155 protein-coding genes, 9 tRNA genes and 4 pseudogenes (1 of these 168 only partly in view) are annotated in these 166655 nt (G+C 59.4%); 100 read left to right on the top strand and 68 right to left on the bottom strand.

Going from position 1 to position 166655, the window contains the following annotated elements; genetic code table 11:
* Window positions 1–140: 140 nt before the first annotated feature.
* Genes JFT44_RS15660 through mfd form a run of 3 tightly spaced genes read right to left on the bottom strand, consistent with a single transcriptional unit; the run spans window position 141 to window position 6873 of the window.
* Complete coding sequence (locus tag JFT44_RS15660; protein ID WP_198830890.1) at window positions 141–2834, bottom strand: DEAD/DEAH box helicase; 2694 nt, start codon at window positions 2832–2834, stop codon at window positions 141–143.
* Between the two features lie 9 nt (window positions 2835–2843).
* On the bottom strand, window positions 2844–3413 hold the full coding sequence (locus JFT44_RS15655; protein WP_057438527.1) for a CsiV family protein: 570 nt from the start codon (window positions 3411–3413) through the stop codon (window positions 2844–2846).
* 10 nt (window positions 3414–3423) lie between these two features.
* Window positions 3424–6873 carry a transcription-repair coupling factor gene (gene mfd, locus JFT44_RS15650; protein WP_198830889.1) on the bottom strand — a complete coding sequence of 1150 codons (3450 nt, stop codon included), beginning with the start codon at window positions 6871–6873 and terminating at the stop codon, window positions 3424–3426.
* Window positions 6874–7211: 338 nt separating this feature from the next.
* Between mfd and JFT44_RS15645 the strand changes: the two genes are divergently transcribed.
* Window positions 7212–8675 carry a glyceraldehyde-3-phosphate dehydrogenase gene (locus JFT44_RS15645; protein WP_057960296.1) on the top strand — a complete coding sequence of 488 codons (1464 nt, stop codon included), beginning with the start codon at window positions 7212–7214 and terminating at the stop codon, window positions 8673–8675.
* Window positions 8676–8852: 177 nt separating this feature from the next.
* Here the strand turns inward: JFT44_RS15645 and JFT44_RS15640 are convergent, their stop codons facing one another.
* Window positions 8853–10151, bottom strand: a complete 1299-nt coding sequence (locus JFT44_RS15640; RefSeq protein WP_057960295.1) for an MFS transporter — start codon at window positions 10149–10151, stop codon at window positions 8853–8855.
* Between the two features lie 263 nt (window positions 10152–10414).
* On the opposite strand from JFT44_RS15640, the gene JFT44_RS15635 reads away from it, so the two are divergent.
* A complete protein-coding gene (locus JFT44_RS15635) occupies window positions 10415–11428 on the top strand; it encodes an FAD:protein FMN transferase (protein WP_198830888.1) in 1014 nt (337 codons plus the stop codon).
* Between the two features lie 190 nt (window positions 11429–11618).
* Window positions 11619–13013, top strand: coding sequence for a Si-specific NAD(P)(+) transhydrogenase (gene sthA, locus JFT44_RS15630; RefSeq protein WP_057438530.1), 1395 nt, complete (start codon window positions 11619–11621; stop codon window positions 13011–13013).
* Window positions 13014–13055: 42 nt separating this feature from the next.
* Here sthA and JFT44_RS15625 read toward each other — a convergent pair whose 3' ends face one another.
* Both JFT44_RS15625 and JFT44_RS15620 read right to left on the bottom strand, forming a co-directional pair.
* On the bottom strand, window positions 13056–13778 hold the full coding sequence (locus JFT44_RS15625; protein WP_057438531.1) for a glycerophosphodiester phosphodiesterase: 723 nt from the start codon (window positions 13776–13778) through the stop codon (window positions 13056–13058).
* Between the two features lie 43 nt (window positions 13779–13821).
* Complete coding sequence (locus tag JFT44_RS15620; protein ID WP_120733795.1) at window positions 13822–14406, bottom strand: PilZ domain-containing protein; 585 nt, start codon at window positions 14404–14406, stop codon at window positions 13822–13824.
* Between the two features lie 94 nt (window positions 14407–14500).
* Between JFT44_RS15620 and JFT44_RS15615 the strand changes: the two genes are divergently transcribed.
* The 3 genes from JFT44_RS15615 to JFT44_RS15605 are packed head-to-tail and all read left to right on the top strand — an operon-like array spanning window position 14501 to window position 17745.
* Window positions 14501–15751 carry a lipoprotein-releasing ABC transporter permease subunit gene (locus JFT44_RS15615; protein WP_057438533.1) on the top strand — a complete coding sequence of 417 codons (1251 nt, stop codon included), beginning with the start codon at window positions 14501–14503 and terminating at the stop codon, window positions 15749–15751.
* Between the two features lie 7 nt (window positions 15752–15758).
* The gene (gene lolD / locus JFT44_RS15610) at window positions 15759–16442 is read left to right on the top strand and encodes a lipoprotein-releasing ABC transporter ATP-binding protein LolD (protein WP_019818240.1); all 684 of its coding nucleotides are present in this window, start codon (window positions 15759–15761) and stop codon (window positions 16440–16442) included.
* 58 nt (window positions 16443–16500) lie between these two features.
* Window positions 16501–17745, top strand: coding sequence for a lipoprotein-releasing ABC transporter permease subunit (locus JFT44_RS15605; protein WP_198830887.1), 1245 nt, complete (start codon window positions 16501–16503; stop codon window positions 17743–17745).
* 105 nt (window positions 17746–17850) lie between these two features.
* On the opposite strand, the gene JFT44_RS15600 is transcribed toward JFT44_RS15605, so the two are convergent.
* Window positions 17851–19215 carry a heavy metal sensor histidine kinase gene (locus JFT44_RS15600; RefSeq protein WP_198830886.1) on the bottom strand — a complete coding sequence of 455 codons (1365 nt, stop codon included), beginning with the start codon at window positions 19213–19215 and terminating at the stop codon, window positions 17851–17853.
* On the bottom strand, window positions 19212–19892 hold the full coding sequence (locus tag JFT44_RS15595) for a heavy metal response regulator transcription factor (protein ID WP_057438535.1): 681 nt from the start codon (window positions 19890–19892) through the stop codon (window positions 19212–19214). The genes JFT44_RS15600 and JFT44_RS15595 overlap by 4 nt, the downstream gene beginning before the upstream one ends.
* A 156-nt stretch (window positions 19893–20048) precedes the next feature.
* On the opposite strand from JFT44_RS15595, the gene JFT44_RS15590 reads away from it, so the two are divergent.
* Together JFT44_RS15590 and queF are read left to right on the top strand one after the other, a co-directional pair.
* On the top strand, window positions 20049–20573 hold the full coding sequence (locus JFT44_RS15590) for a plastocyanin/azurin family copper-binding protein (RefSeq protein ID WP_115128675.1): 525 nt from the start codon (window positions 20049–20051) through the stop codon (window positions 20571–20573).
* A gap of 67 nt (window positions 20574–20640) precedes the next feature.
* On the top strand, window positions 20641–21471 hold the full coding sequence (gene queF / locus JFT44_RS15585) for an NADPH-dependent 7-cyano-7-deazaguanine reductase QueF (protein WP_198830885.1): 831 nt from the start codon (window positions 20641–20643) through the stop codon (window positions 21469–21471).
* Between the two features lie 136 nt (window positions 21472–21607).
* Here the strand turns inward: queF and JFT44_RS15580 are convergent, their stop codons facing one another.
* Window positions 21608–21874 (bottom strand): DUF4404 family protein, encoded by a 267-nt coding sequence (locus tag JFT44_RS15580; protein ID WP_057438538.1) that lies wholly within the window; start codon window positions 21872–21874, stop codon window positions 21608–21610.
* 110 nt (window positions 21875–21984) lie between these two features.
* Window positions 21985–22596, bottom strand: coding sequence for an HAD family phosphatase (locus JFT44_RS15575; protein WP_169960496.1), 612 nt, complete (start codon window positions 22594–22596; stop codon window positions 21985–21987).
* A 196-nt stretch (window positions 22597–22792) separates the two neighbouring features.
* On the opposite strand from JFT44_RS15575, the gene JFT44_RS15570 reads away from it, so the two are divergent.
* Window positions 22793–23479, top strand: a complete 687-nt coding sequence (locus tag JFT44_RS15570) for a VacJ family lipoprotein (protein ID WP_057438540.1) — start codon at window positions 22793–22795, stop codon at window positions 23477–23479.
* Between the two features lie 59 nt (window positions 23480–23538).
* On the opposite strand, the gene JFT44_RS15565 is transcribed toward JFT44_RS15570, so the two are convergent.
* Window positions 23539–23835, bottom strand: a complete 297-nt coding sequence (locus JFT44_RS15565) for a PilZ domain-containing protein (protein WP_032863288.1) — start codon at window positions 23833–23835, stop codon at window positions 23539–23541.
* 277 nt (window positions 23836–24112) lie between these two features.
* On the opposite strand from JFT44_RS15565, the gene rssB reads away from it, so the two are divergent.
* Together rssB and rssC are read left to right on the top strand one after the other, a co-directional pair.
* Window positions 24113–25294: a two-component system response regulator RssB gene (gene rssB / locus JFT44_RS15560; protein ID WP_032863287.1), complete on the top strand. Its 1182-nt coding sequence runs from the start codon at window positions 24113–24115 to the stop codon at window positions 25292–25294.
* Complete coding sequence (gene rssC, locus JFT44_RS15555; RefSeq protein WP_029293846.1) at window positions 25294–25776, top strand: anti-sigma factor antagonist RssC; 483 nt, start codon at window positions 25294–25296, stop codon at window positions 25774–25776. The genes rssB and rssC overlap by 1 nt, the downstream gene beginning before the upstream one ends.
* Window positions 25777–25906: 130 nt before the next feature.
* Here rssC and tal read toward each other — a convergent pair whose 3' ends face one another.
* From tal to JFT44_RS15540, 3 genes are all read right to left on the bottom strand, one after another.
* Window positions 25907–26833, bottom strand: coding sequence for a transaldolase (gene tal / locus JFT44_RS15550; protein ID WP_057438541.1), 927 nt, complete (start codon window positions 26831–26833; stop codon window positions 25907–25909).
* A 229-nt stretch (window positions 26834–27062) separates the two neighbouring features.
* Complete coding sequence (gene dusA, locus JFT44_RS15545; protein WP_169989654.1) at window positions 27063–28058, bottom strand: tRNA dihydrouridine(20/20a) synthase DusA; 996 nt, start codon at window positions 28056–28058, stop codon at window positions 27063–27065.
* Between the two features lie 131 nt (window positions 28059–28189).
* On the bottom strand, window positions 28190–28921 hold the full coding sequence (locus JFT44_RS15540; RefSeq protein ID WP_057960287.1) for a hypothetical protein: 732 nt from the start codon (window positions 28919–28921) through the stop codon (window positions 28190–28192).
* A gap of 375 nt (window positions 28922–29296) precedes the next feature.
* Between JFT44_RS15540 and JFT44_RS15535 the strand changes: the two genes are divergently transcribed.
* The 6 genes and pseudogenes from JFT44_RS15535 to gltS all read left to right on the top strand — a co-directional run bounded on the left by JFT44_RS15535 (window position 29297) and on the right by gltS (window position 34565).
* Window positions 29297–29998 carry a transcriptional regulator gene (locus JFT44_RS15535; RefSeq protein ID WP_057960365.1) on the top strand — a complete coding sequence of 234 codons (702 nt, stop codon included), beginning with the start codon at window positions 29297–29299 and terminating at the stop codon, window positions 29996–29998.
* 5 nt (window positions 29999–30003) lie between these two features.
* Window positions 30004–30789, top strand: coding sequence for a PhzF family phenazine biosynthesis protein (locus JFT44_RS15530; RefSeq protein ID WP_198830884.1), 786 nt, complete (start codon window positions 30004–30006; stop codon window positions 30787–30789).
* A gap of 533 nt (window positions 30790–31322) precedes the next feature.
* Window positions 31323–31520, top strand: a pseudogene (locus tag JFT44_RS15525) (DsbA family protein); the annotation flags it as partial.
* A 93-nt stretch (window positions 31521–31613) separates the two neighbouring features.
* A complete protein-coding gene (locus JFT44_RS15520; RefSeq protein ID WP_198830883.1) occupies window positions 31614–32339 on the top strand; it encodes an IclR family transcriptional regulator in 726 nt (241 codons plus the stop codon).
* 20 nt (window positions 32340–32359) lie between these two features.
* Window positions 32360–33298, top strand: a complete 939-nt coding sequence (gene hutG, locus JFT44_RS15515; protein ID WP_128592902.1) for a formimidoylglutamase — start codon at window positions 32360–32362, stop codon at window positions 33296–33298.
* A gap of 58 nt (window positions 33299–33356) precedes the next feature.
* Window positions 33357–34565, top strand: a complete 1209-nt coding sequence (gltS, locus tag JFT44_RS15510) for a sodium/glutamate symporter (RefSeq protein ID WP_057960284.1) — start codon at window positions 33357–33359, stop codon at window positions 34563–34565.
* 493 nt (window positions 34566–35058) lie between these two features.
* Here gltS and JFT44_RS15505 read toward each other — a convergent pair whose 3' ends face one another.
* Window positions 35059–35607: a cytochrome b gene (locus tag JFT44_RS15505; protein WP_057960283.1), complete on the bottom strand. Its 549-nt coding sequence runs from the start codon at window positions 35605–35607 to the stop codon at window positions 35059–35061.
* Between the two features lie 506 nt (window positions 35608–36113).
* Here JFT44_RS15505 and mqo point away from each other — a divergent pair.
* Window positions 36114–37760: a malate dehydrogenase (quinone) gene (gene mqo, locus JFT44_RS15500; protein WP_170044378.1), complete on the top strand. Its 1647-nt coding sequence runs from the start codon at window positions 36114–36116 to the stop codon at window positions 37758–37760.
* Between the two features lie 312 nt (window positions 37761–38072).
* Here mqo and JFT44_RS15495 read toward each other — a convergent pair whose 3' ends face one another.
* The 4 genes from JFT44_RS15495 to ppnN form a co-directional block, all read right to left on the bottom strand.
* Window positions 38073–38447 carry a hypothetical protein gene (locus tag JFT44_RS15495; protein WP_057960278.1) on the bottom strand — a complete coding sequence of 125 codons (375 nt, stop codon included), beginning with the start codon at window positions 38445–38447 and terminating at the stop codon, window positions 38073–38075.
* A 72-nt stretch (window positions 38448–38519) separates the two neighbouring features.
* Complete coding sequence (locus JFT44_RS15490; RefSeq protein ID WP_115128667.1) at window positions 38520–38915, bottom strand: PIN domain-containing protein; 396 nt, start codon at window positions 38913–38915, stop codon at window positions 38520–38522.
* Window positions 38912–39169, bottom strand: a complete 258-nt coding sequence (locus JFT44_RS15485) for an AbrB/MazE/SpoVT family DNA-binding domain-containing protein (protein ID WP_057438553.1) — start codon at window positions 39167–39169, stop codon at window positions 38912–38914. The genes JFT44_RS15490 and JFT44_RS15485 overlap by 4 nt, the downstream gene beginning before the upstream one ends.
* Before the next feature lie 176 nt (window positions 39170–39345).
* Window positions 39346–40719 carry a nucleotide 5'-monophosphate nucleosidase PpnN gene (ppnN, locus tag JFT44_RS15480; RefSeq protein ID WP_169960249.1) on the bottom strand — a complete coding sequence of 458 codons (1374 nt, stop codon included), beginning with the start codon at window positions 40717–40719 and terminating at the stop codon, window positions 39346–39348.
* 328 nt (window positions 40720–41047) lie between these two features.
* Here ppnN and fabV point away from each other — a divergent pair, with 328 nt between their 5' ends.
* Window positions 41048–42241: an enoyl-ACP reductase FabV gene (gene fabV, locus JFT44_RS15475; RefSeq protein WP_029293964.1), complete on the top strand. Its 1194-nt coding sequence runs from the start codon at window positions 41048–41050 to the stop codon at window positions 42239–42241.
* 186 nt (window positions 42242–42427) lie between these two features.
* Window positions 42428–43051: an HAD family phosphatase gene (locus tag JFT44_RS15470; RefSeq protein WP_186626193.1), complete on the top strand. Its 624-nt coding sequence runs from the start codon at window positions 42428–42430 to the stop codon at window positions 43049–43051.
* Here JFT44_RS15470 and JFT44_RS15465 read toward each other — a convergent pair.
* A complete protein-coding gene (locus tag JFT44_RS15465) occupies window positions 43048–43953 on the bottom strand; it encodes a LysR family transcriptional regulator (protein ID WP_057960273.1) in 906 nt (301 codons plus the stop codon). The two genes, JFT44_RS15470 and JFT44_RS15465, sit on opposite strands and share 4 nt — an antisense overlap.
* A gap of 98 nt (window positions 43954–44051) precedes the next feature.
* Between JFT44_RS15465 and JFT44_RS15460 the strand changes: the two genes are divergently transcribed.
* Complete coding sequence (locus JFT44_RS15460) at window positions 44052–45218, top strand: aspartate aminotransferase family protein (protein WP_186626198.1); 1167 nt, start codon at window positions 44052–44054, stop codon at window positions 45216–45218.
* On the opposite strand, the gene punR is transcribed toward JFT44_RS15460, so the two are convergent.
* Window positions 45210–46127, bottom strand: coding sequence for a DNA-binding transcriptional activator PunR (gene punR / locus JFT44_RS15455; protein WP_057438557.1), 918 nt, complete (start codon window positions 46125–46127; stop codon window positions 45210–45212). The genes JFT44_RS15460 and punR overlap by 9 nt on opposite strands.
* 122 nt (window positions 46128–46249) lie before the next feature.
* Here punR and punC point away from each other — a divergent pair, with 122 nt between their 5' ends.
* Window positions 46250–47434, top strand: coding sequence for a purine nucleoside transporter PunC (gene punC / locus JFT44_RS15450; protein ID WP_115128661.1), 1185 nt, complete (start codon window positions 46250–46252; stop codon window positions 47432–47434).
* Between the two features lies 1 nt (window position 47435).
* Here punC and JFT44_RS15445 read toward each other — a convergent pair whose 3' ends face one another.
* Entirely contained in the window at window positions 47436–48269 is an 834-nt protein-coding gene (locus JFT44_RS15445) for a nucleoside-binding protein (RefSeq protein WP_169989656.1), read from the bottom strand.
* Between the two features lie 143 nt (window positions 48270–48412).
* Window positions 48413–49363, bottom strand: coding sequence for a LysR family transcriptional regulator (locus tag JFT44_RS15440; RefSeq protein ID WP_198830882.1), 951 nt, complete (start codon window positions 49361–49363; stop codon window positions 48413–48415).
* A 172-nt stretch (window positions 49364–49535) separates the two neighbouring features.
* On the opposite strand from JFT44_RS15440, the gene JFT44_RS15435 reads away from it, so the two are divergent.
* Window positions 49536–51047 (top strand): nucleobase:cation symporter-2 family protein, encoded by a 1512-nt coding sequence (locus JFT44_RS15435; protein WP_057438561.1) that lies wholly within the window; start codon window positions 49536–49538, stop codon window positions 51045–51047.
* Window positions 51048–51181: 134 nt separating this feature from the next.
* Here JFT44_RS15435 and JFT44_RS15430 read toward each other — a convergent pair whose 3' ends face one another.
* The 6 genes and pseudogenes from JFT44_RS15430 to JFT44_RS28700 form a co-directional block, all read right to left on the bottom strand.
* Window positions 51182–51934, bottom strand: coding sequence for an alpha/beta fold hydrolase (locus JFT44_RS15430; protein WP_057438562.1), 753 nt, complete (start codon window positions 51932–51934; stop codon window positions 51182–51184).
* A gap of 180 nt (window positions 51935–52114) precedes the next feature.
* Complete coding sequence (locus JFT44_RS15425) at window positions 52115–52738, bottom strand: hypothetical protein (protein ID WP_198830881.1); 624 nt, start codon at window positions 52736–52738, stop codon at window positions 52115–52117.
* Between the two features lie 209 nt (window positions 52739–52947).
* Window positions 52948–55284 (bottom strand): TonB-dependent receptor, encoded by a 2337-nt coding sequence (locus JFT44_RS15420; protein WP_233098365.1) that lies wholly within the window; start codon window positions 55282–55284, stop codon window positions 52948–52950.
* Window positions 55285–55429: 145 nt separating this feature from the next.
* Window positions 55430–56365 (bottom strand): FecR family protein, encoded by a 936-nt coding sequence (locus tag JFT44_RS15415; RefSeq protein WP_198830880.1) that lies wholly within the window; start codon window positions 56363–56365, stop codon window positions 55430–55432.
* 5 nt (window positions 56366–56370) lie between these two features.
* On the bottom strand, window positions 56371–56868 hold the full coding sequence (locus JFT44_RS15410; RefSeq protein WP_225923810.1) for an RNA polymerase sigma factor: 498 nt from the start codon (window positions 56866–56868) through the stop codon (window positions 56371–56373).
* An 827-nt stretch (window positions 56869–57695) separates the two neighbouring features.
* A pseudogene (locus JFT44_RS28700) lies at window positions 57696–58107 on the bottom strand (IS5/IS1182 family transposase); the annotation flags it as partial.
* Window positions 58108–58386: 279 nt separating this feature from the next.
* Between JFT44_RS28700 and fimA the strand changes: the two are divergent.
* The 7 genes from fimA (at window position 58387) to JFT44_RS15375 (ending at window position 66313) form a co-directional block, all read left to right on the top strand.
* On the top strand, window positions 58387–58947 hold the full coding sequence (fimA, locus tag JFT44_RS15405) for a type 1 fimbrial major subunit FimA (RefSeq protein ID WP_057960263.1): 561 nt from the start codon (window positions 58387–58389) through the stop codon (window positions 58945–58947).
* 489 nt (window positions 58948–59436) lie between these two features.
* Window positions 59437–60147 (top strand): fimbria/pilus periplasmic chaperone, encoded by a 711-nt coding sequence (locus JFT44_RS15400; protein WP_225923809.1) that lies wholly within the window; start codon window positions 59437–59439, stop codon window positions 60145–60147.
* A 123-nt stretch (window positions 60148–60270) separates the two neighbouring features.
* Window positions 60271–62901 (top strand): fimbrial biogenesis usher protein, encoded by a 2631-nt coding sequence (locus JFT44_RS15395; protein WP_057960262.1) that lies wholly within the window; start codon window positions 60271–60273, stop codon window positions 62899–62901.
* 23 nt (window positions 62902–62924) lie between these two features.
* Window positions 62925–63902, top strand: a complete 978-nt coding sequence (locus JFT44_RS15390) for a fimbrial protein (RefSeq protein WP_169989658.1) — start codon at window positions 62925–62927, stop codon at window positions 63900–63902.
* A gap of 12 nt (window positions 63903–63914) precedes the next feature.
* The gene (locus tag JFT44_RS15385; RefSeq protein ID WP_057960260.1) at window positions 63915–64448 is read left to right on the top strand and encodes a fimbrial protein; all 534 of its coding nucleotides are present in this window, start codon (window positions 63915–63917) and stop codon (window positions 64446–64448) included.
* Window positions 64449–65326: 878 nt separating this feature from the next.
* Complete coding sequence (locus JFT44_RS15380; RefSeq protein WP_162947751.1) at window positions 65327–65485, top strand: hypothetical protein; 159 nt, start codon at window positions 65327–65329, stop codon at window positions 65483–65485.
* A gap of 201 nt (window positions 65486–65686) precedes the next feature.
* Complete coding sequence (locus JFT44_RS15375) at window positions 65687–66313, top strand: response regulator transcription factor (RefSeq protein WP_057960259.1); 627 nt, start codon at window positions 65687–65689, stop codon at window positions 66311–66313.
* A gap of 171 nt (window positions 66314–66484) precedes the next feature.
* On the opposite strand, the gene JFT44_RS15370 is transcribed toward JFT44_RS15375, so the two are convergent.
* Both JFT44_RS15370 and JFT44_RS15365 read right to left on the bottom strand, forming a co-directional pair.
* Window positions 66485–67411: a carbohydrate kinase gene (locus tag JFT44_RS15370; RefSeq protein ID WP_169960279.1), complete on the bottom strand. Its 927-nt coding sequence runs from the start codon at window positions 67409–67411 to the stop codon at window positions 66485–66487.
* Between the two features lie 56 nt (window positions 67412–67467).
* Window positions 67468–68418, bottom strand: coding sequence for an AraC family transcriptional regulator (locus tag JFT44_RS15365; protein WP_198830879.1), 951 nt, complete (start codon window positions 68416–68418; stop codon window positions 67468–67470).
* Window positions 68419–68709: 291 nt separating this feature from the next.
* Between JFT44_RS15365 and JFT44_RS15360 the strand changes: the two genes are divergently transcribed.
* The 5 genes from JFT44_RS15360 to JFT44_RS15340 are packed head-to-tail and all read left to right on the top strand — an operon-like array spanning window position 68710 to window position 73835.
* The gene (locus JFT44_RS15360; RefSeq protein WP_169960236.1) at window positions 68710–70023 is read left to right on the top strand and encodes a sugar ABC transporter substrate-binding protein; all 1314 of its coding nucleotides are present in this window, start codon (window positions 68710–68712) and stop codon (window positions 70021–70023) included.
* Between the two features lie 55 nt (window positions 70024–70078).
* Window positions 70079–71005 (top strand): carbohydrate ABC transporter permease, encoded by a 927-nt coding sequence (locus tag JFT44_RS15355; RefSeq protein ID WP_198830878.1) that lies wholly within the window; start codon window positions 70079–70081, stop codon window positions 71003–71005.
* Between the two features lie 10 nt (window positions 71006–71015).
* The gene (locus JFT44_RS15350; RefSeq protein WP_198830877.1) at window positions 71016–71849 is read left to right on the top strand and encodes a carbohydrate ABC transporter permease; all 834 of its coding nucleotides are present in this window, start codon (window positions 71016–71018) and stop codon (window positions 71847–71849) included.
* 57 nt (window positions 71850–71906) lie between these two features.
* The gene (locus JFT44_RS15345) at window positions 71907–73004 is read left to right on the top strand and encodes a sn-glycerol-3-phosphate ABC transporter ATP-binding protein UgpC (RefSeq protein ID WP_198830876.1); all 1098 of its coding nucleotides are present in this window, start codon (window positions 71907–71909) and stop codon (window positions 73002–73004) included.
* A gap of 57 nt (window positions 73005–73061) precedes the next feature.
* Window positions 73062–73835: an L-iditol 2-dehydrogenase gene (locus JFT44_RS15340; protein WP_198830875.1), complete on the top strand. Its 774-nt coding sequence runs from the start codon at window positions 73062–73064 to the stop codon at window positions 73833–73835.
* A 303-nt stretch (window positions 73836–74138) separates the two neighbouring features.
* On the opposite strand, the gene JFT44_RS15335 is transcribed toward JFT44_RS15340, so the two are convergent.
* Window positions 74139–75050: a LysR family transcriptional regulator gene (locus JFT44_RS15335; RefSeq protein ID WP_057438565.1), complete on the bottom strand. Its 912-nt coding sequence runs from the start codon at window positions 75048–75050 to the stop codon at window positions 74139–74141.
* Window positions 75051–75177: 127 nt separating this feature from the next.
* Between JFT44_RS15335 and JFT44_RS15330 the strand changes: the two genes are divergently transcribed.
* From JFT44_RS15330 to JFT44_RS15320, 3 genes and pseudogenes are all read left to right on the top strand, one after another.
* Window positions 75178–76485, top strand: a complete 1308-nt coding sequence (locus JFT44_RS15330; RefSeq protein WP_198830874.1) for an MFS transporter — start codon at window positions 75178–75180, stop codon at window positions 76483–76485.
* 26 nt (window positions 76486–76511) lie between these two features.
* The gene (locus JFT44_RS15325; protein ID WP_198830873.1) at window positions 76512–78017 is read left to right on the top strand and encodes a M81 family metallopeptidase; all 1506 of its coding nucleotides are present in this window, start codon (window positions 76512–76514) and stop codon (window positions 78015–78017) included.
* A 257-nt stretch (window positions 78018–78274) separates the two neighbouring features.
* Window positions 78275–78567: pseudogene (locus JFT44_RS15320) on the top strand (OprD family outer membrane porin); the annotation flags it as partial.
* Between the two features lie 118 nt (window positions 78568–78685).
* On the opposite strand, the pseudogene JFT44_RS29160 reads toward JFT44_RS15320, so the two are convergent.
* Window positions 78686–78793: pseudogene (locus JFT44_RS29160) on the bottom strand (ParA family protein); the annotation flags it as partial.
* An 87-nt stretch (window positions 78794–78880) separates the two neighbouring features.
* Window positions 78881–78956, bottom strand: a tRNA-Asn gene (locus JFT44_RS15310).
* A gap of 133 nt (window positions 78957–79089) precedes the next feature.
* On the opposite strand from JFT44_RS15310, the gene JFT44_RS15305 reads away from it, so the two are divergent.
* Window positions 79090–79332, top strand: coding sequence for a hypothetical protein (locus JFT44_RS15305; protein WP_198830872.1), 243 nt, complete (start codon window positions 79090–79092; stop codon window positions 79330–79332).
* A gap of 165 nt (window positions 79333–79497) precedes the next feature.
* Here JFT44_RS15305 and mug read toward each other — a convergent pair whose 3' ends face one another.
* Both mug and JFT44_RS15295 read right to left on the bottom strand, forming a co-directional pair.
* Entirely contained in the window at window positions 79498–80070 is a 573-nt protein-coding gene (gene mug / locus JFT44_RS15300; protein WP_198830871.1) for a G/U mismatch-specific DNA glycosylase, read from the bottom strand.
* Window positions 80063–80935, bottom strand: a complete 873-nt coding sequence (locus JFT44_RS15295; RefSeq protein ID WP_057438570.1) for a LysR substrate-binding domain-containing protein — start codon at window positions 80933–80935, stop codon at window positions 80063–80065. Before JFT44_RS15295 ends, mug begins: the two co-directional genes overlap by 8 nt.
* Window positions 80936–81070: 135 nt before the next feature.
* Between JFT44_RS15295 and JFT44_RS15290 the strand changes: the two genes are divergently transcribed.
* The 4 genes from JFT44_RS15290 to JFT44_RS15275 are packed head-to-tail and all read left to right on the top strand — an operon-like array spanning window position 81071 to window position 85250.
* Window positions 81071–82123, top strand: a complete 1053-nt coding sequence (locus JFT44_RS15290; protein WP_115128655.1) for an agmatine/peptidylarginine deiminase — start codon at window positions 81071–81073, stop codon at window positions 82121–82123.
* A 4-nt stretch (window positions 82124–82127) separates the two neighbouring features.
* Window positions 82128–83036: an N-carbamoylputrescine amidase gene (gene aguB, locus JFT44_RS15285; protein WP_198830870.1), complete on the top strand. Its 909-nt coding sequence runs from the start codon at window positions 82128–82130 to the stop codon at window positions 83034–83036.
* 1 nt (window position 83037) lies between these two features.
* Window positions 83038–84123 (top strand): extracellular solute-binding protein, encoded by a 1086-nt coding sequence (locus tag JFT44_RS15280; RefSeq protein WP_057960255.1) that lies wholly within the window; start codon window positions 83038–83040, stop codon window positions 84121–84123.
* A gap of 20 nt (window positions 84124–84143) precedes the next feature.
* On the top strand, window positions 84144–85250 hold the full coding sequence (locus JFT44_RS15275; RefSeq protein ID WP_198830869.1) for an agmatine deiminase family protein: 1107 nt from the start codon (window positions 84144–84146) through the stop codon (window positions 85248–85250).
* 9 nt (window positions 85251–85259) lie between these two features.
* Here JFT44_RS15275 and JFT44_RS15270 read toward each other — a convergent pair whose 3' ends face one another.
* The 3 genes from JFT44_RS15270 to JFT44_RS15260 form a co-directional block, all read right to left on the bottom strand.
* Window positions 85260–87119: a DUF3857 and transglutaminase domain-containing protein gene (locus tag JFT44_RS15270; RefSeq protein WP_169989664.1), complete on the bottom strand. Its 1860-nt coding sequence runs from the start codon at window positions 87117–87119 to the stop codon at window positions 85260–85262.
* 112 nt (window positions 87120–87231) lie between these two features.
* Complete coding sequence (locus JFT44_RS15265; RefSeq protein WP_057960253.1) at window positions 87232–88125, bottom strand: bestrophin family protein; 894 nt, start codon at window positions 88123–88125, stop codon at window positions 87232–87234.
* Window positions 88126–88199: 74 nt separating this feature from the next.
* Window positions 88200–89498: an MFS transporter gene (locus JFT44_RS15260; protein WP_057438575.1), complete on the bottom strand. Its 1299-nt coding sequence runs from the start codon at window positions 89496–89498 to the stop codon at window positions 88200–88202.
* Between the two features lie 271 nt (window positions 89499–89769).
* Here JFT44_RS15260 and JFT44_RS15255 point away from each other — a divergent pair, with 271 nt between their 5' ends.
* The gene (locus tag JFT44_RS15255; RefSeq protein ID WP_198792153.1) at window positions 89770–90174 is read left to right on the top strand and encodes a hypothetical protein; all 405 of its coding nucleotides are present in this window, start codon (window positions 89770–89772) and stop codon (window positions 90172–90174) included.
* A gap of 436 nt (window positions 90175–90610) precedes the next feature.
* On the opposite strand, the gene soxR is transcribed toward JFT44_RS15255, so the two are convergent.
* Window positions 90611–91105 carry a redox-sensitive transcriptional activator SoxR gene (gene soxR, locus JFT44_RS15250; protein WP_120733650.1) on the bottom strand — a complete coding sequence of 165 codons (495 nt, stop codon included), beginning with the start codon at window positions 91103–91105 and terminating at the stop codon, window positions 90611–90613.
* A gap of 250 nt (window positions 91106–91355) precedes the next feature.
* Here soxR and JFT44_RS15245 point away from each other — a divergent pair, with 250 nt between their 5' ends.
* Window positions 91356–92066 carry a tRNA (adenine(22)-N(1))-methyltransferase TrmK gene (locus tag JFT44_RS15245; RefSeq protein WP_128592911.1) on the top strand — a complete coding sequence of 237 codons (711 nt, stop codon included), beginning with the start codon at window positions 91356–91358 and terminating at the stop codon, window positions 92064–92066.
* Window positions 92067–92123: 57 nt separating this feature from the next.
* Window positions 92124–92423, top strand: coding sequence for a DUF3144 domain-containing protein (locus tag JFT44_RS15240; RefSeq protein ID WP_057438578.1), 300 nt, complete (start codon window positions 92124–92126; stop codon window positions 92421–92423).
* 46 nt (window positions 92424–92469) lie between these two features.
* Here the strand turns inward: JFT44_RS15240 and JFT44_RS15235 are convergent, their stop codons facing one another.
* The 11 genes from JFT44_RS15235 to JFT44_RS15185 form a co-directional block, all read right to left on the bottom strand.
* Entirely contained in the window at window positions 92470–93090 is a 621-nt protein-coding gene (locus tag JFT44_RS15235; RefSeq protein WP_198830868.1) for a LysE family translocator, read from the bottom strand.
* A gap of 38 nt (window positions 93091–93128) precedes the next feature.
* Window positions 93129–93659 carry an AAA family ATPase gene (locus JFT44_RS15230; RefSeq protein WP_057438580.1) on the bottom strand — a complete coding sequence of 177 codons (531 nt, stop codon included), beginning with the start codon at window positions 93657–93659 and terminating at the stop codon, window positions 93129–93131.
* A gap of 65 nt (window positions 93660–93724) precedes the next feature.
* Window positions 93725–94351, bottom strand: a complete 627-nt coding sequence (locus tag JFT44_RS15225; RefSeq protein ID WP_057438581.1) for a glutathione S-transferase family protein — start codon at window positions 94349–94351, stop codon at window positions 93725–93727.
* Window positions 94352–94419: 68 nt separating this feature from the next.
* Complete coding sequence (locus JFT44_RS15220) at window positions 94420–94587, bottom strand: DUF2986 domain-containing protein (RefSeq protein WP_081044286.1); 168 nt, start codon at window positions 94585–94587, stop codon at window positions 94420–94422.
* A gap of 92 nt (window positions 94588–94679) precedes the next feature.
* On the bottom strand, window positions 94680–96047 hold the full coding sequence (locus JFT44_RS15215; protein ID WP_198830867.1) for an ATP-binding protein: 1368 nt from the start codon (window positions 96045–96047) through the stop codon (window positions 94680–94682).
* Window positions 96044–96706, bottom strand: a complete 663-nt coding sequence (locus JFT44_RS15210) for a response regulator (RefSeq protein WP_120733641.1) — start codon at window positions 96704–96706, stop codon at window positions 96044–96046. The genes JFT44_RS15215 and JFT44_RS15210 overlap by 4 nt, the downstream gene beginning before the upstream one ends.
* Before the next feature lie 11 nt (window positions 96707–96717).
* The gene (locus tag JFT44_RS15205; protein WP_198830866.1) at window positions 96718–97362 is read right to left on the bottom strand and encodes a tetratricopeptide repeat protein; all 645 of its coding nucleotides are present in this window, start codon (window positions 97360–97362) and stop codon (window positions 96718–96720) included.
* Window positions 97359–98168 (bottom strand): SDR family oxidoreductase, encoded by an 810-nt coding sequence (locus tag JFT44_RS15200; protein ID WP_115128648.1) that lies wholly within the window; start codon window positions 98166–98168, stop codon window positions 97359–97361. Before JFT44_RS15200 ends, JFT44_RS15205 begins: the two co-directional genes overlap by 4 nt.
* Complete coding sequence (locus tag JFT44_RS15195; protein WP_057438586.1) at window positions 98155–98829, bottom strand: TenA family transcriptional regulator; 675 nt, start codon at window positions 98827–98829, stop codon at window positions 98155–98157. The genes JFT44_RS15200 and JFT44_RS15195 overlap by 14 nt, the downstream gene beginning before the upstream one ends.
* Window positions 98826–100307 carry an AMP-binding protein gene (locus JFT44_RS15190; protein ID WP_169960215.1) on the bottom strand — a complete coding sequence of 494 codons (1482 nt, stop codon included), beginning with the start codon at window positions 100305–100307 and terminating at the stop codon, window positions 98826–98828. Before JFT44_RS15190 ends, JFT44_RS15195 begins: the two co-directional genes overlap by 4 nt.
* Window positions 100297–100974 (bottom strand): thermostable hemolysin, encoded by a 678-nt coding sequence (locus JFT44_RS15185; RefSeq protein WP_198830865.1) that lies wholly within the window; start codon window positions 100972–100974, stop codon window positions 100297–100299. The genes JFT44_RS15190 and JFT44_RS15185 overlap by 11 nt, the downstream gene beginning before the upstream one ends.
* Window positions 100975–101174: 200 nt before the next feature.
* Between JFT44_RS15185 and JFT44_RS15180 the strand changes: the two genes are divergently transcribed.
* Together JFT44_RS15180 and JFT44_RS15175 are read left to right on the top strand one after the other, a co-directional pair.
* Complete coding sequence (locus tag JFT44_RS15180; protein ID WP_198792590.1) at window positions 101175–101720, top strand: cytochrome b; 546 nt, start codon at window positions 101175–101177, stop codon at window positions 101718–101720.
* A 244-nt stretch (window positions 101721–101964) separates the two neighbouring features.
* Complete coding sequence (locus JFT44_RS15175; protein WP_120733633.1) at window positions 101965–102198, top strand: hypothetical protein; 234 nt, start codon at window positions 101965–101967, stop codon at window positions 102196–102198.
* A 46-nt stretch (window positions 102199–102244) separates the two neighbouring features.
* Here the strand turns inward: JFT44_RS15175 and chrA are convergent, their stop codons facing one another.
* Window positions 102245–103453, bottom strand: coding sequence for a chromate efflux transporter (gene chrA, locus JFT44_RS15170; protein WP_120733631.1), 1209 nt, complete (start codon window positions 103451–103453; stop codon window positions 102245–102247).
* A gap of 196 nt (window positions 103454–103649) precedes the next feature.
* Here chrA and JFT44_RS15165 point away from each other — a divergent pair, with 196 nt between their 5' ends.
* Complete coding sequence (locus tag JFT44_RS15165) at window positions 103650–104090, top strand: TspO/MBR family protein (protein ID WP_057438591.1); 441 nt, start codon at window positions 103650–103652, stop codon at window positions 104088–104090.
* Window positions 104091–104144: 54 nt separating this feature from the next.
* Here JFT44_RS15165 and JFT44_RS28905 read toward each other — a convergent pair whose 3' ends face one another.
* On the bottom strand, window positions 104145–105023 hold the full coding sequence (locus JFT44_RS28905) for a sensor domain-containing diguanylate cyclase (RefSeq protein ID WP_198830864.1): 879 nt from the start codon (window positions 105021–105023) through the stop codon (window positions 104145–104147).
* Between the two features lie 82 nt (window positions 105024–105105).
* A complete protein-coding gene (locus JFT44_RS15155; RefSeq protein ID WP_057960190.1) occupies window positions 105106–106497 on the bottom strand; it encodes an aldehyde dehydrogenase family protein in 1392 nt (463 codons plus the stop codon).
* A gap of 104 nt (window positions 106498–106601) precedes the next feature.
* Between JFT44_RS15155 and JFT44_RS15150 the strand changes: the two genes are divergently transcribed.
* Window positions 106602–107468 carry a LysR family transcriptional regulator gene (locus JFT44_RS15150; RefSeq protein WP_120733629.1) on the top strand — a complete coding sequence of 289 codons (867 nt, stop codon included), beginning with the start codon at window positions 106602–106604 and terminating at the stop codon, window positions 107466–107468.
* Between the two features lie 11 nt (window positions 107469–107479).
* Here the strand turns inward: JFT44_RS15150 and JFT44_RS15145 are convergent, their stop codons facing one another.
* On the bottom strand, window positions 107480–107689 hold the full coding sequence (locus tag JFT44_RS15145; RefSeq protein WP_057438594.1) for a hypothetical protein: 210 nt from the start codon (window positions 107687–107689) through the stop codon (window positions 107480–107482).
* Between the two features lie 260 nt (window positions 107690–107949).
* Window positions 107950–109146, bottom strand: coding sequence for an amino acid aminotransferase (locus JFT44_RS15140; protein ID WP_120733627.1), 1197 nt, complete (start codon window positions 109144–109146; stop codon window positions 107950–107952).
* A gap of 343 nt (window positions 109147–109489) precedes the next feature.
* On the opposite strand from JFT44_RS15140, the gene uvrB reads away from it, so the two are divergent.
* From uvrB to JFT44_RS15070, 14 genes are all read left to right on the top strand, one after another.
* The gene (uvrB, locus tag JFT44_RS15135; RefSeq protein ID WP_057960188.1) at window positions 109490–111505 is read left to right on the top strand and encodes an excinuclease ABC subunit UvrB; all 2016 of its coding nucleotides are present in this window, start codon (window positions 109490–109492) and stop codon (window positions 111503–111505) included.
* A gap of 289 nt (window positions 111506–111794) precedes the next feature.
* Window positions 111795–113276, top strand: coding sequence for a glutamate--tRNA ligase (gene gltX, locus JFT44_RS15130; protein ID WP_057960187.1), 1482 nt, complete (start codon window positions 111795–111797; stop codon window positions 113274–113276).
* Window positions 113277–113423: 147 nt separating this feature from the next.
* Window positions 113424–113499: transfer RNA gene (locus tag JFT44_RS15125), tRNA-Ala, on the top strand.
* A gap of 77 nt (window positions 113500–113576) precedes the next feature.
* Window positions 113577–113652, top strand: a tRNA-Glu gene (locus JFT44_RS15120).
* A 50-nt stretch (window positions 113653–113702) separates the two neighbouring features.
* Window positions 113703–113778 (top strand) — tRNA-Ala (locus JFT44_RS15115).
* A 78-nt stretch (window positions 113779–113856) separates the two neighbouring features.
* Window positions 113857–113932 (top strand) — tRNA-Glu (locus JFT44_RS15110).
* 181 nt (window positions 113933–114113) lie between these two features.
* Window positions 114114–114653, top strand: coding sequence for a TetR/AcrR family transcriptional regulator (locus tag JFT44_RS15105; RefSeq protein WP_057438596.1), 540 nt, complete (start codon window positions 114114–114116; stop codon window positions 114651–114653).
* A gap of 30 nt (window positions 114654–114683) precedes the next feature.
* The gene (locus JFT44_RS15100; RefSeq protein ID WP_115128640.1) at window positions 114684–115517 is read left to right on the top strand and encodes an alpha/beta hydrolase; all 834 of its coding nucleotides are present in this window, start codon (window positions 114684–114686) and stop codon (window positions 115515–115517) included.
* A 55-nt stretch (window positions 115518–115572) separates the two neighbouring features.
* On the top strand, window positions 115573–116004 hold the full coding sequence (locus tag JFT44_RS15095; RefSeq protein WP_057438598.1) for a thioesterase family protein: 432 nt from the start codon (window positions 115573–115575) through the stop codon (window positions 116002–116004).
* Window positions 116005–116071: 67 nt separating this feature from the next.
* Entirely contained in the window at window positions 116072–117031 is a 960-nt protein-coding gene (locus tag JFT44_RS15090) for a tRNA-dihydrouridine synthase (protein ID WP_057438599.1), read from the top strand.
* A 118-nt stretch (window positions 117032–117149) separates the two neighbouring features.
* The gene (locus tag JFT44_RS15085; RefSeq protein ID WP_057438600.1) at window positions 117150–117599 is read left to right on the top strand and encodes an Hsp20 family protein; all 450 of its coding nucleotides are present in this window, start codon (window positions 117150–117152) and stop codon (window positions 117597–117599) included.
* Between the two features lie 571 nt (window positions 117600–118170).
* The gene (locus JFT44_RS15080) at window positions 118171–119382 is read left to right on the top strand and encodes a hypothetical protein (RefSeq protein WP_198830863.1); all 1212 of its coding nucleotides are present in this window, start codon (window positions 118171–118173) and stop codon (window positions 119380–119382) included.
* Between the two features lie 262 nt (window positions 119383–119644).
* Window positions 119645–120427 carry a hypothetical protein gene (locus JFT44_RS15075; protein ID WP_239688437.1) on the top strand — a complete coding sequence of 261 codons (783 nt, stop codon included), beginning with the start codon at window positions 119645–119647 and terminating at the stop codon, window positions 120425–120427.
* 169 nt (window positions 120428–120596) lie between these two features.
* A complete protein-coding gene (locus JFT44_RS15070) occupies window positions 120597–121916 on the top strand; it encodes a hypothetical protein (protein ID WP_198830862.1) in 1320 nt (439 codons plus the stop codon).
* A 41-nt stretch (window positions 121917–121957) separates the two neighbouring features.
* On the opposite strand, the gene JFT44_RS15065 is transcribed toward JFT44_RS15070, so the two are convergent.
* The gene (locus JFT44_RS15065; RefSeq protein ID WP_057960181.1) at window positions 121958–125236 is read right to left on the bottom strand and encodes an EAL domain-containing protein; all 3279 of its coding nucleotides are present in this window, start codon (window positions 125234–125236) and stop codon (window positions 121958–121960) included.
* A gap of 63 nt (window positions 125237–125299) precedes the next feature.
* Window positions 125300–126190, bottom strand: coding sequence for a LysR family transcriptional regulator (locus tag JFT44_RS15060; protein ID WP_057438603.1), 891 nt, complete (start codon window positions 126188–126190; stop codon window positions 125300–125302).
* A 146-nt stretch (window positions 126191–126336) separates the two neighbouring features.
* Between JFT44_RS15060 and leuC the strand changes: the two genes are divergently transcribed.
* The 19 genes from leuC to JFT44_RS14965 all read left to right on the top strand — a co-directional run bounded on the left by leuC (window position 126337) and on the right by JFT44_RS14965 (window position 145372).
* Complete coding sequence (gene leuC / locus JFT44_RS15055; protein ID WP_057438604.1) at window positions 126337–127755, top strand: 3-isopropylmalate dehydratase large subunit; 1419 nt, start codon at window positions 126337–126339, stop codon at window positions 127753–127755.
* Between the two features lie 10 nt (window positions 127756–127765).
* The gene (gene leuD, locus JFT44_RS15050) at window positions 127766–128410 is read left to right on the top strand and encodes a 3-isopropylmalate dehydratase small subunit (RefSeq protein WP_057438605.1); all 645 of its coding nucleotides are present in this window, start codon (window positions 127766–127768) and stop codon (window positions 128408–128410) included.
* Window positions 128411–128555: 145 nt separating this feature from the next.
* A complete protein-coding gene (locus JFT44_RS15045; RefSeq protein ID WP_057960179.1) occupies window positions 128556–129320 on the top strand; it encodes a class I SAM-dependent methyltransferase in 765 nt (254 codons plus the stop codon).
* 53 nt (window positions 129321–129373) lie between these two features.
* Window positions 129374–130456: a 3-isopropylmalate dehydrogenase gene (gene leuB, locus JFT44_RS15040; RefSeq protein ID WP_057438607.1), complete on the top strand. Its 1083-nt coding sequence runs from the start codon at window positions 129374–129376 to the stop codon at window positions 130454–130456.
* A gap of 64 nt (window positions 130457–130520) precedes the next feature.
* Window positions 130521–131633 (top strand): aspartate-semialdehyde dehydrogenase, encoded by a 1113-nt coding sequence (gene asd / locus JFT44_RS15035; protein ID WP_057444111.1) that lies wholly within the window; start codon window positions 130521–130523, stop codon window positions 131631–131633.
* A 235-nt stretch (window positions 131634–131868) separates the two neighbouring features.
* Complete coding sequence (locus tag JFT44_RS15030) at window positions 131869–132879, top strand: aspartate-semialdehyde dehydrogenase (RefSeq protein WP_057960178.1); 1011 nt, start codon at window positions 131869–131871, stop codon at window positions 132877–132879.
* Window positions 132880–133041: 162 nt separating this feature from the next.
* The gene (locus JFT44_RS15025) at window positions 133042–135588 is read left to right on the top strand and encodes a FimV family protein (protein WP_198830861.1); all 2547 of its coding nucleotides are present in this window, start codon (window positions 133042–133044) and stop codon (window positions 135586–135588) included.
* 238 nt (window positions 135589–135826) lie between these two features.
* Entirely contained in the window at window positions 135827–136651 is an 825-nt protein-coding gene (gene truA / locus JFT44_RS15020; RefSeq protein WP_057438609.1) for a tRNA pseudouridine(38-40) synthase TruA, read from the top strand.
* A 64-nt stretch (window positions 136652–136715) separates the two neighbouring features.
* Complete coding sequence (locus JFT44_RS15015; protein WP_057438610.1) at window positions 136716–137348, top strand: phosphoribosylanthranilate isomerase; 633 nt, start codon at window positions 136716–136718, stop codon at window positions 137346–137348.
* Window positions 137349–137592: 244 nt separating this feature from the next.
* Complete coding sequence (gene accD, locus JFT44_RS15010) at window positions 137593–138513, top strand: acetyl-CoA carboxylase, carboxyltransferase subunit beta (RefSeq protein ID WP_038442050.1); 921 nt, start codon at window positions 137593–137595, stop codon at window positions 138511–138513.
* Window positions 138510–139817 carry a bifunctional tetrahydrofolate synthase/dihydrofolate synthase gene (gene folC, locus JFT44_RS15005; RefSeq protein ID WP_057438611.1) on the top strand — a complete coding sequence of 436 codons (1308 nt, stop codon included), beginning with the start codon at window positions 138510–138512 and terminating at the stop codon, window positions 139815–139817. The genes accD and folC overlap by 4 nt, the downstream gene beginning before the upstream one ends.
* Window positions 139801–140466, top strand: coding sequence for an SPOR domain-containing protein (locus tag JFT44_RS15000; protein ID WP_198830860.1), 666 nt, complete (start codon window positions 139801–139803; stop codon window positions 140464–140466). The genes folC and JFT44_RS15000 overlap by 17 nt, the downstream gene beginning before the upstream one ends.
* A 249-nt stretch (window positions 140467–140715) precedes the next feature.
* Window positions 140716–141273, top strand: a complete 558-nt coding sequence (locus tag JFT44_RS14995) for a CvpA family protein (protein WP_057438613.1) — start codon at window positions 140716–140718, stop codon at window positions 141271–141273.
* Between the two features lie 41 nt (window positions 141274–141314).
* Window positions 141315–142820 (top strand): amidophosphoribosyltransferase, encoded by a 1506-nt coding sequence (purF, locus tag JFT44_RS14990; protein WP_057438614.1) that lies wholly within the window; start codon window positions 141315–141317, stop codon window positions 142818–142820.
* A gap of 67 nt (window positions 142821–142887) precedes the next feature.
* Entirely contained in the window at window positions 142888–144099 is a 1212-nt protein-coding gene (locus JFT44_RS14985; protein ID WP_057438615.1) for an O-succinylhomoserine sulfhydrylase, read from the top strand.
* Between the two features lie 11 nt (window positions 144100–144110).
* Window positions 144111–144875: an SDR family oxidoreductase gene (locus JFT44_RS14980; protein WP_198830891.1), complete on the top strand. Its 765-nt coding sequence runs from the start codon at window positions 144111–144113 to the stop codon at window positions 144873–144875.
* Between the two features lie 107 nt (window positions 144876–144982).
* Window positions 144983–145058, top strand: a tRNA-Val gene (locus JFT44_RS14975).
* Between the two features lie 55 nt (window positions 145059–145113).
* Window positions 145114–145190 (top strand) — tRNA-Asp (locus tag JFT44_RS14970).
* Window positions 145191–145295: 105 nt separating this feature from the next.
* Window positions 145296–145372 (top strand) — tRNA-Asp (locus tag JFT44_RS14965).
* 164 nt (window positions 145373–145536) lie between these two features.
* Here the strand turns inward: JFT44_RS14965 and JFT44_RS14960 are convergent.
* Entirely contained in the window at window positions 145537–146820 is a 1284-nt protein-coding gene (locus JFT44_RS14960) for an FAD-binding oxidoreductase (protein ID WP_057438616.1), read from the bottom strand.
* A 183-nt stretch (window positions 146821–147003) separates the two neighbouring features.
* Between JFT44_RS14960 and JFT44_RS14955 the strand changes: the two genes are divergently transcribed.
* From JFT44_RS14955 to JFT44_RS14935, 5 genes are all read left to right on the top strand, one after another.
* Window positions 147004–147080 (top strand) — tRNA-Val (locus JFT44_RS14955).
* A gap of 527 nt (window positions 147081–147607) precedes the next feature.
* A complete protein-coding gene (locus tag JFT44_RS14950) occupies window positions 147608–148333 on the top strand; it encodes a DUF969 domain-containing protein (protein ID WP_057960174.1) in 726 nt (241 codons plus the stop codon).
* Window positions 148330–149280: a DUF979 domain-containing protein gene (locus JFT44_RS14945; RefSeq protein ID WP_057438618.1), complete on the top strand. Its 951-nt coding sequence runs from the start codon at window positions 148330–148332 to the stop codon at window positions 149278–149280. Before JFT44_RS14950 ends, JFT44_RS14945 begins: the two co-directional genes overlap by 4 nt.
* 7 nt (window positions 149281–149287) lie before the next feature.
* Window positions 149288–149926, top strand: a complete 639-nt coding sequence (pcp, locus tag JFT44_RS14940; protein WP_057438619.1) for a pyroglutamyl-peptidase I — start codon at window positions 149288–149290, stop codon at window positions 149924–149926.
* Between the two features lie 98 nt (window positions 149927–150024).
* Window positions 150025–150705 carry an HAD family hydrolase gene (locus JFT44_RS14935; RefSeq protein WP_198830859.1) on the top strand — a complete coding sequence of 227 codons (681 nt, stop codon included), beginning with the start codon at window positions 150025–150027 and terminating at the stop codon, window positions 150703–150705.
* On the opposite strand, the gene JFT44_RS14930 is transcribed toward JFT44_RS14935, so the two are convergent.
* The 3 genes from JFT44_RS14930 to csrA form a co-directional block, all read right to left on the bottom strand.
* Window positions 150692–150943 carry a hypothetical protein gene (locus JFT44_RS14930; protein WP_147283346.1) on the bottom strand — a complete coding sequence of 84 codons (252 nt, stop codon included), beginning with the start codon at window positions 150941–150943 and terminating at the stop codon, window positions 150692–150694. The genes JFT44_RS14935 and JFT44_RS14930 overlap by 14 nt on opposite strands.
* Before the next feature lie 90 nt (window positions 150944–151033).
* The gene (locus JFT44_RS14925; protein WP_198830858.1) at window positions 151034–151300 is read right to left on the bottom strand and encodes a hypothetical protein; all 267 of its coding nucleotides are present in this window, start codon (window positions 151298–151300) and stop codon (window positions 151034–151036) included.
* 211 nt (window positions 151301–151511) lie between these two features.
* A complete protein-coding gene (gene csrA, locus JFT44_RS14920; protein ID WP_007920550.1) occupies window positions 151512–151706 on the bottom strand; it encodes a carbon storage regulator CsrA in 195 nt (64 codons plus the stop codon).
* 248 nt (window positions 151707–151954) lie between these two features.
* On the opposite strand from csrA, the gene JFT44_RS14915 reads away from it, so the two are divergent.
* Window positions 151955–152329, top strand: a complete 375-nt coding sequence (locus JFT44_RS14915; protein WP_115128626.1) for an SPOR domain-containing protein — start codon at window positions 151955–151957, stop codon at window positions 152327–152329.
* A 37-nt stretch (window positions 152330–152366) separates the two neighbouring features.
* Here JFT44_RS14915 and JFT44_RS14910 read toward each other — a convergent pair whose 3' ends face one another.
* The 3 genes from JFT44_RS14910 to JFT44_RS14900 form a co-directional block, all read right to left on the bottom strand.
* Window positions 152367–153056, bottom strand: a complete 690-nt coding sequence (locus tag JFT44_RS14910; protein ID WP_057438623.1) for an endonuclease — start codon at window positions 153054–153056, stop codon at window positions 152367–152369.
* A 4-nt stretch (window positions 153057–153060) separates the two neighbouring features.
* On the bottom strand, window positions 153061–153312 hold the full coding sequence (locus tag JFT44_RS14905) for a DUF1654 domain-containing protein (protein WP_057438624.1): 252 nt from the start codon (window positions 153310–153312) through the stop codon (window positions 153061–153063).
* Window positions 153313–153505: 193 nt separating this feature from the next.
* Entirely contained in the window at window positions 153506–154594 is a 1089-nt protein-coding gene (locus tag JFT44_RS14900; protein WP_057438625.1) for an asparaginase, read from the bottom strand.
* Between the two features lie 517 nt (window positions 154595–155111).
* Here JFT44_RS14900 and JFT44_RS14895 point away from each other — a divergent pair.
* From JFT44_RS14895 to JFT44_RS14865, 7 genes are read left to right on the top strand one after another with little or no spacing between them, the layout of a single operon-like run.
* A complete protein-coding gene (locus JFT44_RS14895) occupies window positions 155112–156071 on the top strand; it encodes a sugar ABC transporter substrate-binding protein (protein WP_057438626.1) in 960 nt (319 codons plus the stop codon).
* A gap of 58 nt (window positions 156072–156129) precedes the next feature.
* Window positions 156130–157683 (top strand): sugar ABC transporter ATP-binding protein, encoded by a 1554-nt coding sequence (locus JFT44_RS14890; protein WP_128592921.1) that lies wholly within the window; start codon window positions 156130–156132, stop codon window positions 157681–157683.
* Window positions 157680–158657, top strand: a complete 978-nt coding sequence (locus JFT44_RS14885; protein WP_057960168.1) for an ABC transporter permease — start codon at window positions 157680–157682, stop codon at window positions 158655–158657. The genes JFT44_RS14890 and JFT44_RS14885 overlap by 4 nt, the downstream gene beginning before the upstream one ends.
* Window positions 158658–158660: 3 nt before the next feature.
* Window positions 158661–159683 carry a LacI family DNA-binding transcriptional regulator gene (locus JFT44_RS14880; protein ID WP_057960167.1) on the top strand — a complete coding sequence of 341 codons (1023 nt, stop codon included), beginning with the start codon at window positions 158661–158663 and terminating at the stop codon, window positions 159681–159683.
* A 22-nt stretch (window positions 159684–159705) separates the two neighbouring features.
* Window positions 159706–160623 (top strand): ribokinase, encoded by a 918-nt coding sequence (rbsK, locus tag JFT44_RS14875; RefSeq protein ID WP_057960166.1) that lies wholly within the window; start codon window positions 159706–159708, stop codon window positions 160621–160623.
* Window positions 160620–161021, top strand: a complete 402-nt coding sequence (gene rbsD / locus JFT44_RS14870) for a D-ribose pyranase (RefSeq protein WP_057438630.1) — start codon at window positions 160620–160622, stop codon at window positions 161019–161021. The genes rbsK and rbsD overlap by 4 nt, the downstream gene beginning before the upstream one ends.
* Before the next feature lie 28 nt (window positions 161022–161049).
* Window positions 161050–162078 carry a nucleoside hydrolase gene (locus JFT44_RS14865; protein ID WP_057438631.1) on the top strand — a complete coding sequence of 343 codons (1029 nt, stop codon included), beginning with the start codon at window positions 161050–161052 and terminating at the stop codon, window positions 162076–162078.
* A 33-nt stretch (window positions 162079–162111) separates the two neighbouring features.
* Here the strand turns inward: JFT44_RS14865 and JFT44_RS14860 are convergent, their stop codons facing one another.
* Window positions 162112–162324, bottom strand: a complete 213-nt coding sequence (locus JFT44_RS14860; RefSeq protein WP_029294233.1) for a hypothetical protein — start codon at window positions 162322–162324, stop codon at window positions 162112–162114.
* Between the two features lie 135 nt (window positions 162325–162459).
* Between JFT44_RS14860 and JFT44_RS14855 the strand changes: the two genes are divergently transcribed.
* Together JFT44_RS14855 and JFT44_RS14850 are read left to right on the top strand one after the other, a co-directional pair.
* Window positions 162460–162765 (top strand): hypothetical protein, encoded by a 306-nt coding sequence (locus JFT44_RS14855; protein ID WP_057438632.1) that lies wholly within the window; start codon window positions 162460–162462, stop codon window positions 162763–162765.
* Between the two features lie 147 nt (window positions 162766–162912).
* Window positions 162913–163233 (top strand): I78 family peptidase inhibitor, encoded by a 321-nt coding sequence (locus JFT44_RS14850; protein ID WP_057438633.1) that lies wholly within the window; start codon window positions 162913–162915, stop codon window positions 163231–163233.
* 72 nt (window positions 163234–163305) lie between these two features.
* On the opposite strand, the gene JFT44_RS14845 is transcribed toward JFT44_RS14850, so the two are convergent.
* Window positions 163306–163518 carry a cold-shock protein gene (locus tag JFT44_RS14845; RefSeq protein WP_007905882.1) on the bottom strand — a complete coding sequence of 71 codons (213 nt, stop codon included), beginning with the start codon at window positions 163516–163518 and terminating at the stop codon, window positions 163306–163308.
* Window positions 163519–163807: 289 nt separating this feature from the next.
* Window positions 163808–164119 (bottom strand): hypothetical protein, encoded by a 312-nt coding sequence (locus JFT44_RS14840; RefSeq protein WP_029294244.1) that lies wholly within the window; start codon window positions 164117–164119, stop codon window positions 163808–163810.
* Between the two features lie 349 nt (window positions 164120–164468).
* Between JFT44_RS14840 and thrS the strand changes: the two genes are divergently transcribed.
* Both thrS and infC read left to right on the top strand, forming a co-directional pair.
* On the top strand, window positions 164469–166391 hold the full coding sequence (thrS, locus tag JFT44_RS14835; protein ID WP_057960165.1) for a threonine--tRNA ligase: 1923 nt from the start codon (window positions 164469–164471) through the stop codon (window positions 166389–166391).
* Window positions 166391–166655, top strand: partial view of a translation initiation factor IF-3 gene (gene infC, locus JFT44_RS14830; protein ID WP_169960276.1) — the start only. 287 nt of this gene lie beyond the right edge of the window; only the first 265 of its 552 coding nucleotides appear in the window; it begins with the start codon at window positions 166391–166393; its stop codon lies off the right edge, out of view. The genes thrS and infC overlap by 1 nt, the downstream gene beginning before the upstream one ends.

Below are 166655 nucleotides of genomic sequence, written 5' to 3'. Positions count from 1 at the left end.
CCCAGTCACTCTTTCTGGCGGCTGACCCACCGCTATCGCAGGCAAGCCAGCTCCCACATTTGATTTGTGGCGGTACCAAAAATCTCTGCCCCAGTGAGCCCCCTGTGGGAGCGGGCTTGCCCGCGATAGCTATCTAACTATCAACGCTTCTCTAGCTTTTGGGGTAACGGCGCAAACAGCGCCTCGATATCCTCGTTGCCCAGCTTCCAGTCGCCCGTGGTGCGGCCATCCAGCACCCCCGCTGCCAGGTCTGACTTTTCTTGCTGCAGCGCCTGGATCTTCTCTTCCACGGTGCCCCGGGCAATCATCTTGTACACAAACACTGGCTTTTCCTGGCCGATGCGATACGCACGGTCAGTCGCCTGGTTTTCCGTGGCCGGGTTCCACCAGGGGTCGTAGTGGATCACGGTATCGGCTTCGGTCAGGTTAAGCCCCACGCCGCCCGCCTTGAGGCTGATCAGGAAGATCTGCAGCTTGCCACTCTGGAAGTCCTTGACCGGCGTGCGTCGGTCGCGGGTCTGGCCGGTCAGCAAGGCGTAGGCGACCCCGCGTTTTTTCAGCTCGAGCTCAATCAGGCTGAGCATCGAGGTGAACTGCGAGAACAGCAGGATCCTGCGCCCTTCGGCAAACAGTTCCTCGAGCATCTCCATCAGGCTGTCGAGCTTGCCGGAACTGCTGCCGCGTGCGGGCAGGGTGGCGTCGTTTACCAGGCGCAGATCGCAACAGACCTGGCGCAGCTTGAGCAGCGCTTCCAGAATGATGATCTGGCTGCGGGCCACGCCCTTGCGGGTGATCTCGTCGCGCACCTTCTTGTCCATGGCCAGGCGCATGGTTTCGTACACATCGCGCTGGGCTTCATTGAGATCGACCCAGTGAATGATCTCGGTCTTGGGCGGCAATTCAGTAGCCACCTGTTCCTTGGTACGGCGCAACAGGAACGGCTTGATCCGACCGTTGAGGTGTTGCAATCGCACGTCGCTGCCGCGTTTTTCGATGGGCACGCGGTAGTCACGGTTGAAGCTTTTTACATCGCCCAACCAACCCGGCAGCAGGAAGTGGAACAGCGACCACAGCTCGCCCAGGTGGTTTTCCAGGGGCGTGCCGCTCAGGCACAGGCGTTGGCGTGCATTCAGCTCGCGGGCGGCCTGGGCGGCCTTGCTGGTGGGGTTCTTGATGTACTGGGCTTCGTCGAGGATCAGCACATGCAGTGGCTGCACGGCCAGTTGTTCGATGTCTTTGGGCAGCAGGGCGTAGGTGGTCAGCAGCAGGTCGTAATCCTGCAACTGGGCGAAGTGTTTCTTGCGCCCGGCACCGTACAGTGCCAGCACCTTGAGCTGCGGGGTGAAGTGCGCCGCTTCGTCGAGCCAGTTGGGGATCAGGCTGGTAGGCATCACCACCATGCACGGCCGGTCCAGGCGCCCGGCGATTTTTTCGCTGAGAATATGCGCCAGGGTCTGCAGGGTTTTGCCCAGGCCCATGTCATCCGCGAGAATCCCGCCCACTTCCAGTTGGCGCAGGGACTGCATCCAGCTCAGGCCTTCGAGCTGGTAGGGGCGCAACGTGGCGTTGAGGCCCTCGGGGGCGGCGCAGGTGAAGTCCTTGATGTCGCGCAGGCGCTGGGCAAAGTTGCGGATCTGCTCGCCACCTTCCCATTGCAGCGGCAGGTCTTCCAGCGGGTTGAGGCGAATCGCGTCGGCCTTGGCCAGGCGCAAGGCGGTGGTGCCAGGCTCCTGCAGGTAGAACTCACCGAGGGTCGCCAGCACCGGTTTGAGCCGGCCGTAGGGCAGGGCGACTTGCAGCGGGCCGTGGCCACCGTTGGGCAGGCCGGGGATGTTCACCAGGATCAGTTCGTCGTCGCGGCGGCGCGCGAGCTTTTCCGGGTTGAGGATTTCGGTGTGGGAGCGCATCAGGTTCAGCAGGATCGGCAGCAGGCTCAGCCGTTCGCCGTTGACGATAATTCCCAACTCCAGGTCGAACCAGTCGCGCTCCGGCACTTCATCGACGCTGGCGTACCAGTCCTCGACCGGGCTCAGGTCGAAGCCGAAATCCTCGTCGATCTGCAGTTCCCAACCGGCAGCCCGCAGGCTTGGGGAGGCGTTGAGGGTGAAGTTCAGCCAGGCGCTGTCATTGACCATCTCAAACAGCTCGCCGGCGCTTTCCGGCAGGGCCTTGCTCTGGCGGGTGGCGATCTTGAAGCCCAGCAGGCGCAGGTGCTCGCGAAAGCCTTGCTCCACCTCGGGATGGCGCTTGATCCGCAGGCTCTGGGTTTCCTGGCGGACAACGATGTCGGCGTTTTTCTGGCCGCTGACATAGTTGCCCTGGTAATTGAATGACAGCGCCGCCCGGTGCTGGATATAGCGCTGCATCTTGCCGTTGCGTGGCTCAAAGGCGCTGAACTCGATGCTGGCCAGCCACAGCCGGGGAATCGGCTGCACATCCTCGAGCACCACTTGCGGCAGGACCACGCGGTTATCCAGCACGGCCTGCAGTTTCTCCAGCAGCTCGGCATCCTTGGCCGCCGCCGGGTAGGCCAGGGTTTCCTGGACCTGCAGCAGCACGGCCGCGATGTGTTTGCAATTGGTGTGCACGGGGCAGGTGCAACGGCTGTCCACCAGGATCAGGGTGCCTTTGGCCGATTCGCGCAGGGAGATGGTCTGGCGATACACATTGCCGCCCGAGCCTTCGCAACTGGCGATGATGGTGCTGTCGCCGGACTCGACAATCCTTACGCGGTTTTCCAGGGCGTAGCGCCGGCCGCGCTCCAGGCTTTGTTCCTTGAAGCGGTTGGCCCAGGACGGAGCCAGGGGTTTGGTCAGCGACGACGTCAGGGGCATGGCGCTGGATCAATCCGCCAGGCCGGGCGGCGGCGCGCTCGGTGGCTTGGCGGTAAGGGAGGTGATCTTGATCAGCAGGGCCAGGTGGCCAGCGTCCAGGTAATTGAGCTGGTTGTTCTTGGTGCGCACGTCCGGCTGGCTCAAGTGTTCGCTGGCAATCACGCTGCCGTTGTTGTCGAACTGGTTGAGCCAGAAGCTGGCGTCAATACGGGTAAAACGCCCCAATTGCAGGTCCAGTGTGCCCTGGATGGGGTATTGGCCAAACTGTTCCTGGCCGTCGGTGATTTTCACCTTCACCGGCTGCTCGCCCAGGTTCTGCTCCCAGGCTTTGTGCAGCAGCACGGTGTAGTCGCCATTGGCCTGGAGTTTCTCGACGATATTGTTCAGGCGCGGCGGGCTGATTTTCTCGATCCCTTGGCGTGGCGCCCCGGCGGCCCAGTCTTCCGGGGCCGGCCGACTATTGATCAGCGGCTCTGCATTCTGGCGGATCAGGATCATTTCCACCTGGTAGAGGCTGTCGGCAAACGCCGAAGGTGCGACTACCACCAACAACAGGCTCAGGATACGAAGCAGGCGCATGGGGCGTCCTTCAAGCAGGTTTCGGGATGAGGCGCTCAAACAGCGCCTCCAATGTATTAAAGCGCTCTTCTGCACGTTCCATCGGCACCATGAACTTGAACAGCGTAGCGCCTTCGAATTTGTAGCGGTTGGGCTGGCCCTGGATCAACTTGATCAGTACCAGCGGGTCTACCGGCGTCTGCGCTTCGAACTCGATACGCCCGCCCTGCGGCCCGGCGTCGACCTTCTTGATCCCCAGTTGCTCGGCCTGCAATTTGAGCAGGGTCAGGCGCACCAGGTTCTTGGTCGGCTCCGGCAACAGGCCGAAGCGGTCGATCATCTCCACTTGCAGGTCCTTGAGACCTTCTTCGTCAGTGGCCGAGGCGATGCGCTTGTACAGGATCAGGCGTGCATGCACATCCGGCAGGTAGTCCTCGGGAATCAATGCCGGCAGACGCAGGTTGATTTCCGGCCCGCCGCCCAGGGGCTGGTCGAGGTTCGGTTGTTCGCCCTTGCGGATGGCCTTCACCGCGCGCTCAAGCATTTCCATATAGAGGGTAAAGCCCACGGCCTGGATCTGCCCGCTCTGGCCGTCGCCCAGCAGTTCGCCGGCGCCACGGATTTCCAGGTCGTTGGTGGCCAGCACAAAGCCCGCACCCAGGTCCTGGGTGTTGGCGATGGCTTCCAGGCGCTTTTCCGCATCGCCGGTAATTTGCTGGCGCGGTGGTGTCAGCAGGTAGGCGTAGGCCTGGTGGTGACTGCGGCCGACCCGGCCACGCAACTGATGCAACTGCGCCAGGCCGAACTTGTCGGCGCGCTCGATGATAATGGTGTTGGCGCTCGGCACGTCGATGCCGGTCTCGATAATGGTCGAGGCGATCAGCACGTTGAAGCGCTTGTGGTAGAAGTCGCTCATCACCTGTTCGAGTTCACGTTCGCGCATCTGCCCGTGGCCGATGCCGATCCGCGCTTCCGGCACCAGTTCGGCGAGGTCGGCGGCGCATTTCTCGATGGTTTTCACATCGTTGTGCAGGTAGTAGACCTGGCCGCCGCGCAGCAACTCGCGCAGCAGGGCTTCCTTGATCGTGCTGTTGTTCTGCTCCATGACGAAGGTGCGCACCGACAGGCGTCGTGCCGGCGGCGTGGCGATGATCGACAGGTCGCGCATGCCCGACACCGCCATGTTCAGCGTGCGCGGGATCGGTGTGGCGGTCAGGGTCAGGATATCGACCTCGCTGCGCAGGGCCTTGAGCTGCTCCTTCTGGCGTACGCCAAAGCGGTGCTCTTCGTCGATGATCACCAGGCCCAGGTTCTTGATCTTCACATCGTCCGACAGCAGCTTGTGGGTACCGATCACGATGTCGATCTTGCCTTCGGCCAGGTCGGCCACGGCTGCGTTGACTTCCTTGGCGGACTTGAAGCGGCTCATCACCTCTACGGTCACCGGCCAATCGGCAAAGCGGTCGCGAAAACTGTTGTAGTGCTGCTGGGCGAGCAGGGTGGTCGGCACCAGGATTGCCACCTGGCGGCCGCCATGCACCGCGATAAACGCGGCGCGCATCGCCACTTCGGTCTTGCCAAAGCCCACGTCACCGCAGACCAGGCGGTCCATGGGCTTGGGCGCGAGCATATCGGCGCGCACGGCGTCGATGGTGGTTTGCTGGTCCGGGGTTTCTTCGAAGGCGAAGCCGGCGCTGAACGTGGCGTAGTCGGCCTTCGGGTCGGCGAACGCATAGCCTTCGCGGGCCGCGCGGCGAGCATAGATGTCCAGCAGTTCGGCGGCTACGTCGCGCACCTGCTCGGCGGCCTTGCGCTTGGCCTTCTGCCAGGTCTCGGAACCCAGGCGGTGCAACGGCGCCAGGGCGTCGTCGCTGCCTGTGTAGCGCGCGATCAGGTGCAGGTTGGCCACTGGCACATAGAGCTTGGCGCCCTCGGCGTATTCCATGGTGAGGAATTCGGCTGCCTGGTTGTCGATCTCCAGGGTCTGCAGGCCCAGGTAGCGTCCCACGCCGTGGTCGATATGCACCACCGGCGCGCCTTCGCGCAGTTCGGTGAGGTTCTTGATCACCGCGTCGTTGTTGGCGTCGGCACGTTTTTCCCGGCGCCGGCGCTGCATCACGCGTTGGCCGAACAGCGGGCTCTCGGCAATCAGTGCCAGGGCCGGATCATCCAGTTGCAGGCCTTCGTTCAGCGGCGCAATGGTGATCGCCAGGCGGTCCTTGCCGGCGACAAAGTCCGGCCAGCTGTCGACGGTTTTTGGTCGCAGCTTCAGACGTTCCAGCAACTCCAGTAGCACTTCGCGGCGCCCGGCGGATTCGGCGGTAAACAGCACGCGGCCGGGGAAGTCGCCGAGGAAGTCGGACAACGCTTGCAGCGGCTGGCTGGCCTTGGCCTCGATGGCCAGGTTGGGCAGGGTTTGGGCGGGGAAGCGTTCGCGGCCGACGCCGGCTTCCACATCCTGTTGGCTGGCGACCACCCGTGGCCAGTTCTTCAGGCGGGCGAAGCAGTCCTCTACCGGCAGGAACAGCTCGGCAGGCGGCAATAAAGGCCGGGATGGATCGACGCGGCGTTCTTCATAACGGTTGCGTACGTCGTTCCAGAAGTTTTCCGCCGCCTGTTCGATGCCCGGCAGCGAGAACACCTGAGTGTCCTGGGGCAGGTAATCGAACAGGGTCGAGGTTTCGTCGAAGAACAGCGGCAGGTAGTACTCGATACCGGCGGGGGTAATCCCGCTGCTCAAGTCCTGGAAGATCGGGCAACGACGGAAGTCCACGTCAAAGCGTTCGCGAAAGCGCGCCTTGAAGCGTGTGACGGCGTCTTTTTGCAGGGGGAATTCCCTGGCCGGCAGCAGCTTGATCGACTGTACTTTGTCGATGGAGCGCTGGTTTTCCGGGTCGAAGGTGCGCAGGGTCTCGATTTCGTCGTCGAACAGGTCGATGCGGTAGGGCAGTTTGCTGCCCATCGGGAACAGGTCGATCAGCGCGCCACGCACGGCGAACTCGCCATGCTCGTACACCGTATCGACGCAGCGGTAGCCGCTGGCTTCCAGGCGCGTGCGCATCTGCTCCACGTCGAGTTTCTGGCCGATATCCAGCACCAGGCTGCTGCCCAGCAGGAACTTGGTCGGCGCCAGGCGGTGCAGGGCCGTGGTGATCGGCACCACCAGCACACCGTGGGCCAGTTCCGGCAAGCGGTACAGGCTGGCGATGCGCTGGGAGATGATGTCCTGGTGCGGCGAGAACAAGTCGTAGGGCAGGGTTTCCCAGTCCGGGAAATGCAGCACCGGCAAATCGGGGGCAAAGAAACTCAGCTCCTGCTCCAACCGTTCGGCGCTTTGGCTGTCGGCGGTCAATAGCAGGGTAAAGCGCTTGGCTGCACTGGCAGCCTCGGCAATGGCCAGGCTCAGGGCGGCACCGGGCAGATTGCTCCAATGCTGTTTACCTGCCTCGGCAGGGAGTAGCGGTAGACGCAGGACGGGCACGGACGTTTGAGCTCCAGCGTTGCGACAAAGTCGGTAATTGTAACGGCCCGGAGTGCCGCCTGTCAGTTGCTGACTGTGCCTATTACGGTTTGTAGGAAATGTAGTGGCTAAGACAAACAATGCGCGGTTTTGACTCAAAATGTAGTGCCAAAATGTACGTATGTTTCGGAGGGTTACGGACAAGTGGCCCGACGCTTTCACCAGGGGGTGCGCTGGAAGCCGCGTATTTACTGGCCTGTAGCGCGGCGAAAATTATGTGCAAGGGCTTTTGTTGCGTGGCGCGCATTGCTCCGGGGGCGGTCGGGCGGCATAATGTAGCCCCTTTTTTCAGCCCCTACATGTGGAAGGTTCCCGTGACTCAGAAGCCCGACCAGTGTCTTGGTGAATGGATCGACCGTGAAGCACTCGCAGAAGCGATGATCCCGCTTATCGGTCAGCTGTACCGCAATAACAATGTGGTGAGCTCGATCTATGGCCGCAGCCTGATCAACCAATCAGTCATCGCGATTCTCAAGGCTCATCGCTTTGCTCGCCATCGTTCTTCGGACGATAGCGAACTCTCCGTCCACGAAACATTCCCTCTGCTTAAAGCCATGAGCGAGCTCAAGCTCGGCGCGGCTTCGGTGGACCTGGGCAAGTTGGCGTTCAAATTCCGCGCTCAAGGCAATGGCCGCAGCGCCGAGCAGTTCGTGCGTGAAGAACTGGCCGACGTGGTTGGCCAGCAAAACGCCGCATCCCGTAAAGGCACCGACGTGGTGTTGTACGGCTTCGGTCGTATCGGCCGTCTGCTGGCACGCATCCTGATCGAAAAAACCGGCGGTGGCGACGGCCTGCGCCTGCGGGCCATTGTCGTGCGCAAAGGCGCCGAAAATGACCTGACCAAGCGCGCCAGCCTCTTGCGCCGCGACTCGGTACACGGTTCGTTCAATGGCACCATCACCGTTGACGAAGAAAACAACACCATCACCGCCAACGGTAACCTGATCCAGGTGATCTACGCGAAGAACCCGACCGAGGTGGATTACACCCAGTACGGCATCCAGAACGCCTTGCTGGTGGACAACACCGGCGTATGGCGTGATGCCGACGGCCTGGGCCAGCACCTGGCCTGCCCGGGTATCGACCGCGTTGTGTTGACGGCGCCTGGCAAGGGCAAGCTGAAGAACATCGTTCACGGCATCAACCACAACGAAATCACCGCTGACGACAAGATCGTGTCCGCCGCTTCCTGCACCACCAACGCCATCGTGCCGGTGCTCAAGGCTGTGAATGACAAGTTCGGCATCATCAACGGTCACGTCGAAACCGTTCACTCGTACACCAACGACCAGAACCTGATCGACAACTTCCACAAGGGCGATCGCCGTGGCCGTAGCGCCGCGCTGAACATGGTGATCACCGAGACCGGTGCTGCCACCGCTGCTGCCAAGGCCCTGCCTGAGCTGGCCGGCAAGCTGACCGGTAACGCGATCCGTGTACCCACGCCGAACGTGTCGATGGCCATTCTCAACCTCAACCTTGAGAAAGCCGCCACCCGTGAAGAGATGAACGAGTACCTGCGCTACATGGCGCTGCACTCCGATCTGCATAAGCAAATCGACTTCGTCAATTCCCAGGAAGTGGTGTCCACCGACTTCGTTGGCTCGCGCCACGCCGGTGTGGTCGATGCTGAAGCGACCATCACCCAGGATAACCGCGTTGTACTGTACGTCTGGTACGACAACGAGTTCGGTTACAGCTGCCAGGTGGTGCGCGTGATGGAAGACATGGCTGGGGTCAACCCGCCAGCGTTTCCGCGCTAAGCGTTAGCGGTAAATGAAAAAGCCCCGACTGGTTCGGGGCTTTTTTGTGGCTGGGGGGTTTGTGTTGGGTGTGAAGGCCTCATCGCGGGCAAGCCCGCTCCCACAGTTTGATTTGCGAATACATTCAAATGTGTGGGCGGGCTTGTCGGGCCGCCGCATCGCCGCGATAGCGATCTATCAGGCCCCACCGACTACCGAAGCCTGCGCAGTGCGCAGTTCGTGCCGATTCCCCTTGAACAGCACCAGGGTCGCCACCAGCCCCAGCACCGCCGCGCCACTGAGCCAGATCCCCGGCGCAGCCTTGTTATCCAGCACATGGATCAGGTAGGTACAGGCGGCCGGGGTAAAGCCGCCAAAGGTTGCGGTCGCCAGGCTGTAGGCCAATGAAAAGCCTGTGGTGCGTACTTCCACTGGCATGATTTCGGTCAGCGCAACGACCATGGCGCCGTTGTACGAGCCGTACAGGAATGACAGCCATAACTCGACGAGCAGCAGGTGGCTGAAGCTCGGATTGGCCACCAGCCATGACAGGGCCGGGTACGCCGTGAGGATTGCCAGAATAGTCGCCCCCAGCAGCAAGGGCTTGCGACCCACCTTGTCAGACACCGCGCCCATCACGGGTAGCCAAAAGAAGTTCGACAGACCGATGCACACGGTCACCAGCAACGCATCCAGGTCCGACAGGTGCAGCTCGGCCTTGCCGAAGGTCGGTGTGTAGGCGGTGATCAGGTAGAACGACACGGTCGTCATCACCACCAGCGCCATACCTGCCAGGACGATGCCGAAATTCTGGCCGATGGAGCGGATGATTTCCTGCAGGGTAGGGCGATGTTTACGTGCCTGGAATTCCGGGGTTTCCTCCAGGGAGCGGCGAATCACGAAGATCACCGGCACGATCAGGCAGCCGATCAGGAACGGCACGCGCCAGCCCCATTCACCCATTTCCTCGGGGCTCAGCCAGTGGTTCAGGCCCACGCCCAGCAGGCCGGCGAAGACCACGGCGGCTTGTTGGCTGGCGGACTGCCAACTGACGAAGAAACCTTTACGTCCCGGCGTGGCGATCTCCGCCAGGTACACCGAGACCCCGCCCAGTTCGACACCTGCGGAGAAGCCTTGCAGCAATCGGCCAAACAGCACGATCAGCGGCGCGGCCACCCCGAGGGTGGCGTAGCCGGGCACGCAGGCGATCAGCACGGTGCCGGCGGCCATCATGGCCAGGGTGATCACCAGGCCTTTTTTACGGCCATGGCGGTCGATGTAGGCACCGAGGAAAATTGCCCCCAGCGGACGCATCAGGAACCCGGCACCGAAGGTCGCCAGGGACAACATCAGGGACGCGAAGGCGCTGTCGGCAGGGAAGAAGGTCTTGGCAATGGCCGTGGCGTAGAAGCCGTAGACCATGAAGTCGAACATTTCGAGAAAGTTACCGCTGACAACGCGAAAGATCGCCTTGCCTTTGCCCGTGGTGTTGGACATGTCATTTACTCAACTGGCTATCTTGTTGGAAATCCCTGGTCGTCGTTCTTCCTTGCTGCAAGGTCTGGGCGCTGGCTGGCGCCCAAGAGTTTTGTAACCATATGTGTATCCGTGTGGGCGAGCAACAAAAACCGTTAGCAAGCTGGCTATTTGTCATGAAGCAACCCGCGTCAGGCGACGACATGCCGCATAATGGCCAGCCCCGGAAATGTGCTTGAGTGCGGCTTCATTGGGTTTTCAGCAGCGATAAGGTTGTGTGGCTTATGGGCGGTTTGCGATGCGCGATGGTGGGTGCTGTGTTGGCGATCTTGGCGGGCTGCGGCGGCGATGAGCCCCTGGAGGCGTTTGGCGGCCCGACCATGGGCAGCACTTATTCAATCAAATATGTCCGTACCCCCGGGAAGCCGGCGGCCAATGATGTGCAGCCGCAGGTCGAGCGCATCCTTGCCGAGGTCGACCGACAGCTGTCGACCTATCGCAGCGATTCCGATATCGAGGGCTTCAATGACTTGCCGGCCAACCGCTGCCAGCCGATGCCCGAGTCGATCCTGCAGTTGGTACGCACGGGCGAGCAGCTGTCCCAGGCCAGTGGCGGCGCTTTTGACCTGACCGTCGAGCCACTGCTCAACCTGTGGGGCTTCGGACCTCAGGCGCGGCAGGTAAAAGTCCCGGATCCCATGACGCTGGCCTTGGCGCGCCAGCGCGTCGGTCATCAGCACTTGCGCATCGACGGTCACCAGTTGTGCAAGGACGCGGCGGTGCAAGTGGACTTCAACAGCATCGCCGCCGGCTACACGGTGGACCGGATCGCCGAGCGGCTAGGGCAGTTGGGCATTCACCGGTATCTGGTCGAAGTGACTGGCGAGCTCAAGGCTGCCGGGCGCAAACCCGATGGCACGCCCTGGCGTGTGGCCCTGGAGGAGCCCCGCGATGACCGGCAGGTGGCTGAGCGCGTGATCGTGGTGGACGGCTTCGGCGTGTCTACTTCAGGTGACTATCGCAATTATTTCCAGCAGGATGGTCGCCGCTATTCCCACACCCTCGATGCCCGTAGCGGGGCGCCGATCACCCATCACCTGGCGTCGGTCACGGTACTGGAGCCTTCGGCGCTTATGGCGGACGGCTTGTCGACCTTGCTCCTGGTACTGGGGCCCGACGAGGGCTGGGACTATGCAGAAAAACAGCGGATCGCGGCATTTTTTGTGATGCGTGAGGGGGATGCTTTCGTCACACGCAGCAACAAAGCGTTCGAACAACTGACGGCGGTCAAGCCGTAATCAATACTGTGTAGTAAAGGCAAAACTGGCCTACGACGCGACCAAGGGTTAATGTGCGCGGCGTTGAGCCTTATATAGACTGTGCCCCGGCTCACACACCTGAGCCTATTTGATCCTTCATGACCGCTGGCCGCGGCATGATTTAGCCAGGCGCCCAACCGTGCGTCCTGGCCTGTTCTGAGGAGTACGCATGGCTGTCTACAACTACGACGTGGTGGTACTGGGTTCCGGCCCAGCTGGAGAAGGTGCGGCGATGAACGCCGCCAAAGCAGGACGCAAGGTGGCGATGGTCGATAGCCGTCGTCAGGTCGGCGGTAACTGCACCCACCTGGGCACCATCCCGTCCAAGGCCTTGCGTCACTCGGTGCGCCAGATCATGCAGTTCAACACCAACCCGATGTTCCGGGCCATTGGTGAGCCGCGCTGGTTCTCGTTCCCGGATGTACTGAAAAGCGCCGAGAAAGTCATTTCCAAACAAGTCGCCTCGCGTACCGGCTACTACGCCCGTAACCGCGTCGACCTGTTCTTCGGCACCGGCAGCTTCGCCGACGAGCAAACCGTCGAAGTGGTCTGCGCCAATGGCGTGGTCGAGAAGCTGGTGGCCAAGCACATCATCATCGCCACCGGTTCGCGTCCGTATCGCCCGGCCGATATCGACTTCCACCACCCGCGTATCTACGATAGCGACACGATCCTCAGCCTGGGCCACACCCCGCGCAAACTGATCATCTACGGCGCCGGCGTGATCGGCTGTGAATACGCCTCGATCTTCAGCGGCCTGGGTGTACTGGTGGAGCTGGTGGACAACCGTGACCAGTTGCTGAGCTTCCTCGACTCGGAAATTTCCCAGGCGTTGAGCTATCACTTCAGCAACAACAACATCACCGTGCGCCACAACGAGGAATACGACCGCGTTGAAGGCCTGGACAACGGTGTGATCCTGCACCTCAAGTCCGGCAAGAAGATCAAGGCCGATGCCTTGCTCTGGTGCAACGGCCGTACGGGTAACACCGACAAGCTGGGCATGGAAAACATCGGGGTCAAGGTCAACAGCCGTGGCCAGATCGAGGTGGATGAGAACTACCGCACCTGCGTCACCAATATCTATGGTGCCGGCGATGTGATCGGCTGGCCGAGCCTGGCCAGTGCCGCCCACGACCAGGGCCGTTCGGCGGCTGGCAGCATTGTCGACAACGGCAGCTGGCGCTACGTCAACGATGTGCCGACCGGGATCTACACCATTCCCGAGATCAGCTCCATCGGCAAGAACGAGCACGAGTTGACCAAGGCCAAGGTGCCTTACGAAGTGGGCAAGGCGTTCTTCAAGAGCATGGCGCGTGCGCAGATCGCCGGCGAGCCGCAAGGCATGCTGAAGATCCTGTTCCACCGCGAGACCCTGGAAGTGCTCGGCGTGCATTGCTTCGGCTACCAGGCCTCGGAGATCGTGCACATTGGCCAGGCGATCATGAGCCAGCCAGGTGATCTCAATACCCTTAAGTATTTTGTGAACACCACGTTCAACTACCCGACCATGGCTGAAGCCTATCGGGTAGCGGCCTACGACGGCCTTAACCGGCTTTTTTGAGCGGCTCCGGCCGGTGGCCTGAGCCGGCCGGGGAGACCGATTTCAGTAATTCCCGAGAGTGGCAGTGGCCAAACCGGGAAAGTCTGTAATCAGGCTATCTACGCCGAAGTCGGCGAGCCTGCGCATCAGTGCAGGTTCGTTGACTGTCCACACGGACACGTGCAAGCCCTGGCGCTGGGCTTTTTCCAGTCGCTCGGGAGTGCACAACGTCCAGTTCAACGCCAAATACTCACAGCCATAGTTCTGCGCGACCTTCAGCGGGTCGAGCCAGGCGTATTCGGCCACCAGTCCACGGGACAGGTCCGGCGTCAGCTCCAGGGCGGCTTTCAACACTTCCCGCGAGCTTGAAGTCACGGTGACCTTGTCCAGCAGGCCAAAGCGCTGGGCCATTTCCCGGATCGCCAGCACGGTGGTCGCGGCGCGGGTGCGCGAGGCGCTTTTGACTTCCAGTTGCCAGTGGTCGAAGTCGCACTGCTCAAACAGTTCTTCCAGGCGCGGGATCGGGCAAGGGGTGACCCAGCCTGGGCCGCCTTTGCGTGCGTCCATCTTCACCAGGTCGGCGGCGACGTACTCCACCACCTTGCCGCGTCGGTCTGCGGTGCGCTTCAAGGTCGGGTCGTGGATCACCATCAACTCGCCGTCCATGGACAGGTGCAAGTCCAGTTCGCAACGGCGCACGCCGTGCTTGAGGCATTGCTGGAAGCTGGTCAGGGTGTTTTCCGGTGCTTCGCCTTTAGCGCCGCGGTGGCCATAAATCAGGGTCACAGTTGCTCCTTTTCGCCAGGTGTCTGGCTGGATAAATACGAAATCAGGTGTCTTGGCCGTCGCTTTGTTCCCGGGCCAGGCGCCGTTCCTGGGCCTGTTTTTGCAAAATATAGCGAGCCAGCAACTGGCGCTGGGCGTCAGTCATGGATTCGAATTCGGTACCGATGTCAAAACTGTCGCCCTTGGGATCGCAATGGGTGACCTTGGCCCGCAACAGCAGGCCCAGCGCCTGGGGCATCAGCACCAGCTTGACCGCCAGGTGGCTGCCGGGCGCGAGTGCCGTGGGGTGTTGGAAGTCGATGCCACCTTCGGAAATGATCACCGGCTGCGGCGCGCCGATCTCGCCCAGCAGGCTTTGCGCCATGACCTGGCTGAGCAAATCCATGCGTTTGTTCTGCACTTTGAGGAAGGCGGCGAGGGTGCGGTCGCGCTCGCCGAGCTGGCGCAGCAGGTGTTGGGACTCGAATTCGCTCAGGTGCAGTTCACTGAGCAGGTTGAACAGCGGGGAATCATCCAGCAACACTTCCTTGCTCGCCGCTTGCGGGGCCGACAGGCTTTTGATTTGGAGTGCGATCATGTCGTCGATACGGTAGTATTCGCGGCGATCTTCTTCATCTAATGTCGTCATGGCGAACCCCAGGTAACGGTAATGGTCTGAGTGTAAAGCTGCTTACCAGACCCCGCCACCGGGACGTCTTCTTTTCCTCCGAACAAGCCCCGACATGTTCAGACCTCTCTTCGTATTTATCGGCACGCGTTATACCCGTGCAAAGCGTCGCAATCATTTTGTGTCGTTCATTTCCCTGACCTCCATGATCGGACTCGCCCTGGGCGTCGTCGTAATGATCGTGGTGCTATCGGTGATGAATGGCTTCGATCATGAGATGCGCACCCGCGTGCTGGGCATGGTGCCCCACGCGACCATCGAGTCCGGCGAGCCCCTGGGCGACTGGCAAGGCCTGGCCGACAAGGTCAAGCAGAACCCCAAGGTGCTGGCTGTCGCGCCATTTACCCAGATGCAGGGGCTGTTGACCAACAATGGCAAGGTGCAGAAAGTCCTGCTCAATGCCATCGACCCGGCACAGGAGCGCAAGGTCTCGATCATTGATCAGTTCATGCAGCAGGGCCAGCTCGATGCCCTGTCGCCTGGCAGCTTCGGGATCGTGATCGGCGACCGCGCGGCGGCGAAGCTCGGCGTGGCCATTGGCGACAAGCTGACCTTCGTCGCCCCGGAAGTCACCGTGACCCCGGCGGGCATGTTCCCGCGCATGAAGCGCTTTACCGTGGTTGGCATCTTTCATGTCGGCGCCGGCGAAATCGACGGCTTCCTCGGCCTGACCAACCTTACCGACCTGGCCCGCCTGCATCGCTGGAAGCCGGACCAGGTGCAGGGCCTGCGCCTGAAGTTCAACGACCTGTTCGAGGCGCCACGCGGGGCCTGGGAAATCGCCCAGCATCTGGGTGAAAGCCAGTACTACGCCCGTGACTGGACCCGTACCCACGGCAACCTGTACCAGGCGATCCGCATGGAAAAGGCCATGATTGGCCTGTTGCTGTTGCTGATTGTCGCGGTGGCCGCCTTCAACATCATCTCCACCCTGGTGATGGTGGTGAACGACAAGAAGGGCGATATCGCCATCCTGCGCACCCTGGGCGCCACGCCGGGGCAGATCATGGCGATCTTTATGGTCCAGGGCACGGTGATCGGCGTGGTCGGCACCTTGATCGGTACGGCCGTGGGGATCTTCGCCGCGCTGAACGTCAGTGCTGCCATCGCCGGCGTCGAAACCCTGATCGGCCACAAGTTTCTCAACGCCGACGTCTACTTCATCGACTATTTGCCGTCCCAGGTGCAGAGCCAGGATGTGTTGATGGTCGGCGGCGCCGCGTTGGTCCTGAGTTTCCTTGCCACCCTATATCCAGCCTGGCGCGCGGCACGTACCCAGCCGGCGCAGGCTTTACGTTATGAGTGAATCGGGCATGAGTGAAAAAGCAATCCTGAGCTGCCGCAACCTGGGCAAATCCTACGAGGAAGGCCCGGAATCGGTAGTGGTGCTGTCCAACCTGCAACTGGAACTGCATCCGGGCGAGCGCGTGGCGATCGTCGGCAGTTCCGGCTCCGGCAAAAGTACCTTGCTCAACCTGCTGGGCGGCCTTGATACGCCGTCCCAGGGCAGCGTATGGCTGGCCGGTGAAGAACTCTCGGCGTTGAACGAGAAGGCCCGTGGCCAGTTGCGCAACCGCTCCCTGGGCTTTGTGTACCAGTTCCACCACTTGCTGCCAGAGTTCACTGCCCTGGAAAACGTGTGCATGCCGCTGTTGATCGGCAAGACCGCGATCCCGGAGGCGCGTCAGCGTGCTACGGCGCTGCTGGAGCGCGTCGGCCTGGGGCATCGCCTGGAGCATAAGCCGGCAGAGCTGTCTGGCGGCGAGCGCCAGCGTGTGGCGATTGCCCGTGCCCTGGTGAACAACCCAGGCCTGGTGATGCTCGATGAGCCGACCGGCAACCTCGATTCCCACACTGCCCAGGGCATCAAGGACTTGATGCTGGAGCTGAGCACCCAGATGCGCACCGCGTTCCTGGTGGTGACCCATGACATGAGCATGGCCCGGCAGATGGACCGTGTGTTGCACCTGCAGGAAGGTCATCTGGTCGCCATCTGACCTGTTTCAGCCCGGGCATTCGTGCCTGGGTTTTCTATTTTTTCAACGGTGCCCGCGAATGTTCAGACCGTTATCGATTTTTATCGGCACGCGCTATACCCGCGCCAAGCGCCGCAACCGTTTTGTCTCGTTTATCTCGATGACCTCGATGATCGGCCTCGCCCTGGGCGTGCTGGCGATGATCGTGGTGTTGTCGGTGATGAATGGCTTCCAGCGGGAAATGAGCTCGCGCATTCTGGGCATGGTGCCGCATGCCACCATCGTCGGCGTCAACCCGATCAGCGACTGGCAGCCCGTGGCCGCCGCCGCTCTGAAAAACCCCGAAGTGACCGCCGCCGTGCCGTTTACCGAGATGGAAGGCATGCTGTCCTATAAGGGCTCGATGCAGCCGATCCAGATCAGCGGGATCGACCCGGCCCAGGAAGGCAAGGTGTCGATCGTCACCCAGCATATCGTCCAGGGCAACCTGGAAAACCTGCAGCCGGGTGAGTTCGGCGTGGTGATCGGTGAAATCACCGCGCGCCGTTTCCGCTTGAATGTGGGGGACAAGCTGACCTTGATCGTCCCGGAAATCAGCACTGCGCCCGGCGGCATCACCCCGCGTATGCAGCGTTTGAACGTGGTGGGGGTGTTCAAGGTGGGTGCCGAGCTGGATGGCTCGATGGCGCTGATCCACGTCGCCGATGCCGCGCAAATGCTGCATTGGCAGCCGAACCAGGTGCAAAGCGTGCGCCTGGCGGTCAAAGATCTGTACGCGGCGCCGAAAGTGTCGGCGGACATTGCCGGCAGCCTGGGCGCCGCCTACAAGGCCGATGACTGGACCCACACCCAGGGCAGCCTGTTCAGTGCAATGAAGATGGAAAAGACCATGATCGGCCTGCTGTTGCTGATGATCGTCGCCGTCGCCGCGTTCAATATCATCGCCACGCTGATCATGGTGGTGAACGACAAGGGCGCGGACATCGCGATCCTGCGCACCATCGGCGCCACGCCACGGCAGATCATGGCGATCTTCATGGTCCAGGGCACGGTGATCGGTATCGTCGGCACCCTGATTGGCGGCGTGCTGGGAGTGATTGCCGCGCTCAACGTCAGTGAGCTGGTGGGCTGGATGGAGCGCGTGACCGGGCAGCATATCTTCAGTTCGGACGTGTACTTTGTCAGCAACCTGCCTTCGGAGCTGCAAGGTGGCGATGTGTTGCTGATTTGCGGCGCGGGGTTTGTGTTGAGCTTTCTGGCGACGATCTACCCGGCGTATCGGGCGGCGAAGATTGAGCCGGCGCATGCCCTGAGATATTCGTAGGTCTTGAGATCGCTATCGCAGGCAAGCCAGCTCCCACATTTGACGGTGTTCGCAAATCAACATGTGGGAGCGGGCTTGCCCGCGATGAGGCCCGCCCAGCTTGCCTCAAACCCCCTGCTGCAGCTCAATCACAAACCGCGTCCACCCCGGTTGTGACTCACAGAAAATCCTCCCCCCGTGTGCCTGCACAATCGACTGGGTAATCGCCAACCCTAGCCCAGCATGCTCACTGCTGCCTTCATGGCGTGCCGGATCCACGCGGTAGAACCGGTCAAACAGCTTGGGCAGTAATCCCTGGGGAATCCCGGTGCCGGTGTTTTCCACGCTCAGCGTCACGCCCTGGGCGTTTTCGCTGATCCTCACCCGTACTTCGCCGCCCGGCGGGGTAAAGCGCACAGCGTTGTCCAATAGATTGGAACAAGCACGGCGCAGCATGCTGCGGTCACCGACGGTACTGGCGCTGCCGTCGCGCAGCAGGTTGACCTGGGCGTCCTCGGCCAACGGCGCGAAGAACTCCAGCAAGGCATCCACCTCGTCGGCCAGGGCCAGGGGCTCGCGCCTGGGGTTCAGCAAGCCGTGATCGGCCTTGGCCAGGTACAGCATGTCATTGACCAGTTGGGCCATCCATTGCAGCTCTTCCAGATTGCTGTGCAGCGCTTCGCGGTAGTCCTCCAGCGGCCGGGGCTGGGTGAGGATCACCTGGGTCTGGGTCAGCAGGTTGGATAGCGGCGTGCGCAGCTCGTGGGCGATATCGGCAGAGAACGCCGACAGCCGCTGGAACGCGTCGTCGAGGCGGCTGAACATGGCGTTGAAGGCCTGGGCCAGTTCCGCCAGTTCGGCGGGCATCTGTTCTTCGGGCAGGCGCTGGGTCAGGGAGTGGGCGCGCACGCGGCTGGCCACTTCAGTCATTCGCCGCAACGGACGCAACCCGCTGCGTGCGGCCCAGGCGCCGAGAAGCGCGGTGGCCAGGGCGGACAGGCCAACCGTCAGCCAGATCAGGTGCTGCATGCGCTGCAGAAAGTGTTGGTGATGGGTGATGTCCAGCATCAGGACCAACTGCGCGGAGCCGGGCTGCTCGGGATTCAACGGCGCGTTGTACACCCGGTAGCTGGTGCCGGCGCTTTGCAGGCTGTGCAGGCCGGGCGCAGTGGGCAGGTCATTTGGGATGCGCAGCGCGCTGTCAAACCAGCGCTGGCCGTCGGCGGCATTGATGCGCACCGACAGGTCGGGTTGATGGCTCAGCTCGTCTTTCAATGCGGCGATGCGTGGGGCGAACAGCGCCGGGGTGTCGGCGCCTTGCAGGGCGCTGCGCAGGGTCATCAGCTTGCTGTCGAGCAATTGCTGGTCCAGCTCGAGGAAGTGTTTCTCGCTGGCCTGGTTGAACAACACGCCCGCCAGCAGCGAGACCACGGCGGTGCAGCCGGCAAACAACAGGGCCAGGCGGCTGGCCAGGGACAGGCGCTTGATCAACTGAACCGCTCCTCCAGCACATAACCCATGCCGCGCACGGTGTGGATCAGCTTGTTGGGAAAGCTGTCATCTATCTTCAGGCGCAGGCGGCGGATAGCCACTTCGATGATATTGGTGTCGCTGTCGAAGTTCATGTCCCAGACCTGGGAGGCAATCAACGACTTGGGCAGCACTTCGCCCTGGCGGCGCAGGAGCAGCTCCAGCAGGGCGAACTCCTTGGCGGTCAGGTCGATGCGCTGGCCGCTGCGATCCACGCGTCGGCGGATCAGGTCCAGGCGCAGGTCGGCCAGGTGCAGGCTGGTTTCCTGGGGGGTGCTGCTGCCTCGGCGTAACAGGCTGCGCACCCGGGCCAACAGCTCAGAGAACGCGAATGGCTTGACCAGATAGTCGTCGGCCCCCAGCTCGAGGCCGTGGACCCGATCTTCGACCGCATCCCGCGCAGTCAGGAACAACACCGGAATCTCCAGGCCGGCGCTGCGCACCGCCTGCAGGATCTGCCAGCCGGTGCGGCCAGGGAGCATCACGTCGAGGATCAGCAAATCGTAGTCGCCCGTCAGCGCCAGGTGCTGGCCGGTGGTGCCGTCGGCCACCAGTTCGGTATTGAACCCGGCTTCGGCCAGGCCCTGGCGCAGGTAGTGGCCGGTTTTGGGTTGGTCTTCGACGATCAGCAGTTTCATAGGCAACTCATGGCAACGGGTAGCAGCAGGCTTTATACCGTGTGCGCCGTGGTGCTGGCGCAACCTGACAAAGTTGTAATCTAACAGTCAGCTGACTGGCAGCGACGCATTACTAGAGTGTCCCACAAGCGGATCCCGTACCTTTGGAGAATGAACATGTTATCGCGCAAAGCCTGGTGGTTGGTGGGTTGTCTGATGATGCTGAGCGCTGCGGCGCTGGCCGATGGTGCGCACACTTTCGCCTTTGGCGAGGCTGCCCCGGCGACCAAGGCCACGCGGACTGTAGAAGTGCTGCTGCAGGATATTTCCTTTGCTCCTACATCCCTGGATGTAAAAGCCGGCGAGACGGTGCGCTTTGTGCTGGTCAACAAGGGCCAGTTGCTGCATGAGTTCAACCTGGGGGACGCAGCCATGCATGCCGATCACCAGAAGGAAATGCTCAAAATGCAGGCCAACGGCATGTTGACCAGCACCGGCATGGGCCAGATGGATCACGCGGCAATGGGTCATGGTGACATGGGCAGCATGAAGCATGACGATCCCAACAGCGTGCTGGTGGAGCCGGGCAAGACCGCCGAATTGACCTGGACCTTCAGCAAGGCTGGGGCCCTGGAGTTTGCCTGCAACCTCCCCGGGCATTATCAGGCGGGGATGGTCGGCAAGCTGAACGTCAGCCAGTAAACCTCGGGCTCAAAGGCGGGGGCAAAGGCTGGTAGACTGGCGGGGTTTATTTAGCCAGGTTTCCGCCATGCATCCCGCAGCCGAACATTCGCCGCTGGGCAAGTCCAGTGAATACATCTCCACTTACACCCCTTCATTGCTGTTTCCCATTCCTCGCGCCGCCAAATGGGCCGAGCTGGGCCTCACCACCGAGACGCTGCCCTACAAGGGCGTGGACTTCTGGAACTGCTTTGAATTGTCCTGGCTGCTGCCGTCTGGCAAGCCGGTGGTGGCCATCGGTGAGTTCAGCATCCCGGCCGACTCGCCGAACATCATCGAATCGAAATCCTTCAAGCTCTACCTCAACTCGCTGAACCAGACGCCGTTTGCCGATGGGCCAAGCCTTGAGGCGACCCTGCGTGCCGATCTGAGCGCGGCGGCCGGCAAACCGGTGGGCGTGCGCATCCGTAGCCTGGCCGAAGTGGAAGACGAAGGCGTGGTGCGCCTGCCGGGCGTGTGCATTGATGACTTGGATATCAGTGTCAGCAACTACGAGCATCCGCGCCCGGAACTGCTGCGCTGTGATGATTCCCGTGTGGTGGAGGAGAGCGTGCACAGCCATCTGCTCAAATCCAACTGCCCGGTGACCAGTCAGCCGGACTGGGGCAGCGTCGCGGTGGAATATCGCGGCGCGGCGCTGGACCATGCGAGCCTTCTGGCGTACCTGGTGAGTTTCCGCCAGCACTCGGACTTTCATGAGCAGTGCGTGGAGCGGATCTTTCTCGACCTGCAACGGTTGCTCAAGCCTGAGAAGTTGACGGTTTATGCGCGGTATGTGCGACGGGGTGGGTTGGATATCAACCCGTATCGCAGCACTGAGGATGTACAGTTCCAGAACCTGCGCCTGGCCCGACAGTAAGCTTCACACCCGGCAAATGTGGGAGCGGGCTTGCTCGCGATAGCGGTGTTTCAGTCAATATCTTCGGTGACTGACACTCCGTTATCGCGAGCAAGCCCGCTCCCACATTGGGTTTTGTACCTGGCTCGGGTTGGGATTAAATCCCCATATTGCCCAAGGCCACCACAATATTGCGCAATGTCCCGGCAATGCCCGGATGGTCCAATTCGAAACGTTCGACTGCCAGGTTCACATCATCGGAGATGCTCGGCGGCTGGGTCGCAGGTTCCAGTTCCAGTTGCACTTCAAATTTGGCAATCAATGCTTCCAGCGCTTCGCGTTTTTCCAGCGGCAGAGGCGGCTCCTGGTTCAATTGCTCGCGCAGGATGTTGACCTGTTCTTGCAGTTTTTCGCGGGCAGGCATGGCGTTCTTCCTTTTATCAATAGGCACTGGCATAGACCACGGCACGCCGAGAAAGGTCTACGGTATGACCTGTAGATTAATCCACTGGCGGCGACTGTGCATGATCTTGATCAGGGCTTCTCGCCTTTGAGCCGGCGCAGGCTGATGTCCGCCAGGCAGGTGCCCAGTTCACCCAGATGATCAATCACCGAGTGCACGCCGAGGCCGTACAGCGCGACGGTAGCTTTGGCGCGTTTGTGTTCGCGCGCCTGTTCGCTCAGGGCTTGCCATTGGCTGGGGGGCAGCCCGCACAGTGAGCCGCAGGACGCCAGGCCAATGGTCCAGAGCCCGGCGTTGAGCCCGGCTTGCAGCAGCCGGGGCTCGCCGCTGACCAGTACGCAGCCATCCAGGCGCTGGATGTTCAGGTCCATCAAGGCTTGCCAGCAGGCATGGGGCGCCGGCCAGGGTGCGGTCGCAGGGCGGGTGCCTTGGATCCAGTCCGGCAGGGCTGCGGCCAACGGCGTGGTGACGGTGGGGGGCAGCTCATCCAGCCAGGCGCAAGGGGTGCCTTGACCGTTGAGCCATTGCAGGATGTTCAGGGCGCCAGGGGTGGCCAGGGCTTCGCCGGTGGGGATGGTGTCTGCGTGGGCCATGGAACCGAAGTCCACCAGGCAGCCACTGAGGCCAAAGAGTACGGCGGTCAAGGATGGGGCGTTGTCTGCAGCGATCTGGGGGTGGGGCATTGGGACGTCCCTGAAAATAGCTGTGACGCTATCGGAAGCCCATGACAAGCAGATGACACCTGATCTTGGATGTAGGAGTTTTGTATATTTGCTGAATGACAATTCCGTCAAGCTGCCTAATCTTACACTTCCGTCATATACTGCCGTCTTATTCAGGGCATAGCGCCCATGACAGATCATTCAAGGAGTTCAAGCTATGCGCTGGAGCCAGTGTCTTGCTCAACTATCGGTATGTGCCAGTGTGTTGCTGGTGCCTTTCGCCGCCCAGGCTGCGGAAGACGATCCATGGGAAAGCATCAACCGCCCGATTTTCACCTTCAACGACACCGTTGATACCTACGCCCTCAAGCCATTGGCGCAAGGCTATCAGTTCATTACCCCGCAATTTGTCGAAGACGGTATCCACAACTTCTTCCGCAACATTGGTGATGTGGGCAACCTGGCCAACAATGTGCTGCAACTCAAGCCATATCAGGCGGGTGTCGATACCGCGCGTTTGCTGGTCAACACCACGTTTGGCGTGCTCGGCGTCATCGACGTAGGCACCAAAATGGGGCTGCAACGCAGCGACGAAGACTTCGGCCAGACCCTCGGCTACTGGGGCGTGGGGAGCGGTCCGTACGTGATGCTGCCGCTGTTGGGCCCAAGCACCTTGCGTGATGCACCGTCCAAGTACGTCGACAGCTACACGGAACCGTACCGCTACATGAGCGATATCCCTACACGCAACAGCGCCATGGGCCTGGATATCGTCGATACCCGTGCGAGTCTGCTGTCGGCTGAAAAGCTGATCAATGGCGACAAATACACCTTTATCCGCAATGCCTACCTGCAGAACCGTGAGTTCAAGGTCAAAGATGGCAAGGTAGTGGATGACTTTTAAGGTTAACCCTTGAATGGAAAAGGCGGCCTTCGAGGCCGCCTTTTTTGTGTGCATTAATTTCAGTACATCTTGAGGATTTTCAGGCCCAGGTGTTGGTCGTCACCTTCTTTCCTGGCCCAGACTACCTCGGTGTCCGCCTCCAGGCCTTTAAGCGCGGCGTGCTCTGAGTCAATACGCACCTTCAGTTGGTCGCCCACGTTGAACGGGTGCTGGGCCTGAACCTGCATGCCAGAGCTGGAGAGGTCCAGGCAGACGCCGGCAATCTCTTGCCCGGCATGGATCAACGACACGCCGGCATCCACACGCATGCGGATGAAATCGCGCTTTTCTGCATAGTCACGTTCATTTGCGCTCATAGCTTTCATCCTTCCATTGCGTTGTGGTTTTGCCTGTTCTTATAACTCCCGGTGATTTGCGATGTAAAGACGTCCAGCGACCATCGGCATGAGCTTGAAACCCCTGGCGGATGGGAGTACCGTCTGCGCCTTAGAAGGGCACCTCTGCTTTACCTTTGTGCGTGAGCCAAAAGCTCACCTTTTGTAGGACAGAGAGGCTAGAAAGCGAATCCAGTAGTGCGAGCCGGGCCATTGCCTGACTGCCTACGCCAACCTAATTCTGGCGCCGTTTGCCCACATGCAAAAAACCAGTGCCACGCTGCTGATAATCGATGACGACGAAGTAGTGCGCGCGAGCCTCGCGGCCTATTTGGAAGACAGTGGCTTCAGCGTCCTGCAGGCCGGCAATGGTCTTCAGGGTCTCCAGGTGTTCGAGCGTGACCAGCCCGACCTGGTGATCTGCGACCTGCGTATGCCCCAGATGGGCGGCCTTGAGCTGATCCGCCAGGTAACCGAGCTTGCTCCGCAGACGCCGGTGATTGTCGTGTCCGGTGCCGGGGTGATGAACGACGCCGTGGAAGCCTTGCGCCTGGGTGCTGCCGATTACCTGATCAAGCCCCTGGAAGATCTGGCCGTACTGGAGCACTCGGTGCGCCGGGCGCTGGATCGTGCCCGCCTGCTGCTGGAAAACCAGCGCTACCGCGAGAAGCTCGAAACCGCCAACCGTGAACTCGAAGCCAGCCTCAACCTGCTCCAGGAAGACCAGAACGCCGGTCGCCAGGTGCAGATGAACATGCTGCCGGTGAGCCCCTGGAGCATCGACGAGTTCCAGTTCGCCCACCAGATCATCCCGTCGCTGTACCTGTCGGGGGATTTTGTCGACTACTTCCGCGTGGATGAGCGCCGGGTCGCGTTCTACCTGGCCGATGTCTCCGGGCACGGCGCATCCTCTGCATTCGTGACCGTGTTGTTGAAGTTCATGACCACACGGCTGTTGTTCGAATCCAAGCGCAACGGCACCTTGCCGGAGTTCACTCCCTCGCAAGTGCTGGGCCACATCAACCGGGGCCTGATCAGCTGCAAGCTGGGCAAGCACGTGACGATGGTGGGCGGCGTGATTGATGAAGAAACCGGTCTGTTGACCTACAGCATTGGCGGTCACCTGCCATTGCCGGTTTTATACACTCCAGACAGTGTGCGTTATCTGGAAGGGCGCGGTCTGCCGGTTGGCTTGTTCAATGAAGCCACCTATGAAGACCACATCCTGGAGCTGCCACCGGCCTTCAGCCTGACGCTGATGTCTGATGGCATCCTGGACCTTCTTCCAGAGCCTACACTCAAAGAGAAAGAAGCCGCCTTGCCCCAACGGGTCAGGTCGGCGGGCGGCAGCCTGGATGGCCTGCGGCAGGTTTTTGGATTGGCCACGCTAGGGGAGATGCCGGATGATATCGCCCTATTGGTGTTGAGCAGGAATCTTTGATGAGTACCGGAAGAATCCAATTCGCCGAGCAAGACGGGACCTTCGTCCTGAAGTTTGTCGGTGAAGTGCGCCTGACCCTGTGTTCGGCGCTGGATGCAACGATTGAGCGGATTTTCACAGCCTTGAATTTCTCGGCGATCGTGATCGATCTGACCGAAACCCGCAGCATCGATAGCACCACCCTTGGGCTGTTGGCCAAGTTGTCCATTCTGTCGCGGCAGAAGGTCGGACTGCTGCCGACCGTGGTCACCACCCACGAAGACATCACCCGGCTCTTGCAGTCGATGGGTTTCGACCAGGTGTTCAACATCGTTGACCGCCCGATCCCCTGCCCGGAATGCCTGACCGACTTGCCTTCCCAGGACCAGTCCGAGGAAGTGGTGCGGCTCAAGGTGCTAGAGGCGCACAAGATCCTGATGGGCCTGAACGAGTCCAACCGCGAAGCGTTTCACGACCTGGTCAACGCCCTGGAGCGTCACTGACCTCGCTGTGAGCACGGTGAACATGTGGGACCTGGCTAGCCTGCGATAGCGCCAGCCCAACCAACACAAATTGAGCTACAAAAAAGGGCGGCATCCCAACGGATGCCGCCCTTTTTGCCGCGCTCGCTTTTTACAGCTTGGCGCTCAACAACGCTTCCAGCTTCTCCTGGTCCCGAGCAAACTGACGAATGCCCTCTGCCAGCTTCTCAGTGGCCATCGCGTCCTCGTTGGACTCCCAACGGAACTGCGCCTCTGTCATATGCACACGGGGTTCACCGGCATGGCCTGGCGCCAACTTGCGCTCCAGCTTGCCATTGTCGGCCGCCAGCTTCTCCAGCAAGTCCGGGCTGATGGTCAGGCGGTCGCAACCGGCCAACTCTTCGATCTGGCTCAGGTTGCGGAAGCTCGCGCCCATCACCACCGTTTTGTAGTCATTGGCCTTGTAGTAGTTGTAGATGCGGGTTACCGACTGCACACCAGGATCATCGGCACCGGTGTAGTCGTTGCCATTGGCCTTTTTGTACCAGTCGTAGATACGACCGACAAACGGCGAAATCAGGAACACCCCGGCTTCAGCGCAGGCTACGGCCTGGGCGAAGGAGAACAACAGGGTCAGGTTGGTCTGGATGCCTTCTTTCTCCAGTTGCTCGGCGGCACGAATACCTTCCCAGGTGGACGCGATCTTGATCAGCACGCGGTCGCGGCCAATACCTGCCTTTTCGTACAGGTCGATCAGACGATGCGCACGCTTGAGTACCGCGTCCGTGTCGAACGACAGCCGCGCATCCACCTCGGTGGAGATGCGCCCTGGCACCACCTTGAGGATCTCCTGGCCCACAGCCACCGCAAAACGGTCACTGGCCAGGCCGACATCGCCGTTGCAATCCTGCACGCAGGCGTCCAGCAGCTTGGCGTAAGCCGGAATGGACGCGGCTTTGAGCAAAAGGGAAGGGTTGGTGGTGGCATCCTGCGGCTTGACGCGAGCGATAGCTTCAAAATCGCCAGTGTCGGCAACTACAGTGGTGAATTGCTTGAGTTGTTCCAGTTTGGAAGTCATGGGCGTGCTCTGTCCTATGGGTCTGATGACATTACCCGAGGGCCGATAGCCGCTCAAGGGCGCAAACGCGTTCGATCGTTTGCGAGGGCAATAACCTGAAAACAGTCGTTTGAATGACCGACCGTGCTGCTAGATAGGAGGGCAAAATCGCTATCAGGTTCAACCAGCAACGCGATCAGAATGTGGGAGCGAGCTTGCCCACGATAGCGATGGACCCGTCGCCGCTCCGTCAACGGCCTTCCAGCAACGCTCCGGCCTGATCCAACAACGCCAACGGATCCGCGGCCTTGTGAATATCCACCGACAACAACTGCCGAAACCTGCGCGCCCCCGGAAACCCGGTGCCCAACCCCAACACGTGCCGCGTAATGTGATGCATCGCGCCACCGGTGGCCAGGTGCTCGGCGATATACGGCCGCAACTGCGCCAACGCCTCGGCCCGACTGATCACCGGCGCCGTACTGCCAAACAACTGCTGATCCACCTCTGCCAGCAAATACGGATTGTGATAAGCCTCACGCCCGAGCATCACCCCATCAAACACCTGCAGATGCTCTGCGCATTGCTCCAGCGTCTTGATCCCGCCATTGAGAATAATCTCCAGCTCGGCAAAATCGCGCTTCAATTGCGCCGCCACGTCATAACGCAGCGGCGGAATGTCCCGATTCTCCTTGGGCGACAACCCCTCCAGAATCGCAATCCGCGCATGCACGGTAAAACTGGTGCAACCGGCATCCTTCACCTGCCCGACGAAATCACACAACTGGGCATAACTGTCCCGGCCATTGATCCCGATGCGATGCTTCACCGTCACCGGAATCGACACCGCATCCCGCATCGCCTTGACACAATCCGCCACCAGGGCAGGGTGCCCCATCAGGCACGCGCCGATCATATTATTCTGCACCCGGTCGCTGGGGCAGCCGACGTTCAGGTTCACCTCGTCGTAACCGGCGGCCTCAGCCATGCGTGCGCACGCGGCCAGGTCGGCTGGAACACTGCCGCCCAGTTGGAGGGCGAGAGGATGCTCGGCTTCATTGTGACGCAGGAAGCGTTCATGGTCGCCGTGGAGAATGGCGCCGGTGGTGACCATTTCGGTGTAGAGCAGGGCGTGCTTGGAGAGCAGGCGTAGGAAGTATCTGCAATGACGGTCAGTCCAGTCCATCATCGGGGCGACGGAGAAGCGACGGGAGAAAGCTTGTGGTGGAGCTGTGTGCTGGGGCATGAGGATCTGAGGTGAGCTTTGCGAAGGGGAGGCAGTTTAACAGGAATGGGTTGGTGGGGATGGGGGAGCTTCTTTGGGAGGGATTGTTGTGTTAAATAAATCTGTCCCCTTTCCAGAAGTCGTCGATACAACTACCACCGCCTCCACCACGCCTTCTGAGCAACCACCTCAGGCTCCAGCGAGGCGATCTTAGAGCCTGCAATCTTTATCGGTGCGACGTCCATACCATCGAATCTACCTAGACCCAGAGGGGGGCTTTCTGCTTGTAGAAAACGAGTGGTTTCTGCTGAAGCCACCGCATGCAGTAACGACGAAGGCGATATATTCCGACTCAAGACGTGAATGCCGCTCTCTGGATCATGCAGACTACTTGCGTCGGTGCCTTCTACGCCATCTATCAGAAGCGGCTGGATCATGACCGTCCCAAGCTCATAGGTGATATCCAGATCACCGCAAACGCAACGCAGCCTTTGCAGTTCACCATTCGACGATACGCATACAAAATCCAGCCCGTCGTCATCCGTGCAAAAGCTGCAAACGTGTAATTGAAGGTTTTTGCTTAGCGCTAAATTCACATTCAGGAAAGCTCTCTTGAAGTAGTCGGCTAGCTGAGCATCCTTAAGCACTTTGTATATCCGCGATAGCGCTGCCAATTCTTGAGGGAGCTCAAGCGGTACATCCTTGATGGGTGGCATAGACGTAAAGGGCCATTTCCGTTCTTCGCCAGCCTTGAACGTGTCTAAGTAGAACGACGTGGCGTTTTCATCCTGGTGTAATGACCAACCAATGCTCATCGGCAAAGTAGAAAGTGGTTCTAACTCCGGCTTCACATTCATCGCGTGAGCAACGACAAGGGACCCCATTTTTTAGATCCTTCAGGTACAGGGCTGAATCGCTCCAAGCATAGTCGATACTTGAGAGTGTGCTATCGGCCGATTGCCGCCAGTCATGAGGGGCTGGGCGTCAATGATTGGAAGTAGTGCTGGTACCCAAGTGGTACGCAGCTTTCAGATCGGCACTGTAGGGCAAGGAATACGTAGCCTACAGAATTAGCAGTTCCAATCCATCACCGAAAAGGCTGATGTTTTGCGCTCGTGACCGGCAGCACTCTGGGCCCAAAGCTGCCTATCAGGAAAGCCACTGAACCGATTCCGAAATGCCAATAATTCAACAAAAAGTTGATAGATCAACGAGTGGTTGATATTTTCGTCGCCTTCGATAATCACTTGAAGGCACCCATGAAGGTCTCTGAAGCCTCACCAGCCGAGCGACAGCTGATTCTTGACGTGCTTCATAGCACCCTCAAAATGCTCAGTAATGCGCTAGGACTTCATACGGAAATTGTGTTGCATGACCTGACCAACCCCGAGCGATCCATTCTTGCTATCGCCAATGGTCATGTTACTGGAAGAAGGGAGGGCGGTTCATTGTTGGGAGGCCCGCGCCAGGACGCGGGGTTTATCGCCGTCAGGCGTGCGATGGAGGATCACTCAGGCACCGATCCTGTATTGGTAGAGAATTACCCTACAGTTGCGCCTGACGGTCGCCCGCTGCGCAGTTCCACTGTGGTGTATCGCGACAGCAGCGGGCAACCTTTTGCTAGTCTTTGCATCAATGCCGACTTGAGCGGTATTGCTGCTGCCCACGCCTTGCTCGGAGGGCTTCTGGGCCTGGAAGGCGCTCCAGAGTCACGTGGCGATGAGCCGAGAGATATGGAGCAGATGATGGCGGAAATCATACAGGTTGCTTGTCCCGGCGGTGCCGTACGGATGAAAAAACTTCAAAAACTTGAAGCGGTGCGGCAGATGCAAGATCGCGGGATATTCATTGTCAAAGGCGGGATTGAGAAAGCCGCTGCCGCGCTCGGCGTTACCCGATACACCATCTACAACTACCTGGAGCAGATCCGGGCTACAGAAAATGTTGGCAGGCAGGAATGACCAGAATGCAACTCGATATTTTCCAGGTGGACGCTTTTTCCTCTGAGACTTTCGGCGGCAACCCGGCGGCGGTCTGTCCGCTGGAGGTCTGGCTGCCTGATGCGACGCTGCAACAGATCGCAGCAGAGAACAACTTGTCCGAAACCGCGTATTTGGTGCGCAACGGTGAGGTGTTCGAGCTGCGCTGGTTCACCCCCACGGTGGAAGTCGACCTTTGCGGCCACGCCACCCTGGCGGCGGCCTGGGTACTATTTGAACAGCTTGGGGAAAGCAGGGATATGCTGCGCTTTTCCACCCGCAGCGGTGAATTGCGAGTGCGCCGCGAAGGCGGGCGCCTGGCCATGGACTTCCCGGCCAAACAGCCGGAAGCCGTAGCTGTCCCGCCAGGCCTGCTGCAAGCCTTGGGCCTGAAACAGGTCGATGCGCTTTATCGAACAGACGATTACCTAGTGGTGGTCGAGGATGAAGCCATCGTTGCAGGCCTCAATCCCGATTTCGTAGCTCTGTCTGCGTTCGACGTGCGGGGTGTCGCTGTAACCGCGCCGAGTCGTAACTTCGACTTTGTCTCTCGCTGGTTCGGGCCTCGGGTTGGGGTGAACGAAGACCCGGTCACCGGCTCGGCCCACACCTCACTAGCGCCATACTGGGCCAAGCGCTTAGGTAAGCGCAGTCTGAGAGCCGAGCAAGGTGGGGCACGCAAGGGCCAGTTGCACTGCGAAGTCCTGGACAGCGACCGAGTCATTATCAGCGGCCACGGGGCGCTCTACCTGCGGGGCACGATCTATATTTAACGCCAGCTCATTCGGGCGAACTTGCTCAACAGAGGAGTGAGCGCCCCTGCGGCGCTCATACTTCTGCGACCACACTTCGAAAGTGTCTTCTGTAAATTTAACAGAGCAGCAAAGGTCAACGAACGGCCGAAAAACCACTCGCTGTGGTGAGTAGGTTCTCCGGTGGCGATCGTGCGTGAGTTCAGGCGAAGGGAAACTCCGACTTTTTCAACACAATCGACCCATAACAGCCCTTCGCAAAGCGCAGCTTTCGCCATTACTTTTCGTGCAGAGCCTAGGGCTCTATACGGGCAAGGACCGTGCAGGGCTACTCGCAAAGGCCCGAGAGATTGGTCTGTTGAGGTACGCGCGGCCCTGAAGGAGGGACGGTGCGCCCGAAGCTCAGGCAGGCAGGAGAAATCACTGAGAATCCATATAGCTGCATTGAAAAGCACTATAGGCAGATTAATTTATTAATCGGTAATCGCGACACTAACACAGGATTTTCTCGCCTGATTATCAGATAGAAATGTTTGAAACGCCTATACATCTAGCGCGCCGCCGAGATTCTCGCCTCTGATGAATATGCCGCTGAAGTTCGTGAGCAGGAGCAACTGTGGATATCTCGTGGCGTGAGTTCGGTGCCGACCATCGTGTTCAACGATCAGTATGCAGTCAGTAGTGGGCAGCCGATGGAGGCGCCTGTTCACGCGATTCGGCAGATCATCCGTGAGACTCAGGCTGACCGCTGATCGTTATCTGCGGGTTTTTTCCCACTCAGTGGGAATCTGGTTTCAGTTAATGGAAAACTCGGTGCACCATGCCCGCAAGAGCATGAGGCCGATATGAACTACAACACGCCCACTGATCGCTTGCTGCAAATCCTCGTCACTCTGGGGCAATCCAGCGAGGCGATCTCCGCCAAAGAACTGTTCGAGCAACTGGCACAGCCGCTCAGCAGCACTTATCGCCATCTCAAGACCTTACTGCGCTGGGGGCTTGCCGAAGAGAACGGTCAGGGTCGCTATTTGCCAGGGCCAACCTGTTTGCAACTGGCCAAGAAATTCGACCGCGAAGCCGTGCTGGTGACCCTCGCCAAGCCGGAACTCAAGCGCCTGGCCGAGCAAAGCCAGGAAAGCGTGGCGTTAATGGTGCCCAGCAATGGCCAGGCGATTTGCATCGAGCTGGTCGATAGCCCACAACCGCTGCGTTGCTGCTACCAAAAAGGGCTGGCCCAGCCGCTGTTGGTCGGTGCATCGGCGAGAGTGCTGTTGGCCTATATGGATGAGGCGCAAAGCCTGTCGGCTCTGTTGGCGCAAGGCGTCGAAAGCGAGGAAGTCGCCACGTACCAGCGCAGTTTTGCCGATATCCGCGCTGCCGGTTATGCCGTGAGTGTGAGTGAAATCGACGACGGCATTTGGGGTATCAGCGCGCCGTTGCTTGACAGCCGCAATCGCCTGCAAGGCGCCATCAGCCTCATGGCTCCTGCCTCCCGGGCGCACACCCGCAGTGAACGCCTGATCCGCTGGACCCAGGACGCGGCCCTGCGCCTGAGTGCTCGGCTCGACTGAATTTGACTGGAGTTTCAAGCATGACTGCTGTTTCTGACATACCCCTGTGGACAGGTCGTATCGACGCTGGCGAAGGGCAGGCTGCGCTGCGCTGGCATCAATGGGTCAAGCCCTTCTGCGAGGGTCAGTCTGCGGGTGCCGCACTGATTGGGCTGGCCTGTGATGAAGGAGTCAGACGGAATCAAGGACGCACCGGCGCCCGTCTTGGCCCGTCAGCACTGCGCAAGGCGCTGGCCAACCTGGCGTGGCACGGCCGGGCGCCGCTGTATGACGCGGGCGATGTGAGTTGCACCGACAGCAACCTCGAAGGCGCGCAGCAGATTTACGCTCACCACGTCAGCTATCTGCTCAACCAGGGGCATTTGCCGTTGGGGTTGGGTGGCGGCCATGAAATCGCCTTTGCCAGCTTTAGCGGCCTGGCCGATCACCTGCGCCAGGCCACCCCGCATGCGCGGATCGGCGTTCTCAACTTTGATGCCCACTTCGATCTGCGCCATGGGGAACAAAGCAGTTCGGGTACCCCTTTCCGCCAGATAGCCGAGTACTGCCAGCGTGCACGGATGCCGTTCACCTATTGCTGCCTGGGTGTCAGCCAGTTGAACAACACCCAGGCGCTGTTTGAGCAGGCGCAGCGACTGAATGTGCGTTACCGCCTCGACCGGCAAATGAACAGCTGGGACATACCCGCCTGCGAAGCGATGATCGATGAGTTCTTGCAAGACGTCGATCACCTCTACCTGACCATCTGCCTTGATGTCCTGCCCGCCAGCCAGGCGCCCGGTGTCAGTGCGCCGTCTGCCCATGGCGTGGACATGCAGATCGTCGAGCATCTGATACGCCATGCCAAGGCCAGCGGCAAATTGCGCATGGCCGATATCGCCGAACTCAACCCCGGCCTGGATATCGACAATCGAACCGCCCGCATTGGTGCGCGTCTGCTTGCCAGCCTGATCGATTAAGTTTTTCCGTAAATCCCTGAAACCGCTTGTTGAATCATAAGAAAAAGAGAAATTCGCCATGCTGACATTCGAACTGGATGCGCTGAGCACCCTTGCTCTCGCGCTGCTCCTGCTGGGCCTGGGTGCCCAACTGAAAAAACGTAGCTACTGGCTGCGTCACCTGTGTGTACCTGCACCGGTGATTGGTGGTTTTGGTTTTGCCTTGGTGATCTGGCTGTTACGTGATCAACAACTGCTCAACCTGACCCTCGACACCAGCCTGCAAACCCCGCTGATGGTGGCGTTTTTCACCACTGTCGGTTTGGGGGGTAGCCTGGGTTTGCTGCGCAAGGGGGGCAAATTGCTGTTTATCTACCTGGGTGCGTGCTGGGGCCTGGCGCTGGTGCAAAACGTGGTGGGTGCCAGTGTTGCCAAGCTGCTGGGCATCGATCCGTTGCTGGGCATCATGGCCGGCGCGGTGTCACTGGAAGGCGGTTTTGGTGCGGCGGCAGCTTTCGGGCCGATTGCTGAAAACCTCGGTGCGGTCGGTGCGACCACTGCAGCGCTGGCAGCTGCAACTTTTGGCATGGTGGCAGGCGGCTTGCTGGGTAGCCCGCTGGCGCGCTGGTTGATCGAGCGCAACAAACTCGTGGTCAAGGCCGAAGCCGTTGGTAGCCTCAAGGCGTTCGAAGAAGTGGTCCATACCCCGCCGCCCGCGCTGGATGCTGCCACCTTGTTGCGCTTGTTGACCTGCATTGTGGTGATCATGGTGCTGGGATTCTGGCTGGGCTCCAGCTTGCAACAGCATCTGGGTATCGTGCTGCCGAGCTATGTGGGCGCCATGTTCGTCGCGATCATCCTGCGCAACCTCAATGACCGTGCTCAGGTTATCGAGATGCCCGACCAGGCCGTCAGTACCATCGGCGATGTGTGCCTGGGCATGTTCCTGACCATGGCAATGATGAGTCTGAAGTTTTGGGAGCTGGAGAAGCTCGGCTTGCCGCTGCTGGTGATTCTGGTGGTGCAGGTGGTGATCATGATTTTGCTGTGCGTGTTCGTCCTGTTCCGCCTGTTTGGCCGCAACTACGACGCGGCAGTCTTGTGCGCGGGCTTCATGGGGCATGGGCTGGGCGCGACGCCCAATGCAGTGGCCAACATGGGCGCCATTTGTGACCATTACAAAGTGTTTTCGTACAAAGCCTTCATCATCGTGCCGCTGTGCGGTGCCGTGCTGATCGACATTGTGGCTATCCCGATGATCACCTGGTTTATCAACGCATACAGTTGAGAATCATCTGGTTGCTTCATTGCTAAAGCGCGCCGAAGCCATCGCCGGCAAGGCGGCTTCTGTGTTGTGGGAGCCGACTTGCCGGTCAGGCGCCGATTGCCCGGCGTTTGGCCAGCGGCCATGCGACGCGCATAGACATGCTGGACCCGAGCCCCGGGCCTGAAGCTGTGCCGGTGGTCCACCGAAAAAACCTGGAAGCGCTTCACCCAACGCCTGGCGCAACGGCCCCTGCCAACCAATGGGCGCCCGGAAATTTTCCTGCTGACGCCCGTACAAGGCTCTGAATATGGCCAAGCCGACGCGCTGATCGAAGGTTTACAAGGTTATGACTCAGATGCCTTCGTGGAGTTGATACAGCGCAATGGGGCTGAAGCCGTCATCCCCTCAAGAGGGAATCGTCTGACGCCCCGAAAGCTGGATCGACCTACCTACAAGGCACGTAATCTGGTGGAGCTTTTTTCTGAGGAGAGTACGGTTCCGGTGCCTTCCCACATCATTCGACGCGCCCCGGCAACATCCCCGCCAGTACCTTGTCCTTATCAATAAAATGATGCTTCAGCGCCACCATCACATGCCCACCTACCAGAGCGCCGCATAACCACGCGCTGTAGGTGTGAATCGCTTTTGCCAGGTCATAGAGGCTTTTATCCGGCTCCACCAGCGGCGGCAGCAGGAATAGGCCCGCAACCAGAATGGGTTTGTCAGCCACCGAGCTCCAGTACCACCCGGATATCGGCAATCCGAGCAGTGCCACGATGTACAGCAACAGGTGGCCAATAAACGCTGCACGCTTGAGCCGTGGTGTCATCGTATCGGGCATCGCCGGTGCTGCATGGGTCAGGCGCCAGGCGATGCGCAGGACGATAAGCAATAGCAGGGTGCTAGCCATCGCCTTGTGTAAAAACGTGAGTTGATGCTGCGGGTTGAATTCATCGCGCCAGTGAACGGCGACAATTCCCACCAGCCAGGCGGCAATCCAGATGAGTGCCATGCCCCAGTGCAGCCATTTTGCGGTGGCCGTATAGCTTTTTGTCTGTGTCATCTGGATGCGCGCCTGTGTTTTGGGTAGGCGCGATTATCGACAATTGGGCAGGGCGGAAAACCGTAAAAACTCGATGATTCCCATCGGCTTTTCTGATTTTCAGCATTTCTCTCCATCCTGCCGGGACTACAAGCGCCGGGTCACAGGATGCCCTATTCCTCCGGTGGCGCTGAACCTGTCGCGAAGACGACCACCAAGTCCAGAACAGACGCCCGATCCCGCCGGAGCATGATATTCTGCGCGCCATCTTGGTCTATCCTTTCTCTGGTACGCACTCCCGAATGCGTACCGGCAGAGAGCTGTCGCCGAGGTAGCTGAAGCCAATAATGATAAAAAGTCAGCGCAGAAGGGACATAAAAGTGAGGTCGATACGTCGGCCTTGTGTGCCCACCCTGCAGTTCTTGCGAGTACGGGACCCAGCCAGACATTGCCTGATGTTTGGCGTACTACGGTTGCCGGAAGGTCAAGGACGGTAGGGCGGAAGGCGTTTTATCATAGGTGCTACGATGTTTAAAAAAGTGAACACTGCCCTGCTGGGGCTGGCTTTGTCGATAGGGATTACTTCCGTCCAGGCGGAAGAGGCAAAGAAAGTTGATGTGCTATTGATCGGCGGCGGCATCATGAGCGCGACCCTGGGTGTGTGGCTCAATGAGCTGCAGCCGGATTGGTCGATGGAGATGGTTGAGCGCCTGGACGGTGTCGCCGAAGAAAGCTCCAACGGTTGGAACAACGCCGGTACCGGTCACTCGGCCCTGGCTGAGTTGAACTACACCCCGGAAAACAAGGACGGCACCGTTGAGATCCCGAAAGCGGTCGAGATCAACGAAGCGTTCCAGATCTCCCGCCAGTTCTGGTCGTGGCAGGTTCAGCAAGGCGTTCTGAAGAACCCGCGCTCGTTCATCAACTCCACTCCGCACATGAGCTTTGTGTGGGGCGATGACAACATCAAGTTCCTGAAAAAGCGTTACGAAGCGCTGCAGGCGAGCCCGCTGTTTGCTGGCATGGAATACTCCGAAGATCCGGTACAGATCAAGAAGTGGGTTCCGCTGATGATGGAAGGGCGTGACCCGAACCAGAAAATCGCTGCGACCTGGTCTCCGATCGGCACTGACGTGAACTTCGGCGAGATTACCCGCCAGTTCGTCGCTCACTTGCAGACCACGCCCAAGTTCGACCTGAAACTGTCGAGCGAAGTGCAGGACATCACCAAGAACGCCGACGGTTCGTGGCGCGTCAGCTACAAAAACCTGAAAGACGGTACCAAGACCGAGACCGACGCCAAGTTCGTGTTTATCGGCGCGGGCGGCGGTGCCCTGCACCTGCTGCAAAAGTCGGGCATTCCTGAAGCCAAGGAATACGCCGGCTTCCCGGTGGGTGGCTCGTTCCTGGTGACCGAGAACCCAACGATTGCCGAGCAACACCTGGCCAAGGCCTACGGCAAGGCATCGGTTGGCGCGCCACCGATGTCGGTTCCGCACCTGGACACCCGCGTGCTGGATGGCAAGCGCGTGATCCTGTTTGGCCCATTCGCGACCTTCTCCACCAAGTTCCTCAAAGAAGGCTCGTACCTGGACCTGCTGACCAGCACCACCACCCACAACATCTGGCCAATGACCAAAGTTGGTATTCGTGAATACCCACTGGTCGAGTACCTCGCCGGCCAGTTGATGCAGTCGGATGACGACCGCTTCAAGGCGCTGCAAGAGTACTTCCCGAACGCCAAGAAAGAAGACTGGCGCCTGTGGCAAGCCGGTCAGCGTGTGCAGATCATCAAGCGTGACGAAGAGCAGGGCGGCGTACTGAAACTCGGTACCGAAGTGGTCAGCTCCGCCGACAACACCATCGCCGGCCTGTTGGGGGCGTCGCCAGGTGCCTCCACCGCAGCGCCGATCATGCTGACGGTGCTGGAAAAAGTGTTCAAGGACAAGGTTGCTACCCCGGCCTGGCAGGAGAAGCTGAAGCAGATCGTGCCGAGCTATGGCACCAAGCTGAACGGCAGCCCTGAGCGCGTTGCGCAAGAATGGGCCTACACCGCCAAGGTGTTGCAACTGACGCCTCCGCCAGCCATGCCGCAAATGGCTGCTCCACAGGCGACCGAGGCTGCCAAGCCTGCGGCCGAGCCGAGCAAGCCGGCGGCTGACATTGCGCTGTAAGCGGTTGACGCAGTCCTGAGACAGGATTGAATCGACAGTTAAAAACCCGCTGAACCGGTAACGGTCAGCGGGTTTTTTGATTGTGGCTATTCGGTCTGCTCAAAAGGGCCGAATACTGAACCCTTTTTTGATCTGCTCATGTAGGTGCAATGCCAGATGATTAGCGCTATCAGAAAGTAAATAAAGCTGATGCGGCGGCAGCCCAGGTAACTGTATTCCGGGGATGAGTTTGGTCAGCCCGGTGGGTTTGAAGAGGCAGGCGATGGTGCGTGCGTCGTAAACATCATGCCCAGGTCGCCTGGATAGGGTTCTTCAGGTCGGCTTTTTGGTTCCCAGCAGCCGCACTTCCTTGAGCAACGCCGCGCCCAATTGCTCCGTTCCCAGTTCCTTGTACCCAACCGCCTTGATCTCACCGTTCTCTTCCGCCTGGATGATGATCACCGGCGTTTCCTTGCCTGTGCCCGCTTCGACGTGCATGGCGTATTGGGGGATCTCCAGCTTGATGGGCGTGCCTGCCGCCTTGCCTTTCACATTGATCAGAAACGCCGCACAGCCATTGTCGACATCGTCGTTGGTGGCCGACCGGCCGCTGACGAAACAGGTCTCTGGAAGGTCCGGCCAGGCGATGGTTTCTGCCAGGGCGAGGGTGGGTGTCAGGAGCAGGGCTGCGAGCAGAAGCGTGCGCACGTTGGGCGGTCTCTCAAGGGGCAGTGGAATACAGGTTTTACCAAAGCAGGTCCGTTGCAGCAACGCCAGGATTCAGCCCAGGCGACGCATGCCGACGGCTTTCGCGGCGTCGATATCAAAGGTGGCGGTGTATTCGCACCCGGCAGCGTGGGCACAGCGTTCGATCAAACAGTCGGCGAAGTCAGCCTTGGTCGTGGTAAATCGGCGCACGGCCTGCCAGATGAGTTCGGCATCTTCGATGATCAGTTCACGGGTGCGCAGCAGGGTTTCCAGAACCGCCACCAGTTGCGTCTTGGTGCATTGGTAGCAGCTCTGTAATACCCATACCAGCTCCACGACCGAGACCAGGCTGACGAAGCCCGGTGAAACAACGGTCAGGGATTCGATCAGGTTCGAGGCCGTGGCCGATTGAACCGGATCGTCCTGAGTGACATAGCGCACCAGCACATTGGTATCCAGGCCAATCATCCCGCTTTCGCTCCCTGCGCGGCGATGGCCTGGTTCATTTGTTCAATGCTGACGGCCTTGGCGGGCTTGCGGATCAGGCCCTTGAGGTCCTGGACGCTGTGGTTGGCAGCGATAATGGCAAACTTGCCATCTTCCATTTCGACAAACTCCACCCGGTCTCCAGTGTCCAGGCCCAACGCGCTGCGGACTTGAACGGGGATGGTGATTTGCCCTTTTGAGGTGAGTGTGGCGGTGGCCATAATGAAGATCTCCATCGGGATATTCCTTACCTTAGGGTAAGGAATAATGGAGGACAAGATCCGTTGGTCCATAGGTCGCTCTGCTGGTAGGTGTCGGTGGTCGGAATAGATAAAACCCTAGTCCGCTTTCGCTCCCTCGACACCCCTCAGATGGCTCTAAAGCAATACAACCTATGACCTGGCAATCTGCCTTATTGCACCACGCGATAGCACGGCACATACGCCGCGCCGCCAGGCAGTTTCATCCGGTGCTGCTCCACAAACGCCTTCAACAGCTCATCCAGTGGTTTCATGATGGTCGGGTCGCCGTGGATCTCGTACGGGCCGTTCTGTTCGATCAGGCGGATACCCTTGTCCTTGACGTTGCCCGCCACGATCCCCGAGAACGCCCGGCGCAGGTTGGCCGCCAGTTCATGGGGCGGCAGGGCATGGTTCAACTGCAGGCTGGCCATGTTGGCATGGGTTGGGTCGAACGGACGCTGGAAGCCTTCGTCGATCTTCAGCAGCCAGTTGAAGTGGAAGGCGTCGTTGCGCTCGCGGCGGAACTGTTTGACGTCCTTCAGGCCCGCGGTCATCTGCCGGGCGACTTCGGCGGGGTCATCAATGATGATCTGGTAGTGGGCCTGGGCCGCTTCACCCAGGGTCGCGCCGACAAACGCATGCAGCTGTTGCAGGTACGGCGCCGCCTGTTTGGGCCCGGTGAGGATGACCGGGAAGGGCACGTCACGGTTGTCCGGGTGCATCAGGATGCCCAACAGGTACAGGAACTCTTCAGCCGTACCGGCGCCGCCGGGGAAGATGATGATGCCGTGCCCGACACGCACGAAGGCTTCCAGGCGTTTTTCGATATCCGGCAGGATCACCAGTTCGTTGACGATTGGGTTCGGTGCTTCGGCGGCGATGATGCCCGGCTCGGTGAGGCCCAGGTAGCGCCCGCCGGTGATGCGTTGCTTGGCGTGGGAAATGGTCGCGCCCTTCATCGGACCTTTCATCACGCCCGGGCCGCAACCGGTGCACACGTCGAGGCTGCGCAGGCCCAGTTCGTGCCCGACTTTCTTGGTGTATTTGTATTCTTCGGTATTGATCGAGTGCCCGCCCCAGCACACCACGATCTTCGGCTCGACACCCGGGCGCAAGGTACGCGCGTTGCGCAACAGGTGGAACACGTAGTCGGTGATGCCCTGGGAGGTGCTCAGGTCGATGCGTTGGCTATCGAGTTCGTTTTCGGTGTAGACAATGTCGCGCAGGGCGCTGAACAGCATTTCCCGGGTGCTGGCGATCATTTCGCCATCTACGAACGCGTCGGCTGGCGCGTTCAACAGCTCCAGGCGCACGCCGCGATCCTGTTGATGGATGCGGACTTCGAAGTCCTTGTAGGCGTCGAGGATGGTCTTGGCGTTGTCGATATGGGCGCCGGTATTGAGGATGGCCAGGGCGCACTGGCGGAAAAGCGTATAGATGCTGCCGGAGCCGGCTTCGCTCAGTTGCTGGACTTCACGTTGTGACAGCGTTTCGAGACTGCCCTTGGGGCTGACGGAGGCATTGATGACTTGGCGTTGAGGCATTCTTATTCCCTGAAAGCGCAGCCACCGGGCGATGGACAGCCAGTGGCTTGAGGATGACGAGCGCCGAATACGGTCGCACAGGACGGGCATTTTCCCTGCCCTAAAGGCAGGACGCAAACTCTGTCCTGCCTCATCATGCCGCAGAACTTGCTGAATTCGCGCCCTTGTCGGAAAAATATAGTGCCTTTGGCCGGTGTGGATTGGATTTTGCGAACAGAAGAATTGCGACTATCGTGACGCTTCGGTTTTTCGGACGTCATAGACCAGTACGATTGACGCCGTAATGGCCACCATTGGCCATCGGCACCTTGGAAGAGGCAGAAATTTTATGATCATCAAACCGCGGGTTCGTGGCTTTATCTGTGTGACCGCCCACCCTGTTGGCTGCGAAGCGAACGTCAAAGAGCAGATCGACTATGTGACCGAACACGGTGCCATCGAAGGCGGCCCGAAGAAAGTCCTGGTGCTCGGTGCGTCCACCGGTTACGGCCTGGCTGCGCGTATCAGTGCCGCGTTTGGTTGTGGCGCCGACACCCTTGGCGTGTTTTTTGAAAAAGAAGGCGAAGAAGGCAAGCTCAGCTCTGCCGGCTGGTACAACAGCGCCGCTTTCCACAAGTTTGCCGCCGAAAAAGGCCTGTACGCCAAGAGCATCAATGGCGATGCGTTCTCTGACGAGATCAAGCGCCTGACCATCGAAACCATCAAGAAAGACCTGGGCAAGATCGACTTGGTGGTCTACAGCCTGGCCGCGCCGCGCCGTACTGACCCGCAGGGCGTGGTGCACAACTCCACCCTCAAGCCGATCGGCAAGGCTGTGACCCTGCGCGGGATCAACACCGACAAGGGCGTTGTGGTCGACACCACGCTGGAGCCGGCGACCCAGGAAGAAATCGACGGCACCGTCAAAGTGATGGGCGGCGAAGACTGGCAGCTGTGGATCGACGCCCTGCGTGACGCCGACGTGCTGGCCGAAGGCGCCAAGACCACCGCGTTCACCTACCTGGGCGAAAAACTGACCCAGGATATCTACTGGAACGGCTCCATCGGCGAGGCCAAGAAAGACCTCGACAAGAAAGTCCTGACCCTGCGCGACAACCTCGCCGCACTCAAGGGCGATGCCCGCGTCTCGGTGCTCAAGGCCGTGGTTACCCAGGCCAGCTCGGCGATCCCGATCATGCCGTTGTACCTGTCGCTGCTGTTCAAGGTGATGAAGGAGCAGGGCACCCACGAAGGCTGCATCGAGCAGGTCTACGGTCTGTTCAAGGACAGCCTGTACGGCAGCGAGCCGAAGCTTGACGCCGATGGCCGCCTGCGTGCCGACCTGGCGGAGCTGGAGCCGAAAGTCCAGGACGCCGTGGCGGCGCTGTGGAACCAGGTGACCGATGACAACGTCAACGAAATCAGCGATTTTGCCGGCTACAAGGCAGAGTTCCTGCGCCTGTTCGGTTTCGAGATTGATGGCGTGGATTACGACGCGGACGTCAATCCGACCGTGAAGATTGAAGGTCTGGTTCAGGCTTAAGCTCTAACAAACTAAGCGAAACCCTTGTGGGAGCTGTCGAGCCCCGGCGAGGCTGCGATAGCGGTGGTTCAGGCAACATAATGTTGCAGTGCCGCCGCTATCGCAGCCTCGCCGGGACTCGACAGCTCCCACATTTGCTTCATGCTGGGTGTTCCAGTGACCACACTCGGCTAACGGAGGATCTTCATGACGATTCGTGCAGTAGTTTTTGATTTCGGCGGTGTCCTGTTTGATTGGAGCCCGCAGCATCTGTACCGCAAACTGATTACCGGTGACGAGGAGCGCCAATGGTTCCTCGAGAACATCTGTACCCAGGCCTGGAACACCGAACAGGACGCTGGGCGCACCTTGGCTGAAGCCACCCACAGCCTGATCGCCGAACACCCGCAACATGAGGCCCTGATCCGGGCCTACTACGACCGCTGGCATGAAATGCTGCGCGGCCCGCTCGCCGACGGCGTAGCGATTCTTGAAGACCTGCATGAGGCCAAAGTGCCGCTGTTCGGCTTGACCAACTGGTCCGCTGAAACCTTCCCCTATGCTCGCGCCAACTACCCCTTCCTGAAGTACTTTCGCAATATCGTGGTGTCCGGCGAGGTAAAGCTGATCAAGCCCGACCCTGCGATCTACCGCGCCAGCCTTGAGCAGGTGCGCGCCCATTTGCCGGAAATCCGCCCCGAAGAACTGGTGTTTATCGACGATGTGGCTGAAAACGCCCACGCTGCCAGTGCTGTGGGCTGGCGGGGTATTCATCATGTATCACCCGAGCAGACTCGCGGTGAGCTGAAGGCCCTGGGGGTGAATTTCTAACGCGCCCATTGTTCGATCACGAAGTCGACGAAAGCCCGCAGCTTGGGCAGGCGGTAGCGGTCCTGTGCATATAGAAGGTGCATGGAGCGCGAAGGTGACTGATAGCCTGGCAGTAGCGCCACCAGTCGGCCCGCCAGCAGGTCGGCGGCCACCAGGGCGTCGGGTAGCATCACGATGCCCATGCCTTCGACGGCCGCGCGCTGCAGGGCCTGGGAGCTGTTGATGGTCATGGGCCCGGACACGGCGACTTCGACTTCACCCTCGGCCCCCCGTAGGCGCCAGAGCTTGTCGGCGTTGCGCCAGTCATCGGTCGATGGGTAGGCGAACGCCAGGCAGTCGTGGTTCTGCAAGTCCATGGGTTGCTGGGGTGTACCCCGGCGCGCCAGATAATCCGGCGATGCGCACAGGGTCATGGTGTAGTCCTGCAAGGGCCGGGCGATCAGGCTTGAAGGTTGCAGCTCACCCAGGCGGATCGCGACGTCGAAGCCACTGTCGATCAGGTCCATCGTTTGATTGCTCAACACCACGTACAGCTGGATCAGCGGGTAGCGGCGGGAAAACTCACTGAGCGCGGGTGCCAGGCGCTCGGCCCCGAACGCGGGCGGTGCGGTGATGCGCAGCAACCCCTGGGGCGCCTCGCGGTGGACCTGTTCCGCCAATTGCTCGGAGTTGGCCACCAGCCCCAGGACTTCCAGGCAGCGCTGGTAATACAGGCCGCCGAACTCGGTCAGGCTTTGCTTGCGGGTCGTGCGCTTGAGCAGGCTGACGCCGAGGCGTTGTTCCAGGGCGCGCAGGTGGTTGCCGACCATGGTCGTAGACAGGCCGCAGGCCTGGGCCGCTGCGGTCATGCTGCCGGTTTCTACCACTTTGACGTAGACGCTCATTGCCTGGAATAGGTCCATTATCAAGTCCTGATTTAAAGTCATTGCAGGTATGCGCAGTTTATCCAGCTTGAGTGGCTAACGATACTAAGGCCATGACCTTGATGGAGCCCGATGCCATGACCGCCGCTTGCCTGATGACCACCTATCAACCCCTGGCCCTGAGCTTTGCCCGTGGCTTGGGCACCCGCCTGTGGGACCAGCAAGGCCGTGAATACCTTGACGCGGTGGCCGGGGTTGCCGTGACCAATGTCGGTCACTCCCACCCGCGGCTGGTGACGGCAATCAGCGAGCAAGCCGGGTTGCTGTTGCATACCTCCAACTTGTACGGCATCGACTGGCAGCAAAGGCTGGCCCAACGTTTGGCCCGGCTATCCGGCCTGGATCAGGCGTTTTTCAACAATTCTGGCGCCGAGGCCAATGAAACCGCGTTGAAACTGGCGCGCCTGCACGGTTGGAAAAAAGGCATCGAGCAGCCGCTGGTGGTGGTCATGGAGAACGCCTTCCACGGCCGCACCCTGGGCACCATGGCCGCCAGTGACGGGCCATCGGTGCGCCTGGGGTTCCAGCGTTTGCCGGGGGATTTCATCAAGGTCGGCTTTGGCGACCTGACGGCATTGGACACGGTGACCCGTGAGTTTGGCGCCCGGATAGTCGCGGTATTGCTGGAGCCGATCCAGGGTGAAAGTGGCGTGCAACCGGCCCCGCCGGGCTATCTGAAAGCCTTGCGCGCCCACTGCAGCCAGCGCGGTTGGTTATTGATGCTCGATGAGATCCAGACCGGCATTGGCCGTACCGGCACCTGGTTTGCCTTCCAGCAGGAGGGGATTGTCCCGGACGTCATGACCCTCGCCAAAGGCTTGGGCAACGGCATTCCGATTGGCGCCTGCCTGGCCCGAACCTCGGTGGCCAAGCTCTTCACCCCAGGCAGCCATGGCAGCACCTTTGGCGGTAACCCGCTGGCGTGCCGGGTGGGCTGCACGGTGCTGGATATCATCGAGGAACAAGGTTTGCTGGAGAACGCCGCACGCCAGGGCGAGCGGCTGCTGGCGCGGCTGCGAGTGGAATTGAGTGAGCATCCGCAGGTGCTGGCGATCCGTGGTCGTGGCCTGATGATCGGCATTGAACTGGCCACGCCGCAGCGCGACCTGGCCGCACGGGCCGCCCGCGAGCAGGGGGTGTTGCTCAACGTTACGCGGGGCAAGGTCATTCGCCTGCTGCCGCCCCTGACCCTGGACAGCAAGGAAGTGGAGATGATTGTGCGGGCCATCGCTCGGTTACTGTGAAGCGGGTCCGTTCAGCCACTCCTGGTTCAGCGTCTGGCTATCCCCCAGGTAGTCCAGGAGCCAGGCCATGGCGGGTGACAGTTTGTTCTGCGCCCAGGCCACGCAGGATGGGCTGGCCGGGAAGGGCCGGGACAGTTGCAGGGCCGCCAGTTCACCGCTGTCGATCAATGGCTGCACCAGGTGCGCCGGCACCATGCCGACGCACAACCCGTCCTGCAGGCAATCCATGGCCGATGCCCAGTTGGGGACCACCAGGCGCCGCTGGTTATCCAGGGTCCAGGTGTCGCGCTTGGGCAGGTTGCGCGAAGTGTCGGTCATGCACAGCGACGCAAAGGGTCGCAGTTGATCGTCACTGAGCAAACCGTCGAGCTGGGCCAGCGGATGCCGGGCGCTGACCACGCACAGCCAGTTCAATAGCCCCATATCGCGAAACGTGAAGTGGCTGGCCACCGGCACCGCGCTGGTGGCGCCGATCACGATATCGGTGCGCTCGTCCGCCAGGGCGTCCCACACCCCGTTGTACACCTCGTACTCCAGCAGCAGCTCCACTTCCGGGAACTGGCGATAGAAGTCCAGCACCAGTTGCCGGCAACGCTGCTGTTTGACGATGGAGTCCACCGCCACCTTCAGCTGGCCGCTCCAGCCATTGGCCACCTGCTGGCACAGCCGGCGGGTACCGAGCATGGTTTTCATCACGCCACGGGCTTCGTCGATAAACAGGCGACCGGCGGGAGTCAGTTCTACATCGCGGTGGCGGCGGATAAACAGCGGCACTGCCAGCCATTCCTCGATTTGCCGCACGGTGTAGCTGATGGCCGAGGGTACGCGGTGCAGTTCCTGGGCGGCAGCGCTGAAGCTACCGTGACGGGCCACGGCATCCACCACATCCAGGGAGTATTCGGACCACATGAGGGTTGCCTTCAAAAATATTGATAAGAGCGTCCAATTATTATCGCTTCACAGGGCAACTGCCAGCTTCATAATAGGTGCCAGTCAGCAAATTGTTTGATGGCAGTACTTACAAGGCTTCAATGAAAAACTCTTTTGGTTTTACCTGGTACCTGGCGGGGCTGAGCATGCTCGGCTATCTGGCCATGGATATGTACTTGCCCGCGTTCGGCGCCATGGGCGAACACCTGCAAATTTCCCCCGGTGCGGTGGGGGCCAGCTTGAGTATCTTCCTCGCCGGTTTTGCCGTGGGGCAACTGCTCTGGGGGCCGCTGTCGGACCGCCTGGGGCGCAAGCCGATCCTGCTGGCCGGCCTGAGCCTGTTTGTGCTCGGCTGCCTGGGGATGTTTTGGGTCGAGACCGCGCCGCAACTGCTGGCGTTGCGTTTTGTACAGTCGATTGGGGTGTGCAGCGCCGCAGTCAGTTGGCAGGCGCTGGTGATTGACCGGTACCCGGCCGACAAGGCGCACCGAGTGTTTGCCAGTATCATGCCGCTAATGTCCCTGTCACCGGCTCTGGCACCGTTGTTGGGGGCGGTGGTGTTGAATCACTGGGGCTGGCAGGCGATCTTTGCCGTGTTGCTGGTCGTCTCGCTGTTACTGCTGTTGCCGACTCTGTTCCTCAAACCGATGCCCAAGCGCCTGGCCACTGATGGCGAACAGTCGCGGCTGGGTTACGGGCAATTGTTCAAGTCGCGGGTGTTTACCGGCAATGTGATGATCTTCGCCGCGTGCTCCGCCAGCTTCTTCGCCTGGCTCACCGCCTCGCCATTTATTCTCGGTGGCATGGGCTACAGCCCCAATGACATCGGCCTGAGTTATGTGCTGCCGACCCTGGCGTTTCTGGTGGGCGGCTACAGCTGCCGCAGTGCCCTGCAACGGTTCCAGGGCAAACTCCTGTTGCCGTGGTTGCTGGTGGCCTATTGCGTGAGCATGGTGGCGTTGTATCTGGTCGCGACCTTGACGGTGCCGACGTTGACCACCTTGCTGATTCCGTTCTGCCTGATGGCCCTGGTCAACGGCGCCAGCTATCCGATTGTGGTGGCGAATGCGCTGATGCCGTTTTCGGAAAACTCCGGCAAGGCCGCCGCCCTGCAAAACACCCTGCAACTGGGCTTGTGCTTTGTCGCCAGCCTGCTGGTGTCATCCTTGCTGGAGCAGCCGTTGCTGGTCACGGTGATCGTGATGCTGGCGACCGCGCCGCTGGCGGTGCTGGGTTACTGGCTGGCGCGGACCAAGGCGGATGAGTCGCAGATGGCGCCGGCCTAGCCTAGAAGGTCACTTCCATATTCAATGTCGGTGTCGAGGTGCGGCTGCCACGGCCGCCATCGACCCCGAACTTGTTATGCCAGTATTCGTAGCCTACCCCCAGGTACAGGTTGGGCTTGACGCTTTTGCCCGGCCGTACCGCGACCATCAGCGCGGTGCGCATCAGGGTTTCTGTGGCGGTGTCGCGACTGTTGTAGTCATGGCCTTTGTCACCGACATGGTTGATAAAGCCCTGGAACTTCGCGCCATGGTTGCCGAGTTCGAATGGGCGCATCCAGGTCAGGTTGAGCATGTAGGTGTCGTCGAAGGTGTGGTTCGGATCCTTCGCACCGGGGATGCCGGAATGGTTGTTTTCCTTGTAGTACATCAGGCTCAGGTCCAGCACCCCGACCGTATTGAACTTCACGGTCGGCCCGATCACCAGGGCGCGTTTTTTCGCGGATGCCAGGTTGTTGTTGCGGTTGGCATCGAACCCCAGGGTCAGCGCGTAATCCTTGATCAGCCCGGTGCCCAGCGGCCTGTCGAAGACCCGTGACGCATACAGCTGATGGCGGTAGACCGCATACGCCTCGCTGCCGCCGTGATCGGTGCCCTTGCGTGGGTCACGGCTGTCGGACAGGAAGACGTCGAGGTTGAGGAAGTTGCTGCCGTACTGGTAGCCACTGGCATGGGTGAAGCTGTAGATGCGCTTGCTGAATTCGTCGGGGTTGTTCGGATTGGTGAACTGTTGTCCGTAGCGAAATCCTACGCTGTTGTTCATCCATTCCACCGCGACAGCCTCCCCGCCGCCGAGGAGTGTGAGTAATACGGTTGCGCCGTGCAGTGCCTTTTTCATTGTTTTAGTTCCTTTGGCGTTTGGCTCGTGGCAGCCGTGCAGGGGCCGCCGGGCGCAGTATCGACACAACCGCCGTGATGCTCAAAGAACAGAATATCGACTGGGCTGCTGCCGAATCGGCAGCACTGAAGCTGGCCTGCAGGTCAGTAAATACGCGGTGTACAGGGCAATTCTTCGCGTTCACGCAAAGCGATTTCCTCGCTGATCAGGTGGGCCATCGACTCGACCGCCGTGGGCAAATCCCGACCTTTGCGCGCATACAACCCCAGGTCGCTGAACATCCCGCCCTGGTCGCTCAAGGGAATGTGCAGCAACTCACCCCTGGCCAAATCGGCCTCGATCCCGATGCGCGTCTGGAACGCTACCCCCAACTGCTGGCGCGCCAACTGCCGCGCCAGTTCCATGGAATTGCTTTGCAGCAAGGGCTTGTGCGCGGCCGACGAGCGCTTGTGCAGCGGGGCGATCAGGTGATGGATCGACAGCTCGCTGTTGGCCTGGATCACCCCGTGCTCGGCGCACAGGGTGTAGCTGACGCTGGCATGGGAAGCCAGTGGATGCCCCGGCGCTACCAATGCCCCGAGGCGGAAATGGCCGACACACAGTTGCGTGGTTTCCGCGCTGCGCGGCAGGGCGAAGGCCAGCCCCAGGTCTGCCTGGCCATTGATCACCGCCGCCGGAATGGATTGTGAGCCCTGCACGGTCACACCGATGGTCACCGCCGGGTAGCGCTGGCGCATGCGTTTGAGCACGGCGGGCAGCAACTCCACTGTCGCGCCTTCCACCGTGGCGATCTCTACATGCCCGGTCTGTACCTGGTTCAGGCCTTCCAGTTCGCCGCGCACCCGTTCCACATCCTGCAACACCAGGGTCACATGGCGGGTCAGGATTTCCCCGGCCGCAGTCAGGCGCAGCCCACCGGGCAGGCGCTCGAACAGGGCCGCGCCGACTTCGTCTTCGAGTTTGAGAATCTGCCGGTTCACTGCCGACGAGGCCACGTTCAGCCGGCGCGCGGCTTCGCGGATCGAATGGCAGCGGCGGACCATATCGAAGTAGCAAATGGCCGCAGAGTGGATACGCAGCGTGCGGTTGAGCATTTTTTTCAGGTCCTTGTGGGCACGGCTTGAGGCCTTTGGGCAGGGCGGCTGAATGGATTTTTGTAACGTCGATAGCAGGTATCTTGTGGAAATGATTGTATACAACTCTATGGACATCCAATCTTTCTATTGCATACAGTGAGCGCACAACAAAAACAGAGATCCCCTCACCATGACTATCCCGAAGGCGTCACCGCAACGGCCAGAAGATGAGAATCTTGGCGTCGCTGCCAACATGGCTTACGGCCTGCAGCATGTACTGACCATGTATGGCGGCATCGTGGCCGTGCCGTTGATCGTCGGCCAGGCAGCCGGGTTATCCCCCGCCGACATTGGCCTGTTGATCGCCGCGTCGCTGTTTGCCGGTGGCCTGGCTACGCTGTTGCAAACCCTGGGCCTGCCGTTTTTTGGCTGTCAGTTGCCCTTGGTGCAAGGGGTGTCGTTTGCCGGTGTGGCGACCATGGTGGCGATTGTCGGCAGCGACGGCGCGGGCGGTGTGCCGGCGATCCTGGGCGCGGTGATGGCCGCGTCGCTGATCGGGTTGCTGATCACCCCTATATTCTCGCGAATTACCAAGTTCTTCCCGCCGTTGGTGACCGGAATCGTGATTACCACCATCGGCCTGACGCTGATGCCGGTCGCCGCCCGTTGGGCCATGGGTGGTAACAGTCGCGCCGCTGACTTTGGCAGCATGCCGAACATCGGCCTGGCGGCCATCACCCTGGTGCTGGTGCTGTTGCTGAGCAAGGTGGGCAGCGCCACCATCTCGCGCCTGTCGATCCTGCTGGCGATGGTGTTTGGCACATTGATCGCGGTATTCCTCGGCATGGCGGACTTCTCCACCGTGACCCAGGGCCCGATGATCGGCTTCCCCACGCCGTTCCACTTCGGCATGCCGACCTTCCATGTAGCCGCGATCCTGTCCATGTGCATCGTGGTCATGGTGACCCTGGTGGAAACCTCGGCGGATATTCTGGCGGTGGGCGAGATCATCGACACCAAAGTTGACTCCAAGCGCCTGGGCAACGGCCTGCGTGCCGACATGCTGTCGAGCATGTTTGCGCCGATCTTCGGTTCGTTCACCCAAAGCGCCTTCGCACAGAACGTCGGCCTGGTGGCGGTGACCGGGGTCAAGAGCCGCTATGTGGTGGCCACGGGTGGTCTGTTCCTGGTGATCCTTGGCCTGCTGCCCTTTATGGGCCGGGTGATTGCGGCAGTGCCCACCTCGGTGCTGGGCGGCGCCGGGATCGTATTGTTCGGCACCGTGGCGGCCAGTGGGATCCGCACGCTGTCCAAGGTCGATTACCGTAACAACATGAACCTGATCATTGTTGCCACCTCCATCGGTTTCGGCATGATCCCCATCGCTGCGCCGAGCTTCTACGATCAGTTCCCCAGCTGGTTTGCGACCATCTTCCACTCGGGGATCAGCTCCTCGGCGATCATGGCGATCCTGTTGAACCTGGCGTTCAACCACTTCACAGCCGGCAACTCGGACCAGCAATCGGTGTTCGTCGCCGGCACCGAGCGCAGCCTGTGCTTCCAGGATGTGGCGGCACTGCGGGACGGGGATTATTTCAGCAAGGGCAAATTGTTTGATGCCGAGGGCAAGGAGATCCCGGTGGTGGATGCATCACCGCAGAAAGCGACGGTGGCGGGGCGGGCTGAAACCAGCGAGGTGTAACGCCACAAAAAACTGAATGTGGCGAGCTTGTGTGGGAGCGGGCTTGCCCGCGATAGCGGTGGGTCAGTTGATCACTATTTGACTGACACTCCGCCATCGCGGGCAGGCCCGCTCCCACATTGGATTTGTGGTGTTTAGAAGACCGTTGGCGAGCACACCTCATCCAAAAATTTCACCACTGTGCCCATGCACGGCTGGCGCTCCTCCACATGGGGCATATGGCTGGAGTCTTCAAACAGCGCTCCGCGCACATCGCCGATTTCATCGAGGAACGCTTTGAATTCCAAGGAAGCGGCCTGGTCGTGGCGCCCGGAAATCACCAGGGTCGGCACCTTGATCTGCGACAACCGGCCAATGTCGAGGGGGCCATGCAAGGCGTTGTACACCGTAGGGTCGGCCGCCATCTGCGCGAAGGTGCGTGCCACTTCTTCGGGCCACGGGTTGATCCGGCACAGGGGCTGGTCATCGAAGCCGGCCGCCAGGTTGGCAGCGATAAAGGCGCACAGGCCCCGGGGTTGGCGAATCGCGTGTTCACTGCCGAGTCTGCCGCCCCAGGCGTGCCCGAGAATCGCGTAATGGTTGTGGATGTGCAGATGGTCGAGCAGGTTGTCCAGCTCTTCGAGAAACAGCTCAAGCGTCCAGAAATCTGCGGGCTGGTGGGGCAGGTGGGTGGAGTGGCCATTGCCCAGTTGGTCATAGTGAATCACCGCATGCCCGCTGGCTGCCACGTCCTTGAAGGCTTCCAGATAGTCATGGGTACCGCCGGGGCCGCCGTGGAGAATGACCAGTGGGGCCTTGCCGCTGTCGAGGTTGCCGGTCACGCGATACCACGTCTGGTAACCGCGAAAGGCTGCATAGCCTTGGCGGGTCTGTTCGATGAATTCCATTTCCGGCCCTGCCATCAAAAATTGGTCGGGTACACGATAGTTTGAACAAAACGTTTAAGTAACTGGCAAAACGGCTAGGTTTTCGTGGCGAGTCGGCAAGGCCCTGGGGTTGTCGGCAGCGCAGTTGCAAAAGTTGAAGGGCCTGGCGGGTGTTCATCGACAGGCCCGCTAACAGTGCTGTCAGTCGGACAGCAGTTTGCTCAGGGCGCCTATATCCATCGCTTCATTGATCGTCACAGGGGCCGAAAAGGTAAAGCGCTCCTTATAGAGCGATTCATATTCCATATCGGCAAACACTTCATTCTCTTGCAGGAAAAGACTGAGTTGAAACAGGCAATAGCCCCCAAATAGTGTGCTCTTGGTCGGCGATAGGATGGCTATCTCATTGCCGGGCCTGACAGCCGCACCCTCGGTGGGCCAGCCTTTGGAGAAGCACTCGGGTTTTAGCCGGGCTTTTTTCAACACGGCTGGCCAACGGCTGTCACCCAGACCGTCGAATTGTTCGCCACCCACCCGGATTTTGAATGAGGTGATGATGCCGGGCCCGATACCTTCGTTGGAAAGATACAGGCCTGCTTTTTCTGCGGTCAGGTGGGGGGTGACCATCAGATACGGCCTGACAGACAGCCGGTTGTGCTCACGCATCAGGTCCAACTGCCAGAAGGAAATCGACGCGGCGGCAATGGAAATCACCACGGCCGCCAGCGAGAGGACTGTGCCGGAGGAGAACCGGGGCTTTTTCGGTGTCAGGGTAGCGGTGGGGCGACGGGGTTTGAAAAGGGGATGGTCATGCTTCTTTTTCACGGGGCGACGTCCTGTCGGGAGGGTTGCAAGATAAATCTCGGGCAAGAAAACCTGCATGTCTGCAGGCTGCTGCTGGCGTGGGGCTCACGACCTGAACTCGAATATACAGACAGGGCATTGATGCCCCACCGGAGGATGAGGTCACAAGCGTTTTTATACCGGCCGGGCCACGGCCGGATCCTTCCCTGGATCTGGCGACAAACGGCTGTTTAGAAGCTGTAGCGGGCGGTCAGTTTCACATTACGGGGGTCGCCGTAGATGTCGTACGGGGTATAGCCGCCATTGGCTACGCTGCTGTAGTAGGTGCGGTCAAACAGGTTGTTGAGGTTGAGTTGCAGGTCCAGTTGCTCACTGGCCTTGTACCCTGCCACCAGGCCGACCACCGTGTACGAGCCCTGCTGGTTTTTCCAGGCAGTGGCGCCGGTGCCGCCCGAGGTGCGGATGCGGCTCTGCTGGTAGACATCACCGCCAACGCGCCAGCGCTGCAGCTCACCGGGCAGGCTGTAGATTGTCGACAGCTTGAACAGTTGGCGCGGTTTAGCGCGGTCGAAGTCCTCGCCCTCGCGGGCGGCGTTGGCGTCGTTGACGTATTTCGTCTGGGTGTAGGTGTAACCGGCGGACAATTGCAAGTCGTCGGTCAGGGCGCCCTGGATTTCCAGGTCAATGCCCTTGCTGCGCACCAGGCCGGCAGCCTCAGAGCATTCACTGGCGGGGCCCGAACCGCAGCCTTTGAAATCGGGCAGGTCCTGGGCGCGATTCTTCTGATCGACCTGGAAAACCGCCATGCTGGCGTTCAGCGCGCCATCAAAATATTCGCCCTTGATGCCCACTTCGTAGTTCTCGCCCACTATCGGTGCGATCACTTTTCGGTCGAGGCCTTTGTTGCTCTGGGGCTTGAAGATATCGGTGTAGCTGACATAGACCGAGTGATTGGCGTCCAGATCGTAGACCAGGCCGGCGTAGCGGGTCAGATTACGCGTAACCTTGTAATTGCCTTCACTGTTGGCGCTGTCTTCGAACGCGTACCAGTCCAGGCGGCTGCCGAGAATCAGCGACAGTGGCTCGGTCAAACGCAGGCGGGTGCTGGCATAGAAACTGTCTTGAGTGGTGGTCTCTGGCAGGCCGTTGTCGCCCCTGACGTAATCGGGTTTGGCGTGACCCCGAGGGTCCCACTCGAAGGGATTGCTGCCCGTGTCGATGAACGCGCTCCAGGCCTTACCGGAACGATAATCCAGCTCGCGCCGACTGAGGCCGACCGTCAGGTCATGCTCTTGCCCGAGCATCTGGAAGGGGCCGCTGAGTGCCAGGTCGTAGCCGGTCTCCTTCTGCTCCATGGCTTCTGTCCATAGATAGTGGCGATCGTAATCCCACACCGAAGAGGCCAGCACGTCGGTGTCGGTCTTGGACTGCATGGCTGCCAGGCGCAGCTTCCAGTCGTTGGCCAAGCCTTGCTCCAGGGTCGCGAAATAGCCAGTGGTGCGATTGTCCGAGTATTCCCAGTCATGCCCCAGGAAGGTGTCGCGTGGCAGCCCCAGATGACCGCCGCCACGTGCCATGGGCAATCCGCCCCAAATGTAGTTGGTGTGGTTCTTCTGCCGGTAAGCCCCGAGTGTCAGGGTGGAGTCATCGCTCAGGTCGGCGTCGACCACGCCGTAGAACAGATCGGCATCACTCTCCACCGAGTCTCGGAAGCTTTTGGCGTCTTGCCGCGAGACCACGGTGCGGGCGCGCAGTGTGCCGTTTTCATTGAGTGGGCCGCCGACATCCAGGGTGCCGGAGTAATCATCCCAACTGCCGGCACTGCCGGTGAGCGTGGCCTGGAATTTATGGGTCGGGCGCTTGCGCACCAGGTTGATGGCGCCAGCAGGGTTGCCCGCGCCCTGGGCCAGTCCGCTGGCGCCACGAACGATCTCGACCCGGTCATACATGGCCAGGTTGGCTTCTCCGCTGGGCAGGTAGGTCAGGAAGCTGGTGGGAAAACCGTCGTACATGATGTTGTCGATGTCGAAGCCGCGCGCACTGAACGTCGGCCGGCCAGCCCCGCCGGAGTTATTGAGAAAAATCCCCGGCGCACTTTTGGCGACATCGCTGATGCTGGTCATGGCCTTGTCGTCCATGCGCTTGCGCGTGACCACGCTGACCGACTGCGGTGTTTCGCGCAAGGTCAAGGGCAGCTTGGTGGCAGTCTGCATGGCCCCGGTGGTGTAGGAACCGGTGTTCTCGGTCATTTCGCCCAGTTCCTGACCGACGATTGCCGTTGCCCCCAATTGCAGGGGGCCGCTCGATTCAGGGGCTTTCTCCAGCATCACGCTATTCCCACCGGTAGCCCGCCAGGTCAAGCCGCTGCCTTGCAGCAGTTCAGCCAATGCGGCCTCCGGTTCTTTGGAACCGACGACCCCAGGGCTGTGCTTGCCCAATACCAACGTGCCATCGAATATCACCTGTAAACCGCTTTGAGCGGCCAGGCGGTTCAGTGCGCCTGCCAGGGGTTGCGGTGCGATATCGAATGAGTGGGGGTCGGCAACCGCCAGGCCGGATATCAGCATGCACAGCATTGTCAGTGGGGTTACGGACAAAGATTTGACTCGCAAACCTTTAGGTAACGGATGGTGCATCGGAGCTCTCCCTAATACGAATCATTATCGCTATAGGGAGGGAAGACGGGCGACACGCCCATAACCGTAAAAATAGTTAAGTTTTGGGTGAAACCACCAGCAGGTAGTTCGTGTAGCGCTCGATTCTGAGTGGGAAGACCTTCTCCAACGTGGCCAAGCCTTCGTCCAAATGATCGAGTTGAAAGGTGCCGCTGACCTTGAGCGCGCCCAGACGCGGGTCTCGTATTATGAAAATTCCCGGCCGATAGCGTTCGACCTGCTCCAACACCTGCGCCAGTGGTGTCAGCTCAAATACCAAGCGACCCTGCTCCCACGCCAGACTCTTGTCGACATCCACACGCTGCTTGGCGCCCAGGCCGTCGGCACGTCCGGCAACGGTCTCGCCAACGCCCAGCGTCAGCGTGTCAGGTCCGTCGGTGACGGCCACACGGCCGCGGCGCACCGTGACATCAACGTGTTCGCCCTCACGGCGCACTGCGTAGATCGTACCCAGGGCCGTTGCGTTGAAGGCACCAGCCTGCACACTGAAGGGGCGCTGCGGGTCCGGCGTTACATTGAACAGGGCCTCGCCCTTGCGCAGGGTAATGCGCCGCCCATTGCCCGTGAGATTCACATCGACAGCGCTGTTGGCATTCAGGGTGATGTGCGAGCCATCAGCAAGGACGACCTGTCGACGCTCACCGGTGCCAGTGTAATAGTCCGCATCCAATGCCATGCGTTGCATCCACGCCACACCAAGACCGAGCACCAACGACGCCGCGATGCCCATCGCCCACATTCGCCGCGAAGATGGCCGTACTGCAGCGGGAGGCTCGGCCAGATACGCACTTAAACACCACACCCGCCGCGCCTCGACAAAAGCCCGCTGATGCTCCGGTGCCTGCTCGCACCACGCCCGTGCCTCTGCCCGATCAGAGGGCAGCGCCGAACCCGAGGTGAGGCGAATCACCCATGCATGGGCAGCGCGCTGAACCTCGGTAACGGACGGGGTGGTGTCGGGTTGATCGTGCATACCGGCTATCGTTGTAGGCATTGGCTGAGAAAGCCGAGCGCAATGGCTAATTGTTTTTCAACCGTACTGGTCGAGACTTGCAGTTGCAAAGCCACTTCTTTGTGGGGCAGGTTTTGCAGCCGACACAACGTAAATATTTGCTGGCACTGGGCAGGTAAACGGTGCAGGGCGTGGGCCATTGCCGCGAGATCTTGTTGTGCAACCACGACATCGAACAGCGCCGGGCTTTCACCTGTCACTTCGTAAAGATAGCCCATGCCTTCGTCGAGGTGCTCTCGGGTTTGCCTGCTGCGTGCATGATCAATGGCCAAGTTTCGAGCAATCTTAAAGATAAAACCGCGAAGATTGAGCACCGGCTTGCGCGGCGGCTGACGGAGCAGGCGGAGGTAGGTTTCCTGAGTCAGATCGGCCGCAGCCTCAGGATTTCGCAACTGGCGATGAAGAAACGAACGCAACTCGCTGGCATGGGCCCGGAAGGCCAGCTCAAGCTCGTCGGTGGTCATGCTCGACATTGGCAGGGGTCACGCAGCGGAAAGTCATGCACTTTAATGATAATGTTTCGTATTAACAATGTTTTTTTGGGGCTGCCATTTGAGTGGCCGGCTACTGAGAGTGGTGGCTTGGGAATGCAGGTGAGGCAGATGATCGGGCTGCGTTGGCGATCAGCTCGTAAGCGCCGCCAGATACCTCATGCGTTAAGGTATAAAACGACGACTGAATCGTGCGGCTCTTAATTTTAGTCCCACTCCTATTTGTTTCTTTTTTTACCCTGATAAGATTTTTCCTGAGATGGCCTTCGCAAGTTTTCAGCATGATCATGAATGCCGCCGCGTTCAACGAGCTCAGTGCGTTACGTTTAATTACGTTGGCGTCCGATGCTGCGTGCGCACATCGGCTTGCTTCTAGGGGGGGCAGTGCTTTGGAGTCCCGTACCTGGCTGGCATGGACGGCAGGAGGGTGGCCAGTCATTCGTGATTGAATGCGCGGTGCCAGGACAGTAGTGTAAATACTTTATTGTGGGGGGCGTCGGCTGGGAAAGTCTCTGTATGTTTTCGATGGTTTAGCGGCGGCTTGATCATGTTAAAGATTTTTGTGAGCATTTTAATTAGAGGCCATCACGGCTCTCGTGTTTTGTTTGGTGTCTTTGTCAAAGAGGAAATATCTTCAGAGTTACGACCACTATCGGTACCACGCATCAAATCAGGTACTGCTTTCTTGAGTTGGATTGGATTCTTTAACTACGAATTAAAGCTTTAGGTCACCACCTTCTTGTGGTGGGTCTTTGGAGATTGGATTTTGTTGGTTTGGAAAGCCAGTGGAGGGGTTAGAGATTGCGCGCTCCTTCCCCGTTATTGGCCAAGCTTGAAACATGAATGATAGTGGAATCGACGAGGGTGTCCTGGCGCAGCGACAGGTCTTTTCTTGCAAGTAGCCGGTGATGGCTACAAGGGTTGCAGGGGCGAGCCTATACTTCTTCAGTAAGGGCTGAACGCTTATGATCGTCGGTTTCGTAAAGAGCTTCTTCCATGGCTGGATCACTCAGGAATAACCAGTTCTGTGACGGATGAATAAATGCATGGTCTCAATTTTATGCCGCCGCCGGCCTTGGGCTAGAAAGTCTCGATCAGCCCCAATAGGTCTGCCTAGGGCGTAACTATATCCATCTCGGCGAGGAAACATTTGCGCCGTGTTTACTTGAGTTTATCGGCGTGCTCACAATCAGAAAAGCTTATCTGGTTCATGGCTGACTCGGATCAGTTAGTTGTGCGTATTTCGGCATGTCCTCGAACTTGATCGGGGATTTTACAGGGGGGGTGTCACACTATTAGTTGAGGGAGGAAGGGGTGGATGAGTGTTTGCACTAGAATGAAATTTCGCTGTAAAAAAGGTGAATTTTCTACATTTCTTTTTCTTAGTTGTTAGGTAATATTTTTGAACTTGCTCGGTTTATCTCGCAAGTGCAGATTCATTTTGATTTTCCAAGTGTTTAAGCACTAATAACTATCCAGGAGCTAAAAAGCATGCGTATTAATTCTTCTGTACAGACTCTTGTGGCGGCGTCTTTGCTGATGTCCAGCATTGGTGTTATGGCCGCCCCGGTTCTGTCGAACGGTGGGACCGTACATTTTAAAGGTGAAATTGTTAATGCTGCCTGCTCGGTCAGTGCCGACTCAGCGGACCAGACAGTAACATTGGGGCAGTACCGATCTGCGAAGTTCAAAGCGGTAGGCGACAAAACTGGATTGGTTCCTTTCACTATCAAGTTGCAGGATTGTGACAGTACAGTTTCTTCCAAGGCTTCTGTGGCCTTCACTGGTACCGTTGATGCTGCTGACCCTAGCGTGCTTGCTGTCAGCAATATCGGTGGCGGTTCGTCCGGTGCAGCCGGCGGTGTGGGTATTGAAATATCCGATAGTCAGGGGGCAGTGTTAGTGCCCAATAGCGGGATGTTCTCTGCGTCTCACCAGCTGAAAGATGGCGACAACGTGTTGGCACTCAATGCGCGTTATAAGTCAACGCTTGCGGCAGTGACGCCGGGTGCGGCAGACGCAGACGCAACCTTTACCATGCAATACGAGTAATGCTTCTGTAGCACACGGATACTAAGGACGACAGTGCTGCCAGGGAAGGTGGCAGGGCTAATCGCATCTGGGGGTTGTTTTTGAGTGCTAAACACCGCTATGCGCGGCTCTGTTCTGTCGTTCTTTGACTGCTGTTGCTAGCAACAAATACAACGTACTGATCAATGGTGGGGTTGTTCATATCTGTGGTGCAATTACGGCGCAAGCCTGCGGTGTTTCGGCTGAGCGCGTTGTGCAAATTTCAGTATAGAGAGTGGTAAAAACTCTGCTGCCAGCGTCGGGCTGGCTAATTTTTGTAATGCCGGAAACGGCGTTGTGCCTAACGCTGCATCCGAGCCACTGGTTCTTCTGCGTGAGGGTGCGATGTTGTTTCGTTTTTCTGCTCGTGAGATGAACGGCGGTAACGCGAATACCTGTACCTGGTTTGCTGTTTCGTACCAATGATCGCTACCGGGCAGGCGTTGTACTTGTTAATTTAAAGGGGTTTTTGTGTTGATAAAGTACGCTTTACGCTTTCGCAATGTAACAGCTGGCTTAATTGTTATATTCAGCTCCTTTTACACCTTAACGGCACAGGCTGGTGGTGTTGCACTGGGCGCAACGCGAGTTGTTTATCCGGCCGGCGCCAAACAAGTATCGCTGGCGGTGAACAACAGCGACAAAAAAAATCGTTTCCTGATTCAATCGTGGGTTGATGACGTTGCTGAGAAGAAGTCATCTGACTTTGTGGTGACGCCACCATTGTTTGTCAGTAAACCCAAAAGTGAGAATACCTTGCGCATCATGTATGTCGGCGCTGATTTGCCGAAAGACCGCGAAAGTGTATTTTGGCTAAACAGCAAGGCCATTCCTGCTGTTGAGCGTGACGATTTACAGGATAAGAACGTACTGCAGATTGCTATCTTGTCGCGGGTCAAGTTGTTTGTGCGGCCTGCCAATTTGCCTTCAACTGCTGCTGACGCACCTGGGCAATTGAAGTTCTCGCGTCAGGGCGAAGTGCTGAAAATTGAGAACCCATCGCCCTATTATGTTTCGCTCGTCAGTCTGGCGATCGGTACGCGTAACTTGCCAAATACTATGGTTCCGCCGATGAGCAACAGTAGTGTGTCGATTCCAGACAGTGCTTCAGGAGCTGTCAGTTACCAAACAGTAAATGATTACGGCGCCATCACGCCTGTCACAACGGTGCCATTGAAGTAATAAGTTTGAATTACATTGCCGCTCAATATTCTCACATGCTCAAGTAAATGATTTTCCATCGCTGCATGGAAACGTTTGAAAAGCGTCATGTTGCGCCGTGCTTTCAGGTGCTGGTAGGGGCTTATGCTAACGATTAATCTTAATAAATCTAAGTCTGCTGGCAGTGTTTTTTTTACGGTCAGCTTTTGCATGGCTTGCATTGTCAGTACCGCCACGAAGGCAGAGGAGTTCTTTAACCCGGCCTTTCTGTCTGGTGACCCAAATGCGGTCGCCGACCTTTCGCGTTTCGAAAAAGGTGAAGGGCAGGCTCCGGGCAACTACCGCGTTGAAATCTATTTGAATGATGAATATATGTCCACCCAGAACCTTTCGTTTGGAGCGCGCCATCGTGCATCAGAAGGCGAAGCGCAGTTGGATGACTCCGGGTTGAGTGCCTGCATTACCCGTGAGCATTTGGAGCGTGTGGGTGTGAAAGTTGAATCATTGACCTTGCTGCAAGGCGCTCTGCCGGATAAGTGCATCGATCTGGCGGCAGCCATACCCCAGGCTGGGGCGCGGTTCGACTTTGAAGGTCAGCGTCTGTACATCAGCATCCCACAGGCTGCTCTGAAAAGTAATGCACGGGGCTACGTTTCACCCGATGAGTGGGATCATGGCATTAACGCATTGTTGCTGAACTACAACTTTACCGGCAGCAACACCCGTAACAGTATGGGTGGGGGCAGCGCCAACTACGGTTTTCTGGGGCTGGATAGCGGTGTTAACTTGGGTGCCTGGCGTTTCCGTAACACGTCCAGCTTGATCTACAGCAACGGCTATGGACGCGGCACTAACGAATGGCAGAGCATCAGTACCTATGCGCAACGCACGATTGCACCCCTGAAGTCAGAACTGACGTTAGGTGATAGCTCTACCCCGAGTGACGTTTTCAACAGCTTGGGGTTTCGCGGCGCGCAATTGGCTTCAGATGACAACATGCTGGCGGACAGTTTGCGCGGGTTTGCACCTACCGTGAGAGGGATTGCCAACAGTAATGCCAAAATCACCATCAAACAAAATGGCTATGTCATTTATCAAACCTACGTCGCGCCAGGACCTTTTGAAATTAGTGATCTTTACCCTACCTCCAGCAGCGGGGACTTGAAAGTTACGGTGACCGAAGCTGATAGCTCGGAAAATACTTTCACTGTGGCTTACTCGGGAGTGCCAGTGCTGCAACGTGAAGGGCGGGTAAAGTATGCGCTGACGGTGGGGCAGTATCGCAGTAACACGATAGAACAGGGTAAACCAGGTTTTGGCCAAGGTACTGTTATCTGGGGCGGCCCGCATGGCATCACGCTTTATGGTGGCTCGCAACTCGCCAACAATTACACTGCCTTCGCCGTTGGGTCGGGGGTTAACCTGGGGACATGGGGTGCAGTGTCGGCAGATTTGACCCAGGCGAATAGCGTACTCGCCGATGACAGCCGGCATCAGGGGCAATCGTTGCGCTTTTTGTATGCCAAGTCGCTAAACCAGTTGGGCACAAACTTTCAATTGCTGGGCTATCGCTTTTCAACCCAAGGTTTTTATACGCTGGATGATACCAGTTACCGCCAAATGAGCGGGTACAAGGTGAATGCTCAAGATGGGCCGGTGGAGATAAAACCGACCTACCAGGATTACTTCAACCTCAATTACACCCGCAAAGGCCATACGCAAGTGAGCGTCACCCAGCAATTGGGGAATAAAGGCTCGGTATTCCTGAGCGGCAGCCGTCAGTCCTACTGGAACAGCGACAAAACCGATGATCTATGGCAGTTGGGATATAGCGGCTTTTGGCGCGATATCAATTACAACGTGACGTATAGCTACAATAAAAGCGCGAGCATGGGCGGTTCGGATAACCAGTTATCGTTGAACTTGTCTTTTCCGTTGGGTGACTGGCTGTCCAAGGGCGGCAAGAGCACCGACATTACCAGCTCCCGAAACACGATGTACGGCACTTATTCGGCTAATACCGATACACACGGTCAGATGACCCAGCGTGCAGGTGTAAGTGGTACTGCAACGGCGGATAACAACCTGAATTACAGCGTACAACAAGGTTACGGTGACCAGGGGGGCGCAAGCGGAAGTGCGAATCTGCGCTATCAGGGCGGCTATGGCAACGGCTCTGCCGGTTACAGCTACAACCGAAACTACCAGCAAGTCACCGTTGGGCTGAGCGGCGGTTTAGTGGGCCACGCCAACGGCGTGACCTTCAGCCAGCCATTGGGGGATACCAACGTGTTGATCAAGGCGCCAGGCGCCACTGGAGTCAAGATTGAAAACGCGACCGGCGTCAGGACCGACTGGCGCGGCTACGCGGTGATGCCTTATGCAACCACCTATCACACCAATCGAATCGCACTGGACACCACCTCGCTCAAAGACAATGCCGATCTGGACGAACCCGTCATGAACGTAGTGCCTACCCGCGGTGCACTGGTAAGGGCCGAGTTCATCACGCGCGTCGGTGTAAGAGCACTGGTGACTCTGGTGCAAACCAACGGCCAACCTGTGCCGTTCGGTTCTACCGTTGAACGGCAGGACGGCAAAGGCGGCAGCATCGTCGGTGAAAACGGTCAGGTTTATCTGGCGGGCTTGCCGCTCACGGGAGACTTGTCTGTGAGCTGGGGGCCGGGAACACGTCAGGCGTGTCACGCCCGCTATCAGTTACCCAAAAGCAGCGAAGGCAACGTCGTCAGTTACGCCAAAGTAGAGTGCCAGTGATGGTGGGGAGTAGGGTGGTAATCATGTTAAGCAGAGCGATTGGACTGTTGCTAATACTCAGTAGCGTCCCGGCAATGGCCGATTGTACTGGCTGCAATCAAGCAATCAATTTGACGCTGACTGAAACATTGGACAGCCATGCCAATGAGCCAGGGCAAACGAAGATCTCGTCAAACTTTACTGTGAACTCTTTTCAAATGGGCATGGGGGAGGGGCTAAAGAGCATCTCTTTCACAAGATTTAATAATTCTATGCCGCCTTACAACACCGCCCCTGATAACTGGGTTTATCAGCCGGTGGATGATTATCTTGCCGTTGCTGTTCGATTTCGCGGGGTTTGCGGATATTCTTACGCTCCCTTCAATCGGCCAGTTCTTGACACGAGTACCTGTCGGCCTGGTAAGACAGGCGATAAATTCGTAGATACGACTTGGGAAAGCTCAATAAAAATTACGCAAAAGATGGTAGGAGGGGTTTACCGGAAGAATTTGTTATTAGGTACTTGGGGAGCATGTGAGGGGGTATGCAGTGTTCAAAATGTTATTTTTGCAAAAGTGTATTTGAACTATAGCATTACCGTCCCTGAAAATTGCGTGCTCGATACGAATGACCTCGTGACGGTGGATTTTCCCAACAGCATCTCCACTGGAGCGTTCAAAACGGCCGGTGCCAAGGCAGAGGGGGTTAGTCCCGAGGTTCGATCCATTGCCCTGCAGTGCAGCAATATCAAGCAGCAGGCCAGCCTGACGATGCGTGTTCAAGCTGATGACGTCAGTGGCGATGCCATTGTCTCGACTAATCCGGACGTCGGCTTCGTGGTCACCGACAAGAGCGAAAAGCACCTGAGACCGAACTCGTTCAACAGCTTGATTCCATTTAAGCTGGACAACAACGGTAGCGCTAACGTCACCATCAAAGTCTTTCCGGTCAGTGTTACCGGGAAACCACCTGCGGAGGGGCCTGTTACCTCGCGGGCGTATCTTCGGGTTGACTATCAATAACAGGAGGCTGCTATGCGAACATTAAATCGGCAGCTGGGCTTGGGGCTTCTATTGTTGTCCGGCTTTTCGAACGTGACACAAGCAGAGTTGGCCAGGATTAACTTACTTATAACCGCAAAGTTAGTGGCCGCGAGCTGTGAGGTGAGTGTCGGTTCAGACAATCAGTATGTGTATATGGGCACTTGGGCTGTGCGGCAATCCACCAGTACATTGCCAACAATGCCTGCGGCACGCTTTGTGATTAACCTGGAAAATTGCAACGGTCTGAAGAAGGGCATCTCAGTCACCTTTAGTGGCGCCGCAAACCCGACTGACCCGAGGCTGCTGGCTCTCAGCGGGAACGGCTCGGCGAAAAATGTCGCGATTGCCCTTTTGGATCAGAACCGCACCCTCCTGCCACTCGGGCAAACCATCTTAGCGGCGGCTGCGCCTGTAAACGGGAGCCGCACTGCCGCGCTGGTATTCTTCAGTCAGTATCGCGCAACCGGCCCGGTGACGCCGGGGAAGGGAGATGCCGACGCAACCTTTAGGTTGACTTATGAGTAGTCGCGGGCGCGTACTGGGGGGTTGCCTGCGTCGCACTTCTTTTCACGCCTGACGGAGTATGGAGTGCTGGAAGACCTGCTGTTTCAGCCGTTTCATGAACGTGCGGCTCCTGTAGGACCAGGGGTATTGCTTCAATCTTTCACTCAACATTCTTCCCGAGTAACTAGGCCACGAACCGCATAGTAGGGCCATTACTGTCTACACCCTGGCTATATGACGTGCGCGCCAGATAGGTCGACACGGTCGTTGCGCATCCTGATCGTCGACAAATACGCCACGCACAAATATCCATAAGTGAAGGCCAGGCTTGAGAAGCAGAAACGCGTTCACACGGATCTCCAGTTCGTGGATGAGCATGGTTGAACGCTTCTTTCGCTCGCTATGTCTGGATTTCCAAAGAGGAAGATGTTTTGTGCGAGATGCTGCGGGTTCGTGAGGCAATAGTGTTCCAAACATAAAAAATGTTGTTTTTGAGTTCATTTAATTACTGCAGGTGGGCGTAATTGTGCGCTTTTGCTTTAAGTAAGTTGTAAGTTCTTTGTATGGCTTTATAATTCATGTGCATTTAATTTGTGGTGCTAGACATTAAAGATGTGTGAGTTTTACTTTTGCATTTGCTATGGCGCAAACAGCTGAGGCATCTCGGGTGATCACGGTGCTGGAGCAAATCAACGAAAAGATAGGGCCGTGGCACGCTGTATTCAGTCGGTGGGTCGGTGGAACCTAAGCAGGGTATGCGCCGTGAGAGAATGAGTCGGAGCATCGCAGTGCGATTCATTTTTTCAGAGTGTTCCTATATGAAAATCGCGGCAACGACCAGATAATTATTGCTGAAAAAGACAGGAGCCCTCTTATTCGGAGTATTAAAAACTTCACAATTGCAACTGTTCGATGCCACCAATGACAACGTCATCTCGTTGCAGATTACCAACATGACCATGGGCCGGCTTAGCCTGAGCGTTCTTGAACTGGTCAAGATTAGTGATATTGTTGGCAGCGATGTGACTTCGGATAATTCTTTCCCGGCCTACGAGTAATTTGTTGTTCAGGCTGGAGCCCGCTATCCCTATCTTCGATCAACTTTTAGCGGCAGCATCCGTGTGGTATCGCGCACCTGCCAAACTCCGAATGTCGAGTCGGTACGGATGAGCCACGCCAATGGTATATCCACGAATGATGGGTTCTTATCCGTTTAAATCTTTCATACCTATATCGAATAAAATGTCTTAGGAGTACGGATGTATACAGCCTTGGTGGTAGATGATCACCCGTTTATACGCACGGCCGTGGTGATGCTGTTGTCGCAAGAACGGTTTGAGACGGTAGCCGAAACGAATAATGGTGCAGATGCCGTGCAACTGGCTCGCCAGCATCAACCGGATTTAATCGTGCTGGACATTGGCCTTCCAAAACTCGACGGCCTGGAAGTTATCCGCCGCATCAAAGCGTTGAAATTGCCCAGCAAAATCCTGGTACTCACTTCCCAACTGCCGACGTTTTATGCGTCGCGCTGCCGAAGCATGGGGGCCGACGGTTACATCTGTAAAGTGGATGAGCCGCAAAAGTTCCGTGAAGCACTGACGACCGTCATGTCCGGCTATACGGTATTCCCCAGTCTGGAAACGGATTCGGTTCGTCGCGGTGACCAGGACGCCTCCGACCAGCACCTGATCAGTGCATTGTCAAACCGTGAGTTGGTGGTCCTGCAGCAACTGGCCAGAGGCATGAGCAATCTGCAAATCGGCGAGCTCATGCTGTTGAGCAACAAGAATATCAGCGCCTACAAAAAACGTTTGTTAAGCAAGCTCAAACTAACCTCGCAAGTAGGCTTGGCTGACTTCGCCAAACGAAATGCCCTTATCTGAATGAACGCATCTGTTCGTATGGGCATCCGTTCGGCTGTTTACTGATGGCCTGCCTTTGCTGGAGAACCCAGACCGGCAATAGCCCCCGGCTGCTTTCTTGCCGGGCCCGTTCCGAGCTGCGAGGCTGCCCAGTGCTTCCTGACCCCGGCCTCTCTGACAGGATGGCGGTACTCAATGCGAACTTCGGCGCTGAGGTTGTAGGTGGTTTGATAGCAGATCCTCCACCTCCTCACGACTAGGCGCGTAAGCCCCGGCATGTGAGCAAGACACCGACGCACAAGCAGCGGAGAACTCCAATCGTGCATGGGGCTCTTGGATGCCTAACAACTTCGAGGCGAGCCATCCGGCCATACTCGAATCGCCGGCACCCACCGTATCAGAGACCTCAACGGTGATCGCGGGCTGTTCAAACTTCAGGTCGCCGGCATACAGCACCATGCCTTTCGCTCCACGGGTGAAGAGAATCTGCGCACTAGCATTCATTGTCCGCAACGCTTGAAGCGCCTGTTCTTCGTTCAGTCCAGGGTATATCTGGCGAAGATCCTCATCCGAGAGCTTGATGATGTCTGCAAGCTCCACCATAGTCGGGAACGTCAGCTCGCGGTAGCGGGTGTCCATCAGGTTGCGCCAGTTCGGGTCATAGCTAATCAGCTTGTCTTCTTCCTTCACCCTCCTGGCCACCTCAACAAGTCTGTCCCCCAATGGCTGACGGGCAAGGCTGATACAGCTGAAGTGACAGAGTCGAGCCGCATCTAACCAACCTGCCGGGAGTTGGTCCACATCAAAAAGTAGATCGGCCTCGCCCGCAAAGAAATACCGAGGAGGGTGGCTTGAGGGCACGATCGCTACCAGAGGGTCAGCGTCAACTCTCTGGAGGAATCTCATGTCCAGGCCGGCAGCCTTCGATTGCTGTGCGAGCTCATCGCCCAATGAGTCGGTACTGATCGAACCGGCAAATGCAGTGGGCACGCCGAGGCGGCTCATTGCGCGGGCCACGTTCCAGGGCGCGCCACCTGGATAGCCCTGCCACTGTCCGGGCGAGTGTTGAACCACGTCGGTCAGTGCTTCACCAAACACAATAACGCTCGGCAATTGCATATTCATCCTCTCTTGTATCGGGGACACTATCGTGCGTCACATCGATAGGCGCGGTCTCACCGCGCCTGTGTGATCGGTAGCGATGGGTGAAGACTTTCTCGGTTGAAGAGCGTCACGGCAGTAAGACGCCGGTACTCACTCGGGGTCTGATGCATTTCACGACGGAAGTGCCGATTGAAATTGGAGACGTTTTCGTAGCCAACCTCAAAGCAGATTTCGGCGACCGAGAGCTGTGTCTGGACGAGTAGCCGACATGCACGCTGGATGCGCAGCTTGCGCATCAGGTCTATGAATCCGTGGCCGGTGATTCGTTTGAAGAAGCGCGAAAAGCCTGCCTCGCTCATCCCAATGCGCTCGGCGATGACAGATAGTCTGACCTCGGATGTGAGCTCGTTGATCAGGTAGTCGAATGCCTGATTAATTCGCTCCGAGCTGCGTTCGTTCAATGAAGGTGAGTAGCAGGCGCTGGCCAATACCCGAATTTCGCGCTTTGGCGCCCTTGCCAGGGTGCCTATCAGTTGCAGGAACATGATCAGGCGCTGTAGCCCCGTTACCTCGCCGATTTCCTCAAGCAGCAAAGCGGCCTCGACGGCCGTACCCCCAGTAAACTCGATTCCACGTTGTGCCAGCTCAAACAGTGTTTTCAACTCTAATAGTTCAGGCAGTGAACCTCGGAGGTCGAGCAGGGCGGCACCATCAAACTGCAGAACCACGTCGCGGCCTACGAGTTGTTCTCCCGGCGCGATATCTCCCATCCAATCATGGGGAAGACCAGGGCCAATCAGTGCGACATGTCCTGCGGTGAAGGGCCCGATGTAATCCCCAGCCAAAAGTTTGCCGCTTCCTTGTCGAATCAGGTGGATTTCATATTCCGGATGGTGGTTCCAACGGGCGAGGGAGTATGGATAGTCGTGCTCGTACCATCGAAAACTCTGATCGGGTTCAGGAAGGATGACCTCAAGATCGGCTGGTCGGTGCTCGAACAAAGCAGCGCGGTTATCAGGCATCTCGTGCCCCTTTTATAGTTGTTCTACGGATCGAATGCGCTAACCATACGCCGATCTCGCCTGAGACTGGTAGTCCATCTATTGCGGCATATTGATACTTTTTTGATTTCTGCTGGCTTCAAGTTTCTCGATCATAAAAGTATCAATTCGGCGTCCGGGATTCGTTTGAGAGCGGGTCGGGTAGGTGATTTAATCAAATCACCCACAACTGCAATGCGGTCTTGATCTGCTCACCAGTGGTGAACAACAACAATAATAGCTCCGGTCATCTGGCTTGGAGTGGAGAGCCCCATGAAGATTACGAATGCGCTAATTCTTTCTACTGGTCTGTCATTCGCCCTTGCTAGCCATGCCGCTGAGACGCTGACCATCGCGACGGTCAACAACGGTGACATGATTCGAATGCAGCGGCTATCCAAGGTCTTCGAGCAGCAGCATCCCGACATCAAACTGAACTGGGTCGTACTCGAAGAGAACGTTCTGCGTCAGCGCCTGACCACTGACATTGCCACTCAAGGTGGTCAGTTCGACGTGTTGACCATCGGCACCTACGAGACCCCAATGTGGGGTGCAAAGAACTGGCTGGAGCCGATGAAGAATCTCCCGGCCGACTACGACGTCGAGGATATCTTTCCTGCCGTACGCCAGGGTCTTTCCGTTAACGATACGCTCTACGCATTGCCGTTCTACGGCGAAAGCACCATCACGTACTACCGCACCGATCTGTTCAAGGCAGCAGGATTGACGATGCCAGCACAGCCGACCTGGTCGCAACTGGGCGAGTTCGCTGCCAAGCTCAATGATCCCTCGAAGGATCAGTACGGCATGTGCTTGCGTGGCAAAGCTGGCTGGGGCGAAAACATGGCCTTGCTTACCACGATGGCCAACGCCTTCGGGGCTCGCTGGTTCGATGAGAATTGGCAGCCTGAGTTCGATGGTCCTGAGTGGAAGGCAGCTGCGACGTTTTATGTTGATACCCTGAAGAAATACGGCCCTCCTGGAGTATCCAGTAACGGGTTCAACGAAACGCTGGCCCTTTTCAACAGTGGAAAATGCGCGATTTGGGTTGATGCAAGCGTGGCGGGATCTTTCACCACCGATAAGGAGCAGAGCCGGGTGGTGGACAGCGTAGGTTTCGCGCCAGCGCCTACTGAGGTTACCGACAAGGGGGCATCGTGGTTGTACGCCTGGTCATTGGCAATTCCTGCCACTTCCAAACACAAAGAGGCCGCCAAATCGTTTGTCACTTGGGCCACCTCCAAAGAGTACATCCAGCTAGTTACCGATAAGGATGGCATCACGAACGTACCGCCCGGTACACGCATCTCAACCTACAGTGACGCTTACCTCAAGGCCGCGCCATTTGCTCAGGTAACGTTGCAAATGATGAAGCACGCTGACCCGTCGCAGCCTTCAGCCAAACCTGTTCCGTACGTGGGCATCCAGTACGTGGTGATCCCCGAGTTTCAGTCGATCGGTACATCTGTAGGCAAGCTTTTCTCCGCAGCATTGACAGGACAAATGTCGGTTGAGCAAGCGCTGGTTTCTGCCCATTCCACAACCAAGCGCGAGATGAAGCGTGCGGGCTATCCAAAAAATAAATAGCTCCTTACCTCCGCCGGCTTAGCGCCGGCGGCCACAGCCGCACAGGTAAATAATCATGAACACGTCCATTATTCGAGCCCGGCTTGCGGTCTCGGCCCCCTCACGCGCGCGCTGTTTGATCAATCCAGGATGGTTTCTGGTGTCGCCATCGGTTGCTCTTTTGTTGCTCTGGATGATCGTGCCGCTGGCTATGACCGTTTATTTTTCGGTGATTCGGTACAGCCTGCTCAATCCAGGCGAAAACGAGTTCGTTGGCCTGGAAAACTTTGCCTATTTCGTGACGGATTCGGGTTTTCTTCCAGGAGCGCTTAACACGTTGATATTGGTGGGCAGCGTGCTGCTGATCAGCGTGATTTTGGGTGTCTTGATTGCAGCCTTGCTTGAGGCAAGCGAGTTCTTTGGACGCGGCATCGTCAGGGTGCTGCTCATCTCGCCGTTTTTCATCATGCCGACCGTGGGTTCGCTGATCTTCAAGAACCTGATCTTCCACCCTGTCTCCGGGATACTCGCGGCCGTATGGAAGTTCTGCGGGGCACAGCCTGTCGATTGGCTAGCTCATTACCCACTCTTCTCGATCATTGTCATCGTTTCCTGGCAGTGGCTGCCTTTTGCGATCTTGTTGCTGATGACAGCCATGCAGTCGCTCGATCAAGAGCAGAAAGAGGCCGCCCGATTGGATGGGGCAGGTGCGCTGGCCATCCTCTGGCATTTGACTCTGCCACATTTGGCCAGGCCCATCGCGGTGGTGGTGATGATCGAGACGATTTTCCTGCTGTCGGTATTTGCAGAAATCTTCACCACGACAAATGGCGGACCTGGGTTCGCTTCAACCAACCTCGCCTATCTGATCTACAACCAGGCACTGGTGCAGTTCGATGTGGGCATGGCCTCGGCCGGTGGCCTGATTGCGGTGGTGATCGCCAACATCGCGGCGATTGTGCTGGTGCGCATGATTGGCAAGAACCTGACCGACAAAGCCTGAGGACAACGCCATGATGACGCTCAAACAATCCCGGTCCCTGCAAAGTGCACTGCTCGGCACCTTGGCCTGGGTCACTGCTTTGCTGTTGTTCTTTCCGATCTTTTGGATGGTGCTTACCAGTTTCAAGACTGAGATCGACGCCTTCGCGACGCCGCCACAGTTCATCTTCATACCTACGCTAGAGAATTACTTGCACATCCAGGAGCGCAGTGACTACTTCCACTTCGCGTTGAACTCGGTGCTGATTTCCTTCTCCGCTACAGCGTTGTGCATGCTGATCGCGGTGCCGGCGGCCTACTCGATGGCGTTCTATGAGACCAAGCGCACCAAGCAGACGCTGCTTTGGATGCTGTCGACCAAGATGCTTCCCCCAGTAGGGGTGCTCATGCCTATTTACCTTCTGGCGAAGGGGGCGGGGCTACTGGACACCCGGATCGCGCTGATCGTGATCTACACCCTGATCAACCTGCCCATCGTGGTGTGGATGATTTACACGTACTTCAAAGACATCCCCCGGGAGATTCTGGAGGCGGCCAGGCTGGACGGGGCGACCCTGGGGCAGGAGATGCTGCGCGTGCTGCTGCCCATCAGCAAGGGGGGGCTGGCGTCGACCATGCTGCTCTCGATGATTCTGTGCTGGAACGAGGCCTTCTGGTCGCTCAACCTGACGAGCTCCAGCGCGGCACCTCTGACCGCGCTGATCGCTTCCTACTCAAGCCCCGAGGGCCTGTTCTGGGCGAAGCTTTCTGCGGTCTCAACATTGGCCTGCGCACCTATCTTGATTTTCGGCTGGATCAGTCAGAAGCAATTGGTTCGTGGGTTGTCCTTCGGCGCCGTCAAATGACGACGTCGAAAATTCACTGATTTCGCGAAGGCTCCAATTTCATACAGGACTTTACGCATGGCCACTTTGAAAATAGAAAATCTCAAGAAAGGTTTCGAGGGACTGTCCATCATCAAGGGCATTGATCTCGAGGTTAAAGACAAGGAGTTTGTGGTGTTCGTAGGGCCGTCGGGGTGTGGCAAGTCGACCCTGTTGCGCCTGATTGCAGGTTTGGAAGACGTCACGAGCGGCACGATCGAGCTCGACGGCCGAGACATCACTGAGGTGACTCCTGCCAAACGAGACCTGGCCATGGTATTCCAAACCTATGCCCTGTATCCGCACATGACGGTACGCAAGAATTTGTCATTTGCCTTGGATCTGGCCGGTGAGAAGAGGCCGGATGTGGAAAGGAAAGTCGCCGAGGCCGCTAGGATTCTCGAACTTGGTTCGCTGCTCGACCGCAAGCCTAAGCAGTTGTCAGGTGGCCAGCGCCAACGAGTCGCTATTGGGCGTGCGATTGTCCGAAACCCCAAGATTTTTCTGTTCGATGAGCCGCTGTCCAACCTTGATGCTGCGCTGCGTGTACAGACGCGCTTGGAGCTATCCCGACTGCATAAGGAGCTGCAGGCGACCATGATCTACGTGACCCATGACCAGGTCGAAGCCATGACGCTCGCCACCAAGGTTGTTGTGCTTAACGCAGGGCGGATCGAGCAGATTGGTTCGCCGCTCGAGCTCTATCATCACCCTGCCAACCTGTTCGTTGCCGGCTTCCTCGGGACACCAAAAATGGGATTCTTGCAGGCGACTGTACATGCCGTGCATGCATCGGGGGTGGAGGTTAGATTCGTCGCTGGAACCACTTTGCTCATTCCACGCAACAGCAGTGCGTTGTTGGTCGGTCAATCCGTGACGATCGGGATACGGCCGGAGCATTTGACCCTGGGCGTCGAAGGCCAGGTGCCGGTCACGACGGATGTCACCGAGCGCCTGGGTAGCGATACCTTCTGCCACGTAAATGTCGATTCGGGAGAAAGCCTGACGGTACGTGTCCAGGGGGATTGCGAAGTGCCGTACGCCGCCCGGCGTTATCTCTCCCTCAATGTCGCTCATTGCCATCTGTTTGATGAGAGCGGTCTTTCGATAAGCCCTGCGGCATCACGCGTGGCCTGACTTTCATCAGGCGCGCTCTTTCGATGAAGCGCGCCACGAACCAAAAAGGTAGATTCAATGAAACGTCTCGAAGGTAAAAGCGCTTTGATCACTGGTTCCGCGCGCGGTATTGGACGCTCGTTTGCCCAGGCTTACATCGGTGAAGGCGCTACGGTCGCTATCGCCGACATCGATTTGGAAAGAGCTCAAGCGACGGCCTCCGAGCTGGGGCCGCAAGCTTACGCGGTGAAGATGGACGTCACCCGCCAGGCGTCCATTGATGCAGCAATCGCCGAGGTCGTTGCCCGCGCCGGAAAGCTGGACATCCTTGTGAACAATGCGGCGTTGTTCGATCTTGCACCGATCACCGAGATCACTCGGGAAAGCTACGACAAGCTTTTTGCAATCAATGTCAGCGGGACGCTGTTCACGCTTCAGGCAGCGGCGAAGCAGATGATCAGTCAGGGGCATGGTGGGAAGATCATCAACATGGCCAGCCAGGCGGGTCGCCGCGGTGAGGCGCTGGTAGGCGTCTACTGCGCCACCAAGGCGGCCGTCATCAGCCTTACGCAGTCTGCTGGACTCAACCTCATCAAGCACAAGATCAATGTCAATGCGATTGCCCCGGGGGTTGTCGATGGCGAACACTGGGGCGGCGTCGACGCGCTCTTCGCCAAACACGAGAACCGACCTCTAGGTGAGAAGAAGCGGCTCGTCGGCCTTGAAGTTCCGTATGGGAGAATGGGGACGGCAGAGGATCTGGTAGGAATGGCAATTTTCCTGGCGGGCGCGGAGAGCGATTACATCGTCGCACAAACGTACAACGTTGATGGGGGGAACTGGATGAGCTGAGTGCTGGAGGATGTTTGGGTGACAGGAGGGCGGCACATGTTCTGATCACCAGGCGGTTCGATTCAGCTTCCTCGCGATTACACTGCCCGACTCTTGAGAGCCTGGCAGTGTGATCCACCGTCCGATTGTTGTGAATCGCCCCGGTCCGCCTTTTGTTGAGAGTAGTGCAGCGATTTTCATGGCGATGGTCTCTAAAGTGAAGAGTGAGAGACGACGCGTAGATCATGCTATGCCTGGATCACCAGCTTGGGTGATCCGATAGAGATATGGCTCCGCGACCTGGACTCCCACCAGGGACCCAATTTATTTATTGAATATAAATATCCGTTCTTTGATCCATTTTATAAGCTCTTCTGCACCCACAGATTGGGGCTTTCTTTTTTTAACTAGAAGACGAGCATAAATGTTTTGGAATAGTGGGTGATCGATTGATCGAGTCACAAGATCTCCGCTGATCATATCGTTAAAGGCGGAAAATTCGCTCATCATTGTTACCGCATCTCCGCTCATCACATAACGTCGGAGGGCGGTGAGAGAGTTCGTTACCATGGCCGGTCGAATGGATAGATTTTCTGTATGGGTTACGAGCTGAATAACCTGGCCTAATCCGTATTGAAGCGGCATCACCGCTAGCGGGTAATGCAGTATCTCTTCGAGTTTCAGAGGTTCACTGAGATGCGTAAGCGGATGATCTGATCGCATGAGCAATCGAACAGGTTGCAGTGATGATGCGCGGTAAATGACTTCAGGATGCGCAGGTGGATTGTATGCGAGGCCAATATGGGCAGCGCTCTGAACTACTTCTTCCAGAACGCTCTTGACCGGAAGCACATCTAGACTGATACGAATGCCGGGATAGGTGGCGGTGAAATCCCTCAAAACATTGTCTATCAGCAAGTCGATGAATCCCTCGCTGGTAACGATACGGACTTCACCCTCCCTCAACCCCTTCAATCCTCGCAAGCGGTCTTCAAGATGCTCTTGTTGTGCCTGGCAGCCACGCCAGAACTCCAGGAGAAGGTGGGCTGCTTCGGTAGGAACCACGCCACGTGCTTGCCTTTCGAACAATACAGTTTCCACTTCCTCTTCCAGAAGTTGGATTTGACGGGTAATAACTGAAGGCGCCGTGTTCAGGTTTTCGGCTGCCCCACGAATTGAACCGCTGGACAGAACCTCATAGAAATAGCGCATTCGGCGTTGATTCAGATCTCTCACAAAAAATCCTCCCCCCGCATGACCGTTGCTCTCAGAGCAACGATACCATCAAAAAGTTGCTATTGCTTGCCTTGCCATTCCGCCTGAATATCAATCACACAATAAAAACGCCTATAGCGGAGGCAGTATGCAAAGGTGCATTAATCCATCGACCGAGCTATCGACCATCTATCGAAAAATAGATTGGCGGTTATTACCCTTTTTGCTCCTATGTTATGTGGTGGCGTATCTGGATCGGGTAAATGTGGGATTTGCCAAGCTTCAGATGCAAAGCGATCTAAGTTTGTCTGACGCTGCTTATGGACTGGGTGCCGGATTATTTTTCGTAGGCTATGCACTGTTCGAAACGCCTAGCAATTTGCTATTGCCGAAGATCGGAGCGCGCAGGACGCTCAGCCGGGTAATGATTTTGTGGGGTATTACATCTGCATGCATGGTGTTCGTCGAAAGCGAGAGATCATTTTACGTGCTGCGTTTTCTCCTCGGAGTCTTTGAGGCGGGTTTCGCCCCCGGAATGATTTTTTACCTTACCTATTGGTATGGGCGTGAGCGGTTAGGCAGAGTGATGGCAATCGTTATGCTGGCGGGGCCACTGGGCGGCATATTTGGGGCTCCTTTGTCTGCGTGGATAATGACCGCCTTCGCAGGTTTCCACGGCTTGGCTGGATGGCAGTGGATGTTTTTTCTGGAGGCATTACCGGCTGTAGTGTTGGGTCTCATAGCGTTGAAAGTTCTTAGCGATAAACCCTCGGTCGCACCGTGGCTGAGCGTGCGTGAAAAACAAGTGCTGAATGCGCATATCGGTGAAGGGCAGGGAGCCCACCATTCGTTTGTACAAGTGCTAAAAGACCCCCGTGTGTATCTAATGGCGGCTGGTTATTTCTGCTTGATTTGCGGAATTTACACAATGAGCTTTTGGCTGCCATCCATTCTGAAGGACGCAGGCGTTCAAGGTGTCATGCAGATCGGCCTGTACTCAGCGATTCCATATGTGGGGGCGATGGCAGGGATGTTAGTCTTTGGTCGTACATCAGATTACTTTTTTGAGCGGCGTTGGCATACCGCTGTACCGGCGTTAATTGCAGCCATCTGTTTAATGGGGTCTGTGATTTACAAGAATGAGTTTATTTTTGCACTCACTTTCTTGACGCTTGCTACGACCATGATGTGGGTTGCTTATACAGTGTTCTGGGCAATTCCTTCGCAGTACTTCAAAGGTGACACTGCTGCGGGGGGTATCGCAGTTATTAACACCATTGGGTTAACGGGCGGGTTTCTCAGTCCCACGGTGATCGGTTATACCAAGTCCATCACTGGCAACTCTGATTCAGGTCTTCTGGTCATGGCTGCAATTCTAATACTGGGTTCATTGATACTTGCCGCCAACAAGCCGCAACGTGTTCAGCAAAAAGTTTGCATTACACAGCCTGTCTAAAAATTTCAACGAGGCGTTTAATAGCCATGACATATCGAATTCTGATCGCTGGTTTTCAACACGAAACAAATACGTTCGCGCCCTCTAAAGCTGAATATGAGAATTTTGTCAGGGGTGAAGGTTTTCCTCAGATGGTAAGAGGCGTTGAGATGTTGGAGCTTCGGAATGTTAATATTCCGGCAGGCGGGTTTCTGATTGAAGCAGAGCGCTTGGGCTATGAAGTAGTCCCGGTGATCTGGGCTGGAGCCAGCCCATCCGCGCATGTTACTCGAGAGACCTACGACCGCATTACCGATGAAATCATAGAAGCCGCTGCAAACGAAGCATTCGACGGTATATATCTAGACTTGCATGGCGCAATGGTTGCCGAACATACGGACGACGGAGAAGGAACGCTCCTAGCTCGGCTGCGAGCTGTTGTCGGCCAGGATATTCCGATAGTCATATCTTTGGATTTACACGCTAATGTTACTGAGTTGATGCTCAACCACGCAGATGCAATGGTTGCATTTCGTACTTATCCCCACGTGGATATGGCTGATACTGGCGCACGAGCCGCCAAATTACTTGAATTGCGGCTCCGCTCGGGAAAACTGCATTGCGAGAGCCTGCGACTCCCTTTCCTGATCCCGATAAACGGGATGTGCACGCTAATGGATCCAGCACGAAGCCTTTACGAGCAATTAGAACACCTTGAGTCCGAAGGTCTTTCATTGTCATTTACTCCAGGCTTTCCGGCTGCTGATTTCGAGGAGTGTGGGCCGGTTATCTGGGGTTATGGAACAGACAGGCAAGCGATCAAGGCTGCTGTTGCTGTCCTTTATAAAAAGGTAGTGGGGGAGGAGGATCAGTGGGAAGTACCTTTCCTGCTCCCGGACGAAGCCGTTCTCCGAGCAATGACATTAGCAGAAACCGCCCAGCGTCCAATCGTCATTGCTGATACCCAAGACAACCCGGGAGCAGGCGGGGATTCGAACACAACAGGAATGCTTAAAGCGCTCATTAAACACGGTGCTACTAATGCCGCCGTAGGATTGCTTTATGACCCGGCAGCAGTTCAGTCCGCCATTGCAGCCGGGGTAGGCAGTTTCATTGAAATAACGCTGGGAGGACAGTCAGGTGCACTGGGCGATAGCCCTTTGCAGGGTCGCTTTGAGGTAATGCATCTATCCGATGGCCGCTGTCGTTTTGCAGGCCCCATGATGAATGGTATGGAGGTTGATGTGGGGCCTGTTGCATGCTTGAGAATCGGGGGAGTGAAGGTTGCTGTCAGCTCTGGTAAATGTCAGATGCTGGACAGGAATTTGTATCGGATAGCAGGTATAGAACCCGAGAAAATGAGTGTACTGGTTAACAAAAGCTCTGTTCATTTTCGGGCCGATTTCGCGCCGATTGCCGACCAAATACTCGTTGCTAAAGCGCCTGGGCCCATGACTGCAGATCCTGCGGACATTCCGTGGAAAAGACTTCGTGAGGGAATCCGGCTAAAACCAAACGGGCCTTCATTTCACAGCCCTGAATACCGCGCTTAATGACCATGATGCAATTTTAGGTGTTGAACGAAATTAACGTAAACGGCGTAAGGGGACGTTCGCCAGGATTAAAAATACTTCCTGACCCATCTGGAGCCAGAAAGATGGATTACACCAGTAGATAAGATGAAAGGTATTCCAGTTGTGCATATTAATTTGATGCGTTCGCGTGGAAGATTTACTTGTTGCTTCTGTTACTTAGGAATTATAAAAATGGAGCGTTATAAGTGAGCGCAAATAAAATATCTGCAACTTTAATGTTTGGCAGTATTGCCAAGAGTAGCCAGACGTTTGCTGACTTTCTAAGTGATAGCAAAGCTACTTTAGGAATGAGGGACTTCTACTTCAATAAAGAAAACCGTGATAGCACCGCTGCCCCTACGAAAACCGAAGAGTGGCCGCAGGGTCCCTGCTGGACGTCAAGTCGGGATATACCGATGGTTTTGGTGTCGATGCCTCGGGGTTGCTGGGTGTTGCCCTGGACACAGGCAAGGGACGTCACGTCGGCAGCTCTATGATTCCCTCTGACAGTGATAATCGAGCCGTCGATGTTTGCTCATTTGCGGTTCAATACCTTGAGTTTGGCCACGTCGTTAAATGGCGGACAAGTCTTTGGCAAAACGCTCGACTTGGCTCGGGAGGACCAACAGAGAAGCATTTATTTGCCAAATGAGCAGGGTGCGAAGACCGGAGTCGGCGCAGAACGCGCCTAGACTGGCTGTGACCGTGGTTTTCCCCGGTCCGCCTTTTGTTGAGAGTACTGCAGCTATTTTCATGGCAATGGTCTCTAAAGTGAAGAATCAGAGACGACGCGTAGATTATGCTATGCCTGGATCACCAGCTTGGGTGATCCGATTGAGATATGGCTCCACGACCTGGACTCGAACCAGGGACCCAATGATTAACAGTCATTTGCTCTACCAACTGAGCTATCGCGGAATGCGGCGTATCTTACTGATTGAAAAGGATAAGTCAAACGTTTTGTATGATTTTCAGCCTGTGCGTGGCAGGGTGGGGAAACGTTTTACTTTTCGCCGAAATGCTATGGATATTGGGCGTTTAAGGAAAAACCATGAATATCAGCTGGTTGGATTTAGCCTTCGGCGCGGTGGTGGTTATCGGCCAGGGGCTGTCGTTTTGGTTCATGTACTGGCTGTTCAAGAAGCTGCGCAAACCCAAGTCGGCAGCTCCTGCCTATGCCCCCGGTACTGGCATTGATGGCAAGGCGATTCCGGTATTGGCCAGTTTTGTCGGGTTGCGCAGGGTCTTGGGTGGCGTTGGCCACCAACAGCCTCAACCCGTTATTTCGTCTTGATGGCCAGCAGATGATTTACCGGGTTTTACGTCAGAAGCAACGGCCGTTGTGCGATGTGTCGCGGGTGGATGTGCGCAGTGCTTATGGCACCTTTAATCTGGTGTTTGAGTTCAGCGACTCGCCGTTCACATTGATCGTGAACCTGGGGAGTGCGTCGCGCATGGCTTATGTGCTGTCGTTGCTGCCACCCAGCATGCCGCTATCTGAACGGGCGCAAGCAGCGCGGCTTCCAGGGAATGCTGCCAAATAGAGCTGCCCATACGCCTGCACCAATTGCTCCAACGTAAATGCCAGATTCCGCCCGCTGGGATTGGGCAGTACCCACATGGCAGCATCCCCCAGTGTCTGCGGTTGCAGCCCCCACGCCACCTCGCGCAGCCCCGACAGCGCGCAATAACCCGCCTTGCCCAGGAACGCCACATGGCGCGGTGCATAACGGCGGATCTTGTGTTCAAACCCGTCGGCCGCCGCCTTGAATTCATCCCGCGACAATTGATCGGCCCGCGCCGTTGGCCGTTCCACGACGGTCGTCAGCCCGCAGTGGTACTGCAGCAGCGTCCGGTCATCCTCAGGTAGCACTTGATGCGCAGTGAACCCGGCCAGGTGCAAGGTGCGCCAGAAGCGGTTGCCACGCCCGGCAAAGTGATGGCCCTGAGCGGCCGCCAGCAGGCCCGGATTGATCCCGCAAAAAATCACCGCCAGGCGCTCGGCCAGGATGTCCTCCAGTGCTTCACTCATGTGCGGCACCCTGTGCCAGGTTGTCCAGTAACCACTGGCTGAAGCTGCGCGCCAGTGGGTCGCTTTCGCTGTCGCGGTGGGTCAGCAAGGCCCAGTTGGGGCCGCGAATGGTGGCGTCGACCAAGGGGTGCAGCAGGCCATTTTCGCGTGCGTGCTGGCTCAGTAACTGGCTGACCAGTGCGATCCCCAGGCCACCGCAGGCCGCGTCCAGTAGCAGGCCGGGGTCGGAAAAATTCAGCCCCTGGTCCTGCTGGCCGACATCAATCCCGGCTTCCACCGCCCAATGGCTCCAATCCATTTCCCGCTCGCCATGCAGGGTGGTGCGTTGCTCGCGGGGCAGGGCCAGTACGCTGGGGTGGGCGGCGGGATACAGGCGGTCGGTATGCAGCACTTTGAAGCTGCACTCGGCCTGGGCGCTGATGTCATCGCGCACGGCGAGGTCGATGGTCTGGGTGGCCATGTCGGGTACTTCGTCGGTGCTGAACAGCCACAAATCCACGTCCGGGTGGTGCCGGCGGAAGTCGGCCAGGCGCGGCAGCAGCCAGTGGCGAGCAAAGGCTGGGGTGGTGTTGAGCACCAGTTGATTGGCCTTGCGGTACTGCCCCAGTCGGCGCACACCCACGGACAACTGCTGCAACAGGGCCTGGGTGGTGCTGAGGAAATCATGGCCGGCATCGGTCAGGGCAACGCTGCGCCCGTTGCGAAAGAACAGCGGCTGTTCCAGGTACGCTTCCAGGCTACGGATCTGCTGGCTGATGGCCGATTGGGTCAGGTGCAGTTCGTTGGCAGCCTTGTGAAAACTGCCCAGCCGCGCCGCCGCTTCAAAGCCGCGTAGTGCCCCCAGGGGCGGCCAGTGTTTAAGCATGCTGATAAGTTTTTCTAATCATTTATCTGCAAAATCCATCGTTTGTTTGGCGGTTTGGCCAAACGTAGCATGGATCCCCATAGCGTGTACGCCGTTTTTGGTGAACACAAGGGCTTAACTCAGAAGGGGGTTGTCATGCTGCAGAACGAGATGCCACACAGCGGCTGGAGGATGCCGGCGGAATGGGCCAGGCATGCTGCGACCTGGATGGTCTGGCCCCATAACCAGGCGCTCTGGGAGTCGGGATGGCGCGTAACGCTGGCCCAGGTGCAGGCGGATTTTGCCCGGGTCGCCAATGCCATCGCGCGGTTCGAGCCGGTGAAGCTGGTGGTTGACCCTTCTGCACTCGACACGGCCAAAGCCCTGTGCGGCCCCAACATTGAACTGATCGCGCTGGCGGTCAACGACAGTTGGTGCCGCGACTCCGGCCCCAGCTTTATTGGCCACCCGCAATTGGGCTTGGCCGGTGTGAGCTGGCGTTTTAACGCGTGGGGCGGCAAGTCAGCCTATGACCTGGATGAAAGCCTCGCTCGGCGCACCCTCAACCACTTGGGCCTGCCGTGCTTTGGCACGCCGTTGAGCAATGAAGGCGGGGCGATTCATGTGGACGGTGAGGGCACGTTGATCACCACCGAGTCGGTGTTGCTCAACCCCAATCGCAACCCGGGCATGAGCAAGGCCGAAATGGAGGCGATCTTTGCGCGCTGGCTTGGGGTGACAAAAACCATCTGGTTGCCAGGCGACCCGCAGCATGTCACCGGGGATGTGACCGATGGCCATGTCGATGGCGTGTGCGCCTTTGCCCGCCCCGGCGTGCTGCTGGTAGATGCCACGCACGACCAGGGTTCGGTGTACGCCGAGGTCGCACGGGAAAACCGCCGCGCCCTGGAATTGGCCACCGATGCCAAGGGCCGCCGGTTCGAGTTGATCGAACTCTTTGAGGCCAGCGAGGCGGTGGATGCCGACGCCGAGGTGTTTTGCGCCTCCTACACCAACTTCTATATTGCCAACGGCGCGATCATCATGCCCGCCTATGGCATCGCGGCGGACCAGGTGGCTGCCGATGTGCTGGCCCAGGTATTCCCGGATCGTGTGGTGGTGCCGGTGCGCATCAACCACCTGGCCCATGGCGGCGGCGGTGTGCATTGCATCACCCAGCAGCAGCCAGCCTGGCCGGTAAAGGAGTGATGCCATGCGCCAGCTGACCATTGCCACCACCCAGATGCCCTGCACCTGGAACCTGCAACACAACCTTGATCAGGCCGAACAACGGGTGCGTGAAGCGGCGGCCCAGGGCGCGCAGGTCATCCTGCTGCAAGAGCTGTTCGCCACGCCGTATTTTTGCATCGAACAACAACACAAGCACCTGGCCTTGGCTGAAGAGTACCGCCACAGCGCGGTGCTCAAGCGCTTCGCCGCGCTGGCCAGGGAGTTGGGGGTAGTGCTGCCGCTGAGCTGGTTCGAAAAGGCCGGCAACGCCTACTTCAATTCTCTGAGTGTGGCCGATGCCGACGGGCAACTGCTGGGGGTATATCGCAAGACCCATATCCCCAACGCTATTGGCTATCAAGAGAAGGAATACTTCAGCCCCGGCGACACCGGCTTCAAGGTCTGGGACACCGCGTTCGGCCGCCTCGGCGTGGGCATCTGCTGGGACCAGTGGTTCCCCGAGACCGCGCGTTGCCTGGCGTTGCTGGGCGCCGAGGTGTTGCTGTTTCCCACTGCCATCGGCTCCGAACCGGGTTGTGCCAGCCTGGACTCCCGTGATCACTGGCAGATGACCATGCGCGGGCATGCCGCCGCCAATCTGCTGCCGGTGGTGGCGGCCAATCGTATCGGTCGGGAAGTGGCGAGCAGCGACTCAACCTTGCAGATGGAGTTCTACGGCTCGTCATTTATCTGCAACCACAAAGGCGCGCTGCTGGCCGAGGCCGACCGCGCCGGCAGCGGTGTGCTGCTCCAGTGCCTGGACCTGGCGGCCATGGCCGAAGAACGCCTGACCTGGGGCATCTACCGCGACCGCCGCCCTGACATGTATGGCGGTTTACTGACCCAGGACGGTCGCCACCTGCATCCACGCTGGCAGACCCAAGGGGTATGACATGAAGCTGATCCACTGCACCCTGGCCCTGAGCATCGTCATCCCGACGGTACAGGCCGATGAAAAGATCCTGCGCCTGTACAACTGGGCCGACTATTTTGCCGAGGACACCCTGGCGCGCTTTACTGCCGAAACCGGGATCCAGGTGATCTATGACGTGATGGATGGCAGCGAAACGCTGGAGGCCAAGCTGATGGCCGGTGGCAGTGGTTATGACCTGATCTTCCCGGGCGATACGGTGGGCGAGCGCTTGATGCGCGCCGGCAGCCTGCAGCCACTGGATCCGGCAAAACTTGAGGCGCTGGAGGATATCGAGCCGGGCCTGCAACAACTGCGCAGCCATTACCGCACGTCCAATCAGGCCACAGTGCCCTATACCTGGGGCACGATTGGCCTGACCTATAACACCGAGCAAATCCTACAGCGCTTGCCGAATGCGCCGGTCAATAGCCTGGACCTGTTATTCAAGCCGGAACTGGCTCGCCAATTTGCCGATTGCGGCATCTCGCTGATCGACTCGCCCGACGAAGTACTGGCCGTGGCGCTGATCTACCTGGGGCGCGAACCGCGCAGTGCCAAGCCTGAGGACCTGGCTGCGGCCAGCGCCCTGTTGCTCAAACTGCGGCCGTATATCCGCAAGTTTCAGTCGCAACCGGTGACTGACCTGGTCAATGGCAACCTGTGCCTGTCCCTGGGCTACAGCGGCGACATGACCCAGGCGCAGCGGGCGGCGGATGCGGCGGGTAAAAAGGCGCGCTTCCAATACCACATCCCCCGCGAGGGCACGACGGTGTGGATGGACACCATGGCCATCCCCGTGGATGCTCGGCATCCGGAATACGCCTACGCGTTTATCAACTTTGTCATGCGCCCAGAGAACATGGCGGCCATCAGCAATTTCACCGGCTACCCCACGGCCAATGCCAAGGCCCGCGCCAGCGTCGATCTCGCCATGGGCAACAACCCGGACATTTACCCGGACGACGCCACCTTCAAACGACTGGTGGCCGGGCAGGATATTCCCCAGGCCGATATGCGCGCACGCATGCGGGTTTGGACTAAGTTCAAGACGGCCATCGGTCAATGACGGTCAACCCAGAGGTGCACATGAGCACACGTCGCCAATTCATCCAACAGGCCGCGGTGGTGGCCGGCCTGGGCGCCGCCGCGTCCATGGGGCTGCCCGTCTACGCGGCGGTCCAAGGCCGCTGGTTCATGCCCGATGAGGGCGAGAAACACCAGCGCGCCTTTATCGCCTTTGGCGCCCAGGAGGCGATTCACCAGGACTTCACCCCCGCTGTGCAGGACGCCCTGGGCCGTATCGCTCGTACGATTGCCGAGTACGAACCGGTCACGGTGTTCTGCCGCGAAGATGAGCGTGAGCTGGCCGAAGAAAAATGCGGCACCCGTAACATCACCTTCGTACACGCCGAGCTGGATGACATCTGGATGCGTGACACCAGCGCCAACTTTGTCGTGGATGACAATGGCCAGTTGGGCGCAGTGGACTTCAACTTCAACGGCTGGGGTAACAAGCAGCAGCACGCCGACGATGCCGAACTGGCGGCTCACGTTGCCGAGCTGGCAGGCGCAACTTACATCCGCAGCGAACTGCTGGGCGAGGGCGGTGCCATCGAAGTGGATGGCCATGGCACCGGGATCATGACCGAAAGCAGCTGGATCAATGCCAACCGCAACCCCGGCTGGAGCAAGGCCGACGTCGAGGCTGAGCTGAAGAGCCGACTGGGCTTGCGCAAGATCATCTGGTTGCCGGGTATCAAGGGCAAGGACATTACCGACGCCCATGTCGACTTTTACGCACGCTTTGTCTCGCCGGGCGTGATCATCGCCAACCTGGACACCGACCCTGAATCCTACGACCACCAGGTGACCTTGGCCCACTTGGACATGCTCAAGCAGGCTAGCGATGCCGATGGCCGGCCGTTGCAAATACACACGGTCTCGCCACCGCTGAACCCGCGTCGCAACCGGTTCAGCCGGGACAATCCGGACTATGCCGCCGGCTACATCAACTACTTCGTGATCAACGGCGCAGTGATTGCGCCGCAGTTTGGCGACAAAGTCGCCGACCGCAAGGCCTTTGACTTGCTGTCCAGGCTCTATCCGGGGCGCAAGGTGGTGCAACTGGATATCGACGCGATTGCAGCCGGCGGTGGTGGTATTCACTGCGTGACCAGTCACCAGCCGGCATGACCTTGGGAGTTACAGCGTCTGCACGATGATCTGGCTCTTCAGGTCGTTGACCATGCTTTCGATCACCGGCTTCATCGCCTTGAAGTCCTCGGGGCTGCACACGGTATTGGCATGGGCGAACTTGAAGTGGCGGGTGATCAGCACCGTGTTGCCTTCCTTGGCGTAGGTGGCCTGGTAGTCAAAGCCGGCCTGTTGCAGGGACTGTGGCTTGGGCACGGCGAGGACGGTGACTTCCTTGGGGAACTCGAAACGGGCCTGCTCCTGGGTTTCTCCCGAGAGGCAACCGAACTCTTGGGTGCGGTCTTTTTCCGAGGCGAAGGCAAACACGTTCTGCGCAATGCCGCCGACCAGGCTGCTGAGCGCCGGCACGCCGGTCGGGCCTGGCAGGTTGACCAGGTTGTCGGTGCGCCCTTCAAGGGTGTTCTTGAACGGGTTGACTTCATCCTGCAAGGAGTCGCTTTTAAACGTGCCCTGGCCCGTTTGCCCGTACCAGCCGAGGACGTTGCGGATCATCGAGTCGCGGTCAGCCGGTTTCATTGCATTGAGCAGGTAGCGATTGAACTCTGAGCCCCAGCCTTCCACGGTGGTGGCATGCACAAAGTCCGCCGCGCCGTTGCTGTCGACCTTGAACAGCAGGTCGTTGGTGACCTTGCCGGTTTGCGCGGCCGGGGTCTTGGCCATTTCGCCGGACTGCGTCAACAGTACTGGCTTGCCCAGCACCGGGATCGGCAGGTAGCCCGCGGCGATGGCTGTGGCGGTGGAGTCCAGATACAGATCCAGGGCCGGCACATAAGTGATCGCATGGTTGAGCACACCCAGGGTGGGCACTTTGGCCAGGGTGTAGCTGTTACCCAGGTTGACCAGCACCGGCGAGCTCTCGATCGCTACCGCGCGCAGCATGGCTTCCAGCAGGGCCACATGGTCCTTGCAGTCGCCATAGCGGTTGTCCAGCACGGCCTGGGCCGGGTGCGGTACTACGCCGCCTGCGCCGACATACACCGCTACATAACGAATGTTCTTACGAACCCAGTCGCTCAGGGCCAGGGCTTTGCTGCGCGGGGTGCTCAGGTTGGCCGTAAGTTGCTTGGCCAAGGCGGCAATGGCCGGCGTCACTTCGACCTGGGCCCTGGCCTCATAGGCCTGGGCAAAGTCCTTGTAGCTGGCGAACGTCGAGACCGCGAGGAATTGGCCGTAATCGACGTAGGACACGGCGCCGGTTTCCATGCGCGCCTTTTCCTGTGGTACGTAGTCCCAACGGTACACCTTGCGCCCGGCAGCTGCGGCCGGGGTGCTGGCCTTGAAGCCCCGGGCATCGACGAACAGCGGCTTGTCGGCTGGCAAGTCGTAGCTCAGGCTCAACTGCTCGGCATCGTAGAAGTCCGGCACGTAGAAGTCTTCGAACTGCTGCGGGAACAGGGCAGTGGTGCGCTGGCGCTGGTAGCGCAGGACCAGCCGGTCACCGACCGCTACCTCTGGAAATATCACCACTTTGACCCGCGAGTCCTGGAACATCGGCGCCTCGGACGAGGCGGTCTCCTGTTGTTCCTTGATCTGCTCGGCGCCCACCTTCACCTTGCGGCCGTCGGGCTTTTGGGTGAAGGCTTCAAGCACCTCGAGGTTTTCCAGGGAGCGGTTGTAGCTCAGCGAACGCTGTGCGTTGTCTTTGATCGCTCGCTCTTCATTGATCCGTGTGACCAACTCAACCATCTGGACAAAACTGCCATCGGCATTGATCACGTACGACTGGTGGTTTTTTTCGAAGGTGGCCGAATGGTCGGTTTCATCGGTGGCGGCTTGGACACTTAGCGTACAGGCAAGCAAAAAAAGTGCGCCCAGCAGGCGCATCGAGTGCAGGTAAAAGCTTTGCATAGAGATCCTTCTGATTAATGCGACGCTCACTCTGCAGGGAAGAGCGCACTGTGATAAACGAAATGTTTAATGCGACTCATTATTATCTATGCGCTCGAAAAATGCAGGCTTTTTAATGGCCCCTGCGAACATCCCCCAACGAATCCCGCTGCATCGACTGCAGGTTTTTCTCGATGGTTTCGCAGATGGCCTCTGTCTGGATCTGGTGCTCGCTGGAGCGAAACGGGCTTTGCAGGTCGGTGCCGATGCGTTCGATGGCCAGCAGCATAAAACCCACCACCGTGGAGGCCAGTGGGGTGAACCAGCCCAGGGACTCCACCAGCCCCACTGGCACGATCAGGCAGAACAGCGAAATAAACAGCCGGGGGAAATACACATAGGGGTAGGGCAGTGGTGTGTTGGCGATGCGCTCCATGCCGCCCTGGCTGTTGGACAGATCAACCATGGTTGATTCCAGCCGCGCCAGGCGAATGCTGTCCAGGCGCCCGGCCTTGTATTCGCGGGCCAGCAGGGCCGCGGAGCCGGTGAGGATATCGTTGGCAAAGTTGTTGGTAGCGCCGTTGCGCGCGAACTCATCCCCAGGAATAAATGCCCGCACTTCCTCCGGGCACGGCTCGCCCCGCAGGTGCGACGCCAGGCAATTCACATAGGCCACGTGGCGGCGCAGCAAGGTCGACTTGATCGGATTGACCTCGTTGTCGGGGTCATCCAGCAGCGTCAGCACCTGCCGCGCAAAGCTGCGTGAGTTATTGACCATCGCGCCCCACAGCGTGCGTGCCTCCCACCAGCGGTTATAGGCGCTGGTATTACGAAAGCTGATCAGCACCACCAGCGCCGAGCCGAGCAGCGTCAGGGGCATCAGCGGCAGGTTGATCTTGGCGTTGAGGAACAGCATGAAGTCCACGGTGACCGCAATATCCCACAGCAGCAGCCAGAACAGTGCCCAGCCGACATAGCCCATGGTCTTGATAATCAGGCGGTACTTTTTGACGATGGCAGCTTTCAAACACAAACCTCCGAGCGGGCGAAAAGCATCGATGCCCTAGCTCGGACGGTGTTTGCGCAAGAAAGGTTCGCGCCTTACGCGTCGTGCAGGGAAATGCGCGAGGTCTCCGGCAAGGCCAGGCCGCCGGCCAGCGCGAGCAAGGCCACGGCAATCAGGTAAAACGCCGGTGACAGGTTGCTACCGGTGGTGCTGATCAACCAGGTCGCCACGAGCGGCGCGGTGCCGCCGAAGATCGTGTAGGCCATGTTGTAGGTGATCGCCGAGGCGGTGTAGCGCGTGCGGGTCGGGAAGGTCTCCGAGAGCAGGGCGGCCGTGACCACGCCGCACAATACTGCGCCCACCGCCAGCAGCATCACGCCGATGATGGACGCGGCGAACGAGCCTGAACTGGCCATCAGGAACGAGGGGTATACCACCCCCATCAACAGTCCGCAGGCGGTCATTACTGTGACGCGCCGCCCGACCCGGTCGGAATACCAGCCGGCCAGCGGGCATATCGCCGCAGCGAAGATCAGCGCAATCAGCGACACCAGCAACGCCGTCGCCCGGCTCAAACCACCGGCCACCTGCAGGTACGTGGCAAAGTAGGTGGTGAACATATAAAACGACAGCGCCGTCAGCGACACAAAAGCGCCCAGGCAGCAGATTGCCGCGCCATGGTTGCGCAGGGTTTCCTTGAGCGGCGAGTGGGCCACCGCGTGCTCCTGCTCGACCGCCTGGAACGCCGGGGTTTCATCCAGCCGCCAGCGCAGGTACAGGCCCACCAGGCCCAGCGGTGCAGCGATCAGGAATGGCAGGCGCCAGCCCCAGCTGCCCATGGCTTCGGCCGACAGCGAAGCCTCCAATGCATAGGCCACCACCGCCGCCGAGGCAAAGGCGGCAAAGGTCGATACCGGGATAAAGCTGCCATACCACGCCCGTTTATCGCTGGGCGCGTGCTCCATCAGGTAGGCGCAGGCGCCGGCGTATTCACCGCCGGCGGAGAAGCCCTGGGCGCAACGGATCAGCGACAACAGGATCGGCGCCGTGACGCCAATCGCGGCATACGTGGGCAGCAGGCCGATCAGGGTCGTGGCCCCGGCCATCAGCAAAATCGTCATCGCTAGGGTGCGCTTGCGGCCGATGCGATCGCCCAGCATGCCAAAGAAAATCCCGCCCAGAGGCCGAAAGGCAAAGGCCACGGCAAACACCGCGAAGGTCTTGAGCAACGCCGCACTGGCATCGCCACTGGGGAAAAACTGCTGGGCGATGGTGGTGGCGAGAAAGCCATACACGGCGAAGTCGAACCACTCGACAAAGTTGCCGATACCGGCGGCGACGATGACTTTTCTCAGGGTTTGCGGCGGGACCTGTTCGGTGGATGCACGCGTCATGGCGGGGCCTCGGCATTTCGTCAGTAATCGTTCGATTATCAGGAAAGTGCCCGGGGCGGCTTACTTCAAAAGTGTCATCGGCGTAGTCAGCACCGACCTGCCAAGGCAATGAAGATCCAATGTGGGGGGCTTGCCAGCGATAGCGGCGGGTCAGCCGACATCAATCCCAGCAATACCGCCGCCATCGCAGCCTCGCCGGGGCTCGACAGCTCCCACCTCGATCTTCAGGGGTTGGAAGATTGCATTTCACTACCACCGCAGGATGCATACGGTGCTCAATGTGCTGAAGATCCAAGGTGGGAGCTGGCTTGCCTGCGATAGCGGTAGTTCAGCCAACATCAACCCCAGCAATGCCGCCGCCATCGCAGCCTCGCCGGGGCTCGACAGCTCCCACCTCGATCTTCAGGGGGGGAGGATTTCATTTCACTGCTACCGCAGGATGCATACGGTGCTCAATGTACTGAGGATCCAATGTGGGAGCTGGCTTGCCTGCGATAGCGGTGGGTCAGCCAATATCAATCCCAGCAATGCCGCCGCCATCGCAGCCTCGCTGGGGCTCGACAGCTCCCACCTCGATCTTCAGGGGTTGGAAGATTGCATTTCACTACCACCGCAGGATGCATACGGTACTCAATGTACTGAGGATCCAATGTGGGAGCTGGCTTGCCTGCGATAGCGGTGGGTCAGCCAACATCAATCCCAGCAATACCGCCGCCATCGCAGCCTCGCTGGGGCTCGACAGCTCCCACCTCGATCTTCAGGGGTTGGAAGATTGCATTTCACTACCACTGCAGGATGCATACGGTACTCAATGTACTGAGGATCCAATGTGGGAGCTGGCTTGCCTGCGATAGCGGTGGGTCAGCCAATATCAATCCCAGCAATGCCGCCGCCATCGCAGCCTCGCTGGGGCTCGACAGCTCCCACCTCGTTCTTCAGGGGGGGAGGATTGCATTTCACTGCTACCGCAGGATGCATACGGTGCTCAATGTGCTGAAGATCCAAGGTGGGAGCTGGCTTGCCTGCGATAGCGGTAGTTCAGCCAACATCAACCCCAGCAATACCGCCGCCATCGCAGCCTCGCCAAGGCTCGACAGTTTCCACCTTGATCTTCAGGGTTTGGAGGATTGCATTTCAGATGCGGCAGCGGCGCGTTCGAGGATTCTCGGCCCCGGTCCTTCCTGGCTCAAGGTATCGCCGGGGTTGCGCAACGGGCAGTCGTTGAGCGACAGGCAGCCGCAGCCAATGCAGTTGTCCAGGCTGTCGCGCAGGGCTTCCAGGGTTCGGATGCGTTCGTTGAGGTTGTCGCGCCAGGCCGAGGACATTTCTCCCCATTGCGCGGCCGTCAATTTGCTGTTCGGCGGATAGCGGCCCATGGCGCGTTTGATCTCTTCCAGCGGAATGCCGGTGCGTTGCGCCACTTTGATAATCGCAATGCTGCGCAGCACCAGCGACGGGAAGCGCCGCTGGTTGCCGGCGTTGCGGGTGCTGGCGATCAAGCCCTTGGACTCGTAGAAGTGCAGGGTGGAGATGGGTACGCCACTGCGCCTGGCCACCTCGCCGATGGTGAGGGAGCGCACACCGTCCGGGTTCTTTTCTGCTGCCATGGGTGTTTTCCTCAAGTTAAGTTGAGGTTTTATAGTCCTGTCCGATCTTTGCTGCAACCGCTTTCTGCCCGAGCTGCTCAGCCTGCGCCAGGCCATTGCCCAGGCGCAGGCCGTGTCCTATGGCAATGCCGTGGGCCTGTACAAGGCGCTCGCCTGGCGGGCGCCGACGGCGGTGCTTTACCCTGCGGCGCGCACCGCGCATCATGCGCGCCCGCACTGAGGGCAAAAGTGCCGCGAAAAGGAACAGCAGTTGAACCACAACACATTGTCCAAGCGCCTGGAGCGCGTGGCGGCCCAGGTACCGGCCGGCGCGCGCCTGGCTGATATCGGCTCGGATCACGCCTACCTGCCGGTGGCGTTGATGAACCGTGGCGCGATTGTCGCGGCAGTGGCCGGTGAGGTGGCGTTGACGCCGTTCCGCGCCGCCCAGCGCACGGTGTGCGACAACGGCCACGAACTGCACATCCATGTGCGCCTGGCCGATGGCCTGGCGGCTATCGAACCGGCCGACCTGCTCGACGCAGTCAGCATCTGCGGCATGGGCGGCGAGACCATCCGCGATATCCTCGAGCGCGGCAAGGCGCATCTGAGCGGCCGGGAACGCCTGATCCTGCAACCCAACGGCGGCGAACAACCGCTGCGCCTGTGGCTGATGGACAACGGCTATCGCATCCTCTGCGAGGAACTGCTACGGGAAAACCGCTTCGACTACGAAATCATCGTCGCCGAGCGCAGCGGGCCGGTGAGCTACAGCGCCGAGCAGCTGTACTTCGGGCCCCTGCAGATGCAGGCCCGCAGCCCGGCGTTCCTGGCCAAATGGCAACGCCTGCTGCGCTACAAGCAACGTACCCTGGATCAGTTGGCCCAGGCCCGACAAGCGTTGCCCGAACAGAAAGTGCAGGAACTGGCGCAAGAGGTGCGCTGGATCACACAGTTGCTGGAGGCGACGAACCCGGTCTAGGGTCTTGCCTGCCGCAAATGTTTCAATGACTCATTTATCCAACCCAGGTGTTCCACCATGCCAGACGCTACCGACCAAGCCTTCTACGACCGCGCCGACGCGCATATCGAACTGTCGAACGAGCAACTGAAAACCCTCGAGAACCTGGGCCAGGTCAGTGCCTCGATGATGTTCGGCACCACCCGTTTCAACGCCTGGGCCAGTGCGCGCAACTTCAAGTCCGGCGCGGAAATGGCCGAGGCGCGGGAAGCGATGTTGAAGTACTTCTGTGAGCAGTACCGGATGATGCTGGAAGACAATCTGGATGATCACATCAACAACTTCAGCCAGTACATGACGGCCCCGAAGCCGCAGTGATCCAGGGGCTCGACAGCGCCCACCTTGATCTTCGTCGAAGCCCTGACTAGCGTTTGCTCAATGCCAGGCGGGCCGCGAACAGCACAAAAAGCAGGCCGGTGCTGCGGTCCATCCAGGTGATCACCTTGCCCCGGCGCAGCACTGCGGCCAGTGGCTGGGTGGCGCCGATCAGGGTCAACGACCACGCCATGCCGAGCACCACATGGATGCTCACCAGGCCGAATGTCCAGGCGATCAACGAATGGCCCTGGGGAATGAACTGCGGCAGGAACGACACATAGAAAATCCCGATCTTGGGATTGAGCACATTGCCCAGCATGCCTTTCAAGAACCAGCGGGTGCCGGGTTGGGCATGAGCCTCACCGACCGTCAGGGAGGTGCGTGGGCGCAGTAGCATATTCAGGCCCAGCCAGGCCAGATAAGCGGCGCCGCAGTACTTCAAGAGGTTGAAGGCCACCTCCGACACCGCGATCAACGCACCCAAACCAAAGGCCACCGCCGCGCCCCATAAGAAACAGCCCGCATTGATACCCAATGCCGCACGCAATGCCTGCTGCTTGCCTTCCACCGTCGCGGTACGCAACACCAGCGTGGTGTCGAGCCCGGGAGTGAGGGTCAGGAGGGTGGCGGCGAGGGTAAAGGCGAGCAGATTATCGGCGATGGACATGGGGCACGTGCCTGCACGGTGGGCCTGGGCGCACGTTATCACACGCCGATGGCAAGGCCGGGCAAGCGGTCGAGAAAATCTGCCACCTGCCGGTTACCGCGCAAATGCACTGTCGGAACATCCGGCCCCACTGCCAGGCGCATCGCCTCGATACCCGGCCGATAGCCGCGATCAAAATTCCATACAAAACTCAAAAAGGTCAGAAACTCCCGGTCGAGCTTGTCGGTACACCCCACGGGCCGATCCGCGCGAGGGCGTTTCATGGCGCTGCGTATCAGTACCCGGGTGAAACAGGTGAGTCGCGGTGTATCCAGCCAGATGATCAGGTCGGCACGGGGCAGGCGCAGGTCGAAGGTGCGTCGGGCGTAGTTGCCTTCACACACCCAGGTGTCCGACGCAACGGCTTCGCGTACCCGCGTGCGGAATTGTTCGGCGTCGGTCTCGACCCAGTTGGGTTCCCAGAACAGGGTGTCCAGGTGCACCACGGGCAGGCCCAGGCGCTGGCCAAGGGCGCGGGCGAGGGTGGATTTGCCGCTGCCGGCGTTGCCCAGAATTACAATCCGTTGCATGGAGACGTCCCAAAAAAAGCCGGCAATTATGCCGGCTTTGGAAGGGCAGTCAAATGCCCGGTGATTTACTGGGCAAACGCGTATTCCCCACCCTGTTCCAGCGCCTTGCGATAGGCCGGCCGGGCCTGGAACCGCTGGACCCACGCCGCGAGGTTCGGGTACGCCGGCAGCTTGCCCTGGGCCTTGGCGATTTCGCCAATGAAGCTCATCTGGATATCCGCACCGCTCAGTTCCTCACCCAGCAGGTACGGTGACTGCGCCAGGGCGTCGTTCAGGTAACCCAGGTAGTTGGCCAGTTCCGACTCGATCCGCGGGTGCAACGGCGCACCGGCATCACCCAGGCGGCCGACGTACAGGTTGAGCATCAGCGGCAGCATGGCCGAGCCTTCGGCAAAGTGCAGCCATTGCACGTAGGTGTCGTAGGCGGCCGTGGCCGGGTCGGGTTGCAGGCGACCCTGGCCATGGCGGCGGATCAGGTAGTCGACAATGGCGCCGGACTCGATCACCACGCGGCTGCCATCTTCAAGCACCGGCGATTTGCCCAGCGCGTTGATCGCCTTGAGCTCTGGTGGTGCGAGGTTGGTTTTTGGGTCGCGCTGGTAGCGCTTGAGCGCGTAGGGCAGGCCGAGTTCTTCGAGCAGCCAGAGAATGCGCTGCGAGCGTGAGTTGTTGAGGTGGTGAACAATCATCATGGGAAGCTCCGCCGGGCGAGTGTGGGTGTCTGATAGCAGACTGTTGCGCCGGCGTAGAGTGCCCTGAATCAGTTGGGCGTGTCAGGGGAAGTTGTCGGGTCCTGAGGCGGCTGCGCTTCCAGCTTCAAGCGGTCGGCCTTGCTGATGTACTTGTCTTTGCTTTTGGGGGCCAGTTTGGCACTGGCCTTTTTGGCGTTGGCTTTTAATAACTGATTGATCTTTTTACGACGGTTCATGCGGTTTACTCGGCGCGTTGATCTTTCGATGATATCAGCTCAGCAGTCGGGCGAGTGGGCTTGGCCAAATGCTTTTACGGGCATGCACCGACCTAAAGCCGGGCAAACTCAAAGGTTGCCCGTAAACCACCCGATGGCCCGTTTTCCAAGCGGACCTGTCCACCCAGGCGATTTGCGATGGATTGCACGATGGTCAGGCCCAGGCCTGCGCCGTGGTCATTGCCACGGCTGTAGAAGCGCTCAAACAGTCGATCACGTTCTGCTTCATCAATGCCCGGCCCCTGGTCTTCGACACTCAACTCGTAGTGATCGTGGTGTTTGGCCAGCCCGACGGTGATGAGCCCTCCAGGCGGGGAAAAGTTTGCCGCATTGCTCACCAAATTGTTCAAGGCAATCTGGATGATCCCGGTGTCGACTTTGACCAGGCCGACTTCTTCGACAGGGTCGAACACCAGCTCAAGTTCCTTGCTCAAGAGCCAGGGTGTCATCTGCACCAGACTGTCCCGGACTGTCGCCACCAGATCTGTTTTTGGCGCCTCAAGGGCGGAGGTGCGGGGTTCAATACGGGCCATCGTCAGTAGTTGATTGACCAGTCGGGTAGTACGGTCGACACCTGCCATGAGGTGCTCAAGGGACGCGCGTCGATCATCCTCGCTAGCGGCGTCCTTCAGGTTTTCTGCGTGAACTTTAAGCACCGCCAACGGTGTGCGCATCTCATGGGCGGCGTCGGCGATAAAACGCCGCTCGCGTCCCATGACCTCCTGGATTTGTGCGAGCACGCGGTTAAGGGCCGCCTGCATGGGCTCCAGTTCAGTGGGCAATGGATTCAAGTGCAAGGGTTCAAGCGAGCCTGGATGCCGCGCACGCAGGGTTTGCGCCATGTTGACCAGGGGTTTCAAGCCCCAGCCAATCGCCAGCCAGATCACTGCGGCAAGCAGCACGCAGCCAATCAGATTGGGCAACACCGTATGGCGGACAATCCGATTCACCAGATCGTCACGCACGTCGTCACGCTCGCCCACCCAAATCTTCAAATTATATTGCGCATCCTCCAAGACAAACGCGCGCCATGCTCGGTTGTTGACGTCCGTGATGGCGCTGAAACCGGCCTTGCTCGGTGGTGAGGTAAACGCGGGTGCGCTGGCGGTGTGAACCAGCAACGTGCCGTCCGAGTTCCAGACCTGGAACGCGATCTTGCTTTCATACGGATGGCCATCGACCTTAGGCACGGCAAGCCCCAGCGCTTGATTGAACGCCTGGTACAGCTCTGCTTGCTCCTTACTGGCCATTGGCATGCGCATCACGCCTTGCAACAGACGCGCGTTTTGCGCCAGTTGGGCGTCGTAGACCTCGTCAATTTCATGATTGCTGTCATGCAGGTTGACGGCGGTCATGATCAGTAGACCGAGGAACAGCAGGCCAAGAATCAAGGTGAGCGTGCGCTGGCGAATGGAGGTCATGGGCGTTCGTCCACCAGATAGCCGACACCACGGATGGTTCGGATCAACTGGCTGGAAAACTTCTTGCGCAGGTGATGGATATGCACCTCCAGCGTGTTGCTTTCCGCCTCCTCGCTCCAGCCGTAGAGTATCTGCATCAGTTGATCGCGGGTCATGACCCGGCCAGGAGGGGAAAGCAGTTCATGGAGTAACTGATACTCCTTGGGGGTCAGGGCCACGGGCTCGCCCAGATAGCTGACTTGCTGGGTACCGGGGTTCAGGCTGATGCCCGCGTGTTCAATCAGCATCTGGGCCCGGCCAGCGCTGCGTCGCAACAAGGCCCGTATCCGGGCTTTGAGTTCTGCGAGGGCGAACGGTTTTATCAGGTAGTCATCCGCTCCGGCATCCAGGCCGGCGATACGGTCCTCGGTGGCGTCCCGGGCCGTGAGGATCAGGACCGGCAGGTTGGAGCCACTGTCACGCAGGCGACGCAGGACGTCGAGCCCGTCCATTCGTGGCAGACCGAGGTCGAGCACGGCCAGATCAAACGTTTCGCTGAGCAGTGCGTGCAAGCCGCTGCTGCCGTCCTGCAACCAGTCGACGGTGTAGCCCTCGCGCGTAAGGGCCTGGTGAATACCTTCGCCCAGGCCCATGTCATCCTCGATCAGTAGTAAGCGCACACGGACTCCTGTCAGTCGAGTTTCTGGTTCACTTGCTGCAGTAACGCTTCGATTTCCGTGCGGCGCCCGGCGTCAGCGGTTTCACGGCCTGGCCTCGGGGCTGCCTGCAGGGCTTTTTGTAGCGCCTGTCTGGCTTGGGGGTAGCGTTTTTGACGGTAAAGGTGATCGCCCCAGAAGTACAGACTATCAATGCCGTCTGGGTTCAGTTGCAATGCTTGCTCGAGCAATTGTTGTGCTTTGTCCGAATCGCCGAAACCAATAGGCCAGCCCGGTACCCGATCATACAGCGCGGCGAGGCTGGTGTAGGCCGAGCCTTGCAAGGCTTTGGGGTCCAGGGAGAGGGCTTTTTCCAGGTCGATCTTCGCCTCCTTGACCTTGCTCAACGCGCCGAGCCCACGCTGGGCGCCAGCCCAACTGCTGGTGACGATACCGGACCAGATCCAGGCCTCGGCGACGGATTGGCGGTCCTGGGTAAACGCGCTGGCTTGGGTGGCGAGTTGCTCGAACTTCGCCGCGCGCTGGTCGGCGGGTAATTCGTATTGAATATGCGCCCAGCGCTGCTGGATGTCGTTGAGGCGTTGCTGGTCAGCGGCGTCCAGGGCCCAGACGGCCGGGCTCAACGCGCCGAGTAATAGCAAGCAGAGGGTGTTTTTCATGGATTGAGGTCCTCGTTGTCAGTCTTTTGGCTCAGGCGACGGATCAGGGGTAGGTGCTTGCGCAAGCTTCGGTCAATCAGGTTGGGCAGCAGGCTGTTGAGGCGTACAAAAAACCGTTCCGGCCAGCCCAGGTACAACTCGCGATGGTCACCGGCAATGGCGCGGATCACGGCCGAGGCCACGGTTTGAGGGTCGTCGACATTCGCGTTGAGGGCGTCGTTGAGCGCCTGCGCGGCCGGACTGTTCATGGGGGTGCTGGTGGCGCGTGGCGCGACATACAACACACCCACGCGGGTGTCTGACAGCTCACGGCGCAAGGCTTCGGAAAATCCACGCAAGGCAAATTTGCTTGCGCAGTAGCTGGCGTAGCCGGGGTAGCCAATCGAGCCATAGGTGGAGCCAACGTTGACGACCATCGCGCTGCTGGCCTGCTTGAGCAGTGGCAGGAGGATTTTCGTCAGGCAGATAGGCGCGCTGATGTTGACTGCCAGCATGGCGTTGATATCGCTGTCCTCGAGCTGCTCCAGCATGGCGAAGTGATTGACCCCGGCGGCGTTGATCAGCAGGTTGATACCGCCCATTGCCTGCGCAGCGGTCAGCACCTTGCGACGGTCTGCCAGGAACGTCAGGTCGGCGCCAATCCAGAACACCTGCTGTGGATAGCGCTCGAGCAGCGGCGCCAACGACTCGCGGTGGCGGGCGACGGCCAGCACCTGGGCGCCGTTGGCGCACAGTGCGTCAGCAATCGCCGCGCCAATGCCGCCGCTGGCGCCGGTCAAGACCACGCGAGCCTCAGACAGGCGCATGCAGGCTCTCCCCGTCACGCGGCAAGCCACGGAACATGTCGGTGTAGAGTTTGTAGACCACTTTGGAGGCATGAATGACCGCCGCCTGATCACTCGGGTCCTGCAGTTTGTCCATCAGTCGGCGGTAAGTCTGCATGTGCCCGATATCCAGGGAACCGTGGGAGCTGAGGTAGCTGAAGGCGGTTTCCGGCAGCTCAAGGCGATCGCGAATGGCCCCGGCGGCGTGGGTGGCAAGGGCGATGCTGGTGCCTTCGAGGACGTTGACCATGCCAAACAGACCTACCGGGTTATCCCGGGCGATCAGGTCGTAGAGGAAACTGGTCATCAACTCGATGGGCAGGGACGGATGACCGTCGCGTACCGCCTCTTTGTCGCCGCCACAGGCCTGGATGTCGTTGAGCACCCATTTTTCATGGCCGTATTCTTCTTCGATGTACTCACAGACTGCTTCACGCAGCCATTCCAGGCGCGTCGGCAGGCGCGCGCCACAGGCCATCATCAACGGCACAGTGTGGCGTACGTGGTAGTACGCCTGGGTCAGAAACGCCCGATAGCTCTCCAGGCTGACCTTGCCCTCAAGGGCATCGCGGATGACCGGTAGGGTGAACAGCTCGTTGCGTTCTGCTTGAGTGGCGATTTGCAGGGTGTCGAAAAAACTCATGATGCGGATACCTCGGAAGGGGTCGATACAGTCAATTGCGCCTGGTAACGCTCAACAATGGCGTCGCGGCGCGGCCTGCCATTGGCGGTCAGCAGACCATTCGCGGGCGTGAACGGTTGAGGCAGCCGGGTCCAGTGATGGACCTGGGCGTATTGGGGCAGGGCCTCGTTGGCCTGGGCCACCGCGGCCGCCAGTTCGTCATCGGTGCAATCGGGGCGATGGGGCCACAGCAGCGCATGGTTGCTTGGCATGGCTTCGCCGTAGACGAAGGCCTGGGCGATATGCCGGCGTTGGGTCAGTTCGGCCTCGACCCATTCCGGATTCACGTTGCGCCCGAAGCTGGTGACAAATTGATGTTTTTTGCGCCCCTTGAGATAGAGAAAACCGTCGGCGTCAAACTCGCCCAGATCGCCGCTGGACCACCATTGATCGACGCCAGCGGGCTCGCCCAAATAACCGAGCAAGGTAGAACCCTTGATCAGCACTTCGCCATCTTCAGCCAGACGTACCTCTACGTGAGGCAGGGGTTTGCCGACACTGCCGGGACGATGGGCCTCGGGGTGGTTGAGGCACACCACCGACGCACACTCCGACAGGCCGTAGCCTTCGTAGACACGCATGCCGAGGGTGTGCGCACGGTGCAGCAGTTCTTCTGACACCCGCGCACCGCCCACGGCGGCAAAACGCAGGGTTTGAGGATTGAAGGCTTTTTGTTCGCCAGCGTTGACCAGCAGCAGGAGAAGCTGCGGCACCAGAATCAGGCTTTCGGGGGCGCGGGCGGCCAGGCAGCCGAGCAATTGCGGGACGTCGACGCCGCTGGCCCCTTGAATCCCCAACACGCTCTGGCTTGGCAGGCTCAGGGTGACGCCGGCATAAAGGGCGGCATAACAACCGATATTTTCCAACAGGATTGCCAGGGGCAGCACCGCGAGGTGGTGCCGTGGATCGTTGGGTTGGCTGGCCTGATACAGCTCGCGGGCAACCCTCAAAATACTCTCGGCGCTCAGGCACACGCCTTTGGGGGTACCGGTGGTTCCCGAGGTAAACGTCAGTTTGGCGGTGTGTTCGGGTAAGCCGGACGCACCGTTGAGGTTTTTGCGCCAGAACTCGCCGGTTTTCTCGAAACCGGCGGTTTGCAGTTCTGCCTCCAGTTGCGGTTCGGCAATCACCAGCTCTGCCTGGCTTTGTTCCAGGCAATGCTTGCGTTGAGCCGGGGTGAAAAACGGCGGCAGCGTCAGGCACGTCAACCCTTCGAACAGCGTGGCCAGATCCCAGAGCATCGCTTCGACGCCATTGTCCAGCGCCAGCGCGACCACCTTGATGCCCTCATCGCGCAGTCGCTGTTGGCGATAGTTAAGCTCGGCGTACAGGGTGGCATAGTCCAGCTTCAACTGATCGCCCCACAGGGCGGTGGTGTGTGGCGTGCATTCAGCGTGGCTGCGCAGGATCTCCTTGAAGCGTTCCATTTCAGGCGACATAAGTGGCCTCCTCAAGCGATGTGGGCAACCCCAGGCGGTTGAACACGCCGATATTGCGTAGATGGACAAAGCCTGCGCGGATGTTGCCTACATGCACCCAGGGCTTGCTGTCGTAATAGCTGCCCCAACTGTGGCGGTCAGCGCCCAGCCGCTCGGGGTCGGCGGCGCAGAGCGTCAGCGGTTTTAATCCCAGGCGATGGAAGCTGTTGACCAGCCCGATATTGCCGGTAAAGGCCACCCATTCCAGGCCGCCCGTGGCCAGCAGATAAGTGAGGGTAATGATGCTCAGGCGTGCGCTGCCGTTGTCACTGGCCGCCAGATTGCCCACCTCGACGATGCCGGTGCGCTCGACGGGGCGCTCGGCTGCCGTGCCGATCAGCGCTTCAATCGACGCGTCCAGATACCGCTCCAGAAACAAGGGTTCAGTCTTGGCCAGACGCACACCGGCGACGGCGCAAAGTTCGCCAGACGCGCTGCTTACGCCAAACAGTTCCGGCATGAAATGACGAATGTCAGCACCATGTGCCTGGCGAAAACGTTGCTGGACAAAGGTTTCGAACACCGCGCGCAGCGTGTCGCCGGGCAAGGCCCTGAGCAGATTCATCTGCGAGGACTCGGCTTGCCCGAAGTGAAGCGGTAAAGAGAGGTGCCAGTCGAAATGGGCCATTGGATAACGTCTCCCCAGTAGGTTTGGGCAGAGTATCGAGGGCATTTCTTAACGGAGTCTGAAGGTCGCAACAGACGGGCTGGCGCTTCTTCAGATTGTATTAAGGCTGGGCGGGCAGGGTGGCGTGGTTCGATCAGGCGTTAAACCGGATCGAGGTCGGGCGAATGACTCGCTCGCCAGAATGACAGCAGAGGCCCAGCATGACCCGAGACTCCTCCACCCAACGTTATGGAAAACTGTCGATTGCATTGCACTGGCTGATGCTGGGGCTGTTTGTCGGTGTCTATGCCAGCATCGAAATCAAAGGCCTGCTACCCCGTGGGGGCACCATGAGAAGCCTATTCCTGGGACTGCACGGGCTTTTGGGGGCAAGCATTTTTCTTCTGGTCTGGGTGCGTCTGCTTGGGCGCCTGACCCCCCGGCCACCGATAACGCCTGCCTTGCCTACGTGGCAGACCGGCGCTTCGCACCTGATGCATCTGGCATTGTATGGGCTGATGATTGCGACCCCGCTGCTGGCCTGGCTGATGTTGTCGGCGGCAGGCAAACCGATGCCTTACTTCGGGTTTTTTCTGCCGTCACTTGTGTCGGTCGATCCGGACCTGGCAAAGCAGTTCAAGCATTGGCACGAGTTGCTTGGCAGTAGCGGTTACTGGCTGATCGGTTTGCATGCGGCGGCAGGTTTGTTCCATCACTACTGGGTTCGGGACAACACCCTGGCGCGGATCCTGCCTAAACGCTTCTGAATGGAGCTTGAGAGTCGAGCAAGCCGTCGAGCCCGGGTTCGGCGGCGTTCCCTCTTGTTCTCAGAGGCTGGGATGGCAAGTGCTGCACCGATGTGGTCGCGAAATCAGCCCTTTTTTGCCCATCCCGGTCTACCATGCGCCTCCGGCAGTGGTTCCTCGCGCTATCGGCCCCAGCCATCAAGGTATCGCACATGACCTCGTTCACCCGCAACACACCGTCCCCAGCCTCATTCGAGGTGCCGCAATGAGCATTGACCAGATCAGCCTGCCCAAGGGCGTAGGCCCACATGCCGTCAAGTTGCTGGAGGCGATCACCGGCGCCAGCACGCCTGAAGACCTGAATCGCGCAGGCGGCAAAGCCGAAGGTTTTGTCCTGGGCCTGGAGTCCACCAAAGCCATCAAAAGCCAAATCGCCGAGTCGTTGTATGTGGCTTACGACGACGCTGCCAGCCATCGTGCGGCTGAGTTGAAGGGCTAGTAGCTGCACGCCCCGGCTGTCGAGCAGGGCGTGGTGGCTGGGTTGTCTACACGATCAGACTCAATAACCAGCCCGCTGCGCCGCTGCCTGCAACCACGAGCCATGGCGGCAGTTTGCAGAACATCAGCGCCACCAGGGCGATCAGTGCCAGGCCGAAGTCTTGTGCGGTGAATATCGCGTTGGTCCACACCGGTTGGTACAGCGCCGCCAGTAATAAACCCACCACCGCGGCATTCACGCCGGCCAGTGCGGCCTGTGCGCGTGTGTTTTGGCGCAGGCTTTGCCAAAAGGGCAGGGCGGCGAAGATCAAGAGAAACGACGGCGCGAAGATAGCCAGCAGGCAGATCACGCCGCCGAGCCAGCCGGTGGGGGCCGGGTTCATCGCGGCGCCGAGGAACGCGGCGAAGGTGAACAAGGGCCCGGGCACGGCTTGGGCCGCGCCGTAGCCGGCGAGGAACACGTCGTTGCTCACCCATTGCGGCGGCACTACTTCGGCTTGCAGCAGGGGCAGTACCACGTGGCCGCCGCCGAACACCAGCGAGCCGCTGCGGTAGAACGCGTCTAGCAGCGCCAGGCTCTGGTGGGGCAGCGTCTGGGCGAGGAGCGGCAGGCCCACCAGCAGGATCAAGAACAGCGCCAACCACATCACTCCCGCGCGGCGGCGGATGGGGATGGCGAGTGCGTCGTGGGTGGCGTTGGGGACGGGGTTGAACAGCAGCAGGCCGACGACGCCTGCGCCGGCAATCACCGCGACCTGGCCCCAGGCCGACGGTATCGACAGGGTAATGACGGCGGCCATCAGCATCAGGAGCATGCGCCCCCCGCTATGGCACAGGTTGCGCGCCATGCCCCACACGGCTTGGGCGACGACCGCCACGGCGACGACTTTGAGGCCATGCAGCGCGCCGTTCGGTATGGCCGAGCTATGCTGGGTCAGGCCCAGGGCGAACAGGATCAAGAGCACGGCGGACGGCAAGGTAAACCCGGCCCAGGCCGCCAGTGCGCCGCTGTAGCCTGCCCGTGACAAACCCAGGGCGATGCCCACCTGGCTGCTGGCCGGGCCGGGGAGAAATTGGCAGAGTGCGACCAGGTCTGCATAGCTGCGCTCGCTCAACCAGCGCCGCCGCGTGACGAATTCATCGCGAAAGTAGCCGAGGTGGGCGACAGGTCCGCCGAAGGAGGTCAGACCCAGGCGCAGGAAAATCAGGAAAACCGACCAGGGACTGCTGCGGTGATCAGCGGGGACGTTGGCCAAGCGCTCGATTCTCTAATGAATGGGAAGAATCAACGCACCCTAAACCTTTTATATGACGTGAAAAAGGTGCGGGCTACGCGAAAACCGGTCAATCAAGTGGATTCGTTTCGGGGCCGATTGAATTTATGGCCGCAAGGTTGGGTCATTTGAGACGTTACGGTGCCAACTGCGTGCGCCATCCATATAGGGACCGACCATGACGTTCTTCATCTTCCTGCTCGCCTGCGCTACCGCTGCCAGCACCGGCATCATGTTCAAGCCCGGCGCCTGGTATCAATCCCTGGTCAAACCGCGCTTCACCCCACCCAATTGGTTGTTTCCGGTGGCCTGGACGATCATCTATTTGCTACTCGCCTGGGCCGGTTACCGCCTGAGCCTGATCCCCGGCAGTCAGACAGTGCTGGCCCTGTGGGCGGCGCAGATTGCCTTGAATACGCTGTGGACCCCGGTGTTCTTCGGCGCGCATCGGATTCTTGCGGGGATGCTGATTATCACGCTGCTCTGGCTCACCGTGGCGGCGATGGTGGTGCTGGCGGTGCGCCTGGACCTGATCACCGGGTTAATCCTGTTCCCGTACCTGGCGTGGCTGAGTGTCGCGGCGGCGTTGAATTTCTCGATCCTGCGCAATAACCGTTGATGGCCTACACGCGTTGGCCTGCCAGTGAGCCCGAACCGGCACAACTGCGCCGCTTCAACAAATAGCTCGCTTGGCGGCCGCGCGGTGGATTTTCTTCAGCCGGTACATATCACCATCGGCATGGCTGAGCAGCGTATCGGCATTGTCCCCGTCAGCCGGATAACGGGCTACGCCGATGCTGCACGATGGCATTGTCACCGGGCCAAACTCAGGGCCCAGCGGTTCGGCCATGATGGCAAGGATCTGCTGTACCTTCTCGGCCACCGCCTCTTCTGAATGAAGATCGGTCAACAGCACGGTGAATTCATCCCCACCCATCCGCGCTACTGTGTCGGTGTCCCGCACACAGCCTTCCAGGCGTCGTGCAATGGCACATAGCACGCGGTCGCCGGCGGCATGTCCATGCACATCATTGATGCCCTTGAAATCATTGATATCCAGGAACAGCAGCGCCAGTGTGCTGTTCTGGCGGCGCGCGTTGCGCAACGCGGAGTCCAGCCGATCATTGAACAGCGAGCGATTGGTCAGGGCGGTCAGCGGGTCGTGGTGGGCGAGAAAGCGCAGTTCCTCCTCGGCCTGGGTGAGGGCGGTGATGTCCCGCGCCACGCCGATCCGGGCGCCCACATCCTCGGACCAGAATGCCGCCCACAGGATATGCACGACACTGCCATCCTTGCGCAGATAGCGGTTGCGGAAATCGACGTGGGGCTGGCCGTTCATCACCCGGATGATCGAGGCTCGGGTGGCCGCCAGGTCTTTAGGGTGCATATAGTCGGTGATCAAGTTGCCGGTCAACTCGTCGGCACGGTAGCCGAGCAGCGTCTCGCAGGCATCGCTGACAAATGCGATCTGATTGTCCCTGTCGACCACGAAAACCGTATCCAGCATCAGATGGATCAGTTTGGGGTAGAGCGCTTGCAGGTCAACGGGCATAGGTCAGTGCAGTCCGGTTCAAATATCGGCCTGATCATATCCCGAACCTGCAGGCTGGCAATGAGCAATCTTGACTATCGGCCTACCGCCGATCTATCCATACCGTCTGCGCATTGCAGAATTCCCGCACGCCGAAATGTGACAGTTCGCGGCCAAACCCACTCTTTTTCACCCCGCCAAACGCCACCCGAGGATCGGACACGCTGTAGGCGTTGATAAAGACCCCGCCGGTTTCCAGCTGGTTGGCGATCTGGCGTGCCTTGGCTGGGTCGCGGGTGAAGAGGCTGGCAGTGAGGCCGAACTCGCTGTCGTTGGCCAGGGCCACGGCATGCTCGGCGTCGCGGGCGCTGATGATCGAGGCGACGGGGCCGAACAGTTCCTGTCTGAACGAGGTCATCTGGTCGGTGACGTTGGCCAGGACGGTGGGGGCGTAATAGTTGCCCGCGCCTTCAATAGGATGGCCGCCCAGCAGCAGGGTGGCGCCTTCGGCCAGGGTCGCCTGGACTTGTGCGTGCAGCTCGTCACGCAGGTCGAAGCGGGCCATGGGGCCAATGTAGGTGTCGCTCGACGTCGGGTCGCCCATCACCAGTTGGCGGCTGGCTTCAAGGAATCTGGCGGTGAACGCCTCGACCACGCCTTGCTCGATGATCAGGCGCTTGGCGGCGGCGCAGACCTGGCCGGAGTTCTGGAAGCGGCCGATCACCGCCGCTTGCACGGCGGCGTCGAGGTCGGCGTCGTTGAGCACGATAAAGGGGTCGGAGCCGCCCAGTTCCAGTACGCACTTTTTCAGCGCGGCGCCGGCTTGCGAGCCGATGGCGATGCCGGCGCGCACGCTGCCGGTCAGGGTCACGGCGGCGATGCGTGGGTCGGCGATGGCCTTGGACACGCCGTCGGGGGTGACGTTGATCACTTCGAACAGGCCATCGGCGAAGCCGGCTTTGTGGAAGGCCTGCTGCATCAGGTAGGCGCTGCCCATCACGTTGGGCGCGTGCTTGAGCACGTAGGTATTGCCGCTGAGCATGGTCGGCACGGCGCCGCGCAGCACTTGCCACACCGGGAAATTCCACGGCATTACCGCGAGGATCGGGCCCAAGGGGCGATATTCGATCTGGGCGCTGCCGTTGTCCACCAGGGTCGGTTCCGGGGCGAGCATGGCCGGGCCGTGGGCGGCGTACCACTCGGCCAGCAAGGCGCATTTCTCGATTTCGCCACGGGCCTGGGCGATGGGCTTGCCCATTTCCAGGGTGATCATTTGCGCCATTTCTTCGGCTTGTTCGCGCAGGGCGCCGGCCAGGGCCAGGAGCAATTCGGCGCGCTGTGCCACTGGCGTATGGCGACCCTTGTGAAAGGCGGTGCTGGCGCGAGTGAGGGCGGCATCCAGTTGCGCGGCGGATTCGTACGGGTAGCTGCCGACGGTTTCGCCATTGGCGGGGTTGATCGACAAGGCATGGGTCTGGTGAGTGATAGCGTTCATGGCACCGTCCTGCGCAGTGTTGGAGAAGGTGCCCAGCGTACGGGGCTGTATCTTTTCCGGGAACTGAATAATATTAAGCAATACGTTCACGATTGGAGAATGACTTGGATCTGGTGCAGTTGGAGATTTTCAAGGCCGTGGCCGAGCAAGGCAGCATCAGCGCCGCCGCACAGCTGATTCATCGGGTGCCATCGAACCTGACCACCCGTATCAAGCAATTGGAGCAGGACCTGGGTGTCGAGCTGTTTATCCGTGAGAAAAGTCGACTGCGCCTGTCGCCTGCCGGCTGGAATTTCCTCGGTTATGCACGGCGCATCCTTGACCTGGTGCAAGAGGCCCGCGCCACCGTGGCGGGTGAGGAGCCCCAGGGCCCCTTCGCCCTGGGCTCGCTGGAAAGCACCGCCGCCGTGCGAATCCCGGCATTGCTTGCGGCCTACAACCAGAAACACGCCAAGGTCGAACTGGACCTGACCACCGGGCCCTCGGGCACGATGATCGAAGGCGTGTTATCGGGGCGACTGGCGGCAGCGTTTGTCGATGGACCGGTGTTGCACCCGACCCTGGAGGGAGTGGCGGTGTTTGAGGAGGAGATGGTGGTGATTGCGCCCTTGCATCACGCGCCGATCAGCTGTGGGCAGGATGTGAACGGTGAGAACATCTATACCTTTCGCTCCAACTGCTCATACCGGCACCACTTTGAGCGCTGGTTTTCCCAGGACGGCGCGATGCCGGGGAAGATTTTCGAGATGGAGTCGTACCACGGCATGCTCGCCTGTGTCAGCGCCGGCGCCGGGCTGGCGCTGATGCCGCGCAGCATGTTGGAGAGCATGCCGGGGTTTACCACGGTCAGCGTATGGCCGTTGGCCGATGAGTTCCGCCTGCTCAACACCTGGCTGATCTGGCGTCGGGGCACGGTGTCGCAGAGTTTGGACAGTTTTGTGCAACTGCTACAGGAACGCATTCCCCTGTAGGCGTCGGCAAGCTAGCCACCAAACTGCAGGGTGCCCATCGCCAGTTTCGCCATCAGCGCCGTGGCCCCCAGTTGCACCAGCCACAAGGCCAGGCCGCCGAGGAAGACGCCCAGGGCGACTTGCAGCACCAGGCTTTTTTGCCGCTTGGCTGGGGGCGTGCGGGGGGTGAAGTGATCCAGTTCGTCGCGGTCGGCACGCAGGTCCAGGTCGTCGTTTCTCATAAGGCTCTCGCAGCAAAGGGGCAGTCGGTGTTCAGTCTAGGGGTTGGGCGCCGCAAGTGGTGAACTTGTTGTGGCGAGCGAGCTTGCTCGCGTTGGGGCGCATAGCGGCCCCTTGTTCAGGCACCGTGGTGGTCCGGTAAGTTCAGGGTGGCAGGTATTGGGGCTGCTGCGCAGCCCAACGCGAGCAAGCTTGCTCGCCACGTGGGGCACAAATGGAAAGGGGAAGCCACTGGCTTCCCCTTCGTACCCCGCGATCAGGCTTACAGCACCTGCACAATCGCCTTGGTCACGGCAGCGATATTCGCCTGGTTCAACGCCGCCACGCAGATGCGGCCGGTGTCGAGGGCGTAGATACCGAACTCGCTGCGCAGGCGGGTGACTTGCTCTACGGTCAGGCCGGAGTAGGAGAACATCCCGCGCTGGCGACCGACGAAGCTGAAGTCGTGGCCCGGAGCTGCCTTGGCCAGGTCGCTGACCATCTGCTCGCGCATGCCGCGGATGCGCAAACGCATTTCGGCCAGTTCTGCTTCCCACTGGGCGCGCAGCTCTGGGTTGTTGAGCACTGCCGCCACAATCGCCGCGCCGTGGGTCGGCGGGTTGGAGTAGTTGGTGCGGATCACGCGCTTGACTTGGGACAGGATGCGCACGCTTTCTTCTTTCGATTCGCTGACGATGGACAGTGCGCCCACGCGCTCGCCGTACAGCGAGAACGATTTGGAGAACGAACTGGACACAAAGAAGGTCAGGCCCGACTCGGCGAACAGGCGCACGGCGGCGGCATCTTCGTCGATACCGTCGCCAAAGCCCTGGTAGGCCATGTCGAGGAACGGCACCAGGTTCTTGGCCTTGACCACTTCCAGCACGTCTTTCCAGTCGGCTGGGCTCAGGTCGACGCCGGTCGGGTTGTGGCAGCAGGCGTGCAGCACGACGATGGACTGGGCGGGCAGGGCGTTGAGGTCTTCCAGCAGGCCGGCGCGGTTCACATCGTGGGTGGCCGCGTCGTAATAACGATAGGTCTGTACCGGGAAGCCGGCTTTTTCGAACAGCGCCTGGTGGTTTTCCCAGCTTGGGTCGCTGATGGCAACTACGGCATTGGGCAGCAGTTGCTTGAGGAAGTCAGCGCCGATTTTCAGTGCGCCGGTGCCGCCAACGGCCTGGGCAGTGATCACCCGGCCAGCGCTCAACAGCGGCGACTCAGTGCCGAACAGCAGCTTTTGCACGGCCAGGTCGTAGGCGGCAATGCCATCAATCGGCAAGTAGCCACGGGCGGCGTGTTGCGCCACGCGAATGGCTTCCGCTTCGGCAACGGCACGCAGGAGTGGAATCTTCCCCTCCTCGTTGCAGTAAACGCCCACGCCAAGGTTGACCTTGTCAGTACGGGTATCGGCGTTGAATGCTTCGTTGAGGCCCAGGATAGGATCGCGTGGTGCCATTTCGACAGCGGAGAACAGGCTCATTTTTGCGGCAGCTCTATGGGGGAATGGAGGGACGTGTCGCGCTCCAGCCGAATGCACTAGAGCGGTGCACAAACGGGGAGCTAGTATAGAGGCCAACACCGCTCGCGGCGACAGCCGAAATGGCTTTTCGGCCAAGTTTTTCGGTTTATTTATCGACCGTTAGTCTTATTGCAACATTGATGGCCGCAGGCATGCAGGACGATTGCCTTGAAACCCGTCACATTCGCCTCCACTTCTACAGCTATCATGGTTTTTTCCTACGGCTCGCTCTGATATTTAGCAGGCTGTGGTCTTTTTCGTCCCCGACGGGTTTACAGTCTGGGGTGACTTCAAGAGGTACGTTATGTCGGATTTCCAACTAGTCACCCGCTTTGAACCTGCTGGCGACCAGCCCGAGGCCATCCGCCTGATGGTCGAAGGCATCGAGGCTGGCCTGTCCCACCAGACCTTGCTTGGGGTGACCGGCTCCGGCAAGACCTTCAGCATTGCCAACGTGATCGCGCAGATCAACCGCCCGACCCTGGTGCTGGCACCGAACAAGACCCTCGCCGCGCAGTTGTACGGTGAATTCAAGGCGTTCTTCCCGAACAACGCGGTGGAGTACTTCGTCTCCTACTACGACTACTACCAGCCCGAAGCCTATGTGCCGTCCTCCGATACCTTTATCGAGAAGGATGCGTCGATCAACGACCATATCGAGCAGATGCGGCTGTCGGCGACCAAGGCGCTGCTGGAACGCAAGGACGCGATCATCGTCACCACCGTTTCTTGCATCTACGGCCTGGGCAGCCCGGAAACCTATTTGAAGATGGTGCTGCACGTCGATCGCGGCGACAAACTCGACCAGCGCGCCTTGCTGCGGCGCCTGGCGGATTTGCAATACACCCGCAACGATATGGACTTCGCCCGCGCGACCTTCCGCGTGCGTGGCGACGTGATTGACATCTACCCGGCAGAGTCGGACCTGGAGGCGATCCGGATCGAGCTGTTCGACGATGAAGTCGAGAGTTTGTCGGCCTTCGATCCATTGACTGGCGAAGTGATCCGCAAACTGCCGCGTTTCACGTTCTATCCAAAAAGCCACTATGTGACACCCCGTGAAACCCTTTTGGATGCCATGGAGGGGATCAAGGCCGAGCTGGCCGAGCGCCTCGAATACCTGCGCGCCAACAATAAGCTGGTGGAAGCCCAGCGCCTGGAGCAGCGCACGCGTTTTGACCTGGAGATGATCCTCGAGCTGGGCTACTGCAACGGCATCGAAAACTACTCGCGCTACCTGTCGGGGCGCGAATCCGGCGCGCCACCACCGACCCTCTACGACTACCTGCCGGCAGACGCCTTGCTGGTGATCGACGAATCCCACGTCAGCGTGCCGCAAGTCGGCGCCATGTATAAAGGCGACCGTTCGCGCAAGGAAACCCTGGTGGAGTACGGCTTCCGCCTGCCTTCGGCGCTGGATAACCGGCCGATGCGTTTTGACGAATGGGAAAGCATCAGCCCGCAGACCATCTTTGTGTCGGCCACGCCGGGCAACTACGAGGCCGAGCATGCTGGCCGGGTGATCGAGCAACTGGTGCGTCCCACCGGCCTGGTCGACCCGCAAATCGAGATCCGCCCGGCCCTGACCCAGGTCGATGACTTGCTGTCGGAGATCACCAAGCGCGTGGCTCTGGAAGAACGGGTGCTGGTCACCACGCTGACCAAGCGCATGTCCGAAGACCTTACCGATTACCTCGCCGACCACGGCGTGCGCGTGCGTTACCTGCACTCGGACATCGACACGGTGGAGCGCGTGGAGATCATCCGCGACCTGCGCCTGGGTACGTTCGATGTGCTGGTGGGCATCAACCTGCTGCGTGAAGGCCTGGACATGCCCGAGGTGTCGCTGGTGGCGATCCTGGACGCGGACAAGGAGGGTTTCCTGCGCTCCGAACGCTCGCTGATCCAGACCATTGGCCGTGCGGCACGTAACCTCAATGGCCGGGCGATTTTGTATGCCGACCGCATCACCGGCTCCATGGAGCGGGCCATCGGCGAGACCGAGCGCCGCCGCGACAAGCAGATTGCGTTCAACCTGGCCAATGGCATCACCCCCAAGGGCGTGTTCAAGGACGTGGCCGACATTATGGAAGGCGCCACCGTACCGGGCTCGCGCAGCAAGAAGCGCAAAGGCATGGCCAAGGCTGCCGAGGAAAACGCCAAGTACGAAAACGAACTGCGCTCGCCGAGCGAAATCACCAAGCGTATCCGCCAACTGGAAGAGAAGATGTACCAACTGGCGCGGGACCTGGAGTTTGAAGCGGCGGCGCAGATGCGCGATGAGATTGGCAAGTTGCGCGAGCGGTTGCTGACGGTCTGAAGTTGCGTTGATGGGGCGGGCCTCATCGCAGGCAAGCCAGCTCCCACATGTGCAATGCATTTCAACATGTGGGAGCTGGCTTGCCTGCGATGGCGGCGCAGTGTCGGTTACGAAAGGCAATGGAATATAGCCAGCTAACGATCTGCCAAATAGCTATCTCGCGGTTGCAGCCCCAACCTTGGTTTATATGCCCTTTGTTGATCGGCCCACGCTGGAGCCGGGGGGCTTGGGGCTGTTACCATTCGCCCCTTGTTTTATTTTCAGCTTTATTGCCCATTCGAGACCCGCCATGACCACCGTCCGCACGCGCATCGCGCCATCGCCTACTGGGGATCCCCACGTCGGTACTGCCTACATCGCCTTGTTCAACTACTGCTTTGCCAAGCAGCACGGCGGTGAATTCATCCTGCGGATCGAAGACACGGACCAAGTGCGTTCGACCCGTGAGTCGGAACAGCAGATTTTCGATGCCCTGCGCTGGTTGGGCATTACCTGGGCTGAAGGCCCGGATGTCGGCGGCCCACATGGCCCGTATCGCCAGAGCGAGCGCAGCGACATCTATAAAAAGTACACCCAGCAACTGGTCGACATGGGCCATGCCTTCCCGTGCTTCTGCACCGCCGAAGAACTGGACCAGATGCGCGCCGAGCAACAGGCCCGTGGCGAAACCCCGCGCTACGATGGCCGCGCACTGCTGCTGTCGAAAGAAGAAGTGGCCCAGCGCCTGGCTGCCGGTGAACCTCACGTCATTCGTATGAAAGTGCCGAGCGAAGGCGTGTGCGTGGTGCCGGATATGTTGCGCGGCGATGTGGAGATCCCGTGGGACCGCATGGACATGCAAGTGCTGATGAAGACCGACGGCCTGCCGACGTACTTCCTGGCCAACGTGGTCGATGACCACCTGATGGGCATCACCCACGTGCTGCGTGGCGAAGAGTGGCTGCCATCGGCGCCCAAGTTGATCCTGCTTTACGAATACTTCGGCTGGGAACAGCCGCAGCTGTGCTACATGCCGCTGCTGCGTAACCCGGACAAGAGCAAGCTGTCCAAACGCAAGAACCCGACCTCGGTGACCTTCTACGAGCGCATGGGCTTCATGCCTGAAGCGATGCTCAACTACCTGGGCCGCATGGGCTGGTCGATGCCGGACGAGCGCGAGAAGTTCTCGCTGCAGGAAATGGTCGATAACTTCGACCTGTCCCGCGTCTCCCTGGGCGGGCCGATCTTCGATATCGAGAAGCTGTCGTGGCTCAACGGCCAATGGCTACGTGACCTGCCGGTGGAAGAGTTCGCCAGCCGTGTGCAGCAGTGGGCGTTGAACCCCGAGTACATGATGAAGATCGCCCCGCTGGTGCAGGGCAGGGTGGAGACGTTCAGCCAGGTCGCCCCACTGGCCAGTTTCTTCTTTGCCGGGGGCGTGAACCCGGATGCCAAGCTGTTCGAGTCGAAGAAGCTCTCGGCCGACCAGGTTCGCCAGTTGATGCAGTTGATCCTGTGGAAACTTGAAAGCCTGCGCCAGTGGGAGAAGGACGCCATCACCGCAACCATCCAGGCGGTGGTCGAGTCCCTGGAGTTGAAACTGCGCGATGCCATGCCGCTGATGTTTGCCGCGATTACCGGGCAGGCCAGTTCGGTGTCGGTACTTGATGCGATGGAAATCCTCGGTCCTGACCTGACCCGCTTCCGTCTGCGCCAAGCCCTTGATTTGCTGGGCGGTGTGTCGAAGAAAGAAAACAAGGAATGGGAAAAGCTGCTGGGTGCTATCGCCTAGTTAAGCGCTGGTAAGGTCAAAACCCCGGCTTTCCGGGGTTTTGACGGTAAGTGATTGTTATCCCGGCAAAAAACTTTGAAAATTGTTGAAAATAAATTTGACAGCCTTTCAAAGCGCCATTAAGATTCGCCCCGTCCTCACCGATGAGGGGCTATAGCTCAGCTGGGAGAGCGCTTGCATGGCATGCAAGAGGTCAACGGTTCGATCCCGTTTAGCTCCACCAATTTACAGGTTCAAGGTCTGGCCACACCGTCCTTGAATTGATCAGGCCCAGCTTGATCAGGTTGTACAGAAGGTTTTGTCCCCTTCGTCTAGTGGCCTAGGACACCGCCCTTTCACGGCGGTAACAGGGGTTCGAGTCCCCTAGGGGACGCCAGTTTCAACAAGCAGCTCGCAAGGTCTGCTGCGCCGCGAGGCGAAAAATCCGGGGCTATAGCTCAGCTGGGAGAGCGCTTGCATGGCATGCAAGAGGTCAACGGTTCGATCCCGTTTAGCTCCACCAATTTACAGGTTCAAGGTCTGGCCACACCGTCCTTGAACTGATCAGTCTCAGCCTGATCATGTTGTATAGAAGGTTTGTGTCCCCTTCGTCTAGTGGCCTAGGACACCGCCCTTTCACGGCGGTAACAGGGGTTCGAGTCCCCTAGGGGACGCCACGATTACCCGCTCTGCGGGATTTATAAGGGTCATTCGATTATTGAATGGCCCTTTTGTTTGTCTGGCGTTTGGGTTTTCTCCCTCCCTCTACAAAAATCTCTTCTGACCAGCGGTCGAATTCAGCGCTTGCTAAAAAGTATTATGAAGATAATATTTTAACCGTAATATTCGGAGGCCGTCATGAGCGATAAAAAAGCGCAAACCCGTGAACGTATTCTGCAAGCCGCCAGCTCCGCGCTGATTCAGCGTGGCCCGGCCGAACCGAGTGTGGGTGAGGTCATGGGGGCCGCGGGCCTGACCGTTGGCGGCTTCTACGCCCACTTTGAAAGCAAGGACGCCTTGATGCTGGAGGCGTTCGAGCAACTGCTGGCGCGGCGCCGGGCGTCTATCGAAGATATGGACCCCAGCCTGACAGGCGAAGAGCGCCGCGCCCTGGTGGCGGCGTTCTACCTGTCGCGCAAGCACCGTGATTCTACCGCCCAGGCCTGCCCGATCCCGGCCACGGTGGGCGAGATGAGCCGCTTGCCGGATGAGTTTCGCGATGTGCTGAGCCAGCACGTCGAGCTGATGGCTGCGCAACTGGCTGCCAGCCCGGAAGACACCGACAAAGCCCTGGCCGACATGGCCTTGATGATTGGCGGCCTGGCATTGGCCCGGGCCCTGGGGCCGGGCGAATTGTCGGATCGTGTATTGCGCGCCTCCAAGTCGGCAGTGCGCTGAACAAGGCTTGTGAGCCTGGGGAGTGAAGGGATGAGCACCTTGAACTGGATTCGCCGTGTCAACGGCACCGTGGGCAGGCTGGCGCCGCAAACCATCGCCAACCAGATGCGTCGCGCCTTCATGACGCCTCGGGATCTGCCGCCCCGTGCGTGGGAATTGCCGCTGCTGGCGCAGGCCGAGCGCATCACCTTGCGTTTTGGCCTGTCGGCGCTGCGTTGGGGTCAGGGCCCGGCGGTGCTGATGATGCACGGCTGGGAAGGGCGCCCAACCCAGTTCGCCAGCTTGATCGACGCATTGGTGGGCGCCGGTTATTCGGTGATTGCCCTCGACGGCCCGGCCCATGGTCGCTCGCCAGGCCGTGAGGCCCACGTGGTGCTGTTTGCCCGGGCGATGCTGGAAGCGGCCGCTGAGTTACCGCCGCTGCACGCGGTGGTCGGTCACTCCATGGGTGGCGCCAGTGCGATGCTGGCCATCCAATTGGGCCTGCGCACCAATGCGTTGGTGAGCATTGCGGCCCCTTCCCGTTTGCTCGATGTATTGCGCGGCTTTGCCTCGGTGGTCGGCATGCCGGAGCGGGCGCGTGCAGCGTTTATCCAGGAGGTCGAGTACGCCCTGGGCATCCCGCTCAAACACCTGGATGTGGCCCACTATCAAATGAATATCCCAGGGCTGATCGTGCATGCCGAAGACGACACCTTCGTCCCGGTCAAGGCCTCACAGATGATCCACGAGGCCTGGTTCGACAGCCGCCTGTTGCGCCTGGAGCAAGGCGGGCATCAGAAGGTCCTGGCCGACCCGCGAGTGGTCGAAGGCGTGCTGGCGCTGCTGGCCGGCTGCCGTGAACCGGCGCGGCAAACCGCTTGAGCCAAGCGATGGGTTACACTGCTGCCCGCCGACATTAATCGACCGGGAGCTGGGCATGGGCTGGGACTTGGCAAAGCCGTTTATCATTGATCTGCAGGTGGCCGCTGAGGACATCGACGGCCTGGGGCATGCCAATAATGCCGTTTACGTCTCCTGGTTGGAGCGTTGCGCCTGGCGCCACTCCCAGCGTCTGGGCCTGGATCTTGCCGAGTACCGGCGCCTGGATCGGGCCATGGCGGTGGTGCGCCATGAAATCGACTATCTGGCAGCCGGCTACGAAGGCGATGAGTTGCAACTGGCGACCTGGATCGTCGATTGGGACCAGCGCCTGAAGATGACCCGGCGCTTCCAACTGATGCGCCCCAGTGATGGCGCCACCTTGTTGCGTGCGCAAACCACCTTTGTCTGTATCGAACTCTCCAGCGGCAAGCCCAAGCGCATGCCGGCGGAGTTTATCGAAGGCTATGGCGTGGCGATCCACATCTGACAAGGGGGTTAACGGTTGCTGTGGGAAACCCAGTAAACTGCGCCACGTTTTTCGTTGAGTGTTTTCCATGCAAATTGCCTTGGCGCCCATGGAGGGGTTGGTCGACAACATCCTGCGGGACGTGCTGACCCAGGTGGGCGGTATTGATTGGTGCGTGACCGAATTTATCCGGGTCAACGACCGCCTGCTGACCCCAGCCTATTTCCACAAGCTTGCTCCTGAACTGCTGCACGGTGCCAAAACCGCTGCGGGCGTGCCTTTGCGTGTGCAGTTGCTGGGCTCTGATCCCGTGTGCCTGGCGGAAAACGCCGCGCTGGCCTGTGAGTTGGGGTCTGAGGTGATCGACCTGAACTTTGGCTGCCCGGCCAAGACGGTCAACAAGTCCCGCGGCGGCGCGGTGCTGCTCAAGGAACCGGAACTGCTCAACCAGATCGTCGAGCACGTACGTCGTGCGGTGCCGGCGCATATCCCGGTGACCGCCAAGATGCGCCTGGGCTTCGACAGTCCGGACGGTGCGCTGGTGTGTGCCACTGCTCTGGCGGAAGGTGGTGCGGCACATATCGTGGTGCATGCGCGGACCAAGGCCGATGGCTACAAGCCGCCAGCCCATTGGGAGTGGATCCCGCGTGTGCAGGACGTGGTCAAGGTGCCGGTGTTCGCCAACGGTGATATCTGGAGTGTCGAAGACTGGCGACGCTGCCGCGAGATCAGCGGTGTCGAGGACATCATGCTCGGTCGCGGCCTGGTGGCGCGTCCCGACCTGGCCCGGCAAATCGCCGCCGCACGTGCCGGTGAAGACGTGGTGGAGATGAGTTGGGAGGAGATGCAGCCCATGCTTCGGGAGTTCTGGACGCAGTCTGTAGCGCAACTGACTGAGCGCCAGGCACCAGGTCGTCTGAAGCAGTGGCTGGCGATGCTGACGCGCAACTACCCGCAAGCTGTAGAGCTGTTTACCGCGCTGCGCCGGGAAACCGACCTTCAGCAGGTCAGCCGTTTGCTCGGAATGCCTCACCCCCAAGGGGTCTGAAAATTTTCTTACGGCCTCTCTTGAAATGTACTTGGCGGTCCTTATCTAGGGATTACACGATGCCGAATTCGGGTCGTGGAGATAAAGAACCTTGCTGATTATTTCAGGAGATTTGACCATGAGTACCGCATTTTCCCTGGCACCGCTGTTCCGCTCTTCCGTGGGTTTCGACCGTTTCAACGACCTGTTCGAAACCGCGCTGCGCAACGAGCCGGGCAGCAGCTACCCACCCTATAACGTCGAGAAACACGCTGAAGACCAATACCGCATCGTGATCGCGGCGGCCGGTTTCCAGGAAGACGATTTGGAGTTGCAGGTAGAGAAAGGCGTCTTGACCGTCAGTGGTGGCAAGCGTGACACCAAGGCCGAGAACGTCACCTATCTACATCAAGGCATTGCCCAGCGCGCCTTCAAGTTGTCGTTCCGCTTGGCGGACCATATTGAGATCAAGGCCGCAGACCTGAGCAATGGATTGTTGAGCATTGACCTGCTGCGAGTAGTGCCGGAAGAGGCAAAGGCCAAGCGCATCCCGATCAATGGGGGGCAGAAGCCGGCCCTGCAACACTGAGTCTATATTTTTAAGTTTTTCATCTCTTCAAGAAAGGGCGCCTCTGGCGCCCTTTTTTTGTTTAAGGCGCTAAGGGCGGGAGTAAGTGATTTAACCAGTAGCGCTACGGTTGTTGTTTAGTTGAAAAGTGTCGATTGGTTTTTTGTACTAGTGAGTGTGTGTAACTTGTTTTTAGTTTTGCCCAAGTTTGGAAGGTGTAAAGCGGATTGTGTTTTTTGGTTTTACTGTGCGTGACCACTGTATTTTTCGCGCGGGAAATATCACGGGCCGTCCTGTGAAAGATTGAGGAATCATGACGTTTTTTTTCATCGAGGCAGTTTATTAACGGGTATGACGTTGTTTTCCCCAGGAAAAGCGCTGGGAAGCTGATTTTCTGCAGAAGTCCATAGGTAAAAGTCTGAAGTTCTCTATTAGTGTCCTTATGTTTTCAGGGATTTCTGGAACCCGAACGCTTTTTGCTCCACGAAATCATGGACTTTGATTCGGTTGCTACCGTTTCAAGTCATCAGTAAATCGTGTTCGTTATGGGTATTTGAATGCCCTGGTGCTTTTCTGAAAAGAGGGATGACTAATGTCTTATCTATCTGTTAATAATCCTCCGAGCGTTAATGTCGGTAATCATCAGCTTGATCGGGCCGCGCCGGTAGCTGCTCAGGTTGGAAGTGTTGACGCAAGTAAGCCGCTGGGGGCTAAGCCGAGTGTTTTGCCAGATTATAACCGTACCGTTGCGAATGGGCGGGAAAGTACAGTCGTCAGTACCGACGCACTTTCAAAACTGCTTGATATGTTTGAACTTCTCTTTAAGGCGATGCGAGATGTGCTGTCTGGCAAAAAACACTCTCCTGACGTTTTGCCGACAATGGACAAGCCGACTGAAGTGAAATCCCAGCCTGGGGATAACCCGGCCCTCCCAGGCAAGGAATTGAAAGCACCGGTTGACGCGGGTAAGCCGGTAATTTCAGGCAAAGACTTAAAAAACCAGCTCGATAGGGACAAACCGGCCGAGAAGAAGCCGCAAGCCGAGAGCCAGCCGGCGGTTCCGGGCAAGGACACCAAAGTGCCGCTCGAGACGGACAAACCGGTCGAGAAGAAGCCGCAAGCCGAGAGCCAGCCGGCGGTTCCGGGCAAGGACACCAAAGTGCCGCTCGAGACGGACAAACCGGCCGAGAAGAAGCCGCAAGCCGAAAGCCAGCCGCAAGCCGAAAGCCAGCCGGCTGTTCCGGGCAAGGACGCCAAAGTGCTGGTCGAGGCGGACAAGCAGGCCGAGAGCAAGCCCTTAATCCCGGGCAAGCAACCCGCAGTGTCGCCGGATATCAAGGTCTTGCCCCGGGTTCCAGATACAGACTCCAAAGTGTCCTCCGACTCAGTGGTGCGGGTGAACGTTAATATCAACAACTGCCATTGCCCGGCGGACGCTCATTCGGCGATTGACGTTCGTACGAAGCCTGGTTCGGTACCTGCGTCGCTGGTACCCGTGATCACGACGAATGTGACACCCGAGTTGGAGCCCCAGCGGCCCGTGCCCATGATCAGCAGTCGCGTGAAACCCGGCGTGGTCCCCCAACCGGCGCCGCCAGTGGTCGATAGTCGCGTGAAGTCTGGCCCGGAACCCAGGGTGGTAGTACCCCAGACCGACGCCCGTGTAGAACCTGATGCCTTGCCACTGCCAACCCCAGCAGTACAGCCGGACAAGCCGCTGCCAGGGACTGACCTCACCTCCCCGGGCCCAGACTGCGGTCCAGATGAAATGGGTTGGGCTACGGCCTTCTCTCGTCGGCCCTAGTACCTCTTCAGAGCCTGTAAACCTTTAAATTCAACCAGTTGCTTCTCCGGTCAGTGACCGGCCGGAGGGGCACTTAGTGGGGGGCAGAATCATGTCCGTGTTAAACGTTAACAGCGCTGTACACCTCATGTGTGATTGTTCGGGACGGCAGGGGGAGGCGTTTCATGGCGCCACCCAGAGGCCCTCGATACAGCGTTTGGGGGGCAGCACGGCTTCCCGTCAGCACTCGGTAAATAACCACTTCAAGCGGGCGACGGGTGAGGTGAAGAAGCCTGCGGTGGACTTGCAGGCCATTATTTCGATGTTCAGCGCTTTCTTGAGCCAGCTTTCAGCATTGCTGTCAGGCCGTAACGAACAAGACACCGTCAAGGTTGTTCCCGAGCCGGTCAGACCGGAGGTTAAGCCAACACCGGTAGTGCCAGAACCGGAGACGGCACCTACACCTCTTCCTGACCTATCGAGTAAGCGCAATGGGGCCAAGTGTGACGATATCTGGGGCGGTTTCCGCCAAGGGCCCGATGGCAATTGCGTGACTGTTTCGGCGATCAAGGCAGCCATGCATAAGTTTGGGCAAAGCCCTACCGATGTTTATAAACGCGTTCGTAAAACCGCCCAGGGCTATGAGGTCACGATGCGCGATGGCTATTACTTGACCGTGAGCCACCAGGAGTTGAAGCAGGCGGCTGCAGGGGCACGGTTTTTTGGACGAGACAAAGGCGCACTCAAGGATGCTGAGTTCATGTTTGCTTGCAGTGTCAAGCGTGCGCATTTGGATAATAACGATGGCAGGGCTGCGAGAAGTTTTAGCGCGGCGATACGCAGTCTCAATAATGGCGAAGATGAAAATGGTCCCGGTGAAGGTTTTCAGCGGCTGGGCTTAATACATTATATGAAACGTGTCCCTGTAAGCACCCTGGCCCGGGGGCAGGTAGGGATGGTCAATCGGGCCATGCATTCGGTTGCAGTGATTGATGGTCGGGAGGAGTTGTGGGGCCGAAAAGGCAGGGCGCCAACGTACGGGGATGCAGTGGCTTTAATCGGTTGAGTAAAGTTGTAGAGGGTCTGTTGAGTAAGCTTTAAAAATAAGAGTCGCTGTAGTTATCCTGCACAGGTTTTTGTTGTTCATTTTTCTGGCTTTTCAATGTCTGGCATTTGTTATTTTTTAACAATGTGTTTTTGTCGTGTCTCTAATATTGTTGTGGGTAGGGGGTGTCATGAATGTAAGTATGTTTAATCCGTTAATTTCTGATGGTTATAAGGCGGCTCTTGAGCCGGCCAATGGTTTTTCCTCAGGGGAGTTGTCGATAAAACGTGGCAAGAAACCCGATGATATCTTGAATGCTTTTACCGCCACCCCGCGTGGTTTTGGTGAGTGCTTTGATAGCAGCACCCATGCGGCGGTTATTAAAATGATGATGATGACATTTGGTCAAAACCCACGGGATATGTTTGAGGAAGTGAAAGTCGCGGGGGATGGTTATGACATCACGATGAAAGATGAGTTTAAGGTGCATATTTCCAAAGAGGAACTAAAACTGACGGCGAAGGCATCGCGATTTGCTGGCAATGACAGTTCGGCCATTGCCGATGCCAATGTTGTGCTGGCGGCGTTTGCCAAGCGTAAACAACAAACCGGGGAATATGGCAGTTTCGAGCAGGCCTTACGCAAGAGCCTTGAAGGCGAAACCACGCAGAACTGCCTGCGGGGCATGGGAATGATTGGTTTTGCCCAGTTTGTGCCCACTACTGATATGGCCGCCAGCGGCGCGTTGGGTGTAGTGGAGACACATAATTTTGGCTCGGCCTTTGTCATGGATAGCACCCAGCATAACTACGGACACAAGCAAAGAGTTGATCGAAGTTACGGGTATATGTTGTTCAATGACACGCAGGCGCCGGAGGCATCGCCCGCAAGTCTCGAGACAGGTGCGCTGAAGTTATCCCGTGCGCCCGTGGGTGTCCCCCCCGCTGATATCTGGAGTGGCTTTTATCAAGGGGTAGAAGGCAACTGTGTCACCGTATCAGCGATCAAGGCGGCGATGATGAGGTTTGGGCAACGCCCGCAAGACATCTTTAAAAAGGTCACGGTCACCGCTGAAGGCTATGAAGTGGTCATGAGAGATTCTTATAAGTTGACCCTGACCCATGATGAGCTGAGAAAGGCCCAGGCAGCCTCCAACTTGAAGGGCACCAATCCGTCATTGCTGGCCGATGCCAATTTCTTGTACGCCGCGAGTGCCAAACGGGCGCAGTGGGAGAACAACGACGGCCGTGCTCGTCAGAGTTTTGAGATGGCCATGGAAACCCTGAACGACGGTGAGTATCCGGGAGCGGCGCTGCGCAGGCTTGGGCTGTCGGCCTATGTCCGTGAAAGCACGGTAAAAGAACTGATAAATGGGGCGATTGGCACCCTGGCCAACTCCCACCACTCGGTGGTGGTCATTGGCGGGATGCTGGATATGTATGGGCAAAAGTGCAATTTGGTCCAATCGCAATGGCAGGACTACTTCCTGCGTGCGTTGAAGTTGGTGTAAGGCAGGTGCAGGGCTGAGGGTATTTGGCGCTCTCCCTGCGCTTACCTCAATAGCAGCGTAAATGCCTCCAGGGGCAATGGCCGGCTGTGCAAATAGCCTTGATACAAATGGCAGCCCAGGCCTTGCAGGAACGCCAGTTGCTCAGGGGTTTCCACACCTTCGGCAATCACCTCCAGGTTCAGGCTGCGCGCCATGGCCACGATCGCGCGGATGATCTCGGCGTCGTTGGGGTCGTGGGTGGCGTCGCGCACAAATGACTGATCGATTTTCAACGCATCGACCGGCAGGCGCTTGAGGTAGGTCAAGGATGAATAACCGGTGCCGAAATCGTCCATGGCAAAGCTGACCCCGAGCTTTTTCAGGCGGCGCATTTTGCTGATGGTGTCGTCCAGATTCTGAATCACAATGCCTTCGGTGATTTCCAGTTTCAGCAAGCTGAACGGCAAGTGATGCTGCGTCAGGCTGCGCTCCACCCGTTCGACAAAGTCGTTCTGGCGAAACTGCCGGGGGCTGATATTCACGCACAGGCTGAAGCCTTCCGGCTCCACCAGGCCTTCGGCGATCAGGCGGGCAAACGCGGCGCAGGCTTCGTCGAGGATCCAGGTGCCGACCTCAAGGATCAGTCCGCTGTCTTCCAGGACCTTGATGAACTCTGTGGGTGACTGTGCCCCCAGTTGCGGATGCTGCCAGCGCACCAGGGCCTCGGCGCCGACAATGCGATTGTCCCGGGCATCCACCTGGGGCTGGTAATGCACGCTGAACTCGCCCCGTGATAACGCCAGGCGCAGATCCGTCTCCATGCGCAGGCGCTCGCTGGCAGTGCGTTGCATGCTGTTATGGAACATCTGCGTGGTGTTGCGCCCCGAGTCCTTGGCCCGATACAGGGCGATATCCGCGCGCTTGAGCAGGTCCGCCGGCGTCGAGCCGTGATCGGGGATCAGCGCCACGCCGATACTGGGGGTGACCTGCAAGCGCTGGCCATCGAGAAACATTGGCTCGGACAGCAACTCGCGCAGGGTGTTGGACAGCAATTGCACCTGTTTACTGACCTCAGTTCGCGAACCCTCCAGGCCGCTGAGCAGCACCACGAACTCATCGCCGCCCAGGCGCGCCACCGTGTCCTCCATGCGCACGCTGGCTTCCAGGCGTGCGGTGACGATTTTCAGCACGGTGTCGCCCACCGGGTGGCCGAGGGAATCGTTGATGTGCTTGAAGTGATCCAGGTCCAGAAACAGCAGCGCGCCCCGCAGGTTGTGGCGTTTGAGCAAGGCGATCTGCTGGCTCAGGCGGTCCATCAGCAGGGCGCGGTTGGGCAGGTTGGTCAGGGGGTCGTGATAAGCCAGGTGACGGATCTGCGCCTGCGCACTTTTCAGCAGGCTCACATCCCGTGCGGTCAGCAGCAGGCACGGCGTTTCATTGAGGGTAATCGGCTCGACCGACACCTCCACCGCCAGCAACTCGCCGCGTTTGTTGTGCCAGAGCATGTCCATGTGATGGATGCGGCCTTTGACCTGTAATTCGGCCAATAGCGTGGTGCGCTGGTTTTCGTCGGCCCAGATACCGATCTGGTAGAGGGTCAGGCCGATCGCTTCCTCGGCGCGGTAGCCGGTCAGGCGGCAGAAACCGTCATTGACCTCCACGTAGCGCCCAGTGTCGCGCTCGGTAATGGACACGGCGTCGGGGCTGGAATGGAAGGCCTTGGCGAACTTTTCTTCGCTGGCCTTGAGCGCCGCTTCCGAGCGCTGTTGCTGGGTGATATCGCGCAGGGTGGTGACCACGCAGCGCTGGTGGCCGACCTTGATCAACCGGCTGGAAATCATGCAGGTCAGGCGCTGGCCATTTTTGTGATGGACGATGATGGCCACATTGTTCAGCGCCTGTTCGCGAATCACTTGCTCGATGCGCTGCAGGCGTTGGGTCGGCTCATCCCACAAGCCGATCTGCTCGGCGGTGTGGTTGATGACTTCGGCGGCGCTCCAGCCAAAGGTCTGGGTAAAACTGGGGTTGATCTCAACGAATTCGCCGCTGGCCAGAGTGGTCACGCAAATCGGGTCGGGGCTGGCGAGGAACAGGCTGGCGAACTTTTCTTCGGAGGCGCTCAGGCGCTGTTCACGTTCGACCTGGTCGGTGATATCCAGCAAGGTGCCCGCCATGCGCAGCGGCGCGCCCTGGGCGTCGCGATACAGGCGGGCGCGGCTTTCCAGGTAGCGCGAGCTGCCGTCTCCCAGTTGCACGCGGTAGGTCAACTGGTAGTTGCCGGCCGGCCCTTCACGCAGGGTGCGATAGGCATCGCGCATGCTGGCGCGCTCTTCATCGGGCATGCCTTCAAAAAAAGCATCGAAGGACTCATGGAACGGGTGCGGATCCAGGCCGTGCAACTGTGCGGCCCGCGCCGAGCCATAAAGCATGCCGCTGGGGATATGCCAGTCCCAGGTGCCCAGTTGGGCCGAGTCCAGGGCCAGGTCCAGGCGCTCCTGACTGTCCTTGAGAGCCTGCTCGGCGTTCTTGCGCTCGGTGGTGTCGAGGAAGGTGCTGATGAGGTAGGCCTGGCCGTCGAGTTCGACCTTTTGCGCACTGAGGGTGCCGTCATGGATTTGCCCATTGCTGGCGCGAAATTGCACCTCCATGGTGATCGGTTCGCCTTTGCGCTGGGTCGCCCTGACCAACAGGGCCCGTTGCTCGGGGTGGACCCACAGCCCCAGGTCGAGGGTGGTGCGACCAATGGCATCGTTGACCGGCCAGCCGAACAGGCTTTCGAAATACTGGTTGGCCTCGCTGATCAGGCCGTCTTCCTGGCGGGTCAGCAGGACCATGTTCGGGCACAGGTGGAACAGCGTGGCGAAGCGTTTTTCCGAGTGGCCCAGGGCATGTTCGCGCTCGCGCTGCTGGGTGGTTTCACGGATCACCCCGATCATCCGGCGGCGCCCCGAAGCATCCGGCTGCAGGCTGCCGTTGATTTCCAGCCAGTGCAGGCTGCCGTCCGGCCACTGGATGCGGTGATGCATGGCTTGTTCGAAGGGCGCGCCAGCCAGGACCGCGTGAAACGCGCGGATCACGCGGCCGCGGTCTTCGGCGGCCAGCAAGTCGAGGTAGTCCAGGTCCTTGGGCAACGGCTGCCGGGGGTCGAAACCGAATAGCGCCTGGGTGCCGCGCGACCAACTGATCCGTCCGCAGTCGATATCCCAGCTCCAGGCACCGAGCCGTGCGGCATTGAGCGCCGCCAACAGCTGCGGGGCATTTTCCCAGCTTTGTTCCGCCTGCTGGGGGTCCAGGGCGTGGATGCGGGGCAGCGGCGGCACGGGATCGACGGGGTTGGGCATTATCAAGGGGCCTTGGCTCGATGGGCATTCGGCGCGGGAACAGGGTCTACAGGCCGCACGGCCTCATGCCGGCGTCGCGGCCGGATCAACCTGTGCATCCAATAGGCTCATGAAAGCCCGCGCAGCGTTCGACAGCGTCCTTTCGGTGTGCACGATATAGCCTAGCTGGCGACTGAGCTGTATGCCCGGTAAAGCGATACTGGCCACTTGATCATCAAGCATGGTGCGCGGCAAGACACTCCAGGCCAGGCCGATGGAGACCATCATCTTGATGGTTTCCAGGTAGTTAGTGCTCATGGCGATGTTCGGCGTCAGGCCCTGGGCCTCGAACAAGCGGTGCACGATATGGTGGGTAAAGGTGTTGCCGCCGGGGAATACCGCCGGGTGTCGGGCAATGTCGGTCAGGCTGATGGTGCCGTTACTGGCCAGGCTGTGTTCGGGCGCCACCACGAAATCCAGGGGGTCGTCCCACACCGGGGTGGCCCGCACCAGGCTGTGGGGCTCCGGGGCCAGGGTGATGACCGCCACTTCGGCGCGGCCGTGGAGGATTTCCTCGTAGGCCACTTCCGAGTCCAGGAACTGAATATCCAGGGCCACATTCGGGTATTCCCGGGTAAAGGTGCGCAATACCGGGGGCAGGCGATGCAGCCCGATGTGATGGCTGGTCGCCAGAGTCAGGCGTCCGCTGACTTCGCCGGTCAGGTTGGTCAGGGCGCGGCGAGTGTCGTCCAGCACATTGAGGATCTGATAGGCACGGGGCAGCAGGGCGCGTCCGGCCTCTGTCAGGCCGACCTCACGGCCCAGCCGATCGAACAAGCGCACCTTCAATTGCTGCTCAAGGCCGGCAATGCGCTTGCTGATCGCCGGTTGCGTCAGGTGCAGGCGCTCTCCGGCCCCGGAGAAGCTGCCGGTTTCGGCGATGGCAATAAAGGCATTGAGGTTGGCCAGGTCCATAGTGGTATTCCAGTCGGTTATCCAAAGCATAAAAAATATGAATTTGAGTTATTTAATGTAACGCCATAGCATCAGCCTCACAAGCCAAAGGGTTATTGAATCGTTCAACGCCCAGGGCATAGAAAGACGCTGATGAGGACCGACTGATGGCCGGCAAAACGCTTTACGACAAACTCTGGGATTCCCATGAAGTGAAACGGCGCGATGATGGGTCGTCGCTGATCTACATCGACCGTCACATCATCCACGAAGTGACCTCGCCCCAAGCGTTCGAAGGCCTGCGACTGGCCGGGCGCAAGCCTTGGCGCGTCGACTCGATCATCGCCACCCCGGACCACAACGTGCCAACCACCCCGGAGCGCAAGGGCGGCATCGAAGCCATTGCCGACCAGGTCTCGCGTTTGCAGGTCCAGACTCTCGACGACTATTGCGACGAGTACGGCATCACCGAATTCAAGATGAACGACGTGCGCCAGGGCATCGTCCACGTGATCGGCCCGGAGCAGGGCGCGACCTTGCCGGGCATGACTGTGGTCTGCGGCGACTCCCACACCTCGACCCACGGTGCATTCGGCGCCCTGGCCCACGGCATTGGCACCTCCGAGGTAGAACACGTGTTCGCCACCCAGTGCCTGGTCGCCAAAAAAATGAAGAACATGCTGGTGCGCGTCGAAGGCAAGTTGCCGTTCGGTGTGACCGCCAAGGACATCGTGCTGGCCGTGATCGGCAAGATCGGTACCGCTGGCGGTAATGGGCATGCCATCGAGTTTGCCGGCAGCGCGATTCGCGACCTGTCCATCGAAGGCCGCATGACCATCTGCAACATGTCCATCGAAGCCGGTGCCCGGGTGGGCATGGTCGCGGCGGATGAAAAAACCGTGGAATACGTCAAAGGCCGACCTTTCGCACCGGCTGGCGCCGAGTGGGAGGCTGCCGTCGAGGCCTGGAAAGACCTGGTGTCCGACGCCGACGCGGTGTTCGATACCGTGGTCGAGCTCGACGCGGCCCAGATCAAGCCACAGGTCAGCTGGGGCACCTCGCCGGAAATGGTCCTGGCCGTTGATCAGAACGTGCCGGACCCGGCCCAGGAAGCCGATCTGGTCAAGCGCGGCTCCATCGAGCGCGCCTTGAAGTACATGGGCTTGAAAGCCAACCAGGCGATCACCGACATCCAGTTGGACCGCGTGTTTATCGGTTCCTGCACCAACTCGCGGATCGAAGACTTGCGCGCCGCGGCGGTGATCGCCAAGGGCCGCAAAGTGGCCTCGACCATCAAGCAAGCCATTGTGGTGCCAGGTTCGGGCCTGGTGAAGGCCCAGGCTGAGGCCGAAGGGCTGGACAAGATCTTCCTCGAAGCCGGTTTTGAATGGCGTGAGCCGGGCTGCTCGATGTGCCTGGCGATGAACCCGGACCGTTTGGAGTCGGGGGAGCATTGCGCGTCCACCTCCAACCGTAACTTCGAAGGGCGTCAGGGCGCCGGTGGCCGTACCCACCTGGTCAGCCCGGCCATGGCCGCCGCCGCTGCCGTCAACGGTCGTTTCATCGACGTTCGCGAATTGATCTGAGGAATACCCGATGAGAGCTTTTACCCAACACACCGGTCTTGTCGCGCCGTTGGACCGTGCCAACGTGGACACCGACCAGATCATCCCCAAGCAGTTCTTGAAGTCGATCAAGCGCACCGGTTTCGGCCCGAACCTGTTCGATGAGTGGCGCTACCTGGACGTGGGCTACGCCTACCAGGACAACTCCAAGCGCCCGTTGAACAAGGATTTTGTGCTCAACGCCGAGCGCTATCAGGGCGCCAGCGTGTTGTTGGCCCGGGAAAACTTCGGTTGCGGCTCCAGCCGTGAACACGCGCCGTGGGCCCTGGAAGAATATGGCTTTCGCAGCATTATCGCGCCGAGCTACGCCGACATCTTCTTCAACAACAGCTTCAAGAACGGCTTGCTGCCGATCATCTTGAGCGATGCCGAAGTGGACGAGTTGTTCCAGCAAGTGGAAGCCAATGTCGGCTACCAGTTGACCGTCGACCTCGCCGCACAGACCGTGACCCGTCCGGATGGCAAGGTGTACCACTTTGAAGTGGATGCCTTCCGCAAACACTGCCTGATCAATGGCCTGGACGATATCGGCCTGACCTTGCAGGACGGCGAGGCGATTGCCGCGTTTGAAGCCAAGCACCGGGCCAGCCAGCCTTGGTTGTTTCGTGATGCGTAATTCTATGTAGGCTGGACTGGCCCCTTCGCGAGCAAGCCCGCTCTCGCATTCGACCGAGTTCCTTCAGTTGAAATGCGCTCAAATGTGGGGGCGGGCTTGCTCGCGAAAGGCCTGTATTAACACCACAAAAGCCAGGAACATCACCATGACCAGCACCGCCCACACCCAAGTCGTGCAAAAACAATTCGGCGAACAGGCCTCGGCCTACCTGAGCAGTGCCGTGCACGCCCAGGGCACCGAGTTCGCACTGCTGCAGGCCGAACTGGCCGGGCAGGGCGCGGCACGCCTGCTGGACCTGGGCTGTGGCGCCGGTCACGTGAGTTTCCATGTAGCACCGCTGGTCAAGGAAGTGGTGGCCTACGACCTGTCCCAGCAGATGCTCGACGTGGTCGCCGCGGCGGCAGTGGAGCGCGGCCTGGACAACATCCGCACCCTGCACGGCGCCGCCGAGCGCCTGCCATTCGCCGATGGCGAGTTCGACTTCGTGTTCAGCCGCTACTCGGCCCATCACTGGAGCGACCTCGGCCTGGCCCTGCGCGAAGTGCGCCGGGTGCTCAAGCCGGGCGGCGTGGCGGCGTTTGTCGATGTCTTGTCACCGGGCAGCCCGCTGTTGGACACTTACCTGCAAACCGTCGAAGTGCTGCGCGACACCAGCCATGTGCGCGATTATTGCGCCGGCGAGTGGATGCGCCAGCTCAACGAAGCCGGCCTGCATGTGCGCAACAGCAGTCGCCAGCGCCTGCGCCTGGAATACACCTCGTGGGTCGAACGCATGCGCACCCCGCCCGTATTGCGCGCAGCAATCCTGGCGTTGCAGCAGGCGATGGGCCAGGAAGTGCGCGATTACTATGAAATTCAAGCCGACGGCACCTTCAGCACCGACGTGCTGGTGGTGTTCGCTGAGCGCTGATTAATTTTTCCCGACCTGCCCACGGGCGGGTCGCTTGATGAAATGAGGAACTCATGAGCAAGCAGATTCTGATTCTCCCTGGCGACGGTATTGGCCCGGAAATCATGGCCGAAGCGGTCAAGGTCCTGGAATTGGCCAACAGCAAGTACAGCCTGGGCTTTGAATTGAGCCACGACGTGATCGGCGGCGCCGCCATCGACAAGCACGGCGTGCCCCTGGCCGATGAAACCCTCGACCGCGCCCGTGCTGCCGACGCCGTGCTACTCGGCGCCGTGGGCGGGCCGAAATGGGACAAGATCGAACGCGACATCCGCCCAGAACGCGGCCTGCTGAAGATCCGTGCGCAACTGGGCCTGTTCGGTAACCTGCGCCCGGCGATCCTCTATCCGCAACTGGCCGACGCGTCGAGCCTCAAGCCGGAAGTGGTGGCGGGCCTGGATATCCTGATCGTGCGTGAGCTGACCGGTGGCATCTACTTCGGCTCGCCACGGGGCGTGCGTGAGCTGGAGAATGGCGAGCGCCAGGCCTACGACACCCTGCCGTACAGCGAGAGCGAAATCCGCCGCATCGCCCGTGTCGGTTTCGACATGGCCCGTGTGCGTGGCAAGAAGGTCTGCTCGGTGGACAAGGCCAACGTCCTGGCGTCCAGCCAACTGTGGCGCGAAATCGTCGAAGAAGTGGCCAAGGATTACCCGGACGTCGAGCTGAGCCACATGTATGTGGATAACGCCGCCATGCAACTGGTGCGTGCGCCCAAGCAGTTCGACGTGATCGTCACCGACAACCTGTTTGGCGACATCCTGTCTGACCAGGCTTCGATGCTCACCGGTTCCATCGGCATGCTGCCGTCGGCGTCCCTGGACACCAACAACAAGGGCATGTACGAGCCGTGCCACGGTTCGGCGCCGGACATCGCGGGCCAGGGCATTGCCAACCCGTTGGCGACCATTTTGTCGGTGTCGATGATGTTGCGCTACAGCTTCAACCTGAGCGCAGCGGCGGATGCCATCGAGCAGGCGGTGAGCCTGGTGCTGGACCAGGGCCTGCGTACCGGCGACATCTGGTCACAGGGTTGCACCAAGGTCGGGACGCAGGAAATGGGCGACGCAGTAGTCGCCGCGCTGCGGAATCTGTAATCTCTCTGGCCCGCTTGCAGTTGTTGCTGCAAGGCGGCCCACTTTTTAACAAGGTGTAGTTGCGATGAAACGTGTAGGTCTGATCGGTTGGCGCGGTATGGTCGGTTCCGTGCTCATGCAGCGGATGCTGGAAGAGCAGGATTTCGATCTTATTGAGCCGGTGTTTTTCACCACTTCGAATGTCGGTGGCCAAGGGCCGTCCGTGGGCAAGGATATCGCCCCGCTCAAGGACGCCTACAACATTGAAGAGCTGAAGACCCTCGACGTCATTCTGACCTGCCAGGGTGGCGACTACACCAGTGAAGTCTTCCCCAAGCTGCGCGAAGCCGGCTGGCAGGGCTACTGGATCGACGCCGCGTCCAGCCTGCGTATGCAGGACGACGCGGTGATCATCCTCGACCCGGTCAACCGCAAGGTCATCGACCAGCAGCTCGACGCCGGCACCAAGAACTATGTCGGCGGCAACTGCACCGTCAGCCTGATGCTGATGGGCCTGGGTGGCCTGTTCGAAGCCGGGCTGGTGGAGTGGATGAGCGCCATGACCTATCAGGCGGCCTCCGGTGCCGGCGCGCAGAACATGCGTGAGCTGATCAAGCAGATGGGCGCGACCCACGCGGCCGTCGCCGATCAACTGGCTGACCCGGCCAGCGCGATCCTCGATATCGACCGCCGTGTGGCCGAGGCCATGCGCAGCGACGCCTACCCGACCGAGAACTTCGGCGTGCCCTTGGCCGGCAGCCTGATCCCGTGGATCGACAAGGAACTGCCGAACGGCCAGAGCCGCGAAGAGTGGAAGGCCCAGGCCGAGACCAACAAGATCCTCGGGCGCTTCAAGAACCCGATCCCGGTGGACGGTATCTGTGTGCGGATCGGCGCCATGCGCTGCCACAGCCAGGCGCTGACCATCAAGCTCAACAAAGATGTGCCGATCGCCGACATCGAAGGGCTGATCAGCCAGCACAACCCATGGGTCAAGCTGGTGCCGAACAGCCGCGAAATCAGCATGCAGGAGCTGAGCCCGACCAAGGTCACAGGCACCCTGAATGTACCGGTGGGCCGTCTGCGCAAGCTGAACATGGGCACCCAGTACCTGGGCGCCTTCACTGTAGGTGACCAGCTGCTGTGGGGCGCGGCCGAGCCGCTGCGCCGGATGTTGCGGATCCTGCTGGAGCGTTGATCGCTTTGTGGTGTTGAAGAAACCCGCGTTCTGGTGACAGGCGCGGGTTTTTTATGCCTGATCGTTCCCACGCTCCGCGTGGGAATGCCTCCCCTGACGCTCCGCGTCACAGCCTCAGGAATGGACGCGGAGCGTCCACGGCAGCGTTCCCACGCAGAGCATGGGAACGATCATTGCCTCACTCCCCACCACCCGGTAAAGTGCCGCTCCCCCCGCAATGCCCGAGGCAGCCTCCATGACCCAGACCTTTGATATCGCCGTGATCGGCGCCACCGGTACGGTTGGCGAAACCCTGGTGCAGATCCTCGAAGAACTGGATTTTCCGGTAGGCACCTTGCACCTGCTGGCCAGTAGCGAGTCGGCCGGCGCGTCGGTGCCGTTTCGCGGCAAAAATGTGCGGGTGCGGGAAGTCGATGAATTTGATTTCAGCAAGGTGCAACTGGCTTTCTTCGCCGCAGGCCCGGCGGTCACCTTGAGTTTCGCCCCCCGCGCCACTGCGGCGGGTTGCTCGTTGATCGACCTGTCCGGCGCCTTGCCGGCCGAACAGGCGCCCCAGGTGGTGCCGGAAGCCAATGCCCAGATGCTGGACGGTTTGAAAAAACCATTCCAGCTCGGTAGCCCAAGCCCTTGCGCCACCCATCTGGCAGTGGTCCTCGCGCCGCTGCGGGGGCTGTTGGATATCCAGCGCGTCAGCGTCACCGCTAACCTGGCGGTGTCCGCCCAGGGCCGTGAAGCCGTCAGCGAACTGGCCCGGCAAACCGCCGAGCTGCTGAATGTACGGCCCCTGGAACCCAAATTCTTTGACCGGCAGATGGCTTTCAACCTGTTGGCCCAGGTCGGCACGCCGGATGCGCAGGGCCACACTGCCCTGGAAAAGCGCCTGGTCCACGAACTGCGCGCCCTGCTTGAACTACCGTTACTGAAAATTTCCGCGACCTGCGTTCAAGCTCCGGTGTTTTTTGGCGATAGCCTGAGCGTGTCCCTGCAACTGGCGGGCGCTGTGGACCTGGGCGCAGTGAATCGCGCGTTGGAAGCGGCGCCGGGCATCGAACTGGTGGAAGAGGGCGATTACCCTACAGCCGTTGGGGATGCGGTCGGTCAGGACGTGGTCTACGTGGGGCGGGTGCGTGCCGGCATCGACGACCCGGCGGAACTAAACTTGTGGCTGACGTCAGATAACGTACGCAAAGGCGCGGCGCTTAACGCCGTGCAACTGGCACAGTTGTTGATAAAACACCTTGTGTAAAAGATACTTGGCGGCAATTTGTAGATTGATTCTAGCCAAGCGCTATGCTTGGCCCCATGCAGGAAAAGTTGCGCGTCGGTGAACTATCGGCTCGCCATGCCGAATGGCAGCGGTACCCAACCTTCTCGCCGGCCGAGGAGTGTTCAAACAAAGGATGAGGCTATGGTTCAAGTTCGCAAACTGGTGTTAGCAATAGCGGCCGCCTCGGCGCTGTCCTCCGGTATGGCGCAAGCGCTGCAACTTGGGGAGATGACCCTCAAGTCGAAGTTGAACCAGCCTCTGTCGGTGGAGATCGAGCTGCTCGACGTGGGCGGGCTGACAGCCTCCGATATCGTGCCCAGCCTCGCGTCTTCCCAGGCCTTTGTGGATGCGGGGGTCGATCGCCAGGCGTTCCTCGATGAGCTGACCTTTACCCCGGTGCTCAACCCCAGCGGTCGCAGTGTGGTTCGTGTCACCTCGAGCAAGCCATTGCCTGATTCCTATGTACGCTTCCTGTTGCAGGTGCAATGGCCGAATGGTCGGTTGATGCGTGACTACAGCGTCTTGCTGGACCCGGCCAAGTTCGAGCAAAAAGCCCCTGAGGCCAGCGCCCCGGCACCCCGTCTTGCCCCGCCTGCTGCTGCCAGTGTGACCAAGGCGGCGGAATACACCACGACTTCTCGCGACACCCTGTGGGAAATCGCCGCAAAAAATCGCAATGGCGGCTCGATCCAGCAGACCATGCTGGCGATCCAGGCGTTGAACCCGGGAGCCTTTGTCGACGGCAACATCAACCGTATGAAGACCGGCCAGGTATTGCGCATGCCGGACCCGGTACAAAGCACCAGTCTGCCGCAGCCCGAGGCGATCGCCGAAGTGACCGCGCAGAATGCGGCCTGGCGCCAGGGGCGCCGTGGCGCTAACAATCAGGCAGCGGGGCGCCAGCAACTGGATGCGACCAAACGTACCCAGGCCGGCGCAGCGCCGTCGCAGACGGCAGCGAAGGACAACCTGAGCCTGGTCTCGGCCGAAGCCGCCAAGGCGGGCGTCAAGGGCGCGGCGGGTGATAGCAAGGCTTTGAACAACAAGCTGGCGGTGACCCAGGAAAGCCTGGATTCGACCCGCCGCGAAAATGAAGAACTGAAAAGCCGCATGACTGACCTGCAAAGTCAGTTGGACAAGCTGCAGCGGCTGATTGAGTTGAAAAACAACCAACTGGCCAAGTTGCAGGCTGAAGGCGGCGCCCCGGCGCAGCCGGCTGTAATCCCTGCCGAACTGGCTGCGGCGCCGACCGCGCCTGCTGCCCCTGCTCCGGCTGCCGAAGCGCCGGTGGTCGCGCCAGTGGAAACCCCGGCTGAGCCCGCGCCAGTGGCCAGCACCGAAGGCAAGTTCAATGACCTGCTGACCAACCCTATCGTCCTCGGGGTGATCGGTGGTGCCGCCGGCCTCCTGGTGTTGTTGCTCCTGCTGCTATGGGCGCGCCATCGCAATGCGCGCCTGGAAGAGGAAAAACACCTGCGCATGGCGCGGGCGCTGGCCGAAGAGCCGGAATTTTCCTCGAATATTGAGCAGGACCTGTCTCTGGACAGTTTCGAGGGCCTTGAAGTCCCGGCGGCAAGCGTCAAGCTGGCTCCAGCTCCAGCTCCAGCTCCGGTTGCCGTGGCGCCGGTGCCTGCCCCGGCGACCAGCATGGCGCCGCCAAGCAAACTGATCATCGAACCCGGTTCCTCCGATGCCCTGGCCCAGGCCCAGTCCCATCTGGACCGTGGTCACTTGAACCAGGCGGCGGCCGTGCTGGAAGAGGCGATCAAGCTGGAGCCCGCGCGCAGTGACCTGCGCCTCAAGCTCCTGGAAGTCTACGGCCAGCAGGGCGACAAGGACGGTTTCGTGACCCAGGAGCGCCAGTTGGTCGCCAATGGCGAGAACCACGCCCAGGTCGAGCTGTTGAAAAATCGCTACCCGGCCATGGCCGTGCTCGCGGCGGGCGTCAGTGCTGCGGTCGCCGCCGCCGCGCTTGATGCGCAGTACGTCAAGGATCTGCTCCAGGAAGAACCGGCGCCTGCTCCCGCGCCTGAAACCGATGCTTTCGACAATGATTTCGACCTGAGCCTGGATGACCTGGAAGCCGCGTCGCCGGCAGTGGTCGCGCCGGAGCCCGAGGTCGATGACCTGAGCTTTGAGTCGGTGCTGCAGCAGCAAACCGAGGCCAAGGCCAGCCCGGACGATCTGTCCGACTTTGACCTCGACTTGCAGCTGGATGCGCCAGCCTCCCAGTCCGACGATGACTTCCTCTCGGGCCTGGAAGAAGAGATGAAGGACCTGCCGCCGGTCGAGCCGCCCACCCTGACGCCAGCTGCGCTGGATGACTTTGACCTGCCGGAAGACTTCGACCTGTCCCTGGCCGACGAGCCTGCATCATCGAGCAAGCCGGACGCATTCGCCTCGGAGCTTGACGACGTCAACGCCGAGCTGGAACGTCTGTCGCAGAGCCTGGAAAGCCCGTCGATCGAACCGAGCTTCACCGCTGAAGATGCGGCAAAGGGCGACGATGAGCCGGAATTCGACTTCCTGTCGGGTACCGACGAAGTTGCCACCAAACTCGACCTGGCCCAGGCTTACATCGACATGGGCGATGAGGGCGGTGCGCGTGACATCCTGGCCGAAGTCCTCACTGAGGGTGACGACGGCCAGCGTAGCGAAGCCAAGGAAATGCTCAGCCGCCTGGTGTGATTACCGGCAATTAACGCAGCGGCGGCCTTCGGGTCGCCGTTTTGCATTTAAATGGGGGAGTCGGGCTTGCCCGCGATAGAGGCGACTCGGTCCCTCAGTAAAAACGAGGCGCGGCTATCGCAGGCAAGCCAGCGCCCACAAAATGCCCCAGGCCCAGGCCTGGCACTTTATAATGGCCGCCTTTGCGCAACTATCAGGCTCTCAGCTCTTGGCAAATATAGATAACGCGGCCGCCGAAATGGCGGCCGCCGGCTTTTTCAGAATCGCCCTGGGCGTGGAATACAAAGGCTCGCGCTATCGCGGCTGGCAGCGCCAGGCCTCTGGCGTGCCGACCGTGCAGGAAACCCTGGAGAAGGCCCTGTCGAAGGTCGCCGACTCGCCGGTTTCATTGATGTGCGCCGGGCGCACCGACGCGGGCGTACATGCCTGCGGGCAAGTGGTGCATTTTGACACCCAGGCCGAGCGTTCGATGAAGGCGTGGGTCATGGGCGCCAATATCAATCTGCCCCACGATGTCAGTGTCAGCTGGGCCAAGGTTATGCCGGCGCACTTCCATGCGCGGTTCAAGGCGATTGCCCGGCGTTACCGCTATGTGATCTACAACGATCAGATCCGTCCGGCGCACTTGAACGAAGAAATCACCTGGAACCACCGTCCGCTGGACGCCGAGCGCATGGCTGAAGCGGCCCAGCATCTGGTGGGGATCCACGATTTCAGCGCCTTTCGCGCCGGCCAGTGCCAGGCCAAGTCGCCGATCAAGGAAGTCCACCACCTGCGGGTGACCCGTCACGGCAAGATGATTGTCCTGGATATCCGCGCCGGGGCGTTCCTGCACCATATGGTGCGCAATATCGCCGGGGTGCTGATGACCATCGGCACCGGCGAGCGCCCGGTGGAGTGGGCCAGGGAGGTGCTGGAGAGCCGGGTGCGGCGTACCGGCGGGGTTACGGCGCACCCGTTCGGCCTGTACCTGGTGGAGGTGGAGTACCGCGACGAGTTCGAGTTGCCGCAGCGTTTCATCGGGCCACACTTCCTCACTGGTTTCACTGAACTTGGCGGCTGACGCCCGGAAAAGCATTTGTTACCATCCGGGACTTTCCTGGACAGCCCCCTGAGGTTCCGACGATATGTCAGGCGTTCGCAGCAAGATTTGCGGGATTACCCGCATGGAAGACGCGCTGGCGGCAGTCGAGGCGGGGGCTGACGCCATTGGCTTTGTGTTTTATGCCAAGAGCCCGCGGGCGGTAACGGTGCAACAGGCCCGGGCGATCATTGCCGGCTTGCCGCCGTTCGTGACCACTGTGGGGCTGTTCGTCAACGCCAGCGCCTGCGAGCTCAATGAAACCCTGGATGCGGTGCCCCTGGACCTGTTGCAGTTCCATGGCGACGAAACCCCGGAGGAGTGCGCCGGCTACCATCGCCCGTATATCAAGGCGCTGCGGGTCAAGGCCGGGGACGATATCGCCGCCAGTTGTGCCGCCTACGCCGGGGCCAGCGGGATTTTGCTCGATGCCTATGTCGAGGGCATTCCTGGCGGTACCGGCGAGGCCTTCGATTGGTCGCTGATCCCCCAGGGCTTGAGCAAGCCGATCATCCTGGCGGGTGGCTTGTGCGCTGACAATGTGGCGCAGGCCATTGCCCAGGTTCGCCCGTATGCCGTCGACGTCAGTGGCGGGGTGGAGCAGGCTAAGGGCATCAAGGACTCTGGCAAGATTCACGCATTCATGCAGGCAGTGCGCAGCAGCAGTGGCGCGATGTGACGGCTGGCAGTCTGCCGCCGTCAGTAACTACCACTGTGTAAAACAGGCCGGCGTTGCCCTCGGGCGGCGCCAATGAAGTGGCAACCACGCACTGGCGGGTTGTCTGGAAGGCTGAGGGCAGGTGCAGGAAATGGCTGGTCGAACGTCTGACCCCGTCCTGCAGTTGTTATCGCCACATCAATGAATTTAGCTCAAGGGCATACGCGGGGCTGTGTTCAAGCCACCGGTACTGGAGAAAGAAAGCATGAGCAACTGGTTAGTAGACAAACTGATCCCCTCGATCATGCGTTCCGAGGTGAAGAAAAGCTCGGTCCCTGAAGGTCTGTGGCACAAGTGCCCCTCCTGCGACGCGGTGTTGTACCGCCCGGAGCTGGAAAAGACCCTGGACGTTTGCCCCAAGTGCAATCACCACATGCGTATCGGCGCCCGCGCCCGTATCGACATTTTCCTCGACGCCGATGGCCGTGCCGAGCTGGGCGCTGACCTGGAACCGGTGGACCGCCTCAAGTTCCGCGACGGCAAGAAGTACAAGGACCGCCTGACCGCTGCGCAAAAGCAGACGGGCGAGAAAGACGCGCTGATCTCCGTCAGCGGCAAGCTGCTGGGCATGCCAGTGGTGGTGTCGGCGTTTGAGTTCTCCTTCATGGGTGGCTCGATGGGCGCCATTGTCGGTGAGCGTTTTGTACGCGCCGCCAACTACGCCCTGGAAAACCGTTGCCCGATGATCTGCTTCGCCGCCTCCGGTGGTGCGCGGATGCAGGAAGCGCTGATTTCGCTGATGCAAATGGCCAAGACCTCTGCGGTACTGGCGCGTCTGCGTGAAGAAGGCATCCCGTTCATCTCGGTCCTGACCGACCCGGTCTACGGCGGCGTTTCCGCCAGCCTGGCGATGCTGGGCGACGTGATTGTCGGCGAGCCCAAGGCGCTGATCGGCTTTGCCGGCCCACGCGTGATCGAGCAGACCGTACGTGAAAAACTGCCGGAAGGCTTCCAGCGCAGCGAGTTCCTGCTGGAGCACGGCGCCATCGACATGATCATTGCCCGTTCCGAACTGCGTCCGCGCCTGGGCAACCTGCTGGCACAGATGATGGGTTTGCCGACCCCGGTGTACGTCGCGCCTAAGGTCGAGCCCATCGTTGTGCCGCCGGTGCCTGCAAACCTATGACCCAACGAACCCTGGGCGAATGGCTCGCCTACCTCGAGCAGTTGCATCCGTCAGCCATCGACATGGGGCTGGAGCGCTCGCAACAGGTAGCGGCCCGCCTTGGGTTGGGGCGGCCGGCGCCACGGGTGATCACGGTCACTGGCACCAACGGCAAGGGTTCTACCTGCGCTTTCGTCGCCGCGTTGCTGCAGGCCCAGGGCCTGAAGGTGGGCGTCTACAGCTCGCCGCACTTGCTGCGTTACAACGAGCGTGTGCAGCTCAATGGCGTCGAAGCCACTGACGAGCAGTTATGCGAAGCCTTTGCGGCGCTGGATGCTGGACGTGGCGAAACCTCCCTGACCTATTTCGAGATGGGCACCCTGGCCGCGTTCTGGCTGTTCGAGCGTGAACAACTGGATGCGGTGGTGCTGGAAGTCGGTCTGGGCGGTCGTCTGGATACCGTCAATGTGGTGGATGCCGACCTCGCGTTGGTGACCAGCATTGGCGTGGATCATGCTGACTACCTGGGCGATACCCGCGAATCCGTGGCCTATGAAAAGGCCGGGATCTTCCGCCAGGGCAAGCCGGCGCTGTGCGGTGATGTGGACCCGCCCCATACCTTGCTGGATAAGGTGCGCGAGCTGGATTGCCCGTTTTTCCTGCGGGGCCGGGACTTCGGCCTGGAAGTGGCAGGCGATCGCTGGTCGTGGCACGGTGTCGATGCGCGGGGCCAGGGGGTCGAGCTGCACGACCTGCCGCTGCTGAACCTGCCCATGGAAAACGCCGCGCTCGCCCTGCAGGCCTACCTGTTGCTGGATCTGCCGTGGAATGCCGGGCAGATTGCCGATACCTTGCAGCGTACGCAGGTGGTCGGGCGCCTGGATCGTCGCTCGTTCGAGTGGCAAGGCAAGCGCTTGAACCTGTTGCTGGATGTCGGGCATAACCCCCATGCTGCGCAGTACCTGGCGCGTCGTTTGTCGCTCCAGGCGCCGGCGGGTCGGCGTCTGGCGGTGTTCGGCCTGCTGGCGGACAAGGATCTGGACGGTGTGGTCGCGCCTTTGCTGGGCAGTGTGCAGTCCTGGGCCGTCGCCCCGCTGGATACGCCGCGCACCCGTACGGCGGATGATGTGCAGGCGGTGTTGCAGAACCTTGGCGCGACGGTGACGTCCCATGCAAGCGTAACCGCTGCATTGGAGGCTCAATGCGCGGTGGCAACGGCCGAGGACGAGATTCTGTTGTTCGGATCATTTTATTGTGTTGCCGAGGCGCTTGAGTGGTTGGCCCGGCGCTCCACGGAGGAAGCTGCACATGGCATTACTGGATAGCGCATACAAGCAGCGAATGGTCGGAGCCCTGGTGCTGGTGGCATTGGCGGTGATTTTCCTGCCAATGCTGTTTTCTCGCCAGGACGAGCAGCGCCAGGTTACGGTCGAAGCACCGGCGGCGCCCCAGGCGCCGGTGATGCCGCAGGTCCAGGTCGAGCCGGTAGTGGTGCCTGAGCCGCAGGCGTTGCCCGAGGAAGAACCGGTGCCGACCGATGCGGAAATTGCCGAACAGCAAGCACCTTCGGCGCCGATCCAGCCGAGTGTGCCGGTGGTAAAACCTGCTCCTGCTCCTGCGCCTGTGGTTGCCGCCAAGCCGGCTGCACCTGCTCCTGCGCCGAAACCGGTCCCACCGCAGCCCGCAGCCCCGGGCAAGCCTGATGTGGGGCAAAGCCGTATTGATCCGAATGGCCTGCCGATCAGTTGGTCGGTGCAACTCGCCAGCCTGTCCAATCGCGAAAGCGCCGAAGCCTTGCAGAAAACCCTGCGCAGCCAGGGTTATAACGCGTATATCCGAACTGCCAATGGCAAGAATCGGGTATTTGTCGGTCCGCTGATCGAGCGTGCCGAGGCTGACCGCCTGCGGGACTTGCTGGGTCGCCAGCAGAACCTGAAGGGCTTTGTGGTGCGCTTCCAGCCAGAGCGCGGCTGAAACATCCAAATGTGTATGCAGGCTTGTGTGGGAGCGGGCTTGCCCGCGATGACGGTGGACCAGTCGATAGTTTAGTTGACTGGCACGCCGCTATCGCGGGCAAGCCCGCTCCCACATTGGTTTTTGCCTGACTTGAGGTGGCCATGGCTTGCCACAACCCATTGATTTGCAATGGACTGCCAAACACCGCTTACCGATAGCCCAGCGCTCTGCTAAAATGCGCCGCCTTATCCGTCTGTAGGCTGCACTGTGCCATTTACCTGGGTTGATTGGGCGATCGTAGCCATCATCGCCATCTCCGCATTGATCAGTCTAAGCCGCGGCTTCGTCAAAGAAGCATTGTCGCTGCTGACCTGGATCGTTGCAGGAGTCGTCGCCTGGATGTTCGGCGGATCCCTGGCCGTTTATCTGGCCGGTTATATCGAAACACCTTCGGCTCGCGTCATCGCGGGCTGCGCCATCATGTTCATCGCCACGCTGCTGGTGGGAGCAATGGTCAATTATCTTATCGGCGAATTGATACGTGTCACCGGCCTCTCCGGGACCGATCGATTTCTCGGCATGGCCTTCGGTGCCGCGCGTGGCGCGTTGCTGGTGGTCGTTGCGGTCGGGCTGTTGAGCCTGGGTCCGGTACAGCAGGATGCATGGTGGCAGGAGTCGAGTCTCGTGCCAAAATTTCTATTGGTTGCAGATTGGTCCAAGAACCTCATATTGGGGTGGAGCAGTCAGTGGCTGGCCAGCGGTATCAGCGTACCCGCTGATCTTCCGTTCAAGGAACATCTCTTGCCCGGCAACGCGCCGCAGTAAGTAGTGTTCAGTCAAGATTCATTAAGTAGGGGTTGCGTCGCATGTGTGGCATCGTCGGTATCGTCGGTAAGTCGAACGTCAATCAGGCGCTGTATGACGCGCTAACCGTCCTCCAGCACCGCGGCCAGGACGCTGCCGGTATTGTGACCAGCCATGACGGCCGGTTATTCCTGCGCAAGGACAATGGCCTGGTACGTGATGTGTTCCATCAGCGTCACATGCAGCGCCTGGTCGGGCATATGGGCATTGGCCATGTGCGTTATCCGACTGCCGGTAGCTCGACTTCGGCCGAAGCTCAACCGTTTTACGTCAACTCGCCGTACGGCATTACCTTGGCGCACAACGGCAACCTGACCAACGTTGAGCAACTGGCCAAGGAGATTTACGAATCTGACCTGCGCCATGTCAACACCAACTCCGACTCGGAAGTGCTGCTCAACGTGTTCGCCCACGAACTGGCCCAGCGCGGCAAGTTGCAGCCGACCGAAGAAGATGTGTTCGCTGCCGTGACTGACGTGCATAACCGCTGCGTAGGCGGCTACGCGGTCGTGGCAATGATCACCGGCTACGGTATTGTCGGTTTCCGCGACCCGCACGGCATTCGTCCTATCGTGTTCGGCCAGCGTCACACCGACGAAGGCGTCGAGTACATGATCGCCTCCGAAAGCGTATCCCTGGATGTACTGGGCTTCACCCTGGTGCGCGACCTGGCGCCGGGCGAAGCGGTGTACATCACCGAAGACGGCAAGCTGCATACCCGTCAGTGCGCGATCAACCCGAAACTCACCCCATGCATCTTCGAACACGTCTACCTGGCGCGTCCGGATTCGATCATTGATGGTGTTTCGGTGTACAAGGCGCGTCTGCGCATGGGTGAGAAGCTCGCCGAGAAGATCCTGCGCGAACGCCCTGAGCATGACATCGACGTGGTGATCCCGATCCCGGACACCAGTCGCACCGCCGCGCTGGAGCTGGCTACCCGCCTGGGCGTCAAGTTCCGCGAAGGTTTCGTCAAGAACCGCTACATCGGCCGCACCTTCATCATGCCGGGCCAGGCGGCTCGCAAGAAGTCGGTACGCCAGAAGCTCAATGCCATCGAGCTGGAATTCCGCGGCAAGAACGTGATGCTGGTGGATGACTCCATTGTGCGTGGCACCACGTGCAAGCAGATCATCCAGATGGCTCGCGAAGCCGGGGCGAAGAACGTGTACTTCTGTTCTGCTGCGCCTGCCGTGCGGTACCCGAACGTGTACGGTATCGACATGCCGAGCGCCCACGAACTGATTGCGCACAATCGTTCGACCCAGGATGTAGCCGACCTGATCGGTGCCGATTGGCTGATTTACCAGGACCTTCCTGACCTGATCGAAGCGGTTGGCGGCGGCAAGATCAAGATCGAGCAGTTCGATTGCGCGGTCTTCGATGGCAAGTACGTGACAGGTGATGTCGACGAGGCGTACCTGAACAAGATTGAGCAGGCGCGTAACGACTCATCGAAGATCAAGACCCAGGCGGTCAGCGCGATCATCGATCTGTACAACAACTGAGTAACTACCGGCCCTGAGGGGCCGGTTTTGTATGTTAAATAAAGAATTTGAGTGAAGGAGTGGCAGCATGAGTCAGGAATGGGATGCCGGTCGGTTGGACAGCGACCTCGATGGTGTGGCTTTCGATACCCTGGCTGTGCGCGCCGGCCAGCACCGCACGCCGGAAGGTGAGCACGGTGACCCGATGTTCTTCACCTCCAGCTACGTGTTCCGCACCGCGGCGGACGCGGCGGCGCGCTTTGCTGGCGAAGTGCCGGGTAACGTTTACTCCCGCTATACCAACCCGACGGTGCGCGCCTTCGAAGAGCGCATCGCGGCGCTGGAAGGGGCAGAGCAGGCGGTCGCCACAGCTACCGGCATGGCGGCGATCCTCGCCGTGGTGATGAGCCTGTGCAGCGCCGGTGATCACGTATTGGTGTCGCGCAGTGTGTTTGGTTCGACCATCAGCTTGTTCGAAAAGTACTTCAAGCGCTTTGGCATTGAAGTCGACTACGTGCCGCTGGCGGACCTTTCTGGCTGGAATGCGGCCATCAAGGCCAATACCAAATTGCTGTTTGTCGAGTCGCCGTCCAACCCGCTGGCAGAGCTGGTGGACATCGCCGCTCTCGCCGAAGTGGCCCACGCCAAGGGCGCGATGCTGGTAGTGGATAACTGCTTCTGCACGCCGGCCCTGCAGCAGCCACTGAAGCTCGGCGCAGATATCGTGGTGCATTCGGCCACCAAGTTCATCGACGGCCAGGGTCGTTGCATGGGCGGCGTGGTGGCCGGCCGCGGCGAGCAGATGAAGGAAGTGGTGGGCTTCTTGCGCACCGCTGGCCCGACCCTGAGCCCGTTCAATGCGTGGATTTTCCTCAAGGGCCTGGAAACCCTCAGCCTGCGGATGAAGGCCCATTGCGCCAATGCCCAGGCCCTGGCCGAGTGGCTGGAGCAGCAGGACGGCATCGAGAAAGTCCACTACGCCGGCTTGAAGAGCCACCCGCAACACGAGCTGGCTCAGCGTCAGCAGCGTGGCTTCGGGGCCGTGGTCAGTTTCGAGGTCAAGGGCGGCAAAGAGGGCGCGTGGCGCTTTATCGACGCGACACGCCTGATCTCCATCACCGCCAACCTGGGTGATAGCAAAACCACCATTACCCATCCAAGCACCACTTCCCATGGTCGCCTGGCACCGCAGGAGCGTGAAGCCGCGGGTATCCGCGACAGCCTGATCCGTGTTGCCGTTGGCCTGGAAGATGTGACTGACTTGCAGGCCGACCTGGCTCGCGGGCTGGCTGCCTTGTGATCGAGTGGTCCCTGGAGGCGGCTGGCGTCAGTAATGGCCGGGTCGCGTTGGTGACGGGTGCGGCACGCGGTATCGGCCTGGGGATCGCGGCCTGGCTGGTCAGCGAAGGCTGGCAGGTGGTGTTGGCTGACCTGGACCGCGAGCGGGGCGCCAAGGTGTCCAGGGTGCTGGGTGACAACGCCTGGTTTATCACCATGGACGTGGCCGATGAGCAGCAGGTGGCCCTTGGGGTGGCCGAAGTGCTGGGTCAGTTCGGGCGCCTGGATGCCCTGGTGTGTAATGCCGCTGTGGCCGATCCGCGCAATATCACATTGGATAGCCTGGACCTGGCTTACTGGAATCGGGTGCTGGCGGTGAACCTCAGTGGGCCGATGCTGCTGGCCAAGCACTGTGCGCCCTATCTGCGTGCCCATGGTGGTTCGATCGTAAACCTCGCCTCGACCCGGGCGCGGCAGTCGGAAGCGGATACCGAGGCTTACGCGGCGAGCAAGGGCGGCCTGTTGGCCCTGACTCACGCGCTGGCTATCAGCCTGGGGCCGGAGGTGCGGGTCAACGCTGTCAGCCCGGGCTGGATCGACGCCCGTGATCCCGCGGCGCGCCGTGCAGAGCCGTTGAGTGACGCCGATCATGCGCAGCATCCTGTGGGCCGGGTAGGCACGGTTGAGGACGTGGCAGCCATGGTGGCGTGGCTGCTGTCGCGCAGCGCCGGGTTCGTCACTGGGCAAGAGTTCGTGGTGGACGGTGGGATGAGCAAGAAGATGATTTACAGCGAGTAGGGCGGGTCCTGCACTTGACGTTATTTTGTCTTTTTCAGAAAAACTTCAAGCAGGCTCTTGACTTAGGTCCGCCATCTGCGTAAATTTCGCGGCCTCAACGAAGCAAAGGGTGATTAGCTCAGCTGGGAGAGCATCTGCCTTACAAGCAGAGGGTCGGCGGTTCGATCCCGTCATCACCCACCACTTCTTGAGAGTTTTGCCTTCGGGCAAGACGCAACGTTAAAGGTTGCACCGACGCGCAGCGGTAGTTCAGTCGGTTAGAATACCGGCCTGTCACGCCGGGGGTCGCGGGTTCGAGTCCCGTCCGCTGCGCCATATTCTCCAGGTCCGATGTTTCGGATTTGAGATTGAACAGCCAAGGCTGCTCAGTCAGATGTTTGAAGGCGGTTGAAGGTGACACTTCAGCAGTCTGAGCGATACGCAGCGGTAGTTCAGTCGGTTAGAATACCGGCCTGTCACGCCGGGGGTCGCGGGTTCGAGTCCCGTCCGCTGCGCCATATCTGTTCCAGGGTCCACTGAACACCCTGAGAGCGCCAAGAAAAGCGTTATGCTTGATTGGATCGATAGCAAAGACCCTGGTCGAAAGACCGGGGTTTTTTGTGTCTGCGATTTGATGATTCGACCTGTAGGAGCCAGCACGCCGGCTCCTGCAGGGTGTTGATCAGAAACCCAGCTTGTCCCGCAGCCCGTAGTACCACGCGCCCAGTGCCGCAAATGGCGTGCGCAACAGTTGGCCGCCCGGGAACGGGTAGTGCGGCAGGTCGGCAAACGCATCAAAACGCTCTGCCTGGCCTCTGAGGGCTTCAGCCAGTACCTTGCCTGCCAGGTGGGTGTACGTCACGCCATGGCCGCTACAGCCTTGGGAGTAGTAGATGTTGTCGCCGATGCGACCGACCTGGGGCAGGCGCGAAAGGGTCAGTAGGAAGTTGCCGGTCCAGGCGTAGTCGATTTTTACATCCTTCAATTGCGGAAAAGCCTTGAGCATCTTCGGCCGGATGATCGCTTCGATGTTCGCTGGATCCCGTGCGCCATACACCACGCCACCGCCGAAGATCAGGCGCTTGTCGCTGGTCAGTCGGTAGTAGTCGAGCAGGTAGTTGCAATCTTCGACGCAGAAATCCTGGGGGAGCAGGCGGTTGGCCAGTTCATCACCCAGTGGCGCCGTGGTAATCACTTGGGTGCCGCAAGGCATCGACTTGGCCGCCAACTCGGGCACCAGGTTGCCCAGGTAGGCGTTGCCGGCGACGATGATGAATTTAGCCTTCACCTTGCCTTGCGCCGTGTGGACGACAGGGTTGGCGCCACGTTCGATACGCACGGCGGCGGACTGTTCGTAGATGGTGCCGCCCAGGGACTCCACTGCCGCCGCTTCACCCAATGCCAGGTTGAGCGGATGGATATGCCCGCCACTCATGTCCAGCAGGCCGCCCACGTAGTTCTCGCAGGCCACCACCTCGCGGATGCGCCGCTCGTCGAGCAGCTCCAGCTGGGTATGGCCATAGCGTTCCCACAAGCGCTTCTGCGACTCCAGGTGGCCCATGTGCTTGCTATTGAGCGCGGCGAATACACCGCCGTCCTTCAAGTCGCACTGGATCTGGTACTTGGCAACCCGCTCACGGATGATCCTGCCGCCCTCGAACGCCATTTGTCCCAACAGTTGCGCCTGCTGGGGGCCGACGCTGCGTTCGATCACGTCGATATCACGGCTATAGCTGTTGACGATCTGGCCACCATTGCGCCCGGACGCACCGAAACCCACTTTGGCGGCTTCCAGTACCGTTACGCGAAAGCCGTTCTCCAGCAGAAACAGCGCGCTCGACAACCCGGTATAGCCAGCACCGATCACGCACACATCGGTTTCAACCTCACCTTGCAGCACTGGCCGCGGAGGAGCCGCATTGGCGGACGCGGCGTAATACGACTGGGGATAGGGGGTGTTCGCCATACTGGAACCTCTGTTTTATATTTTTTACGAGTGCGCCGATCCTACCTGAGTTGAAAATGCCCTGCCAGCCACTCGAAAAAGCAGCGCTGCTGATAAAAAATAAAAAATTCGCATATTCATAGGCTTAGCTGCAAAAAAGGTGTTGACACCCCTCGGGAATTCCGTAGAATGCCGCCTCACAGCAGGCACGTAGCTCAGTTGGTTAGAGCACCACCTTGACATGGTGGGGGTCGTTGGTTCGAGTCCAATCGCGCCTACCAAACAAAATCCGCTCTGCTGGGCGGTCTAGAAGGGCTCACCGAAAGGTGGGCCCTTTTTTGTTGCGATTTGCAAAGCCCTCACTCAAAACGCCAGTTCCGTACCCGTCTCCAGGTACTCTGATTTTCTTTTCGTCGCGCCTTGAGTGTCTTCCTTCGGGAGCCTCTATTGCTCGTACAGTATTTTCGGCTACTTCGGGCCCCCGGCCACCCCTAAACACAGCGCCCAATTCAAGGCCGCAGCCAACTCCAAGGCTTGGCAGCCCTGATCAAGCAGGTTTCCCCAAAAGGCCACGCCAGGATTTGAGCGCGCAAATCCTGACGTGACCCTGGTTGGCTTACATCCCCTCACAAACTTTATTGATTTGCAGCAACAATTTTTCTTGTTGGACACCCTCCGCCCCAAGCAGCAAAGATGCCCGCCAGTGACCCTCGACCTACTCGGTCAATAATAAAAATCCGCGTCGGGCTGCCCGTTATCGCTTATCAGCGATGCAGGCGTCGTAGCACGCAATCAAGGACTCAACGCCATGCAAACTGTTGTGAACCTTTGGCCGCTGATTGGCGTGCTCGTCATCGTGGTCGGCTTTGTGTTGCGCTTCAATCCATTACTGGTGGTGACGGCGGCGGCGATTGCCACCGGGTTTGCCGCGCATTTCCCCCTGGAAAAAATCCTCGCCACCATGGGCGATGGCTTCCTGCAGACTCGCGCCTTGCAATTGATCCTGCTGCTGCCCCTGGCCGTTATCGGCCTGCTGGAGCGCCATGGCTTGCGTCTGCACGCACAGAACTGGATTGCACGTTTCGAGCGGGCCACCGTCGGGCGTCTGTTGATCATTTATCTGTTTGTTCGCGAGTCCACGGCGGCGATGGGCCTGACCAGTCTTGGCGGGCACCCGCAGATGGTGCGCCCGTTGCTGGCGCCGATGGCGGAAGGGGCTGCCGAGAAGCGTTTCGGCAAGCTGCCGGACAAGGTGCGGCACAAGGTCCTGGCGATGTGTGCCGCCACGGACAACGTGGGGTTGTTTTTTGGTGAAGATATCTTCGTGGCCTTTGGTGCGATTGCCCTGATGCACACCTTCCTGCTGGGCTCTGGTATTGATGTCGAGCCGCTGCACATTGCGGTCTGGGGCATCCCCACGGCGATTTGTGCGTTCATTGTGCACGCCATCCGTTTACACCGGTTTGACCGAAGGCTGACGCGTGAGCTGACGGCCACTGCGCCCGTTAACGCTCAGGCGGAGGCCGCGCAATGATCATTTCCATTCAATACTTGTACTGGCTTGCCGGCGTTTTGTTGCTGATTACTGCAGGCATGATCCTGGCTGACCGCACCCACCCCAAGCGTTGGTCAACAGCGTTTTTCTGGTTACTGTTCGCCATTCCGTTCCTGGTGGGTGAGCACCTGCCGTCTGTGGTGGTGGGTGTTGGCGTGGTGCTGATGGCGCTGATCGCCGGGCTCGGCGGGGTAGGGCGTGGTACCCATGTCGAGTTGCATGACAAGGAGTCTCGCGCCAGTGCTGGTCGGTTGGGTCATAAACTGTTTATTCCGGCCCTGGCCATTCCGTTGACCACGGTGATCGGCTCGGTGCTGCTCAAGCACACCGAGATTGGCGGCGTGCCGCTGCTGGACCCGAAAAACACCACGTTCGTGTCCCTTGGTCTCGGCTGCCTGATTGCCCTGGGCTTGGCCTGCTGGCTGACCCGCGATACCCCGGTGCAGGCCCTGCGTGAATCGCGACGCCTGACCGAAGCCCTGGGCTGGGCCATGGTGCTGCCGCAGATGCTGGCAATGCTTGGTCTGTTGTTCAACGAAGCCGGCGTTGGCACGGCCGTGGCTCACGTCACTACCACCTACATCAACCTGGATTACAAGCTGGTCGCGGTGATGGTCTATGTGTTGGGCATGGCGCTGTTTACGGTGATCATGGGTAACGGTTTTGCCGCCTTCCCGGTGATGACCGGTGGTGTGGGCGTGCCGGTGTTGGTGGGGATCTATGGCGGCAACCCGGCGGTGATGGCGGCCATCGGCATGTTCTCCGGCTACTGCGGTACGCTGATGACCCCGATGGCGGCAAACTTCAATATTGTGCCTGCAGCGCTCCTGGAATTACCGGACAAAAACGCGGTGATCAAGGCGCAGATACCCACGGCATTGATGATGTTGCTGGTCAATATCGTCCTGCTTTATCTGTTGATGTGAGGTCGAGATGGAAACTGTGTTGCTGTTGGGGTTCGAGCCATTCGATCGAGACCTGATCAACCCGTCCTGGGAGGCGGTGCGCCTGCTGGATGGGGTGCAATTGCAAGAAGGCGTGACCATCGTCGCCCGTCAATTGCCCTGTGCCTTCGCCACTGCCGGCAGTTGTTTGAACCAGTTGCTGGCCGAGCATCAGCCACAACTGGTGATTGCCACGGGGCTGGGGCCTGGGCGCAGTGATATTTCCATCGAGCGGGTTGCGATCAATCTGATTGATGCACGGATCCCGGACAACCTCGGTGCCCAGCCCGTGGATACGGCGGTGACCCCCGAGGGGCCTGCTGCCTACTTCAGCACCCTGCCGGTCAAGGCCATGGTCAGGGCGGTGCGCGAGGCCGGAATCGCAGCCTCGGTTTCGCAAACGGCGGGCACCTTTGTATGTAACCAGGTGTTCTACCGCTTGCAGCATGCCTTGGTTGGATCGGGTGTGCGCAGTGGGTTTATTCATGTTCCGTATCTGCCAGGGCAGGCGGCTGAGCCTCAGCCTTCGATGGCGTTGGCGACAACGGTTGAAGGGCTGAGGATTGCGGTCCTGGCGGCCTGGAATACGCCGCGTGATATTGCCGAGAGCGGCGGCCAGGTGTGCTGATGCGCTGATGCGTCATCGTTCGTTTACAAGCTCGGGGCCGATCCGTAGATTGCATCAGGGCCCGACAACGGGCGACGAATGCAAGAGGAAACCCTGCAGTGTCCGCCAAAGAATCGGCCGTATTTGATCGTCACTACCGTGCATTCCTGTTTGATATGGACGGCACTCTCCTTAACTCCATCGCCGCCGCAGAGCGGGTCTGGGCCGCCTGGGCGCAGCGCCATGGCCTGGACGTCGAGGCGTTTTTGACCACCATCCATGGCGTACGCGCCATCGACACCATCACTCGTCAGGCTTTGCCAGGGGTAGATGCGCAGGCCGAGGCGCGGGGTATTACCGAGGCAGAAATCGAGGACGTGGAGGGCGTGGTGGCGATCCCTGGAGCCGTGACGTTTCTACAGAGCTTGCCCGCGCATTGCTGGGCGGTGGTCACGTCCGCGCCCAAGGCCCTGGCGCTGCGCCGTATGCAGGCGGCAGGGCTGGTGCCGCCGGCCGTCATGGTAACGGCTGAGGATGTAACCAATGGCAAGCCGGATCCGGCCGGTTACCTGCTGGGGGCCAAGCGTTTGGGGGTGCCAATAGGCGAGTGCCTGGTGTTTGAGGACGCGTCGGTGGGGATCCGTGCCGGGGAGGCGGCGGGCGCGGACGTCGTGGTGGTGACATCGGCCCATTGTGAGCCGATGGCAACGGAACATCCGACGATTGCCAGTTATGACGGCGTGCGCGTGCAGTGTGACGCGGCCGGCCTGTTGCGTCTGCGGCCTTCTACACCGGCTTGAATGCCGCGCCGCGCCGGGTCAGCAGGATGTTCTCGGCGCCAATCCATTGGTAGCCCAGTGGATCCCTAATGTGTCCATGGATGACAGTGCCCGTGATCAGTTTCAACAGGTAAAGCTCGCGCAGGCCGGCGAGGATTTCCTCGGGCTTGCCCAGCAGTTCGCTGGAAGATTTCGGCTTATCTATTGAAAGTTGTTCGATCAAGGACTGTAGGTTTTTAGCGTTATGTTCTATGTCCATATCGATAACGTTTTTTATGAAGTGTAAGGGTATGGGTGCTACCGGGGCGGATAGTTCCTCATATTTCAAGTAGAGGATCCAATCGGTGCGTCAGGAGGGGGATTTCTGACGAGCGTGACGAAACGCACGGCGGTTGAGTTTTCGCTGGATCGCAGACTGAATGGGCTTGAGGCAGAAGCAGAACAGATAACCACCGAGAAACAGCGCCAGATCAGGCCATGTATCGGCATCCTGCACGGTGGTGCTGCCTTCCATATACAGCCTGAGGCCGTATCCGATTGTCACAAAGCCCAGGGCAATCAGTAGGGCGATCATCCAGGATTTGCAGGTGTAGGGCTCTTTGCGGGATCGCCTCATCAACGCGCTCCGAAGGCACTGTAAGGTTTTGTTACGTTCCTGGAGGGGTTTGTCTGCGATACGGTCAGCAAGTTCCGTGGCTGAACCTGCATGCTGACAACCGGTGGCAGGGCCTGGCGCGAGCTGCGCTGATCACGGGATACCGTAGACAGGCCAAGGGGGCTTTCGCCAGCCGTTACAGGGGACGAGCGGGCTGGCTACTGGGGAGGCTTCAAGGTGTTTCGCGTTTGTCCGGTGCAGTCAGGCCTGCCTGGATGCGCTGGTAAATCTCTTCGCGATGCACGGCAACATCCTTGGGAGCATTGATGCCGATTCTTACTTGCTGGCCGCTAACGCCCAGAATGGTGATCGTAATGTCATCACCGATGTTTATGCTTTCACCGACTTTGCGGGTGAGTATCAGCATGGACTTCTCCTTGATTGCTTTGAAGGACGCATGTTTCTAACAGGGCGGATGTCGGTTATGTGTAGCTTACTGTGAAGCGCTTCCCTGTGGCTGCCTCTTTTAGGACGCATGGAGGCGGCATTAATTCCCATGGCGCCATCATACAGGTCTGGGAAACATCCTTCGCAATGTTTAAGCCAACGTTTATGACGGCCAGAATAGACAGTGAATGATAAAGTTGCCTCTTTGAACCTTAAAGGGGCAGGGCAGTGCGTAAAGTAGCGATGGCAATTGTGGTATTGGCGTTGGCCGGATGCGGTGACGGGCCCAATCTCGACACCCCCCGAGACAAGGCTGAAGCCGCCAAGGCCCAGGCTCCTGCGGTTGCCGCTGTGCAGTGGGATATCCTGGTGCGCTCGCCCGACAATAAATTACAGGCGCTGACCGACCTGACCGCCTGGTTGCTGGAAAACGGCTTCACATTCTATCTGGCCAAGGAAGACGGCAAGGATCTGGTGCTGCTGGGGCCGTTCGCCAGCAAGGCTGAGGCTGAGGCTCGCCAGGTCCAGTTGCAGGAAAGACTGGTGAAAAAGAAGAAGACCGACGCCGAGTCGCTGGTGATCGAGCACAAGGCCCGCCCGTAATACGGTGGTTGGCGGGATCCGTGGATCCCGCTCATGTTTATCCGCAGGCTTTCAGATTCACCGGGCCGACGAACTCATTACCACGCCCCATCACGCAGGCTACGGTTTGATTGCGCTGGCGCTCCCAGGGCTGCACGGGATAGGTACGGTTCCAGGCTTCATACAGTTGGCGGTCCTGTTTCGACAGGCGCAAGCCGTATTGTTTACTCATGTAGAAATAAGTACGGGCGATCATGCCGCGGATGGATGGCCTGGGCATGACTTTCTTGGCCTTGAAGTCCACCTGGGTCAGGCATGAACCATATTGCCCGCTCTGCACCGGCAACCAGCCAAAACTGAAGTTGTTGCGATCGCCATTGACCTCGCCGATGCTCGGTACCAGGTTGTGCAGGTCAGCTTCAGCGCGTTTGAAGACGGTGTCGGTGCGCGTGCAGTTCTTGCGTCCGCCGTCTTGCCAGCACTGGCGTTGATGGCCGATCTGCCAGGCCGGGACAATGTGCTCCCACTCGATGCGCGCCGCCCGGTTGGCGTTTTTACGCGGAACGTAGCCGCAGGCTTTCAGGTCGACCCGGTTACCCGTGTACTTGCAGCCGCAATAGAACTCAGTGGATTGCGGGGCGTAGAGTTTCCAGGCGATTTTCTTGGCTTCACTGAAGGTACGTGGGGCTTGGGCGTGGGCGGCAGTAGCAAAAAAAACACAGAACAGGGCGATAAAACGGACACTCATTGACTCAATCTTCCTTCGGTACGACCCAGAAAATCTGCACGCCGCCATCATCGCGATAAGCGAGGGTGACGTTGTCGTTTTCTGCGATTTCCTCCAGTAGTCGTGCCCACTCGTCCTCGGGTTCCTCCGGCAAACGGAAAATCAACGCGGCCTTGTTTTTTTGGGCGTTGGTGGAATTGATGATTTTTTGCACACGGATCGCCAGGCGTTGATAGGCGTCGGGCGGTGTCGGTGCTGCAGAGGAGGGCTTGGCCACGGAGGAGTCCTTAATTAGCTGTACGAACATACAGTATTTAACTGTGAGTAAATTCGCAACTGCTTAAAATTCAAGAAGTCCGTGTGACAACGGTTTACGCGGATTGGTGTACAGCGAGGATTTTTTGCAGGAGCCGACAACGACCTGTTGTCCCTGTCGGCGCCTACAAGGGTGTTAGCGGTGTGTCAGTAACTTAGTATTCCCAGAACATCCGCTGCAGTTCCTTGCTGTCCTGGGTCTTGGTCAGGGCGACCATGGCCAGGATGCGGGCTTTCTGCGGGTTCAGGTCATGGGCCACAACCCAGTCGTATTTGTCGTCAGGCTGCTCGGCATTGCGCAGAACGAAACCGCCGGCATTGACGTGGGAAGAACGAATGATTTGCACGCCTTCCTTGCGCAGTTCCTGCAGGGCAGGTACTACCTTGGCCGGTACCGAGCCATTGCCGGTGCCGGCATGGATGATGGCTTTGGCGCCAGCCTGGGCCAGGGCTTTGTAGGCGGTGTCGCTGACGTTGCCATAACCGTAGGCAATTTCAACGTCGGGCAGGCTCTTGATGTTCTTGATATCGAACTCCGAGTTCATGGTGTGACGCTTGGCCGGCTGGCGGAACCAGTAGGATTTGCCCTCTACGACCATGCCCAGTGGGCCCCAGGCGCTTTTGAAGGCCTCGGTCTTGATGTTGATCATCTTGCTGACATCGCGACCCGATTGGATCTCGTCGTTCATGGTCACCAGGACGCCTTTGCCGCGTGCGTCTTTGCTACCGGCAACAGCCACGGCGTTGTACAGGTTGAGCATGCCGTCGGCCGACATGGCAGTGCCTGGACGCATGGAGCCCACGACCACGATTGGCTTGTCGGTTTTTTCCACCAGGTTGAGGAAGTAGGCGGTTTCTTCGAGGGTGTCGGTGCCGTGGGTGATCACGATGCCGTCCACGTCTTTGCTGTCGGCAAGTTCTGCGACACGACGACCCAGTTGCAGCAGGTTTTCGTTGGTGATGCTCTCGGAAGCAATTTGCATCACTTGCTCGCCGCGCACGTTGGCGATCTGGCTGAGCTCCGGAATGCCGGCGATCAGTTGTTCGATACCCACCTTGGCCGCCTGGTAGGTGGCGCTATTGGCCGCGCTGGCGCCAGCGCCGGCAATGGTGCCGCCAGTGGCCAGCACGACTACGTTGGACAGTTTGGTCTTGGATTCAACTTCCTTGGCCTGGGCGGCCACGGGGAAGAGCAGCAGCAGGGCTAAAGCGCCCGGAACAAAGTTCTTGAGTGCAGATTTCATTATTTTTCTCTCTAGTTTTGATGAGTGCTTGTGCAGGTTCATCCAGAACACCCCGGGCTGCGCTGAGCGCCACAAGGTGCTGATTAAGAGCAGGATTTGTACCAGCGGGATTTTGTTTGGGATTTGATTTTAACTTGTTGATTTAAATCATATTTTTTGATGTTGCGTGATCTCTTGGCTTCAGCTCGTGTCCGAATATCCGAACGCAGGAGGCTGTGGTGTTCGGTTGTCCGAAAATCACCCTGGGAAAATCAGCAGCATCCTTCTGAGGTGTTCCTGCCGATCTGTCGTTTTTAGAGAACGATCACCCCGCCCGGATGTTTAGCCAGGAGCTGGTCGAGCTGTAGGGCAGGAGGTAGAGCCAACGAAGAAAAAGCACTTTTCTTTCGTTGACAAAATTCGGCAGCCTTCGCATAGTTTGTTTAGCGCAAACGTTTGCGAGGTGTTTCATGGCACTCGGTGAGTGAAGTGAAGGTGCAGGCGTTGCTCACAATAATCATAAGATCGGAGTGAACCCATGAAGCTTCCATTCGCTGGACGTTTGCTTGCTGCCGCCGTGCTGGCTGCCGCATCCGCTGCCCTGCCTCTCTCCTCTGCATTCGCTGATGACACCGCCGCCAAACCCAAGGTCGGCCTGGTGATGAAATCCCTGGCCAATGAGTTTTTCGTCACCATGCAAGACGGTGCCAAGGACTATCAGAAAGCCCATGCCGCCGATTTCGACATGATCACCAACGGGATCAAGAACGAAACCGATACCTCGGCGCAGATTGATATCGTCAACCAGATGATCCTCGCCAAAGTCAACGCGATCGTCATCGCACCCGCCGACTCCAAGGCGTTGGTCAACGTGCTGAAGAAAGCCTCCGATGCCGGGATCAAGGTGGTCAACATTGATAACCGCCTGGACCCTGAAGTGTTGAAAAGCAAAAACCTCGAGGTTCCCTTTGTAGGCCCGGATAACCGCAAGGGTTCGCGCCTGGTCGGCGAGTACCTGGCCAAACAGCTGGCGAGTGGCGATAAAGTCGGCATTATCGAAGGCGTCCCGACCACCACCAATGCCCAGCAACGCACCGCCGGGTTCAAGGACGCCATGGGTGCGGCCGGTATGAAGATTGTGTCCGTGCAGTCCGGTAACTGGGAAATCGACCAGGGCAACAAGGTGGCGGCGGCCATGTTGAGCGAATACCCGGACCTCAAGGCGCTGCTGGCCGGTAACGACAACATGGCCCTGGGCGCCGTTTCAGCGGTGCGCGCAGCGGGCATGGCGGGCAAGGTCCAAGTGGTTGGCTACGACAACATCGCTGCGATCAAGCCAATGCTCAACGACGGTCGCGTCCTGGCCACCGCCGACCAGGCGGCTGCCCAGCAAGCCGTATTTGGTATCCAGAATGCGCTGAAGCTGGTCAAGGGCGAAAAAGTCGAGTCCGTGGACGGCGTGATCGAAACGCCGGTAGAGCTCGTCCTCAAGCAATAACCCCTGGCCGCGCACTACAGCGCCCGCTCACATGGAGCGGGCGCCTGGAGATTTTCTTATGTCATCTTCCGCACCGACCCCTGTCCTCTCGGTCAGTGGTATCGGTAAGACCTATGCCCAGCCCGTCCTGTCCGACATCACCCTGACGCTTAATCGCGGCGAGGTGCTGGCGTTAACGGGTGAGAATGGCGCGGGCAAAAGCACCCTGTCGAAGATCATCGGCGGTCTGGTCACGCCAACCACTGGCCAGATGCAGTTCAATGGTCAGGCATACACCCCCGCCAGCCGGACCCAGGCGGAAAAGCAGGGGATCCGCATGGTGATGCAGGAGCTCAACCTGCTGCCGACCCTGACCGTGGCCGAAAACCTGTTCCTCGATAACCTGCCCAACCGCGGTGGCTGGATCAGCCGCAAGCAGTTGCGCCAGGCCGCGATTGAGGCCATGGCACACGTGGGCCTGGATGCCATTGACCCGGACACCCTGGTCGGCAGCCTGGGCATTGGCCATCAGCAGATGGTCGAGATCGCCCGCAACCTGATCGGCGATTGCCATGTGCTGATCCTCGACGAACCGACGGCGATGCTCACCGCCCGTGAAGTCGAGATGCTGTTCCAGCAAATTACCCGCCTGCAGGCCCGGGGCGTGGCAATTATCTATATTTCCCATCGACTGGAAGAGCTGGCACGGGTAGCCCAACGCATTGCAGTGCTGCGTGACGGCCAGTTGGTGTGTGTCGAACCGATGGCCAATTACAACAGCGAACAACTGGTCACGTTGATGGTCGGTCGTGAGCTGGGTGAGCACATCGACCTAGGTCCGCGCACCATCGGCGCGCCGGCATTGACGGTCAAGGGCCTGACCCGAGCGGACAAGGTTCGCGACGTGTCCTTTGAAGTGCGAGCCGGTGAAATCTACGGCATCTCGGGTTTGATCGGCGCCGGCCGTACGGAGTTGCTGCGCCTGATCTTTGGTGCCGACCTGGCCGACAGTGGCACGGTAGCCCTCGGCTCGCCGGCCCGGGTGGTGAGCATTCGTTCGCCGGTGGATGCAGTAGGCCATGGCATTGCCTTGATTACCGAGGATCGCAAGGGCGAGGGCCTGTTGTTGAGCCAGTCCATCAGCGCCAACACGGCCCTGGGCAATATGGCCAAGGTGTCCAGCGCCGGCCTGGTCAATGGGCGCGACGAAACGGCCCTGGCCAAGCGGCAGATTGACGCCATGCGTATCCGCAGCTCCAGCCCGGCGCAATTGGTGTCTGAGTTGTCGGGCGGCAATCAGCAGAAAGTGGTGATCGGCCGCTGGCTGGAGCGTGATTGCGCAGTGATGCTGTTTGATGAACCCACCCGTGGCATCGACGTGGGTGCCAAGTTTGATATCTATGCGCTGCTGGGTGACTTGACTCGTCAGGGCAAGGCGCTGGTGGTGGTGTCCAGCGACCTGCGGGAGCTGATGCTGATCTGTGACCGCATCGGTGTGCTGTCTGCCGGGCGCTTGATCGAGACCTTCGAGCGTGCCAGCTGGACCCAGGATGAATTGCTTGCTGCCGCATTTGCCGGCTATCAGAAACGTGATGCGTTGCTCAACGAAGCCGCGCCCAGGACAAACCCATGAAAACAGCAACTCCAACCGCCAAAGCCGGCGGTAATTTCTACGGCCTGGGCACCTATCTGGGTCTGGCTGGTGCATTGCTGGCGATGATTGCGCTGTTCTCGGCGCTGAGCAGCCACTTTTGGTCCTATGGCACCTTCAGCACCATTGCCAACCAGATTCCCGACCTGATGGTATTGGCGGTGGGCATGACGTTCATCCTGATCATCGGCGGCATTGACCTGTCGGTGGGCTCGGTATTGGCCCTGGCCGCGTCTGCGGTCAGCGTGGCGATCCTCGGCTGGGGCTGGAGCGTGATACCCGCAGCCTTGCTCGGCATGGGCTGCGCGGCACTGGCCGGCACCATCACCGGCTCGATCACCGTGGCCTGGCGGATTCCGTCGTTCATTGTGTCCCTGGGGGTGCTGGAAATGGCCCGTGGTGCGGCCTACCAGATGACCGGGTCGCGCACTGCCTATATCGGTGACTCCTTTGCCTGGCTGTCCAACCCGGTGGCCTTTGGTATCTCGCCGTCGTTCATCATTGCGTTGCTGGTGATTATCGTGGCCCACGCGGTACTGACGCGTACCGTGTTTGGTCGCTACCTGATCGGCATCGGCACCAATGAAGAGGCGGTGCGCCTGGCGGGTATCAATCCAAAACCCTACAAAATCCTGGTGTTCAGCCTGATGGGGCTGCTGGCTGGGGTGGCGGCGCTGTTCCAGATTTCGCGCCTGGAAGCGGCCGACCCGAACGCTGGCTCAGGCCTGGAGCTGCAGGTGATTGCCGCAGTGGTGATCGGCGGCACCAGCCTGATGGGCGGGCGTGGCTCGGTGATCAGTACATTCTTTGGGGTGCTGATTATTTCTGTATTGGCGGCCGGTCTGGCGCAGATCGGTGCGACCGAGCCGACCAAACGCATCATTACCGGCGCCGTTATCGTGATTGCCGTGGTGCTCGACACCTACCGCAGTCAACGCGCCAGTCGGCGGGGCTAAGCCATGGCAACCATCAAGGATGTGGCGGCGCTTGCGGGGATTTCCTACACCACAGTGTCCCATGTGGTGAACAGGACACGCCCGGTCAGCGAGCCCGTGCGACTCAAGGTCGAAGCCGCGATCAAGCAGTTGGACTATGTGCCCAGCGCGGTCGCCCGTTCGCTGAAGGCCAAGACCACGGCGACCATCGGCCTGCTGGTGCCCAACAGCCTCAACCCGTATTTCGCGGAGCTGGCCAGGGGCATCGAGGATTACTGCGAGCGCAATGGCTACTGCGTGATCCTGTGCAATTCCGACGATAACGCCGAGAAACAGCGCAACTATTTGCGGGTGTTGCTGGAGAAGCGTGTCGACGGCTTGATCGTCACCTCGGTCGGTGGTGATGACGATGGCCTGGCCGCTGGCTTGAAAGGCGTGCGCACGCCCATGGTCATTGTCGACCGGGGCCTGGAAGGCGTGGATGTGGACCTGGTGCGCATTGACCACGAGCAGGGCGCCTACCTGGCGACCCGGCATTTAGTGGCGCTGGGGCACCGGGATATCGCCTGTATTGGCGGGCCCGCCCATACCCGTGTGGCGCAGATGCGCCTGGCCGGCTACCAGCGTGCGTTGCAGGAGGCCGGGATCGCGGTGCCCGCCAGTCGCGTGCTGGAAAGCGATTTCACCAGCACCGGTGGCTATGGGGCGGCGGTGCAGTTGCTGGCAGACAACCCGCCCAGCGCGATATTTGCCGGCAACGACATGATCGGTTTTGGCGTATTGCGGGCGGCCGCCGAGCGCAACCTGCGGGTACCCGCCGAGCTGTCGGTGATTGGTTTTGATGACATTCAAATGAGCCGCTATGTGTACCCCGCGTTGACCACTGTGGGTCAGTCGATCCTGCAATTGGGGGAAACGGCGGCGGAGTTGTTACTGCGACGGATTGCGACACCGCAATTGCCGGTTGACCAGCGCATTGTCACGCCGAGCATTGTCTTGCGTGAGTCAACGGCGCCGTTGGCTGCTGTGTTTGCCTCAAACCGCTGAACGAATTGATGAGTATTGACGTATGCCAGCAACAGTAGTGGTAGTAGGCAGTTTGAACATGGACCTGGTGACCCGGGCCAGCCGGCTGCCTCGCGGCGGTGAGACCCTGGTTGGCCAGTCGTTTGCCACCGTTCCGGGCGGCAAGGGCGCCAATCAGGCGGTCGCTGCGGCGCGCCTGGGGGCTGAGGTTGCGATGATCGGCTGCATAGGCAGCGATGCCTACGGCGCTCAATTGCGCGATGCATTGCTGGTGGAAGGGATCGACTGTCAGGCCGTCAGTGAGGTGCCGGGTTCCAGTGGTGTCGCGCTGATTGTGGTGGATGACAGCAGTCAGAATGCGATTGTGATTGTGGCCGGCAGCAACGGCCAACTGACCCCCGCGTCGCTGTTGGCGTTCGACGCCGTGCTGCAGGCGGCCGAGGTGATTGTCTGCCAGCTCGAAGTGCCCATGGACACCGTGGGGTATGCCCTCAAGCGTGGCCGTGAGTTGGGCAAGACGGTGATCCTCAACCCGGCGCCCGCCAGCGGCCCGCTGCCGGCAGACTGGTACGCCTGCATTGACTACCTGATCCCCAACGAAAGTGAAGCATCGGCCTTGAGCGGGGTGCCGGTCGATTCCCTGGACTCCGCCAAGGTTGCGGCGACCCATCTGCTCAAAGCCGGGGCGGGCAAGGTCATCGTGACCCTGGGTTCGCAGGGGGCGCTGTTCGCCGACGGCCAAGGGTTCGAGCACCTGTTGGCGCCCAAAGTGCAGGCCGTGGATACCACGGCGGCAGGCGACACCTTTGTCGGTGGCTTTGCGGCAGCGCTGGCCAGCGGCCAGAGCGAGGCCGAGGCCATCCGGTTTGGCCAGGTCGCGGCGGCCCTGTCGGTCACCCGCGCCGGAGCCCAACCCTCTATTCCTACGCTGCATGACGTCCAAGGCTTTGTTCGCCCATGAAAAAGACCCCATTGCTCAATATTGCCCTGTCGCGGCTGATCGCCTCCCTTGGTCATGGCGACATCCTGGTGATCGGCGATGCCGGCCTGCCAGTGCCGCCGGGTGTGGAGTTGATCGACCTGGCGCTGACCCAGGGTATTCCTGACTTCATCAGCACCTTGCGCGTGGTGCTCAGCGAGATGCAGGTGGAAAGCCACGTACTGGCCGAGGAACTCTTGCACAAGCAGCCACCGGCGCTGGCTGACCTCAATGCCCTGGACCAGGGCGAACTGGGCGAGCGTCGCTTGCTGAGTCATGACGCGTTCAAGCTGCTCAGCCACAAGGCGCGCGCGGTGGTGCGCACAGGCGAGTGCCAGCCCTACTGTAATATCGCGCTGGTGTCTGGCGTGACTTTCTAGCGTTTCCCACAATGACAAGGAGTGCGTCATGCAACGTAGAACCCCAACCCTGCGACACCTGTTTCGGAGTGTGCTGCTTTTGTCCGTGCTAACTGCTGCAAGCGCCCAGGCGGCGGAAAAAATCGACCTGATCATTGATACCGACCCGGGCGCTGACGATGTGGTCGCGCTGCTGTTTGCGATGGCGTCCCCGCAGGAGCTGAATATCCGGGCGTTGACCACCGTGGCCGGCAACGTGCGGCTGGACAAGACCTCGCGCAACGCACGGTTGGCCCGTGAGTGGGCAGGGCGTGAAGAGATTCCGGTGTATGCCGGCGCGCCACAGCCGCTGCTGCGCACGCCGATTTATGCCGAGAATATCCATGGCAAGGAAGGTATTTCCGGTGTCACCGTGCACGAGCCGAAAAAAGGCCTGGCCGAAGGCAATGCGGTCGACTACCTGATCAAGACCCTGAGCACCGCCAAGCCCCATAGCATCACCATTGCCATGCTAGGCCCACAAACCAACCTGGCCCTGGCGTTGACCCAGGCACCGGAAATCACCCAGGGCATCAAGGAAGTGGTGGTCATGGGCGGCGCGCACTTCAACGGCGGCAACATTACGCCGGTGGCCGAGTTCAACCTGTTTGCCGATCCGGTGGCTGCTGAAATCGTCCTCAAAAGTGGCGTCAAGCTGACTTACCTGCCGCTGGACGTGACCCACAAGATCCTCACCAGCGAAGCGCGCCTGAAGCAGATCGCCGACTTGAACAACAACGCCAGCAAGATAGTGGGCAGTATTCTCAACGAATACGTCAAAGGGGATATGGAGCACTACGGTATGACGGGTGGCCCGGTGCATGACGCCACCGTGATCGGCTATCTGCTCAAGCCCGAGCTGTTCACCGGACGCCAGGCCAACATGGTGGTCGATAGCCGCGAAGGCCCGACGTTCGGCCAGACCATCGTCGATTGGTACGATGGCCTCAAGCACGATAAAAACGTGTTTTGGGTGGAAAACGGCGACGCCCAGGGGTTTTTCGACTTGCTCACCGAGCGCCTTGCGCGCCTGAAGTAAGCTGCCTGCCGGTCGGCGCTCGTCGACCGGTAACTATTCGCGCAGAGGGTCTTCGACCCCCATATGGTCGGCCGGGTATTTCTCGAATATCTGGCCGATAAAGGCCTGCGCTGCCTGGGTGCCCAGCTCCTTGACCAGCAGGTCGATGCCGATGATCGCCAACTCTTCCGGGCTGCCCGGGCTGTAGGAGCTTTGCCCTTGGGGCCACTTGGCTTTGATGTCGGCATTGATGGTAACGATGGTCATCGGGTTCTCGCGGCTCGCAAAGGCTGGACAGGCCTGCAGAGTTAACCATTTTGCGCTGCGTTTGGCACTGCTACTTAGGCATGAGGGGGACGCTGTGCGACACTGGCCCCCTGTTTAATTACCAGGACACGCCACGTGCACATCGACTTGACCAACCCCAAGAGCCTCACATTGGAGGCTGTTCGCCAAATGATTGCCAGTGCCAGCGACGATCAGCACACCCAGCTACGGGTTACCAAGGCCGGTATCGCCTATATCTCTTCCTGTGTGGTGGGAGGGATGCAGATTGATGGGTTGTTGTTTCGCCTGGAGACCTGGGCAGCTGGGTCTGGCTATGTCGGCAAGGTGGCGGCCAGTGATGAGGTGTGGGTGATGCAGATTTTCAATGCGCTGAAGCAGAACTGGCCAAAGCCGCCGTTTGACTACATCGACATCTACTGAGATTTATTCATATCTGGTGACGATTGATTCATCAAGCCATGGCGTAGAGTCAGGCAGACTCGCCTACAGCCAATTGTGACAATTCTGAAACCAATTGGCCAAATCACGGTCGCACGATCTCTGTCCATTTTTCTCAAAGGAGGCTTCATGCCTTGGAAGCTCGCATCATTCGGTACCTTGTTGGCGGCAGCCGTCCTCGCGGGTTGCAGTACTTCGGGTACCTCCGAGCCGGCCAAAGACACGGCCGCGGCTGAGCCTGTTCACACGCGCTGTGAATCGCAGGCTGCGCAGTTCGCCATCGGCCAGAAGGCCTCGCCGCAATTGCTGGAGCAGGCCCGTACCCGTGCCGGTGCGCAGAATGCCCGTATTCTCAAGCCCAACGACATGATCACCCTCGAATACCGTTCCGATCGCCTGAACCTCAACACCGATGACAATCTAGTGATCACCCGCGTCAACTGCGGCTGATAACACAACACTTTTGTGTCACCCATAAAAAACCCCGTCACATGGACGGGGTTTTTTAGATCGGCGTAGAGATTACTCTGCGCGAACCTGTGCAGCTTGCATACCCTTTTGGCCTTTCTCAGCCACGAAGGAAACGGTTTGGCCTTCTTTCAGGCTTTTGAAACCGTCGCTTTCGATAGCTTTGAAGTGTACGAACAGGTCGTCACCGCCACCTTGAGGAGTGATGAAGCCGAAGCCTTTTTCATCGTTGAACCATTTAACGGTGCCGGTTTGGCGATTAGACATGGTGTATCTCCAAGAAACATATATTTTCAGTAGTACTGTGCTGCTCAGGCCAACTGGGCACACTGGGCTATCATAGTCGAAATGTCCGGCTTGGGAGCCCCCCCAAGGCACTGTTTGCCAATCAAACGCGTTTTCTTCAGTGCCCTGGATGGCTGTAAGCCCCGGTTTACGGGGCTTTAGCGAGAAATATCAGCTAGTAAAAAAAGCCGTAAAAGCAATGTAAATTGTGAGAAATAGCAGTTTTCAGTGGGTTTTCAGGCCGTTTTTTCGGTCTGATTTCTCGCCACGCTTACTTTTTCTTCACGACCTTGCAGGACGAAATAGCTGCGACGGCTTTGTTTTTCAGCTCCGCGCTGGCGTTCTGGTTGGTCATCAGTTCCTTGATTTCCGCAGTGCTCAATTCAGCGTTGATTTTATCCGCGCCACATTCGCAATGGGCTTTGGCGGTTTTGGCATCAACGTTCTGGCTGGCGGCGGCGCTGCAGTCCTGGACAAAGCTATCCCGGGCGCCTGCAGGCCAGTTGGACGGGGCGGCGGCTTGAGCGCCAATGGAGAACAGGGCCAGGGAAGCGGCAAGGGCGAAGATCGAGGTGCTGCGCATGGTTAGATGCTCCTTGAGTCGAGATGACGGACGGCGATTTTCAGTGTGTTTGAGGCCTGACGTACAGCCCAAGTTCACTTTTGCCTGTAAAAGCCTGGAGTTTGCCTTTGCGCGGCGGTGGGGCGGCGCTATGACCGTTCATCTGTGCTAGCATCAGCGACCTGGCTTTTTTCGTGCCGGGTTTTTTTGTTTAACTCCAGTCACTCTGGTTCGATTATCGGTTGGCCGAAAGGCTCCTGCCGCTGTAAGGCAGGCGTTCAGCAATGAACGGCCTGGTGTTGGATCTTGTACTGGCTCATCCCAACCCACGTGACCTTTGGTAGGGGTCACCACTAGGAGAGGAGGCGCCATGCCAACTATTACTCTTCCCGACGGCAGTCAACGTTCATTCGATCATCCGGTTTCCGTAGCCGAGGTCGCCGCATCCATTGGTGCAGGCCTGGCCAAGGCCACCGTGGCCGGCAAGGTCGACGGCAAGCTGGTTGACGCCAGCGACCTGATCACCAGCGACGTCAGCCTGCAAATCATCACGCCCAAGGATCAAGAGGGGCTGGAGATCATTCGCCACTCTTGCGCGCACCTGATTGGCCATGCGGTCAAACAGCTGTACCCCACCGCGAAGATGGTGATCGGCCCGGTCATCGACGAAGGCTTCTATTACGATATCGCCTACGAGCGTCCTTTTACGCCGGACGATATGGCCGCCATCGAAGCGCGCATGCACGCGCTGATCGAGAAAGATTACGACGTCATCAAGAAAGTCACGCCACGCGCCGAAGTGATCGACGTGTTCACTGCCCGTGGTGAGGACTACAAGCTACGTCTGGTGGAAGACATGCCGGACGAACAGGCCATGGGCCTGTATTACCACGAAGAATATGTCGACATGTGCCGTGGCCCGCACGTGCCGAATACGCGCTTCCTCAAATCGTTCAAGCTGACCAAGCTGTCCGGTGCCTACTGGCGCGGCGATGCGAAAAACGAGCAACTGCAGCGGGTCTATGGCACCGCCTGGGCTGACAAGAAGCAGCTGGCGGCCTACATCCAGCGCATCGAAGAAGCCGAGAAGCGCGATCACCGTAAAATCGGTAAGCGCCTGAACCTGTTCCACCTCCAGGAAGAAGCGCCGGGCATGGTGTTCTGGCACCCGAACGGCTGGACCCTGTACCAGGTGCTTGAGCAGTACATGCGCAAGGTGCAGCGTGAAAACGGCTATCTGGAGATCAAGACGCCGCAAGTGGTTGACCGTAGCCTGTGGGAGAAATCCGGGCACTGGGCCAACTACGCCGACAATATGTTCACCACCGAGTCGGAAAGCCGCGACTACGCCATCAAGCCGATGAACTGCCCTTGCCACGTGCAAGTGTTCAATCAGGGCTTGAAGAGCTACCGCGAGCTGCCGATGCGCCTGGCCGAGTTCGGTGCGTGCCACCGTAACGAGCCATCGGGTGCACTGCACGGCATCATGCGTGTGCGCGGTTTCACTCAGGACGACGCCCACATCTTCTGCACCGAAGAGCAGATGCAGGCCGAATCCGCCGCGTTCATCAAGCTGACCATGGACGTTTATCGCGATTTCGGCTTTACCGACGTCGAAATGAAGCTGTCCACTCGTCCGGAAAAACGCGTCGGTTCCGACGAGTTGTGGGATCGCGCCGAAGCTGCACTGGCCGCTGCGCTAGATAGTGCGGGCCTTGCGTACGATCTGCAGCCGGGTGAGGGCGCCTTCTACGGTCCTAAAATCGAGTTCTCGCTGAAAGATTGCCTTGGCCGTGTCTGGCAATGTGGTACCTTGCAGCTCGATTTTAACCTGCCGATCCGTCTGGGAGCCGAATACGTCTCCGAAGACAACAGCCGTAAACACCCGGTTATGCTGCACCGGGCGATCCTCGGCTCATTCGAACGGTTCGTCGGGATCCTGATCGAGCACTACGAGGGCGCGTTCCCTGCGTGGCTGGCTCCGACTCAGGCAGTGATCATGAATATCACTGATAAACAGGCCGATTTTGCTGCTGAAGTTGAAAAAACACTCAACGAAAGCGGATTTCGTGCCAAGTCCGACTTGAGAAATGAAAAGATCGGCTTTAAAATCCGCGAGCATACTTTGCTCAAGGTTCCCTATCTTTTGGTTATCGGAGATCGGGAAGTCGAGATGCAGACTGTCGCTGTGCGTACTCGTGAAGGTGCTGACCTGGGCTCGATGCCCGTCGCCCAGTTCGCTGAGTTCCTCGCGCAAGCGGTTTCCCGGCGTGGTCGCCCAGATTCGGAGTAATTACTATTAAGCGTGAAATGAGACAAGATAAACGAGCTGCACCGAAAGCCCCGATCAACGAGAATATCTCGGCACGCGAGGTTCGGTTAATTGGGGCTGAGGGTGAGCAGCTTGGGATTGTGTCAATTGAAGACGCGCTTCTTAAGGCTGAAGAAGCCAAGCTCGATTTGGTGGAAATTTCCGCCGATGCTGTACCTCCTGTCTGCAAGCTGATGGATTACGGCAAGTCGATCTTCGAAAAGAAGAAGCAGATTGCCGCAGCCA

The organism is Pseudomonas sp. MF5691 (assembly GCF_016405645.1).
GTDB lineage: Bacteria > Pseudomonadota > Gammaproteobacteria > Pseudomonadales > Pseudomonadaceae > Aquipseudomonas > Aquipseudomonas shahriarae.
This window is presented reverse-complemented; position numbering and strand designations above follow the sequence as displayed.

Excerpts from the sequence above, each read along its gene's own strand:
- JFT44_RS15660 (WP_198830890.1), bottom strand. The coding sequence starts at position 2,834 with ATGCCCCTGACGTCGTCGCTGACCAAACCCCTGGCTCCGTCCTGGGCC.
- JFT44_RS15655 (WP_057438527.1), bottom strand. The coding sequence starts at position 3,413 with ATGCGCCTGCTTCGTATCCTGAGCCTGTTGTTGGTGGTAGTCGCACCT.
- JFT44_RS15645 (WP_057960296.1), top strand. The coding sequence starts at position 7,212 with ATGTGGAAGGTTCCCGTGACTCAGAAGCCCGACCAGTGTCTTGGTGAA.
- JFT44_RS15640 (WP_057960295.1), bottom strand. The coding sequence starts at position 10,151 with ATGTCCAACACCACGGGCAAAGGCAAGGCGATCTTTCGCGTTGTCAGC.
- JFT44_RS15635 (WP_198830888.1), top strand. The coding sequence starts at position 10,415 with ATGGGCGGTTTGCGATGCGCGATGGTGGGTGCTGTGTTGGCGATCTTG.
- sthA (WP_057438530.1), top strand. The coding sequence starts at position 11,619 with ATGGCTGTCTACAACTACGACGTGGTGGTACTGGGTTCCGGCCCAGCT.
- JFT44_RS15620 (WP_120733795.1), bottom strand. The coding sequence starts at position 14,406 with ATGACGACATTAGATGAAGAAGATCGCCGCGAATACTACCGTATCGAC.
- JFT44_RS15615 (WP_057438533.1), top strand. The coding sequence starts at position 14,501 with ATGTTCAGACCTCTCTTCGTATTTATCGGCACGCGTTATACCCGTGCA.
- lolD (WP_019818240.1), top strand. The coding sequence starts at position 15,759 with ATGAGTGAAAAAGCAATCCTGAGCTGCCGCAACCTGGGCAAATCCTAC.
- JFT44_RS15605 (WP_198830887.1), top strand. The coding sequence starts at position 16,501 with ATGTTCAGACCGTTATCGATTTTTATCGGCACGCGCTATACCCGCGCC.
- JFT44_RS15595 (WP_057438535.1), bottom strand. The coding sequence starts at position 19,892 with ATGAAACTGCTGATCGTCGAAGACCAACCCAAAACCGGCCACTACCTG.
- JFT44_RS15590 (WP_115128675.1), top strand. The coding sequence starts at position 20,049 with ATGTTATCGCGCAAAGCCTGGTGGTTGGTGGGTTGTCTGATGATGCTG.
- queF (WP_198830885.1), top strand. The coding sequence starts at position 20,641 with ATGCATCCCGCAGCCGAACATTCGCCGCTGGGCAAGTCCAGTGAATAC.
- JFT44_RS15580 (WP_057438538.1), bottom strand. The coding sequence starts at position 21,874 with ATGCCTGCCCGCGAAAAACTGCAAGAACAGGTCAACATCCTGCGCGAG.
- JFT44_RS15575 (WP_169960496.1), bottom strand. The coding sequence starts at position 22,596 with ATGCCCCACCCCCAGATCGCTGCAGACAACGCCCCATCCTTGACCGCC.
- JFT44_RS15570 (WP_057438540.1), top strand. The coding sequence starts at position 22,793 with ATGCGCTGGAGCCAGTGTCTTGCTCAACTATCGGTATGTGCCAGTGTG.
- JFT44_RS15565 (WP_032863288.1), bottom strand. The coding sequence starts at position 23,835 with ATGAGCGCAAATGAACGTGACTATGCAGAAAAGCGCGATTTCATCCGC.
- rssB (WP_032863287.1), top strand. The coding sequence starts at position 24,113 with ATGCAAAAAACCAGTGCCACGCTGCTGATAATCGATGACGACGAAGTA.
- rssC (WP_029293846.1), top strand. The coding sequence starts at position 25,294 with ATGAGTACCGGAAGAATCCAATTCGCCGAGCAAGACGGGACCTTCGTC.
- tal (WP_057438541.1), bottom strand. The coding sequence starts at position 26,833 with ATGACTTCCAAACTGGAACAACTCAAGCAATTCACCACTGTAGTTGCC.
- dusA (WP_169989654.1), bottom strand. The coding sequence starts at position 28,058 with ATGCCCCAGCACACAGCTCCACCACAAGCTTTCTCCCGTCGCTTCTCC.
- JFT44_RS15540 (WP_057960287.1), bottom strand. The coding sequence starts at position 28,921 with ATGGGGTCCCTTGTCGTTGCTCACGCGATGAATGTGAAGCCGGAGTTA.
- JFT44_RS15535 (WP_057960365.1), top strand. The coding sequence starts at position 29,297 with ATGAAGGTCTCTGAAGCCTCACCAGCCGAGCGACAGCTGATTCTTGAC.
- JFT44_RS15530 (WP_198830884.1), top strand. The coding sequence starts at position 30,004 with ATGCAACTCGATATTTTCCAGGTGGACGCTTTTTCCTCTGAGACTTTC.
- JFT44_RS15520 (WP_198830883.1), top strand. The coding sequence starts at position 31,614 with ATGAACTACAACACGCCCACTGATCGCTTGCTGCAAATCCTCGTCACT.
- hutG (WP_128592902.1), top strand. The coding sequence starts at position 32,360 with ATGACTGCTGTTTCTGACATACCCCTGTGGACAGGTCGTATCGACGCT.
- gltS (WP_057960284.1), top strand. The coding sequence starts at position 33,357 with ATGCTGACATTCGAACTGGATGCGCTGAGCACCCTTGCTCTCGCGCTG.
- JFT44_RS15505 (WP_057960283.1), bottom strand. The coding sequence starts at position 35,607 with ATGACACAGACAAAAAGCTATACGGCCACCGCAAAATGGCTGCACTGG.
- mqo (WP_170044378.1), top strand. The coding sequence starts at position 36,114 with ATGTTTAAAAAAGTGAACACTGCCCTGCTGGGGCTGGCTTTGTCGATA.
- JFT44_RS15490 (WP_115128667.1), bottom strand. The coding sequence starts at position 38,915 with ATGATTGGCCTGGATACCAATGTGCTGGTGCGCTATGTCACTCAGGAC.
- JFT44_RS15485 (WP_057438553.1), bottom strand. The coding sequence starts at position 39,169 with ATGGAGATCTTCATTATGGCCACCGCCACACTCACCTCAAAAGGGCAA.
- ppnN (WP_169960249.1), bottom strand. The coding sequence starts at position 40,719 with ATGCCTCAACGCCAAGTCATCAATGCCTCCGTCAGCCCCAAGGGCAGT.
- fabV (WP_029293964.1), top strand. The coding sequence starts at position 41,048 with ATGATCATCAAACCGCGGGTTCGTGGCTTTATCTGTGTGACCGCCCAC.
- JFT44_RS15470 (WP_186626193.1), top strand. The coding sequence starts at position 42,428 with ATGACGATTCGTGCAGTAGTTTTTGATTTCGGCGGTGTCCTGTTTGAT.
- JFT44_RS15465 (WP_057960273.1), bottom strand. The coding sequence starts at position 43,953 with ATGGACCTATTCCAGGCAATGAGCGTCTACGTCAAAGTGGTAGAAACC.
- JFT44_RS15460 (WP_186626198.1), top strand. The coding sequence starts at position 44,052 with ATGACCGCCGCTTGCCTGATGACCACCTATCAACCCCTGGCCCTGAGC.
- punR (WP_057438557.1), bottom strand. The coding sequence starts at position 46,127 with ATGTGGTCCGAATACTCCCTGGATGTGGTGGATGCCGTGGCCCGTCAC.
- punC (WP_115128661.1), top strand. The coding sequence starts at position 46,250 with ATGAAAAACTCTTTTGGTTTTACCTGGTACCTGGCGGGGCTGAGCATG.
- JFT44_RS15445 (WP_169989656.1), bottom strand. The coding sequence starts at position 48,269 with ATGAAAAAGGCACTGCACGGCGCAACCGTATTACTCACACTCCTCGGC.
- JFT44_RS15440 (WP_198830882.1), bottom strand. The coding sequence starts at position 49,363 with ATGCTCAACCGCACGCTGCGTATCCACTCTGCGGCCATTTGCTACTTC.
- JFT44_RS15435 (WP_057438561.1), top strand. The coding sequence starts at position 49,536 with ATGACTATCCCGAAGGCGTCACCGCAACGGCCAGAAGATGAGAATCTT.
- JFT44_RS15430 (WP_057438562.1), bottom strand. The coding sequence starts at position 51,934 with ATGGAATTCATCGAACAGACCCGCCAAGGCTATGCAGCCTTTCGCGGT.
- JFT44_RS15420 (WP_233098365.1), bottom strand. The coding sequence starts at position 55,284 with ATGCTGATATCCGGCCTGGCGGTTGCCGACCCCCACTCATTCGATATC.
- JFT44_RS15415 (WP_198830880.1), bottom strand. The coding sequence starts at position 56,365 with ATGCACGATCAACCCGACACCACCCCGTCCGTTACCGAGGTTCAGCGC.
- JFT44_RS15410 (WP_225923810.1), bottom strand. The coding sequence starts at position 56,868 with ATGACCACCGACGAGCTTGAGCTGGCCTTCCGGGCCCATGCCAGCGAG.
- fimA (WP_057960263.1), top strand. The coding sequence starts at position 58,387 with ATGCGTATTAATTCTTCTGTACAGACTCTTGTGGCGGCGTCTTTGCTG.
- JFT44_RS15395 (WP_057960262.1), top strand. The coding sequence starts at position 60,271 with ATGCTAACGATTAATCTTAATAAATCTAAGTCTGCTGGCAGTGTTTTT.
- JFT44_RS15390 (WP_169989658.1), top strand. The coding sequence starts at position 62,925 with ATGTTAAGCAGAGCGATTGGACTGTTGCTAATACTCAGTAGCGTCCCG.
- JFT44_RS15385 (WP_057960260.1), top strand. The coding sequence starts at position 63,915 with ATGCGAACATTAAATCGGCAGCTGGGCTTGGGGCTTCTATTGTTGTCC.
- JFT44_RS15375 (WP_057960259.1), top strand. The coding sequence starts at position 65,687 with ATGTATACAGCCTTGGTGGTAGATGATCACCCGTTTATACGCACGGCC.
- JFT44_RS15370 (WP_169960279.1), bottom strand. The coding sequence starts at position 67,411 with ATGCAATTGCCGAGCGTTATTGTGTTTGGTGAAGCACTGACCGACGTG.
- JFT44_RS15365 (WP_198830879.1), bottom strand. The coding sequence starts at position 68,418 with ATGCCTGATAACCGCGCTGCTTTGTTCGAGCACCGACCAGCCGATCTT.
- JFT44_RS15360 (WP_169960236.1), top strand. The coding sequence starts at position 68,710 with ATGAAGATTACGAATGCGCTAATTCTTTCTACTGGTCTGTCATTCGCC.
- JFT44_RS15355 (WP_198830878.1), top strand. The coding sequence starts at position 70,079 with ATGAACACGTCCATTATTCGAGCCCGGCTTGCGGTCTCGGCCCCCTCA.
- JFT44_RS15350 (WP_198830877.1), top strand. The coding sequence starts at position 71,016 with ATGATGACGCTCAAACAATCCCGGTCCCTGCAAAGTGCACTGCTCGGC.
- JFT44_RS15345 (WP_198830876.1), top strand. The coding sequence starts at position 71,907 with ATGGCCACTTTGAAAATAGAAAATCTCAAGAAAGGTTTCGAGGGACTG.
- JFT44_RS15340 (WP_198830875.1), top strand. The coding sequence starts at position 73,062 with ATGAAACGTCTCGAAGGTAAAAGCGCTTTGATCACTGGTTCCGCGCGC.
- JFT44_RS15330 (WP_198830874.1), top strand. The coding sequence starts at position 75,178 with ATGCAAAGGTGCATTAATCCATCGACCGAGCTATCGACCATCTATCGA.
- JFT44_RS15325 (WP_198830873.1), top strand. The coding sequence starts at position 76,512 with ATGACATATCGAATTCTGATCGCTGGTTTTCAACACGAAACAAATACG.
- JFT44_RS15305 (WP_198830872.1), top strand. The coding sequence starts at position 79,090 with ATGAATATCAGCTGGTTGGATTTAGCCTTCGGCGCGGTGGTGGTTATC.
- mug (WP_198830871.1), bottom strand. The coding sequence starts at position 80,070 with ATGAGTGAAGCACTGGAGGACATCCTGGCCGAGCGCCTGGCGGTGATT.
- JFT44_RS15295 (WP_057438570.1), bottom strand. The coding sequence starts at position 80,935 with ATGCTTAAACACTGGCCGCCCCTGGGGGCACTACGCGGCTTTGAAGCG.
- JFT44_RS15290 (WP_115128655.1), top strand. The coding sequence starts at position 81,071 with ATGCTGCAGAACGAGATGCCACACAGCGGCTGGAGGATGCCGGCGGAA.
- aguB (WP_198830870.1), top strand. The coding sequence starts at position 82,128 with ATGCGCCAGCTGACCATTGCCACCACCCAGATGCCCTGCACCTGGAAC.
- JFT44_RS15280 (WP_057960255.1), top strand. The coding sequence starts at position 83,038 with ATGAAGCTGATCCACTGCACCCTGGCCCTGAGCATCGTCATCCCGACG.
- JFT44_RS15275 (WP_198830869.1), top strand. The coding sequence starts at position 84,144 with ATGAGCACACGTCGCCAATTCATCCAACAGGCCGCGGTGGTGGCCGGC.
- JFT44_RS15270 (WP_169989664.1), bottom strand. The coding sequence starts at position 87,119 with ATGCAAAGCTTTTACCTGCACTCGATGCGCCTGCTGGGCGCACTTTTT.
- JFT44_RS15260 (WP_057438575.1), bottom strand. The coding sequence starts at position 89,498 with ATGACGCGTGCATCCACCGAACAGGTCCCGCCGCAAACCCTGAGAAAA.
- soxR (WP_120733650.1), bottom strand. The coding sequence starts at position 91,105 with ATGGCAGCAGAAAAGAACCCGGACGGTGTGCGCTCCCTCACCATCGGC.
- JFT44_RS15240 (WP_057438578.1), top strand. The coding sequence starts at position 92,124 with ATGCCAGACGCTACCGACCAAGCCTTCTACGACCGCGCCGACGCGCAT.
- JFT44_RS15235 (WP_198830868.1), bottom strand. The coding sequence starts at position 93,090 with ATGTCCATCGCCGATAATCTGCTCGCCTTTACCCTCGCCGCCACCCTC.
- JFT44_RS15230 (WP_057438580.1), bottom strand. The coding sequence starts at position 93,659 with ATGCAACGGATTGTAATTCTGGGCAACGCCGGCAGCGGCAAATCCACC.
- JFT44_RS15225 (WP_057438581.1), bottom strand. The coding sequence starts at position 94,351 with ATGATGATTGTTCACCACCTCAACAACTCACGCTCGCAGCGCATTCTC.
- JFT44_RS15220 (WP_081044286.1), bottom strand. The coding sequence starts at position 94,587 with ATGAACCGTCGTAAAAAGATCAATCAGTTATTAAAAGCCAACGCCAAA.
- JFT44_RS15215 (WP_198830867.1), bottom strand. The coding sequence starts at position 96,047 with ATGACCTCCATTCGCCAGCGCACGCTCACCTTGATTCTTGGCCTGCTG.
- JFT44_RS15205 (WP_198830866.1), bottom strand. The coding sequence starts at position 97,362 with ATGAAAAACACCCTCTGCTTGCTATTACTCGGCGCGTTGAGCCCGGCC.
- JFT44_RS15200 (WP_115128648.1), bottom strand. The coding sequence starts at position 98,168 with ATGCGCCTGTCTGAGGCTCGCGTGGTCTTGACCGGCGCCAGCGGCGGC.
- JFT44_RS15195 (WP_057438586.1), bottom strand. The coding sequence starts at position 98,829 with ATGAGTTTTTTCGACACCCTGCAAATCGCCACTCAAGCAGAACGCAAC.
- JFT44_RS15190 (WP_169960215.1), bottom strand. The coding sequence starts at position 100,307 with ATGTCGCCTGAAATGGAACGCTTCAAGGAGATCCTGCGCAGCCACGCT.
- JFT44_RS15185 (WP_198830865.1), bottom strand. The coding sequence starts at position 100,974 with ATGGCCCATTTCGACTGGCACCTCTCTTTACCGCTTCACTTCGGGCAA.
- JFT44_RS15180 (WP_198792590.1), top strand. The coding sequence starts at position 101,175 with ATGACCCGAGACTCCTCCACCCAACGTTATGGAAAACTGTCGATTGCA.
- JFT44_RS15175 (WP_120733633.1), top strand. The coding sequence starts at position 101,965 with ATGAGCATTGACCAGATCAGCCTGCCCAAGGGCGTAGGCCCACATGCC.
- JFT44_RS15165 (WP_057438591.1), top strand. The coding sequence starts at position 103,650 with ATGACGTTCTTCATCTTCCTGCTCGCCTGCGCTACCGCTGCCAGCACC.
- JFT44_RS28905 (WP_198830864.1), bottom strand. The coding sequence starts at position 105,023 with ATGCCCGTTGACCTGCAAGCGCTCTACCCCAAACTGATCCATCTGATG.
- JFT44_RS15155 (WP_057960190.1), bottom strand. The coding sequence starts at position 106,497 with ATGAACGCTATCACTCACCAGACCCATGCCTTGTCGATCAACCCCGCC.
- JFT44_RS15145 (WP_057438594.1), bottom strand. The coding sequence starts at position 107,689 with ATGAGAAACGACGACCTGGACCTGCGTGCCGACCGCGACGAACTGGAT.
- JFT44_RS15140 (WP_120733627.1), bottom strand. The coding sequence starts at position 109,146 with ATGAGCCTGTTCTCCGCTGTCGAAATGGCACCACGCGATCCTATCCTG.
- uvrB (WP_057960188.1), top strand. The coding sequence starts at position 109,490 with ATGTCGGATTTCCAACTAGTCACCCGCTTTGAACCTGCTGGCGACCAG.
- gltX (WP_057960187.1), top strand. The coding sequence starts at position 111,795 with ATGACCACCGTCCGCACGCGCATCGCGCCATCGCCTACTGGGGATCCC.
- JFT44_RS15105 (WP_057438596.1), top strand. The coding sequence starts at position 114,114 with ATGAGCGATAAAAAAGCGCAAACCCGTGAACGTATTCTGCAAGCCGCC.
- JFT44_RS15100 (WP_115128640.1), top strand. The coding sequence starts at position 114,684 with ATGAGCACCTTGAACTGGATTCGCCGTGTCAACGGCACCGTGGGCAGG.
- JFT44_RS15095 (WP_057438598.1), top strand. The coding sequence starts at position 115,573 with ATGGGCTGGGACTTGGCAAAGCCGTTTATCATTGATCTGCAGGTGGCC.
- JFT44_RS15090 (WP_057438599.1), top strand. The coding sequence starts at position 116,072 with ATGCAAATTGCCTTGGCGCCCATGGAGGGGTTGGTCGACAACATCCTG.
- JFT44_RS15085 (WP_057438600.1), top strand. The coding sequence starts at position 117,150 with ATGAGTACCGCATTTTCCCTGGCACCGCTGTTCCGCTCTTCCGTGGGT.
- JFT44_RS15080 (WP_198830863.1), top strand. The coding sequence starts at position 118,171 with ATGTCTTATCTATCTGTTAATAATCCTCCGAGCGTTAATGTCGGTAAT.
- JFT44_RS15070 (WP_198830862.1), top strand. The coding sequence starts at position 120,597 with ATGAATGTAAGTATGTTTAATCCGTTAATTTCTGATGGTTATAAGGCG.
- JFT44_RS15065 (WP_057960181.1), bottom strand. The coding sequence starts at position 125,236 with ATGCCCAACCCCGTCGATCCCGTGCCGCCGCTGCCCCGCATCCACGCC.
- JFT44_RS15060 (WP_057438603.1), bottom strand. The coding sequence starts at position 126,190 with ATGGACCTGGCCAACCTCAATGCCTTTATTGCCATCGCCGAAACCGGC.
- leuC (WP_057438604.1), top strand. The coding sequence starts at position 126,337 with ATGGCCGGCAAAACGCTTTACGACAAACTCTGGGATTCCCATGAAGTG.
- leuD (WP_057438605.1), top strand. The coding sequence starts at position 127,766 with ATGAGAGCTTTTACCCAACACACCGGTCTTGTCGCGCCGTTGGACCGT.
- JFT44_RS15045 (WP_057960179.1), top strand. The coding sequence starts at position 128,556 with ATGACCAGCACCGCCCACACCCAAGTCGTGCAAAAACAATTCGGCGAA.
- leuB (WP_057438607.1), top strand. The coding sequence starts at position 129,374 with ATGAGCAAGCAGATTCTGATTCTCCCTGGCGACGGTATTGGCCCGGAA.
- asd (WP_057444111.1), top strand. The coding sequence starts at position 130,521 with ATGAAACGTGTAGGTCTGATCGGTTGGCGCGGTATGGTCGGTTCCGTG.
- JFT44_RS15030 (WP_057960178.1), top strand. The coding sequence starts at position 131,869 with ATGACCCAGACCTTTGATATCGCCGTGATCGGCGCCACCGGTACGGTT.
- JFT44_RS15025 (WP_198830861.1), top strand. The coding sequence starts at position 133,042 with ATGGTTCAAGTTCGCAAACTGGTGTTAGCAATAGCGGCCGCCTCGGCG.
- truA (WP_057438609.1), top strand. The coding sequence starts at position 135,827 with ATGGCGGCCGCCGGCTTTTTCAGAATCGCCCTGGGCGTGGAATACAAA.
- JFT44_RS15015 (WP_057438610.1), top strand. The coding sequence starts at position 136,716 with ATGTCAGGCGTTCGCAGCAAGATTTGCGGGATTACCCGCATGGAAGAC.
- accD (WP_038442050.1), top strand. The coding sequence starts at position 137,593 with ATGAGCAACTGGTTAGTAGACAAACTGATCCCCTCGATCATGCGTTCC.
- folC (WP_057438611.1), top strand. The coding sequence starts at position 138,510 with ATGACCCAACGAACCCTGGGCGAATGGCTCGCCTACCTCGAGCAGTTG.
- JFT44_RS15000 (WP_198830860.1), top strand. The coding sequence starts at position 139,801 with ATGGCATTACTGGATAGCGCATACAAGCAGCGAATGGTCGGAGCCCTG.
- purF (WP_057438614.1), top strand. The coding sequence starts at position 141,315 with ATGTGTGGCATCGTCGGTATCGTCGGTAAGTCGAACGTCAATCAGGCG.
- JFT44_RS14985 (WP_057438615.1), top strand. The coding sequence starts at position 142,888 with ATGAGTCAGGAATGGGATGCCGGTCGGTTGGACAGCGACCTCGATGGT.
- JFT44_RS14960 (WP_057438616.1), bottom strand. The coding sequence starts at position 146,820 with ATGGCGAACACCCCCTATCCCCAGTCGTATTACGCCGCGTCCGCCAAT.
- JFT44_RS14950 (WP_057960174.1), top strand. The coding sequence starts at position 147,608 with ATGCAAACTGTTGTGAACCTTTGGCCGCTGATTGGCGTGCTCGTCATC.
- JFT44_RS14945 (WP_057438618.1), top strand. The coding sequence starts at position 148,330 with ATGATCATTTCCATTCAATACTTGTACTGGCTTGCCGGCGTTTTGTTG.
- pcp (WP_057438619.1), top strand. The coding sequence starts at position 149,288 with ATGGAAACTGTGTTGCTGTTGGGGTTCGAGCCATTCGATCGAGACCTG.
- JFT44_RS14930 (WP_147283346.1), bottom strand. The coding sequence starts at position 150,943 with ATGGACATAGAACATAACGCTAAAAACCTACAGTCCTTGATCGAACAA.
- JFT44_RS14925 (WP_198830858.1), bottom strand. The coding sequence starts at position 151,300 with ATGAGGCGATCCCGCAAAGAGCCCTACACCTGCAAATCCTGGATGATC.
- csrA (WP_007920550.1), bottom strand. The coding sequence starts at position 151,706 with ATGCTGATACTCACCCGCAAAGTCGGTGAAAGCATAAACATCGGTGAT.
- JFT44_RS14910 (WP_057438623.1), bottom strand. The coding sequence starts at position 153,056 with ATGAGTGTCCGTTTTATCGCCCTGTTCTGTGTTTTTTTTGCTACTGCC.
- JFT44_RS14900 (WP_057438625.1), bottom strand. The coding sequence starts at position 154,594 with ATGAAATCTGCACTCAAGAACTTTGTTCCGGGCGCTTTAGCCCTGCTG.
- JFT44_RS14895 (WP_057438626.1), top strand. The coding sequence starts at position 155,112 with ATGAAGCTTCCATTCGCTGGACGTTTGCTTGCTGCCGCCGTGCTGGCT.
- JFT44_RS14890 (WP_128592921.1), top strand. The coding sequence starts at position 156,130 with ATGTCATCTTCCGCACCGACCCCTGTCCTCTCGGTCAGTGGTATCGGT.
- JFT44_RS14885 (WP_057960168.1), top strand. The coding sequence starts at position 157,680 with ATGAAAACAGCAACTCCAACCGCCAAAGCCGGCGGTAATTTCTACGGC.
- JFT44_RS14880 (WP_057960167.1), top strand. The coding sequence starts at position 158,661 with ATGGCAACCATCAAGGATGTGGCGGCGCTTGCGGGGATTTCCTACACC.
- rbsK (WP_057960166.1), top strand. The coding sequence starts at position 159,706 with ATGCCAGCAACAGTAGTGGTAGTAGGCAGTTTGAACATGGACCTGGTG.
- rbsD (WP_057438630.1), top strand. The coding sequence starts at position 160,620 with ATGAAAAAGACCCCATTGCTCAATATTGCCCTGTCGCGGCTGATCGCC.
- JFT44_RS14865 (WP_057438631.1), top strand. The coding sequence starts at position 161,050 with ATGCAACGTAGAACCCCAACCCTGCGACACCTGTTTCGGAGTGTGCTG.
- JFT44_RS14860 (WP_029294233.1), bottom strand. The coding sequence starts at position 162,324 with ATGACCATCGTTACCATCAATGCCGACATCAAAGCCAAGTGGCCCCAA.
- JFT44_RS14850 (WP_057438633.1), top strand. The coding sequence starts at position 162,913 with ATGCCTTGGAAGCTCGCATCATTCGGTACCTTGTTGGCGGCAGCCGTC.
- JFT44_RS14845 (WP_007905882.1), bottom strand. The coding sequence starts at position 163,518 with ATGTCTAATCGCCAAACCGGCACCGTTAAATGGTTCAACGATGAAAAA.
- JFT44_RS14840 (WP_029294244.1), bottom strand. The coding sequence starts at position 164,119 with ATGCGCAGCACCTCGATCTTCGCCCTTGCCGCTTCCCTGGCCCTGTTC.
- thrS (WP_057960165.1), top strand. The coding sequence starts at position 164,469 with ATGCCAACTATTACTCTTCCCGACGGCAGTCAACGTTCATTCGATCAT.